This window comes from Phorcysia thermohydrogeniphila, assembly GCF_004339575.1.
Classification (GTDB): Bacteria; Aquificota; Aquificia; order Desulfurobacteriales; family Desulfurobacteriaceae; genus Phorcysia; species Phorcysia thermohydrogeniphila.
Genome location: NZ_SMFV01000005.1, coordinates 1 through 168209, shown reverse-complemented (window position 1 = coordinate 168209; position 168209 = coordinate 1). Strand labels below are relative to the sequence as shown.

The window sequence follows — 168209 nt, the reverse complement described above, 5'->3', positions numbered from 1 at the left end:
TTAGGCACGCCGACAGCGTTCGCGCTGAGCCAGGATCAAACTCTCCAGCAAAAATATCACAAACCTGCGGAATTCACCTCAATCAAAAGCCCTTAGTGGGCTTTAAGCCTTCCTCCGCAGGCGCGTGCCCCTTATTCTCCTGTCAAAGACCTGTCGCGATGCGCGGGGTCTTAATTTATTCCGCGGCGCTTCTTCTGTCAAGGCCTCTTTGAAGGCCTTTCAATTTTGACGGTGGCTAATATAGGCAAAAGTCAAAGAGGTGTCAACAGTCATTTCCATTTTTTATAAGCTGAGATATCTCAGAAATAACTGTTTCAAGGCTTTTTCCTGTTGTATCTATAACAATAGCTCCCTCTGGAACTACAAGGGGTGCAAAGGGTCTGTTTCTATCTCTCTCGTCTCTCTCCACAACCTCTTTCAGCACCTCTTCGTATGAGACGTTAAAGCCCCTCTTTTTAAGTTCCTCATACCTTCTCTTAGCCCTTTCTTCTGGAGTAGCCGTTAGGTAGATTTTAAGGTCTGCCTCAGGAAAGATGTAAGAACCTGCATCCCTTCCATCAATGACTATCTTTTTGCCCTTTGCCATCTCTCTAAGGAGCTCTACTACTACCTCTCTAATTTCCTTAAAGCGGGCAACCTGAGAGGCTAAGTAGCCACCTTCTGGTTTTCTAATCTCCCAAGTTACATCCCTGCCGTTGAGAATTACCTTCCCTTCTTCTGTAAGCTCTATTTTTATACTCTTGGCAACGGAGATAACCTCTTGAAGGTTGTTTAAGTCAGCTCCTTTCAAGCTACAGGCATAACCTATGGCCCTATATAGAGCTCCAGAATCCAAGTGGAAATAACCGAAACGCCGTGATATTTCCTTGGCAACGGTGCTTTTCCCAGCTCCTGCAGGTCCGTCTATCGTGATTATCATGGGCTCTGGCAACGTTTCCCTCCAAGGAGTTTCTCTCTTAGCTCCTTGTAAAGGTTTTCAAGCCTCTCAGAAATCAGAACAGGATAGTTAAAGGAGGTGTGGATGCCTTTAAGCTCTTCTGGAAACTTAGAGAACTCTTCAACGAAGTATTCCCTTATTTCATTTAACGTTGGGAGCCCCCTAACGACCCTACCGTCCCTAATGACGGGCTCTAATAGTGGCGTTCCCTCAAGTTTTTCATCGTTTAGGGCAAGGATATCACAGTTTTCCTTCCTAAATACCTGTTTCCTGCCGGGATACATCTTTTTGCCTGTGCTCGTCTTCATTACGGGCTTTCCATCAAGCTCAACGAGTTTGTAGACAAAGTCTATGTAAGGTGAATCGGCTGACGTCCCTATTTTTGTTCCTACACCAAAAGCATCAACGGGAGCTCCCGCCCTCAGAATCTCATCAATCTTATACTCGTCAAGGCCACCGCTGACGATAATCTTTGCCTCCTTAAAGCCGGCAGAGTCAAGGAGCTCCCTTGCTACTTTTGAGAGCTCCACTATATCACCACTGTCAAGGCGGATTCCTTTAAGGTTAAAGCCCTTTGCCTTAAGCTCTTTTGCTACCTCTATGGCCTTTTTTATGCCCTCAAGGGTATCGTAGGTATCAACGAGGAGAATAGAGTTATCCGGAAAGGTCTTAAGGTAAGCTCTAAAGGCTTCCTCCTCTTTCTCAAAGGACATTATGAAGGAGTGGGCAACAGTTCCAACAACAGGAATGCCTAAGAGTTTTCCTGCCAGAACGTTAGAGGTTGCACTAAACCCTGCAATGTAACAGCTCCTTGCCGTCTTCATTCCGGCATCGTAGCCGTGAGTCCTCCTGAGGGAAAAGTCTGCAAGGAGCTTTCCACGGGAAACGGAAAAGACCCGAGCTGCCTTTGTGGCTATGAGGGATGAAACGTGTATCTGGTTCATAATTGCAGTCTCAAGGAGCTGGGCTTCGTATATAGGAGCTTCAACCCTCAAGACAGGTTCGTGAGGAAAGAATAGAGTTCCCTCCTTCATAGAGTAGATATCGCCTGTAAAGCGAAACTCCTTTAAGAAGTCAAGAAACCAATCGGGAAAGAGTTTAAGGGAGTGGAGGTAGTCTATGTCTTCTGAAGAGAATTGGAGATTTTCAACAAAATCAACAACATCCTGTAGTCCCGCATAGACAAGATAGTTTCTGTTCTGGGGAAGTTTCCTTACGAATAACTCAAAAGCTGCTCTCTCTTTCCTGCCGTTATCAATGTAAGCACAAAGCATAGTTAGCTGGTAGAGGTCGGTAAACAGGGGAGAAGTCCTCATCACCGACTCCTCTTAACGCCTCTTTTATCGCAGTAAGGCTCTATGGGACACTGTGAACACTTAGGTGAAACCGGATGGCAGATGTGTTGACCGAGTGAAACTAAAAGGTCGTTTATCTCTATCCAGTACTCCTTGGGAAGTTTCTCCCTCAAGGCAAACTCTGTTTCTTCTGGAGTTTTAGTTTCAACGTAGCCTATCCTGTTCATAATCCTGTGAACGTGGGTATCAACGCAGATACCGGGTTTTCCAAAGCCAAGGGTGATAACAAGGTTTGCCGTTTTCCTGCCAACACCGGGAAGTTTAAGGAGCTCTTCCAAATCGTCAGGGACTTTTCCGCCGTACTTTTCAACGAGAATACGGCAGATTTCTTTTAGGTTCCTTGCTTTTCTCCTGTAAAAACCGACAGGATATATGAGGGAGGCTATCTCCTCCTCTTTGAGCTTTAGGATTTTCTCCGGCGTATCGGCAACCTTAAAGAGCCTTTCACTTGCCTTTGCAGTTACCTCATCCTTCGTCCGTAAAGAAAGGACGGTAGCAACGAGAATTTTGAAAGGGTCTCTGTCCGTCTGGGACATAAGGGTAACGATGGGAACGTTCCAGTTTTCTTTCTCCCTCCGGAGTATCTCAACTATCCTGTGAATTTTGTCAGCTTTAACCTCCAAGACTACCTCCGAAGGTTTCCTCAACGAAGGCGTTAAGTTTAAGGAGCTTTCCTATTAGCTCCTCAAAAGTTTTTAGGTCAAGCATGTTCGGACCGTCGGAGAGAGCTCTATCTGGCTCTGGGTGAACCTCAAAGAAGAGTCCATCAACGCCAGCTGCCACAGCAGCCCTTGAGAGGAAGGGAACAAACTCCCTGTTCCCCCCACTTGACTTTCCAAGCCCCCCGGGCCTTTGAACCGAATGGGTGGCATCAAAGAAAACCTTTACTCCAAAGCTCCTCATTACAGGAAAAGAGCGATAATCTACAACCAAGTTGTTGTAGCCGAAAACTGTCCCCCTCTCAGTTAACCATACTTCCTTAGCACCGCTCCTTGTGAGCTTTTCAACAACGTTCCCCATATCCCAAGGGGACATGAACTGTCCCTTCTTTACGTTTACCGTCTTTCCGGTTTTGGCCGCAGAAACTAAAAGGTCTGTTTGGCGACAGAGGAAAGCCGGAATTTGCATAACGTCAACAACTTCGCTTACGGGCTCTGCCTGCCAGCTTTCATGAATGTCGGTAGTAACGGGAAGTCCAAATTTTTCCTTTACTTCTCTTAAGAGGGAAAGCCCTTTCTCAAGACCGGGGCCCCTGTAGGAATCTATGGAGCTCCTGTTTGCCTTGTCAAAGGAAGCCTTAAATATAAAGGTGTGCTCCGGATATCTCTCTTTTAACCTTTTAACACTTTCAGCAACTTCAAAAAGAGTATCCCTGTCCTCTATAACACAAGGACCAGCAATTACAATCATTTCAAACCCTTCCTCCTATGAAAAAAACATAGGGATAAGCTTCAAATCTCCTTTCCCACTCTATATAGTACTCATGAGGAGTTGGGACTACCCAATACCCCACAAAAGGTTGGAATTCGCTCAAAAAGTTTTTAATATACGCTAATAACTCGTGGTAGCTTTCCTCGAATAACTTTTCCCCTAAAGTAGAATCTATGTTTTTCTTAAAGTCTTCTATAGTATTGCTGGGATAGTAAACAGGGACGACCATAAAAGCAACTTTTTCAGACTCTTCTTCTTTCCCCCATTTAATACTCCTTATCTGTTCAAGGGCTCTTCCCAGTAGCTTTACATGTCTCTTTACTATACCTTTTTCCTTCATAAGAGAGTTATAGGAAACCCAACTTAGTTTAGTCTCTATAAGAATTTCTTTCCCTTTATGAAACACTAAATAATCCACTCTACCTAATTTACAGTTATCTTTTTCATTTCTTATCCTACTAATAACTTTCTTCCTATCAACTGGATACTCCGAAAACACAATCCCTGAGTCGGAGGCTTCCTTAAAAGCCGGAATAAGAACTGAAGGTAGGGCTTTCTCTCCATAAACGAAAGGGAAATCATCATATTTCCTCACGAAGTTCATAGAAACACCAGCAAAAGCTTTTACAGCCTTTACAAAAAAACCATGCAAGCTCCTCGAGAAACTACCACAAAACTCCGAATAGAAGTAAATTTGCCCGTTTTTACCTATGTTCTCACAAACTTCCATAACTACCCCCTCAATTTTTAAGTTACCTCCATCTTCATCAGTTACTCTTCCAGCCCTGCAGCCTTCCTTAGTTTCTTAACCTCCTCCGGAGTAAGTTCCCTGTAAGCCCCCTTAGGAAGGTCTCCAAGTTTCAGAGGCCCTATGGCTATTCTCTTTAGCTTAAGGACACCGTGGTCAAACCTGTCAAAGAAACGCCTGACGACGCGGTTCTTACCGCTGTCTATGGTTATCTGGACGTAGGTATTTCTGCCGGTCTTTGTGGGCTTTAGGAGCTTAACGTCAAGGGGCTTTATGAAGAACCTCTCACCCTTGTCGTCAACTAAGAGAGCTCCCTTCTTCATCCTCTCAATCTCTGCCGGCGTTACCCTACCTTTGACCTTGGCTATGTAGGTCTTTGGAACGTGATAGCGGGGGTGGGCGAGCCTATCGGCAAGCTCTCCGTCGTTCGTCATTATGAGGAGGCCTTCGGTGTTGTAGTCAAGCCTTCCGACGGGGAAGAGCCTAACGGGATACTTCCTGAAGAAGTCTGCAACGATTGGACGCTTGTCGCCGGGGGCTCTCTCCATAGCCGTTAAGACGCCCTGAGGCTTATTGAACATTATGTAAACGAACTTCCTCGGTAGTCTTACCCTCTCTCCGTCAACCTTTACAACGTCCTTTTTCGGGTCAACGTCGTAGGCAGGGCTTTCAACTACTTCACCGTTAACGGTTACTCTTCCCTGCTTTATTATCTCCTCAACTTTACGTCTTGCACCAAGTCCAGCATACGCAAGGAATTTATTCAAACGCATCCTTAGCCTCCTTCATATGGTATAGAATTTTAATCGTTATAGAATTTTTGGAGGAATCATGACAAAAGCGATTCTATCTAAGATAGACTATTCCGTCCTGAAGGCCACTGTAACTCCTGAGAAAATCTTAGAAGCTGCTGAGGAGACAAAGAAGTACGGCTTCGCCACCCTCTGTGTATTTCCCAAGCACATTCCAGTTGCAAGGGAAATACTTCCAACGGAAAGGGTTTGCACGGTAATAGGTTTCCCCCTCTCGGCAGTTCCAACAGAGATTAAACTAAAAGAGGTAGAACTTTCCCTTGAAAGGGGAGCAGGAGAGCTTGACGTAGTAGTGGACCTATCCGCCGTTAAAGAGGGGGATTGGGCGAGGGTAGAGGATGAGCTTGCGAAAATCAGAAAACTTGCCAACGGGTGTATCTTAAAGCTTATTTTTGAGTGCTGCTATTTAACAGAGGAAGAAAAGAGAGCTCTCTGCAAACTCGCCGTTGAAACGGGATGGGACTACCTTAAGACCTCTACAGGCTATGGAAGTTACGGAGCTACAACGGAAGACGTAGAGCTCTTAGTCTCTTGCGCAAGAAGCAAGGCAAAGGTAAAAGCTGCAGGAGGAATAAGAACATTACAGGATGCAAAGAAATTCATTGAGCTGGGAGCAGACAGAATTGGAACAAGCTCAGCTACAAGAATCGCAGAAGAGGTGTTGCATAGTAGGGAAGTTTGAAACCTTCCACAGGGGACACAGGAAGCTGATTGAAAGAGCAAAGGAGCTCTGCGATAAGGTTCTCATCGTATCCATCAAGAAGGAAAAGTTTACCGTCTTTTCTGAAGAGGAAAGAAAAGAGATTGCGAAAGGATTGAGTGTGGAGCTCCTTAACTTGCCATTTTCAGCCGTTAGGGAACTCTCACCTCAGGAGTTTTTCCAGTTCCTTAAAAGGAACGGTTGCCAAGTTCTAATCGTCGGAGAGGACTGGCGGTTTGGTAAAGACAGAAAGGGTAACGTCAGAACGGCAAAGGAGCTTGGAGAAAAGTTCGGGATTGAGGTCATAACCGTTCAGACGGAAAAAGCAAACGGTGAAAAGATAGCCACCAGTAGGATAAAGGAGCTCCTCAAAGAAGGAAAAGTGGAAGAGGCTAATAAACTCTTGGGCTTTAGCTACTTCTGCTTAGGGACAGTTACTCCGGGCGACAGGTTAGGTAGGGACTTAGGCTACCCGACACTTAACGTTCACCCACAAAAAGAGATACTCCTTCCTAACGGCGTCTATGAGGTTGCCCTTACACTAGACGGAGAAACGCTAAGAGGAATTGCAAACTTAGGCGTAAGGCCGACGGTATCTAACGGCGTAGAAAGGAGGCTTGAAGTTCACGTGCCGGACAGGGAACTGCCGGAGCTCTACGGCAAAAAGGTAAAAGTTGAGTTCATAAGGTTCATTAGACCAGAAAAACGGTTTAACTCCATTGAAGAGCTGAAAAAACAGATTAAATTTGATGTAGAAAATCTAAAACGCTATTGGAGGGATAACGTTGGAAGAGCAGCAGAAGTTTAAGTCGGGTTACGTTGCAATCCTTGGAAGGCCAAACGTTGGGAAATCAACTCTTCTCAACAACTTCCTTGGGACAAAGGTAGCCATCGTTACAGACAAGCCTCAAACGACAAGGCACAGGATTGTTGGCGTCAAACACATGAAAGAGGGTCAAATTGTCTTCTTAGATACACCCGGAATCCACAAGGAAAAGTTTGAGCTAAACCGTTACATGAACGAGATAGCCTTTGGCGTAGTACCCGACGCCGACGTAATACTCTTTTTAATTGACGCAAGGGCAGGACTCACAGAGGCCGACAGGAAGATACTTGAAAAGATTGGAGAGGAAAAGAGGAAAGACTCCGTCGTTATGGTGGTCATAAACAAGATTGACGGAGTTCCAAAGGAGGAGCTCCTCCCGCTCATAGATGAGATTCACAAGAGCTTCCCATTTGTAAGCGAGATAGTCCCCATCTCTGCAACGAGGGGAACAAACCTTGACAGGCTCCTTGACCTTATCATCAAGTACCTCCCAGAAGGTCCAAAGTACTACGAAGACCACATGATTACCGACATGCCCCTTGAGCAGTTCGTTGCAGAGATAATCAGGGAAAAAATCATGCTCTTAACCCGGGATGAAGTCCCCCACGCAACGACTGTTCAGGTAATAAGCATAAAGCCGGGAGATAGAAACCCGGATATGCTTGTAATTGACGCCGACATCATCGTAGAGAGGGATTCACAGAAGGCGATAATCATCGGTAAAGGTGGACAGAAGCTAAAGAAGATAGGAATACTTGCAAGGGAAGAGCTTGAGCAGCTCCTCGGCAAGAAGATATACCTTAGGCTCTGGGTGAAGGTGAAGGAGGACTGGAGGAACAGGGCTGAACAGCTTAGGGGTCTTGGATATACGCTTTAACGGGGGATGCTATGGAAAACTCTTTTCTTAAGGCTTTTGCCGTTTACGCTTACTCTTTTGTCCTCATCTTCATGTTTAACAGCCTCGTTATGGTTCTAATGATGAAAGCTGGCCTCCCAGCCACAGCTGGGACGCTCTTTAGCTACGTATCAACGCCAGTAGTCCTCTACTTTACCTACAGGCTTGCTGTAACAAAGTTTCTCAGCAAGCCCGTTGATGAGAGGAAAATACCAAAGGCATGGCTTTACCAGTTTATACCTTTTCTAATCGCATCCGTCCTCTCTTTTCAGGCTCTCGCTCACTTAGTAAAGAAACCGCCAGTAGCGGTTTTTATCTTCCTCAACGTTGAACTCTTAGTTATCTATATCACCTTTAAGCTCTCCCTCCAGAAAGTTCTCCTAAAAGAGGAAAGAAATGGATAACCTATCCTACATCCGAGGAGCTGCTTTTTACCTATTTATCTACCTCTTCTTGGGTCTTCTAAACTCCGGAATAATGTACTTTGGAGTGAGAAACCTCCACATTAAGCCTGCTTTCATTTTAGCGTTTATTATTCCGTTTACCGCGTTAGCGCTCTTTTTCAGTTTCAGACAATCGGTTAGACTCTTCTTTTCAAAGGACGTTAAAAATACTAACGTTGCAAAGGCTTTTGTAGTTCAACTACTTACCTTTCTGGTTCTCGCCGTAGGAACTGAGAGTGCCTTAGCTCCCCTCATAGAGAGGGAAAAGCTGTTTCAGGTGCTATCCGTTTTCATTAACTTCATAACCTTCTTCGCTTCCTACTGGCTGTCGGTTAGCTTTTTTGTAGTCAGGAAACAAACGGAGGAAAAATGAGGCTTGATAGACTCCTCGCAGAAGCGGGGTTTGGAACACGCTCTCAGGTGAAAAAACTCATAATGAAGGGACACGTCACTGTCAACGGAGAAGTGGTTACCGTTCCCAAATTTCAGGTTGACCCGGAAAAAGACGAGGTTCTGGTTGACGGGGAGCTTGTTGAGTACGAGAAGGACTACTACTTAATTCTCAATAAACCAAGAGGCTACGTTACGTCAACAAAGGATAGGGAAATGACGGTTATGGAGCTCCTTGCCGGCATCCCCCGTCCAGAAAAGCTCTTCCCCGTCGGGAGGCTTGACAAGGACACTGAAGGCCTTCTCCTCATAACCAACGACGGGGAGCTTGCCCACAGGCTAACCCATCCAAAGTGGAAAGTCCCAAAGGTCTACTACGTCGTAGTTGAGGGAGAGGTAAAGGAGGAAGAGCTTGAACCACTAAGGAAGGGAATGGAGTTTAAGGACTTTAAGGCTAAACCTGCTAAAGTAAGAATTCTTAGCTCCGGTAAGGACTCTTCAGAGGTGGAGATTGAGATAACAGAGGGAAAGTACCATCAGGTAAAGAGGATGTTTAGCCGTATAGGACACCCGGTAAAGTACTTAAAGAGGGTAAAGTTTGGGAACTTGGAGCTCGGGGAGCTCCCGGTTGGCGAGTTTAGAAGTCTAACTCCTAAAGAGCTTGAGGAGCTAAAGAAGCTCGTCGGCCTAAGGTAAACTACTCCCTGTGCCAGTTGTCTCCAACTTCCTCAAGAACTTCAAACTCCTTAACGAATCCTTCCTCTTTTAAGTAGTTAACGGCCTTAAGGGCATCCTCGTAAAAGTCGGGAGCTACCCAGAGCTCTATCAGTCCCTTTTTCCTATCCCTTGTCCTAACTGTCGCAACCTCGTGATACCACTCAAAAATGGCATTAATAAAGGCAATGTCCTTTACATCCACCTTGCAGAGAAGGTTCCTTCCCTTCATAAGTGGTTTCACGTTAACCTCCTGACTCCAAGATTATTGCCAATGAGTTATACTACACCTTAGAAAGCACAGAGGAGGTAAGTTAATTGAAACAGGAAACTCTTGTTAAGGAGCTCCAAAAGCTCGTCGGAAAGGAAAAAGTAAAAGGTTCAATAGATTGGAGACTTTCTTACGCCTACGATGGAACGCCTACCGGATACAAGGGAATTCCCGACGCAGTCGTCTTTCCAGAAAACACAGAGGACGTTGCGAAAATCTTGAGCTTTGCCAACGAAAACAGGATTCCCGTATACCCCCGCGGAGCAGGCTCAGGACTCACGGGAGGCTCTGCTCCCCTACAAGGGGGAATTGTTGTCTCAACAGAAAAGATGAACAGGATAATTGAAATAGACGAGGCTAATTTAGCCGTTCTAACAGAGCCGGGAGTTGTAACTTACGACCTCCAGAAGGAAGTTGAGAAGAGGGGGCTATTCTATCCACCAGACCCTTCAAGCTACAAGTTCTCAACAATTGGCGGCAACATAGCCGAAAACGCTGGAGGCCCAAGGTGCGTTAAATATGGAGTTACAAAGGACTACGTAATGCAACTTGAGGTAGTATTTGCAGACGGAACTGTTGCAAACCTCGGCTCAAAGGCCGTTAAGTCTGTCGCCGGCTACAACCTGAAAGACCTGATAGTAGGTTCGGAAGGAACCTTAGCCTTTATCACAAAGGCTTACCTAAAACTGATACCTGCTCCCGAAGCTGTAAGAACGGCTATGGCCATATTCCCGAAGGTTGAGCAGGCTGCTCAGGCCGTTGCCGACATGTTTAAAGTAAAGGTAATACCTACTGCCTGCGAATTCCTTGACAAAAATTCAATAGTTGCCGTTGAAAACTATGCAAAAATTGGTCTTCCTACCCACGCAGAAGGCCTTCTCATCATAGAAGTTGACGGCTACGAGGCAATTGTTGATGAGCTGATACATAGAGCTATTGATGTATGCAAAAAGGCTGGTGCAATAGAAGTTAAAATCGCCTCTGACCCGAAAGAAAGAGAGGCCATTTGGAACGCAAGGAGAGCAGTTTCTCCGGCTATTGTTCAGCTAAAGCCAAAGAAAATAAACGAGGACGTCGTTGTCCCCAGAAGCAGAATCCCCGAACTGATTAAAAATGTTTACAAAATTGCCGATAAGTATAACCTGATGGTTGTAAACTTCGGTCATGCAGGAGACGGGAACATTCACGTGAACTTTATGTATGAGCCACACGAGGAAGATAGAGTAAAAGAAGCTGTAAGGGAAGTCTTTCTACTTACTTTAGAGCTTGAAGGCTCTGTCTCTGGAGAGCATGGAATAGGCTGGATGAAGAAGGAATTCCTTCCTCTGGAAGTAAAAGACGCTCTGGAAAAGATGAAGGCAGTGAAGAGAGCTCTTGACCCCAACAACATACTAAACCCGGGAAAAATCTTTGACCTTTAAAAATGTTAGAATGAAATTCAAGATACTCGGGGTGGAGAAGAAGTAGATGGATATAGCAACCCTGATAGGTATCGGCGGTGCGTTTCTACTCATCATCATATCAATCGTCATAGGTGGAAGTCCCGGAGCGTTCATCAACATTCCATCCCTCCTCATTACCGTCGGCGGCGGTATCTCAGCGGGAATGGCAGGATTCCCGCTGGGAGAGTTCATAAATGGCTTTAAAGCCATACTAAAAGCCATCAATCCCGGACTTCCAAACCCAATTGAAACGATAGACTTTCTAACAGACATAGCCAAGAAAGCGAGGAAAGAGGGAATCCTTGCCCTTGAAGCCGATATTGACAACTTCTACGGTAGAGACCCCTTCTTAGGCGACATTATGAGGATGCTAATTGACGGCCTTGAGATAGAGGAGATAAAGAGTACAGCCGAAAGCGCTATGGCACAGATAGACCAGAAGCTCTCAACGGAAGTAGCTGTGTGGGAGTCCCTCGGAGACCTGTTCCCCGCCTTTGGAATGATTGGAACTCTTATTGGACTGATTCAGATGCTTCAGAACCTCTCCGACCCATCAGCCTTAGGTCCCGGAATGGCCGTAGCTATGATTACAACCCTCTACGGTGCTATCCTCGCAAACGCCCTCTGTATTCCAGTATCAAAGAAGCTTAAGTACTACAAAGATGTGAGACTCCTATACTTAGAAGCTTACTTACTCACCGCAGAAGCAATAGAAAAAGGTATCAACCCCAACATACTAAAACAGAAGTTAGCAGGACTGCTCGGCGTTGAAATTAAAGAGGGTTAATGGATGGCAAGAAGAAAGAAGGAGGAGTGTAAAGCTCCTCCGGCATGGCTTACAAGTTTCGGCGACCTAATGTCCCTCCTTTTAACTTTCTTCATCCTCCTTTACTCCATGAGCACCATCTCCCTTGAGAAGTTCTACCAAGCAATAAAAGGAATAGTTGAAGCTTTCGGAGGTCATTACGTTATCCATGAAGAAAGGGTAATTCAGGGCAGAAAAGTACCTATACAATTTCCCGATATGTATCCCAAGCTTAAGTCCAGAAAGGCCATAGAAGAAAAACTCCACGAAATAAGGAAAATGTTACAGAGGATGGGAATTAACTCAGAAGTAGCAAAGTATGGGACAAGCATTAGACTAAGGATAAATACTGACAAGCTCTTCCCATCTGGAAGTGACAAACCTTACCGAGAAGCCATCCCTCTAATAATGGAAATCTGCAAAAAGCTTAAAGAGTTTGACCTTCCAATAACTATAGAAGGGCATACAGACAACAGACCAATAAGGTCAAAGAGGTTTCCATCAAACTGGGAGCTCTCCGCAGCGCGGGCTACTTCCGTTCTAAGACTCTTCATTCAGTGCGGGTACAATCCCAAAAAACTCTCAGCAGCCGGATGTGGCCCTTATAGACCAATAGCTTCTAACGATACACCAGAAGGTAGAGCCAAAAACAGAAGGATAGAGGTAATCATTCACCTGCCGATGTAACGGAAAGGAGAAATGGCAAGAAGGAAAAAAGAGGAGTGTAAAAAAGCTCCAGCGTGGCTCACAAGTTTTAGTGATTTGATGTCCCTGCTACTGACCTTCTTTATTCTCCTGTATTCCATGAGTACGCTTGACATAACTCAAGCTATTAAGTTCCTTTCCTACTTCCAAGGAGAGAAAGCCAAGACCTTTGAAAAGCTTTCGGTAGTCAAACCGATAAGGATATACACCACAGACATTGCAAAGAAAATAAAGAAGATAATTCAAAGGATTCTCCCCGTTCACGGTTATCAAATCGTCGTCACAGAAGAGTATATCCTCGTCCGCCTCTTTAACAAAGTTCTATTCAAACCAAACTCATTTAAGCTCACCCCAGAGGCCAAGAAGGCATTAGCCAAGTTAGCAGAGGTCATAAAGGGACTTCCCGGAAACTACAGGGTAAGGATAGAAGGGCACACAGGGAAGGATGAGCCGGAAAAGCCTATACCCGGCATTCAGGACGACTGGGACCTCTCAATTAGAAGGGCAACAGCTGTCGCAAAATACCTCGCATCCAGAGGTGTAGACCCTTCAAGGCTTGAAGCCGTCGGGTACGGGAACACGAGGCCACTCTACACTTGGAGGAATCCTATACTACAGGCAAGAAACAGGCGCGTTGAGATATACATAGAGGTTGCTAAACCGAAGGAAGAAAAAAAGGTTGAAGTTCAGAAAAAGGAAAAGCCCCCAACACGGGGGAAAGGGAGCTAAGGAGAGAGCTCCCTAAGGTAAAACCTGACGTTCAAGCCATCTACCGGCGTAAGGTCAACTTCCTCGTAAGGTTTGTAGAGGTAATTAAGCCTACTGCCATGCTGCGGAGGATTAAGGAGAATGTCCCTTCCCCTCGTTATCCCTATCCGTTTATCACACAGGTGTCCAAAGAAGTACTCCCTCTTTTCCGGGTGCTTTGCAGCCTCTGAGGCGTCTATACCGTAAGTGTAACCGTCAGGGAATGCAAGAACCCAGCAGTGGTATCCCTTTACCTCTCCATCACCGTTTACGGGAAGGCCTATCTCAAAGAGGGCTGGAATCCCAGAAGCCCTTGAAAGGGCTATGAAGAGAGAATGAAAATCGGTGCAGTTGCCCCTCTTTGCGTCGCAGGCCCAGATTGCATCGCCCCTTCCCCAGCCTTTTCCGGACTTATCGTACTTCATATTCGCTACAACATAATCGTAGATAGCCCTAAGCTTTTCAACTGCCGTTCTTTTCCCTGCCGTAACCTTTTTCGCCATTTTTTTAAACTTTTCAACAGGAACAAGCCTGTCCGATAGGTAGTATCTAAGGGGGACAGAAGAGGCTCTTTTAACCGGCTTTAGCTCATCCCTCTCTACAACCACCTCTACCCTAACCCTAACAGGCTCTTTCAGTCCTCCCTCCTTTCGGATGTAAAGAAACCTGTTGCCGTACTCCTCCTCTTCCTGCAAGAGGTAGGGGAAGGGAGATTCAACCTTAATGCTCTTTATCTTCTGCCAAGGGTTCTCGTAGGGGATGGGGACCCAAACCTCTATAAGCTTAGCATCCGGCTGCGGTTTAATATCTACCTCTTCAGTAAGCTGATACGTAGCTCCAAAGGCCTGAGAGGTAAACAGGAGTAGAGCTGCTAAAAGTAGCCTTCTCATTTTTCACCTCTAAAAGAGGAGCTGGAACTCCGTTACGAAGAGGTCGTTATCAACCTCCTCTCCGTGTCTTTCGTTTGCAAAGATGTAGGCAGACCTTATAGCTGCCTGCCAACCGTTAATTAGGTAGTAAAAGCCAAGGGAGGTGTAGTCAACGTCGTACTTGTCATCAACGTCGTCGTTCGGGTCAAGCCAAGAGTAACGGCCAACGAGGTGAAGTCCCTTAACGGAAGGAAGTGCGTAGTCTGCCTGAAGGTAGTAGCCCTTAGCGTCTCCAAGCTGAACGCTACTGCCAGAACTGTCCACAGCATCCTGCGGATTGTCGTAGAGGAAGCCTCCCTCTAAGGAGAGTCCAAAGGACCTTAGGTCAAGCCTCGTTTCTACGTCTAAGAGGCGTCTCTCCACAGAAACGGCATCGTACTTTGTGTATATGAGCTTGGAGTAAGCGTCCGTTCCCACCTCATAACCAACTCTTACTCTCCACCTGAGACTTTCATTGTCAACTGGTGTAACATCGGCTGAAAAGACGTATGCGTATTTTTTATCGCTGTTATAAATCTTATCGCTACTCCAACCTTCTCCGTTGAGGACAGAGGCGGAAAGTTTCAGGGCTCGTGAAACTTTCCAAGTGGCTTCTAAACCCACGTCCCTCCAGACCGGCGCTATCTTGTTAACCGCTACTGGCCTTTCTGGGAACCAGAGCTCCGTCCCCGACTTTAGGTAAGACATAGAAAGCGGAACTTTAAACTGTCCCATCTTTATAGACAGGGGAATTGAGTCAAAGGAGTACTTAACGTAAGCATCCCAGAGCTCTACTTGGCTACCCCTATCGGCCCTCAGGTGAATCATATAGGAAACGTTATCGTTTAACTTCCCGTGAAACCTAACCCGTGCTTTTCTCACCGTAAAGCCGTTACCGGGGTCGCCGTAAATTGACTTTCCTCCAGACTCGTCAATGTCGGCAGTCTGTGAAAACCTAAAAAGAACCCTTCCGGTTACTTTGAGTTTTTTGGTTTTCTTCCTTGCAGCTATCAGGGTAGAGCCCTTTTCCTCAAGGAGCTCCCTGAGCCTTTTATTCTCTACCTCAAGCTTTTTAAGTTTTGCTTCTAGCTCCTGTAGCTTTTGAAGTATCTCCTGATTGGTGATTTCTGCAGAAGAAGCCGTAGAAACTGTTAGCACCGCGATACTTAGAGCAGTAAGTAACTTCCTCATGGCGCCTCCAGCCTTACTTTACTTTTTCTATCCTCACCCTCGTACTGCTAAAGTCCGGAATTCCAGCTATAGGCTCAACCAACGGAAGGTTGTAAAGTCCCTCATCAAGCCTTGTTAGAAGGTTCATTGTAACACCTAAGCCCCTTCTCGGGTCAACCTTAGTGTAGTTACCGTCAGTTACCTTATCACCCCCGAGGAAGACTTTTTTAGCGTTCTCAACGTAAACGGGAGATGCACCGTGCTGCCAGTGACCAAAATGGTGGGAGTAAGCAACTGTCCCCGGACGGACAAGTTCTGTAAGCTTGAGTGTAGTAATAACCCCTTCTGGGTTTGACCTTGAGTAAACCCTTACCCTGTCTCCATCTTTTAGGCCAAGCCTCTCGGCGTCCAGAGGGTTCATCTTAAGTTGGAAATCGGGCTCATAGACGAGAGCTTGGTTGTAACATATCGTCCTTGACTGAGTATGGAGAGCAGACTTATAGGTGATCACGGTGAAAGGATATTCCTTGTCAATCTCTTCAATTAACTTTCCAAAGTAATCGGTTGATGGATAGTAGCGGAGAGTTCCCCAGAGTTTTTCGCCGGTTAAACTGTTACGGCTTGTTCCGAGCTTTTCGTTCCAGATAAACACCTTTGGAATTCCAAAGCTGAAGTTACCCCTCTCATCAAACACAGAATCCGTAGGTCTAAAGACTCCACCCCTAACAAGGACCGTACAGACTTTCTTCCACTCTCCCTGTGAGAGGATGTTTTTGTGCTTTGCAACGGGGTAGTTTTCCTCAACAAAGGCCACTTCCTCAGGAGGAGCATCCTTTACCTTTGCATTAAAGGCAAGGTTTGCAATTCCACGTAAGTAGTAGTCCTCAGCCCTTACAAGGGGATAGAGCTTTCCGTCCTTACCCGGTATAGCTTTCTCACCGTAACCGGGAAGCTTTAAGTGCCTTGCAACGTCTATGAGGAAGGTCTCAAGGCAGAAGGGCCTACCGTCCTTTGTTTTTCCTACCAACGGCTCAAGAACAGGAGTCCTTACAGCAGTGAACTGACAGCCGGGTGCGTGGGGCGTTAAGAAGCCGTAGTGACCCTCAAGGTAGATAACATCGGGAACGATGTAGTCGGCATAGACGTTCGTCTCGTTTATCGTCGTGTCTATGGAGATAAAAAGGGGAACTTTTGTATGGTCCTTTACCGTCTCTATGAAACGCCTTCCTCCGGGCATACTGTAGATGAAGTCTGAAAAGTAGGCAATGAGAACCTTTATCGGGTAGGGGTACTTCCGGTCTATACCGGAGATTGCAGAAACTGAGAGGCCACCCTTTGTGAAGGGAAACCACGGAAGCTTAGAGGGGTAACCCTTCTTTTTAAACTCGGTTGTATCCTCGTAACGGGCTTTCTCCCTTGAGATTTTCACCCCCTTAGGTTTTTTCATGCCGGGGAAGTTCTTAAGGTCGTAAAGGCCGGTTCTCCACTTTGCCGCACCTTTACCACGGCAGAGGTAGCCGCCTTTCCTGTTTATGTTTCCAACGAGGACGTTGAGCATAGAAAGGGCATAGCTTGCGTAAGTTCCACCAACGTAGTTTCCACCTCCGTGGTAGGCAAAGGCAACGGCGTAAGGAGCGTGTTCCCAGAATTCTTTTGCAATCTTCTTAATCTTCTCTTCAGGTATTCCGCTCTCCTTAGCGTAAAAGGAAAGGGAATGCTCCATAACGCTTTCCTTCATTAGGAGGAAGGCGGTTTTTACCTTAAGGCCGTTTATTTCTCCCTCCCACTCTAAGAGTCCCTCCTTAGCAGAGCTTGCAGGGACTAGTCTTTTTGTTTCAGGGTCTACGACAACTTCGTCTTCAGGGTTGCCATTAAGTCCAGAAAGGTCCTTCACCCTTAAGAACCTTCCCTCATCAACTACAACAAGGTGAGTGGCGTTGGTGTAGACGTTCCTTCCCTTCTTTTCAGCAACGGACTTATTGGGGATTGAGAGGAAGTCTTTGTCGTACCAGCCCTTTTCAAGCATTACTCTAATAAGCCCCATTGCGAGAGCTCCGTCCTTTGTAGGTCTAACGGGAAGCCAGTCGTGGGCGTGGGCTATTGCCTTTGGAGCTCTCGGGTCAACGAGAACGAGCTTTAGTTCGCCGGAGGCTATCCTCCTCGCAATTATTGCTCCTGAGGTGTTAACTCCCGGTTGCTGGGCTGAGTAGATGTTAGAGCCGAAAACGAGCATGTACTTACAGTTCCAGTAGTCGGCCTTAAACTCAACCTGCTTACCGTCAGAGAGGGCGTAGTTACCCATCCTAAAGCCGATGCCACATATATCGGTGTGGCCTATGTAGTTCTTTGAGCCGATAGCGTTAAAGACCCACCTCTTTATAAAGTGGCTTCTTCCTCCCTGAGAGCGCCCCGTAAACCAGACGAGCTGGTTGCGCTTTGGGCCGAGTTCCGGAGCTCCCGGGTCTACCGGCTCGTCAGAGAGAACGTCCTTTATCCCGGGGTAGTATCTGTCGTCCCCTATCTCCTTAAAGAGGTAACCTCCCTCTGAAACTTCCCTTATCAGCTGTTCCCAGCTTATAGGCTTAAACTTGCCCTCTCCTCTCTTGCCGATTCTCTTTAAGGGTTGAGTTATCCTGTAGGGGTTGTAGAGGTAGTCGTTATCCATCTGGGGCTTTGCACAGGTAGTTGCCGAGAACTCAAAGCTCTCCTTTAAAGGAGTCTCGTAGGGTATCTCCTTTCCTCCCCGGTTGTAGGGGTGGTAGGGATTTCCATCTACCTGAACGAGCCTGTTACCCTTTACGGTAACCCTTAGGCCACACCTTGCGTTACAGGCAAGACAAACAGTATTGACTATCCTCTCCCCTTCCGGTTTCTTAGTCTCCGGATAGAGGTAAGGATTAGAAGGTGCTGTTTTGTTTAGGAGCTCCGCCTGCTGGTGTTTTAGGAGGAGACGGGAAAGCTCTAGACGCGCCTTTAAGAGCTCTGCCAGCGCCCCCTTTGGATTCAGAATATTTCCAAAGACGAGAGCTCCAGAGGGACAGACGGCCACGCACCTTGGAACATCGCCCCTTTTGACTACCCTGTCAAAACAGAAGTTGCACTTAACTGCTTTTCCATCTTTCCTCAAAGATATTGCCCCAAAGGGACACGCCGAAAGACACTTCTCACAGCCCGTACATTTCTCTTCATCTATGGTGACTACTCCACCCTTCCTAACAGATATCGCCCCGAAAGGACAGGACAAGACGCAGGGGTGGTCAAGACACTCCCTACAGATATCCTGCTGGTGGAAAGTTATTTTTGCCTTAGGGAACCTTCCAACTTCTCTCTCCCCTATCCTGAAAAGTAGAACTTCCGGGGAATCCTCAAGGCCGTGCTCAAGCTGACAGGCGGCCATACAGGCCTTACAGCCCATACACTTTGACTGGTCAAAAATCAGAACCGGCCTAAAAGCCTGTTTAGCACCGGCTGTCTTTAAATCAAAGAGCTCTCCAACCAAAAGGGTAAAACCGGCAAGTTTTAAAAACTCCCTCCTATCCATAGCTTACAACCTCATCAGAATAGTAGTAAAACAGATTGGGTTAGAATTCTAAAAAATTATTAAGCGTATAGAAAATCTCAATAAAAAAATTCTTTCAGATAGAACTTCTTTAAAAGTCAGAAGGAAGAAACAGTTTTGGTAGAATTTGAAACAAAATAAAAAATGAGGAGAGAACAATGAGAAAAGGACTGGCATTCCTTACAGCCTTAATAGCAACATCTACAGTTCTTGTTTCCTGCGGAAAGGAAGAGACGGCACAGAAAACGGAAACAAAAGTAGAGAATAAAGCTCCAAAACCCCTTTCCGAACTCGCACAGGAAGGTAAAAGCCATCCATCAGCAGAAACACTCCCAGAAGGACACCCGCCTATTGACATGATGCCACCTAACCATCCTCCACTAAACGCAGAGCATGACGTTGCAGCTATCCACTCCGGTAAAAACCTAACAAAGTTCACCAAACCAATTAACATACCGGAAGAGGTTCAAAAGACTTGGAAGTATGCAACGGTTGATATTGTTGACAGAACGACAGGTAAGGTTGTAAAAGAAGAGAAGGTAGTCAAGGGAGCTACTATTAAGTTCAACGGCCTTGAGATAAAGGTCCTCTACATAGTTCCTCACTTAGTCCTTGACGAAGGTTACACGTCCGCCTCAAACGAACCAAACAACCCAGCAATCTTAGTAGAAGTAAAGGAAAACGGAAACGTTATTTATGCAGGTCCTATCTACCAGAAATTCCCCGCTATGTACAACATCAACCATCCTAAGTACATACTCCGCCTAAAAGAAATACAGAAAGGTTAAGGTTTAAAAACTCCCTCCGTGAATTTAAATTAAGAAGTAAGAACCTCACGGAGGGAGTTACCATGCCTGTAAAAGACCTTATCCAGCGGAAAGTCGTAACAATAGAGCCAGAAGATACCGTAATGCTTGCCGCTCAAAGAATGAGAGACAAAATGGTAGGTAGCCTCGTCGTTCTTGACGGGGACAAGCCCGCAGGCATTATTACTGACCGAGACATTGCTATAAGGGTAGTTGGAGCCGGTAAGGATCCTACAACCCAAGTTAGAGAAGTAATGACAAAAGACCCGATAACCATAAGGGATGACGCCAGCTTTTTTGACCTTACAAAAGCGTTTCGCGATGCGGCTGTCAGGAGGTTGATAGTTGTTGACAAAGAGGGTAAGCTTGTAGGGCTAATTTCTATTGACGACGTCCTTGAACTCCTAACTACAGAGTTTGCAAACCTCATCACAGCAATAAGGGGTTAGTCAGAGTAGATGAACATAAGGGTAGAAACAGAAGCCTTTGAGGGTCCCCTTGACCTGCTGGTCTACCTGATAAAGAAGAGGGAAGTGAGCATTTACGATATTCCCATTGCCGAAATTACTGAGGAGTTCCTAAACTACATTTACACAATGCAGGAGCTCAACATTCCTCTTGCCTCCGAGTTTCTCCTTATGGCTGCAACCCTTGCAAGGATAAAGTCGGAGTACCTGATTCCAAGAGAGAATAGTGAAGACCCCCGTAAGGAACTCGTACAGATAATAGAGGAGTACTTAAAATCAAAAAAGGCTGCTAAGGAGCTTGAAAAGTTAGAGGACGAAGCCCTTAAGTTCTACCCCCACGACCCGTCTGAGCTCATCTTCCAGTTTCAGGATAAGGTAAAAATCGCCAATACAGCTGAGGATTTACAGAGAGCTCTCCAGAACATCCTCCTTAAAAACCAACCAACAAAAATCAAAATAGGTATAAAGCTTTCTGGAGAGTCCTTTAAGATTCCCGACAAGATGGAAGAAATTAGGCATTTAATGAAGGATAAGTACTTAGTACCCTTTTCTGAGCTCGTCAGGAAAAGTTCCTGTAGGTTAGAAATTATCACCTACTTTCTGGCAATCCTTGAACTATCAAAACTGGGGGAGATTTCTACATTTACAGACGGGGAGGAAATTTTTATATCCAAAGTCTTTAGGCTCTCTCCCAAAAGAGAGGTAAAGGTAATAGTTGGACAATAGAGAGGGCTGGAAGAACCAGCCCTAAAGTCCTTAAACGTCCTGAATAGCTCCCTTTGAAGCAGATGTAACGAGTTTTGCGTACTTCCTGAGGAGTTTTGAGCGAATTTCCTTCTGCTTAGGCTTAAAGTTCTTGAGTCTTTCCTGAAGTTCTTCCTCAGAAATTAGAAGCTCAAGCTTTCTCTCAGGGATGTTTATGTGAATCTTGTCTCCGTCCTTCACAACCCCTATAGGGCCACCTTCTGCAGCTTCAGGAGATATGTGCCCTATACAGGGGCCGTGAGTTCCACCGGAGAAGCGTCCATCTGTAATGAGGGCAACAGACTCTCCAAGCCCCATTCCCATAACGGCTGCCGTAACGGCGAGCATTTCCCTCATCCCGGGGCCACCCTTTGGCCCTTCGTAGCGGATAACGATAACGTCACCGGGCTTTATCTGGCCATTCATAACGGCCTTCATTGCGTCCTCTTCACAGTCAAAGACCTTAGCCGTTCCCGTAAAGACCTTCATCTTGTCTGAAACTGCCCCTTGCTTAACGACAGCTCCTTCAGGTGCGAGGTTACCGTAAAGGATTGCAAGGCCTCCTTCAGCGCTATAGGGGTTATCTACAGGCCTTATTACGTCCTCGTCCCATATCCTCGCAGAGGCAGCTATCTGCTTTATGTCAACTCCAAGGACGGTAGGGTTGCTCTCCAAGCTGTCGTAGAGCCTCTTTAAGACTCCGGGAATTCCACCGGCGTAGTGGAGGTCCTCCATTAAGTACTTACCCCCCGGCCTCATTGAGCAAATCTTGGGCGTCTGGCGTGAAAGCTCGTCAAAGAGCTTTATCTCAAAGGGAACGCCTGCCTCATGAGCAATTGCTGGAAGGTGAAGAACCGTGTTAGTAGAACCTCCAAGGGCAAGGTCAACCCTTATCGCGTTCCTGAAAGCTGCAGGAGTAAGAATATCCCTTGCCTTTATCCCCTTCTTAACAAGCTCAACAATCTTCTCTCCAGAAGCCTCGGCTATCCTCTTCTTCTCAGCCAGAGGTGCAGGAGAAGTTCCACAGAAGGGAAGCGACAGTCCGAGGGCCTCTGTCAAGCAGGCCATTGTGTTGGCCGTAAACATTCCCTGACAGGAACCGGAAGAGGGACACGCTGCAGCTTCAAGCTCTAAGAGCTCTTCCAAAGAGAGCTCCCCAGCCTTGTACCTTCCGATAGCCTCAAAGGTGTGGGTTACAAGGTCAAGCCTCTCTTTACCTCTCCTTCCTGCAAGCATAGGACCTGCCGTCACGACAATCGCAGGAATGTTAAGGCGGGCAACTCCCATGAGCATTCCGGGAGTTATCTTGTCGCAGGCCGTAAGGAGGACGACTCCGTCAAGACGGTGGGCAGTAACTACATCCTCAACGGCATCTGCAATCAGCTCCCTTAACGGAAGGGAGAACCTCATTCCCTCGTGTCCCATGGCAATACCGTCACAGACGGCAGGCACGCGAACAACAAAGGGAGTTCCTCCGGCAGCGGCTATACCTCTCTCTATGAACCTTTCAAGGGAGAACATATCGGCGTGGCCGGGAACAAGGTCGGTCCAGCTTGAGATGATACCTATAAGGGGTTTATCAATGTCCTTCCTCTGGAGGCCTGTAGCCATCATGAGAGCTCTGGCAGGAAGCTTCTCAAACTCCCTGAGGACATCACTTCTCATTCTCAGCTTCCTCCTTTGCCTTTTTCATAAGTAACATCATCTCATCCCTTAAGCGAAGCCTCTCCTTCTTTAACCTTTCAAGTTCTAACTCCTCCTTGGGAGAGAGAACAGCTCTCTTTTCCATCTTGTCTATAATGTCATCAAGCTCCTGATGTTTCTTCTCAAGAGTCTTAAAGTGGTGAAACTTCTCTCTTGCAAGTGCTTTCAGGTTCTCGTCCCTAAGCATACTTCCCTCCTCAAAAGGTTTTTAAGAGTAAAAGGGCATCCTCTCCACTGTAATACTCTTTCCTGACACCTACTCTCTTAAAACCAAAACTTTCATAGAGCTTGATAGCCGGAATATTTGACTTTCTCACCTCTAAGAAAACCTCCTCTACCCCCTCCTCCCTAAGGATATCAAGGAGCTTTTTAAGGAGCTCCTTCCCAACTCCTCTCCTTCTAAAAGCAGGCAGGACAGCAATTCTGTTAACGTCACAGGTCTTTCCCACAACCCAAGCTATCAGGTAACCGACAACCCTACCTGAGCTCTCTGCAACTATGAAACGGCTAAAAGGTAAAACAGCTTCTTTTAAAAAGCTCTTTTTACTCCAAGCATTGCTAAAAGACTCTCTCTCTATTTTAAGTATATCAGGCAAATCCTCTTCTCTAAACTCTCTTACAAGAAGGTTTTGCATCGTGGTCTCTTACGTAGTTGAACCTTAAAGGCTCAAGCTGACTCTCTGGAACACTTAAAAGCCTCGCAGCAAGTGGAGTTAAGTCTTTAAGACACCTAAACCTCTTGAAGATACTCTGCGGTATCTCCCCCCTGTAAACTACTAAAGGCTCCCCAAGACGCCCAAGGCGCTCAAGGAGCTCCTCCTCCCCTATATCAAGGAGCTCTTCCCCTATAAGGGTATAGAACCGTTTTCTCCTTCCCGGAATAACGGGAACTACCAGAAATCCAAGGGATTCAAAGCCGGCCACCATAGCTTTAAGGGTGGAAGTGGAGAAAACAGGAACTCCACAGCACTTAAAGGCTTTTCCAACCGTTACAGAGAGCCTAACACCTGTAAAGGAGCCGGGACCTGAAGTAACAATAACTCTCTCTACGTCCCTTTTGGAAAGGTTTGTAGCCTCCAAACATCTGTCTATTTCAACAAAAACTCTCTCTGCGTGTTTCTTAGGAATACTCCATGAAACCACTGAAAGGAGCTCTTCATTAACTCCTACTGCAACGCTCCCTTCCGGTAAAGAAAGGTCAACAGCAACAGTAACCATCTTCCTCTCACGCCGTCTTCATTACTCTTACAAGGACAGGTTTACCCCTCTCATCAACGTCAAGTATCTCTATCTTGACGTTAGCAATGTCAATCATCTTCCTCTTCTTGAGAACTATCCCCCTCTCCTCAGCAATTCTTTCTATCAAGTCAACTAAGTACTTATCCTCCTCAAAGGGTATGTGAACGTCAAGCATCTCGTTGAGGGATTCAATCGTGATGTAAGGGTCAATAATAACAGCAGTTCCGGGTGGAATGCTCTTAAGGGTGAGGAACTTCCTTATGAAGAAGAGAATGAGAAGTGAAATCGTCCCAAGGAGGACATCCCTAAAGTTGTGACCTGCAATGATAATTTCCCTTGCTATAGCTATGAGTAGAACGTCAAAGACAATCCTCGGCTGATGTTTGATAAGCATGATAATCAGCTCAACGACAATAACGAACATAAGGAGCGGGGAGATAATCTCTTTAAGGCTCTTAGTAGCGTCCTTGATGTGGTCGGCAAAGATTACTTCCTCTAAGTGGAAAAGGTTGGGGGACATCAGTAAAAACTCAACGAAAAGGATGAAGGAAATGAGGAGCAGAGAAACTGTTATAGCGACAAGAAAGAACTCCGTTATCCTCGTCAACATGTGTTCTACTCTCTTAAGAAACATCACCCAAGACCTCCAAGGTACCACTCAAGGAGTTTATTGCCGTAAATAACAGTTACATAACCTCCAACTGAAAGGAATGGTCCAAAAGGTATTGCCACACGAAAGTTTTTACCCTTTAAGAGAATATACCCGATGCCGACGAGAGCTCCAACAAAGGAGGCGATAAAGAGTGCAAGAAGCACCTTTTGCCAGCCGATAAAAGCCCCTATCAGGGCCATTATGTTGGCGTCTCCGTATCCCATACCCTCTTTACCGGTAAAAATGGCGTAGGTCTCTATGATAAAGAGTATCAAACCAGCCCCAAAGGAAGCTCCCAAGACAGAGTCCTTAAAGCTAACCTCTAGAACTAAGGGAGAGAACAGAATCCCTGCAAGCATAGCAAAATAGCATAGCTTAACGGGAACGAGCATCGTATCAAGGTCTATAAAGGAGATTACTATGAGGACGTACGTAAGAATCAGGTAGTAGAAAGCAGAAATAGAGAGTCCAAACTTCCAGAGGATTACTACGGTTAAGAAAGCCGTTAGGAGTTCCACCACAGGATACCTTAGAGATATCCTCTCCCCACAGTGCCTACACCTACCCCTTAGCAGAAGGTAACTGATAACGGGAATGTTGTCGTACCACTTTATCCTTTCCCCACAGGAGGGACAGGAAGAGGGAGGAGATACGATAGATTTTCCCTTGGGAATACGGTATATGCAGACGTTGAGAAAGCTACCGACGAGAAGTCCAAAGATAAAGGCTACAAGGTACTCCATTTAGTGAATCTCTCCGGGAGCGTTCTTTATAAATCTTACCATCCCTCTCAAGAACTCTCTCCACTCCTCAACGGCCTTTGGAAACTCACTTCTTAGAACCTCAAGGGCTTCCTCTTCCCTTCCCTCGTACATAAGATCATCAAGCCTAAAGACGGTGTCCTCAAGGCGCGCTATGGCCTCGTCAATGCCGTCATATATCGGCAGTATCCTTGAGCCGGTCTCAACGACCTTCACCGTCCAGTCAAGGGAGTCAAGGAGGTTGTGAAGGTAAAGCTTTGCAAGCTCCCCCTTTGTATCCCAGTCCTTAACTATTCTGTCTATTGAAGCAATCATCGCGTCAAGGGCTGCAAGGGCAAGCTCTATCTGCTTCCTCACCATGTTCATAGAGGGCTCTGTGACGATGTTAATCTCAGAAAGGTCCTTTACCTCATCAACCTTTGTTGGGTGGAGAACTTCCCCGTCCTTTTCAACGTACTTTATTGAGCGCTCCGGAAAGAGGTAACGGTACTCTATGAGCCTTAGGAGTGAAGAGGTTGAACCTATATCTGTATTGCTGAGCTCAACCTCCTGTAGCTTCCCATCTATCCTTACCTTCATTCTCTTCCTGTCCCCTGACGCTCTCAAACAGCACCTCCAGTGCCTCTTCTTTTGAGAGCTCCAAAGCCTTCCGTCTCCCAACAAATAAGGAAGCCAGAAAACGAAGAAGCTTCAAATTACCCAGAGGAAATTTAATCTTTTCTACTATCTTAACAATTGCGTTAAACTCCCTCTCCAAGCTACTGAGGCTCTCATACCTATAGGAGAGAGCTTCTTTTAGGGCCTCAAGGGTGTAGGCGTCTCCTTCCCTGATTGCGTTAATCAGGGGCACTTCACTGTGGAACTTCATGAGCTTTCCTGCCAAGGCGAGAGCGTTACCCCTCATGTAGCCAAGACCCTCTATAGAGCCAAGGAGGGAAAACTCGTAAGGGATGCCACTTCTTACCATCATCGCTATCCTGTGGACAGTCTCAAAGTCAAAGACGTTGAGCTTACACAGGAGTTGTGCAAGGAGAGAGCTCTCCGTAGGAAGGGTTGAGAGCTCCCCCGGTGGCCTTGCAACGTTCTTACAGGGGAAGAAACCACCAGAGGCGTAAAAGGCAAGGACTTCTGAGTTGTCCTTCACCTTAATTCCCGTAACCTCCTCCAAAAAGGAGGAAATCTTCTTGGCCTCCCTGTAAAAGCCTTCCCCAGCAAAGAGGGCAACAGCGGAGGGGTAAAACTCCTTCCGAAGGAGAGGACGGACGACGAAGGAGTAAAGGAGGGTCCTTTCATCGCCAAGAGCTCCCCTCACCCTCTCCAGCCTTTCTGTAAACTCCAAAAAGCAGAAAGGGGACACAAAGGAAGATACGAGGATACGGGTAAGTGGCGTAGGTTTCCCGCTATCTATAAATCCCAGAGCCTCAAGCTCAGAAACTATCTCCTCAACCTCTTTAATGAGGAGGGGATTTTTCTTGAGGCTAAACATTGACGTAACGGCTTCCCTCCAGCTCTTACCGTACCTTATTAAGGGGCCAAGAACCATAAGGCTTAAGAAGGACTTTCTCCTGTTGGGACAGGAAACGGCATTCCTATTCTCTATTCCAGAGGAGAGGGCTGTCTCAAAGGGCATATTGAGCTCTTCCTCAAGGGCCTTCTCTAAGGCATCTTCCTTTGCACCGGTTACAACGATGTAGGAGTAGCCCTTCTCTGAAAGTCCAAAGCGCCCTGCCCTCCCCTCCATCTGAAGAACCGTAAGGAGGTCGGGGAAGAACCTGTAGCGGTAGGTAAAGCGGTCAAAGCTCCCCCTAACCAAAATTACAACGCTGTCGGCAGGCAGGTTAACACCGTAGGCAAGGGTCTGGGTTGCGTAAAGGCGGTTAAGGTCTCCCTCCTTAAACTCGTCCTCTATGGCTTCCCTCTCTGCTTGAGGAACGTCTGCGTTGTGGAAGGCAACCTTTTCCCCTTCTTTCTCCTCAACTCCAAAGGGTAGAGTCTCGTTAACTACCCTTTTTCCGTAGAGGGCATTTTCAACCCTTAACGCTTGCCATCCAAGGTCTTTCCTCGGGACAAAGACTATCGTCTTGCCAGAAGGCTTTAGGTGCTCAAGGAGGGCAACGACTTTTTCCTCTGGGGAGCTCCCCGTAAGCTTTACCTTCCTCAAGAGCTTTGACATGTTAAAAACCTTCCTCTCCAAGGGAACGGGACGCCACTCAGACTCTATGAGGAGCTCTGCCTCCATCCACTTGGCAAGGTCAAGGGCTCCCGGAATCGTCGCAGAGAGGGCAAGAAGGGGAATTCCCTCCTCAAGGCAGTAGCTCACTATCTCCTCTATCCCTGCTCCCCTTAAAGGGTCCCTAATCACGTGAACTTCATCAATAACTACCGCGCCGGCCTCCTCAAACCACTTAGCCCTGTTCCTCGCAGCAGAGAGCAAACTCTCATAGGTGCAGACAACTGCAGGCTGAACCACCTCGTCAAGCTCCTCAATCAGCTCCCCCGTTCTTATCCCAACAGAAGAGAAGAAAGGTCTAAACTCCTTAAACTTCTCCCTGATTAGCGAACGGGTGGGAGCTGTGTAGATAAAACGCCCCCTCTCCCTGTTCCTCATAGAGAAGAGGAGAGCAACAAGGGTTTTGCCTGAGCTGGTAGAGGAGGAAACAAGGGCGTTCCCTGAAGAGTAGTACCTGTAGAAAACCGTCTGAACCGGGTTTAAAAAGGTGTACTTAAAGGGGAGACCTTCTCTAACAACGTTTACAAGTTCCTCGCTCTTGAGCTCTCCATCAACAAAGAGCTCCACATGCCCACCGCTTTCATCAAAGATGCTTGATTCTAAAATTTTGATTATTTTCATTTTGAGTTAAAACTCCTAAATTGTTAAGTTAGCAGAAATCTACAACTTTTGGAGGTATGGATGCAAATCTACACCTTTAACTGCAAGGAGTGTGGTGCAGAGTTTGAGGAGGCCATCTACACGCCCCTGCAACTAATGGAGATAAAGTGCCCCTACTGTGGCTCTGAAAACGTTGAGGTAATTGACATTGCCAACTACTGCTCTCCCTTTGGCTGAGGTTAGCCTTCGGGGCGGTTCGCCCCTTCTGCTATAATCATTAATGACACAAGCAACCTATTACAGTTAGAGGTAAAAGTTGATAACTAAGATTGTAATTTTACTGGTTGTTGTAGGCATAATCTTCGGGTGGGACAAAGTAATAAACCTCTTTAAGGCTATCTTTCAGGCAAAAGAGGAATTTAAGAAAGGGTTAGAGGAAGAAGAGGAGGTAGCAGAAAAAAAGGAAGAGAGGAAGGAGGGAAAACCCATCATCAAGGTTATTAAATAACCAATCCTCCCAACGGAAAAGGACTCAAACATTTTCCGATATTTAACGAACACAAAATTTATGGTAGTATTGTTATAGGAATTTCAAACCTTACAAACGTGGGGAATACGTCATGGAGCTGAGAGGGGAATTTAAATCCATCACTGAAGTCTTAGACCTTCTCCAAATAATCAGCCTTGGTAAAAAGAGCGGAGAAGTAAACCTAAGGAGCTCAGAAGGTAGTTTAACAATCTACTTTCAGGACGGCAGAATAATAAGTTTTGACTCAAGTGTTCCGGTTCTCAGGAAGCTAAAGGAAAGAGTAAAAAAAGGAGAAATAAGCACGGATGAAGCTGCAAACTTTCTAATACACTACGTCTCTTTCTGGGACGACGGAAGGTTTGTATTTACAGAAAAACCCGTAAGCGTAGAGGCTATCGGAAGTGCGGATACACTGAACGTAATGATGGAATTCTCAAAGGAAGTTGACGAAACTCCTCCAAACGTTCAAAAACTTCTCAAAGAAAACGCCTACATGACATTAGCTCCCTCAATTGAGGACCAAATAACCTTAGACCCTCTTGAATGGAAGATTCTTGTAGAATTTATAAAGGGCAAAACCATCAGGGACGTGATTTTCTCCGTCTGTCCATCTTTTGGAGAGGGAGTTAAAAAAGTGGAAAGACTTTTGGAGATACAAGCTATTCAGGTTAGCGAGAAACCCCAAAGTCAAGAAACTGAAGCTTCCGTAGAAGAAAGGGTAGATGTATCTACTGTAGTGGTTCCTCCAGAGAAAATAGAACAGGTAAGAGAAATATTGACAGCTACAATGGGACCTATGGGAGAGTTCCTAATAGATGAAACACTTGAGGACCTTGACATATCCCAGCTTACTCCCGATGTCGTTCCCAACTTTATAGATACTCTTATCAACAAGATACCAGACTCCTGCTTAGTTGAAGGGGAAAGCTGTAAGGATAGACTGAGAGAAGAATTCAAGAGAATATTGACAGGAGGAGGAGATGAAGCTTAAAAACCTCAGTATCACTCACAAAATCTTCATAGTTTTCTTCGTCGTAGTTGCACTTTCAACTATTTCTTTCCTTCACATCCTTGACAAAACTTACGAGGTAAGCCTAATAAACCAAGGTAGAAGTATCGCCCAACAGATTCTGATTTTCCGTAAGTGGGCAGCAAGCTTTGGTGGAATTTGGACAAAGGATAAATACACACCCGAAATTGGCTACCTGATGGAATTTGAAACAAAAGAAGGTACAGCAAAAGCTTACAAAACAGGAGAAGCCCTTAAAAACTTTGGAGAAACCCACTTCTACCTTCACAACCCAGCCCTTGCGACAAGGGAGCTCTCCAACCTCTCAAAGATAGAGTACGGATGGACCTTTAGGGTAGTTTCCGACAGATACATGGCCCCTGAAAGTAAGCCAGACAAGTGGGAAGCTACAGCAATAAAGAAAATTAAAGAAAGAAAGAAGGACGAATACTGGAGCTGGGACGGAAACAAGTTCAGGTTCGCCAAGGCTATTAGGGTCAAGAAAGGATGCCTCAAATGTCACGGCAGCCCTGAACAAATTGACCCAGCTCTACTTAAAGCTATGAGGGCTAAATACGGTGATAACGTTGACAGAGCCATCAACTATAAAGAAGGTGACCTTAGAGGTATAATAAGCGTAACAATAGTACCTCCAAGCATTATAGCTACAGCCATATCCCTTGTTGATATGTGGAACATTGGAGCTCTCCTTCTGGCGTTCTTAGTCTTCTGGTTCTTCGCTAAGAATGAAATCATTAAACCGATTGAAAATATTACGAAAGCTGCCCACGATATTAGCTTGGGTAAACTTGACATTGACCTTGGAGTAAGAGGTCTTAAGGAAGATGAAGTAGCTGATGAGATTACAAAACTTGCAATTGCTATTGACAGGCTGAGGGCAAGTATCCAGATAGCAATGGAAAGACTCAGGAAGAAGAAGTAACTCCTCAACTGCACTGTAAACAGGTGGGCCGCCTTCGGGCGGCCTTTTTTATTTCATAAAATACCCCCATCAAAAGACAGCGGAGGTTAGCGTTGCCACTACCGTTCTTCAAAGAAAGGTTAGAACTCGTGAAAATAGGAAGAATAGTCTTTGAGGCCGGATTGACAGACAGCCACGGAGGAAACATCAGTATAAGGTGTGGCAACTACATAGTAATAAAGAAATCTGGGAAAATGCTCGGATACCTTACTCCAGAAGATTTCGTAGTCACAACCCTTGAAGAGAACGAGGAACTTGACCGTTTTGCATCCATAGAGCTAAAGGTTCACAGGGCCATATACAGAGAACTTCCGGAAGTAAAAGCCATCCTCCACGCCCATTCTCCCTACACCGTAGCTTGCTCCTTACTTTTTGACTCTATCGTTCCCATTGACTCAGAAGGGAAACTGCTACTTGGAGAAGTTCCTGTACTTTCTGCCCAAGAGGTTGTGTCTTCAGATGAGGTTGCTAAGAAAATACCGGAACTCCTAAAGACCTCTCCCGCAGCTATCATTAAGTCGCACGGTCCCTTCACCATTGGCAGGACACCTGAGGAAGCCTTGAAGTACCTCTCAGCTCTTGAAAACTCCTGTAAAATACTCTCTATCTTTAGAGCTCTAAACAAAAGGAGTTAAGCCTTGGAGTGGAACTTTAAAGAGATATGTATCGTAGGCCTTGGACTCATTGGAGGTTCATTCGCATTAAACCTCAAACTAAGAGGCTTCCCGGGGAAAATAACTGCTGTTGACATTAACCCAGAAGCTATAGAGAAAGGCATTGAGCTTGAAGTCATAGACTCAGGTAGCATAAAGCACTCCATAGCCGAAAGCGCAGACCTCATAGTCCTGTCTACTCCAGTTGGCGTTTACGAGGAGGTTCTTAAGCAGATAAAGCCTTTCATATCAAACAGGGCGATAGTCTCAGACCTTGGGAGCGTAAAGGGACACTTGGTCTATAGGTGTGAGGAAATCCTAAAAGGTATCGCTCCCTTTGTTGGAGGCCACCCTATAGCGGGTACGGAGAAGTCCGGCGTTGAAAACGTTGTAGAGAATCTCTTTGAAGGCGCAAAGTTCATCATTACCCCTACAGAGAACACAGACAGAGAAGCTATGGAAAAAATAGCCAACCTCTGGAGGAATCTCGGCTCAGAGATAGTCGTAATGGACCCTTACCACCACGACAGAGTCTTTGCCGCAGTTAGTCACCTACCCCACGTTGTCGCCTACTCTATCGTTGACGCCATAGATAAACTATCTAAGGAGCTCTCCACCAACCTTTTCCAGCTTACGGGGGGAGGTTTCAGGGACTTTACAAGGATAGCGATGAGTGACCCTGTTATGTGGAGGGACATCTGTATTGAAAATAGGGAAAACCTCCTAAGCGCCCTAAAAACTTTCAGGGAGTCAATAGAGAAAGTGGAAAAGCTTATAGAAAAGTCAGATGGAAACGGCCTTAAGAGCTTCTTTGAGAAGGCAAGGGAAAAACGGCGCTCGGTAAAGTAAGCCAAAAGTACGATGAACAAAAGCTTAATCCTATCTGCTGTCCTATCCTTAACTCTCCATCTTTTTGTTCTCTCCTTCCTTTTCCAGCAGGAAAGCTACAGAGCTCCCGTAAATCAAGAAAACAGCGTAACCCTAAGTTTCCTTGAAGAAAAGAGAGAAGAAAAAGAGAAAAAAGGAACAGAAAGAAAACAAGAACAGCAAAAAAGAGTAAAGATTCAAAGGAAAAGAACAAAACCATCTCATCCAACTCTTCAAAAAACCCAGAAATCTCTAAGACCTCCAGAAAAGCCCAAAAGAACAAAGGAAACAAAACAGAAAAAGAGTAACGTCCCTCAAAAAGAAACAAAAACTACAAAAACTACGAAAGAGGCTCTAAAAGAACCAACCTCCCCCAAGAACATCCAGAGTAATACTCCAGAAAAGCCACCTAAAGGTACTCAAAAAACAGAGGAAAAAAGAAAATTACAAAAATCTCCACACCAAGAGTCTCCAATAGAAGGTGAGAAAGAGAGAGAAAAGCCCTCAGTTAAAAGGAGCTCCCGTACCTCACATGCCGTTAAGAAGGAATTCAACAGGGAAAAGTACATATCAATGCTCGTTGCAGAGATTGAAAGGAGAAAGTTCTACCCGCCAATAGCAAGAAGAATGGGAATTGAAGGTGTTGTAAAAGTAAGAATAACCTTAGATAGAAGCGGAAAACTAAGGGAAGTAAGGGTTACATCTTCCAGCGGAAGTAAAATCCTTGATAGGGCTGCTGTAAAGTTAATGAAAAAGTGTCAGTTTCCTCCCTTACCCCCTGAGTACGATAAAAGAGAGTTTTCTGTAGAAATCCCAATCCGTTACACCCTCAAATGATTTTGTAGAATTTCGCAAGCAGTACCCCCTTTAGGAGAAGGAAATGGTAGAGGAGATATATCCACACATCTATTACCAAAATGGGATTCTTGAAATAGAAGGCGTAAAGGCAGAAAAACTCGCAGAAGAGTTTGGAACTCCCCTTTACGTCTATAGCAGAAAGGCCTTAGAGTACTGGTTCTCTGAGTTTGACGGAGCTTTTAAGGAGCTCCCCCACATAACCTGTTTTGCCGTCAAGTCCTGTTCAAACGTTCACGTCCTTAAGGTCCTAAAAGAGCTTGGAGCTGGAGCCGATACAGTTTCTGTAGGAGAGATATTCAGAGCTCTAAACGCAGGCATTGACCCCAAGAAGATAGTCTTTGCCGGTGTAGGAAAACGCCCCGATGAGATAGAGTACGCCCTTGAAAAAGGGATTCTTATGTTTAACGTTGAATCAGAGTCAGAGCTCTACACGATAAACAGGGTAGCAGAGAATCTCGGCAAAGTAGCCCCTATAGCTTTTAGAGTTAATCCGGAAGTTGACCCGAAAACCCACCCATACATCTCAACGGGACTAAAGGAAAGCAAGTTTGGCGTTACCCTTGAAGAAGCCGTTGACCTTTACAGGAAGGCAAGAGAACTTAAGTGGCTAAATCCTATCGGTATTCACTTCCACATAGGCTCTCAAATAACAGAACCTTCCGTTTTCAAAGAAGCCGCAGTAAAAGTTGCTAACTTGGTAAAGGAGCTCCACTCCCTCGGAATAGAAATAGAGTTCTTTGATGCAGGCGGAGGCCTTGGAATTAACTACAATCCAGCAGAGCCTCCCATCCCAGCTACAGAGCTTGCCAAACAGATAGTCCCAATAGTTAAAGAGCTTGGCTGTAAACTCATATTAGAGCCGGGAAGGAGAATCTCCGGAAACGCCGGCGTCCTACTAACAAGGATAATCTATAAGAAAGAGAGGGAAAACAAGCTCTTCTACATCGTTGATGCCGGAATGAACGACCTTGCAAGGCCATCCCTCTACGGTGCGTACCACCACATTATTCCCGCTACTTTAAAAGTATCTCCAACAAAGACAGCAGACGTTGTTGGTCCTATCTGTGAGACTGGCGACATCCTTGCTAAAGACAGGGAGCTCCCACTACTTGAAGAGGGAGAAATCATTGCAATCCTGAGCGCAGGGGCTTACGGCTTTACAATGGCCTCAAACTACAACTCACGGCCAAGACCAGCGGAGGTGTTAGTAGAAAACGGAAAACCGCGCCTCATAAGACAGAGAGAAACGTTAGCTGACCTAATAGCAAGAGAGTTCTAAAACGTTGTATTAGGTTTCCTCTGGCACTATAATAAAGCAACCTCAAGTGCCGGAGGAAGCCGTGAAACAGGGTGAAATTTCTTTCAGAACCTTAGAAGTTTTACCTGAACAAATTGAAACCCCTTCCGACAGAGACTTTTACATCAGGAAAAAAGGCGACAGGCTTCTCTTCCTGCTCCGAACTCCCAACAACTTATGGATAGAAATCAGCGTACCTGTAAGTGAAATCCTCCAGCACTTACCACCAGAGGTGGCAACCTTAAACAATATTGCTGACAAAATACCCATTGGTATTCTCATATTTAAAGAAGAAATCGTATATTCAAACGGTTTTATAGAGAAAATATTAGAAAAAGAGAAGGAAAAATTTACTAACCATGCAATCTCAGAAGTTTTTCCCAAAGAAATTGGAAAAAATCTGAAAAAACTACTGAACAAAAACTACGCTGAAAAACAGCTCACCCTAAAGTGGATAGGCCCAATAGAGACTTCTTCAAGAAACGAGCGGGTACTCCTGATAATCGCCACATCAGTCAGCCTACAGGACGAACCAATAGGAGTTGCCTTCTTTTTTGACATCACAGCAGAAAGACATTTCTTAGAGAAGATGGGAGACATCTACAGCTACGACCCCATAACTCGGCTTCCAAACTTCAAGAAGGCTTTGGAGTTCATTGAAAACCTAAGGAAACAACGCAGAAAATTCATAGTTGGAATAGTGGACATAGATAAATTCTACGTGATTAACAACTCACTTGGCATAGAAACCGGAGACAAAATCCTTCGGATGTTCGCCAATAGACTAAAAAGAAGTTTTCGCACCGACAGTTACTGGATATTCAGAATGATTTCAGACAAGTTCATCATAATAAGCCTGAACAACGAAAAAAACCTAAGTGAGGAAGTATCAACAATTGTCAGTAAGGTCAAAAAAATTCTTGAAAAACCGTTTAAAGCCGCAGGACGTGAAATTTTTTTGAACGTTAAGTTCGGTTTTTCTTCCTATCCAGAACACGGAGATGCGGTATTAACGAAAGCAGAAGTAGCTCTTAACACAGCAAAGGAAAGTGGTTCAGAATACTTGATATTTTCAAGAGAGTTAGAAACTTCAGGAGAAATACTGGAAATACTAAAACAAATAAAAGACGACCTAAAAAACAATAGAATTACCGTCTTTTTCCAACCGAAAGTAGATTTAAAAACAGGATACATAAAAGGAGCTGAAGCGCTCATGAGATGCTCCGTACCTCCTGCTCAAGCAATTCCCGTTATGACACGCTACGGTCTTCTGTTTGATATAGGTAACCTGATACTCTCTTCCAGTCTAAGAACTCTAAAAAACCTATTAGAGGAAGGATACAACATTTCTATGGCCGTTAACATTTCAATATCACAGCTCTTAGACCCCCGCTTCCTTCCAAAATTAAAGTACGAAATTGAAAAAGCAGAAATTCCTCCGGAGAAATTAATACTGGAAGTAACAGAAAGTGAAGCTACGATTAACTTAAAACAAGTTTTTGAAACTATAAAGGAGCTTGTAAACTATGGAGTAAAGATTTCAATTGACGACTTCGGAACTGGCTACTCTTCACTTTCAAGACTAAAACTCATTAAAGCCCACGAGTTAAAAATAGATACTTCATTTGTCAGGAATCTCCCCGAAAGTGATGAGGACAAAAAAATAGTGAAGTTTATCCTTGAAATTTCGGAGCTCCTCAATATGACATCAGTAGCGGAGGGTATTGAGAAAAGGGAACAACTTGAATTTCTGAAAAGAGAAGGCTGTTCTCTTGGACAAGGATTTCTATTTTCTCCAGCTGTTCCTGAAGAAGAGTTTAGAAAACTTTTAAAAAAGAGATTTGAGGTTTAAAAAGCCCCCCAAAGGGGGCTATATAACAGACATTAAACGTCAAAGTAGAGCATAAACTCCATAGGAGTTGGTCTGAGTCTTACAGGGTCTACCTCTTCCTTACGCTTGTACTCAATGTAGTCCTCAAGGAACTGTTCGGTCATTACGCCGCCCTTTGTAAGGAACTCGTAGTCCTTCTCAAGGGCGTCAAGGGCTTCTGCAAGGGAACCGGGAACAGTTGGAATGTCCCTGAGCTCCTCTGGTGGAAGGTCGTAGAGGTTCTTATCAACAGGCTCTCCGGGGTGAATCTTGTTCTCAATTCCGTCAAGACCTGCCATGAGGAGGGCTGTAAATGCAAGGTATGGAGCTCCGGAAGAGTCTGGGAATCTAACCTCAATCCTTTTAGCCTTAGGAGATGTAACAACGGGAACCCTGATAGATGCAGACCTGTTCCTTGCAGAGTAACAGAGGTTTACAGGTGCCTCATATCCGGGAACAAGTCTCTTGTAGGAGTTAACGGTTGGGTTAGTGAAAGCACAAACAGCCTTTGCGTGCTTGATGATTCCACCTATGAAGTAGAGAGCAGTCTCGGAAAGTCCGGCATAGCTGTCTCCGTGGAAGAGGTTCTCTCCGTTCTTCCAGATAGACATATGGGTATGCATACCGCTTCCGTTGTCGCCGTAAAGGGGCTTTGGCATGAAGGTAGCAGTTTTTCCGAACATCTTGGCAACGTTCTTAACGATGTACTTGAGCCACTGAACGTTGTCTGCAGCTTCAACGAGGTTTCCAAACCTAAAGTCTATCTCACACTGTCCACCTGTCGCAACTTCGTGGTGGAGGCACTCAATTACAAGTCCTGCCTCCTCCATCTTCATGGCCATAATCTTTCTGATATGGTCAAGCTGGTCAGATGGTGGTGTTGGGAAGTATCCACCTTTTACTTTAAGCTTGTGACCAAGGTTGGGGTTCTCGTCGGCTCCTGTTCTCCAGATACCCTCAGCGCTGTCAACTTCGTAGAAACCGAAGTTCATTCCTACGTCAAACTTAACGTCGTCAAAGATGAAGAACTCGGGCTCTGGACCGCAGTAAACGGTGTCGCCGATTCCAGTTGACTTGAGGTACTCAAGTGCCTTCTTAGCAATGTTCCTTGGATCCTTGTGGTATGGCTCCTTTGTAACAGGGTCAACGATGTCGGCAATAACTACAAGAGTTGGAACCTCAGAAAGGGGGTCAATTGTAGCAGTCGTTGGGTCAAGCTTAAACATCATGTCACTTGCGTTGATAGGCTGCCACTGACGGATTGAGGAACCGTCAAAGAAGAGTCCCTGCTCAAAGCTCTCCTCAGAAATCTCGTGAGCCGGGAAGGTAATGTGATGCCAAGTACCGAACATGTCGGTAAACCTGAGGTCTACGAACTTAATACCCTCCCTCTGGATAAGCTCTACGACCTCTTTAGCATTTTTGGGTCTCATGGGCTCCCTCCTTTCTATCTTAAATTGCATTTTCTCCCCTCTCACCGGTTCTTATCCTTACAGCGTCCTCTACAGGTATTATGAAGACTTTACCGTCCCCGATTCTTCCCGTTCTTGCAGCGTTAACGATTGTCTCTACCACTTTCTCTGCTATATCGTCAGGAACAACTACTTCAATTTTAATTTTCGGGATAAAGTCAACAACGTACTCTGCTCCTCTGTAGAGCTCCGTATGACCTTTCTGCCTACCAAAACCTTTAACTTCAGAAACGGTCAATCCCTGAACGCCAATCTCTGTAAGAGCATCTTTCACTTCTTCAAGCTTAAAAGGCTTAATAATTGCTTCTATCTTCTTCATTCTCAACCCCCAGCGAAAGTTACCAGCTATTTTAACAAAAAGCGTGCCAACTACCTTTCAAGGAGATTTCTTCGTTTTTACAAGGATTTACAGTAAAGACAGGGAAATAGAGCGCACAATTTTGGTGCAAATTCCTAATCCTACTGCACTACTTTTCAGCACACTTATTGCAGAGGCCGTAGAACTTGTACTCTATTTCCTCTACAATGTAGCCTTTCTGTTCCACCTTCTTACAGGTGTACCTACAAAGTGGAGTATCTACATCCTCTATCTTTCCACATTTTCTACATATAAAGTGGTGGTGAAAGTCCGTTCTTCTGTCAAAGTGAGATTGTTTGTTTACAACTATCTCCTTTATTTTTCCCTCAGAAACGAGTTCTTTAAGAACCCTGTAGACCGTTCCAAGGCTAATGGTGGGAAGCTCCTTCTTGGCCCTCTCGTAAATAACTTCTGCTGTCGGATGGTCGTTTGAGTCCCTTACAACTTGAAACACAACTGCTTTCTGTCTCGTGTTCCTTTTTTTCTTTTTCTCTACCGTAGCCAAAACATACCTCCGGGAATTTTAAGCATAATGATTACTACTATTATATAGCCTGAGAAAGACAAGTCCCAGCAAAAGCCGGGACTTTTATGAAAGTTATACCTTGAGCTTGTCCTCGGGGTAGGCTGTAATGTGGTGAATAGAAAGGTCTGCTCCTTGAAACTCTTCTTCCTCAGAAAGTCTTAGTCCCATTAACTTATCAAGAGCCCCGTAAAGGAGAAAACCGCTTAAGAGGGCGTAAACCACGGTGAGGAGAGCTCCAAAAACTTGAGAAGCTAAAGAAACTCCTCCTAAACCGCCCAAGAACTCTTGACCAAATATACCTGCCGCAACTCCTCCCCAAACGCCACAAAGACCGTGGAGAGGCCACACTCCAAGAACATCGTCAATCTTAAGCTTTTCCTGCTCCCAGACAAAGGCCTTAACGAAAATCAGCGCTGCAACAAGCCCAATAAAGAAAGCCCCAATGGGGTTAACGATGTCAGAACCTGCACAGACAGCAACAAGACCTGCGAGAGCTCCGTTGTGGATAAAACCGGGGTCGTTCTTGCCAAAAACGAGTCCCCCTATTATTCCGCCAGCCGTTGCAAGAAGGGAGTTTACAGCAACAAGGCCGGAAATCGTCTCAATACTCTGGGAGCTCATAACGTTAAAGCCGAACCAGCCGATTATCAGTATCCAGCTTCCAAGAGCAAGGTAAGGAATGTTGCTAATTGGTATAGGTTTTGACCTGCCCTTTACGTACCTACCCATCCTTGCACCAAGGATAAGCATAGCCGGAAGTGCAATCCAGCCACCGAGGCCGTGAACTACCATAGAGCCGGCAAAGTCATGTATTGGTGCACCAAAAATGTGCTCCACCCACCCCTGAAACTGGGATGACCACCTTTCCGCCCAGATGAGGGCCTCAAAAAACGGATAGATAACTCCGGCTAAGAAGAACCCTGCCGTTACGTAAGGCCTAAACTTCATCCTCTCTGCAACGCCGCCAGAAACGATGGCAGAGATGCAGGCAGCAAACATAAGGAGGAAGAAGAACCTAACGAGCTCAAAGCCTTGGTCGGCGGTTAAGCTTTGAGCAGACTGAATGAAGGAAACCTTGTGGGCAAGAGGGTAACCGATAAAGTAGTAGGCTAAAGTGGCAATGGACACGTCAACGATAATCTTAACGAGGGCGTTAACTTGGTTTTTCACCCTTACCGTTCCTGCCTCAAGGAAGGCAAACCCAGCGTGCATTGAGAGAACCATCACCGCACCGGCAAGAAGGTAGAAGACGTTAAGGGACTGAACGAGCTGCTTGATGCCCTCTTCAACCATACTTTTCCTCCTCTAAAGGGGTTTTCCGTTTTTAGTAGCAAAAGCCGTGCCACGAAGGGGACAGGAAGAGGTTTTGATAAGATTTCAGAAAACTTCTTGGAGAGAAGGATGAGGAAAGCACTCCTCCTTGCAGGCATTCTCTTGACATCTTGTTCGTTATCTCCCTTCGGTAATAAGGAGCCGCAAGTTTATCCGACTTACGCCCCGAAAGAGAAAACACAGGAAAGCAGACTTGGACTTAAAGGCGTTGAGAACGTTCTCTTCTACATGAAAAAGGAATTCTCACCGGTTGAGGGTGAAATTGTCTTAAACAGCTATGACGGATTCATTATTGACCTCGGCAAAAAGAACGGTATTTCTGAAGGAGACAGGTTTATCTCTGAAAGCGGCGCAGTTCTAAAGGTAAAAGAAGTCAGAAACGATTACTCAGTAGCACTTCCAACCATAGGAAATCCCTTAGTAGGAGAAAAAGTCAAGAAGTTCTCCTTTAATAAAGCCCTCTTCATTGACTTTACAGGAGAAAAGGGTAAGGAACTCCTTTCAAAGCTAAAGGAAGAAGTCAAAACGTTAAACCTTGCTCCCTACGAAGAAGGAGAAAAGTTCAAAAAGCTCTTTGGCCTTAAGTTCCCATCCGACTTTAGGAGGAAAGTACCTGCAGAAAAACTCTTAGGGTATGACGGTTATCTAGTAGTATCAGAGAGAGGAGTTGAGGTCTACGATAACACGAAAAAGCTGGTAAAGCTCTTCCCTTGGGAAGGAGCTCCAGCATCCTCCTTCCAAGTTGGCATCAGCTCAGGATACAAGGTGGTCCTTGACCTTAAAAGCCACGCAACGAGCCTTTTTGCCGGCAACATTGATAAAACACCTCAAAAAGAGCTCGTAGTTGCAACAGAGAACGACATACGGGTCTACCACGTAAACACTTATGGAGTATCAGAAGTTTACAGGTTTAAAAACCCATTCCCCGGTTCTTACCTTTTCCACATTTCCCCAGTTGACTTAGATAGAGACGGAAAGCTTGAGTTAGTCATAGACGGCTTCTACCAAGAAACAAAGAGCGTCTCTTCCGGAGTATTTACAGTTAAAAACGGCAAGCTAAGGAAACTTGCCAAGTCAAACCTTATCCTCTCCGGTTTTGACACTGACGGAGACGGCGTAAACGAAACCTTGTATGGACAAAAGGTCAGCAGTGAGCTTGATAAGTTTTTTGGGAAAGACGTATGGATAGTAGAGCTTAAAGGCAACAAACTTGTAAAAGGTAAGAAAGTCTCTGTTCCACCGGAGTTTCAGGTTACAAGCGCTCAGAGCTTTAAGGTTGGGAGCAAAACGCTCTTTGCCTACTACGACCTTGATTACTTCTTTAACGTTTCAGACGGTAGCCAAATCCTGTGGCGCTCGCCGATCCAGATAGGTGCATCCCCGAACAGTATTTACTGGTACGTTGACGATACACTTGTTAGCTACTACATCACGCCTAAACCTAAACCAGTAGATGTAAACGGAGACGGGGAAGAAGAGGTTCTCTTCTCCCAGAATAAGAACGCTGCTCCCGGTATCTTAAGGAACATCTACACCTTTGACGGCGGAAGGGTTCTACTCCTTTATAGGAAAGGAACAACTTTTGACTGGGAGGAAGCCACAGTTCCCATCTACAAGCTTGGAGGTCTTGAGGAGTTTGACTACATACCTGAATACGACCTCTTAGTAGCAGTATTCACAGAGTCGGGTATTTTCAAAAGACCCAAGTCAAAACTCCTATTCGTTAGCCCACGCTTTTAAAGGGGAAAAACCTTGAAAGCAGCGGAGTTCATAAAAAGGGAAACGGGAATAGAGGAGTTTGATATCGCAGTTGTTGGCGGTTCTGGAATAGACTTGGGGAGCTCCTTCATTGAAATCCCCTACTCTGAGATACCCGGAATGCCAGAAACCGCCGTCCCGGGACATCAGGGAACGCTTAAAGTAACAGAGATTGGAGGGAAGAAGGTTCTACTCTTTCAGGGACGATTTCACTACTACGAAGGAAGAACAGATGAGGAAATAAGGTTCATTCCGTTCTTAGCTTCTTGCCTTGGCGCTAAAGTCTTCATACCGACCTGTGCCTCAGGGGCAATATCAAGGAGAGCAGCTTCTGCTGAAATCGGGGTAGTCGTTGACCACATCAACCTGATGGGGAGAAACCCGCTAACCGGACTGATAAGCTCTTTTGGAGATAAGGTTTTCCTTAACGCAAAAACCCTTTACGATAGAGAGCTCTCTACCCTTTTTTTAAAAACGGGACTTGAGCTCGGCATTAAGGTAGTGTCGGCAGTGCTTGCAGCTACCTTAGGGCCAAACTATGAAACCTTTGCCGAGATAAGGTTTTTAGAGCTCGCTGGAGCAGACTGCGTCAGCATGTCAACAGTCCCGGACGCCTTAGCAGCAGCTTTCTACGGAATGAAGGTTGGAGCTCTAACGATATTCACAAACGACGCCCTAAAGCCAGAAGCAAGCCACCAAGAGGTCTTAGAGGTCTCCTCTAGAAGGTCTGAAAAACTCTCAAAACTTTTAAGAACAGCCATTAGAAACTTTTGACAAAAAACTCCTCTTGACTATAATTCCACCTATCACAGGAGACTTCGCTTAGGAGGTGCAAATTGTCAACCAAGAGGACATATCAGCCAAGCAGGCTTCACGGTAAAAGGGTTCACGGTTTTAGAGCAAGGATGAAGACAAAATCCGGAAGGGAAATCCTCCGCAGAAGGAGGAGAAAGGGTCGCTGGAAGTTAACGGTGAGTGACGAGTGGAAGAGAAGGTAAGGTTCACTTTCCGCAAGTATGAAAGGCTCAGGAAGCAGTCGGAGTTTGAGAGGGTATTCAGCTACGGGAAGAGCCTCGGTGGCTCCACCGTGGCTTTTTATTTTGCTCCAAACGATTTAGGATACGCAAGAGCGGGATTCATAGTATCAAAGAAGGTTTGCAGGAAAGCCGTTGAGAGGAACCGAGCAAAGAGGCTAATGAGGGAAGTTTTCAGACTTAACAAGCATAAGCTCAAGCCAGTTGATATAGTTTTTATAGCACGAAAAGGGATAAAAGGGAAAAAATTTCAAGACGTAGAAAAGGACTTTCTGAAACTGGCGAGGAAAGCCGGCATTTTAAGGGATGAAGAATGAAGGAAGTTTTGATACTCCTCATCAGGCTCTACCAGAAGTTCGTATCACCCCTATTTCCCTCAAGCTGCAGGTTCTATCCTTCCTGTTCCTCTTACGCGATTATGGCAATTGAAAAGTACGGGGTCATTAAAGGCGGCCTCAAGGCTACATGGAGAATTTTACGCTGCAATCCTTTTTCAAAAGGTGGAATAGACTATCCGTAACAAGGAGAGGAAAATGGAAAGAAGTAAATTAAACTCTTTCATACAGGCTGCACTACTTGCTCTAATAGCCGTTCTGGGATTTCAGCTATTCTTTGGCAGCGGGAAGGAGAAAAAAGAGCAGGAGCTCCCCAAAAAGACTAAAGCAACAAAACAGGAGAACATCCCTTCAAGGGAAATCGGCGATATCGTAAAGGTTGAAACTCCCCTCTACACAGCCGAAATCTCCACCGTTAACGGTAAACTACTCAAACTTACCGTTAAGAAGTACAACGCCCAGCTCGTTTCAGAATCTGCCAAGAATCTTGGTATTTATCCACTTATGACCGTCTCAACCGACAAGACCCTCTCCCGAGAGTTAGCCGCTTTAAAACTCAATCCAGACAGGAAAGAAGTTATCGTTAAGGATAAACCCGTTTCCCTTAAGCTTGAAGGAAAACTTTCCGACGGCAGAGTGTTTAGGAAAACTCTCACCTTCTACCCGGATTCCTACCGAATTGACCTCAAAACGGAACTTAAAGACGCAGACCTAATAACAGTGATAGGTCCCGACATAAAGGTAAACGAGGCTCACACTTCCCGTATGGGACACATAGGCCCCGTCGTAGAGACGGATAAAGAGGTCTTCAGAATAGAACCTAAGGAATTAAACGGCTTTATAACTTTCAGCAATGCAAAGTGGGCTGGTGAGGAGGAAAAGTACTTCCTCCTTGCAGTAAAAGACACAGGTTTCCCCGTAATGGTTGAGAAAGTAGAAAACCACACAGTAGTGAAGGCCTTTACCGAGAGCGGAACATTCTTTGGCGGTCCTAAGGAGATTAAACAGCTTGAAGCTGTCGGAATGGATAAAGCAATAGACTTTGGAATATTTGGCTTCTTAGCAAAACCCCTTCTAAAGTTCTTCCTGTTCCTCCATAAGTTCATACCTAACTGGGGACTCGTAATCATCGTCCTGACTCTGATTATCAAAGTACTCCTCCACCCGCTTACCCACAAGAGCTTTGAGTCAATGAAGAAAATGCAGGAGCTTGCTCCAAAACTTGAAGAAATCAAGAAGAAGTACGGCAATGATCCCCAGAAGCTTAACGAGGAAGTAATGAAACTCTACAGAGAAGCAGGCGTTAACCCAATGGGAGGTTGCCTGCCAATACTCCTTCAGATTCCAGTATTCTTTGCCCTTTATGAAATTTTCCTCAACGCCGTTGAGCTTAAAGGGGCTTCATTCCTCTGGGTAGCAGACCTTTCAGTTCCTGACCCAACTTACGCAATGCCAATACTGATGGGCGTTTCTATGATACTCCAGCAAAAACTTACCCCAACAACCAACCCTCAGCAGGACAAAATATTCATCATAATGGCTATAGTCTTCACGTTCATGTTCGCAACGTTCCCGGCTGGACTGGTTCTCTACTGGTTAACGAACAACATCATAACTGCTATTCAGAACCTTCTAATCAACAAAACCTTACAGAGGAAAGCAGGTTAATGGAATCGGGCAGTCTGACGGTTTACTACTTTATACTGCCTGCTCTCGTTCTGCTTTCCGGCCTCTTTTCTGCCTCTGAAACGGCCTTTTTCTCCCTCAATACACTTAGACTGGAAAGGCTCGCAAAGGAAGGTAACAAGAAGGCAGCAGAAGCCCTTAAGCTTCTTCAGAACCCTGCTAACCTCATAGCTACAATCCTCATCGGCAACGAGATGGTTAACGTTGCCATAGCTGCAACTTCAACAATGCTCTTTGTAAAACTCCTCGGAGAAGAGGAGGGAGCAACCTTAGCTGTTCCTGCAACAGTGATAACGTTACTTATCTTTGGCGAGGTAACCCCAAAAACCTTAGCCATAAAGTACAGTGAAAAGTACGCCTTCTTTATACTGAACTTCATTAAGGCTGTAGGTGCAGTCATTACCCCTTTAAGGTTTCTGCTCGTTGGAGTAGCCACTATACTACTTAAACCATTTGGAGTTGAGCTATTCAACAAGCCAAAGGCTATAACCGATGAGGAATTTATGATACTTGTATCTGAGGGTGCTAAGGAAGGCACTATTGCCCAAGAGGAGAAGGAGCTCATAGACAGAACCCTTGACCTTGGAGAGATGGACGTAAAGGAGATAATGACTCCAAGGCATAAAATTTTTGCCCTGCGTGAGGAGCTCACAGTCCAAGAGGCCATTGAAAAGATTAAGGATAAAAAGTTTTCCAGAATTCCCGTTTACAAGGACTCCCTTGACCAAATTACCGGAATTCTCTATACGAGAAAAATACTTCCGCTAAAACTTGAACCTCGCGAGCTTAAAAAACCAATAAAGGAGTTTATGGACGAACCCTACTTTGTTACCGAGTTCTTAACCCTTGACAGGCTACTGGAGGACATGCAGAGAACAAAAAAACACATGGCTATTGTTGTTGATGAGTATGGTAACACAGCAGGCCTTGTAACCCTTGACGATATATTAAACGAAATCGTCGGGGAAAGTCCGGAAGAAAGCAAAGAACTCTCGGAAGACAGACTAAGACTTGCCGGCGACACTCCTATAGACGAAGTGAAGGAGCTCCTACACTTAAGAGAAGACGAAATCCTCTCTGAAGTTGATACCCTCGCAGGCCTCTTAATGGCACTTACAGAGAGAATCCCTAAAAAGGGAGAATCTGTTGGCTATCAGGGCTACACCTTTACCGTTGAGGAGACTGAAGGGAACAGGATAACTTCCGTAATCGTGGAGAAAAGGAAATAATGGAGCTGCTGCCGTTTATCCTTATAATAGTATGCGTACTCTTTGAAGGATTCTTTTCCGGCAGCGAGATAGCGATAGTTTCCCTTCCGCGGGTAGAACTGCAAAAAAAGCTTCAGAAAAGAGAGAAGGGAGCTCTCCTTTTAGATAGGTTACTAAAAGAGCCCGAAAAGCTCCTAACGACGACACTCATAGGAACAAACCTCTCCACAGTCACAGGTTCAGCCATATTTACAACGGCCATTCTGGACACCATAACGGCCACATTCCCCTCCCTGAAAAGTTACCCAGAAGTTGTAACAGTCCTCTGCTTTACCCCCATAACCCTCACCTTTGGGGAGCTCATACCTAAGAGCCTTTTTCAGAAATACTCCCACAGGATAGCCTTCAAGATAGTCTACCCCATTTACTTCTTCTACATCCTCTTTAAGCCCGTGTCTATCTTTGTCATGGGATTTGCCCGCTTCCTCGCTAAACGTGTAGGTGCAGAGTCAAGGGAAAGCCCCTTCGTAACAAAAGAGGAACTCAAGCTCCTCGTAGAGAGTGCCTCAAGGCTAAAAGTGGAGAGAACGGAGAGGAACATCCTCAGGAATATACTTCGTCTGAGGGAAAAGACTGTTGGAGATATCTACGTACCCCTTTTAAACGTCGTTGCAGTTGAGGAGGGAGCTCCAATAGAAGAGGTCCTTAGACTGTCGGAACAGTCAGGCTTTTCAAAGTTTCCCGTTTACAGGAACAGATTTGACAACATCGTCGGCTACATATCCATATCAGACCTTCTAAACGTTAAAGACGGAAAGGTTAGAGTAAAGAGCTTAATGAAGCCGATACTGATATTCCCCGAGTACATGAGCATCTTTGAAGCCCTAAAAGAGTTTCGGAAGACGAAAGAACAAATGGCAATAGTAGTTGACGAGTACGGCTCAACCCTCGGAATTGTTACCCCTGAGGATATCCTTGAAGAGATAGTAGGAAAGATAGAGGATGAGTTTGACAAACCCGGCGTGAAAGTAACTAAGAAGGAAGGAGAGATAATTGCCGACGGAACCGCTGAAATAGACGAGATAAACCGATTCCTCAAAAAGCCCCTTCCAACAGCTCCAGATTACGCTACAGTAGCGGGACTCATTCTCTCAAAGCTTGGAAGGTTCCCCCAGAAAGGAGAAAAAGTAAGGCTAAACACGGCAGAACTCACCGTTCTTGAGGTTGACCCAAAAAAGATAAAGAAAGTCAGAATCAGGGAGCTGTAATTCTCCTAAGTAAAGACTCTATCATGGTAAGAGGGAATATCCCCGCCCACCTTGCAGACTCCTTTCCGTCAACTTCAAGGATAACAGCCGGAGCGGTGAAAACCATTTTCTCGGCTGCAACTTCAGGGTTTCTGTCAATGTCCACTTCCTCAAAGGAAGCCCCGTAACTTAAGGCAAGCTCCTCAAGCTTTGGCCTTAAGGCCGAACACCTCCCACACTCCTTTGAAGAGAAAAGAACCAACTTTATCCTCATTTCCACCTCTTCCTATCTAAAAGCTTCACAGTTGCGTAAACACATCGGTTGTAAGGCACTGGAACTCCCTTCTCCTCTGCCTTCCTTATGAGAGCTCCAGTAATACCTTCAAGCTCTATTGGCTTACCCCTTTCAAAGTCAAGTAGCATAGAGGTCTTGTAGTTTTTGAGGTCTGGGGAAGAGCGTAGGTAGTTCTCCATAACTTTGGGTTTAAGCTTTACGCCGTAGCTTTCGGCCACTTTATAGCACTCAAGCATTAGATTCTTAAGCACCTCATAGGTTTCAGGCATTTCAAGCATTTCACCGACGGTAGCTCTCGTTATCACGGAGTAGGGATTAAAGGCAACGTTCCAAACGAGTTTTTTCCACAGGGTATAGCGAATGTCCCTTGAAACTCTTGCTTCAATTCCACACCTTTTAAGCTCTTCAACGAGCCTTTCAACCCTTTCAGTAACTTCTCCCGTCATCTCACCTATCTCAAGGAGTCCAGCCGCCTCGTGGACGACAACTCCCGGCTCTTTAACGTAAGCACCAATAAAGGCTGTAGCTCCAAGGACGTGCTTTTCCCCCAAGAACTTGGCAAGAATCTCCTCGTTCTCTATACCGTTTTGAACAGAGACTACAACGGTATCCTCTTTAAGAAGGGGCTTTATCCGAGGGGCTACTTTTTCAGTATCGTAGGACTTTACGCAGACAAGAACTACGTCCGCCTTACCAGCCTCCAAAGGTTTATCTGTAAAAAAAACCCTCCTTCCATCCTCTTTAACGGTCCACTGGCCGTGCTTAAAACTTTTAACTGTTAAACCTTTCTCCTTCATAGCTTTTAGTTTTTCGCCCCTTGCAATAAAAACAACTTCATTGCCACCCCTTGCAATCATCCCGCCGTAAAAACCGCCTACCCCTCCTGTGCCGAAAATGACAAACTTCATCGGCAGCTCCTAAAAAAGAGTAAGTTTGGTCTAAGTGTACCACAGACTAAGAGACAGGAATTTCCACTCTAACAGTTGTTCCCTTTCCTTCCTCAGTTTCAATTTCAATTTTCCAGCCGTGAAAGCGGACAATCTCCCTAACAACAGAAAGGCCGATGCCGTGGCCGGAGCTTATAGGCGACTTTACGTACTTCTCAAATACCACAGGAAGGAGTTCCCTCGGAATCCCAACCCCAGTATCCCTGACTGTTAACACAATCTCTCCTTCTCTCTTCTCTAAGCGTACCTCAATCTCTCCTTTCTCAGTAAACTTCAAAGCGTTATCAACAAGGTTCTTTACAAGCTGCTCAAAGAGTATCCTCTCACAGAATGCAGAAACATCCTCAAGGTAGACCTTTAGATTCAAGCTCTTTTCTTCAATCTTCTCTTTGAAAGTTTCAAGGACAGACTCAACCACAGGCTTTAGCTTAACTTCCGAAAACTCCTTAGCCGAAGAAAAAAGTTTTTGAGCTCCGGCGACTATCTCCTCTATCTTCTCTACTTTCCTGATTACCTCTTCAAGGAGCTCCTTTTCCCCGCACTCTCCATAGTTCAAGAGGTATTCAACGTTTCCTCTTATAACCGTAAGGGGGGTTTTAAGCTCGTGAGATATGATTGAAACTATTTCCTTCTTAACCTTTTTAAGTCTCCTTTCGCAGGAAACGTCCTTCTTGACGACAATAAGGAGCTCTTCATTTAGTTTTGTTACCTCAAACCGATAGATTCTTTCTCCTTCCTCTACTTCAAAAAAACTCCTTCCTGTCTCTACAGCCTCTTCAAAACCTTTAACGGTCTCGCCGTAAGGGTAATAATCCCAGAGTCTCTTGCTTTTACCTACAACGTAGCCCTTTCTATCAACAAAAAGAATATCGTCCCTTAGATTCTGAATCCTCAGTAAAATCTCCCTACTCAAACTTATACCCCACTCCCCAGACGGTCCTTATCCTTCCACCGAGTTTATCCCTAAGGTGCTTTATGTGAACGTCCACCGTCCTGATGGAAACGTCTGCACTCCCCCAGACTTTAAGGAAGAGCTCCTCCTTCGTAACGGCTCTTCCCCTGTTTTCAACGAGAACCTTTAAAAGTTCCCTCTCCTTTTTCGTTAAGTTAACGCTCCTACCCTCAATTACTACTCCTTCATCCGTGAAGAGAACTTCCTCCTTCACTTCTTCTTTAAAAGAACTCCCCCTTCTCCTCAAAAGCGCCCGCACTCTGGCAAGGAGTTCTTTCATCCCAAAAGGTTTCGTCACGTAGTCATCAGCCCCGCTGTCAAGGCCAAGAACCTTATCCTCCTCTTCCGAGAGTGCTGTAAGCATTAAGATAGGTATATCTACCCCCCTCTGCCTTAAAAAACGACAGGTCTTAATTCCGTCCATTCCCGGAAGCATAACGTCAAGTATTAAAAGGTCGCACTCTCTCCCGTACTCAAGGAAATCATTTAAAAAATTCTCAGCAGTCAAGTAGTGCCTTACCGTAAACCCTTCTGCGGAAAGAATTCTCTTTAGCAGACTCCCAATAGAGATATCATCCTCAACAACTGCTATTACAGCCATCCATCCTCCACTTTTAGGATAAACTTTACGCTAATCCTCTCCTTTTCAAAGGAGAGATACAGCGCACGGCGTAAGCCGTTGTTTTGAGAAGCTTTAAGCTTAAATTAATTTTAAGAGGTTTTGAAAACAAACGATGCTTTACGTTTACAGATTCAGACTTTACCCTACGAAAGAGCAGGTAGAGTTTTTAAACCGCCAGATAGGACACTGCAGGTTTGTCTACAACAAGCTCCTTGAAATAACCAAAGAAAATTATGAAAGGGAAGGGAAGAGTTGGAATTACTACGAATACAAGAAATTACTGCCTAAACTTAAAGAGAAATTTCCATTTCTCAAAGAAGCAAACAGTCAATCACTTCAAGAAGCAATAAAGTGGCTCGATAGAGCGTTTAAGAACTTCTTTAAAGGACTTGCGAAATTTCCTAAGTTCAAGAGTAAAAAGAGAATAAATAGCGTATCAATACCTCAACATTTCCGTATAGAGGGAAACAAAATCAAGATACCGAAACTTAAAACACCGATAAAGTTCAAAAAACACAGGGAGATAGAGGGAAGAGTTAAAAGCATTTCAATCACTAAACTACCGTCCGGGAAGTTTTACCTCAACATACTTGTTGATAGAGAAATAAAACCACTTCCACAAACAGATAAGGTAGTAGCGATAGACTTAGGAATTACCCACTTCTGTACCCTATCAACGGGAGAGAAGATAGAAAATCCGAAGTACCTGTTGAAGACGGAAAAGAGACTCAAAAAACTCCAAAGAAAATTATCAAGGAAAGTAAAGGGTAGTAACAAATACCGTAAACTTCAAAAAAGGATAGCAAAGCTTAACGAAAAAATAGTGAACCAGAGAAATGACTTTCTACACAAACTAAGCAAGAGAATAATCGGCGATAACCAAGCCGTAATAGTGGAAGGCTTAAAAGTCAAGGGATTACTCCAGAACAGTAAACTTTCCAAACACATAGCAAACGCGAGCTGGAGAAGGTTCATCTCCTATCTGGAGTATAAAGCAAAGTTCTACGGTAGGAAACTGGTCAAGATAAACCCGTTCTATCCCTCATCAAAGCTCTGCTCTGTATGTGGCTACAAGAACGAAAATCTCAAACTGTCTGATAGGAAATGGAAGTGTCCTAACTGTGGAACACAACACAATAGGGATTACAATGCGAGCCTAAACCTCTTGAAAGAGGGACTGAAACTCATAAAGGGGTCGCTCACCATACGAGCGGTAGGGTTGGAACGACCCGAACTTACGCCCGTGGAGAGTGCGGTTGCACTCGTTGAGGCGGGAAGCTCCTCATCTCAATGAGGAGTAGTTCACTAGTATAAAATAACTGCTACTCCCAAAGGAGAAGGAACATGCTCTCAGACGAGTTTATAGCTGCCGTAGAGAAAGCCTTTACTATCAAAGGTTTTGACTTAAAAGTTGAGTTCAGGGACCTTGAAACGTGGGATGAGGCAATATTCCACACCCAAAGCTTACTCTCGTCAAGAAACGTTTCTTACGTCTCATACCACCACACCTTCACGGTAGAATACTTGCTGGAAAACGGCAATCTAATCTCCATCTCTTACAAACCCACAGGAGCAGGAGACTTTGATGGACAAGGTTATTGAAACGGCAATAAAAGCTGCTGAGAGAGCTGCAGAGACGCTAATGGAGTACTTTGCCCACCTTAACGAGCTCCAAGTGGAGCTTAAAGCCAAGAACGACTACGTAACGGAAGCTGACAAAAAATCTGAAATGATTATTATTAAGACTATAAAGGATACGTTCCCGCACCACACTATAGTTGCAGAGGAAAGTGGTCTTCACGGAGGAAACGACTGGAAGTGGTACATAGACCCATTAGACGGAACAAAGAACTTCATTCACGGATTGCCGGCCTTCTGTGTCTCAATCGGAGTGGAGTTTAAGGGAGAGCTGGTCGCCGCAGTTGTGAACGCTCCGGCCTTAGAAACGGTCTTTACAGCGGAGAAGGGAAGCGGAGCTTACTGTAACGGGAAGAGAATCAAGGTAAGTGATAGGACTTTTGAAGAGGCGTTAATAGCTACGGGATTTCCCTTTAGGGGGAAAAAGTACCTTGATGACTACCTGAAGTGTTTTAAGGAGGTCTTCCTTTCCGTATCTGGGATAAGACGCTGCGGTTCTGCTGCCCTTGACCTTGCCTACACGGCTAAAGGCGTTTTTGACGGCTTCTGGGAAATGTTCCTCCACCCGTGGGATATAGCCGCAGGTGTTCTCCTCATTGAAGAGGCCGGTGGAAAAGTGAGCGACTTTAACGGTGAAAGGAAGTTCTTAGAGTCCGGGAACATAATAGGAGCATCCCTGAATACTTACCCAGAACTTTTTAGAATAGTTCACAAACACTTGGGAGGTTAGATATGGGATACGACGAGAAAAAGTGCGAAGGATGTCCCCATAAAAGCGCCTGTCAAACAGCTCAGGACCCAATGGACGTAAAACTTACGTGCAACCTTTCAAAGATAAAGCACAAAATCGGCGTCTTAAGCGGTAAGGGAGGCGTCGGAAAAACGACCGTCGCAACAAACATTGCAACGGAGCTCGCAAAAAGAGGATTTAAGGTAGGCCTCCTTGATGCAGACCTTCACGGGCCAAACGTTGCCAAGATGCTTGGTGCAGAAGGTCAGAGGCTCTTTGCAGATCCAGAGTCCCAGACGATAAAGCCCTTCATTCCCCTTGGAATGCCAAACTTAAGAGTGGTATCTATGGCCTTCCTCCTTGAAAATCCAGACCAGCCTGTAGTGTGGAGAGGCCCTCTCAAGCATCAGGCAATAAAGCAGTTCTTGGCAGAAATTGACTGGGGAGAGCTTGACTTCCTCATAGTTGACCTTCCGCCGGGAACAGGCGATGAGGCACTAAGCGTTGGACAGCTAATAAAGCCGATGGACGGGTTTATCATTGTAACAACACCTCAGGAAGTCTCACTCCTTGACACGAGAAAGTCCATTAGCTTTGCCAAAATGATGAACGTCCCTGTTATCGGAATAGTTGAAAACATGAGTGGCCTTATCTGCCCCCACTGCGGAAAAGAGATAGAGCTCTTCAAGAAAGGCGGCGGAGAGAAGGCTGCAGAAGAGCTCGGAATTCCGTTCCTCGGCAGAGTACCCGTAGAACCAACAGTTGTTGAAGCTGGAGATAAAGGGGTGCCGGTAGTAGTATCACACCCAGAAAGCCGCTCTGCAAAAGCATTTTCCCAGATAGTTGACAAGGTTCTTGAGGTTACAGGAGAGGGTAGTAAAGGTGACGGATAAAAATAAGAAGGTACTGGCAGGAGCTCTCCTGCTCCTGTCAATCTTTACAGTACTCTTCGGCATCTACAGGGATGAGCTGAGGGTTATTTGGAACAACGGAAAAATCTTGTGCCTTACCTGCATAGGAATTAAGTGATGCTGAGAATACCGCTGCTAAGGAATAGAAGACTCTACCAGTCCTTAACGGCAATCTTTGCAAATTTTCACCTGTGGAATTTCTTTACAGCAAGGCTTTACACGGGAAAGCTAAAGTCCATTCCTCTGCCAATAATGAACTGTTACGCCTGTCCGGCCTCTGTTTACTCCTGTCCCATAGGAACGCTCTCCCACTTTCTGGTCATTTCCAAAATCCCCCTACTAACCCTTGGGGTTATCGCTGCCGTTTCAGCAAGTTTTGGCAGGTGGATATGTGGCTGGGTCTGCCCCTTTGGTCTCTTTCAGGACCTTCTTCACAAAATCCCTTCTGCCAAGTTTGAGCTTCCAAGACCTTTTGTATACGTGAAATACCTGATGCTACTTTTTGGAGTACTGTTACTTCCTTACCTATTTAAGGAACACTACTTCTGCATGGTTTGCCCCACCGGAACCGTAGAGGCCGGTATCTACTGGGTTGCCGTCAGCACGATGATTCTGAACATGGCAGGAGCTTTCTTTCTCTTCAAGTTAGCCCTCGGAAGTATATTCTTATACGGCTCTATCTTTATAAAACGGCCTTTTTGCCGCTATTTCTGTCCTCTGGGAGCCCTTTTCTCAATCTTCAACAAGCTGAGTATTGTTGACTTTAAGCTTGAGAAGGAAACTTGTATAGAATGCAACCTCTGTCAAAAATCCTGCCCTGTTAACTACCAAATTTACAAGGACCCCAACTCTCCAGCCTGCCTTAGGTGCCTAAACTGTGTCAGAATCTGCCCAGCAGTGAAGGTTAACTCTCCGGTTAAACTAACACGACCAGAACTAACGACGCAGGACAGTTAACATTATTTAATTATTAAACGTTCCTTGTCAGTATATACCCTACGTTCATCAAAGTCTTAAGGTGTTTACCCTTCTTCCCCAACTTCTTTCTAAGCCTATGAATGTAAACGTCCAAGGTTCTTGCGTTCTTCCTGCTGCCCCAAACTCTGTCTAAGATAAACTCCTTGGGAAGAACCTCCTCCTGATACCTCATGAGGAGCTCCAGTATCTGAAGTTCTATCTTAGTTAGGTCAACACTCTTGTCATCAACAATAACCCGCCCCTCATTTTTCTTCAAAATCATTCCCTCAAACTCAAGGACATTCCTGAGCTTTTCTCTATAGCGCCTCATTATGGCGATACACCGAGCAAGGAGCTCCCTCGTGCTGAAAGGTTTCACTAAGAAGTCATCGGCCCCCATCTCAAACCACTTCACCTTCACGTTAACATCACAGACAGAACTCAAAACAACGATGGGAATATCCCTCCGCTTCTTTACGGCCTGACAGATTTCAAGTCCTTTCATACCTAATAGGGCAAGGTCAAAGATTAGAAAAGAGTAACCGTTCCGACGGAAAATATCGTCCCTACTTGTTCCTAACTCCACATCAAAGCCGTAGTCTGTGAAAACCTCGTAAATCTCTTCAGCAAGGCTTTTATCGTCTTCTATTAACAGTATTTTCACCATCTCTTTTACATCATTTTAACGAGTTTTTTACACTGTTTTAACAGTTTTTCCTAATTATCTTGTATAAGGAAATATTAAAATTTTGTTACAATTATGGCAACACAAGTTAAAAGGAGGTGCCATGAGAAAGCTCCTAACGCTTACAGCACTTGCTTCTCTACTGGCTACACCTTCTTACGCTCAGGACGACGTTGAAAGCCTAAGGGCCCAAATCAGACAGCTCCACGAGCAAATGGCAAGACTACAGGCAAGGCTGGCAGAGCTTGAAGCCAAGAAGGGAGTCGGAGCAAAAGCCGTAACAGGAGTAAAAAGCCCCATCAAAATCTACGGAAAGATCAAGCTGGACGCTATCTACGACACCCACAACATGGGAACAGACGCCTTCATCACAAAACTACCCCTCAGAGACAGAGACGACCGCTCTACCTTCAACATGAAGGACACCCGCATTGGCTTCATCATTAACGGCCCTGAAGCTGACGGCTGGAAAGTTACAGGTAGAGTTGAAGCAGACTTTTACGGCCTCGGTGGCAACTCCGACAATGGAGCTCTCAGGATTAGACTTTCCTACATCAACCTCAACAACGGTCATGGAACAAACATAAGAATCGGTCAGGACTACATCCCAATTGCCTCCCAGATGGCCTCAACCCTTGACTTCCTGAGCATGGGAGCTTCCGGTAACCTCTGGGACAGGGTAGCTCAAATCACAGTAACTCAGAGCTTTGAGAGCGGATTTGGAATCGTAGGAACTGTCTGGAAGAGCTCTGCTACAACAGACCACGTAGGAATGAGAATGCCGTGGGTAGGAGCAAAGCTGTTCTATAAAGGAGACGCCCTTGGAACAGGCAAACCTCTCTACGTAGCCCTCGGCGGTGCTTACAGACAAGGAAGTGATGAAGTTGACGGCGTAAAGGATGACGTAACCGACTACCTCGTTGCCTTTGAGTGGAATATTCCATTTAACCTCTTCTTCCCAATGGCAGTAAAAGGTGAAGCCTACTATGCCCAAGGGCTCACATCAAGGGACTTCCTCGTCTTTACCGACCCCCACTACCTTGAAGGTTCAAGCGTTGAAGAGGTTGAAACAAAAGGTGGCTTCATTCAGCTCTCACTTAAACCTTTCCAGAAAGTCAGCTTCAACCTCGGAACAGGTATGAACGACCCAGATGACGATTACGCAAAGGCCACAGGAAACTACAAGAAGAACTGGAGGGCCTTTGGAAACGTTATCTACAAGCTTGCTCCAAACGTGTCCTTCGGATTTGAAGTTGACCATCAGGAAACTCTCTACGAAGGAACCGTTGAGCACGGCGAAAGGTACATAGCTTCAGCTATTTACCTCTGGTAATAAAGAGTTCAGGGAGGAAAGTATGAGAAAGGAAGAGCTCCTGAGTATTCTCAGGGACCCTGAGTTTCAGGAACTTGCCAAGAACGTAACAAAGGTTGTTACGACTTTCACAATCATAATGCTCGTCGTTTACTACTCATTCATCCTGATGCTCGCCTACGGGAAAGATTTCCTCTCAACGCCCATCTGCAGCAGCTGTGCAACAACAATCGGAATCATCGTTGGTATCGGCGTAATCATCTTCTCCTGGCTCCTTACCGGTGCCTACATCTGGTGGGCAAACAGCAACTACGACCCGACAGTCAGAAAACTCAGAGAGAAATTCAGGAGGTAAGGATGGGAATCCTCAGGGAACTGCTAATAGCAACTGGACTGGTAGGGCTTTCCACTCCCGCCTTTGCAGGAGAAGCCATCGTTGGAATGCACCCAGTGGCAATAGGGTTCTTCCTCCTGTTTATAGCCATAACTCTGGGAATTACCTACTGGGCTGCAAGGAAATCAAAGACAGCAACTGAGTTCTACGCTGCAGGTAGGAGCATATCCGGTTTTCAGAACGGACTTGCCATTGCCGGTGACTACATGAGTGCAGCTTCCTTCTTGGGAATTGCCGGTATGGTCGCAACTAAAGGTTACGACGGTCTTATTTACTCAATCGGTTTCTTGGTCGGCTGGCCAATAATCATGTTCCTGCTGGCCGAACCCCTAAGGAACCTCGGTAAGTACACCTTTGCAGACGTCGTTGCTTACAGGCTAAAACTCAGGCCAATAAAGATACTTGCAGCTCTCGGCTCAATTGCTGTCGTTATCCTATACCTGATTGCCCAGATGGTAGGTTCTGGAAAGCTGGTACAGCTCGTATTCGGAATACCCTACGATGTTGCCGTCATCATTATTGGAACGCTAATGATTATCTACGTCCTCTTCGGTGGAATGCTTGCCACAACTTGGGTACAGATAATTAAAGCTGTCCTTCTCCTTTCCGGAGCAACGATAATGACCATCTGGACCCTCTCCCTCTTTGGCTTTAGCCCCGAAGCCCTGTTTAAAGCTGTAAAAGAGACAGCCGGTCAGAAGTGGCTCCAGCCGGGAGGACTCGTAAGCAACCCAATTGACGCTATTTCCCTCGGTCTTGCCCTCATGTTTGGAACTGCGGGACTTCCACACATACTGATGAGGTTCTACACCGTTCCAGATGCAAAAGAAGCCAGAAAGTCTGTCTTCTTCGCTACCGGATTCATCGGGTACTTCTACATTCTGACCTTCGTTATAGGTTTTGGAGCTGTTGTCCTCGTTGGTCTTGACAAGATAGTTTCCATCGGTAAAGGCGGAAATATGGCTGCGCCACTCCTTGCTAAAGCTCTCGGAGGAGACGCATTCCTTGGATTCATTGCTGCTGTTGCTTTTGCAACAATCTTGGCAGTTGTTGCAGGCCTAACGCTTGCCGGAGCAAGTGCCCTGTCCCACGACCTTTACGTTGGCGCCATAAGAAAAGGAGAGTCCTCTGAAGAGCAGGAAATAAAGATTACGAGAGTTGCTGTCCTGCTTTTAGGAATCATCGCCATCATCTTAGGAATTGCGTTTAAGGACCAAAACATCGCCTTCGTTGTTGGACTGGCGTTTGCTATAGCCGCAAGCACGAACTTCCCAGCGCTCATCATGTCCATTTCTTGGAAGAGGTTTACAACAGCTGGAGCTGTTGCAAGCATGATTACAGGACTTGTCCTCTCCGTCATCCTCATCATCCTGAGCAAAACGGTATGGGTAGACATCCTCGGGAACCCCGCCCCCATCTTCCCCTACAAGAACCCTGCAATTATCTCAATGACAGCGGCCTTTATTGTTGGAATCATCGTCTCACTCCTTACACAGGAGCCAGAAGCTGAAGAGAAGTTTGAAGAAATGAAGGTGAGAAAGTACTTGGGTATCGGTGCAGAATAATTCTCAGGGGAGGCCCGTCCTCCCCCTCCTCTTTAACGGAGAAGCGGAATGCTTGAACCGGTAAAACTGCTGAAAACAATAGAACCCTTCAAGGAACTGCCGGAAAAGGAAATTAACTTCTTAGCAAAGAACACTCTTGCAGACTACGTAAAGAGGGACACGGAGATACTCAAAGAAGGTGAACAGGTTGACTACCTGTACATCATAGTGAAGGGAAGCTGTACCGTGAAAAAGGGTGACAAGGTCGTTGACGTCCTTGAAAAAGGAGACTTCTTTGGAGATACAGAAATCATATTTGAAGAACCGTCCCGGTTCACCGTAAAAGCTGCTGAAAACTCCATACTTTACATGATTTCCAGAAAAGCCTTTAAAGAAGTGCTGAAAAGTTACCCAGAATTCAGGGAGTTCTTTACGAAAACTACTATTGAAAGGCTCAGTGAGGGCTACAGGAAAATACTACCCGGTGCGGAAGATACCGTTTCCCTCCTGCCGGTAAAAGAAATGAAGTTAAGTCCAGCTATTTTCTGCGAAAGGGAAGAAAACGTAAAAAGCGTAGCAGAAAAGATGGTTGAAGCTGGGACGTCCTGCTGCTTAGTCAAAGGAAAAGAAACGGGAATTATCACCGACATGGACCTTAAGACTAAAGTAGTTGCAAAAGGACTTAGTCCTTTAAGCGTGAAGGCAGAAGAGATAGCAACATACCCAGTTATGACGGTAGAAAGCAACGACTTCGTCTTTGAAGCTATAGTAAAAATGGTAAACAGCGGAGTAAAGCGACTTCCGGTCGTTGAAAACGGAAAGATAATTGGCATCTTAGAAGATAGAACCATTTTCATCCAGCAGACCAAAAACTTTGTCTTCTTAGCAAGGGAAATTGAAGCCGAAAGGGATGTAAAGAACCTCAAGAGGCTGTTCATTTCAGTAGAGGAAGCAATAGAGGCGCTCTTTAAAAGCGGAAAGGACATAGTAATCCTCCAGCGCTACATAAGCGAGATAAACGATAAGTTTATCCGGAAAGCAGTAGACCTTGCCATTGAGAAGGTAGGAGAACCTGAAGGGGAGTTTGACTTCTTAGCACTGGGAAGTGAAGGAAGGAGAGAACAGACGATAAAAACGGACATTGACAATGCCATCGTTTACAGGGAAACGAAAGGAAGGGAATACTTCCTGAAGCTTGGGGAAGCAATAACCGAAATCCTGTTAGAGATAGGTTTCCCGGAATGCCCCGGAAAGGTCATGGTCTCAAACCCTGAGTGGGTAAAGTCCCTTGATGAGTGGAAGTATACGCTTGAGGAGTGGTTCTCAAGGCCAAATGCTGGAAATATCCTGAAAGCAAGTATCTTCTTAGACTTTAGGGCAGTTTACGGAAACGGGAAACTCTCCGAAGAGCTGAGGGACTTTTTAAACAGGTTAGCTAAGAACTACAGGAACTTCCTTGTCGCAATGGCTCAGAAAGTCCTTGAAACTGAACCTCCAATAAATATATTTCATAGGTTTGTTCTTGAAAAAAGTGGAGAACACAAAGGAGAACTTGACCTTAAAAGAGGCGGTATTTTCCCAATTACACAGGGCGCAAGAATCCTAAGCCTTGAAAAGGGATTAAAGGAAACCAACACAGTAAGGAGGATAGAACTTCTAAAGGATAGCATAGGCAAAGATTTCTGCAGCGAACTTATTGAAGCTTTCAAGTTCCTTCAAACACTAAGGCTTAAAAGCCAACTGGATAAAATCAAAAGAGGAAGAACTCCTGATAATTACGTAAATCCCCAAAAGCTAACAAAGTTTGAAAGGGACCTGCTCAAGGACGCTTTCAAGGTCATTTCAAAGTTTCAAGAAATGTTGGGAGTCCACTTCAGGCTGAGGGTGTAATGGGTATTCTGAGAAGGGTAAAGAAACTCATGTACAGAAACAACCCGTACTTTAGGAGGTTTTTCAGAGAGGTTGACTTAGAGAAAGCTGTCTTCTGCTCCTTTGATTTAGAAACAACGGGACTTGACGTTAAGAAGGACGAAATCATTTCCATTGGCGCCGTGAAAGTTGTTAACTTCAAAGTAGATTTCTCTACTACCTTTTACACCCTTCTCAGACCGCAAAAAGAGCCGGCAAGGGAAAGCGTCCTTATCCACGGAATCAGGGAAGAGGAACTTTCAGGAGCTCCAAAAGCAGAGGAAGTATTACCGCAATTCCTTGAGTACATCAAGGGAACGGTGCTTATCGGGTACTTCGTGGCCTTTGACATAGCTATGCTCTCAAAGTACACAAAAAGGCTCTTTGGATTTGAGGTACTCAACCCCTTTATAGACATAAGACACCTCTACAAGCTGGACCTCAAAAGAAGGTACTTGCTAAATCAGGTTCAGGAAGAGAAAAGCCTTGATGAGATAGCACAGGAACTTGGAATTGAAGTGGAGAAGAGGCACAACGCCCTGTGCGACTGCCTCCTTTCTGCTTTTGTATTTCTCTACTTTTTGAAGTCGGACATTAACTGGAAGAGAGCAATCAACTTTTAAAACCAAATAAAAGGAGGGCAAACATGGCAGAAGAGAGACTTGACCACCTGCTAAAGGAAGGCGTAATCATCAACCCACCGGAGGAGTTCGTAAAGCGGGCAAACGTGAAGGACTACGAGGCGGAGTACAGGAGGTTCAAAGAGGACCCAGAAGCTTTCTGGGCAAGCGTGGCAGAGGAGCTTTTCTGGTACGAAAAGTGGGAGAAGGTTCTTGAGTGGAACTACCCCTACGCCAAGTGGTTCGTAGGCGGTAAGACCAACATTACGGTAAACGCCCTTGACAGGCACGTGAAAGGAGGAAAGCGCAATAAGGTGGCCTTTTTCTGGGAGGATGAGCTCGGAAACGAAAGAGTTGTAACCTTCGGAGAGCTCTACAAGCTCGTAAATAAATTCGCAAACGCCCTAAGAGCCGCAGGTGTTAAGAAGGGAGACAGGGTAATCATCTACATGCCTTTGGTTGTTGAACAGATTGTCGCAATGCTCGCCTGTGCAAGAATTGGCGCAATTCACTCCGTAGTTTACGCAGGATTCAGCGTTCCAGCACTCCGCCACAGAATAGAGGACGCAGAGGCAAAAATAGTAATCACTGCAGACGTAACGATAAGAAGAGGAAGAGCTATCCCACTAAAGAGAATCGTTGACGAGGCAATCGTTGACCTGTCCTTCGTTGAACAGGTCATAGTCTTAAGACGCCTTGAGCCAAAGGTTGACCTTATAGGCGAAAAAGAGGTTGACTTCTACGAGTTCATGAAGGGACAGCCCGACTACTGTGAGCCCGAAGTCATGGACGCAGAAGACCCCCTCTTCATCCTCTACACTTCCGGTTCAACCGGTAAGCCCAAGGGCGTCCTCCACACAACCGGCGGTTACATGGTGGGAACCTACTACTCCGTAAAAACTGTCTTTGACTTGAAAGAAGACGACATCTACTGGTGTACGGCAGACCCGGGATGGATTACGGGACACAGCTACATCGTCTACGGACCGCTCGTTGCCGGTGCAACGCAGGTAATAGTTGAAGGAGCTCCCAACTACCCAGATTTCGGCAGATGGTGGAGAATTATTGAAAAATACGGCGTCAACATCTTCTACACAGCTCCAACAGCAATAAGGATGTTCATGAGGGCAGGTGAAGAGTGGCCAAACAAGTACGACCTTTCATCCTTAAGGCTCCTTGGCTCTGTTGGTGAACCAATCAACCCTGAAGCATGGCTCTGGTACTACAAGGTCATTGGAAAGGAGAGATGCCCAATCGTTGATACATGGTGGCAGACCGAAACCGGCGCAGTAATGATTACAACGATAGACGGCCTCCCGATGAAGCCCGGTAAAGCAGGAAAACCTGTTCCCGGCGTAATAGCCGAAGTTGTTGATAAAGAGGGTAACCCCGTTGAGGACGAAAAGGGTGGATTCCTCGTTGTCAAGTTCCCATGGCCGTCAATGATGAGGACAATATGGAGGAACCCTGAGCGCTACGAGCAGTACTGGAACACAATTCCTAACTGCTACATGGCTGGCGACGTTGCCGTGAGGGATAAGGACGGCTACATCATGATACTCGGTAGAGCTGACGACGTTATTAACGTATCTGGTCACAGAATAGGAACGATGGAAGTTGAATCGGCTTTAGTTTCCCACCCGGCAGTTGCAGAGGCAGCCGTAATCGGTAAGCCCGACCCAGTAAAAGGAGAGGCCATAAAGGCCTTCGTTATACTCAAAGAAGGCTACACCGGTTCTGACGAACTCGTTGAAGAACTGAAAAGACACGTGAGGATGGAGCTTGGAGCTTTAGCTGTTCCTTCTGAGATTGAATTTGTTGACAAACTGCCTAAGACAAGAAGCGGAAAGATTATGAGGCGGGTTCTCAAAGCCAAAGAGCTTGGAATGGATCCCGGAGACCTCTCAACCTTAGAGGACTAATTCAAAGGGCGGGGGCTACCCGCCCTTATTCTTTCCCTAAACCAAAAATCTCCTTGAATATCTGAACAACGTGGTAACGGGTTTCCTCTTCCGTTGCTTTTCTTTTGACGCTCGTTATAGGTTGATGGAGAAGTTTATTTATGATGATTCTTGTTATGTTGTCCACCTCTTTAGCCTGCTCAGGCGTAAGACCTAAAGCCGGCAGTCTCTTTTCAAGCTCTGCCTTCCTTATTGTCTCAGCCTTTTCCTTTAGCTCCGCAATGAGTGGAGCAACCTCAAGTTCCCTCAGCCAACGGATAAACCTTTCAACGTAACCTTCAATAATTTCTTTTGCTACCTCTGCTTCCCTAAGCCTTTCTCTTATGTTAGCCTCAACAACCTGCTGTAAATCGTCAATATCGTAAACGTAAAGCCCATCAACCTCGTTAAGGGCTGGGTCTATGTCCCTTGGAACTGCTATGTCTATCAGGAACATCGGACGTTGCTTTCTCTTTTCAAGGGCAGGGATAACATTTTCAGGCTTTAGGATGTAGCCGGGAGCTCCAGTGGAGCTAATGATAATGTCAGAGAGCTCAAGAACAGTAGGAAGTTCCGTGAGTGGAAAAGCCTTCCCGCCAAACTCCTTCGCTAACTTCTCAGCTCTCTCAAGGGTTCTGTTGACAACAAAAACCTCCGAAGCACCGTTTGAAACAAGGTGCTTAACGGCAAGCTCTGCCATCTCGCCAGCGCCTATTATGGCAACTCTTTTACCTGAAAGAGTTCCAAATATCTTCCTTGCAAGCTCCACCGCCGCAAAGCTTACAGAAACCGCATTCCTTGAAATTCCGGTTTCGGTCCTCACCCGCTTTGACACCTTCAGAGCAGTCTCACAGAAACGGTTAAGAACCGTTCCAACAGTGCCAAGTTCCCTTGCCGTCTGGAAAGCGTCCTTAAACTGGCCTACAATCTGAGGCTCTCCAACTATCATTGAGTCAAGGCTTGAGGCAACATAGAAACCGTGCCTAACCGCATCCTTCCCCTCTTTCCTGTAGAAGAAGCGGTTTATCTCCTCTATACTCGCCCCCTTCTCCTCAATGAGGAACTCATAAACATCCTTAAAAGGAGCAGAAACCCTCGTGGTGAAGTAAATTTCCACCCTGTTACACGTTGAAAGTATCATGCACTCATCAACACCTGCAAAGGAGTTGAGCTTTAAAAGCGCGCTCTCTACAGCCTCTCCCTTGAATGCAAACTTTTCCCTCACCTCAACGGGAGCAGTTTTGTGGTTCACCCCCAGACAGCACAGCTTTAACTCTCCCATCTCTACCCCTTAAAAGAGTGAATGTCCTTTGCCAAGAAGAAGTTAACGCCAACAAAGTCCATGAGTATCACCAAAAGTCCAGCAATTGACATATAACAGAGCCTCTTTCCCCTCCAGCTACCGTAAAGGTATAGGTGTATTATGCCGGCGTATATAAACCAAGTAATTAGCGTTGCTACCTGCTTGGGATGCCACGACCAGAAAGAGCCAAAGACCTTTTCCGACCAGATAGCCCCTGCAAACATCGCAATTGTTATGAACGTGAAACCGACCGTTATAGAGTGGTAAATGACAGACTCTACAAGTGACAGGGAAGGGAGCTTATGGAAGAAAACGGAAAACTTCTTTTTCTTAAGATGTCTATCAAAGATAAGGTAAATCACTGAGAGTATTGCAGAGAAAATAAAAGCGCTGTAGCCCAAGAACGCCGTGAAAATGTGAACCACCCCCGTAATCCCCACGGGAAAAACGTCCTTTGGAACGCCAGAAGAGAGGACAGAGGCCAAAAGGAGTACTGAAGCCCAAGGCATCAGGAACGCACCAGAGAGGGAAAGCCTATGTTTAGTTGAGAAGTAAAGGAAAACGGTTACTACGCTTAAGGCTAAAGTGAGGAAAGCCCCCCGAGGAGTAAAGAGAACTACCGTGCCACTATTAGCTATCGTCAAAACAATAGAGACCAAGTTTGTAAGGAAGCCGAACCTCGCAGCGTAAAGGCCTACAGCTGCCAGCTTGTCCTTCCGCAAGGATAAAAACAGTAGGTAGTGGAGCGTAGAGACCGTATAAAGAAAAGCAGTTGCATAGACAAAACTTTCTACCCTCATGGGATTGGATTATAGCACTTCCTCTATGGCTGGATGGAGGAAGCGTTCTTTCTCCTTGGAGTACTCAGGGTAGAACTCACAGAGAAGCCTTATAAGCTTTTCTGCCTCTATTTGACCGGGAGCAACGGGCTCTCCAAAGAAGGTGTAAGTTAGGAGTGAACCAAAAGAGAAACCTACTACCCTTGTAAACTTTCCAACTTCGCCCATTACCATAAAAACCTTGGGATGGTCAAAATTTTCAAGGACGCAGCAAACCCTTGTAGCATCAGAAGGCTCTCTCCCTGCAAAGGCTACCTTTACTATGTCAGCTCCAGCGTCCTTTGCCCTACCAAGTATATCTTCAATCTCTGACTTAGAAGGTGTCTTCTCAAAATCGTGGTAAGAAACGATGAGAACCTTCCGCTCCTTTTCTACCATTTCCTTTACGTAAGGAAGGATCTTCGCCCTTAGTTCAACGTCAACGGCACCGGTTGCAGGATGACTAACGGCAAGCTTAAAGAGCTCTAACCTTTCCTCCTCAGAGCCTTTAAACTTCCCTCCTTCCCAAACTGGACGAATAGTTGAAACGGAGTAGAAACCAAAGTCAGCAACTGCATCAAGGAAGGATCTAAAAGACTCCTTTGAAACATCAGAAAGTAAATCAAGCCTTGCCTCTATAAGGTCAACCTTTAACTCCCTTGCCTTCTCTAAATTCCCTTTCAGGTTTTCACCGCTTAAAGCAACAATAACGCGAGGAGTTTTTCCAAGCTCTACAGTTCCTATCTGCATCACTCTCTCCTATGCCTGTAAGATATCACCTCAACGTCCTCAAGAACTACAAGGCCTTCCTCAATGATGGAATCAATCACCTTCAAAAACTCCTTGATCTTTTCCTCTCTGTCAATAATCTCTACAACAACTGGCAGGTTCTGGGAGAGCCTCCACACAGAAAAGGTCTTAAGCTCAGAGTGAGAGCCTATGCCTGCCACTGCCTTGAAGACGGTAGCTCCGGCAAGGCCATTTTCTTTCACAAGCTGGAGTATGTATTCCCACAGGGGCTTACCTTCAAACTTATCCTCAAGACTTATGAAAATCCTGAGGAGTTTACGCCTGCCGACAAGCCCCCTCATTAGTGGCCTCTCGTAACCCTAAGAACTTCCTCAGGCGTTGTAACTCCCTTAGCTATCTTAATCTTACCTATCTCCCTAAGTGTCCTCATTCCATGCTTTTTAGCTATCCTCCTTATTTCCTCAGCGTTCTTCCCCTTTACGACGGCATCCCTTATCTCCGGAACCATATCCATAACCTCGTAAAGGGCTACCCTACCCTTGTAGCCGGTGTAATCACACTTTTCACAGCCAGCTCCTTTATAGGTTTGAAGGGTTGCTATCTCTTCCTCTCTAAAGCCAACCTCCTTTAAAACCTCCGGCGGATAGCGATACTCAGTCTTACAGTAGGGACAAATTTTCCTTGCAAGCCTCTGAGCTATGACTAAGATAACAGAAGAGGCTATCAGGAAGTTCTCAATTCCCATGTCAACAAGCCTTGTAACCGTACTGGGAGCGTCGTTTGTGTGGAGAGTTGATAGGACGAGGTGTCCTGTAAGAGCTGCCTCAATGGCAATCTCTGCCGTTTCTGCGTCCCTAATCTCTCCAACCATGATTATGTCGGGGTCCTGACGCAAGAAAGCCCTCAGAGCTCTCGCAAAGGTCAGACCAATTTCCGGCTTGACCTGAACTTGGTTTATACCGTAGAGGTTGTACTCAACAGGGTCTTCAACGGTCATTATGTTGACTTCCGGCTTATTTACAGTCAAAAGGGATGAGTAAAGGGTAGTCGTTTTTCCAGAACCAGTAGGGCCAGTTACCAAAATCATTCCGTAGGGAGAAAATATTGCTCTCCTTAAGAGCTCAAACTCCCTGTCCTCAAAGCCAAGCTGGCTCAGGTCAAGCCTTAAGCTTCCCTTGTCAAGAATCCTTAAAACAACTTTCTCACCAAAGACGGTAGGAACGGTTGAGACCCTAAAGTCTATCTCCCTTCCCTGAAACTTGGCCTTCATACGGCCGTCCTGAGGAAGCCTCTTTTCGGCTATGTCCAGACCGCTTAAAACTTTTATTCTCGCCACTACGGCATCTTTAATCTCCGGCTGGTACTTAGCAACGACGTGAAGAACGCCGTCAAGCCTGTAGCGAATGCGGAGCTCCTCTTCAAAAGGTTCAATGTGGATATCCGAAGCTCCCTTCTTTAAAGCCTCAAGGATAATGGCGTTCACGAGCTTCACTATCGGAGCTTGAGAGGCAAGCTCCTTAAGGTCGTCAAGGGATACTACCTGAATTCCGTAGGCTGCCTCCTCAAGCTCTGCCAAACCGTTTGAACTTTCCCGCTGGAGCTCCTGCTTTAGACGGGAGAAAAACTCTTCTTCAGCCTTCCCGTAAACTTCTTCCAGCCTCTCCTTTATCCTAAAATCAAGGGCTACAAAAGGCTGAATTCTGTAACCTGTAGTAAACCTTATCCTCTCCCGAGTCTGAACGTCAGACGGGTCGGCCATAGCAAGCTTTAAGGTTGGGCCTTTCCTATCAAACGGAACAACTACCGCCTTCTCTGCAGTGCTACGAGGAACTATCTTTACCAGTTCGGGAGGTATCTCTACCTCCCTCAAGTCAACTGGAGGAACCCCAAAAAACTCCGAAAGCAGTGATAAAAGCTTTTCCTCCGGGACTATTTTCTCGTCAACGAGCTTCTTCTGCCAATTCTCTTCTTCCTTTATTAAGGATAAAGGTATACCAAGCCTCTCAGCGACAAACTCCTTTAGTCTTAACTCATCGGCTCTATCTTTCATTTTTTACCCCTTGACAGCCTCTGAGAGCTTGTGGAGGAGCTCTGCCGGATTCCTAATGGGGAACTCTATTCTGTCAACCAGAGTAGTTGCCGGAACATCCTTTACCTTAATGCCGGCCAGCCTGCTCTTAAGCTCTTCCTTCTGCTCCTCCTGTAAGGGAAAGTCCATACCCTTAATAGCGGTAAGAACCTCTACAGGCCACACAATACCCAAGAGCTTTGCCACAAAGGTCTCACAGACAGAAACGACAAAAGGAACGTAGTCGTTACCGGCCTTAACCTCCTTGTAAGCCAGTTTTGCAAGTCCACCGGCAGTGTGAACCTTTACGTCCTTACTCTCAAGCTCTCCCTGAAGCTTCATAAGGACAAGCTCAGGGTCTGCAGAGAGCATGTTCCTCACAGTCTGTTTCGTAAGGCCTAAGAACTCGGCAATCTCGTCCTCAGTCTTTAAGCCTTCCTCTTTCAGAACAACTGCGTAAGATGCTTCCATCAAGCTCGGTATCCAAGTGAGGTTCCTGTACTCAAAGAGCTTCCTCGGCCCCCCTATGATTTCAAGGGCTTTAAGGAAAACCCTCAAAGCAAGGGTATCGTAATCAACCTCCCTCGGCTCAACCTGAATGACCATGACTCCCTCCATTATTGCATTTCTTACGGTCCTTAGCTTAATTATACATCTGAGAACAAGTTGGTAAAATGGTCGCATCAAACAGGCTACTGGAGAGCCATGCTAAACAGGAGGGACATTCTAAAAGCCCTTGCAGGCGGAAGTTTATTTGCCTTCTTAGAAGAGGCAGAGGCTAAGAAACGTACTCCAATTATCAGGAAAATTCGTTGCTCATCAAACGAGGAAAGAACGAGAATCGTTTTTGACTGCACCGGCAAGGTAGAGCGAAAAGATATAGAAACAAAGTTAAAAGGAAACACTCTCTGGCTTACAGTCAGGAACGTAAGGGCGAACCACCTTGTAAGGAAGCTAAGGAGCTCCCTCGTATCAAGGGCAGAAGTCATCCCTATAAACAGCCGCTTAGTCAGGATAAAAATCCTTATGAAAGATCCTCACAAGTTTAAGGTGTTCGCTTTAAGAGCGTGCAGAGGCAAACCCTTTAGAATAGTCGTTGACGTCCTGTCAGACTTTATGATAACCGAATGCGAAACGAGAAAACCGAAAAAAAGAATCGTCGTCATAGACCCCGGTCACGGAGGCAAAGACCCCGGAGCTGTCTGGCCTATTAATTCTTACCATCCAAGAATAAAAGAAAAGGACATAACCCTTTCAATAGCCCTGAGGGTTAGAAGGATTTTGAAAGAGTATCCCAACATAGAAGTAATCATGACGAGAACGAGGGACGTTTACGTCCCTCTTCTAAAGAGAGCTGAAATAGCTGCAAAAGCTTGCGCAGATGCCTTTGTAAGCATCCACGCAGACTCCATGCCGAACTTCCCCGACTGGAGTGGCGTAACGGTCTTTAAGGCATCCCCGGGACTTTTCGCTAAAGCTCAGCTTGTCGCGAAAAAAGTCGCCCAAAAAGTTAGACTCTGCAACGATGTTATGTGCTGGAGTATCAGTCCACTCCTCATTAACATGGCAACAACCGTAACCTTTGTTGAAAGCGCAAGGCTGGCAGAAACGATAGTGGAGAGCCTAAAGGCCCACGTTAACGAGGACCTCGTTAACGGCATTCGGGATATGAGGAGGAACATCCTCGTCCTTAAAACACCCGGAAGACCGGCTATTCTTATTGAATCTGGTTTCCTGACAAACCCAAAGGACAGGAAAAGACTCGTCCAGAGCTGGTATCAGGAAGAAGTTGCAAGAGGCATCGCCAGAGGAATCGTCAAGTACTTTGAATCCCTAAACACAGTAGCATACGTAAAGGAGTGAAGCTGTGAAGTTAGAGCTAAAGGGAAAGGCGTTAAGGGGTAACTTAAGAGTTCCTTCTGATAAGTCCATATCCCACAGAGCAATAATGCTCGGAAGTTTAAACAGAGGAGAAGTCGTTGTAAGGAATTTCCTGCGTTCAGAGGACTGTTTAAACACCCTTAAGGCCTTTGTGGAACTTGGAGTAGATATAAGCGATAACGGAGATGAGATTCTCATAAAAGGTAAAGGAAAGTATTCACTAAAAGAGCCTTTTAACGTTATAGACCTTGGAAACTCCGGAACGTCTATAAGGCTAATTTCGGGGATCCTTGCCGGTCAGCCCTTTTACTCCGTCCTCACCGGTGACCAGTACCTAAGAAGACGTCCCATGGACAGGATAGCAATCCCTCTAAGAGAAATGGGAGCTCTAATTTACGGTAGAGAGAGCGGCAAGTTTCCACCCCTTACGATTTTAGGCAGAAGACCTCTTAATGGAATTAACTACAAGAGTCCCAAGGCATCTGCTCAGGTAAAGTCTGCAGTTCTTTTGGCTGGACTCTACACAGACGAGCCGGTTTCAGTAACAGAGCCGGCAAAGAGTAGAGATCATACGGAAAGAATGCTCTCGGCTTTTGGAGTTGATGTAAAAATAGACGGTCTAACGGTCTCTTTAGGAGAAAATAGGGAGCTCTCAGCCGACTTGGAAATTGACGTTCCTGCCGATATATCATCTGCCGCCTTCTTTATGGTAGGAGCGGCAATTACCCCCAACTCCGAGGTTACCTTACGGGATGTAATACTCAACCCGACAAGGACGGGAATCTTAGACGTCATGAAAAGAATGGGGGTAAACCTTAGGATAGAAAATGTTCGCCAGATTGGTGGGGAAGAAGTTGGCGACATTACAGTATCTTACTCTCCAGAGCTTAAAGCAACAGTGATAGAAGGAGAAGAAATTCCACGTTTAATTGACGAACTCCCTGTCCTTGCCCTCCTTGCAACGCAGGCAGAAGGTGAAACCGTAATTAAGGACGCCGCAGAGCTCCGCGTTAAAGAGAGCGATCGCGTAAAGTCAACCGTTGAGAACCTAAAAGCAATCGGAGCTCTCGCAGAAGAACTTCCAGACGGGATGGTAATCAGGGGAAAGTGCAAGCTAAAAGGGGGAAAAGTTTCCTCTTACGGCGACCACCGAATAGCCATGACCTTTGCGATAGCCTCCCTCATTGCAGAGGAAGCTGTTGAAATAGACGATACGGAATGCGTTGCCACATCCTACCCGGGATTTTTTGACGACCTGAGAAATCTCTTAGAGTAGCCTTCCCGGCTACTCCTCATTTTCTTAATCAAGGAAGAGACTATATTTCTACCGGAAACCACAAGAAGGTAAAGTCATGAAGAAACCTGAAGTTTTAGCACCGGCTGGAAACTTAGAAAAGCTCAAGTTTGCCATAGATTTTGGAGCAGACGCTGTTTACCTTGGAGGAAAGGTTTTCAACCTCAGGGCAAAGGCTGGCAACTTTACCTTAGAGGAAATGGCCGAAGGCATTGAGTATGCCCACAAGAGGGACAAGAAGGTTTACGTAACCCTTAACGCCTTTGCAAGGAACAGAGACTTTGAGCAGTTAGAAAGGTTTGTAAATGAAGTAAAAGAACTAAAGCCGGACGCTTTTATCGTTTCAGACCTCGGAGTTTTAACGACCGTAAAGGAGATAGCTCCAGAAATTGACGTTCACATCAGCACTCAGGCAAACGTTACAAACTACAGAGCCGTTAAAGTTTTAAAAAACTTGGGAGCTAAGAGAATTGTCCTTGCAAGGGAGCTAAACCTTGAAGAGATAAGGGAAATAAAAGAAAGAGTTCCTGAAATGGAAATAGAAGTCTTTGTTCACGGTGCAATGTGCATGGCCTACTCCGGAAGGTGTCTCCTCTCAAACTACCTCTCCTACAGGAACAGTAATCAAGGAGCATGTTCCCAGAGCTGTCGGTGGAAGTACTATTTGGTTGAGGAGAAAAGACCGGGAGAGTTCATTCCGATAGAGGAGGACGAACACGGAACTTACATCTTCAACTCAAAGGACCTGTGTGCCCTTCCCATTTTGGACGAACTTGTAGAGGCAGGAGTTGACTCTCTAAAAATAGAAGGAAGAATGAAGAGCTCCTACTACGTCGCCGTAACGACAAGTGTCTACAGGAGGGCAGTTGACCTTTTATTTGAAGATAGGGAAAAATTTAAAGAAGAGCTCCCCCACCTTTTTGAGGAGCTGGAAAAAGTAAGCCACAGGCCTTATACCCTCGGTTTTCTAAAAGGTAGAAACGAGATTCTCCAGCACTATGAAACGAGCTCCTACATAAGGAACTACAAGTTCTTAGCGATATACAGAGGTGGTAGGTGGGAGATAAGGAATCAGCTAAAAGTGGGAGATGATGTGGAGCTCTTCTTCCCAGATGCATCCATTCAAAGAACGAAAATAAAAGGAATGAGAGTGCTAAAAGAAGATTTTGAAGAAACCGTAAATGAAGCTCATCCGAATCAAATTGCTGCTATTGATTTTGAAGAACCGCTTTCTCTATCGGAAAATACTATCTTGAGAATGAAAAAAAGAGACGGGGACTAACGTCCCCATCCCCAGCCCCAACTTCTACCTCTTCCTCTGCCACCGCCAAAACCAAACCCGCCGAAACCAAACCGGCAGCGCCAACCTCTACCTGCACCTCTCCTCCATCCGCCGCCCCATCCTCCAAAGCCTGCACCATCAACTCTTACGATATTCTCACTTTTACACTTTGGACAGCTCAGCATCCAGCGAGGCTTTCCAAAAGGCTCTTCGAACTTATGACCGCACCCAAGACACTTAAACTTCCTTTTGGGAATCTCCATTGTTCATACCCCTTAACAATGTTCACAATTCTAAATTAGTTCCCTCCTCCCAAGAAAGCAAGTAACTGCAGTTACTTTAAAACTTCCAACGGGTTAAGGTAGTAAACCTTTCCGTTGTAAACTTTGCTTACCTCAAAGTAAACGCCGCTCCTTCCCCAATCTCCAGACGTTCCGGCAGTTCCTATCGTTTCGCCCCTCTTTACTATTTGTCCGGGCCTTACAAGAACTCTATTAAGATTACTGTAAACGGTTCTATAACCCTCAGGATGCTGTAGTATAACGACGTTGCCGTAGGCCTTGAGTAGTCGCTCGTCCTTACCGGCAAACTTAACCATACCAGTCTCTGCAGCCTTAACTTTCTCGCCGGGGCTCCCAAGGATAAAGATACCCGGATACCCCTTCTCCCTAACGGTAGGGTCCACCCTACCGTCAAGTGGAAAGTGAAACTCTATAGGCCTGTTTAGCCTGAGAACGTCTCTATAGCCAACGAGTATCTTCAATTTCTGGCCGGGACGAATGATGTAAGGCTTTTTAAGGTGGTTTTCCCTTATTATTACACGGGGTGACACCCTAAACTTCTTCGCTATCTTCAGTACCGAATCCCCCCTCTTTACCCTGTAGTACTTGTAAACTGGAACTTTCGCAAGACCTGAAGAGGACGATTGTCTAACCCTATTACCCTGACTCTTTCTATGGGCAGACTTAACAGGCACTTTCAGTTTTTGTCCTACGTAGATAGTTGAACCCCTAAGGTTGTTAAGGCGTTTTATCTCTGAAACAGTCGTTCCGAACTTGATAGCAATCTTCTTGAGGGAATCTCCTCTCTTTACTCTGTAGACAATGTAAGAAGAACTTTCTCCTCTTTTCTTCTTCACAGGAATACGAAGCTTTTGACCAACGTATATTTTTGAACCCTTAATCCTGTTGACCCTCTTTATTTCGGCAACAGAAACACCAAATTTTTGGGCTATTTTTCCAAGGGTATCCCCTCTTTTCACCTTGTATATAACATCAGCAAAGGCAGTTGAGAAAAGGAGTAGGAAACTAACAAAGAACAACAAAATCCTCATATTCCCCTCTTGGCTCTACGAACTCATACTCTATGCTATCAACTCTTGCTAAGATGGGACCTTTTCTCAGGTAGTTAAGGAGCTCCTCTAAGGCCCCTTCTTCTCCTTCTGCGTAAACTTCTACCCTTCCATCCGGAAGGTTCCTAACAAAACCTTTTAATCCCAGCAATTTTGCTTTGTTCCTTGTGAAGGCTCTATAACCAACGCCCTGAACCCTTCCACTTACAAAGGCGTGAAGTCCCTTCACGGTAAGACCCCCGAACTTTCAAGGGCTGAAAGACCATTTTTAAAGCCCTGCTCAAAAAAGTCTGCTACCCTCGCAAAGTCAAACATTGAACCTTCAATGTCGTGGTCAACAAAAATATCGCAGTAACCGCAACGTCTCTCCTGATTCTCCAGAACACTGGCAAGAATTGCCCTTACCGTAACATCAACTAAGGACTCATGGTTAAACTCTCGCCGAGCAACATTTACATTGGAGCAGATGTTAATTTTACAACCGTAGGCCTTTACCATCTCCGCCGGCATAGAGTTTCTAATACCACCGTCAATATAGTAATCACTCCCTACTCTATAAGGGGAAAACAAAGGAGGTATTGAGCAAGATGCAACCACGTAATCAACGACTTTCCCTTCCGTTACAAACTCAACTTTCAGCGTTTTAAGGTTTACCACCGTAAGACCTAAAGGAATTTTAAGCTCACTAAAGCTTAAATCTCCTATAAGGTCAAGAAGTTTTTTTCTTAACCCAGCTAAACTAAAAAGCCCCCCTTTTAAGGAGGGCCTTACAATGTTTTTCCAAGAGAGGGATAGGGCAATTTCTTTTATTTCGTCAGGGGAGTAACCTGCACAGTAAAGGACGCCTATCAAAGCTCCCGTACTTGTCCCAGCAACAAACGACGGAGAAATTCCCTTAAACTCAAGGGCTTTTAAAAAACCGGCATGGGCGACCCCTTTAACGAAGCCGCCCGAAAGAGTAACCCCAACTTTCATTAGAATTCCAGTTCATCTCCCGGATTGAGAACTTCTACGTTAACTCCTCTTGCCTCAGCAAGGGCCTTAAACTCTTCAGGCTCAGCGTCAATGATAGGCCATGTCTTAAAGTGCATTGGAACAACGATTTCAGCCTTCACCATCTCAGCAGCTATTGCAGCGTCCTTAATGTCCATTGTAAAGTTTCCACCTATCGGAAGGAGGGCAACGGTTATGTCCTCATACTTTCCGATAAGCTCCATATCTGCTATGAGTCCCGTGTCTCCTGCATGGTAAACCCTGCGACCCTCAACTTCAATAATTACTCCACACGGGGAACCGAGAGTAATAACGCGGTCGTCCTCAATTACGGAGCTCCCGTGGGCTGCCGGAGCGAGCTTTACCCTTCCAAAGGGGAAGTTGTAAGAACCACCAATGTGCATCGGGTGAACGTTTGGAGCTCCCTTGGACTGACAGTACTGGCAAACCTCAAAAATGCTGACAATTGTAGCTCCTGTATTCTTTGCAATCTCAACGGCATCCCCTAAGTGGTCACCGTGGCCGTGGGTAACAAAGATATAGTCAAGCTCTTTAAAGTCCTCAGGCTTTGCAATTTTCCAAGGGTTACCTGTTAAAAAGGGATCTATAAGTGCCTTAACTCCCTTTCCTTCAAGGTAGAACGTAGCATGCCCAAGGTACCAGAGTTTTGCCATGCCACCCTCCCTTACAGAGTAGATTTGATTTCCCAGAGCCTCGCCCTTACCTTAAAACGGATTTTCCCGTAAAGGGGAGTCCTCCTTGCCAAAACTACCAAGTAGGTATCGTTTACGAGCTTGTAAACAAGCATAACGTGGTTAGTTGTAAAAAGGACCATCTCTTCAAGGGAATCCTTCTCTCCAGAAACGTCCTGAATCACCTCTACAAGTCTTGTTACTGGGTTGACGATATGAACATCAACCTCTTCAGCATCAAGCGTTAGCCCCGGCTTATCGTACTTGTAAACTATGAACCCCTCCTCATCCACTACAGCTACAGATTCTACTTCTGGGAGGGATTCAGCCAACGCCTTTAGCTTTTTTTCCATAGTTACCTCTGAAATTGGATTAAATCAATCCACGCTGGATAAGGAGCTCCGCAATCTGAACGGCGTTTAGTGCCGCTCCCTTCCTCAGGTTATCGCCAACAATCCACAGGTTCAAACCATTCTCTATTGTATCATCTTTCCTAATTCTTCCAACAAGTACGTCGTCCTTTCCAGCAACGTCTATCGGCATTGGGTAAACAAAGTTCTCAAAGTCGTCAACTACCCTAACGCCCGGGGCTTTTTCCAGTGCTTCTCTCGCTTCCTCAACAGAAACAGGTCCCTCAAATTCAATGTTCACAGCTTCAGAGTGTCCGATGAAAACAGGAACCCTCACACAGGTTGGAGAAACTTTAATCTCGTCGTCGTGCATTATCTTCTTAGTCTCGTTTATCATCTTTATCTCTTCCCTCGTGTAGCCGTTAGGGAAGAACTTGTCTATATGAGGAACGCAGTTAAAGGCAATCTGCTTAGGGATTTTGACAGGTGGGGGAACAGGTTTTCCTTCAAGAACTGCCCTCGTCTGCTCCTTTAGCTCCTCTATGGCTTGAGCTCCAGCCCCAGATACAGCCTGATAGGTAGCAACAACAATCCTCTTTATCCTTGAAATGTCGTAAAGTGGTTTTAAGACAACAACCATCTGAATTGTGGAACAGTTAGGGTTCGCAATTATCCCATTGTGCCAATCAACGTCCTCAGGGTTTACCTCAGGAACAACTAAGGGAACGTCCGGCTCCATCCTAAAGGCAGAGCTGTTGTCAATTACGACAGCTCCCCTCTTAACGGCCTCCGGAGCAAACTGTTTACTCCTATCACCTCCGGCAGAAAAGAGAGCTATATCAATCCCTTCAAAGGACTCTGGTCTTAGCTCCTCAACCGTTACCTCTTCCCCTTTAAAGCGAAGCTTTTTACCGGCAGACCTTTTTGAAGCTAAGAGCCTAATATCTGATACCGGAAAGTTCCTCTCCTCAAGGATTTTGAGCATTTCCTGACCCACAGCACCTGTAGCCCCAACAACGGCAACTCTATAACCTTTCATCTTTAAACCCCTTAGAGATTTTTAATCTCTTCTGCTATCAGGTCTCCCATTTCTTCTGTGGAAACGAGCTTCTTACCCTCAGAGTAGATGTCGCGAGTCCTGTAACCTTTTGCAAGAACTCTTCTTACAGCCGTATCTATCGCTTCTTCTACCTCCGGCATGTCAAAGGAATAAGTAAACATCATTCCGACGGAGTTTATAGTTGCAATCGGGTTCGCAATGTTTTGACCAGCAATATCAGGAGCAGAACCGTGAATTGGCTCGTAGAGTCCAATCTTGCCGCCTATGCTTGCGGAGGGAAGCATTCCGAGAGAGCCTGTAAGCATAGCACAGGCATCAGAAAGTATGTCACCGAACATGTTCGTCGTAACGATTACGTCAAACTGCTTTGGCCAGCGGATTATCTGCATTGCAGCGTTATCAACGTACATGTGGTTGAGCTCAACGTCTTGGTAGTCCTCGTGAACTTTCTCAACCACCTCCCTCCAGAGGACTGTTGCCTCAAGGACGTTTGCCTTATCAACGCTTGTTACCTTCTTCCTCCTCTTCCTTGCAACCTCAAAGGCTACCCTTGCAATCCTCTCAACCTCGTGTTCGTAGTAGCGCATCGTGTTTATACCGACGCGCTCTTCTCCGTCAACAAAAATCCCTTTAGGTATTCCAAAGTAGATACCGCTCGTTAGCTCCCTTATAACCATTATGTCAACGCCTTTTATAACCTCAGGCTTTAACGTAGAGGCGTCAATCAGCTCATCGTAGAGCTTTGCAGGACGGAGGTTTGCAAAGGCGTTAAGGAGCTTTCTCATTCCAAGGAGGGCTCTCTCTGGCCTTATCTCAAAGGGAAGGTTATCCCACTTAGGACCTCCGACAGCTCCAAGGAGGACTGCATCGGAGGAGAGAATGAGCTCCTTTGTTTCCTCAGGGAATGGAACCCCACACTCATCAATTGCAGCACCGCCTATGAGGCCGTACTCGTACTTAAGCTTTATGTCAAACTTCTCAGAAACTGCGTCCATTACCTTTACGGCCTGTTTCACTATCTCTGGGCCAATTCCATCGCCCGGCAGGACTGCTATCTTGAACTCTTTCAAGTTCCACCTCCTTCTTACTTAAGTCCCAGTTTCTTCTTGGCGTATTCCATAAGACCACCGGCCTCTATAATCTTCCTGATGTCCTCAGGAATAGGGTTAGCCTTGAACTCCACTCCCTTTGTAACGTTCTTGATTACTCCTGTTTCTGGATTTATCTCAACGATATCTCCCTCTTCAATCCCCTCAACAGCCTCAGGTGACTCAAATATCGGAAGGCCAATGTTTATAGCGTTCCTGTAGAAAATCCTTGCAAAGGACTTGGCAATAACTGCAGATACTCCTGCTGCCTTAATGGCAATTGGAGCGTGTTCCCTTGAAGAACCGCACCCGAAGTTCTTACCGGCAACTATGATGTCCCCTTTTTGAACCTTCTTTGGAAACTCAGGGTCGGCGTCTTCCATAACGTGCTTTGCGAGCTCTGCAGGATCAGAAGTGTTTAGATACCTTGCTGGAATAATCTCATCGGTATTAATGTCGTCTCCAAACTTAAAAGCCCTTCCCCTAAAAACTTCTGACATTTCTATCCTCCTAACTGAAAAGTTTGCTTGGCAGGAATATATGCGGATTGAATTATAGCGGAAAGTTAAGGAGATTTTGGCTTAGAGGAAGGGAAACGGATTTAATTGGAGGGGAGAGGTTTGGAGGGAAAAATAAAATGGAGCGGGCGACGGGATTCGAACCCGCGACCCTCAGCTTGGAAGGCTGATGCTCTAGCCAGCTGAGCTACGCCCGCTCATTGGTTGCGGGGGCGGGATTTGAACCCGCGACCTTCGGGTTATGAGCCCGACGAGCTACCGGACTGCTCTACCCCGCGTCAATGGTGGAGGGGGCAGGATTCGAACCTGCGTAGGCGTAACGCCGGCGGATTTACAGTCCGCTGCCTTTGACCACTCGGCCACCCCTCCACGCTAATGGTGCCGGCTGAGGGAGTCGAACCCCCGACCTGGTGATTACAAGTCACCCGCTCTAGCCAGCTGAGCTAAGCCGGCACCTCGTGGCCGAGGAATAATATAGGTGATTCTTCTCAGGTGTCAAGGGGTATCCGCAGAGAGGGCCTGAATCTTTTCAGCCTGCTCTGCAGCGGCAAGGGCATCTATCATCTCGTCAAGCTCTCCATCTAAAAATTCGCTAAGGTTGTAGAGGGTAAGCTTTATCCTGTGGTCGGTTACCCTTCCCTCTGGGAAGTTGTAGGTTCTAATCTTTTCGCTCCTGTCACCGCTTCCAACCTGAGAACGACGGGCGGAGTCAAGCTTTTCCTTCTGCTGTCTCTCGTAGTACTCCTTTAACCTTGCCCTGAGTATCTTCATTGCCTTAATCCTGTTCTGAATCTGAGAACGCTCGTTTGAACAGGTTACGACGATACCGGTTGGAATGTGGGTAATACGCACAGCAGAGTCGGTAGTGTTAACGTGCTGTCCACCTGCACCCGAAGAGCGGAAGGTATCAATCCTCAAGTCCTTCTCGTCTATCTTGACCTCAACCTCCTCAGCCTCCGGCAGAATCGCAACGGTTGCCGTTGATGTATGAATCCTACCGCTTGACTCGGTTACGGGAACTCTCTGCACCCTGTGAACGCCAGACTCGTACTTGAGCCTGCTGTAAGCTCCTTTACCGGAAATCATGGCTACTACTTCCTTTATACCGCCAAGTCCGGTCTCATGGAGGGAGAGTATTTCTACCTTCCAGCCTCTCCTTTCTGCATATCTCGTGTACATTCTGAAGAGGTCCTGAGCAAAGAGGGCTGCCTCTTCTCCACCGGCCCCAGCCCGTATTTCAAGGATAACGTTCTTCTCGTCGTTTGGGTCTTTGGGAATAAGGAGTTTCTTAAGCTCTTCCTCAAGCTTTTCTAACTTATCCTCAAGCTCTTTCTTCTCTTCCTTTGCAAGTTCAACGAGATCTTCGTCATCAGAGGACTCAATTATCTCAAGGGCTTCTTCAATTCCCTGCTTTACTTTCTTGTACTCCATATAGGTCTCGTATATGGGCTGGAGCTCCTTGTGCTCCTTGGCAAGAGCCTGAAACTTTTTATGGTCTGCAATTACCTCCGGCTTTCCAAGGCTTTCCTCTATCTCTTTAAACTTTTGGGCTATCTTCTCAAGCCTTGCCTCTATCGCTTTTTCCATAGTCCCACTCCTAAATGGTTTTCCCGATGATAAGAATATCCCAAAAGGTTCTTCGGGCAACCGTGTTAGAATTGGAAAAAGAACTCAGGCGGAGATATGTTATGAAAAAGCTCCTTTACGTTACTACCTGCTTAAGTCTAATGCTTGCCTCCTGTGGCAGTCCCAGATACATAGTCAAGTACAAGTACGTTCCCCCACAGAACTCAAAAGAATGTCTCAAAAGCTGTGAAGTGAAGTTTGAGGAGTGCCAAAAAAGCTGTAACGAGAAGTTTCAAAGGTGTATTAATAAATCTTGGGAAGAGGCAAGGAAAATCTACCAAGCGGAGCTCCTTTCTTACAGGAAAGAACTAAGCGCCTATCGGGAAAAAAGAAGGAACTACCTAAACGACCTGATAGAATGGAATGAGCAGTTTAAAAGAGTCTATAGAGACTATAGATTCTTTAGCTCCATATGCAGGAGAACAAAGGAAAGGTACGCCTGCGAAAGGAAAAGGGAACTTAGAGAACTTTTAGACACCGTTAAGGCCGAAAAACCGAAAAAACCCTCAAAGCCAAAAGAACCGAGCTTAGACAGCATATTCCGGGAAATCTCCTCTAAGTGCACGACCCAATGTGGCTGTCAGGAGCTCTTCAACAACTGCTTTGTATCTTGTGGTGGCAAGCTAATACCCTATAAAATGTGCATTGAAAACTGTGAATAGACGAGGGAAAGATGGAGATAAAGACGCACAGGAAGATTAACAGAGAGCTCTGCGGAGAACCTATAAAAGTAGAGGAAGGCTACGCCGAGGTTGAGCTGAGAACTACAGAGCTCATGGCTGCGGATGAAAAAGGGCTCATTCACGGTGGATTTATCTTCGGTCAGGCTGACTACGCCGCAATGCTTGCGGTCAACCATCCCAACGTCGTCCTCGGAGCTGCGAACGTTATGTTCCTTAAACCTGTGAAAGTAGGTGATACCGTCGTTGCCGTTGCAAGGGTAACGTCTGAAAGCGGTAAGAAGAGAATCGTTGAAGTATCGGTTAAAAGGGGAAATGAAGAGGTCTTTAAGGGAGAGTTTATCTGCTTCGTCCTTGATAAACACGTACTTGAAAGGTCTTAAAGTTAATAAGGAGCTCTTAAAAGAAGCAGAAAAAGAAGGGAGCGCAAGGGAGTTCTTCTTTAAGCTTGTAGAGCTCCTTTCCGGCGGGAAGCTAACCCGCCGGGAGATAAAGAAAATTCCTTACGAGGAACAGGAAAGACTAATCTTTGAACTTGTAAGGGAGAACAGCTTAGAAGACTTCTTCTCCCCAAAAGAAGCAAAGAACATATACAGTGCCCTGAGAAAAGCTTTTAGGAAGAAGGAACGAGAAAGGATAGAGCTTGAGTGGGAAGGAAAAATCGCAAACTGGAGAAAAGAGTTTGAAACCCTTATCCAGAGAGCTACAACTTCATACCTCGTCAGAGTAAAAAACAGGAAGCTTTTAAAAGAACTCTTTCACTTAGACTGGCTCGTTCCTTCAGACATAATTGCCAATTTCAACAAAAAACCATCAGAGTTTACAGGCTGGGTATTATCTCTCGCAACTTATGACTTCTTAGAAGAAAGAGCCAAGCGGTGGTTAAAACTTCCTCCTTTTAAGCGTAGGGAAAAAATCATAAAGGACACCCTTAAAGCCTACAAATTAAACTGTTTAGAACTTGGCATTTACGCTCTTTTCTCCCTTACCGAAGGGATAGTCTGGGATACCTTTGTCAGGGAGAACACACTTGAAGCAGACATTGAAAGCCTAATCCGAAAACGGAACAGGAAATTTGTAACAATCCAATACGCGGTCAAGCTGATACTTGAGAACATCTTTGGAGAGGGAGAAATACCTAAGTTTCTTGACTGGGTGCGATTCGTTGACTACAAAGAAGGAGAACTAAACAGACACGCTATCCAGCACGGAGTTGCCGTAGAATTTGGAACAAAGGAAAATTACCTAAGGTTGTTTTTCTTCCTTGATTTTCTACACGAAATAGTAGAAGAAATTACACTCCGATGAAATTACAGGTGAAATTACAGGCTCTTTTTAGCCATTAGAGCTGCCATCTGAACAGGCTGAGCAAGGGGTGACGGCGTTACCGACGGAAAAGCTACCGACTGAACGCTTATAACCTCTTCAACCGAGAGCTTCTCGTATATGAGCCTTGAGATAAAATCCACAAGTCCGGAAACGTACTTACTCCTGCCCCATACTTCACCGCCGACAATCTTCCCAGATTCATCAAAGTAAAGCCTTACCTTTAAGGGATTAGCCCCTTCCAAAGCTGGAGGGTAACCGTCCCTTGTCTCCACCTCGGTAGATATGAACTTCTTTCCTTTCTTCTTGAGGACTTCCTCCGTGTAGCCGGCAAATCCAAAGTAGCTATCCCCCACAGAAGTAATCCCGAAAGGAACTATCCCTTTATCTTTGACAACTGGCTCTCCTAAATTGATACCGGCCATATAACCATCCCTTGCAGAAATAGAGGCCAACATGGCATTTACTTCTTCCCCGTCAATGACAGAAGTGTAGACGCGACAGTTCCCAGCTGCAAAGACGCCATCGGCGGAAGTTCTGAGGAACTCATCTACGGCTATCTTCCCGCTCTTTGTAAGACGAATACCCGCCTCCTGAGCCAGCTCTACCCTCGGTCTAAAACCGATAGCAATGATGACTACATCAACATCAAGTACATCCCCCGAGGAAAGAAATACCCTTCTGACCCTCGTGTCCCCTTCAAAGAACCTGACAGTAGTTTCCTTTAAGACCCTAACTCCCAGAGCAGTAAGTTCCTCTTCCAACTTTTCGCTAAAAGACGGAGAAAAAATCCCCGAAGCTAAACGTTTAGAAACCTCAACGAGGAAGACATCTTTACTTTTTAGAGCTCTTTTAATCTCCCCTGCAAAACCTATGCCTATGAGACCTCCTCCAACTAAGAGAATCCTTTTAGCACTTTTTACTTCTTCAGATATTTTCCTCACCTGCTCTGTAGTCTTTGAAACATAATAAATGCCTTCAAGATTCCCTTCATCTACGGAAGGGACTTTTGGTCTCCAGCCGGTTGCTAAAACGAGCTTATCGTAGAAAACAGTTTTCCCGTTTTCTAAAAAGAGCTTCCTCTCTCTGGTGTCCAAAACTTCAGCTTTGCACGTTTCTATTTCAACGCCAAGCTCCCTAAGCTTTTTTAGTGAATAAAGGTTTTTTTCTAAGGGTAACCTACCAGCCACAACGGAGGGTATAGAACAGGGTATCTGTGTATTTTCCCTCTCTTCAATTAGGGTAACCTTACACTCAGGATAGAAGACTTTAACGGCACGGGCTGCATTAAACCCTGCCGGTCCTCCTCCCACGATAACTACGTTACCCTTCATAGTTGCCTCAAATCGCCTTTCACTATTTAACTTATTTCAAAACAACCATATCGTCACGGTGAACACAAACCCCCTTGAATGAAATAAGTTCTTCACTTGAACACCTTACAATTCCTTTAGCTACCACCCTCCCATTTAGGTCAAGGATTTCTACTACATCTCCCCGTTTAAAATCCCCCTCTACTTTTTTTACACCCTTTGAAAGGAGACTCTTTTTATGAACCACTATAGCCTCTACCGCTCCATCGTCTATGAAAAGACTCCCCTTAGACTCCATCAGGTAGAGAATCCTGTAAGTTTTTGCCCTGAGCCTCTTATCTGGAAGAAAGAGTGTCCCTACTCTTTCGCCGTTTAAGATTCTTTCCAATACCTTCTCTTCTCTTCCTCCTGCAATAACTACGGGAATACCTTTTTGTGTGGCCTTTGCTGCAGCCTCTATCTTCGTCCACATTCCGCCCGTTCCAAAGGCTGTCTTACCCCTAAAGTCGCAAGTTTTCTCAAGCTCCTCAAGGCTCTCTACAACAGGAATAAACCTCGCGTCTGGGTTCTTAGAAGGGTCTTTATCGTAAAGACCATTTGTTACTGTAAGCATTACTAAGAGGTCTGCATCTACCAGAACTGAAACGTGGGCGGAGAGGTTGTCGTTGTCCCCTATTTTTATCTCCTCTACGGAGACGGTATCGTTCTCGTTAGCAACCGGAATAACACCGAACTTTAAGAGGGCTTCAAAGGTGTTCCTTGCGTTGATGAAGCGTTCCTTAGAGCGTAAATCCTCGGCCGTCAGTAGAACCTGAGCTACCTTAAGACCATATTTTTTAAAGGCTTCCCTGTACTCGGCCATAAGGTATGGCTGGCCAACGGCTGAGAGGGCCTGTTTCTCCTGTAAGGAAAAGGGTTTCCTGTTAAGGCCAAGGGCCTTTATTCCTGCAAGGACGGCGCCGGAGCTCACCAAGATGACTTCCTTTCCGTTTTGGCGGAGTTCTGCAATCTCTCCGGCAAGCTTTTCAACAAACTCTCTGTCTATTCCCTCTTCTCCGGCTAAAAGCTGAGAGCCGACCTTTACAACTACCCGCTTAACCTTATTAAACATCCTCTCCTTCAAGCTCCTTTAGTTTCTTGGCAACAAACCACATGAGCTCATCCATCCCCTCGCCGGTCACGGCAGAAACGGCAAAGAAAGGATAACCTTTTTCCTCAAAGTATTTCTTTAGCCTCTCTATTTTATCCCTGTCGTAAAGAGCGTCTATCTTCGTTCCAACTACTATCTGGGGCTTTTTGGTAAGCTCCGGAGAGTAGAGCTCCAGCTCCCTGTTTATTTTCTCAAAGGCCTCCTCTGGCTCTCTTGTAAGGTCGGTTAAATCTATAAGGTGAAGGAGTAGCTTCGTCCTCTCAACGTGTCTTAAGAATTCGTGTCCCAAACCTTTACCAGCGTGAGCTCCCTCTATAAGTCCGGGAATGTCTGCAATCACGAAGGAAAAGTCTCCAACCTTTGCAACGCCGAGAATCGGCCTCAAAGTTGTAAAGGGATAGTCTGCGATTTCCGGCCTTGCGGCTGTAACCCTTGAGAGGAAAGTGGACTTACCGGCGTTTGGGAATCCTACAAGTCCAACATCTGCAAGAAGCTTGAGCTCAAGCTCTATCCACCTTTCCTCTCCCGGTTCTCCCGGCTCTGCAAAGTCTGGAGCTCTCCTTGTAGGCGTTGCAAAGGCTGCGTTTCCTCTACCTCCTCTACCGCCCTTAGCGACGACGAGCCTCTGGCCGTGCTCCTTAAGGTCTCCTAATATTTCCCCCGTTTCTGCATCCTTCACAACCGTTCCTACCGGAACCTTTATGATTAAGTCCTCACCGCTCCTACCGGTTCTCTTGTTTCCTTCTCCGTGCCTTCCCCTTTCGGCCTTATAGTGACGTTTGTACTTGAAGTCAAGGAGGGTATGAACGTTTCTGTCAGCCACTAAAATAACGTCTCCGCCTTTACCTCCGTCCCCTCCGGATGGTCCTCCTTTCGGAACAAACTTTTCCCTGCGGAAGGCAACGCAACCGTTACCTCCGTGACCACCCTGAACGAATATCTTGGCCCTATCTATAAACTCTGCCACTTCCTTCCTCCTATTCAGTTCAAACATGAAAAGTAGGCATAACAAGGTCTTTTCTCAAGGTGAAAGGGCACTAATTTATTTAAGTGATAACAAACGGGTTTGGGGGTAAACTGTGGACTTTGAGAAGGAGAAGCTCTTTGAGGAGAAGTATCCACTCTTTTACTCTCTCCTTTCAGCCTTTGCTATCGGAGTTGAAGAAGGAAAAACAGAGTGGGACGTAGTAAAGGAAGAAGTAAGGGAGTGCGAAACAGCAGAAAAGCTCATAAAGGAAATAGAGGAGTTCTTAAAAGACAAACCGGCAGAGTTTGAACACGTAGTAGGGGACGTTGCAAATAACTACTTTGACGATACCAACAGTTTCTTAAGGTGGATAGAACAGATTAAGAGATACATAACTTCTGTCAAGGGAAGGCTCTGTGGATAGGTTAAATCTTCAAGAATACGACTTATCGTCCTTTCTCAACGAAAAGACCTTCTTTTACCAGAAAAAGAACGGCTTTAGGTTCGGGACAGACACCTTCTTACTTGCCGATTTTGTCAGGCTAAAGGGGAAGGAAAGGCTAATAGACCTTGGAACGGGCTGTGGAGTCATACCGATTCTTCTTTTAAAGAAATTCCCAGAACTTAAGGCCGTTGGAATTGATGTTCTTGAGGAAAACGTTCTGCTTTCGCTAAAAAACGCGAAAATCAATGGGGTAGCAGACCGCTTTAGAGCTCTCAAGCTAAACGTAAAGGAGGTAAAAAAAACTTTTCGCTCCGGCGAGTTTGACGTCGTTGTAACCAACCCCCCATTTATTGAAGTGGGAAGGGGAAACCTTAGCGAGAGCTCTCACAGGGCAATCGCAAGACAGGAACTAACAGCAAAACTTGAAGACTTTATCCTCGCAGCCTCCTACCTCTTAAAAAACAGGGGAAGGCTCTACATTCTACTTCCCGTTCAGCGCTTTGTTGATGTCATAGAGCTAATGAGAAAGTACAGGGTAGAACCTAAACGGCTAAGGTTCATCCAGCCGGAAAGTCAAAGGGAGGCAAACCTCTTCCTCCTTGAAGGGATGAAGGGAAGCGGGAAAGGGCTGGTTGTTAAACCTCCACTTATCGTTTACAAAGACTCAAAAAAACGGGAGTACACGGAAGAAGTTGACAGAAAGTACAGAGAATTCCTCAAAGGTGAAGAAGAATGAGAAGTCTCCTGATTGATGCCGGAAACACTTCTGTAAAAGTAGCTCTCTTTGAGGATGGAACGCTCCAACCACTCTTTAGAATCCCTACCATTAGGGTCTTGGAACATCCAGCCGATTTTGTAAAAAAGCTAAGGGATATTACCTTTAACAAACTTGGGGTAGCTTCCGTAGTAAAAGAAATTACACACCTAATAGAGGAAAACTTCCCCGGAGCCCTCATCGTTTCTGCAAACCTAAAACTTCCGATAAAAATAGACTACAGAACGCCGGAGCTCCTTGGAGCAGATAGAATAGCAGCAGCCTGCGGAGGTCTTGAATTTGCCGATTCTTTTATAGTCGTCAGCTGCGGAACAGCAACGGTTGTTGACCTTGTAGAAGAAAAAACCTTTAAAGGCGGAGTAATATTTCCCGGCGTAGAGACGATGGCTCAGCTTTTAAATCTAAAAACCTCGCAACTTCCAAAGGTTAACTTTGAAGGCGAAGTCAAGATACCGGGACGATCTACGGAGGAGTGCATACAGGCAGGAATTTTAGCCTCAACCATTGGAGGAATAAAAGAAACTATTAGAAATCTTCCGCAACATCCATTACTAATTACAGGGGGATGGGGAGAGTTAGTATCAAGACACGTGAAAGGAACTTACGTTCCAGAGTTGGTATTTAAGGGGATCTTAAAGATACTAAAGTAGGTAAAGGGCGGCAGAACCGCCCTAACAAATTACTTACCGTAGAGCTCCTTAGCAGCCTCCTCTATGAGCTGAGGATTAGCCTTTATTCCAGCCATCATGGGGTTTGTAGTATTCTTTGCTGCGTTTATAAACTCCTGCTTAGTCTTGAACTTCTTCTTAAGAACCTCAGCAGTTGATTGAGCCACAGAGCCATTGTGGCAGCCGGCACAGTTAGACTCCCAAACACCGGCAGAGGCCTGAGCCGTTAAGGCAGCGAAAACTGCAAGTCCGACAATAACCTTCCTCATACTCTTACCTCCCAGCTGAAAGTTTATCCTGTAGATGAGAATTTACCAGCAGTAGAAGAAGTTGTCAATTCATTATGAAGTTTTAATCTTATAACTCCGTCATCCCTCCAGATAAACTTGAGAGCTTTTGTCGGACAGGCATCAACGCACTCTGCACAGTTCCAGCAATAAACAGTTTGGCTTTCTCCAATACTCGGCTTGATTCCCATAGGACATCTTGTATCACAAACCTTACAGTTAATGCACTTATCAGGCAGATATTTGATGACAAGCTGTCTCTTCTTTCCTATGAGAGCCAAAAGAGCTCCGAGAGGGCAGAAGTAGCGGCAGAAAAAGCGCCTCGTGAAAAGGTTGAGGGAAAGAACAACTACAACTATCCAAACTTCAACAGTAATTACTTTATAGAAGGCGTAAAACATAATTTCCCTTCCAACGAGACCCGGAGGAGACCACCAGACAAACATCGGGTAGCCTATGACCATCGTAAGGAGAAGTTCGGTAGTCAAAGCAAACCACAAAATCTTATGAGGCAAGGAGATAAGGTCTTTACGGTACTTCAGCTTCTTAGAAAAAATCCCAAGAAACTTATCAGTAACAACAGAGAGAAACTCTATGGGACACATCCAACTACAGAAAACTCTCCCCATTAGCAGGGCAACAACTACAGGTACCACCATTCCAACGAGGGATGGCATATAGAAAAACTTTGCAGTTAAGATAGACTCAAGACCTTCAAGGGGAGAAACAACCCAAAGGTTTCCAATTCCTATGGACTGAAACCATCCCTGAACAAAGTTGATGTCCCAGTGGTAGTTAAGAAAGGGGTTAACCGCAATTATTAGGAAGCAGAAAGCAAGAAAAGCATACCTCCACCAAGTAATCCTCTTCCAAGCACTCTTTTTCACGGCAAACACCTCTTACGATTTCTTAATATCTTCCAGTTTTATTTCCTTTATCTTCTTCCACTTTATCGGTTCAATCCTTATAGCTTTTTGTCCGTTGTTATCGGGATACTGGTCAGCTATGCAGGAATAAGCGCAGATACCGCAACCTGTACAGTTTTCCTCAACAATGTAAGGCCTGAAATCATGGTCAATTTTTATGGCAATACCAGAGAAAGGACAAACGTTAAAACAGGTCTTGCACATAAGACCCGTTTTGTTCTGTTGCCACGTAACACAAACTTGCCTGTTTATTACAGCAACTCCCATCCTGACTTCTTCCTTAGCACAGGGAACAAGAGAACCGGTAGGGCAGACATGAACACACTTCATACACAGGTAGCAGGGCACTTCCATCACGTCAATGTAGGGGGTACCAGAGAAAACACCACCGCTAAGAACGTCAAAGTACTTTATACAGTGGTACGGACAGACTTCCCCACATCTACCGCAGCGGATACACTTTTGGGCAAAGTGCTCTTCTGGAACAGCACCGGGAGGCCTCAGAATGTTTGTCCTAATCGGTGTTTTCACCATAGTCTTCGGGTTTTTCAGGTCAGAAAGACTACAGGAAAAAAGAGTCCCACCTATGAAAGCTCCAAGGGTTACCTTCAGGAACTCCCTTCTATTAGTTGTCCTTTCCTTCTTCTCCATTTTCGTCTTCTCCAAGCCACATCTTTTCGGCAATTTTCTCAGCTTTCCTTAAACCTTGGAAAGGATTTTCAGGAACAATTTCTCCTCTTTCTATCTTTTCAAACTCTTCAAGGAAATGAGCCTCTACAACAGCAATTTGGAGAACACCATCTATTTCTTTAATCTTAGCTTCTATGGCTTCAAGCTCCCTATACCTCTCAGCATCAAGGACAACGATGATGTAGTAAATATTCTCTTCCTCCTTAAGTTCACCTCCGTAAACTTCAACTCCGGGAATCTCAAGCAAGGCTTTTTCAACTTCAGATCCTTTATCCGGCAACGCAGAAATAACACAACTGACAATTGGCATATCAACCTCTCCTAATCAAATTTCATTTTAAAAGTTGAATCAAATTAATGCATGAAAAAAAGGGGGGCTACTGCCCCCCTTCTAAATTCATCCTCTTTAAACAGGGTGTTTCTGGCTCTTATCAATCTCGGAGTTGTGGAGGTAACCGCCGCTAACCTTCTCAAGCTTAACGAGGAACTGCTTGAGGGGCTTTGCTGGAGCGTACTTCTTGATACGGCAAGCACAGATTTTGAACTCAGGCTGCTTGGAGCCGGGGTCAAAAGCATCTATCGTACAGAAGTTAATCATCCTGTCCTTAGACTGGTCGTACCAGTAAACGAAGACCATTCCTTCCATTGGACCTTCTTCTGTAGAGATTCTCGCAGGAAGGATGTTCCTTCCACGGCGAGTCTCAAGGAGAACAAGGTCTCCCGGCTGAATTCCAAGCCTCTGAGCATCTTTCGGGTTAATTTCAATCCAAGTATGAGGATAGTCACCTGCAAGTTCACGGATACGGCCTGTCATAGAACCGGTATGCCAGTGGTCAATAACCCTACCTGTTGAGAGGTAGAACGGATACTCAGCATCTGGTGGCTCAGCAGGTCCCTTGTAAGGCCTGAGCCAAATCCAGAACTTGTGGTCTTTGTGGAGGTGACCGTAGTCAATAATCTTCCAGTCGGTAAGTCCGTGCTTCTTAGCAAACTCGGTAGCAAGTGGGTCCTTTCCAACGACGAACCTTCTGAGAGTTCCTCCTTTCCTTGCAATCTCAACTGTAGGAGCAGGCCACTGAACACCGTCGGGCCTTTCAAGGAGAACCTCATAAGTAGCACCTGCAAGTGTAGAATCCCTTCCTTTGGTTACACGCTGAGCGTACTCCTCCCAAACCTTCTTGGAGAGCTCCCACCATGGATCTCTCTTAGCAGCTTCAATAAATGGAGCTACGCACTGGTAAATGGTCTTAGCTCTTGCACGAAGCTTCGGATCTCTCTCCTTCCTGAGTTTCTTAGCAAGGACCTGTCCAAGCTGTACAAGCATCCAGAGCTCTGGCATTGCCTGACCGGGAGCCTTAACGGCCTTCGGTGTAAGCTGTGAACGACGCTCCGTACAACCGTAAACTCCTGTCTTCTCAAAGTGGAACGCACAAGGAAGAATCATATTAGCAAGCTCTGAGGTTCTTGTTGGGAAGATGTCAGTTACGACAACGAATACATCATCCCTTGCGAATCCCTCACGGAACCTCCTCATGTTCGGGAGGGACTGAAGGGGAGAGGTCTCGTTTACCCAGATGAAGTAGATGGGTTTAAGTCCGGGGAACCTCTTCTTGTCTTCCTCGGTGTAGGAAATAGCGGAGAACATCTTAACTGTATGGTAACCGGGCTTTGGAGGAATTGTTCCCTTTGGAACGCCCCAAATCTTCTCAAGCTCAGCTCTGTGCTTTGGATTCTTAACAACCCTGTGTCCGGGAAGGATGTGACAGAGTCCACCACCTTCACGAACACCACCGCAAGCGTTTGGCTGTCCAGTCAAGGAAAGAGCGTCCGCTCCATCCTTACCAAGGTTACCCGTAAGTAGGTGAAGGTTTGTTACCAAGTTGTTAACCCAAACACCCCTTGTCCTCTGGTTAAGACCCATTGTCCAGATAGAAACCGTCTTTGTAGTAGCGAATCTCCTTGCAACTTTCCTTATAAGCTCAGGAGTAACGTTTCCTCCACAGACTTCAGCCGCGTACTCAGGGGTGTACTTAGATACGAACTCCTTGTACTCTTCAAAAGATACTTGGTGACCTATGAGAGGAACCTTATCCTTTCCTTTTGTAAACTTGTGGAATGAACAGTACTTCTCTACAAATTCCTTATCATAGAGTCCTTCTTGAATGATAACGTTAGCAATAGCGTTTAAGAGAGCCAAATCTGTTCCGGGCTTAAACTGAAGGTGGATGTCGGCAATCTTGGAAGTTGGAGATACCCTTGGGTCAACGTTGATTACCATAACCTCTTTCGGGTTGGAGAGCTTCCTTCTCATAATACGACGGTAGAGGATTGGGTGACACTCTGCCGTGTTAGAACCGATGATGAAGATTGTATCGGCTTCTTCAAAGTCAGCATAACCTCCTGCTGGCTCATCCGTTCCGAAAGAGGTGAGGTATCCACCAACTGCAGATGCCATACAGAGTCTGGGGTTACCCTCTACATGGTTGGAACCGAGACATCTCCAGAACTTCTGGAAGAGGTATGTCTCTTCTGTCAGAGCCTGACCGGAACCGTAGTAGGCAATTCCGGTCCATCCCATAGGACCCCATTCACCTTTCTTGATAGCCTTAATCATCTCATCAGCGATAATGTCAAATGCCTTCTCCCAAGAAATAGGCTTGAAGGGCTCCTTCTTGCTCTTTCTGTAGAGAGGCTGGGTAAGCCTGTCAGGATGTCTAAAGAGCTTGTAGAAGAGCATTCCTTTCATGCAAAGGAAACCAAAGTTAATGACAGAATTCTTCTCTCCACGGATAACTGCAGGTTTTCCATTCTTAAGACCTAACCAAACCTTACAACCTGTTCCACAGAAACGGCAAACTCCCCTAACCCACTCGTATTCTCCTTCTTTTTTATAAGCAGGGGAACGCTTAACTTCTTCTGGTATCTGAGCAAGGTTCTCTCCAGCAGTAGCTTCCTCTACTCCAAGTTTACCATCGGCCTTTATCTTCAGGTTAATACCTACCAAGGATGCTGCCGTTAGTGCAGCACTCTTTTTAAGGAATTCTCTCCTTCCAATTCCCATCGTACCCTCCGTTATTCAAATTTTTAATATTTTACTTTACCCCAAAATCCTTAGCAGTCTTAATTTTCTTAACTCCATGTCCGTGGAATTCAAAGATATGCTCCTTGTGGCAGTCCCAACAAACGCTACCGGGCTTGTTCTTCTGCATAGTTTCAACTTCGTTGTAGTGACATGCCATACACTTTGTAAGTGGAGGTGTCCTGTGGAAGTCCTCAAATGTACCATGACACTGGAAACACCTTACGTTAGCAATGGCGTGTTTTGAATGAGCCCACTCTTTGTAAACCTTAGGTGTAACCTGCTGATGGCAAACTCTACACTGCTGTTGCTGCGGAGGTAAACTCCTAATAGTATCTGGTGGCAAAGGGTGTTGGTCTGCAAATGAGAGAGAACTCAACATCACCGCAAAACCGGCACTTAGGATAAAAACTTTGGCTTTCACTTTGCACCTCCCCGTATAGTTTGTTCATTACATTCACCTATATTTTACTCCTTTTTTTCTTCTTTGAAAAACTTCTTAAGCTCGTTTTCAAAATCAAAACCGTGTCCTACATACCAGTGACAAGTTAAGCAATTTCCTTCTATCTCTCCCTTTTCAAGCTTCTGGTGCATTACATTGTCAGGAAGGTTCGTATGGCAGCGATAGCAGTTTGATACAAAGACGTAATGGTCCCTCTCCTTCCTTTTCTCTATCCAATGTTCAAGGTCATCAGCGTAGCCTCCTTTAAAGAAATGGGCAAAAAGGTCGTTAGTCCCAAACTTGCTCTTATTAATCAGGTAGGAAAGAACGCTCGTATGAGGCAGGTGACAGTCAGCACAACCGGCTCTAATTGCCCCCCTCTTGTTGCCTAAGGGACCATGGGGACCCTTTTCCCAAGCTTCAAACATTGGTTTCATCTCATGACAGGAACCACAGAATTCCGGCTCAGCCGTATTTTCAATCATCTGGGCTGAGATTAGGGAGGCTACTCCACCTACTATAAGTCCCACTATCCCACCTATTATGAGATTTCTAACCTTCTCTTTCACAACAAACCTCCTCTAAAAGGAATTTCTTATATTGCACCATAAGTTTAACATATAAAACTCTCTATATCAAAAGTCGTCATCTTCAAAATACTTTTTCACTTTCTTTACTTCCGGAGAGAAAGGCTTTATTGACAACATACCGGAGTAGGCTTTAAAAGCCCCCCCCATGTCACCATCCTTCATAAATAGCCTCAAAGCCTTGTAGTAAAGTTGAAATGCTTTATCCCTCTCCTCTACAACGTCATAGTAGACTGCCTTAAGATAAACAAACGTAGGGTCCTCCGGAGAGCAAACTTTCTCAGCCTCTTTAAGCTCATCGCGAGCACTATCGTAATCTGAGGCCGTAATGTACTGGTCCACGTAAATCAAGTGCCTTTTACACTCGTTCAGCTTCTTAACGTCAACCTTGTAGGTAAGGGGTAACTCTTGAGAAGGTACCTTTTTAGTGGATTCTGGAGATGGAGACTGCAAGGAAGGTTGAGGAGGAGTGGTGGCACAGCCTAAGAGGAAGGAAAAGAGAAGCATAGAAGCAAATCTCTTCACCATTTATGACCTCAGCTCCTTTAGATATTTAGACTTTGGGTTAAGTAGCTGCAGTTTCTTTAGTATCTCTTTTACAGCTTCTTTATCTCCTTTCTCTTTAAAAAGGAGAGCAGCCTTATAGTAAGCCTCTTCAGCGGCTGAAGAGAAGCCAGAACCTGATGGGGAACTCTCAGAGAGGGAACCTGAGTAGAAGTTGCCCAGCTGGTAATAAGCCATTGCATTCTTAGGATTTAATTTAATCGCCTTTTGAAGCTCCTCAAGGGCTTTCTGCATGAGCGTAAATCTAAGTTTCTCATCCTTTTCTACTTCCTTTCGGATCTGAGAAAGGAGAGAGTTAAACTCTTCCTCGCTCAAGCTTAACTCTTTGAGCAGCTCCTTATACCTCTTTGCCTTTTCTTCGGAAAAAAACTCGGGAGCCACCTTCTTTTCAGCGTGGAGCTCCAAAAGTTCAAAAAGGGCAAATGGATTTACTTTTCCCTTTTGCTGAAGCTTACCGTACAACCTCCTAGAAACGGAAGGATTATCCATATTTAAGGCCTTCTGGTAGTAAAACATCCCCAAGAGCATATGAAGGTCTGAAAGGGCCTCATAAACTTTTGAATCCTTTAAACGTCCTTCCTTTGAGACCGCATTGGGAACTTCTTGATTTTTATCGTTAAGATAGAGGGGAGTTAAATCTTCTATGGCCTTTTTTATTTTTTTTATACCCTCATCGTACTTGTGATTGTGGTAGTCACTATAGACACAGTAGAAGTAAGAAACTGGAGCTTTCAAAATAGTGTCCGGACACTTGATTTTTTCGTTTCCGTAAGAGTTAACGGTAAGAACAGAAGTAAAAACCACTAAAAAAAGCAACTTTTTCACTTTCCAACCTCCCAAAAATAGTTAAGGGGACGAGGGAGTACTTCCCCCGTCCCCGTTTCTTCTGTAAAGGATTACTGAGCAGTCTGTCCGTAACGCTTCATGTAGAACTCAGCAATCTTCCTGAGCTCAGACTTAGGCATACCCTTGAACCACTTGTGCTCAGGCCTGCTGAAGAGCTCTTCCTTGAACTTCTTCCAAGCCCTCTTGTCAGCCCTTGAGCCCTTCTCAGCTACAATCTTATCGGCCTCTGGGATAAGCTCAAAGTAGAACCTTTCGGCAACTTCATAGAGACCGTGCCAGTGAGTCCAGTCAGGAGCCATCATAGAAGCACCGTGACGTGCCCTACGACCCTCATGGTGCCAGAGGTAGAAGTAGGTCCACTCAATCCTCTCGTTAAACGGTGTTGGGTCAATGAGTTTCCTGCTCTTGAGGAACTTCATAATCTTGTTAGCAGGAATAGCGAACTTCTCGTTGTAGAGCTTAACGAGGTTGTCAAACTGGTAGTAGAAGGCGTCTACCCATACTTTCTGGTGGCAAGCTTGGCAGACCTTCTTCATTTCAGCACGCTTAGCTTCCCAGTTAGGCTTGTGCTTGGAGATTGGTGGTCTTAAAGTCCAAGAGAGCCTTGCACCTACGTCGTGGGTTGCCTTAGCACCAGTTACAGAAGCACCCATGTGACAGGTTACACAGTTTGGAGCCTGATAGTAGTCCTCTCCAAGAACCCACTTAGCCCTGTCAAGGGTCTGCTCAATTTCAGACTCGTGGGACTTGTAAGCAATACCGTGCTTGGAGAGCTCCCAAATCTCAATCTGTGGATGGTCAGGTCCTTGGTGACACTTACCACACATGTCAGGCTTACGAACCTGCTTCAGGCTGAAGCTGTGCCTGAAGTGACATGCAGCACAGTTTCCTTTAGAACCGTCTGGGTTAACCCTTCCGATACCTTCGTTAGGCCATGGACCCATAATTGGAAGGCCGTTCTTAACAGGTATGACCCTTCCGTGACACTGAGCACATCCGAGGTTAAAGAGGGCCTCTCCCTCTACTATCCTACCGAGAACGTTGTCAAGAGAACCTACGAACTGAGCAGCCTTGGCATGGTGGGATTCTGTAACTTCCTTAGCCTCTTTGGGGTGACACTTTCCACAGTCAAGTGGGGATACAATCGTGGAAATGGTGAAGCCAAAGTGCTGGAAGGCGTCTTTGTCGTTCTTGTTTGCCATATGACACTCGTAGCAACCAACACCTGATTCAGCGTGTCTGCTGACTCCCCACTGCTGAACAAGAGCTGGGTTCATGCTCTTGTGACACCCAAGGCATGCCTGAGTCTGAGGTGAGATTTTCCTTAGGGCTGCGCTGGCGTCGGTAGTATTAAGACCAATTACTGCTGCAGCAGCAAAGGTTACCGCCAGCAGCCCTGTGCGGAGCTTGCTGAGCTTCCCCTTCATGCTGTCCCTCCTTTGATAGTTTTAATCTCCTCTGGTGAAAAATTATACACACAAATTTCAAGGTGTCAAACATTTATCTTAGTCAAATAATCTGGTCGTACGTATATAAAACATTCCTTATTCATTGTATTCTTATACTGATTCCATCAAAAAGAGCAAGTTGTTCTCCTGCAGTTTTATCCTATACTTGACCATGTAGGAAAAGCTTCAAAACAGGGAGACAGGATGCTGATAGTAAAGTTTAAGTACCCAGACACAGAAAAAACCGGACTTGCAACCTCTTCAGAAAGGTTCACCTACGGACAGAGAGTAGTTGTGAAAACTGACAGGGGTGAAGAGGTTGTTAAGGTTCTAAACTCTTACCCCTTTGACGAAGAAGCCCTCAGGAAGTTCAACATAGATAAAAACTCACTCTATAAAGTAATAAGGTTAGCCACAGAAGAAGATATAAACAGGGCTACAGAAAACGAGCTGTTTGCAGTGGATGCCCTTGAAGTCTGCAAGGAAAAAGTTGAAAAACATCAGCTTCCTATGAAACTAATAAGGGCCTACGCAACGCTCAACAAAGAGCGGATAGTCTTCTACTTTACCGCAGAGTCAAGGGTTGACTTCAGGCAATTGGTGAGGGACCTTGCTGCCCACTTTAGGACAAGGATAGAACTCCGCCAGATAGGCGTTCGGGATGAAGTTAAAATGCTCGGTGCTGTTGGAATGTGCGGTAGAGTCTGCTGCTGTAAGGACTTCCTTGAGTGTTTTGACTCAGTATCACTAAACCTTGCAAGGCTCCAAGGACTCCCTCCCAACCCTGCAAAGCTCTCCGGTGCCTGCGGAAGGCTCATGTGTTGCCTCAAGTTTGAGGAGGCCAACTACTACGTAAGGCAGTTTCTCCCTGAAATTGGTGAAACTGTTGAAACGCCAGAAGGAAAGGGTAAAGTTGCCGATATAAACGTTCCCTTAGAGATAATGACCGTAGAGCTTGAAGACGGAAGGAAAAAACATTTCCCCATCAGGCTTTTCCTAACAGAAGAGCAGTGGAACGAATATATTGAAAAGTTAAAAGAAAAACAGGACGACAGGTTTAAGTGTTTTACGAGAGCGGGAGTAATAGGAAATGAGAATAGTCAAGGAGCTGAGGAGTCCTCTGAATAGGCTCTTCATATACGAAACTTCTGACGGTTATAGGGTAGAGTCAGTTTTCTACAAGGGAGAGAGGCTCTGTATTTCTACACAGGTTGGGTGTCCCATCGGTTGTGCTTTCTGCGCCTCCGGAAGTAAGGGCTTCTTTAGAAACCTATCCTTTGAAGAGATCGTTGCCCAGTACGAGCTACTTAAAGAGAAACTACCCATCAAGGGAATTGCCATTGCCGGTATAGGTGAGCCGGCGTTAAACGTTGAGAACGTTGCGAGGGCAGTCAACTACTTTAGGGAAAGAGGCCTAAAGGTAACGATAAGCACTACAGGGTACCCGATTGAAGGTTTTAAGGAGCTCATCAGACTTAACCATAACGGGTTAACCCTATCGGTACACGGAATTAAAGAGGAAACGAGAAAGAAAATCTTTAAGAAGATAGAAAAATTAGAGGAGCTCCTCAACGCCATTGAAGAACACCTTTCAACCTCCTCCTCTTCCCGCAGAAAAAAGTTTCAGCTCGGATACCTTCTTATAAAGGACCTAAACGACGACAGAGAAAACCTAAAGCTACTCGCTGAAACTGCCCTTAAACACAGGTTTACAGTTATGCTCATGATGTACAACGAAGTAGAGGGAAAAAGCCTTAAAGCTGTAACGAAGGAGGAGTACGAAAGGACCTTCCTCTTTTTAAGGAGCTTTGGCGTAAGGGTAACTCTAAGTAATAGATTCCGAACCGATAAACTGGGTGGGTGCGGAACTCTAACGATTGCGAGGAGGGTATGATGAAAAGAGCAGTAGTTATCGCTTTTACACTCCTCTTTTCTTCGTGCATTCACGAGGAGACGGTTGAGGTTTCCCCAGAAAAGGTCAATCAAGTAAAAACGGTAGCACAAGAGGCAATGGCAAAGCTAAGAGGAGAGCTGATGAAAAACTTTAAGACGGCCATAAGCGAGGGAGGACTTGCAGGGGCAGTAAGTTTTTGCGCCGAGAGGGCAAGTAAAATAGAGGAAGAAGTTAACTCTGAGCTAAACGGTATAAAAGTAACAAGGGTTGCCATTAAGTATAGGAATCCCAAGCACAAACCGGATAAGCTTGATGAAAAAGTTCTAAGGTTCTTTGAGGAGAAGTTAAAGGAAGGTAACCTTCCACCCTACTACGTAACTGCGATAAAAAAGGGAGGTAAGATTTACTACGTTTACTACAAACCGCTTAAGGTAGCTCCATTCTGCCTTAAGTGTCACGGAAACCCTGAAAATATGGACAAGGAAATTCTTGAGGTTATAAGGAAGAAATACCCAAAAGACAGAGCTCTCAACTTTAAGGCAGGAGACCTAAGAGGAGCCTGTAAGGTGGTTATTCCTGAGGACAAACTTAAAAGTTAGAAGGAGTGGAAAATGTTTGTAAAGGAAGGGGAGCTCCCGGGAATAGGAAAAAAATACTCAATAAAGACAGAAAACGGTGACACAATAGTCATCGTTATCCACCATACCGGAAAAAGGGAGATTTACTATTTTGAGGATGAGAACGAAGAGCCAACAGCAGTAATTGAACTTACCGACGAGGAGGCAAGAACCCTCGGAACAATCTTAGTTGGCGCTCTCTTCCAGCCCACTTCAGATGAAGAGAAAATAGGTTTCCTTATGAAACACTTAGCCTTTGAGTGGATAAAAATCCCCGAAGGCTCCTTCCTCGTCGGTAAAAGTCTAAAAGAGCTTGAGATAAGGAAAAACTACGGCGTAATAGTGGTCGCAATAATAAGGGAGGAGAACATTATCGTTTCTCCTTCTCCCCTCTTTCCCTTACAGCCGGGGGACACCATAGTCGTTGTCGGCTCTCTTGAGAACGTGAAGAAGTTTGTTAGACTCGTTGAGGGTAAAGAGGAGTGATGGAACACTTTATTTCTCTTTTAGCCTCCCTTCTCTGTGTCCTTACAGTTTCCTACATAATCTCTTCCAAGCTAAGGTTTCCGGTCATACCTATCTACATAGTTGCGGGAATAGTGTTTTCCTTAGCTTTCCACGTGCACGAACCCCATATATTTGAAGTTCTCGGCGTAATACTTCTGCTATTTTTCATAGGCTTAGAGTTCTCTATAGCGGAGCTTGAAAAAAACCTTAGGGCAATCCTTTCCGTCGGCTTTATTGACTTGGTATTTAACACCCTACCTGTATTCCTTGTAGCTAAACTCTTAGGTTTTGACAGCTTTACTTCCCTTGTTATTAGCGTTGTCCTTTACCCTAGCTCCTCGGCAATAGTCTCTAAGCTCCTAATAGACCTTAAAAAGCTTGCAAACCCAGAGGTAGAAACCGTCCTGTCAATTCTCGTGTTTGAGGACATAGCAGCAGCCGTTCTTTTAGCTATCTTGATGAGCTTTTCAGGTGGAGCTCCCTCCCCCGAAGGGGTCGTGAAAGTCCTTATAAAGGTTTCCCTCTTTATTGCCATCGCCTTTATTGCCATTAAAAACCTAAATAAGTTTGTTGACTACGCCTTCAAAACTTTTGGGAGCTCCACAGAGTTCACAGTCCTTTTCACAGCAACAGTCCTTTTCTTGGCTGTTGAGGTCACCTTCGGCTTTGGACTGTCTGAGTCCATCGGAGCCTTCGTTGCAGGAATGCTCTTTGCAGAAAGCTCTTACAAAGAACAGATTGAGTCGGTCGTTATACCCTACAGGGACCTTTTTGGAGCTCTCTTCTTCCTCGCTTTCGGTCTCTCAATAGACCTAACATCTTTTTCAACTTCCATAGTGCTACCGCTAACCGTGTTACTAATCATTTCTTTCGTAGCAAAAATCGCCACTGGAATAGTAGCAGTAAGGCTCTACAAACTGGGAACTAAGAGGGGACTCTCTGCTGGACTTATGCTACTGCCCCGTGGAGAGTTTTCAATCCTTGTTGCAGCTACAAAGCCGGAGCTTGTTCCTCTAACAGCTGCCTACGTTTTACTCTCTGCAAGCCTCGGCTCAATTGCAATGAAAGAATCGGGTAGAATTCTCAACCTCTTCTTTAAGAAAAAGCCAAAGAAGAAGAGCAAACTCACTCGCTCTCAGCTCTTGGGGGACTAAGATGTTCATAACCTTTGAAGGTATAGAAGGCTGTGGGAAAAGCACACAGGCAAAGCTCCTCTACGAGTGGCTTAAGGAAAACGGGTATAAAGCTTTACTAACCCGTGAACCGGGAGGAACAGAGGCTGCTGAAGAGATTAGGAACTTTATACTAAAGCACCATAACGAGAAATTTCCTGCTTTTGCAGAGCTCTGCCTCTACATTGCAGCAAGGGGATTCCACGTAGAAAATTTGATTAAACCTTCCCTTCAAAAAGGAATCATTGTTATCTGCGACAGGTTTTCAGACTCTACTTTAGCCTATCAGGGCTACGGTAGGGGATTACCCATACACTTAATCACCTCAATGAATAAAGAGGCCACAGGAGACATTGAACCGGATATAACCTTTTTACTTGACGTTCCGGTAGAGGTTGGACTTTCAAGGATTAAGGCCAAGAAAAAAGACCGCCTTGAAGAAGAACCCCTACAATTCCACCAGAGAGTAAGGGAAGGATTCTTGAAAATTGCAGAGGAAAACCCAGATAGAATAGTAGTTATTGATGGAACTAAGGAGAAAGGAACTATCTTCTCTGAGGTTCTTAACCAAGTTGTAAGGAGGCTGTAGGTTGCCTCTAAGCACCGTTGTCGGACACTCAAAACAGCTCAGCGTAATAAAAACCCTCATTAACTCCCGTATGTTCCCACAGAGCTCCCTCTTTGTAGGACCTGAAGGGGTCGGGAAAAAGCTCATAGCGGTTGAGACACTAACGCTTATAGCAGACTCTTCTCTCAACGTAAAAGTAATAGGGAGCGAAAAGCCTGCAACCATTGAGGAGGTAAGGGAAGTCTCCTCTTGGCTCTTTACAAAACCTACTTCAGGTAAAGGCAAGGGAGTTGTTATAGACAATGCAGATGAGATGAGAGGAGAGGCTGCAAACGCCCTTCTTAAAACCTTAGAAGAACCTCCAGACTACGGATACATAGTTTTAGTGGCAAAGAGTGAGCAGTCGGTCCTTCCTACCCTTCGCTCAAGGTGTAGGATTTTTCGGTTTGGAAGGCTCAGTGACGCTAACGTTGAGTATATCTTGGAAAGACTTGGAATAACCCCTGACAAAAGGGTTATTAAACTCTCAAACGGCAGTGCCGGAATGGCCGTTAGGCTCTCTGAGAGCTCCGTCCCAGAGCTCGTTCAGGAGTTCTTAAACCTTATGAGGTCTAAGGATAGACTCAAAGGGATAGTAAAGTTCTCTGCAAACTTTTCAAAGCTCTCCCGTGAAGAAACCCTGCTGTTCCTAAACGCCCTTGAGAACCTCCTGTCACAAAAGGACACAATAATTAAGTGGTACAGCGCAATAAAGAGGGGAAGGGAGTTCTTGAAATTCTACGGGAAACCCCAATCGGTTATAGAGTGGATGCTAATAGAAGTTCTTCTCGGGAATCAGAACTGAACGTGAATCCTTTTTACCTTCTGCTTCCTGATAGCTTCTGGAATTTCCTCTAAGAGGTCGTGATTCCTTATCTCCTCAGGGTCCTTAACGCCGTTAAAGTTGATAAGGTAAAAGGCTACCTTTTCACCGTAAACCTTCGTCTCGTCAAGGACGAGGCCACACAAGTAAAGCTCCCCCTTAGATACAAGGCTCTCAAATTCAGGAATTGAGAGGAGTTTCTCTATCTGAACGTCTATGTTTATCTCCATGAGGGCAGCGTTCAGGCTCTTTGAGTCCCCCTCGTAGAGGGGGAATAGAATGTCAACGTTCTCCTCGTAAATCTTCCTCAGGAGCTTAAACTCAACCTCTGCAGCCTGAAAGTCAAAGCCTACGAACTTTTCAAGGTTAACAGCCGTTGAGCCCGTAACGGCAACCACGGGAACGTGCAGGTCACGAACGGCGTAGTAAATGGAGGTTAGGTTAGGGAAGACCTGAGCAGCGGCGTTTGAAACGATGTAGCTTTCTGGAAAGAGCAGGACGAGCCTCCACACCATAGAAGAGGCACAAACTATGCAACAGTCACACCTTCCAGCCTTTTCCTTTACTACGCAGTCCCTTACGAGGAGCTTCTCTATTACCTTTATAGCTTCCATCAGAAAACTCTTATTTCCACGGAGTTTTGAGCGGTATCAAGTATAGCAAAGGAAGATTTACCGGTAAGGTAACCGCAGAGCTCTCCCGGGTTAACTATCTGGCAGCTACCTATAACGCGGGTGTCAATCTCGTGGGTGTGACCGTAGAGAACGTAGTCAAAGTTTCCAGACCTTGCAACCGACTCCAGAAGGTAGGGCTCGTGCATCAGGGCAAAACGCTGTCCATCTATAACCTTCGCAACGGGAGGTTTTTCTATAAGCCCTCCCGATACCTTTAAAAGGCCGGCTATCTCTCCGTCGTTGTTCCCGAAAACACCAATGAAATCACACTTAAGGTTTGAAAGCAGGAACTTTACAGAAAAGGGAGATACGAAGTCACCACAGTGAATAACGAGGTCAACTCCTTCTTCGTTAACAGTTTTAAGAAACTGCTCCAACTTCTTCAGGTTATCGTGAGAATCGGAGATAACGGCTATCCTCACTTCCCATCCCCTTTAGGTGGTTGGCTTGCCGTAAAGTCGCAATCCGGATATCGGCTACAGCCGTAGAACTTCTTACCCTTTTTACTCCTCCTTTCAACTATATCACCCTCTCCACACTTTGGACACTTACCGTAAGTAAAGGGCGCAGTGTACTTGCAGTTGGGGTAAGCCGAACACGCTATAAATCTACCATATTTACCGCTCTTTATGACAAGGTCAGCGCCACACTCAGGACACTTTTCTCCCGTTTTTTCTGGTTCTTCAGCGGAAGACTCTTTGTACTTACACTCCGGATAGGCTGAGCACGCTATAAATGTTCCGAATCTTCCGTGAATTTTAAGGAGAGGAGCGCCACACTCAGGACACTCCCTACCAATTTCCTCACCTTTTAATTTTTTAAGCTCTTTCTCCGCCTTTTCTAAGAGTCCCTTAAACTCTCCGAAGTAGAACTCAGAAAGGAGCTCCTTCCAGTCCTTCTTTCCCTCCTCTATCTTGTCAAGCTCCTCCTCAATGTTGGCCGTAAACTTCACGTCAACAATTTTTGGGAACAGCTTTTTTAAGAGGGAGTTAATGAACTCCCCGAGCTCTGTCGGGACGAGCTTTTGCTTTTCCTTTTTAACGTAGCCTCTCTGGATAATGTTAGAAATTATCGTCGCGTAGGTAGAAGGCCTTCCAACACCTTCCTCTTCAAGGGCCTTTACGAGCGTTCCCTCTGTGTAACGTGGAGGTGGCTCTGTGAAGTGTTGAACTCCTTTTACCTCTTTTAGGACTACCTTGTCTCCCTCCTCTAAATCGGGTAGGAGCTTCTCCTCAAACTCAATCGGGTAAACTTTTAGGAAACCTTCCTCCTTTAAGGTGCTACCCGTCGCTCTGAAGGTGAGACCTCCTCCCTCTATATCAACGGAAACAGTATTGAAAACGGCATCTTTCATCTGAGAGGCGACAAACCTACGCCAGATAAGGTCGTAGAGCTTATACTGCTCAGGGGTTAAGAATTTCTTTACGCTCTCCGGAGTTCTGTAAACAGAGGTTGGCCTTATCGCTTCATGAGCATCCTGAGCCGTTTTTGGCGTCTTACCCTCATAACTCCTCTTCGTTTTAGGAAGGAACTCCTCTCCAAGCTCCTCCTTTATAAAGCGTCTTACCTCTTCAACAGCCTCGTCAGAAACCCTCGTAGAGTCGGTTCTCATGTAGGTTATAAGACCAACCCTCTCATTCCCAAGGTCAATACCTTCGTAGAGTTGCTGGGCTATCTGCATCGTCAGTTTTGCAGGGAATCCAAAACGGCGTGATGCCTCCTGCTGGAGAGTTGACGTAATAAAAGGAGGCTGTGGTTTTCGTCTTCTCTCCTTTCTCTCTACCCTCGTTACTTTGAAGGAGGCCTCTTTTGCCCTCTTAACAAGCTCTTCTGCACTTTTTTCGTCTGGAATGTCAAACTTATCAAGCTTTTTTCCGTCAACTGCGAAGAGCTTTGCAGGGAAGTCTTTACCCTCTTTTACAAAAACTTCTTCAACTGTCCAGTACTCTTTCGGGACAAAGTTCCTTATCTCCTCTTCCCTATCGCAGATGAGCCTAAGAGCGACCGACTGGACTCTTCCGGCAGAGAGGGCTTTTTTAAACCTGCGGGAAAGGAGGGGAGAGATTGTGTATCCAACAATTCTGTCAAGGATTCGTCTTGCCTGCTGGGCGTAAACTTTGTTTTCATCTATCTTATCGGGATTTTTCACGGCCTCCTGTATGGCTTTCTTAGTTATCTCGTGAAACCTGACCCGATAGATGCCGTCCTTCTTTATCCTCTTTAAGGCGTTGGCTATGTGCCAGCTTATGGCCTCCCCTTCCCTGTCTGGGTCTGTAGCTAAAAAGACCTCCTCCGCCTCCTTTGCAGCTTTCCTTATTTCTTTTAAAACCTTGTCCTTGCCCTTTATCGTTACGTACTTGGGTTTAAACCCCTTCTCTATGTCAACGCCGAACTCATCCTCCGGCAGGTCTATCACGTGTCCCATAGAGGCCTTAACTATAAAGTCCTTACCCAAGTACCTCTGTATCGTCTTCGCTTTAGCCGGAGACTCAACTATGAGGAGTTTCTTCTTTCCCATTCAGTCCCCTTAGAGTCTATTTTGACCAAGTCAAATGTAGTATCTCCCTCTCCACAAGCAACTACTTTAGCGGCCAAGAAGTTTCTTTCTGTAGTATCCGCTGTAAATAGCGCCTGCTGGATTGTGGGCAAGAACTCTATCTTTAACTATCAGCGTTGTTACAGGAGCTCTTGAATACATCTGAAAGAGCATGTCGTGGCCGACGCAGAGGCCAACGATAACGTTCATTTCAGTGCCAACTTCATTAAGAACTTCCGCCTGACCTACAGGATTACAGGCAGCCTCCAGCTTACACGGCTGCATTTTTTTGAGGTTAAGCTCTGACTTGTCAATAGCTCCTACCTTGCAGGCAACAGAGAAAACCTCAAAACCGCGACGCTCAAAAACTTCTGCAACGAACTTTACCTCTTCAAACAGTCCTATGCAGAAAGCTATGCCTACCTTCTTAAACCCCATCCTATTCGCAAACTCTAAGAGCTCCTCAAGCCTCGTCAGCTTACAGTAAAACTCCCTCTCTATATCTGAGGAAACTTCAAGAAGTCTCCTTTCAAACTCGCAGAGCTCTTTAAGCTCCTGTAACTCTTTACACTTTTTACCTTCCCTGTAGCAACCGGGCGAAGAACACCTATGACACTTCATTTTTTAAGCCTCTAAGCTCTGTGTTCGTCTTCGTTTGGCTCTAAGAGCTCTGGGAGTTCTCCCCTTTTAAACTTCTCTACGGCATCGTCAAGGAACTTCACCTCTGGCGGAACGAGGTAAACCTTTATTCCCAACCGGTTTCTCACCTTGTCAAATGCACCGGGCCCCATCTCCTTAACGAGAACAACATCAACCTTTTTCTCCTTAAACATCTCCGCTATAAAAACGCCTCTTCCCCTCTCTACGTGAAGGCCGGGATTTTCAACAATCTCAACGCTACCAGAGGCGGTATCAACAATGGCAAAGAGGTTAGACTTTCCAAAGTGGGCATTAACAAGCCTCCTTCCACCAACTTCTGTATCAAGAACAGGAACAGCAATTCTCATGACCCACCTCCTATTGGTCAGTTACACAATTATAACTTAGTTCAATATACCTAAATCTGTTCTACATACAGAATTTGACTTAAGTCAAAGCCCAGAGGAACAAACTTTGGTATTTTCTATCAGAGAAACCTAATATCCAAGGAGGAGCAGATGTTCGGATTCTTCAAGAAAGGGAACCAGAAAAACCAGAATCAAGAAAATTTCTGCACCGAGACAGACCTTGCCACGGGTGTAGGAGTAAAGGTTCCCAGCTTTCACGAAAGCGTTAACTACATGTACCAAAAAGTAAAAGAGGCCCAGCTCAGCAACGTAGCAGACCGTTTTGAAGCTATGGAAAAAGTAAGGTGTAAGTTCTGTAAGGAAGGTGTCTCATGTCAACTCTGTTCAATGGGTCCATGCCGTATAACACCTCAAACTCCAAGGGGCGTATGTGGTATTGATGCTCACGGTATTGTTATGAGGAACCTCCTCATCAAGGCAAACATGGGACTTTCAGCCTACACCTACCACTGTAGAGAAGCAGCTCTTACACTCCTTGAAACTGCAAAGGGTAACACTATATACGAGATAAAAGACCCTTCAAAGATAGACCTCCTTGCCGACATCCTTGACGTAGATAAGTCCCTTCCACTTGAAGAAAAGGCAAAGAAAGTTGCAGAAGGCGTTCTTAACAGCCTTTCCCAGAATGATACCTCCATCTTCGTTGAAAAGCTCGCTCCTGAGAGCAGGAAAGAGGTATTCAGAAAGCTCGGCATTATGCCCAAAGGTCCAATGCAGGAGCTTGTAGACTCCGTTACCCGCTCAATGACAAACATCGACGGAGATTACGTATCCTTAGCACTTGCCGCTCTCAGGAACGGTGTAGCATCTGCTTTCGGTTCACTTGTACCATTAGAGCTCATTCAAGACGCCCTATTCGGAACACCCTCACCTCACGAGTGTCAGGTTGACTTCGGAGTTCTTGACCCTGACTACGTAAACATCCTTCCCAACGGACACGAGCCCTTCGTAGGAATGGCCCTCGTCAAACTGGCTCAAGATCCTGAAATCCAAAAAATGGCAAAAGAAGCAGGAGCCAAAGGAATAAGGATAGTAGGCTCCATTGAAACTGGTCAAGAAATGATGGCAAGGCTTGAATGCAACGACGTCTTCGTTGGACTCACCTCTAACTGGATATCCATGGAGTACTTCCTCTCAACTGGTGCAGTTGACGCCTTTGTAATGGATATGAACTGTTCTCTTGCAAACCTTAAAGAGTACGCCGACAAGTTCAAGTTCAAGCTCATAGCCGTTACAAACATTATGGGTATCCCCGGTTCAATTAAACTTGAGTACAAGCCCGGCAAGGAAACAGAAATTGCAAAAGAGATAATCAGGCTCGCTATTGAGAACTTCAAGGAGAGAAAGAACGCTCCAAAGACCGACGTATCAAAGTTCAAGCAGAAGGCCATTGTTGGATTTTCCGCAGAGGCTATCATTAACGCCCTCGGTGGAAGCCTCAATCCACTCCTTGAAGTCATAAAGAGCGGAGACATTAAGGGAGTTGTTGCTCTCGTTAACTGTACCTCCCTTGGCAACGGTCCTCAGGACAGCATGACCGTTCAGATAGCCAAGGAGCTCATTAAGAGGGATATCCTCGTAATCGGTGCTGGATGCGGTAACGCAGGACTCCAGAAGGCTGGACTTGAAACTCTTGAAGCTGTTGATAAGTACGCAGGTCCTAAGCTTGCAGGCGTCTGCAAGGCCCTCGGTATTCCACCGGTTCTTTCCTTTGGAACGTGTACAGACACCGGAAGGATTATCATGACCGTTATAGCTATAGCTAACGCCCTTGGTGTTGACCCATCCCAGCTCCCAGTAGCGGTAACTGCTCCTGAGTACATGGAGCAGAAGGCCGTTATAGACGGATTCTCTGCTGTTGCCATGGGACTCTATACCCACGTATCACCAGTTCCTCCAGTTACCGGTTCTGACAAGGTCGTGAAACTCCTCACAGAGGAAGTTGAGAGCCTCACAGGCGGTAAGATTGCCGTTGGCGATGACCCAGTTCAGGCAGCTAACGGAATAGAAGAACACATCATGAAGAAGAGGGAAGCCCTCGGTATATAATCAGCTATCTCCTCCAAGCCCCCTCCTCTTAGGAGGGGGTTTTACATTTTTCGCGAAGGGGAAAAATGTCCACGGTAGAGAGGGAAAGAGAAACCTTAAAGAGAATGATTTCTATTTACTGCTGGAGGAAGCACAAACAGGAACGTGGAAAACTGTGCAGCGAATGCAGGGAGCTCCTTGAGTACGCCTTTAAAAGGCTTGACCTTTGCCCTTTTGGAGAAAATAAACCAACCTGTAAGAAGTGTCCCATCCATTGCTACAGGCCAGAAATGAGGGAAAAGATAAAGGAAGTAATGAGGTTCAGCGGTCCAAGGCTCCTCATCTACGACCCGATAGGCTGGCTCATACACGAGATAAAAGAAAGGTTCTCATTTAAACAGCCAAGTCTTTAAGCAACTTTAAGTTCTTTATCTTTACCTTACTTCCTGACTTTTCAATAGCCCCCAAACTTTTAAGTCTTGACAACATCCTTGAAACGGTTTCTTTAGTCAAACCAAGCTCCATAGCTGCAAGGTTTGTCCTGAAAACAAACTCTTCTCCTTCTTTCTCCTGAGCCTGCCTTAAGATGTAAGAGGCTACCTTAGAGAGAGCGTCCTTAAGGGAAAGGCTTTCAATAACATTCGTAAGGTAAACAAGCCTTTGTGCCATAACGGCCATAAGTCTCATAGCAATTTCGGGGTCAACTTTCATAAGTTGAATGAAGGCCTTCCTTGGAATAAAAACAACCTCTGAATCCTCTATGGCCTCAGCCCAAGCTGGAAAGTTAGAACCCATAAAACCTGCTGCTTCTCCAAAAAAGGCAGGTGCAGTAAATATCCTGATTATCTGCTCTTTGCCACGGTTTGTCCTGTATATTTTCACCTTGCCCGATTTAAGAGCGTAAAAACCTTCAGCTTTTTGAGAAGGGTTAAATATAACCGTTCCCTTTGGGTAGTTCCTCAGGACTGAAATATTCGCCAGACTCTCAAGCTGCTCCTTGGTAAGGCCTGAAAAAATCGGAATCTGCCTTAAAAACTCCATAATAATCCCCAAACCTTTATAAGATTATAACATACGAATCATTCTTCACGAATCATTCTTAGAGACTTGACATCTGAAGGGCTCCTTATAAATTTATAGGTGGACAAATTAGCACTCACCTAAGGTGAGTGCTAAAAATCTGATAAAGGAGGGTGCGGGATGAAGCTCAAACCGCTCTATGACAGAGTAGTTGTAAAGAAGATTGAAGTAGAACAAAAGACTGCAGGAGGAATCATCCTTCCCGATACTGCCAAGGAAGAATCCCAAATTGGTGAAGTAATCGCTGTAGGCGAAGGTAAGCTCCTTGAAAACGGAGAGGTAAGACCACTCAAAGTTAAGGTTGGTGATAAGGTTCTCTTCAGCAAGTACGCCGGAAACGAAGTTAAGGTTGAAGGGGAAGAGCTTCTCATCCTCAGGGAAGAGGACATCCTCGCAATCGTAGAAGAGTAAAACAAAAAACCCTGTGAGGGAGGTGAGAGATGGCTGGAAAAGAAATTATCTTTGCAGATGAGGCAAGGCAGAAAATAAAGGCTGGTGTAGATAAACTTGCAAACGCTGTTAAAGCTACAATGGGTCCCGGCGGAAGGAACGTCGTCCTTGAAAGGAAGTTTGGTTCTCCAGTAGTCACCAAGGATGGCGTTACCGTTGCAAAAGAGATTGAACTTGCCGACCCAGTTGAAAACATCGGTGCTCAGCTTGTAAAAGAGGTTGCCCAGAAAACAGCCGACAAGGCAGGTGACGGAACAACTACAGCTACTGTTCTCGCTCAGGCTATCTTCAGCGAAGGTCTCAGGTACATCACCGCTGGCGACAATGCAATTGAAGTTAAGAGGGGAATTGACGAGGCTGTTAAGACAATCGTTGACGAACTTAAAGAGATTTCCAAGCCTGTAGAGACCAAGGAGCAAATTGCACAGGTAGCAACAATCTCTGCTAACTACGACAGGGAAATCGGCGAACTTATCGCCGAAGCTATGGACAAGGTTGGAAAAGAGGGTGTTATCACTGTAGAGGAAGCTAAGGGTCTTGAGACAACACTTGAAGTTGTTGAAGGTATGCAGTTTGACAGAGGATACCTCTCTCCATACTTCGTAACCGACCCAGACAAGATGGAGTGCGTTCTTGAGAATCCATACATCCTCATCTACGGTAAGAAGATCAGCAACATCAGGGAGCTCCTGCCTGTACTTGAGCAGGTAGCAAGGGAAGGCAGACCACTCCTCGTAATCGCTGAAGACGTTGAAGGCGAAGCTCTTGCAACACTCGTAGTTAACAAGCTCCGTGGAACGCTCCAAGTATGCGCAGTTAAAGCTCCCGGCTTCGGTGAGAGAAGGAAGGCTATGCTCCAAGACATCGCTATCCTCACTGGCGGAACTGCTATCCTCGAGGACCTCGGAATCAAGCTTGAAAACGTTACACTTGACATGCTTGGACAGGCCGACAAGGTCGTTGTTGATAAAGAGCACACCACAATTATCGGCGGTAAGGGTAAGCCAGAAGACATTGAAGGCAGAATCAAGCAGATCAAGGCTGAGCTTGAGAAAGCTACCTCTGAGTACGACAAGGAAAAGCTTCAGGAGAGACTTGCTAAGCTTGCAGGTGGCGTAGCTATCATCAAGGTCGGTGCTGCAACTGAAGCTGAACTCAAGGAGAAGAAGGCAAGGGTTGAGGACGCCCTCCACGCAACAAGGGCTGCAGTTGAGGAAGGTATCGTTCCCGGTGGTGGAACTGCACTCATCGCAGCAGCAAGGAAGCTTGACGAGCTCATCAAGAAGCTTGATGAAGCTGGCGAAGTAAGCAAGAGACACGGAGTAGAAATCGTCAAGAAGGCCGTTGAGTTCCCACTCAGGCAAATTGCTGACAACGCCGGTTACGCTGGTCAGGTAGTTGTTGAGAAGGTTAAGGAGCTCATCAACGAGAAAGGCGTTAACTGGGGATTCAACGCAAGGACTGGCGAGTACGAGGACCTCGTAGCTGCCGGAATCATTGACCCAACCAAGGTTGAAAGGGTAGCTCTCCAGAACGCTGCATCTGCAGCTGGACTCCTCCTCACAACAGAAGCTACTGTAACTGAGATTCCTGAGAAAGAAGAGAAAACTGGCGGCGGAATGCCTGAGTTCTAAGCTCTAAACTCAGCACTAATCGGGGCGCCCTTGTGGGCGCCCTTTTTATTTTTAGGAAAAAACACTAAACCCGTACTAATTCAAGAACGGTCTCTACCCTATTTCTACCCCTCTTCTTAGCTAAGTAAAGAGCGTCATCTGCTTCCTGAATCAGAGAATCTAAATTTTTATTCCTCAGAGTATTTCTATCTCCGGCCGTTACACCAATACTTATAGTAACTTCCCCAACAACAGGGAAATTGGTGTTTTCAACATTCTTCCTTATCTTCTCTGCCACTTTTAGAGCATCTCCTAGCTGGGTGTTTGGAAGAACAATCAAGAACTCTTCCCCTCCGTAACGACCAACCACGTCGCTACTCCTAACGCTCTTCTTAACTACCTCTACCAATTTCTTGAGCACCAAGTCACCAACTTGATGACCGTAGGTATCGTTCACCTTTTTGAAACGGTCTATATCCAACATTAAAAGAGACAATGGCTCCGCCTTCTCAAGACTTACCCTAAACCTTTCCTCAAGGATTTTAAAGAGTTTCCTTCTACTGAAAGCACCAGTCAAAGAATCCCTCTCCACAAGGGACTCAACAACTTTCTGGTAGTTGTCCAGAAAGGACCTATAAATAACTACAGCAATAGTAAAGGCAAAGTAAGACAACAAAGATTCTACGGATATTAAAAGAATTCCTTCTGCCTCTGAACCCTTAAAGCCAAATTTGTTAAATTCAACAAGTGGAAAAATCAGGGTATTAACAACCAACGGAATTAAGGAGGCATAAATCGTTTTCCTTACATCGTAAAAGATACCGGCAATTAAAGGTATTAGGGAATACCAGAAAAGAACATAGAGATAGCCTTTTAAAAGATAGTAGGTAAAAGAAAAAATGATTGTAACTATCATAACTGTCGGAACGTAGGAACTCCTCCTCTTTAAAAGGAAAAAACAAAACAAAATTACAACCAGAAAAGGGAAATCTACTATCAAAAACTCATTAAATCCCAAGAGGATATTTTTTACGATAACCAGCAATTTCAGCAGAAAAGCCGCAAGAAGTGTAACCTTTAAGGTACACTCATAGCTTTTGTTAAATCCCTCCCCTTCTATATCGGTCGGATGAAAACAATCTCTTACTTTATCCTCAATTTTTTTAACAAAGGCAAAAAATAAACGCACATTTCCTCCAAAATATTAAATAAGCCTATCTAATAGTTAAGATACCGCCTCTACACCTTCCTGTAAATGACAAATCTCAAAGAATTTTTCGCCAAACCAACAGAGGAAGGCCATGAAAGCAGCGGAACGAAAAGACTGAGAATAAAAACCAAAAAGGTGGGCAGAGCCCACCATACTCAATATCATAACTAAGAGTAGAACTCCTCAATCTCTCTGTAGAGTGGATACTTTCCACATATCTCAAGAACTTCCTGCTTGACCTTCTCAATTACTGCGTCGTCGTTGATGTTGTTGAGAACGGTAGCTATGAGCTGGGCAATTCTCCTTGCTCCGTCCTCTTTGATACCCCTTGAGGTTATTGCAGGAGTTCCGATTCTTATTCCGCTTGTTACAAAAGGACTGCGGGTATCAAAAGGTATTGTGTTTTTGTTAACGGTGATGTTAGCCCTGCCAAGGGCAGCTTCAGCTTCCTTACCAGTGATTCCCTTGTCTGTTAAGTCAACGAGCATGAGGTGGTTATCAGTTCCACCGGAAACGAGCCTGAAGCCCTGACGCTGGAGCTCCTCAGCCATCACCTTAGCGTTCTTAACAATCTGCTCCTGATACTTCTTAAACTCTTCAGTCTGGGCTTCTTTAAAGGCAACGGCCTTTGCAGCAATTACGTGCATGAGAGGTCCACCCTGAAGTCCCGGGAAAACGGCCTTGTCTATCTCCTTAGCAAACTCTGCTTTACACATTACAACACCACCGCGGGGACCTCTCAAGGTCTTATGGGTTGTTGTCGTGACGAAGTGGCAGGCCTCAATTGGAGATGGGTGAAGACCTGCAACAACAAGACCTGCAATGTGGGCTATGTCTGCAAGGAGGTAAGCTCCAACCTCATCGGCAATTTCTCTAAACTTGTCAAAGTCAATCACCCTTGGGTAAGCAGAAGCACCACAGATGATAAGCTTAGGCTTATACTCCTTTGCAAGCTGGTAAACTTGGTCAAAGTCAATCGTTTCAGTGTCCTTCCTAACGCCGTACTGGATAACGTTAAAGTACTTACCCGTCATGTTGACAGGAGAACCGTGGGAAAGGTGTCCTCCGTGCGAAAGGTTCATTGAAAGGATTGTGTCTCCGGGCTTTAAGATGGCAAGGTAAACTGCCTGATTCGCCTGAGAACCGGAGTGAGGCTGAACGTTTACGTGCTCAGCGCCAAAGAGCTCCTTACACCTTTCAATTGCAATCCTCTCAACGATGTCAACACACTCACACCCGCCGTAGTAACGCTTACTGGGGTAACCTTCAGCGTACTTGTTTGTAAGGACAGACCCTTGAGCCTCCATAACGGCAGGGCTTGTAAAGTTCTCTGAGGCAATGAGCTCAAGGTGCTCGTTCTGCCTTTTAAACTCACACTTAAGAGCCTCAAAAACCTCTGCATCTACTGCTCTCAGGTGTTTCATTATCTATCCTCCACATTCGTTTTCTTCAATCTGAGAAATCTTGTTAACACGCCTTTCGTGTCTACCACCGTCAAAGGGCGTTTCAAGCCAGACCTTTACGATTGCCTTTGCAAGCTCTTCTCCTAAGACCCTTCCACCAAGACAGAGAACGTTAGCGTTGTTGTGCCTTCTGCTCATCTCAGCAGCGTAGATGTTGTAACAAAGGGCAGCCCTTATTCCTTTAACTTTGTTGGCAGCGATGGATATACCTATACCTGTCCCGCAGATGAAGATACCCCTGTCAGCTTCTCCTTCAACAATAGCCTTTGCAGCCTTGTAGGCAAAATCGGGGTAGTCTACGGAGTCCTCAGAGTAAGTTCCGTAGTCAACGTACTCAACTCCGAGCTCCTCAAGGTAGGACTTTATAACCTCCTTAAGCCTGAAACCTCCGTGGTCACAGGCAAGAGCTACTTTCATCTTTAAACCTCCGGCCATAACTTAGGAGGCAAATTATAATCCATCCTACGCAAGGAGGTGAGTCCTTGAAGTTCCTGCTCTCAATAGCGGGTTTTGACCCAACCGGCGGTGCTGGAATACTCAGGGACATCAGAACATTCAACTACTTTGGATTTTATGGAACTGCCGTCATAACGGCAAACACAGCTCAGAATACAAAAGGGGTAAAGAAGCTTTCCTTCGTTGACGGGGAACTGATAGAGGAACAGCTACAGCTCATAGTAGAAGAGTTTAGGATAGAAGGTGTAAAGGTTGGCATTCCCCACGTTGACTACGAGGTAAACAGGAAAGTAGCTGAGTTCCTAAAAGAGCTAAGAGTCCCCGTCGTTTTTGACCCTGTAATTTCTCCCACTTTCGGAAAAAGGTTTATAGAAAAGCCTGAAACTATCCTACCCCTCATTGAGGTATCTACCGTCATAACTCCCAACCTTGGAGAGTTTGAGATACTGAAACCTTTACTTAAGGAATACACGGGCTTCATAGTTGTTAAGGGAATTCCAAAAGGGGATTTTGTTGAAGACCACCTCTTAAAAGCCGATAACGTAATTTCAAAGGTTTCACATAAGAAAGACAACCTCACCGTAAGGGGAACGGGATGTGCCTTCTCGTCAGCCCTTCTCTGTTCTACGGTAAAGGGTTATTCAGTAGAGGCAGCCTTTAGAGAGGCTGCCAAATTCCTTGAAGTATTTAGAAAGGACAGCTTCAAAAAGGGCTCTATGAAACAACACTTTTCAAGATTATAGCCTTACAACTGAATCGGCGTTTGCAAGGGACTGAACAACGTCGTAGGCGTTTGAAGCAACGCCAATTTCAAGCTCATCAAGCAGGTTGTAGTAGTTAAGACATGTCGCACAGCAGATAATTTCTACGCCTTTCTGCTGGAGCTCCTTTAGAGCTCCCAGTATCTCCTCATCAGCTCCTCTACACGCAAGCTTAACTGCAGTGTTTACAAGAACTATCTTAGATGGTAGAGGGTCGGCGTTGAGGAAGGTCTTTATAAATCCCTTTATCAGGATTTTTCCAAGCTCCTTGTCCTCTCCAACGTAAGTTGAAGCAATGAAGACAACGTAGTTCTTCTTCCTTTCCTCTTCCTTAGAAACCCCTTCTTTGGCGACAGGTTCTCCCTTTGTGATTTTTAGGTAGTAAAGACCTTCCTTTTCTTCAACTGTTACGGAGCAACCGGCCTTCTCTGCAAAACGCTTTACGTTTTCCCTTGAAGCTCTGTTATCAACTATTACAGTAATCACACCAGAATCTATTGACTCAAGCGCTTCTTTCGTTTTAAGAACCGGTACTGGACAGGCCAATCCTCTACAGTCAACGATTTTCTCCATAGTCACCTCCCTACTTATCCAGTTGTGAAATTACAAAAGCTCCCTCCTCAAGGACGAGGCAGTCGTCCTCTATCCTCACTCCACCGAGCTCCGGGATGTAGATACCCGGTTCAACCGTTACAACCATGTTCTTTTTGAGGATTTCATCAGATTTGCGGGAAAGCGTGGGAGCTTCGTGAACTTCAACTCCTATACCGTGACCGGTTGAGTGGACAAAGAACTCTCCGTAACCCTTACTCTCTATGTAGCTCCTAACGGCCTCGTCAACTTCCCTGCAGGATTTTCCGGCTTTCAAAGCCTTAATGCCAACTGCTTGAGCCTCTCTGACAACCTCGTAGATTCTCTTCATCTCAGAAGGAACATTTCCGATAAGGAAAGTTCTGGTAATATCTGAAACGTAACCGCCATAAACAGTACCAAAGTCAACCACTACAACGTCACCGTCCTTTATTTCCCTCCTTGAAGTTTCCCAGTGGGGGATAGAAGAACCCTCGCCAGAGGCCACTATCGTTGTGAAAGCCTCCCCTTCACCACCAAACTTAAAGAAGGCGTTAAGGAGCTCCCTCCTAAACTCAAGCTCAGTTATGCCCGGCTTTAAAAGGTGGAGGACGCTTTTTAGAGAGAGCTCCGCAATCTGAACAGCTCTGGTTATCAGTGAGATTTCCCTCTCCGTTTTAACTGCCCTGAACTCGTTTAAGAAACCCTTTTCCTCTACGATTTCAAAACCGGAAGAGAGCTCTCTATACGTAGAAAGCTTCAACCTATTAGGGTCAACAACGAGCCTTTTAAAACCGTTCTCCCTGAAAAATTCCTTTAGCTTACTCCAGCTTTCCCACTTAACAACCTTAAAGCCTCTAACTTCCTTCTTTGCCCTCTCTAAGTATCTACCGTCTGTAATGAAGAAAGAATCCCCCCTTACCGAAACAAGGGAAATCCCGAAGGAGGAGCGAAATCCGGTAAGGTAAAAGTTCTCTGCACTATCAAACGTTACGTAGCAGTCCCCACCTAAGGAAGCTACCTTCAGAGAGACCCTTTCAAGCATACTCCTCTCCGCTACAGGATGTACTTTGTAAGGTCCTCGTCCTCTATTATGCTCTCAAGCCTTCTTCTTACGTATTCCCTGTCAATAACTACCTTCTGCCCCTTCATATCTGGAGCGTTGAAGGAGATGTCCTCAAGGAGCTTCTCAAGAACCGTGTGAAGCCTTCTCGCCCCTATGTTCTCTGCCTTAGAGTTTGCCTCCTCTGCAATCCTTGCAATCTCCTCTATTCCGTCCTGAGTAAACTCTATCTCAACGCCTTCAGTCTCAAGGAGGGCTTTATACTGCTTTGTGAGAGCATTCTTAGGCTCTGTAAGGATTCTCACAAAGTCGTCCTTTGTTAGAGGCTTAAGCTCTACACGAATGGGGAAACGACCCTGGAGCTCCGGCAGGAGATCTGAAGGCTTTGCTATGTGAAACGCACCGGCAGCAATGAACAGGATGTGGTCTGTCCTTACAAGGCCGTATTTTGTGGAGACCTTACAACCTTCAACGATGGGAAGTAAATCCCTCTGGACGCCTTCCCTTGAAACGTCGGGGCCCCTTCCACCGCTCCTTGCAGCAACCTTGTCTATCTCGTCAATGAAAACGATTCCCTGATTCTCCACCCTGTGGATGGCCTCCCTTATTACCTCATCCATATCTATGAGCTTTTGGGCCTCTTCCTGAGTAAGGTAACGGAGGGCCTCCTTTACCTTCATTTTCCTGAGCTTTTTGGGCTTCGGAAGGAGGGAGGAAAGCATGTCCTGAATGTTTGAAAGGTCTCCACCTATACCGATAACGTTAACCCCCGGAGTTTCAACCGTTACGGCTATCTCAACCACCTCATCATCAAGTTTTCCTTCCTTAAGGAGCTTCTTTATCCTGTTTCTCTCATCCCGTAACCTTGACTGTTCTTTCTCAAACTCAGAAGTCTGGGATTTAGAAGGGGACAGGAAAACGTCAAAGAGGCTCTGAATTGACTGGGGATGAGTTTGAGGCTCAGGAACCATTATCTCGGCAAGCCTATCGTAGGCAAGCTCCTTAGCCCTTTCCTTAACCTCCTCCATTTTCTCTTCTTTAACCATAGTAACGGCTATCTCAACAAGGTCTCTAATGATTGATTCAACGTCCCTTCCGACGTAACCAACCTCTGTGAACTTGGTGGCCTCTACTTTTATGAAGGGAGCTCTAACGAGCTTTGCCAACCTCCTTGCTATTTCCGTCTTACCGACTCCCGTAGGACCTATCATTATGATGTTCTTGGGAGCTACCTCGTCCCTCATATCCTCCGGGAGTCTCTGTCTCCTCCAGCGATTCCTGAGGGCTATGGCAACGGCTTTCTTTGCCTCGTGCTGTCCAACGATGTATTTATCAAGCTCCCTTACAATCTCCTTAGGAGTAAGGAACTCTTCACTTTTTATCTCCTTAACTTCCTCTTTCTTTTCTCCATTTCCACCAAAGAACTTCTTTAACATAAGCCCTCCTTAAGGTTAAAGTTCCTCAACAACTATGTTGGTGTTCGTGTAAACGCAGATGTTTCCTGCAATCTTTAAAGCCTTTTCTGCAATTTCCCTTGCAGAAAGGTTCGTATTCTCGTAAAGTGCCGTTGCAGCAGCCTGAGCGTAAGGACCACCAGAACCAATCGCCATAACGGGAATATCGGGCTCTATAACGTCTCCGTTACCGGATATAAGGAGTATTCTGGTTTTATCTGCAACAAGGAGCATAGCCTCAAGACGCCTTAAGACTCTATCTGTCCTCCAGTCCTTTGCAAGCTCCACGGCAGACTTTAAGAGGTTTCCTCCGTAGGTCTGGAGCTTATCCTCAAACCTTTCAAGGAGGGCAAAGGCATCGGCAACAGAGCCGGCAAAGCCGGTAAGAACCCTTCCACCGTAAATCTTCCTTACCTTCCTCGCTCCGTTTTTAAAAACCGTATTGCCAATCGTAACCTGTCCGTCACCGGCCATCGCAACTTTTCCGTCCCTCAGGACAGCACATATCGTTGTAGCGTGAAATTTCATCACTTCCTCCTTAGCCTTGCTCCAACGTACTGGCCAAACACAGCGATCAGTATGAGGAGAGGAGCGAATTTCCAAGGAATACCCAAACTAATCCTCATGGCGATAATGAAAGGAATTGGAAAGTGAACATAGAGAAACCACAGAAACGAAAATTTCCTCACTCCTTCCCTAAGCCACCCAAAGGGTAGGTTTATAAGGAACGTGGCAACTGCCACAAGGAGTAGGGATTCCATTAGAGAACCTCCTCAAGAGCGCTATAGATAATTTATCAGTAACGATTATCAAATGCAAAAGAAGTGAGAAAACAAAGCAGGAGTATAATTTTCTAAATCTTGCTGGAGGTTCCTCATGATACCCGTCATCTCCTTCATCGGCTACCACAATTCAGGAAAAACCACCTTTGCAACCCAGTTGGTCAAAATACTAAAGGAGAGAGGCTACAGGGTTGGAATCCTAAAGTCCACAAAACACGAAGGGGTGATAAAAGATACAGAAGGTAAGGATACATTTAGGTATAGAGAGGCTGGAACTCCCGCCGTAGGGATAGTAACACCTAAGGAGTTAGTCCTTTTTAAGGACGTAGGGAAGGTGGAGCTCCCCCACTTAGCCTTTTTACTCTTTAGCGACTGCGACATAGTAATCTGTGAAGGCTTTAAAAGTTCTGACGTTCCAAAGTTTGAAGTTTACAGGAAGGAGCTCCCAGAACCTCCCCTCTTTAAAAAGGTTTCAAACGTAGTTGGAGTAATTTCCGATACAGAAATTGAAGGGGTTAGAAACTTTCCGATTGAAGAGCCAGAGAAGGTTGCCGACTTTATAGAGGAGGAGTTTCTAAAAAGGAAGAGGGATGTGGAGCTCTTTGTTGACGGAAAGAAAATACCGTTAAAACCCTTCGTTATGTCGGCACTAAAGGGCGTGGTTTTAGGTTTTGTCAAAAGTTTAAAGGGAATAGAGGAAAATAGTTCCAATCTGGAAATTAGAATACGCTTTTGAATTTAACCGTTGGTGCCCGGGGCGGGAATCGAACCCGCACGGCCTTACGGCCCCGGGATTTTAAGTCCCGTGCGTCTGCCAGTTCCGCCACCCGGGCTTTTTTTGTTCATAAAATAAAAATGGTGCCGAGGGGCGGACTCGAACCGCCGACACGAGGATTTTCAGTCCTCTGCTCTACCACCTGAGCTACCTCGGCACTGACACTGGGAAATATAGAAGAGTTTTTCTTTCCTGTCAATACCCTCACTCTACTTTTCAAGTTTAGCTCTAAGAACTCCTTCCGTTACAGGACCGGCAAGAACCTCCTCAATACGGCCGTCCTTAGTGATGATTATGGAAGGAGTGGCGAGTATTCCAAACTTCCTTGCCATATCGGGATTCTCAAGGACGTTCACCTTTACAAAGTGAACTTTCTTAAACTCCTTAGATAGCTTCTTTATTACCGGGTCTACGAATTTACAGGGCTGACAGTTGGGAGAGTGGAAGTATATTACGCCCTTCCCCTTCCTTAACCTTACGAACTCTCCATCCAGAAGGGGGAGCTCCTGCCCCTTCATCTTCTTTACCTTTCTCTTCCAGTAGAGGCGGAATCCAAAGACAAAGACCACGTAGGCCACAAGTAGAACAAAAACGATGTCAAAGAAAATTGCCGCCACCTTTAGAAGGGTCTCTGGTATCTCCATTAATACCTCCCCCTTAGAATCTAACTCTTAAACGGCTCTTATTGTATCATTAAGAGACTCTCAGAAAGCTTCTTGCGGAGGATGTAAAATGAAGTACAACTTTAAGGATATAGAGAAAAAGTGGCAAAGGATATGGGAAGAGAAGGGCGTCTTTAAAAGCTCTCCACAGAAAGGAAAGAAGAAGTACTACGTCCTTGAGATGTTCCCCTACCCCTCCGGCAGGATTCACATGGGGCACGTCAGGAACTATTCAATCGGCGACGTCATAGCCCGCTTTAAGAAGATGAGGGGCTACAACGTTATCCATCCTATGGGATGGGACGCCTTTGGTCTTCCGGCAGAGAACGCAGCGATAAAGAGTGGCGTTCACCCTAAGGAGTGGACGCTCTCAAACATAGACTATATGAAGAAGGAGCTCAAGAAACTTGGCTTTTCTTACGATTGGGACAGGGAAATCGCGACTTGCCTTCCAGACTACTACAGGTGGAATCAGTGGATATTCCTGAAAATGCTTGAAAAAGGCATCGCCTACCGCTCAAAAGCCTCTGTTAACTGGTGTCCCTCCTGCCAGACAGTCCTTGCTAACGAGCAGGTTGACGAGGAAGGTAGGTGCTGGAGGTGTGGAACTACGGTTGAGCAGAGAGAAATAGACAGCTGGTTCTTGAGGATAACCGACTACGCTGAGGAGCTCCTAAAAGACCTTGAACTCTTAAAAGGCCACTGGCCCGAGCCCGTTATCACAATGCAGAAGAACTGGATAGGGAAAAGCATAGGCGCAAGGGTAAAGTTTGAAGTACCGGAAAAAGGAAAAATCATAGAGGTCTTTACCACACGCCCAGATACACTCTTTGGCGTTACCTACATCGTCCTTGCTCCAGAACACCCTCTAACATTGGAACTCTCTGCCGGCACTGAGCAGGAAGAGGCCGTTAAGGCCTTCGTTGAAAAGATGAGGAAAACAGAAAAGAGAAAGAGAACAACTGGAGAGCTTGAGAAGGAAGGTGTCTTTTTAGGTGTTTACGCCGTTCACCCCTTAACGGGAGAGAAAATCCCCGTTTACGCTGCAAACTTCGTCCTCATGGACTACGGAACGGGAGCTGTTATGTCCGTTCCTGCCCACGACCAGAGGGATTTTGAGTTTGCCCAAAAGTACGGACTCCCCATAAAGGTTGTAATAAGCCCAGAAAATGAAGAGCTCAAGGCAGAAGAGCTTGAAAAAGCCTACACAGAGCCGGGTATTCTCGTTAACTCAGGCAAGTTCACAGGAATGAAGAGTGAAGAGGCGAAGAAGGCCATAACCGAAGAGCTTGAAAGGCTCGGAAAAGGTAAAAAGGAAATCCAGTATCGCCTTAGGGACTGGAACATCTCAAGACAGCGCTACTGGGGAACGCCGATACCCGTAATTCACTGTCCTAAGTGTGGAATCGTCCCAGTTCCAGAAGAGGAGCTCCCTGTAAAACTCCCAGAAAACGCTCCACTCACTGGGGAAGGACGCTCACCCTTAGAGAGAGTTCCCGAGTTTGTAAACGTTAAATGCCCAAAGTGTGGAGGAGACGCCAAGAGGGACTGCGACACAATGGACACCTTTTTTGACTCTTCTTGGTACTTCCTCCGCTACTGCTCACCTAAGGAGGAGACACTTCCCTTTAAGCCAGAAGAGGCCGAATACTGGATGGTCGTTGACCAGTACATCGGAGGAATTGAGCACGCAGTACTACACCTCCTCTACTCAAGGTTCTTTACAAAGGTTTTAAGGGACATAGGGCTCTTTAAAGCAGACGAAAGCCACCCTCAGCATGAGTTCTTTAAGGCCGGAGAGCCTTTCCAGAACCTTTTAACCCAAGGTATGGTCAATAAAAGGTGGGTAAGCGTTAAGAACCTCCTTAAGGCCTTTAATCTGAGTGAAGAGTCTACCGTCTCCGAGCTCGTCAAGGCCTTAACAGGTAAGGATGTTGAAAACGCGGAGACTATCAGCTCTTTCATGAAGAGACACCACATAACGATTGGGGACAACGCAATACTTCTTCTTTCAACAGAAGAGCTGAGAAAACTTTTAGAAGAAAGTATTTTTATTACTTCAAAGGATGTTTTACCATCAACCTCTTTAGAAGGGAAAATCTTGAAAGTTTCTCTATGCTTGAATGAAAACTCTGAGCTTATAGTCTATCCTATGAAGAATGGAAAACTCAGTCTAAAGGACAGGATAGTTACAAAGGATGCTACTCTTAGGAGTTTATTTGTGGAAATACGTAATCTTTATAACAACCCCAAAGCTATTTTAGGTAGAGAAAATTATTTGGAGGATATGAAACGCAGATTAACTCTTGGAATTCTCAACATATTGGAGAAGGAAGGTATAGTAAACCACCAATTTGAGTATGACAAAATAGAAATTAGTAACATTGTATACATAGCCAAACTCCGCAAACACTCAATAGAAGAGATAGTAGAAGATTTGTCAATAAAATTTGGCGAAGTTTCAAAAATGAGCAAATCCAAGCTAAACACCGTTGACCCCGACGATATGATTGAGCGCTACGGTGCAGACGCAACAAGGCTCTACATCCTCTTTGCCGCTCCACCGGAAGCAGAATTTGAGTGGAAGACTGAAGGAATAGAGGGAGCTTACAGATTCCTAAGGAAGGTGTTCAGTCTTGTAGCAGATAACAGGGAACTTTTTGAAGGTTCTCCTGAAGGAGCTCCCTCCAAGAAGGGTAAGGAGCTAAGGAGAAAAGTTCACCAGACCTTAAAGAAGGTAACCGAAGAGCTTGAAGAGAGGTTTAAGTTCAACACGGCAATAGCGGCGATTATGGAGCTCTTTAACGCCATGAGCTCCTTTAAACCAGAAACAGACGGAGACAGGGCAGTCTTAAGGGAGGCAATAGAAAAGCTCATAGTAATGCTCTCTCCATTTACTCCCCACGTTGCAGAAGAGATGTGGGAAATGACGGGACACAAGGAGCTCCTTGCCCAAATAAGCTGGCCAGAAGTTGATGAGTCTGCCCTAAAGGAAGAGGAGATAGAGCTCCCCGTTCAAGTCAACGGAAAAGTAAGGGACAGGATAACTGTTCCTGCAGATGCCGATGAGGAGACCGTTAAGGAGATAGCCCTATCTTCAGAGAAGGTGAAGAAGTACACAGAAGGTAAAACAATCGTAAGGTTCATCTACGTAAAGGGAAGGCTCGTAAACCTTGTAGTCAGGTAACAGATATGAGGCTTATTATCCTACTCCTGATTTCCCTGATAACTTCCTGCGCCACCACCGGTAAGGTGGCGCACTTTACCCCCCACAAACTCAGCCACGTCTACATTGAACCGACGACAAACAGAACCACCGAGGAAAGTCTTGACGTCATTTTCACTCGCGTTTCAAACGAAGTCTTCTACTCAGACCCCCGCTTCCGTGTAGACAAAACTCCTCTACCTGCCGTAACGGTAGTCGTCAAGCCGGAAGTAAAGTCCATATCCACCTTTGCCGTAGGATTTGACAGGTACGACAAAGTTACAGAGTACAGAATGGAAATATCTACCAGAGTAAAACTCTTTCGCTACGGCTTTACAGAGCCCTTGGCCACATTTACGGTAAGCAGGTACGATTTCTACGACACAGAAGGGACAGCCTCAGAAATAGAACAGAAGAGAAAGGAGTGTATTGAGAGGATAGCCTACCAGATTTTCAGGGAAGTCGCAGAAAGAATCTTCATAGAGGGAGAAGAGATTGAAGGTACTAAGGAAGCTGGAAGATGACAGATACCTCATCGTAGAAGCTGAAGTAGACAACAGAATTTTTATCTATTTGAAGGATAAACAGCAAAAGACAGAGTCCTTAGGCATTCCAGAAAAGAGGGTAGACTTAGATAAAATGTGGGAAAAGCACAGGACGGAAAAGGACTTCTGCCTTCCCTGTGAGCTGTTACTCCTCCTTGAGCAGAAAGTTATAACTGCAGAAAACAGCGTTGCAGAGCTTGGTTTAACCCTTGAGAGACTCCAAGAGTTTAAGACAATTCTTAATAGGTGAAAGAGGTTGACACAAGGACAAAAGAGTCTATATTATGGATTAACACGTAGCGTCCCCGTCGTCTAGCCCGGCCTAGGACACCGGCCTTTCACGCCGGCGACGCGGGTTCGAATCCCGCCGGGGACGCCACTTCTACCTCAACCAAATCCCGAGGGAGGAATTCAGTAGATTCATAATATAGTCTTCATAATCCCCCTTTTCCCCCTCCCTCCCCTTTATGGAGAAAGGGGCGGGGCAACCCGCCCCCTCTTTCCCTTGAAAAGGACGAAAGATGGAAAGGAAAGACTTTGGAACTGTATCAAAACTCGGAAAAAAGACAGACTATGTTTTTGATTACTCTCCAGACGTTTTAGAGAAATTTCCAAACAAGTTCCCCAATAGAATCTACTGGGTCTCTTTCAACTGTCCAGAATTTACAACCCTATGTCCAATAACGGGACAGCCCGACTTTGCTACCATATATATCCAGTACATCCCCGATAAGTGGCTCGTAGAGAGTAAATCATTAAAGCTCTACCTCTTCTCTTTCAGGAATGCCCGTGGTTTTCACGAGGATACAGTCAACGTAATCGCCGATGACCTCTTTAAACTCCTGAATCCCTTCTACTTAGAAGTCTACGGGGAGTTTAACCCCCGTGGTGGAATATCCATAGACCCATTCGTTCAGAGGTATCAGGAAGTAGACTGGGTAGTAGAGCTGGCAAGAGAGAGGTTTAAACTCCACAGGATAGTTCCTCCAGAGATAAGGAGAAACCGTGGTTAAAGTCTTAATCATCGGGGGAAGCGGAGCTTACCTCTTAGAGAAGGAGTCCTTCGGCAAGGTCTTAGAGAAAAAGAGGTACGACACTCCCTTCGGCCTTTCAAACCCGATATATAGAATAAGACACGAAGAAGGTTTTGAGTTCTTTTTCCTCTCAAGGCACGGAGAGAAAGACTACGACGTAACAGCTTCCTTCGTTAACTACAGGGCAAACATTTACGCTGCTAAGGAACTCGGCGTTGAGAGGATTGTCTCTTGGACGGGCCCCGGTTCTCTAAGGGAAGATTTTAGACCGGGAGATTACGTAGTTCCTACAGACCTCCTTGACTTCACAAGGGGGAGAAAAACGACCTTCTTTGAGAATGGAGGACTCGGGTTTGTAAGACAGAGTCCCGTCTTCTGCCCACAAGTTACAGATGCAGTCGTCAGAACGCTAAAAAAACTCGGTTACAGTTTCCACTCTGGAGGAACTTACGTCTGCACAGAAGGCCCTCGCCTTGAGACTCCTGCTGAGATAAAGGCCTTTAAGAAGCTTGGTGGAGACCTCGTCGGTATGACCTTAGTGCCGGAGGTCTTCTTGGCAAAAGAGCTTGAAATGTGCTACTGTGCCATCTGCTACGTAACAAACTACGCAGAAGGGATAAAGGACTACAGCTTTAAGTCTGGCGTCCTCTTTGAGGGAATGCTACCGGAAGAGGATAAGAAGCTCGTAGATAGAGCCGTTGAGAGATTTCCTGAAATAATGAAGGAGCTCCTTCCCGAAATAGCAAGAAAAGAGAGAACCTGCCACTGCCAAAAGCTTATGGAAAGGTACAGAAAGAAGGGAAAGATAGGGGAAGAGTGGAAAGAGTGGATACTTAACCTCTAAAGAGGGTCTCCGTCCTCTTAATTGAAGAGTAGAGGGAAGAGAGAATAAACGTAAGGGCAATAGCGCTTATTAAAGGTTCTGGTATGTGGTGGAAGAGCTGAAAGAGCATCATTATTCCAAGTCCCCCTATTCCCCAGTGAGCTCCGTGCTCAAGGTAGGGAAGCTGTTTTAGCTTTCCGGACTCAACAAAGTAGAGGGTCAGAGTCCTTAGTATAAAAGCTCCCACAGAAAGACCCAAGGTGATGATTATAAGGTTCTGGCTAATAGCAAAAGCGCCGACAGTTCCGTCTAAGGAGCAGGAGGCGTCAAGGAGCTCCAAGTAGATAAACCCACCAAGACCCGAATCTGCGACACCGTCCTTCTTAAAGTACTCAATAGCTCCTTTTACAAAGTGAACAACCTCAAAGAGCAACACGCCAAGAATCATCGCTAAAGTAACTGCAGGGTCTTTCTTCAGGAAGCCTATGACAAAGAGAATGGAGAGGGCAAGAATAAGCTTTACCTCCCCGAGTTTTGCTATTTTTGCTGCCTTCTCCTCAAGGAACTTTATCCAGTGAATTTCCCTTCCGGCGTCAAAGAGCCAGTTGATAAAGACCATAAGGAGAAAAGAACCTCCAAACCCCAAGATTAAAGGCTCTGCCTTTTCAAGGTAGTGGGCGTACTCTAAGGGTTTATTAAAGGCAAGGTCTATAACGTGAAATACCCCTATGCCTGCAGTAACGGCAACTATTAGAACGGGGAAGAGAAACCTCATTCCGAAAACGGCAATGAGCATTCCCCACGTTAAGAAGCGACGCCGCCAGATTTGAGACATTCCTGCTAAGATAACGGCGTTCATAACGGCGTTGTCAAAGGAAAGGGATATCTCAAGGAGGGAAAGGGTAGTTCCTTCAAGGACTCCTTTTATCCCCATGTAGAGGAACTCAATTAGCCAACTTACCAGAAATACGACAATAAACTCAAGCGTCAGCCTTTTCAGGGTCATTCACTATCTCCTTTTTTCCGCAGATTCTACCAGAGAGAAAAACTTCTCAACAATTTCTTCTGGCGGAAGGTCAAAACACTTTTGGTACTTGCAACGGGTCCTTCCGTGAATGGAACAGGGAGAACAGGGAAGGTTTTTTGTTAAGGCAATTCCTTCGTCTTTGTACGGAGCAAAACCAAAGGCTGGATGGGTAGGCCCAAAAATCGCAAGAACTGGAACTTTCACGGCCCTTCCCATGTGTAAAACGGCAGAGTCGTTAGATATAACTCCAACTGAAGAGGAAATAACGGCAAGGCTCTCTCTTAAGGAAAGTTTTCCGCAAAGGTTAAGAGCTCCAGCCCTCTCCCTTAAAAACTCTCCAAGTTCGTTATCTTCTTTCCCGCCGATAGATACAACGGAAAATCCACGCTTTTTTAAGATGAGAGCTACACGCAAAAACTTTTCTAAAGGATACCTTTTTGTTTCCCACCTTGCACCGGGAGCGACAACCACGAAAGGTGAAGGAGGCAAATATTTTCTGACTTTACTCTTTTCCTTTTCAGAAACGGGTATCTCTGGCCTTGGATTTTCCACTTCTATTCCTGCCTTTCTTACGGCTTCTGCGTAGAGCTCCGGCACAAAAAGCCACCTGCTTTTTAAAGGCTTAAAAACGATCATAAGCCTTCTGAGTATAGAGTGCTTTTTGTAGGTGTAAACGGGAAAGGGAAAAAATTTTGTAAGAAGTCTCGTTTTTAACGTAGCGTGAAGGTCAAATGCAAAAGAGTATCCTGAGAGCTCCCCTGCAAGTTCCTTAATGGCAGAAAAACTTTTAAGTCTTTCTTTTTTAACCTCTATAACCCGTGAGACCCTGCTATCACCCCTATAGAGCTCCCCAAAAGGAGCGTAGGTGAGAAGGTCTATTTCAATACCTGCTCTCTTTAGCGGAGATAAAACCGAACTTACAAGAATAACGTCGCCGAGGGAAGACAGCCTTATTACGAGAGCTCTCATCAGTCGTCAACTGGTTCAAACTTATCCTTGGTAGCTCCGCATACGGGGCACACCCAGTCGTAGGGTAGAGCTTCAAAAGGCGTTCCGGGTGGAATATTGCTCTCAGGGTCTCCTTCGTCAACGTCGTAAATGTAACCGCAAACTGTACAGCGCCAAAGCTTGTGCCTTACTTCCATTATTCCCCCGAAAAATTATCGCTTTCCACTTTAAAGTATACCCTACAAAGTTTGATATATTTGCATTAATCCTTGCGGAGGAGGACTATGTCCGCAATTATCGGCTTAGCCGAAATCCACCTGAGAATTCCAGAGGCGCACTCGCTTAAAGAAAAAAGGGGAGTTGTAAAGAGGATAATTGAGAGGCTAAAGAACAAGTTCAACGTCTCGGTCAGCGAGATAGGTGACCAAGACAAGTGGCAGTCGGCCGTAGTCGGCGTTGTTACCATAGGAACAAGTCAGAAAGTGGTAGATGCCACCTTAGAAAAGGTTGTTCTCTTCATAGAGGAGCTCTATCCCGGTAAGGTTGTTACCTACTACAAAGAAATAATCTGATGTGGGGAGGACGAAAGCTATGAAAAGGTTTTTCCCTCTTCTCATTGCCGCCCTTATGCCCTTAGCTGCCAAAGCGGGAAACGTTGACACCTTTGGAATCGGTGCAAAGGCAACGGCACTTGGAGGAGCTTTTTCAGCCTACGCCGACGACCCCTTTGCCGTCTACTACAACCCTGCAGGGCTCACCCAAATAGATTCTCCCACTATCTCCATAGGAGGAGAGCTCCTTAACCCTACCCTAAAAGTGCACAACTTTAAGGCTACAGACGGAAACGGAGTAAAGGTTGAACCTTACGATATCTCTTTCAAGGACACCTCAGACAACCTCTTTGTCCCCCACGTAGGTTATGCAACCCCCCTCTTTAAAAACGTTTATTTCGGAATAGCCGCCTATATTCCCTACGGTCTCCACATCAAGTGGAACTCAAACACTGCAGAGAACCCCGCCGCCTACAACGGCTTTGAGTCCTACTACCTTAGGGGAGTAGTAACTCCAACGGTGGCAGTGAGACTAAGCGAGAAATTATCCGTAGGTTTCGGAATTTCCTTTGGAAGGTCTGACGCAGGTACTCAAAGGAGAATTTACGCCCCAACGATACCGAGCCTTCACAACAGGATAATAAAGGGAGAGCTCAGCGACGACTTCAACATTTCCTTTAACGTAGGGATACTCTACAAACCTTACGATAACCTCTCCTTTGGTTTAACCTACCGCTCAAGAACTCAGACAGACTTTGAGGGAACAGTTGAAGTTGTTGGAGTTGATAAGGTTCACGCAACTACCGAGATAGACCATCCAGAACAGTTACAGGCAGGTGTTATGTACAGGCCTAACAAGAGGTTAACGTTAACTGCCGACGTGGTCTGGACGAACTGGAGCATTATTGACGGATACACGGTAAGGTTTGATAGAGAACTCCTTGGCGAGAAAGAAGAAGTATTCCCCCGTAACTGGAAGGACACAAGACAGGTCAGGATAGGAATTGAGTACAAGCTGAGCGAGATAGTAACTCTACGGGGCGGTTACTTCTACGACCCATCCCCAATTCCCGATTCAACCTTTGATATGCTCTGGCCAGACGCCGATAAGAAGACCTACTCCTTTGGACTTGGACTAAACTTTGGAAGGCTCTCGGTTGATACCGTCCTACAGTACATCATAGCCGAGTATAAGAGAGAAATTGGTGGGGAGAGCGTTGAGCTTAATGAGAGCTATGCAGGAAGTACGGGGGAACCGGGAACGGTTGCAATGTCCGCAGACGGACACCTCTGGGGTTACGGTATAACGGTTAACTACAGGTTCTAAGGAGGGAAGGGATGAGGAAACTATCTGGACTAATAGCGGCCTGTTTGATAATGTTTTCCTGTGGGGGAAGTCTTCAGGAGCACAGCTCAGCTCCTGAGGTTGTAACAAGTTCTGTCGAGAGGAACGGCCTCGTGTTTGACCCCTTCGGAACAGAAAAAGAAGCTCCGATTGGAATACCTTTCCCAAACGATGCCCTCTGGAAGGAAACCGGAGGATACCTCTACCTTGATACCTCAAACGTTGACGACGTAGCCAAAAAGGCACTCTACGAAGCAATAAACAGACTCAAAATAAGAGGTTTTAGTCCCAACACTCCGCTAATTGTTCCACTGATTAACGAAATTCCCGTTGATACCTCATCCTTGAAGGGGAAATACCGCCTTATTGACGTAACCTCTGAAGAAGACCAAACCAATAGACTTACCTTCAAACAGGACGGACGTTACCTTAAGTTCTATCCAGTTAAGCCCTTAGAGCCGGGACACAGGTATGCCCTGATACTCCTTAAAGGAATAAAGGACGTTAACGGAAACGACTTAATTCCTCCACAGGCCTTTGGTGGATACTACCTACAGTTCAAAGACTCCCTTGACAAAGCCTACCAGATAGCCAACGTAAGCAAGGACAATGTCCTTGAGGCCTCACTCTTTACAACTGCGGACAAGACCCTCTCCTCAGGAGACCTCGGAGCTCTAAAGGCCTACCTCCTCTCCCTACAGAGTAACCCCGATACACCATTCCCAGAAATAGAAGGCCTCCCTTACCAGAACATAGGAGAGGATTACAAGAACTTTGACCAAGCGGTAGACGCAGTTTTAGGGTTAATACCGCTATCTCCAGAGCTAAGAAATGAGATAAGCAACAAAAACTTCCCGGCCTTTGACATAACAAAGCTAAAAGAGCTCTTAGAGAAAGTTACACTAGGGGAAACCTTTGACATAAAAGACTACGTGAAGTTCATACCCGTATTTATCGGCAACGGTGAGAACTATAGCGGTTCAGTTTACATCTTCCAGCACGGACTTGGAGGGTATAAGGAACAGGCAGAAAACCTCTTAGGCGACATAAACCTTCCCGTCGTAGCTATAGACCTTCCGTTTCACGGAGACTACACAAAGCTTACAGAGAACAGCCAGACCGAGTGCGGTGGGGGTAAATGTTTCCTCACATCAAACGTTACCCAGAACAGACTAAACATTTACCAAGCGGTCTTTAACCTTAGACTCCTTGAAAAACTCCTAAGGGCAGGGCTGTACGACATTGACGGGGATGGAAACCCCGATACCCCCTCAAAGGTTTACTTCCTCGGCGTTTCAATGGGAGCTATAACGGGCTCTATCTACGCCAATGTAGGAAGCCCCGATAAAGTTGTCCTAAACGTTGGCGGGGCAAACCTTATATCAATCGTTGACACGGCAAAAAACGAGACGATAAAAGCCCTCTTAGAAGCCACAGGAGTAAAGAAGAACACCTACGCCTACGCTTACCTTCTCGGGATATTCCAGCTTATCCTTGACTCTGCAGACCCCATATACCTTGCAATAGCGAATTCTACAAAGACGCTACTTCAGAACGCCTACGGTGACACCGTCGTCCCCAACGTTTCAAACGAAGCCTTAGCTAAGAGAGTCGGCTTTGACCAGTACACTTCCGTTGAAAACCCAGACCCTACAAATCCACCGTCACCATCTCCCGGCTGGTACATGTTTGGAAACGAAGATAACTGGGTTCACCACGGATTCCTTCTCCACACAGAAATAGAGAAGTACCCCGAAGCAGAAGGAAAGCTTGACCTGCAGTTTGTTGAAAACGCTCAAACGGCAGCAAGGAAGCAGATAAACGACTTTTTCAATCAATAAGGAAACATCTAACCACTCTGCCGTCTGCCTTCACGGCAGGCGGTATTTCTTTTTCGCAAATATCTTTTGCAATGGGACATCTTGGGTAGAAAGGACACCCCTTTTGAACTTCTGAGGGTTCTGGAACGCTACCGGGAATATAGGGAAGTTTTCTCTTCTTTCCCCCCTTTAGTCTCGGAGAACATTCTATTAGACCTTTCGTGTAAGGGTGGAGGGGATTTTTGAACAGTTCTTCCGTCCTTCCGGCCTCTACCGTGTAGCCGGCATACATAACGAAGACTTCTTCTGCAAACTCCCAAACAACGCCCATGTCGTGGGTGATAAGAAGAATCCCCATGTTCTTAGAGTTTGATAGCTCCTTTAAGAGTTCCAAAATCCTTGCTTGCACGGTAACGTCAAGGGCTGTAGTTGGCTCGTCTGCAATCAGGTAATCGGGATCACAGGCCAAGGCCATAGCTATGGCTACCCTCTGCTTGAGTCCTCCCGAAAGGTGATGGGGGTAAGCGTTCATCTTCTCTTCAGGTTCTGGAACGTTCACCATTTTAAGGAGCTCCAGAACTCTCCCTTCAACCTCTTCTTTGGGAGCTATACCGTGGTATAGAATCGCCTCCCCTATTTGATCCTTCACTTTCATCAAAGGATTCAGCGAGGCAGAAGGGTCCTGAAAAACCATCGCAACTTTCTTCCAGCGAAAGTTCCTGAGCTCTTTACCTTTTAAAGCGAGAACGTTAGTTCCGTCAACTTCCACTTTACCGGAAACCTTTAAACTTTCTGGAAGGAGCTTTAAAATTGAAAGAGCCGTAAGGGACTTCCCGCTCCCACTTTCACCAACAACGGCAACCCGTTTGCCCTTTTCTACCCGAAGGAAAGCCTCTTTTACCACGGAATAGGTAGAAGTTGAAATGGAAAGTTTCTCAACAACTAAAGGCATCTAACCTCTACCCAGTAGGAGTTTTCCGAGAAGACGTCCGGGTCAAAGTAGAGTTTTTTGCACTCTATCTTCTTTCCTGAAGACTCTTTCGCCGCGATGTAGTGGCTTACAATTTCTGGGATAGTCCCTAAAAAGTGACCTTCCTGACTCAGGAGAACGTAAGTAACCGGTGACTCTGGGTTTAAAGGTTCAGCCTTTAGCGAAATTTCAAGACCTCCCCTTATAACCCTTTCCCAGTTTGGTCTGTAGATTCTTTTAGTTACAACTGGAACAAAGTACCTGTTCTCTTTAGCAAGGAACTGGTGAATGTTCTCGTAACCTTTAAGGGAAAGGAGGAAAGATAGGAGCTCTCCCTTCACTTTTGACCTACTATTCCACACTTTTATGCCGTAGACCCCGACAATACTCCAAAGCTCCCTTTTATCAAGAATGCCCTTTATCTCTCTGCCGTAGAACTTTAAAAGCGCCGGACTCCTCTTCCAGAGGGACTCAAGGCTAGCGAAAAGGTGCTCAAGGTTTTCTGGAGTAAACTCAAACTCCCTTAGATTCTTTAAGAGCTCCTTTAAACTTGACTTCAGCCTCTTCCTGTAGAGAAGACGGGAAAGAAGCCACCTGCGGTTGATTTTCCTGTAGAGGATTTCAATCATCTCTCTATCAAGGAACCAGTTAAGGTAGAGGGTCGCCTTGGAGAGCTCTTTATCTATAACAGAGTCTATGGACGGACGGAATACCTCTTTCTCAAAAATCTCCGTAAAGAGAGCTCTTATTGTATCCTTCACGAGAGAAAGGAGCTTCTTAAAGTTTGTCTCAAGCCTTCCGCTCTTTAAAACTATCTCAAGCCTTAGGTCCGCCCCGCCCATAACCTCAGAGACGCGGGGAATCATAAGTATTCCTTCATGCTCGGCAATTTCAAGGCTTGAGTAGGCAAGTTGTACTGGAAAGTAGTACTCAAGGCTCTGAGATATGTACTCCAAGAGAGATGTCACTGCAGAGGTTATCCTTTTATCGTCAACCTGAATGAGCTTTTCAGGCTTAAGGGGTAACTCCTCCTTAGATTCCTCTTCTACTTTCCCCGGATAGACTAAGAGTCCCTTACAGAACCTCTCCCAGATGGCTAACTCAGGCTCTGTATCAAGAATCTTAAGCTCCTGTTTCTCCTCCCGCAGGTATTTCTTAGCGTTGTCCCTTATCCTTTTAGCCCTTTCAAAGGCCTTAATCTCCTGCTTTGAGAGCTCCCAAAAGGTGGAGGTGTAGTGGGTAAACTCTCCCTCAATCGGATAAAAGAAGTTTTTCTTAGCTTCCATGAGAAACCTGTAGGAGTTAACCCTCTCCAAGTTTCTTACTTTAAGGAGCTGGAAGTCAACAATGCTAAGGGACTTAGAAGAGGCAACAATAAGGGTAGGCGAGAGGGGGTACTTTTTCCTGAGCAGAACCACCTTTTCCCGAATGTACTCCTCCGTAACCTCGCTACCGGAGAGGTAGGAGAAAACTACAAGGACAGTTTCCTTGCCGCTTAAGAACTTTTCCGTCTTAATCGGAACAGAAAGCTTATTTGAGAGAAACATTGCAAAGGGAAGGGCGAAAGAATCGCCCGGGTAAATGGCGTCAGGTTTGAGGGAGAGTTTCTTTAGTTTCTCAGCAAAAAAGAGAAGGGCGTCAACTACGAGCTCTTGGCGGAGCTCCTCAGCCTCAAAAAATACAGAAGTAACAGCACTTTTAACCTGCATAACTCTCAAGAACCTCTCTTAAGATACCAATTCCTGTTTCAATCTCCTCTCGCGATATTACAAGAGGAGGAACAAACCTTAAAACATTCCCTGCCGTACAGTTAATAATAAGCCCCTTATCAAGAGCTGACTTTACGATGTCCTTACATTCCCTCTTACAGACAAGGCCGAGCATTAGTCCCTTTCCTCTAACAGACTCTAAAAGCTGGGGGAACTCTTTAACGAGCCCCTCAAGGAGTTCTTTAAGGTAATTACCCTTTTCCTCAACCTCCTCTAAGAATCCCGGCTTCGTCATTTCTTTCATTACCACTATTCCGACCCTTGTAGCTAAGGGATTGCCGCCAAAGGTTGAGGCGTGAAGTCCCGGCTTTAAAACCTCCGCAGCCTTCCCTTTAGCGACAATCGCTCCAATAGGAACGCCGTTTCCGAGAGCCTTTGCAAGGGTCATCACGTCAGGTTCAACGCCGTAGTGCTGGTAGGCAAAGAGCTTACCTGTCCTGCCTATTCCCGTCTGAACCTCGTCAAATATGAGGAGAGCGTTAAACCTGTCGGCAATCTCCCTTAGAGCTCTCAAAAACTCCTCATCTGCCGGAACAACTCCACCTTCCCCTTGAATCGGCTCAACGATTATTCCAGCTGTCCTATCAGAAACAACTGAGAGAACGGAGTCAATATCGTTAAATGTCGCAAACTTAACCCCCGGCAGCATAGGCCCAAAGCCTTCGCTGTATTTACCCTGCCCGGTAACTGTTACCGCCGCCATAGTCCTTCCGTGGAAGGACTGCCTGAAAGCCACAATTTCGTACTTTTCAGGGTTAATCTCTGTTCCGTAACGCCTTGCAAGCTTTATTGCTCCCTCGTTGGCCTCTGCTCCACTGTTACAGAAGAAGACCTTTTCGCCAAAGGAGTTCTTGCAAATAAGCTCTGCAAGCTCCGCCTGAGTTTCTATGTGGAAGAGGTTTGAAACGTGGAGAAGTTCCTTAGCTTGCTCACAGATAGCCTGAGAGATAGCAGGGTGGGCATGTCCTAAGTTACAGACCGCAATTCCGGCAAGCATGTCAAGGTACTTTTTGCCATCCTTATCGTAGAGCCAGCAGCCTTCACCCCTAACAAAGCAGACAGGATAGCGGTTGTAGGTCTTCATAACAAACTTTTCTGTTCTCTCAAAAACATCCATTTCTCTTCCCCCAGCTTGGAATAGGGAAATTGTAGGAGAAGTTAGAAGAGGGTTCAATTTGAGCTATCAAGCCTTTTCTTCAATTTGTCCTCAATGATGTCGGCCTTACTCTTAAGGGTAAGAACGCGGTTTATGTAGGAAACCCTCTCTAAGCTCCTTCCAGAATACTCAACAACTATGTCAAGGGGGAGCTCCCGCTTTAAGAGCTCTGCCACGTAGTTGTCCTTAAAATCTGCCACTGTCAGGTCAAGGTTACTCTGTTTCATTATCCTGTGAAACGTAACCTTCATCGTTGACGGCCGGGTGTTAAGGAGGGGAGAAACGGGAAGTTTTGTCTCTTTTATTTCCTTTAGCCTCTCTACTATTTCCTCGTCAATTATGAACCTCTTTACTTTCCCTTCCTGAAGGATAGGGATTCCCAAAAACGTTCCAAAGGAAGAGACTTTTAACTTCCCTATCTCGGCTGGAGAAAGTCCCGTTTTAAAAATGAGGAGCATCGCCGTTTGAAGGTCCTCAGAACGAAGACGCATAACGAGCTCTGTCAACTTTTGAAACTCCTCTCTCGTTATTGGTCTAAATTCCTTAAACTCCCCGTAGTCTGGAGGTTGAAACTTTAGTCTCCTCTTAACTTTCCTAAACTTTAAGTAGTGCTGAATGGCAGACATCGCCGTCCTAAAGCTTTTTTCAGTTCTGTAGCGAACGGAAAAGAAGGAGTAGAGCTTTTCCTCGTCAAAGTTCTTAAAGTCAAAACCGTAAAAGTCAAGAAAGCTGTGAAAGTACTTTAAAACTCTCCTGTAAGTGTCAAGGGTGTTCTTGCTGTAACCTTCTTCTGCCAAGTAGGAGAGAAAATCCTCCATTCGTCCCCTTTCCCGTAGAGTTTTGAGTAGAAGTAGTAGTTAACCATAACTCTTTTAACGTAATTCCTCGTCTCTTCAAAAGGTATGTAAAAATCAACGAAAATTACAAGGTCGTAAGGGGTTCTAACAGGGCCGAACTTTTTTAGAGCTCTCTTTATGCGGGTAGGCCCTGCGTTGTAGGCAGCAGCGGCAATTGGGAAAAGCTTAAAGCTTTTAAGGAGCTCCCCTATGTAGTAGGAGCCGAACCTGTAGTTTACCTCTGGATTAAAGAGGTCGGGGATTTCAAAGTCACTCACACCTAACTTTTCAGCTATGTACTTTCCTGTAAAGGGCATTATCTGCATAAGACCCATGGCACCAGAGCGAGAAAGAGCTCTCTCATTAAACAAACTCTCCTGACGGGTAAGGGAGAGTGAAACTAAGTCCTCCTTAAAAAGCGGAGGAGCTGGATAGAGAACTTTTAGGAGTAAAGGCCTCTCCCTAAACTGCCTCTTAAAGCGAGCAGCTTCTTTTAGAGCTCTACTGTAAATGCCGCAAAGGTAGTGAGCAACCGCAACGTCAGGGGAACGTCCATCCATTAAGGAGATAACATCGCATCTCTTTTCGTCGTAGAGGAGTCTAATACCGGAATCCTCTATGTTCTCGCTCTCAGTCTCCTGCCCGATAAAGCCTTTCAGATCCTTAGGGTTTAAGAGTAAAGTGTAAAAGCTCACTCTTTTATAGTTGAACGGCAGATACTTCCCAAAATACTTTGCAGATATTGCTACTTTCCATGCGTCGTACTTTTCACCCTTTAGCTTGGAGAGCTCCTTTAAAGCTTCCCTGTACCTTCCAGATAAAACGTTACGCTTTATATGGTAATCGGTAAAGAGGTCCGGATAACGACCTTTGATAAGAGAGAGAACTCTCTCTAAGTACTCAGGATAGGAGTAGAGGAACTTATCAAGCAAGTAAACCGTAAGGCCTCTCTTGTCCCTCTCTGGGATAGGTGCCCTGAGAGCTCTCTTAAAGTAGTAGAGCTTTTCCATAGGGTCTTTTGAGAGGTAGGTAAGGTAAACAAACTTCTTTGGAACTGAAGAAGACTCAAGGAGCTCCTTTGCCTCTCTCCTTTTCCCCTGCTTTAAAAGGAGAATTCCCCTTAGGTACGTGTAGTAAGGGTCTCCTTCTAGGTAATAGAGGTAGATATGCGCCGTTTCAAAGTCCCTTTCAGAGAGAGCTCTCAGAACTTTTTTCCTGAGGATAGACGGTGTAAAAAAGGAGTTCCAGTTACCAAGGTTCTCTATCAGGATATCCTCATCAAGTTCGTTGGTCGTAGAGAAAATTTTCCTGAAAATCTCTAAGCTCTCTTTTTTCCTTCCTACCCTTTTGAGAGCAACAGCCTTCTCAAAGGCAACGTAGGGGTTTTGAGGAACTTCCGGAAACTCAAGGATAGGCTCGTACTTACCGGAGCTAAAACAGGAATCTACAAAGAGAAAAAGTGCAGGCTCTTTAAGTTCAGTGGCTTTAAAAGAGCTATAAAACTCCTTAGAACAAAAGTTCCCTTCTTTAAGGTAGTTCAGGAATTCCCGAGCTTTCTCCTCTGTAAGCGCGTTTGAAGTGAGCGGAAGTAGCGTAAAGAGAATTAAGAACAAGAGTTTTTTCATAGTGAAATTATACCCGACCAGAAATGAAGAAAACGTAGTCCCTCTCTGAGAGCTCCTCTCCGTCAGGAGGCGAGATTATCATACGCCCCTCCTTCTCCACTGCAATGGGAAGGAGGTCGTACTTTCTGAGGTAGGCAAGGAGCTCTCCGAAGGTTGAGAAGTTGCCTATCTCTTTAACCATAACTTTTCTCAACGCCCCTTCCTTTGTCAGAAGGTTCTCAACGAGCTTTGCAGAGCCGGGAGTCGCAATGCTTGTAAAGATTAACCTTCCTATCACCTTACCGTAGATAAAGACCGAAGTTACGCCAAGACGCTTTTCAAAAACTTCGGCATTCTCGTCGTGGAGAACTTCAACGTAGATTTTTGCCTTTGGGTTTAGAGTCTTAACGAGCATGGCCGTTAAGGCAGTTCTTGCATCAACGTTTCTATCTGATAAACCCTCCTTTCTCTCCCCCAAGATGACCACTTCTTTCGCGTTCTGGATTGAAACCTCCATAAGGACGCTCTCTTTCGTAAAGTCCCCCTCTTGTAGAGGATGTACTTGCTTATATCCACGCCGAGCTCTGACTTTTCCATCTCCGTTATGAGGACTACCGGCCTTTCTTTATCAAGGCCCGACTTTATTATCTCCTCAACGAGCTCCTCACCACTTTCGCTCCAACCACAAATTACAAGGTGGTCCTTTAATCTATCCATCTTTAAACCTTCCCCTTTCAGTATGTTCATCCTATTTATGAGAGTCGCAGAAAAGGTAGCCGTTAAGGCAGAAACGAGAACTATCCCCCCGCTAATCAGCAATGAGGCCAAGAACTTTCCTTCTTTAGTTATGGGAGTTATGTCGCCGTACCCGACCGTTGATATTGTCACTATTCCCCAGTAGAGGGCCTCAAAAACGGAGTGGAAGGCTCTGTTGCCGGCGTTGTACTCGTAAATGTAGACAGTCAAGGAGATAGTCACTATCCAGAGTACCAGCGTTATAACTATGAAGGAGATTATCGGAGCTTCTTCTCTTACAGCCACAAGAAGGCTTCTTATAGCGTAAGTGTAGCGGAAGACTTTTAATAGCCTTAAAAGTCTTAAAAGGCGCAAGGTTCTAAAGGGTCTAAACAGCGGAAGAATTGCCAGAAGGTCAATAATAGAGTAAGGTTTAACCATCCAGCTAAGTTTTGGTCTAAGAGCAAACAGGAAGGCTTTGAAAAGGCTCCCTGTCCGGTCAAGCCCTTCCTTAAAATCGTCCCAGAAATCGGAAATGACCCAGAGCCTAAGAAGGTATTCTGTAACGAAGAAACACAGAGCAACTTCCTCGTAGTGGTCAAAGAGGGACTGAAGGTCTGAAGGTAGCGGTATATTTATCCAGAGTTCAATAATAACGGGAATTGAAGAGGTAACGACGATAAAGAGGGCAAAAACGTCGTAAAGAAGCCGATAGGGCCCCGTATCGCTCTCAAGGAGGTTGTAGAGCCAAATCTTTAGCTTCTTTACCCTTACAGAAAGCTTAGCCCCGAGGTTCTCTTTCAATAAGTTGTTCTTCACCTTTCCCTTTTTCCTCAGCTGTGAAGAATGCAACGGTCAGGAGAACCCATCCAACCCACATTACAAGGCTTCCTATAACGATGATTGTAGTTATTCCTCCCCAGAAGAAGAGCCTCCCTGCCCACATGAAGAGGTCGTTACCGGTAAAGTCAGCCAAGGAGTATAGAGCTCTCCTGTAAAAAGCAACACTTACAACCGTTGAAACGTAAAAGAGGAGAAAAGCTACCACCAAGAAGCCTACGGATAGGACTGAACTTTCGCCCCCCCTGTGAGCTCCGACGGCAAATCCAGCAAAAATCCCTGCTACTAAAAAGCCCAAAAAGCTTACGAGGAAACCCTTTAAAAAGTTCTTAAATATCCCCCTGTCCTTGTAAGCCTCAGAGGCCTTCTTAAGGGCTATAAACAGGAGGATAAATCCTGCAAGCCCAAAGAGGAGTCCAAGGTAGGGAATAAAGCTTAGGACTATTAATAGAGCTCCAACTCCCCCCAAAACCTTCGTTCTGTTATCCATTCCTTCCTCTCTTTTCTTCGTCATCCTTCATCAGTTTAAACTTAAAGGCGTCAACAAGGGCAAGCCAAGAGGCCTCTATTACGTTAGGTGAAACCCCTACTGTCCCCCACTTCCTCTTTCCGTCAGTTGAGACGATGAGAACCCGCGGGGAAGCTGCCGTTCCAGAAGTTTCGTTCAGAATTCTAACCTTGTAGTCGGTAAGCTTCACTTCTTTTATAGAGGGGTAGAACTTCTCAAGGGCTTTCCTGAGAGCTCTGTCAAGGGCTTCAACAGGACCTCTCCCTTCTGCTGCAGTATGCTCAAACCTGTCTTTAATTCCCCTCTCCTTGGCAACCTCTTCCGGAATTTCAACTTTTATCGTGGCCTCAGCGTAGGCCTCCTCGTCCTCTGAACGCTTCTCGGTTAATACCCTAAATCCTTTAAGCTCAAAGTACTTCTTGGTAAGTCCGAGAGTCTCTTTCAGCAAGAGCTCAAAAGAACCCTCAGCCCCTTCAAAGTGGTAACCTTGGGCTTCAAGCTCCTTTATCTTTTCAAGGACTTCCTTAACCTCGGGAGACTTCTTGTCTAAGTTGATTCCGAACTCCTTGGCCTTGCTTACGATGTTGCTCCTACCAGAGAGCTCCGAAATCATAATCTTCCTTCTGTTTCCAACGCTCTCAGGCTTTACGTGCTCGTAGAGCTCTGGGTTCTTCTCAACTGCAGAAACGTGAACGCCGGCCTTATGGGCAAAGGCGTTTTCACCAACGTAGGGGAGATTTACAGGGTGGGGCCTGTTTGAGAGCTCTGCAACAAGGCCGGATACCGAGTAGAGTTTTCTAAGGTTCTCCTTAGGAATTGATTCAACACCCATTTTAAGGACGAGGTTAGGAATAATAGAACAGAGGTTGGCGTTTCCAGTCCTCTCTCCAAGTCCGTTTATTGTCCCCTGAACCTGAATAGCTCCCTTTCTAACTGCTATGAGGGAGTTCACAACGGCCATGTCTGAATCGTTATGGGCGTGGATGCCGAGGGGAGCTCTCACCTCCCTTAAAACGGCATCAATTATCTCCTCTGTCTCGTACCAGAGCGTCCCACCGTTTGTGTCGCAGAGAACGAGACAGTCAGCTCCTGCCTCTTCTGCCGCCTTTAGAGTCTTAAGCGCGTACTCACTGTTGCTCTTATACCCGTCAAAGAAGTGCTCTGCGTCAAAGAAAACCTCATCAAAGTAACGCTTTAAGTAGGAAATCGTCTCATATATCAGCTCAAGGTTCTCCTCAAGGGATATCCTTAAATCCTGAGTTACGTGAAGATCCCAAGATTTGCCAAAAATCGTTACTGCCGGAACTTCCGTTCTTACAAGCTGCTGGATGTTGGCGTCTTCCTCTACCTTAAGCCCCTTTCTCTTTGTTGAACTAAAGGCTACGAGCTTGGAATTTTTAAGGTTTAACTTCTTTACCTCGTTAAAGTAGGCTAAATCCTTTGGGTTTGAGCCCGGCCAGCCCCCTTCAATGTAGTGAATGCCCAAATCGTCAAGGGCCCGCGTAATCCTCAGCTTATCCTCAAGGGAAAAAGAAACTCCCCTCGTCTGAGCACCGTCCCTTAAGGTTGTGTCGTAGATGTAGACCATTTTTCACCAACCTCTTTCTCTACTTAGCTTCTCTTCCTCGGTAGAAGGCTATAAACCCAGTAACGAGGAAGAAAGCACTATTACAACCATTAAAAAATATGCCAACGCAGTTTCAGCCATCTCTAAATTTCTCTGTTAAGTTAATACTCCTCTCTTTAACCTTACCGCTCATCTTTATCAAGTCCAAAAGCTTCGTGGAGAACCCTTACGGCGAGCTCCGTAAACTTCTCCTCTATTATGCAGGAAATCTTAATCTCGGAAGTTGAAATCATTATGATGTTAATTCCGTACTTGGCCAAGGTTTCAAAGACCTTTCCGGCGACTCCAGCGTGGCTTCTCATACCGAGTCCAACGATGGAAACCTTTGCAATCTTATCGTCCCTTATTACGCCTTTTGCCCCAATTTCCTCTGCAACTTTCTTCGTAATCTTTTCTGCCTTGGCAGCGTCGCTCTTCTCAACGGTGAAGGAAATATCTGTATAGCCGTCAACTGAAACGTTCTGAACTATCATGTCAACGGGAATGTTTGCATCTGCTAAGGCGTCAAATATCTTGGCAGCAATTCCCGGCCTGTCTGGAACTTTCTCAACTGTTATCCTTGCCTCGTTCTTATTGTGGGCAATCCCTCTTACAACAACCCTTTCCATCGTCTCATCTTCCTCCTTAATAAGCGTTCCTTCGTCCTGAGTAAAGGTACTTCTAACCCTTAAAGGAACTTTGTACTTCATGGCAAACTCTACAGACCTTATCTGGAGAACCTTAGCTCCAAGGGAGGCGAGCTCTAACATCTCCTCGTAGGAGAGAACGTCTATCCTCCTTGCTTCCGGAACAATCCTCGGGTCTGCAGTGTAAACGCCGTCAACGTCGGTGTAGATGTCACAGCGGTCTGCCTTAAGGGCTGCAGCTAAGGCAACGGCAGAAGTGTCAGAACCTCCCCTTCCGAGGGTGGTTATGTCGCCGTCTTCGGTAATTCCCTGAAACCCGGTGACTATAACGATTTTTCCTTCCTTTAAGTGTTTCTCTATCCTCTCTACGTCAATGTCAAGAATCCTCGCCTTAGTAAAGGCCTTATCCGTCTTTATTCCTGCCTGCCAGCCCGTTAAAGAGATTGCCGGATGTCCCATACTGTTTAAGGTTATTGAGAGAAGGCCGGCAGATACCTGCTCTCCCGTTGAGACGACGAAGTCCATATCCCTCTCATTGGGCTCGGGAGTAACCTGCTTTACAAGGTCAATGAGCCTGTCGGTCTCTCCGGCCATTGCAGAAACGACAACAACTACGTCGTTTCCCTTCTCCTTCTCCTCAAGAACCCTCTTTGCAACGTGCTTAATTCTCTCTATTGAACCTACCGAAGTTCCTCCAAACTTCTGAACTACAAGAGCCATTAAACCGCCTCCCTACGTGTTTGTCAGGCCAAAATATAGCTCAGCTTCCTCAAGCAGGTAGTCTATCCGTTCCAGAGAGCTTCATCTCAAGCTCCCTAACACCTATCGGGACTACCTTCCTGAAAGACTCAAGTAAAAACCTGTTCTCAAGAACCAGTGCAGCCATTTTACTACGGGTAAACTTGTAGTGCTTTGAGAGGAGGGACTTTAGAACGTCGTAGTCCTGTGCGTCAAGCTTCCTTACTTCAACGTAATCCCTGTTTATCTTCTCCTCTATGTCCCTATCAAGGACAAAGGCCGTTCCTCCAGTCATTCCAGCTCCAAAGTTTCCGCCAACCTTACCGAGGATAACGACGATTCCCCTTACCATGTACTCACAGGCGTGCTGGCCTGTCCCCTCAACAACGGCAACAGCACCACTGTTCCTTACTGCAAACCTCTCTCCAACTACACCGGACGCAAATAGGCAACCTCCAGTAGCTCCGTAAAGGAGAGTGTTTCCGGCTATTACGTTCTCGTGGGGCTCTCCTTTAAACTCCTCAGGGAAGCGAAGGACGATAGTTCCTCCTCCTAAGCCTTTACCTACATAGTCGTTCGCCTCACCAACTACCTCAAGGGTTACGCCGGGTGGCAGGAAAGCTCCAAAGCTCTGTCCTGCTATACCTTTAAACCTTAGATGAATAAGGTTCTTTGGAAGCCCCTCGCTACCAAAACGTTTAACTATGTGGTAGGAGAGTGGTACTCCCACGCTCCTGTCGGTGTTCTTTATCTCGTACTCTGCAAAGAACTTCTCTCCCTTTTCAAGGTGAGGGAGGACGTCCTCCAAAATCTTATCGTTTAGAGGAGACTCTACCGGCGTATAGGGGTAATCCTCTCTATCTAAATGAGCAACAGGATTCTTGAGTATGTAGGAAAGGTCAAGGTTCTTGGCAAAGGGGAACTTCTCTTTTAGTTCTGTGTCTTCCTCAAGGAGGTCGTACCTTCCGATTATCTCGTCAAGGCTCCTGTAGCCCATTTCAGCCAAGATGTGGCGAACGTCCTCAGCAACGAGCTTGAAGTAGTTGACAACCGACTCAACAGCTCCCCTAAACCTCTTTATCCTCTTTTCGTCCTGAGTCGCTATTCCTACGGGACAGCGGTTTGTGTGGCACTCCCTATCCATAACGCAACCTTCTGCAATCATAGCGGCCGTTCCAAAGCCAAACTCCTCAGCTCCCATAAGAGCAGCAATAACAACGTCCCTTCCGGTCTTAAAACCGCCGTCCACCCTCAGAACCACTCTGTCCCTTAAGCCGTTTTCAAGGAGCTCCCTGTGGGTTTCTGCAAGGCCTATCTCCCAAGGGAGTCCTGCCCCCTTTATTGACGAAAGGGGAGAAGCTCCAGTTCCTCCATCTGAACCGCTCACCTGAACGATATCTGCCTTTGCCTTTGCAACACCGCAGGCAACAGTTCCAACGCCACTTTCTGCCACAAGCTTTACGGCAATACGCGCCTTTGGGTTTGCAAGCTTAAGGTCGTATATGAGCTGGGCTAAGTCCTCAATTGAGTAGATGTCGTGGTGGGGAGGTGGAGAAATCAGTGCAACTCCCGGAACGGAAAACCTTAAAGAGGCAATGTACGGAGTTACCTTGTGGCCGGGAAGGTGTCCACCCTCTCCCGGCTTTGCTCCCTGAGCTATCTTAATCTCAATCTCCTCAGCAGAGGCAAGGTAAAGGGGCGTAACGCCGAACCTTCCGGAGGCTACCTGCTTTATCTTGCTATTTTTAACCGTTCCGTACCTTTCTGGGTCTTCTCCACCCTCACCGGAGCAACTCTTTGCCCCCAAGATGTTCATAGCCTCAGCGATTACTTCGTGGGCAATTTTTGAGAGAGCTCCTATTGACATTCCCGGAACCATCAGCCTTTTAACAATAGACTCAACCGGCTCAACTTCCTCAAGGGGTATGGGTTTCCTGTCAGACTTTATCCTTAGTAAATCCCTCAAGTAGGTCGGCCTCTTCCTCGTAGCCTCTACTACCTTCTTGAAGTCCTCGTACTTTCCGTTCCTTGCCGCCTTAAAGATTCCTCTTACAACCTCTGGACTCCAAGCGTGGTGAATTCCACCGGGACGAAAACGGAGCTCTCCCGAGTACTCTACTTTATCCGTCTCTTTTGCCTTCTTAACCCTTTCCCTAACAATCCTCTCTATATCCTCAAGGGTAACTCCACCAATAGGAGAGAAGGTATTTGGGATGAACTCATCAACGACCTCTTTTGAGATGCCAATAATGTCAAAGAGGTGGGAACGGTGGTATGAAGAGAGAACGGAAATTCCCATTTTGGACATTATCTTTAAAAGACCTGTATTTACAGCCTTCTTATAGTTTGACTCAAGTTCAGCATAAGGCATGTTGAGCTCAAGCTCTTTCGCCTTGAGGTACTCAAAGACCAAGTAGGGATGAACCGCAGAAGCTCCAAAGGCTATGAGGGCAGCTATCTGGTGGGTATCCCTTGCCTCTCCGGTCTCTACGATAATTGAGACCCTGTTGAGAAGACCCTTCCTCTCAAGGTAGGCGCAGAGTCCCGAGACGGCCAATAAGGAAGGTATGGGGAGTTCCACTCCCCTATCTGTAAGGATAACTATCTCTACTCCATCTTCCTTTACAGCCTTTTCAACCTTTGAAAAGAGCTCATCAATCCCTTCCCGCAGGGAGTTTTTAAACTCCATAGGAAAGGTCTTTACCTTTAAAAAGCCCGCATTTCTTATCTCTTCAAGCTCGGAAGGAGTCAGCAGGGGTGAATCTATCTCTATCCTTCGGGGGAGCTCCTTTGAAAGTTCAAGGAAGTTTACCTTCGCCCCGAGGCGAATCTTTAATGACATTACAGCCTTTTCCCTTATCGGGTCAATGGGAGGGTTTGTAACCTGAGCAAACCTTTGTCTAAAGTGCCTAAAGAGGAGGTAAGGCCTGTCAAGGAGGTTAGGTATGGGAGTATCGTCTCCCATTGAAAAGACAGGCTCTTTACCCATTTCAGCCATGTACTCAACGACTTCCTCAAGCTCCTCCTTAGAGTAGCAGAACTTTACGAGCTCCCTGTTTAAATCCTCAGAAGGCTCAGGCTCTACTTTCCTGAGCTTTTTAAGTCTATAGAGCTTCCTCCTTACCTCCCTCTCTAAGCTAAACTCCGAAGCTATTCTCTCAAGGATTTCTTTACCCCTCTCTATTCTCTCCTCTTGAGGGTCAACAAGAAGGGTCTCTCCCGGCATCAACCTTCCGGACTCTACTACCTCTTCAAAGGAGACATCTGTCATTCCAACTTCAGAGCCAAAGATAACCTCGCCTGACTCTGTAACGATGTACCTTGCAGGCCTTAAACCGTTCCTATCAAGCTTTCCACCAACAACTTTTCCGTCGGTGAAGACAACAGCCGCCGGACCGTCCCAAGGCTTCATTAAAAAGCCCGCGTATTGGAAAAACGCCCTAACTTCCTCTGAAACTCCGTCAAAGAGCTCCCACGCCGGAGGTATCAGAATGTTAATCGCAACCACCGGGTCTATGCCGGCAACGACCATAAGCTCAAAGACCCTATCAAGGGAAGCAGAGTCGCTCTCGTCGTGCTCAACTAAAGGAAGGAGCTCCTTTATCCTTTCACCGAAAACGGGGGATTCTAAAATTGGTTCAAGAACCCTTATAAAGTTCCTGTTGGCCGTTACAGTGTTTATCTCTCCGTTGTGGGCTATGAGCCTTAAGGGCTGGGCTAAAGACCACTTCGGGTTGGTATTGGTTGAATACCTCTGGTGAAAGAGGGCAAAGGAGCTCTTTAAGCCCTCTTCCTGAAGGTCTAAGTAGAACTTTTTAAGGTCTGGAGCAAGGAGCATACCTTTATAAACGACAAGGCTATCTGAAAGAGAAACTACGTAGTTTTTAGGGGATAGCTCCTTTAGCTTTTTCTCAAGTCTCCTTCTTAAAAGGTAAACTTCCGACGTAGAGGCAGTAGCAGGCGCTATAACCTGATAGATTTCAGGGAGAGCTCTCCTTGCAATTTCACCACACTCATTCCTATTTATCGGAACTTCCCTTAGAACGCAGTCGCCAAATAAACCTTTACACTCTTTTTCAACTGCTTTGAGAGCTCTGTCAACATCTCCTTTTAAAAAGAAGGTTCCAACAACTACCTTTTCTGCCTCAAAGTCGCCTCTTATTTTCTTGGCCTCTCTTAAGAAAAACTCGTGAGGAATCTGAAAGAGTATTCCAGAGCCGTCTCCCGTCCTTCCGTCTGATAAGGTAGCTCCCCTGTGAGTAAGGTTTGAGACAGCTTTAAGAGCCTTTTCTATTACATCAAAGGAGCTCTCTCCCTTTACATTTGCAATAAAACCTACTCCGCAAGAATCCTTAAACTCCATTGCCACTCCTTTAGAAAGCCGGGTTTAATGAGAGTCAATTTTAACAGGACTATAGACGAATTATATACTTGCCCTTCGTAGAGGAAACTTCCTCAAGGCCTATGAAAGTTGTATCCCCCTCTTTCTCCTTAACGTACCCTCTTGACGGGAAGAAAACGTACCTTGGACGGGTAACCTCTAAAACCTCCTTAAAGACCGGCTTTTCAGGAGAATCCGAAAGGAGAAGGATGTCAAGCCTTTCTAAACCAGAATTCCTAAAGAGGACTAAAAGTCCCTCTATATCCTCTCTAAAGAGGTAGTTGTTCTTCTTCCTGTCTATCTTACCTCTTGCCTTTATCCACTCCTCGCGGGTGAAGCGTATCGTCGTAGGGTGGTAAATACCGCTTATGCCGGAGAAGCTAAGTCCGCTTTTATAGCGAAAAACGCGAGAAAGAAGGTCAACCCCGTCGCTCTTTGCCAAAACGTCAAGTCTATCTGTAAGCCCCCTAACAAAAAACCACTTTACCCCAAGCCTTAAAGGCTTATCTACTCCGATAGGCCCCAAAACAAAAACGAGCTCCGGCCTTGAAACGTCTATAAGACCTTTTAACCTATCAACGTTCCCGCTTAGACTTCCCGTTACAAGGAGCTCCATCAATCCTCTCCCTATGAAGGCAGGAGTATTATAACAAGCTCCCTCCAAAGAAAAAACATTAAAATTACTAAGCTAAAATAGAACCTTCTCAGAGCCAGAGAAACTCAAAGAGTTGGGACAGGACTCCTTTGAAGCGCTCACAGCAATTGACGAAAAGGACAGGATTGGGTATTCTTGTTTTTCCGGTATTTACTCAACCCGCCCTATCACGTTTCGCTTATAGTTTACCCCACTGCTACTACTTGCCCGTTTTCGCAGGAACGCACCGGATTGTTACCGGTGTTCCCTCAACTCTGACGTAACCGTAGCCGTAGCCAAGTTTTCCATTGACTACAGCCCCTTGAAATGTATCCAAGTGGGAGACGACATGTACCCTTACACCAAAAACAGCATTGAATCCACCAGACAAAGCTATTTTCTTTAACCTGTTTAGACAATCCTCTATTACTTCATCAAAAGAGTTAAGATAGCACTCCTTGCAGTTGTCTAAAGGAGCATTAAGTTCAGGATATCTAAAAGTGATTGTGGTAGCAACCATTCCTCCCAGTCGGGTTATGAAACAACTTTGAGATATGGAAAAAGACTGAGGCAAATCGTCTATGGTGAAAAAGCCGTACCACTCTTCGTCTGCTGCGAAAGCTAAAGACTGAAGTAGTAAAAGCATGAGTACTAAGAAAAACCGCATATCCTCCTCCCAATATCTTCCTCAACAAGTATAACCGCACTCTCCACGGGCGTAAGTTTTGGTTGTTCCAGCCCTACCGCTCGTAAGGTGAGCGACACCACTACCAGTCCCCTCCCTGCATCTACCATAAGGTAGATGAACCATTTATTGGTATCATACTCGGTTTATTCATTTGTTCAAAGACCATAGGTTTGGTCATCGCTAATTCTGATTATACTACACAACGGCTTATGCCGTGTACTGTATACGAACTCCAACCCCGTGGGATACGGGAAAACACCCTCACACTATGCAGTTGCCTGCGCTATGCAGGTGGATATATAATAAACCTAAACCTGTTCAAAGGGGTAAACGGTGGCAACAATCAGCTTCTTTGCAGGCTTTGAGATAAAAGATGAAGCAACGGCTTTGAAGATTTTAAAAGTCCTTAAAGAACCGGGAGAACCTGTCCCACTTACTCCAGAAGAAAAGGAATTGCTTGAAAGTCAAGAAAAAGCCGGAAAAGAACTCCTTAACAACATAGACAAATTCCTTAAAGGGCTATGATTCCCCTCTCATCTGCCCGCTTAGTTTCCCTCTCTGAGCTAATGAATACTATTCCTTCCAAAAACCAACTCAAGAAGTTACTCAAAACCTTCACCTGTCCTTCCAATGAAGATGTTGAAAGATTCCTCTACCAAAACGCAGTGAAATTTGAAAAAACAGGCTTAGCTAGGACATACATTTGGCTGGGTAAACTGGAGGAAAAACCAAAGGTTCTGGCATACTTTACAATTGCATTAAAGGCCATTCACTTGGATGAAAAAATCCTAAGAGCTATAGAATCCTTAGTCTCAAAAGAAAAATTGGAGGAAGTCCTTAATGACTTACTTAAAGGCTTTCCCCTAGGTGAACAAAACAAGCAAATAGCTGTATATTTAATAGGACAAGTAGGAAAAATCCCCCAAGTAGAAAAATTAAAAGGTTATTTAGTTAAAGTAGCTTTAGCAAAAATAGAAGAAGCCTCAAAAATTGTAGGTGGTAAGATAGTAATTCTGGACATTGCAGAGCCGGAAAAATCGAAAAAGTTGCTCTCTCTGTACAGAGAGCTTGGATTCAAGGAACTCTATAAATATCAGCACAAAGGAAAAGAGTTCCTACGGCTATACAGAAAGCTCCCATAGAAAGACCTTCCCCTATTAAGAAGTCAGGGAAGGAACAGGAAAGTTAATATCTTCAACCGTTATATTTAAAAAGCCGAGCTCTATGCAGGGTTTGTTTTCGCCGTGAAAGTCTGAACCTCCGGTGTAGACAAGTTTCAGCTCCTCGCTCATCTCTTTAAATACAACAACGTCCTCCGGCCTGTGCTTGTAGTGGTAAACTTCAATACCCGAGATACCCTCCTCTTTTGCCTTCTTTAAAAAGCAGAAAAGCTCCTTATAAGAAAGTCCGAGGGTTACAGGGTGAGCTATCACGGCTATTCCGCCGGCCTCTTTTATGAGCCTTGTAATTTCCCTATAGTCCATCTTTTCCCGCCTGACCCTTAGAGAGGAAAGGAAGTCTATCGCCTCTTCCCTCTCCTTAAAGTAGCCCTTTTCAATTAAGACCTTTGCTATGTTTGGCTTTCCAAAGTTTGTTCCGTACCTTTTGACCATTTCAGAGTAAGAGATATCGTAGCCGAGCTCCTCAAGGCGGGAAAGGAGCTCCTCATTTCGCTTTACCCGCGATTTATGGAAAAACTCCGTGAGCTCTTTTATGGCCTTAGCTTCCGGGTCAAAGTAGTAACCAAGGATGTGAAACTCTTTCCTCTTTTTTCCTTTACCCAAAAAGGAAGTATCGGCAGTTACCTCTATTCCCGGAATAACGTTAACGCCGAGCTCTTTTCCCTTACTTATTGCCTCAGAGATTCCGTTAGTCGTATCGTGGTCTGTAAGGGATAGGAGAGAAATCCCTCTCTTTTTTGCCTCTTCAACTATCTTAGACGGAGAAAAAGAGCCATCTGAGGCGGTGGAATGGGTGTGAAGGTCTACTTTCTGCACAGGAATGCTTTCCATTCTCTTTCCTCCAGCTCTTTCACTACTTTTAGACCTAAGGATTTCAAGAAGTTAAGGAAATCTTCCCTCTGACTCTTTAAAATTCCTGAAAGGACAATCCAGCCGAGAGCTCTCTCCTTAATAAAAGGCAAAAGAGGTTCAAGAAGGTGTTTCTCTATATTGGCGACTACAACGTCAAAATTCCCGTCAACTTTATCTACGCTTCCAAGAACTACCTCTATTCCGGAAACCCCGTTCAGTGAGCTGTTAAACTCAACTTCCTCCTTTACATCCTCAACATCGCAACCTACAACCCTTGTTGCTCCAAGCTTTTTAGCAAGGATTGAAAGAATTCCACTTCCAATTCCAACGTCTAAGAAAGAATCGCCCGGCTTTAGAACTTCCTCAATGAGCCTCATTGATAGCTTTGTCGTCTCGTGAGTTCCCGTCCCAAAGGCCTTTCCCGGGTAGATGTAAATGACAATTGCACCTTCTGGAATCTGAAATTCATCCTTCATCCAAGAGGGAACAACAAAAATCCTCTCACTCACCTTTACGGGCTTAAAGTACTTCTTCCACTCTTCATTCCAGTTCCTATCCTCAAGGATGTAACTATTTACGGCTTTCTCTTCTATCTCCTTCGGTAAGGAAACCTCGTCTGGGAAGTAGGCCTTAAACTCCTTTTCACTAATCTCCTCTATCCCAAGACAGCCAAGAGAGAAGAGCTCCTCTTCCAAAAGCTCCTTCTCTAAAGGAGAAACCGAGAACACGAATACCCTAAACTTCCTCATACCTATAAATCCTCTTAACCCTTGGACTTATATCGCACATAACCTCATAGGGGATCGTTCCGGCAAGCTCGGCTATCTCGTCAAAGGTAATCTCTTTCCCGCTAACTACGGCAGTATCTCCCTTTTTAACGGGAACACCTTCAACCGAAACGACAGTCATGTCCATACAGATTCTCCCTCTTATGGGACAGCGCTTCCCGTTGATTAGAACAGAGCCTCTGTTTGAAAGACTCCTTAAAAGGCCGTCGGCGTAGCCAAAGGCTATGACTGCAACCTTTTCCTTATTTTTCGTCCTGTAAGTTTTTGAGTAGGAAATCGGAAAGTCAGGAGGGAGCTCCTTAACGCTTATGACTTTCGCCTTTACCTCCATAACCTGCAAGAGCTCTGCTTCATAACCCCTGTAAGGCTTTGAACCGTAAAGAGCAAGACCTACTCGGCAGTGGGTAAGTAGGGAGTCAAACTTTTTTGGAATCGCGGCACTGTTATCAACGTGAACGGCTACGTCAGGTTTGAACTTTTTAAGCTTCTCTACAAACTCTTTAAACTTTAAAAACTGGTAGCGCGTAAACTCTTCATCACTGTCAGCAGAAGAAAAGTGGCTCATAACGCCTGCAACGGGCAAGTTGTAGAGCTCACTTAGTAACCTATCCCAATCCCTTTCCAAAAAGCCGAGCCTTCCCATTCCGGTATCAACCTTAACGTGGAAAGGGAGGGAGAGCTCCCTTATAAGGGAGAGCTCCTCAAAGTCGTAAACAACTGGAGTAAGACTGTAATCCTTTAAAAGGTGAATCCCTTCAGGGAGCATAGAGGCCATAACGAGGATTTCACGCTTTATTCCGGCCTCTCGGAGCTCTGCCCCCTCTTCATAGGTTGCAACAGCAAAGCCGTGAACGTCTGTGTTTTCCTCTAAAAACTTGGCAACTGGAACGCTTCCGTGGCCGTAGGCGTTTGCCTTGACGACGGCAAATATCTTCTTTTTACCTGAAAGCTTTTTGATGACGCGATAGTTTGACAGGAGCCTATTAAGGTAAACCTCAGCCCATCTAAGCATAGCAAGCCTTCGTCCTGAATTTCTGCCAAATTCTACTACAAATGGTAGAATCCCACCCGCCAAGCCAATTATTAGGAGGTGTTATGAGACCGGTTAGAGCTCTAATCTCCGTTTCTGATAAGACAGGAATAGTGGATTTTGCGAGGGAGCTCTCCAACCTTGGCGTTGAAATCATCTCAACCGGTGGAACGGCAAGGCTTTTAAAGGAAGCCGGAATCTCTGTTAGAGAAATCTCCGACCTTACGGGATTCCCAGAAATAATGGAGGGAAGAGTAAAAACCCTCCATCCAAAAGTCCACGGCGGAATCCTTGCAAGAAGGGACAAAGAAGAGCACCTAAAAGCGATGGAGAGGCTCGGAATAGAAAGAATAGACATGGTCGTCGTTAACCTTTACCCGTTCAAGGAAACTGTCAAGAAAGGCGCTTCCTTAGAGGAAATCATTGAAAACATAGACATCGGCGGCCCTACAATGGTAAGGGCTGCTGCAAAGAACTACGCCCACGTTGCAATCGTAACAGACCCAAGTGATTATGAGCGCGTAATTAAGGAACTGAAAGAAACCGGTGAAATTTCCCTTAAAACCCGCTTCTACCTTGCAAGGAAGGCCTTTAACCTGACAGCCCACTACGACGCCCTAATAGCTGAGTTCCTCTACTCAATAGATGAAGAAGGAAATCCTGTTAACTGCAGGGAGATGAGAAATCCTCTAACGATAACCTTTGAGAAGGTTTCTGACCTTAGATACGGAGAAAACCCCCACCAGAGAGGAGCTTTCTACAAAGAGGTCTTTATTAAAGAACCCTGCGTTGCAAGGGCAGAGAAACTGCACGGTGAAAAGGAACTCTCCTTTAACAACATCTACGACCTTGACGCTAGCTTTGGCTTAGTTACAGAGTTTGACCCACAAACTGATGGTATCGCCTGCGCGATCATAAAGCACGCAAACCCCTGCGGAATGGCACTCGGTAAAACGCCAGAAGAGGCCTACGAGAAAGCACTAAAAGTTGACCCAGTTTCTGCTTTTGGTGGAATAATTGCCTTCAACGCAAAAGTAACTCCAGAAGTAGCAAGGCTCATAACCGAAAGGTTCTACGAGTGCATCATTGCTCCCGACTACGATGAAGAGGCCCTTGAAATACTGAGAACAAAGAAAAACCTCAGAGTTTTAACAACGAACGGGCTTGACGGACTTGAAAGGAGAGGAGTTGATTCTCCATTTGAGTATAGAAGAATAACTGGCGGTCTCTTAGTTCAGGATAGAGACCTCATAACAGTTGACCCGGAAAAGCTAAAAGTCGTAACGGATAGAGAGCCAACAGAAAGGGAGTGGAAAGACCTTCTCTTCGCCTTTAAAGTCGTTAAGTGGGTTAAGTCCAACTCTGTCGTCTACGCAAAGGACGGCGTTGCAGTCGGAATCGGCGTTGGGCAGACTTCAAGGGTAGACTCTGCCCGCTGTGCAGCAGAAAAGGCCAAGATGATGGGATTAGACCTACAAGGTTCTGTCTTAGCTTCCGAAGCTTTCTTCCCATTTAGGGATAGCGTTGACGAGGCAGCCAAGGTAGGTGTGACTGCAATCATCCAGCCGGGTGGTTCTATAAGGGACGGTGAAGTAATCCAAGCCGCCAACGAGCACGGAATGGCCATGGTCTTTACCGGCATCAGACACTTTAGGCACTAACCTTTCTTTAAAAAAGAAAAGGGGGAGGTTAAATCCTCCCCCTTTTAAACTCATTACTTTAGAACAACTTCTTTCCAGTAGTCCCTTATCTCCTGCTTTACGTTCTCGGGAAGGGGAACGTAACCAAGCTTCACTGCAATCGCATCTCCCTTCTTAAAGGCCCAGTCAAAGAAGTCAACAACAAGCTTGTTCCTCTCCTTCTTCTCCTTCGGCAGGAGTATCACAGTCGTAGCTGTCAGAGGCCAGCTTTCTTTTCCGGGCTGCAGTAAGAGATTGCCCTCTAAGTAGAAGTGGCTGTCTTTACTCCACTTGGCGTGAGATGCAGCAGCCTTAAAGGTCTCTTCCGTTGGCTTTACAAAGTTCCCTTCTGCAGTCTGGAGCTGGGCAGCAGAAAGACCGTTCTGGAGCTTATAAGCGTACTCAACATAGCCGAGAGCTCCCGGCGTCTGCCTTACGTAGTTCGTAACTCCAGCGTTCCCTTTAGCACCAATTCCAGTAGGCCAGTTAACAACTTTTCCGTAACCGACCTTCTCTTTCCACTCAGAACAAACTTGGCTGAGCCAGTAGGTAAAGTTCCATGTCGTTCCAGAACCTTCAGACCTGTGGACAACGGTTACCCTCTGGTGAGGTAGCTTAATACCCGGGTTATCCTTTTTTATCTCCGGATCATCCCAGTACTTAACCTTACCCATAAACAGATCGCAAGCTGCCCTGTTTGAAAGTTTAAGTTCACCATCTCCAATGCCGGGAAGGTTGTAGACAACAACTATTGAACCGATAACAGCCGGGAACTGGTAAAGTTTTCTCTTTTCAAGCTCCTTTGGGGAGAGCATCTTATCAGAACCGCCAAAATCAACGGTTCTCTCCGTAACTTGCCTGATTCCACCGCCAGAACCTATACCTTGATAGTTAACCCTAACACCCGTTTCCTTCTTATACTCCTTAGCCCAGTTAACGTAAACAGGGTATGGAAAAGTCGCTCCTGCCCCATTGATGGCAACCCTAACCTGTTTCTTAGTTTCCTGTTGAGCTTCCTCCTTCTTCTCGCCTCCAAAACAACCGAACAAAACAACTACAGCTGGAAGAGTAAGAGCTACTAACTTCTTTGCTTCAAACCTCATAGAACCTCCTCTTAAGATATTATTTAAGTTCCCTCGTCTGCAGATTCTACACTCTACCACTTGATTCTCGCTACAGCCATAAGTGTGCTTTTATCTCCAACTTCCTCTCCCTCGTCTACGATTCTCTCATGGACAAGCGAAAACTTCACGTGTTTATTGAGATGGTAGAAAACGCCGTAAATGAACTGCTCCCTTTCGTCATCCGAGACTTTATCATTTGGATCCCAATGGTCATACCTTGCAAGGACGCCTAACGGATACCCCACGACAGGTTTAAGTTTGATATCCCCATTAATGGAGTAACCCTTTTGATCTTTATCCTCTCCACTGTAGCTGTCAATGTTGTTCCAAACATACTGTCCAGCAACTAAGAAGTAAGGATTGTTATAAACGGCGTGAACTTGATAGATGTGCCTGTCGTAGTTTTCACCTTTATGGTCAAAGGAGTGGGTTGTATGGAAAGAGAAAGTAAACCCGTCAAGGAGGTTTAGAGAAAGCCTTCCTTCTAAGGACTTACCGAAGTGGTCACTATCCTCAACGTCATGATAACCTTCACCGTTGAAGATAGCTACTTCCCATGAAGCTATCCCATACTTGCCCTTAAAGTTTACTCCCAAGTCCGCAGAGTTCATAAGATGAGCTCCGCCTTTACTCTCTATAAACGTCTTTTCAACATCCCTATGGAGCCATCCATGGTGCTCTTCCCAGTCAATCCAAGGCCTATGAGCCATACCAAGCTCAACGCCTGTATAGGGAAGAACGTCATGGAAGTAAACGTAAGCGTACTTTAACCTTGCAACGTATGAACCTCCATCCACGCTATCTGTTTGCTTAACATCTAAGGTTGTTCTGAAGTAATCTCTGTCGTTAAAGTAACCACGAATTTCAAGGTAGTTCCTTGTAATTTTAAAGGCGTTTGATTCCTCCTCACCAGCCATGTTGTAATCCCAGTGGATATAGGCCTTTCCACCAATTTTTATCTTTTTGCTCTTGGAAACTACAGGCTCACCTTCAACAGCAGGAACTTCTATCTTTACAGGTTTCCTGCCAGCTCCGGGCGTAATGTAAAGTCTTCCTTCGCTATCTACGTAGAGCTCCTTCACAGGAACGCCGTTAATAAGTATTGTTACCTCCTTTGCTTCCACGTTTGAAGTACAGAAAAGTCCCCCGAGGAAAATAAACCCGAGAGACATTAGTTTCTTTCTCATACTTCTTTCCTCCCTGCGTGGGTGTGGCGTACTGGGTTTAAGTTTAGGGGAAATTTGTTAAGAAATTGTTAAGAAACACCACACCCACGAAAGGAGACTCACGAGCTACTTCCCCCTTTTTTCTGTACATACTTGATAATTAACCTTGAAATTCGGAAGTTTTTTGTTTCATTGGCCAGCTCAAGAGGAGTTTTACCTCTATTGTTCTTTATGTTCGGATCTGCCCCGTTTTCAAGCAGTACCTTTGCTACAGAGTAGGTTCCCTTTGTGGTAGCGCAGTAGTGGAGTGGGGTGTTCCCAAAGCTGTCTTTCGCATTAACTTTAGCTCCCTTCTTTATAAGGAGCTTTGCTGTTTTTACCCTGTTGTATATAGCCGCTAAGTGTAAAGGTGTATAGCCGTAGTTATCTGTTGCTTCAATATCTGCTCCCTTATCTATCAGGAGCTTTGTAACCCTGTAACTTCCCCTTATCACAGCCTGATGAAGGGGCGTTAAACCGTAGTAGTCCTTAGCCTCTATATTTGCGCCGCGCTCAATTAGGAACTTAGCAAGCTCAATGTTGTCTGAGTCGGCAGCGTAAAATAGCGGTGTCTGTCCAAATTTGTTCCTAATATCAACAGGAACACCACTATTAATGAGCTCCTTTACTTTCTCTAAGTCTCCCTTCCTTAGAGCCCTAAAGAACTCCCTCTTGGTCTTCTTGTCAACCTTTACACTCTGGACCTTTACTTCCTGACCTGCCAAAGAAACTGACGGAACGGCTAAGGATAGAAGTAGCGCCAATGAAACTGAAAGAGCTCTCCTCATCGCTTTTCCCTCTCTTAAACAGTTTGATTTAACTCCTCAAGGATTTTAAGAAGTCCATCCAAGCTCTCTGCATCAACATAGAGTTTCCTGTCGGGAGTAAACGTAGCTCCCTTCTCCTTCACAAACTCAACAAGCCTTTCCGGAGAAAGGGTCGGCTCATCACCAAAAGTAACTATTGCTTTCCCTGAAGGTGTCATGCTCACTTCTTTTATACCAATTTCCTTAGCTAGCTTTTTAACCTTCATAACCTTAAACATGTTTACAAGTGGGTCAGGTAAGTAGCCGTGAACCTTCTTAAGCTCCTTCATTATCTCTTCCGGGTCTTCGGCCTTAGAGAGCTCTCCGTAAATCCTTAACCTCTCTTTCGTATCCTCTATGTAATCCTCAGGAATGAAAGCCTCTACAGGAATGCTAATCTTGACGTCCTCTTCCTCCTTTTCTTTTGCCACTTCCTCAAAGAGCTTAAGGTATAGGTCAAGCCCTACAGTGTTTACAAAACCGCTCTGCTTTGGCCCGAGGAGCGTTCCAGCTCCCCTTATCTCAAGGTCTTTCAGCGCAAGCTGGAAGCCTCCTCCAAGGGGAGAAAGCTTCTTCATAGCCTCAAGCCTTTTAACGGCCTCAGATGTAAGCTTTGCGTTTGGAGAGGTAAGAAGGTAACAGTATCCCTTCTCTATACCTCTTCCGACTCTCCCTTTAAGTTGATAGAGCTGAGAAAGTCCAAACCTTTCTGCCCCAATGACGACAAGCGTGTTAGCCGACGGAACGTCAAGTCCAGACTCAACAATGGAAGTTGCTACAAGAACCTGAACTTTCCCCTCAAAGAAGCTGTGCATAATTCTCTCTATCTTATCAGCCTTCATCTGGCCGTGAACGATTTCAACAGAAACTTCGGGAAACATTCCCTTTACTTTTTCCTTTAAAGGTTCAAGCTCATCTATGTCGTTCTGGACAATAAAGACCTGTCCTCCCCTTTCAAGCTCCCTTTCTATGGCAGTTCTTAAGATTTTGTCTGAATACTTTGTAACGACGACTTTTGTCCCTCTCCTTCCAGCAGGAGGGGTTTCTATAAGGGAGATGTCCCTAAACCCAGAAAGGGCAGAGTAAAGGGTTCTCGGAATGGGAGTTGCTGAGAGGTAGAGGACGTCAATGTTACTCTTCATCTTTGTGAGTTTTTCCTTCGTCCTGACGCCGAACCTGTGCTCCTCGTCAATTATTAAAAGCCCTAAATCCTTAAACTCTACGTCGTCCTGAGTGAGCCTGTGGGTACCGATTATTATGTCAATTTCTCCCTTCTTAAGCCTCTCAAGAATTTCCTTTTGCTCCTTCTTCGTCTTAAAACGGGAAATCATCTCTATGTTAACGGGAAATCCCTTGAACCGCTTTTTGAAGGTTCTGTAATGCTGGTCAACCAATATTGTAGTTGGAGCAATAACTGCTACTTGTTTGCCGGCAGAAACCGCCTTCATGGCGGCCCTCATTGCAACCTCTGTCTTTCCAAAGCCAACGTCGCCACATATGAGCCTGTCCATAGGCTTTTCAGATTCCATATCCCTGTAGACTTCCCTTATGGCCTTAGCTTGGTCGGGAGTTAACTTGTAGGGGAAACGCCTCTCAAACTCTCTGATGAGGTTCTCATCCCCTATTAACTTCTCCCCTTTCGCCGTCTTCCTTTCTTTGTAGAGCTCCGCAAGTTCTTTCGCAAACTTGACTAAGGAGGCCTTTATCTTCCTCTCAAGGTTCTTCCAAGATGTACCACCAAGCCTGTCAAGCTTTGGAGATTTACCCTTGTAGCCTGTATACCTGTAGATTCTGTCAATCTGGGTAAAGGGAGCGTAGAGCCTCTCTCCTCCGGCGTATTCAATCTCAATAAAGTCGTAAGTTTTCCCGCCAAGATTCCTACTCGTAATCCCTCTGAAGATACCTATCCCGTAGTCCCGATGGACAACGAGAGTGCCGGGCTCTAAGGTGGTTATGTCGTCCTTCTGCCTTACCTCAAGAGTAAACTCAGATTCTGAGAGGAAAGCCAACTTTTCGTCAGTATCTTTAAAGCTCCCTGAGGAGATTCCTTTCTCAAAAGAGACCTTGAGTCCGAGCTTTTCGGCGACCTTTTCAGCCTCTTTCCTTAAGGTTTCGGTTGTATAGATAAAGCGCACCGAAAAGCCAAGGAGGGACTTAAAGAGCTCTTTTACGTTCTCCTCGTTTACATCGGGAAGAGGTGTAACTCCAAAGTCAATTCCATCCTTAATCGGCTTATCGTAGATTGAAAAGAGGAATTTTATTTCTATCTCACAGACAAAATCCTCAGGCCTTGAGGAAGGAATTCCTTCCCTCTTTAAAATCTCGTAGTTTTCCTTTACCTGAGAGAGAAAGGCCTCTCCAGCGGTTCTTACTTGGTCTGGCTCAACGGTAACAAAGGGGAGCTCCCCCGTGTACTCCGTTAATGGGACAAGCTCAACAACCTCCGGAAGTAACTTTTCTGCCCCACTTATCTCCCCAAGGAGAAGGTGCTTTTCAACAATTTCTGGATAAAGCTCTTCTATCTTACTTAACCTCTCCCTATCCTGAGGGAGCTCTAAGGTGGGAATAATCGCAAAACTGTCAACATCTTCCCCATTTAAGAGTATCCTCTCAACTGTATCTCCAAAGAGCTCTACAATAACCCTCTCCCCCTCTACGGTAACGAGCTCTAAGGTATCTCCTCTTATAGAGAACTCCCCTTCCTCCGGCTCGCTGTCCACTCTCATGTAGCCAGAAGAGGTAAGACGGGAGGGAAGTAAAGAGTAATCTACGTCTTCACCTTTCCTTAACTCTATAACCCTTTCAATTAGGACATCTGGAGATGGGACTTTCTGGAAGAGAGAGGCCGGCGTAACTACGATAACGTTGAAATTTTCTGTCAAAAGACGGTAGAGAGCTCTGAGACGCCTGTACTGGCTAAGTGAAAGGGGGGAAGAGACGTCAAGGGGAGGGACATCCCAGCCGGGAACGTGTAAAGCCTTTAGACCCGACCTTTTAAGATCCTCAGTTATTGCCTCCGCTAAATTCTCTGCCGGTACAACTAAGAAGAAAGTTCCAATAAGTGGAACTACTTTTTTAAGCAGCAGAGCCTTTGAGGCACCGGGAAGGCCATAGACGGCAGCTTCTTCCCGAGACTTTATTTTCCCGGAGAGGAGTCTAAATGATCGCTCGTTCATTATCCTTCTATAAGCTTTGCTTCTCTCTGCATTAGCCTGTTAAAAAGTGTATCCCAAAATATAGCCGTATTTTCTCCCTTAGCATGCTCTTTAAAGAAAGCAACCGAATCCTCAATCTCTCCCTTTAGAAGTTCAAAGAAGTCGTCGTTTAGGAGCCCTCTGTCAATCTTATCCTGATTGTAGAGGAAAAAGTCCGCAACTATCGTCCTTGCAAGCCTTTGGGCCTTATCTCCCCTTGCCATAACCCCTCCTCATCCAGAGTACTGTTTCCTTTCCCTAAAAGCAATCCATGAGATACTTAATGCTGCAATCAAAAGCATTATAGCAATAAGCAAATTAACAACAATAACTCCCATCTTTATACCTCTTAAAACCTAACAAAAAAAAGGGAAAATAGCTAAGAAAGCAACTCAACCAGCTTCGCAAGAGTCTCTCTAAGCTGGTGTCTTTCAACAACCATATCTATGAGGCCGTGCTCTAAGAGAAACTCAGCCCTCTGAAAGCCTTTAGGAAGTTTTTGACGTATTGTTTGTTCAATGACTCGGGGGCCGGCGAAACCAATCAGAGCTCCACGCTCTGCCACTATCACGTCCCCAAGGAAAGCAAAGCTAGCCGACACTCCGCCCATTGTCGGGTGAGTCAGGACGGAGATGTACGGCACCCCCCTTTCCTCAAGGCGTGCAAGGGCTGCCGAAGTTTTGGCCATCTGCATAAGGGAAACCACCCCTTCCTGCATCCTTGCCCCACCAGAGGCCGTAATGCAGATGAAGGGGAGGTGCTCTTTGGCAGCCCTTTCTATGTTTCTTGTTACCTTCTCGCCGACCACCGAGCCCATGCTTCCGCCCATAAAGCGGAAATCAAAACAGCTCACAAGAACCTCTCGGCCGTCTATCTCACCTTTCGCGTTTACGACGGCATCCTTGAGGCCCGTCTTTTCCTGTGCCTCCTTCAAGCGCTGAGTGTACGGCTTTCTATCAACGAAACCGAGTATATCCTGAGGAGAGAGCTCCGTATCAAGTTCCTCGTAGTCTCCCTTGTCAAAGAGCATGTAGAGCCTTTCTTTCGCCGGAACCGGAAAGTGATACCCACACTTTGGGCAGACCATCAAGTTACTCTCAAGCTCTCCCCTAAAAAGGAGAGCCTTACAGCTTTCACACTTAACCCATAGGCCACTTGGAACAGGGGATTGAGGCTTCTCCTTTTCAAACCTCTTCCTGAACAGCTTACCGAACATCAACTAACCTCTAAAGCAGGCAATCTGGGGCAGGATGTTAAGGAGCTCCCTAAAGGCCTCTGAGGATATCGTGTAATAAACTTTATTCCCCTTCCTCGTTTTGGCAACTATTCCCTTGTACCTCAAGGTTCTCAGGTGCTGGGAAAGGGATGACTGGGAGATACCGAGCTCCTGCTCAAGGTCAGTTACGCACATTGGCTTATCTTTGAGGGTAAACAGTATCTTTAGCCTCACTGGGGATGCAAGGGCCTTTAGGCACTCAGCACCTTCCTCAATCCTTTCATCATCAAGTATGATTTCCTCGTTCTTTTTTGCCATGTTACCTCCTTATAGATGTTTAATTTCTATTTTACAACAATTAAAATATAAGACAAGTAGAATTCTTGACTCTACTATGTTGACTCATAATATACGATTGTAAGATTATGCTTTCAAGGTTTTAAGGGAGGTAAATATGAAAATTATAAAAACCAACAGGGCTCCTGTTCCGGTCGGAGCCTACTCTCAGGGTATCTTGAGCGGCAATCTGGTTTTTGTTTCGGGACAGCTCGGTATAGACCCTCAAACGGGAAAGCTCACCGAGGGTTTTGAAAATCAGGTAAGGCAGGCTCTCAAAAACCTTGAAGCCATCCTTAACGCTGCTGGAGCGAGTAAGTGTAGCATCTTAAAAGTTACCGTTTTCCTAACGGACATAAGCAAGTTTAAAACCTTCAACTCTATCTACGAGGAGTTCCTCTCCTCCTGTCCCGTAAGGCCTGCAAGGTCTGTCGTTGAAGTATCCGCTCTACCTTTAGGTGCAGAGGTGGAGGTAGAATGCATAGCCCAGATAAGGTAGGAACTCTCTACGTCGTCGCAACCCCTATAGGGAACCTTGAGGACATTACCTTAAGAGCTTTAAAGGTCCTAAAAGAAGTAGACATAATAGCCTGTGAGGATACTCGGAGAACCCTCAAACTCCTCAACTACTATGAGATAACCGGTAAAAAGCTGATTTCCTACCACGAGCATAACGAGAGGGAACAGGCCAAAAGGATAGTAAAGGAGCTCCTGCGGGGCAAAAACGTTGCCTTAGTGTCTGATGCTGGAACGCCCTGCATCAGCGACCCCGGCTACAGGCTCGTTAATTTGGCAAGAAAAGAGTCTATAAACGTTATTCCTATCCCCGGAGCAACGGCCTTCGCTACCGCCCTTTCAGCCTCTGGACTCCCTACAGACCGTTTCCTGTTTACAGGTTTCCTACCCCGCAAAGAGAAACAGCTCAAAGAAACTTTAAAGGAGCTCCTCTCCTTACCCTTTACAGTCGTCTGCTACGAGTCTCCTCACAGGCTAAAGAAAACCCTTGAAATAATTGCTGCAGTAGAACCAGAAAGAGAAATAGGCATTTACAGAGAAATAACAAAAGTGAACGAGGAGTTTCTCTACGGGAAGGCCCAAGACCTTTTAAAGGAACTTGAAAGGAAAGACACAATCAAGGGAGAGTTCGTTTTACTGTTTCCACCAAGAAAGGAGGAAAGAAGTGAAGAAGAAAAAGACCCTGAATCTTTCTTAAAGGAACTTAAGGAGAAAGGATATACACTAAAGGAAGCAGTGAAGGAAACCTGCCAGAAGACAGGTTTCCCCAGAAACGAGGTCTACAGAATAGCGCTCAAACTATTTAGGGATTGACGGCTGCAGAGGCTTAAGCTCTCCGTCCTTGTACTCGTAAGCCTTTATAACGCAAGGACCGCCAATATACCTCTCAACGTCAACAAAGGAGGCGTATTCAACCTTAAACCACTTAACCGTTAACTCAAAGGCAACCATTGGGTCAAAATCCTTACAGCTGTAAGCGTCCAAGCTGAAGAACTTTTCTTCTGGCCACGTGTGGATAGTACAGTGGCTCTCAAGCCAGATGGAAACGCCAGAAACGCCGCTATCTTCTGTAGCCCTCCTCTTGAGGGTCTCCTCCATAAACTCCAAGGTCTTGCTCTTGACGTTCTCCTCAGAAAGCCTCTTTACGAACTGTTCAAGCTCAGACTGGGCAAAAGGAAATCTTGCCACAATGGGAGGATAAACAAGGGTCATGTCAAGCTGCCTTGCCAGCTCTTCCATGTAGTCATAGATAGGCTGTATGGCGTTAATCCTTCCAATATCTGTAACGATTGCATCCATCATTATATGCCTTCCAACGAATTCCATTGCGCCCTCCACAATTAAGGTTAGCCCGGCCGGGGCAGAAAACTATTTCTTAAGTGGAACAACGTCAACAGTAATTGTTGCCTCTATGTCCTTAAAGAGGTGAATCCTAACTTCATAACTTCCAACTTCCCTGATAGGTTTCTCAAGAATAATCTGCTTCTTCTCTACGTCCTCAAAGCCGGCCTTGTGGAGAGCCCTCTCAATCTGGGAGGTGGTAACAGAACCAAAGAGCTTACCTTCTTCACCCGCTTCGTGCTCAATAACAATCCTTGTAGTGTTGAGCTTCTCTGCAAGCTCTTTGTACCTTTCAATCTGCCTCTGCATCTTCTTCTGGAGAGCTTTAAGCTCGTTCTTTACCCTCCTGATGTTAGACTCAGTAGCTGGAAGGGCTATACCTGCAGGAATGAGGTAGTTCCTTGCATATCCGTCCTTAACCCTTACGATGTCTCCCACTTTTCCAAGGTTTTCCATATCCTTAATGAGAATTACCTCCATCTCTCTCACCTCCCTTAAGTTTTCTAAAGTCAAACCAGAAGTCAAAAATTCCGGCCAACATGGCGACAATCAGAGCTCCAATCGGAAACAGGAATATAGCAGCCAAGAGCAGGACCTTTGAAAGGAGCGATAAACGTTCAACAAAAGAGGAAAGAACAGCAAACCCCTGAACGGTAAAAATAGAAAACGTCGCTATCAGAACGTTAGCAGCAGGCTGCTTAACTTCAGGGAAGAGGTCCAAAACGGCTAAGAATCCTGAGACCAAGAAAATCGGCACTACCCAGAATCCAAATTTTAGCCTCTTAAATCCAAAATCCTCCCGCGAAAGGAGTGAAATAACGCCAGTTGAGATTGCAGCTAGTATAAACGAGGAAAAGAAGTATATTCCCCACCTTAAGTTCATAAACCCAGCAAGCTGCCTCACTTCCTCGGGTAACCCTAGTATCTGCTCCTCAAGCAGAGTAACGGAGAAAAGTAGAGCTCCCAAAATAAGCAAGAAATTTTCAAGAGAAAGTTTCCCTTTAAGGAACCTTGCCAGTATCCCTATAAGGGGAAAAGAAGAAAGGTCAAAACACACCTTCCACCCAGAAACTGGTACAGCAACTCCCAAAGCAGCGATAGACAAAATTGCAGCCGCAGCGATTCCGTACTCCCTTGCCACTACGTAGCAGAGAGCAGGAATAAAAATAGAAAACCCAAGGGCCAGAGGCACTAAGACCTCCGTACCCAGCAGGATTCCTGAACCAGCCGTAAGGGCAACGTAGATCGCCGGTAACTTCAGCTGTTTCATTCCCTTTGCCATTAGTCAATTTTCACGAAGGGCAGGAGAGCAAGGTGCCTTGCCCTTTTAACGGCCCTTGCAAGCTGTCTCTGGTGCTTGGAGCAGACACCAGAAATCCTTCTGGGGATAATCCTTCCCCTCTCAGAGATAAAAGGCTTTAGGAGCTCTACGTTCTTATAGTCAATTTTCTCTATCTTCTCAGCACAGAACTTGCAGTACTTTCTCCTTCTTATAAACCTTCTCTGTGGAAGTACGTTGCTCATTGCCACCTCCCTTAGAATTCAATGTCGTCAATGTCCTCAATGTTCTCTTCAGATTCCCTTCTCGGGTCAAGGGCCACAACCCTGTCGGCCCTTACTTCAATTCTGGAACGTCTTTCACCTTCCTCAGTTTCCCACGTGGACTGTCTTAACCTTCCCTCTACCAAAACCCTCGTTCCTTTGTTAAAGCGGCTCACAGCTCTATCAGCAGCTTCTCCCCAGAGGACAACGTCTATAAAAAGCGTATCCTCCTGCCAGTTACCGCTCCTGTCCCTGTAAGGCGTGTTAACGGCAATCCTGAACCTTGTAAATGGCGTCCCGCTCTGGGTATGCTGAAGCTGAGGATCCGCCACGAGTCTCCCTATCAGAAACACTCTGTTAAGACTTGCCATTACTCTTCTCCCTTAGACTCTTCAGCAGCAGGAGCAGTTTGCTCCTCTTTAGCAGCAAGCTTTTCTTTCAACTCCTTCACCTCAGAGGGCTTAAGTCTAAAAGTGAGAAACCTCAAAACGTCTTCATTAATTCTAAAGAAGTTTTCCATGTTCTTCACAAAGTCGTTCTTCGTTGTCCTGATGTACTCAAGGACGTAGTAACCCTTATCGTAGTCGTTGATGGGGTAAGCAAGCTGCCTTCTACCCCACCTGTCAACCTTGAGTACCTCTCCTCCGTACCTCTCAACGTAGGAGTTTACTTTCTCTATTCCCTTCTCAATCTCCTCATCAGACATCGTAGGCCTCAGTATATAAACCATCTCGTAGTAGTACTCCCTCATCTCAACCTCCGTTACACCTGTTCATGATTTTGTTGTCTATCTCCCCTGACTCAAGTACTGCCTTTAGACAGTCTGCAGCCTTACATATGGCTTTCTCAATGATATCAATCTCTTCCTTCTTAAAAGGAGAAAGCACGTAGTCAACAACCTCTTCCTTCCTTTCAGGCCTTCCGATACCAACTCTAAGGCGCGGGAAGTCCTTCGTTCCAAGAGCATGTTCAACTGAGAGAACCCCTTTATGTCCACCGCTACTCCCCTTTAGCCTCAGCCTGAGTTTTCCAAGAGGAAGGTCAAGGTCGTCGTAAACTACAAGCACCTCTTTAGGCTGTAACTTGTAGAACCTCACGAACTTACCAACGCTCTCACCGCTCCTGTTCATAAATGTAAGGGGTTTAAGGAGCAACACTTTGCCACCGTCGTCAGTTCTATACTCGGCAAAGAGACCATCAAACTTTTCCCGGGAAAAGGAGCAACCAAGCTCCTCACAGAGCTTATCAAGTACCATCCACCCTACGTTATGGCGAGTTCTCTCGTACTCCTTCCCGGGATTACCAAGCCCTACTATTAGCCTAACCATTACTCTCCAGTCGCTTCTTCAGATTCGCCTTCAGCTCCTGCCTCTTCCTCAGGCTCAGCTACAACTACAACGGTCTCTTCTGGGTGATCAACAAGTTTAGCTCCTTCAGGTATTGGAAGGTCTCCAACGTGGAGAGCATCCCCTGCACGAAGGCCTGAAATGTCAACAACAATCTTCTCAGGAATCTGACGTGGAAGTGTCTCAATCGTAACTTCACGCTTGAAGATCTCAAGCACTCCACCTTCTTCAGACACTCCAACTGGCGTTCCAACAAATTCAAGTTCTACGGTAACCTCAATTGTCTCTCCGAAGGTTACCTCTTGAAAGTCCACGTGGATGGGCACATCACCCAGCCAGTTGTACTGGATGTCCTTGAGGATACAGATCTTCTCTTCTCCCTCAACGTCCAGCTTGATGAGACCGTGGTGGTGCTTGATACGTTTTACGTCCTTTGCAGAGATAGCGATGTGCGTTGCCGGTCTTCCACCGCCGTATACAACGGCAGGCAGAAGGCCTTCCCTGCGCAACTTCCTCGCTACCCCTTTACCTGTCTTCTCCCTTCGGGTAGCCTTGAGCTCCACAATCTTCATTCCTACCTCCTGATTCTTTTTTCGCGGGAAAGCACGCAATATTTACATTCAAGGAGGGCATTTGTCAAGAGCTAAAAGTCTCCATATTTTCTAAACGGAGTCGGAAAGAAACAGAAGCCCCAAACCTGTCCTAAGGAGACAAGAAATGAGTACAACCCAAGTTAAAGGAGAAAAGAAAACGAGAAGAGGAGTCCCAAGAGAACTCATCTACGAGATGAGATACGGGAAACCCATCTACTACAGGGACTATGACAAGGTTTTAGCAGGTGAGAAGACGCTGGAGGAAGTAATGGGAAGTAGTAAGCTTCAGTGGTGGGTCATAAGCATAATGCTTAGTTTCCTTTACCAAACTTTGGACAACAGAAGGTATGCAATTGCTACCAATGAAGTCGGTTTTCAGTGGGCACCAAGAACATGGAGAAATCTTGATATAGCCATCTTTGAAAGAGAGAAAATCCTAAAAGAAGGAATAAATGAAAAGGACGCTCAAACTCCCCCAAAGGTTGTAATAGAAGTTGACACCAAAGCAGACCTAAGAAAATACGGGGACTTCATGAACTATGCAAGAGAAAAGATTCAGGACCTCCTTGACGCCGGCGTTGAGAAAGTAATCTGGTACACAACCTTTGACAAAAAGGTTATGGTAGCGGAAAAAGGAAAAAGATGGTTCATTACAGACTGGAATGAAGATGTAGAAATCATTGACGGCATAAACTTTAGCCTTGGAAAAGAGCTTAAGAAAAGCACAGGTAGAAAAGTCAACAACAGTTAAATGTATAATACAATAGTCTTTAGTCCTTGTATCTTCTCGTCGGAGGACATGTGTGTGTGGCATTGTAGGCTACATCGGTAAAGACAACGCAAAGAACATCATTCTGGATGGTCTAAAAAAGCTTGAATACAGAGGTTACGACTCTGCCGGAATTGCCATCATCGTAAACGGCAAGATCAAAACCTTCAAAAGAGAAGGAAAAATCAGAAACTTAGAGTGTGAGCTAAATAA

General features: G+C 45.6%; 182 protein-coding genes and 7 tRNA genes. 79 read left to right on the top strand and 110 right to left on the bottom strand.

Annotation, left to right across the window (positions count from 1 at the left end):
- Positions 1 to 262: 262 nt before the first annotated feature.
- The 6 genes from cmk to CLV27_RS07625 are packed head-to-tail and all read right to left on the bottom strand — an operon-like array spanning position 263 to position 5244.
- Complete coding sequence (gene cmk, locus CLV27_RS07650; protein WP_132527477.1) at positions 263 to 931, bottom strand: (d)CMP kinase; 669 nt, start codon at positions 929 to 931, stop codon at positions 263 to 265.
- Positions 916 to 2253, bottom strand: a complete 1338-nt coding sequence (locus CLV27_RS07645; protein WP_132527475.1) for a nicotinate phosphoribosyltransferase — start codon at positions 2251 to 2253, stop codon at positions 916 to 918. The genes cmk and CLV27_RS07645 overlap by 16 nt, the downstream gene beginning before the upstream one ends.
- The gene (locus CLV27_RS07640) at positions 2253 to 2915 is read right to left on the bottom strand and encodes an endonuclease III domain-containing protein (protein ID WP_207891610.1); all 663 of its coding nucleotides are present in this window, start codon (positions 2913 to 2915) and stop codon (positions 2253 to 2255) included. The genes CLV27_RS07645 and CLV27_RS07640 overlap by 1 nt, the downstream gene beginning before the upstream one ends.
- The gene (gene kdsA / locus CLV27_RS07635; RefSeq protein WP_132527473.1) at positions 2905 to 3702 is read right to left on the bottom strand and encodes a 3-deoxy-8-phosphooctulonate synthase; all 798 of its coding nucleotides are present in this window, start codon (positions 3700 to 3702) and stop codon (positions 2905 to 2907) included. The genes CLV27_RS07640 and kdsA overlap by 11 nt, the downstream gene beginning before the upstream one ends.
- A 1-nt stretch (position 3703) precedes the next feature.
- A complete protein-coding gene (locus CLV27_RS07630) occupies positions 3704 to 4453 on the bottom strand; it encodes a hypothetical protein (protein ID WP_132527471.1) in 750 nt (249 codons plus the stop codon).
- Positions 4454 to 4494: 41 nt separating this feature from the next.
- Positions 4495 to 5244, bottom strand: coding sequence for a pseudouridine synthase (locus CLV27_RS07625; protein ID WP_132527469.1), 750 nt, complete (start codon positions 5242 to 5244; stop codon positions 4495 to 4497).
- A gap of 58 nt (positions 5245 to 5302) precedes the next feature.
- Between CLV27_RS07625 and deoC the strand changes: the two genes are divergently transcribed.
- Genes deoC through CLV27_RS07595 form a run of 6 tightly spaced genes read left to right on the top strand, consistent with a single transcriptional unit; the run spans position 5303 to position 9233 of the window.
- Positions 5303 to 5965, top strand: a complete 663-nt coding sequence (gene deoC, locus CLV27_RS07620) for a deoxyribose-phosphate aldolase (protein WP_132527467.1) — start codon at positions 5303 to 5305, stop codon at positions 5963 to 5965.
- The gene (gene ribF, locus CLV27_RS07615; RefSeq protein ID WP_243644915.1) at positions 5907 to 6791 is read left to right on the top strand and encodes a riboflavin biosynthesis protein RibF; all 885 of its coding nucleotides are present in this window, start codon (positions 5907 to 5909) and stop codon (positions 6789 to 6791) included. Before deoC ends, ribF begins: the two co-directional genes overlap by 59 nt.
- Positions 6769 to 7686, top strand: a complete 918-nt coding sequence (gene era / locus CLV27_RS07610; protein ID WP_132527463.1) for a GTPase Era — start codon at positions 6769 to 6771, stop codon at positions 7684 to 7686. Before ribF ends, era begins: the two co-directional genes overlap by 23 nt.
- Before the next feature lie 11 nt (positions 7687 to 7697).
- Positions 7698 to 8108, top strand: a complete 411-nt coding sequence (locus CLV27_RS07605) for a hypothetical protein (protein ID WP_132527461.1) — start codon at positions 7698 to 7700, stop codon at positions 8106 to 8108.
- Positions 8101 to 8520 (top strand): hypothetical protein, encoded by a 420-nt coding sequence (locus tag CLV27_RS07600; protein WP_132527459.1) that lies wholly within the window; start codon positions 8101 to 8103, stop codon positions 8518 to 8520. Before CLV27_RS07605 ends, CLV27_RS07600 begins: the two co-directional genes overlap by 8 nt.
- Positions 8517 to 9233 (top strand): pseudouridine synthase, encoded by a 717-nt coding sequence (locus CLV27_RS07595; protein WP_132527457.1) that lies wholly within the window; start codon positions 8517 to 8519, stop codon positions 9231 to 9233. Before CLV27_RS07600 ends, CLV27_RS07595 begins: the two co-directional genes overlap by 4 nt.
- Before the next feature lies 1 nt (position 9234).
- Here the strand turns inward: CLV27_RS07595 and CLV27_RS07590 are convergent, their stop codons facing one another.
- Positions 9235 to 9495, bottom strand: a complete 261-nt coding sequence (locus CLV27_RS07590) for a DUF4911 domain-containing protein (RefSeq protein ID WP_243644914.1) — start codon at positions 9493 to 9495, stop codon at positions 9235 to 9237.
- 74 nt (positions 9496 to 9569) lie between these two features.
- Between CLV27_RS07590 and CLV27_RS07585 the strand changes: the two genes are divergently transcribed.
- From CLV27_RS07585 to CLV27_RS07570, 4 genes are read left to right on the top strand one after another with little or no spacing between them, the layout of a single operon-like run.
- The gene (locus CLV27_RS07585) at positions 9570 to 10943 is read left to right on the top strand and encodes an FAD-binding oxidoreductase (RefSeq protein ID WP_132527455.1); all 1374 of its coding nucleotides are present in this window, start codon (positions 9570 to 9572) and stop codon (positions 10941 to 10943) included.
- 46 nt (positions 10944 to 10989) lie between these two features.
- The gene (locus tag CLV27_RS07580) at positions 10990 to 11751 is read left to right on the top strand and encodes a motility protein A (RefSeq protein WP_132527453.1); all 762 of its coding nucleotides are present in this window, start codon (positions 10990 to 10992) and stop codon (positions 11749 to 11751) included.
- A 3-nt stretch (positions 11752 to 11754) separates the two neighbouring features.
- On the top strand, positions 11755 to 12456 hold the full coding sequence (locus tag CLV27_RS07575; protein WP_132527451.1) for an OmpA/MotB family protein: 702 nt from the start codon (positions 11755 to 11757) through the stop codon (positions 12454 to 12456).
- Between the two features lie 12 nt (positions 12457 to 12468).
- Complete coding sequence (locus tag CLV27_RS07570) at positions 12469 to 13203, top strand: OmpA/MotB family protein (RefSeq protein WP_132527449.1); 735 nt, start codon at positions 12469 to 12471, stop codon at positions 13201 to 13203.
- Here the strand turns inward: CLV27_RS07570 and CLV27_RS07565 are convergent.
- From CLV27_RS07565 to CLV27_RS07555, 3 genes are read right to left on the bottom strand one after another with little or no spacing between them, the layout of a single operon-like run.
- Positions 13200 to 14111, bottom strand: coding sequence for a transglutaminase-like domain-containing protein (locus CLV27_RS07565; RefSeq protein ID WP_132527447.1), 912 nt, complete (start codon positions 14109 to 14111; stop codon positions 13200 to 13202). The genes CLV27_RS07570 and CLV27_RS07565 overlap by 4 nt on opposite strands.
- A 9-nt stretch (positions 14112 to 14120) precedes the next feature.
- Positions 14121 to 15320 carry a porin gene (locus tag CLV27_RS07560; RefSeq protein ID WP_132527445.1) on the bottom strand — a complete coding sequence of 400 codons (1200 nt, stop codon included), beginning with the start codon at positions 15318 to 15320 and terminating at the stop codon, positions 14121 to 14123.
- A 13-nt stretch (positions 15321 to 15333) separates the two neighbouring features.
- Complete coding sequence (locus tag CLV27_RS07555; RefSeq protein WP_132527443.1) at positions 15334 to 18840, bottom strand: 4Fe-4S dicluster domain-containing protein; 3507 nt, start codon at positions 18838 to 18840, stop codon at positions 15334 to 15336.
- Positions 18841 to 19016: 176 nt separating this feature from the next.
- Here CLV27_RS07555 and CLV27_RS07550 point away from each other — a divergent pair, with 176 nt between their 5' ends.
- The 3 genes from CLV27_RS07550 to CLV27_RS07540 all read left to right on the top strand — a co-directional run bounded on the left by CLV27_RS07550 (position 19017) and on the right by CLV27_RS07540 (position 20857).
- Positions 19017 to 19646: a DUF2155 domain-containing protein gene (locus CLV27_RS07550; protein WP_132527441.1), complete on the top strand. Its 630-nt coding sequence runs from the start codon at positions 19017 to 19019 to the stop codon at positions 19644 to 19646.
- A gap of 62 nt (positions 19647 to 19708) precedes the next feature.
- Positions 19709 to 20113 carry a CBS domain-containing protein gene (locus CLV27_RS07545; protein ID WP_132527439.1) on the top strand — a complete coding sequence of 135 codons (405 nt, stop codon included), beginning with the start codon at positions 19709 to 19711 and terminating at the stop codon, positions 20111 to 20113.
- A gap of 9 nt (positions 20114 to 20122) precedes the next feature.
- Positions 20123 to 20857, top strand: coding sequence for a segregation and condensation protein A (locus CLV27_RS07540; protein WP_132527437.1), 735 nt, complete (start codon positions 20123 to 20125; stop codon positions 20855 to 20857).
- A gap of 30 nt (positions 20858 to 20887) precedes the next feature.
- Here the strand turns inward: CLV27_RS07540 and ilvD are convergent, their stop codons facing one another.
- Genes ilvD through CLV27_RS07500 form a run of 8 tightly spaced genes read right to left on the bottom strand, consistent with a single transcriptional unit; the run spans position 20888 to position 28082 of the window.
- Positions 20888 to 22540, bottom strand: coding sequence for a dihydroxy-acid dehydratase (ilvD, locus tag CLV27_RS07535; RefSeq protein ID WP_132527435.1), 1653 nt, complete (start codon positions 22538 to 22540; stop codon positions 20888 to 20890).
- The gene (locus tag CLV27_RS07530; RefSeq protein WP_132527433.1) at positions 22530 to 22766 is read right to left on the bottom strand and encodes an HP1242/YdcH family protein; all 237 of its coding nucleotides are present in this window, start codon (positions 22764 to 22766) and stop codon (positions 22530 to 22532) included. The genes ilvD and CLV27_RS07530 overlap by 11 nt, the downstream gene beginning before the upstream one ends.
- A gap of 10 nt (positions 22767 to 22776) precedes the next feature.
- Entirely contained in the window at positions 22777 to 23214 is a 438-nt protein-coding gene (rimI, locus tag CLV27_RS07525) for a ribosomal protein S18-alanine N-acetyltransferase (RefSeq protein ID WP_132527431.1), read from the bottom strand.
- The gene (gene tsaB / locus CLV27_RS07520) at positions 23186 to 23797 is read right to left on the bottom strand and encodes a tRNA (adenosine(37)-N6)-threonylcarbamoyltransferase complex dimerization subunit type 1 TsaB (protein WP_132527429.1); all 612 of its coding nucleotides are present in this window, start codon (positions 23795 to 23797) and stop codon (positions 23186 to 23188) included. The genes rimI and tsaB overlap by 29 nt, the downstream gene beginning before the upstream one ends.
- Positions 23798 to 23804: 7 nt before the next feature.
- On the bottom strand, positions 23805 to 24455 hold the full coding sequence (locus CLV27_RS07515; protein ID WP_132527427.1) for a hypothetical protein: 651 nt from the start codon (positions 24453 to 24455) through the stop codon (positions 23805 to 23807).
- Positions 24452 to 25213 (bottom strand): prepilin peptidase, encoded by a 762-nt coding sequence (locus CLV27_RS07510; RefSeq protein ID WP_132527425.1) that lies wholly within the window; start codon positions 25211 to 25213, stop codon positions 24452 to 24454. Before CLV27_RS07510 ends, CLV27_RS07515 begins: the two co-directional genes overlap by 4 nt.
- Complete coding sequence (locus CLV27_RS07505; RefSeq protein WP_243644913.1) at positions 25214 to 25810, bottom strand: hypothetical protein; 597 nt, start codon at positions 25808 to 25810, stop codon at positions 25214 to 25216.
- Positions 25773 to 28082: a DEAD/DEAH box helicase gene (locus CLV27_RS07500; RefSeq protein ID WP_132527421.1), complete on the bottom strand. Its 2310-nt coding sequence runs from the start codon at positions 28080 to 28082 to the stop codon at positions 25773 to 25775. Before CLV27_RS07500 ends, CLV27_RS07505 begins: the two co-directional genes overlap by 38 nt.
- A gap of 60 nt (positions 28083 to 28142) precedes the next feature.
- Between CLV27_RS07500 and CLV27_RS07495 the strand changes: the two genes are divergently transcribed.
- From CLV27_RS07495 to CLV27_RS07455, 9 genes are all read left to right on the top strand, one after another.
- Entirely contained in the window at positions 28143 to 28298 is a 156-nt protein-coding gene (locus CLV27_RS07495) for an FmdB family zinc ribbon protein (protein ID WP_132527419.1), read from the top strand.
- 79 nt (positions 28299 to 28377) lie between these two features.
- Complete coding sequence (locus CLV27_RS07490; protein WP_132527417.1) at positions 28378 to 28569, top strand: twin-arginine translocase TatA/TatE family subunit; 192 nt, start codon at positions 28378 to 28380, stop codon at positions 28567 to 28569.
- Between the two features lie 112 nt (positions 28570 to 28681).
- Entirely contained in the window at positions 28682 to 29581 is a 900-nt protein-coding gene (locus CLV27_RS07485) for a DUF4388 domain-containing protein (protein WP_132527415.1), read from the top strand.
- Complete coding sequence (locus CLV27_RS07480; protein WP_132527413.1) at positions 29571 to 30542, top strand: c-type heme family protein; 972 nt, start codon at positions 29571 to 29573, stop codon at positions 30540 to 30542. The genes CLV27_RS07485 and CLV27_RS07480 overlap by 11 nt, the downstream gene beginning before the upstream one ends.
- 92 nt (positions 30543 to 30634) lie before the next feature.
- Positions 30635 to 31216 (top strand): class II aldolase/adducin family protein, encoded by a 582-nt coding sequence (locus CLV27_RS07475; RefSeq protein WP_132527411.1) that lies wholly within the window; start codon positions 30635 to 30637, stop codon positions 31214 to 31216.
- 3 nt (positions 31217 to 31219) lie between these two features.
- Positions 31220 to 32083 carry a prephenate dehydrogenase gene (locus tag CLV27_RS07470; RefSeq protein ID WP_132527409.1) on the top strand — a complete coding sequence of 288 codons (864 nt, stop codon included), beginning with the start codon at positions 31220 to 31222 and terminating at the stop codon, positions 32081 to 32083.
- A 12-nt stretch (positions 32084 to 32095) separates the two neighbouring features.
- The gene (locus CLV27_RS07465) at positions 32096 to 32938 is read left to right on the top strand and encodes an energy transducer TonB (protein WP_132527407.1); all 843 of its coding nucleotides are present in this window, start codon (positions 32096 to 32098) and stop codon (positions 32936 to 32938) included.
- 43 nt (positions 32939 to 32981) lie between these two features.
- Entirely contained in the window at positions 32982 to 34238 is a 1257-nt protein-coding gene (lysA, locus tag CLV27_RS07460; RefSeq protein ID WP_132527405.1) for a diaminopimelate decarboxylase, read from the top strand.
- Positions 34239 to 34299: 61 nt separating this feature from the next.
- Positions 34300 to 36108 (top strand): putative bifunctional diguanylate cyclase/phosphodiesterase, encoded by a 1809-nt coding sequence (locus CLV27_RS07455; RefSeq protein WP_132527403.1) that lies wholly within the window; start codon positions 34300 to 34302, stop codon positions 36106 to 36108.
- 32 nt (positions 36109 to 36140) lie between these two features.
- On the opposite strand, the gene glnA is transcribed toward CLV27_RS07455, so the two are convergent.
- From glnA to CLV27_RS07435, 4 genes are all read right to left on the bottom strand, one after another.
- Positions 36141 to 37559: a type I glutamate--ammonia ligase gene (gene glnA / locus CLV27_RS07450; protein WP_132527401.1), complete on the bottom strand. Its 1419-nt coding sequence runs from the start codon at positions 37557 to 37559 to the stop codon at positions 36141 to 36143.
- Positions 37560 to 37578: 19 nt separating this feature from the next.
- Complete coding sequence (locus CLV27_RS07445) at positions 37579 to 37917, bottom strand: P-II family nitrogen regulator (protein ID WP_132527399.1); 339 nt, start codon at positions 37915 to 37917, stop codon at positions 37579 to 37581.
- A 148-nt stretch (positions 37918 to 38065) separates the two neighbouring features.
- Positions 38066 to 38461: a Fur family transcriptional regulator gene (locus CLV27_RS07440; RefSeq protein ID WP_132527396.1), complete on the bottom strand. Its 396-nt coding sequence runs from the start codon at positions 38459 to 38461 to the stop codon at positions 38066 to 38068.
- 93 nt (positions 38462 to 38554) lie between these two features.
- Positions 38555 to 39775, bottom strand: coding sequence for an ammonium transporter (locus tag CLV27_RS07435; protein ID WP_132527394.1), 1221 nt, complete (start codon positions 39773 to 39775; stop codon positions 38555 to 38557).
- Positions 39776 to 39883: 108 nt separating this feature from the next.
- Here CLV27_RS07435 and CLV27_RS07430 point away from each other — a divergent pair, with 108 nt between their 5' ends.
- The 8 genes from CLV27_RS07430 to CLV27_RS07395 all read left to right on the top strand — a co-directional run bounded on the left by CLV27_RS07430 (position 39884) and on the right by CLV27_RS07395 (position 47103).
- Positions 39884 to 41554: a VCBS repeat-containing protein gene (locus CLV27_RS07430; RefSeq protein ID WP_132527392.1), complete on the top strand. Its 1671-nt coding sequence runs from the start codon at positions 39884 to 39886 to the stop codon at positions 41552 to 41554.
- A gap of 12 nt (positions 41555 to 41566) precedes the next feature.
- Positions 41567 to 42346 carry a purine-nucleoside phosphorylase gene (locus CLV27_RS07425; protein WP_132527390.1) on the top strand — a complete coding sequence of 260 codons (780 nt, stop codon included), beginning with the start codon at positions 41567 to 41569 and terminating at the stop codon, positions 42344 to 42346.
- Between the two features lie 62 nt (positions 42347 to 42408).
- The gene (gene rpmH / locus CLV27_RS07420; RefSeq protein ID WP_132527388.1) at positions 42409 to 42570 is read left to right on the top strand and encodes a 50S ribosomal protein L34; all 162 of its coding nucleotides are present in this window, start codon (positions 42409 to 42411) and stop codon (positions 42568 to 42570) included.
- Positions 42555 to 42923, top strand: a complete 369-nt coding sequence (gene rnpA / locus CLV27_RS07415; protein ID WP_132527386.1) for a ribonuclease P protein component — start codon at positions 42555 to 42557, stop codon at positions 42921 to 42923. The genes rpmH and rnpA overlap by 16 nt, the downstream gene beginning before the upstream one ends.
- On the top strand, positions 42920 to 43126 hold the full coding sequence (yidD, locus tag CLV27_RS07410) for a membrane protein insertion efficiency factor YidD (RefSeq protein ID WP_132527384.1): 207 nt from the start codon (positions 42920 to 42922) through the stop codon (positions 43124 to 43126). Before rnpA ends, yidD begins: the two co-directional genes overlap by 4 nt.
- Positions 43127 to 43139: 13 nt before the next feature.
- The gene (gene yidC, locus CLV27_RS07405; protein WP_132527382.1) at positions 43140 to 44609 is read left to right on the top strand and encodes a membrane protein insertase YidC; all 1470 of its coding nucleotides are present in this window, start codon (positions 43140 to 43142) and stop codon (positions 44607 to 44609) included.
- Positions 44609 to 45856: a hemolysin family protein gene (locus CLV27_RS07400; protein ID WP_132527380.1), complete on the top strand. Its 1248-nt coding sequence runs from the start codon at positions 44609 to 44611 to the stop codon at positions 45854 to 45856. The genes yidC and CLV27_RS07400 overlap by 1 nt, the downstream gene beginning before the upstream one ends.
- Positions 45856 to 47103 (top strand): hemolysin family protein, encoded by a 1248-nt coding sequence (locus CLV27_RS07395; RefSeq protein ID WP_132527378.1) that lies wholly within the window; start codon positions 45856 to 45858, stop codon positions 47101 to 47103. The genes CLV27_RS07400 and CLV27_RS07395 overlap by 1 nt, the downstream gene beginning before the upstream one ends.
- On the opposite strand, the gene CLV27_RS07390 is transcribed toward CLV27_RS07395, so the two are convergent.
- From CLV27_RS07390 to CLV27_RS07375, 4 genes are read right to left on the bottom strand one after another with little or no spacing between them, the layout of a single operon-like run.
- Complete coding sequence (locus CLV27_RS07390) at positions 47090 to 47356, bottom strand: thioredoxin family protein (protein ID WP_132527376.1); 267 nt, start codon at positions 47354 to 47356, stop codon at positions 47090 to 47092. The genes CLV27_RS07395 and CLV27_RS07390 overlap by 14 nt on opposite strands.
- Positions 47353 to 48285, bottom strand: a complete 933-nt coding sequence (locus CLV27_RS07385) for a ketopantoate reductase family protein (protein ID WP_132527374.1) — start codon at positions 48283 to 48285, stop codon at positions 47353 to 47355. Before CLV27_RS07385 ends, CLV27_RS07390 begins: the two co-directional genes overlap by 4 nt.
- A gap of 46 nt (positions 48286 to 48331) precedes the next feature.
- A complete protein-coding gene (locus CLV27_RS07380; protein ID WP_132527372.1) occupies positions 48332 to 49237 on the bottom strand; it encodes a sensor histidine kinase in 906 nt (301 codons plus the stop codon).
- Positions 49230 to 49877: a response regulator transcription factor gene (locus tag CLV27_RS07375; protein ID WP_132527370.1), complete on the bottom strand. Its 648-nt coding sequence runs from the start codon at positions 49875 to 49877 to the stop codon at positions 49230 to 49232. The genes CLV27_RS07380 and CLV27_RS07375 overlap by 8 nt, the downstream gene beginning before the upstream one ends.
- Before the next feature lie 133 nt (positions 49878 to 50010).
- Between CLV27_RS07375 and tnpB the strand changes: the two genes are divergently transcribed.
- Genes tnpB through CLV27_RS07345 form a run of 6 tightly spaced genes read left to right on the top strand, consistent with a single transcriptional unit; the run spans position 50011 to position 54134 of the window.
- On the top strand, positions 50011 to 51192 hold the full coding sequence (gene tnpB, locus CLV27_RS07370) for an IS200/IS605 family element RNA-guided endonuclease TnpB (RefSeq protein WP_132527368.1): 1182 nt from the start codon (positions 50011 to 50013) through the stop codon (positions 51190 to 51192).
- A 50-nt stretch (positions 51193 to 51242) separates the two neighbouring features.
- The gene (locus tag CLV27_RS07365; protein ID WP_132527366.1) at positions 51243 to 51500 is read left to right on the top strand and encodes a hypothetical protein; all 258 of its coding nucleotides are present in this window, start codon (positions 51243 to 51245) and stop codon (positions 51498 to 51500) included.
- A complete protein-coding gene (locus tag CLV27_RS07360; protein ID WP_132527364.1) occupies positions 51484 to 52266 on the top strand; it encodes an inositol monophosphatase family protein in 783 nt (260 codons plus the stop codon). The genes CLV27_RS07365 and CLV27_RS07360 overlap by 17 nt, the downstream gene beginning before the upstream one ends.
- Positions 52267 to 52268: 2 nt before the next feature.
- On the top strand, positions 52269 to 53159 hold the full coding sequence (locus CLV27_RS07355) for an Mrp/NBP35 family ATP-binding protein (RefSeq protein ID WP_132527362.1): 891 nt from the start codon (positions 52269 to 52271) through the stop codon (positions 53157 to 53159).
- The gene (locus CLV27_RS07350) at positions 53149 to 53295 is read left to right on the top strand and encodes a thioredoxin (RefSeq protein ID WP_132527360.1); all 147 of its coding nucleotides are present in this window, start codon (positions 53149 to 53151) and stop codon (positions 53293 to 53295) included. Before CLV27_RS07355 ends, CLV27_RS07350 begins: the two co-directional genes overlap by 11 nt.
- The gene (locus CLV27_RS07345) at positions 53295 to 54134 is read left to right on the top strand and encodes a 4Fe-4S binding protein (RefSeq protein ID WP_132527358.1); all 840 of its coding nucleotides are present in this window, start codon (positions 53295 to 53297) and stop codon (positions 54132 to 54134) included. The genes CLV27_RS07350 and CLV27_RS07345 overlap by 1 nt, the downstream gene beginning before the upstream one ends.
- Positions 54135 to 54147: 13 nt before the next feature.
- On the opposite strand, the gene CLV27_RS07340 is transcribed toward CLV27_RS07345, so the two are convergent.
- Entirely contained in the window at positions 54148 to 54798 is a 651-nt protein-coding gene (locus CLV27_RS07340; RefSeq protein WP_165863711.1) for a response regulator transcription factor, read from the bottom strand.
- A 124-nt stretch (positions 54799 to 54922) separates the two neighbouring features.
- Here CLV27_RS07340 and CLV27_RS07335 point away from each other — a divergent pair, with 124 nt between their 5' ends.
- The 6 genes from CLV27_RS07335 to acs all read left to right on the top strand — a co-directional run bounded on the left by CLV27_RS07335 (position 54923) and on the right by acs (position 62519).
- Positions 54923 to 56152: a DcaP family trimeric outer membrane transporter gene (locus CLV27_RS07335; RefSeq protein ID WP_132527354.1), complete on the top strand. Its 1230-nt coding sequence runs from the start codon at positions 54923 to 54925 to the stop codon at positions 56150 to 56152.
- A 22-nt stretch (positions 56153 to 56174) separates the two neighbouring features.
- Entirely contained in the window at positions 56175 to 56486 is a 312-nt protein-coding gene (locus CLV27_RS07330) for a DUF485 domain-containing protein (protein ID WP_132527352.1), read from the top strand.
- Positions 56487 to 56572: 86 nt separating this feature from the next.
- A complete protein-coding gene (gene actP / locus CLV27_RS07325) occupies positions 56573 to 58090 on the top strand; it encodes a cation/acetate symporter ActP (RefSeq protein ID WP_132527481.1) in 1518 nt (505 codons plus the stop codon).
- A 48-nt stretch (positions 58091 to 58138) separates the two neighbouring features.
- Complete coding sequence (locus CLV27_RS07320; protein WP_132527350.1) at positions 58139 to 59959, top strand: putative nucleotidyltransferase substrate binding domain-containing protein; 1821 nt, start codon at positions 58139 to 58141, stop codon at positions 59957 to 59959.
- A complete protein-coding gene (locus CLV27_RS07315) occupies positions 59959 to 60600 on the top strand; it encodes an exonuclease domain-containing protein (protein WP_132527348.1) in 642 nt (213 codons plus the stop codon). The genes CLV27_RS07320 and CLV27_RS07315 overlap by 1 nt, the downstream gene beginning before the upstream one ends.
- Positions 60601 to 60623: 23 nt before the next feature.
- A complete protein-coding gene (gene acs / locus CLV27_RS07310) occupies positions 60624 to 62519 on the top strand; it encodes an acetate--CoA ligase (protein WP_132527346.1) in 1896 nt (631 codons plus the stop codon).
- Positions 62520 to 62544: 25 nt separating this feature from the next.
- On the opposite strand, the gene hemA is transcribed toward acs, so the two are convergent.
- The 6 genes from hemA to CLV27_RS07280 are packed head-to-tail and all read right to left on the bottom strand — an operon-like array spanning position 62545 to position 68082.
- Positions 62545 to 63819, bottom strand: a complete 1275-nt coding sequence (gene hemA / locus CLV27_RS07305; protein ID WP_132527344.1) for a glutamyl-tRNA reductase — start codon at positions 63817 to 63819, stop codon at positions 62545 to 62547.
- Between the two features lie 2 nt (positions 63820 to 63821).
- Complete coding sequence (locus tag CLV27_RS07300) at positions 63822 to 64640, bottom strand: cytochrome C assembly family protein (protein ID WP_132527342.1); 819 nt, start codon at positions 64638 to 64640, stop codon at positions 63822 to 63824.
- A gap of 9 nt (positions 64641 to 64649) precedes the next feature.
- Positions 64650 to 65408 (bottom strand): type I 3-dehydroquinate dehydratase, encoded by a 759-nt coding sequence (gene aroD, locus CLV27_RS07295; protein ID WP_132527340.1) that lies wholly within the window; start codon positions 65406 to 65408, stop codon positions 64650 to 64652.
- Positions 65408 to 65749 carry a DUF190 domain-containing protein gene (locus CLV27_RS07290; RefSeq protein ID WP_132527338.1) on the bottom strand — a complete coding sequence of 114 codons (342 nt, stop codon included), beginning with the start codon at positions 65747 to 65749 and terminating at the stop codon, positions 65408 to 65410. Before CLV27_RS07290 ends, aroD begins: the two co-directional genes overlap by 1 nt.
- Positions 65749 to 67458, bottom strand: a complete 1710-nt coding sequence (gene pilB, locus CLV27_RS07285; RefSeq protein WP_132527336.1) for a type IV-A pilus assembly ATPase PilB — start codon at positions 67456 to 67458, stop codon at positions 65749 to 65751. The genes CLV27_RS07290 and pilB overlap by 1 nt, the downstream gene beginning before the upstream one ends.
- 3 nt (positions 67459 to 67461) lie before the next feature.
- On the bottom strand, positions 67462 to 68082 hold the full coding sequence (locus tag CLV27_RS07280; RefSeq protein WP_132527334.1) for a bacterio-opsin activator: 621 nt from the start codon (positions 68080 to 68082) through the stop codon (positions 67462 to 67464).
- Between the two features lie 99 nt (positions 68083 to 68181).
- Here CLV27_RS07280 and CLV27_RS07275 point away from each other — a divergent pair, with 99 nt between their 5' ends.
- The 3 genes from CLV27_RS07275 to CLV27_RS07265 all read left to right on the top strand — a co-directional run bounded on the left by CLV27_RS07275 (position 68182) and on the right by CLV27_RS07265 (position 71933).
- Positions 68182 to 69339 carry an N-acetylmuramoyl-L-alanine amidase family protein gene (locus CLV27_RS07275; RefSeq protein WP_132527332.1) on the top strand — a complete coding sequence of 386 codons (1158 nt, stop codon included), beginning with the start codon at positions 68182 to 68184 and terminating at the stop codon, positions 69337 to 69339.
- A 4-nt stretch (positions 69340 to 69343) separates the two neighbouring features.
- The gene (gene aroA / locus CLV27_RS07270) at positions 69344 to 70633 is read left to right on the top strand and encodes a 3-phosphoshikimate 1-carboxyvinyltransferase (RefSeq protein ID WP_132527330.1); all 1290 of its coding nucleotides are present in this window, start codon (positions 69344 to 69346) and stop codon (positions 70631 to 70633) included.
- Between the two features lie 76 nt (positions 70634 to 70709).
- Positions 70710 to 71933, top strand: coding sequence for a U32 family peptidase C-terminal domain-containing protein (locus CLV27_RS07265; RefSeq protein ID WP_132527328.1), 1224 nt, complete (start codon positions 70710 to 70712; stop codon positions 71931 to 71933).
- A 334-nt stretch (positions 71934 to 72267) separates the two neighbouring features.
- Here CLV27_RS07265 and CLV27_RS07255 read toward each other — a convergent pair whose 3' ends face one another.
- From CLV27_RS07255 to prfA, 13 genes are all read right to left on the bottom strand, one after another.
- Positions 72268 to 73266: a LysM peptidoglycan-binding domain-containing protein gene (locus tag CLV27_RS07255; protein ID WP_132527324.1), complete on the bottom strand. Its 999-nt coding sequence runs from the start codon at positions 73264 to 73266 to the stop codon at positions 72268 to 72270.
- Positions 73241 to 73513, bottom strand: coding sequence for an acylphosphatase (locus tag CLV27_RS07250; protein ID WP_132527322.1), 273 nt, complete (start codon positions 73511 to 73513; stop codon positions 73241 to 73243). The genes CLV27_RS07255 and CLV27_RS07250 overlap by 26 nt, the downstream gene beginning before the upstream one ends.
- The gene (locus CLV27_RS07245) at positions 73510 to 74259 is read right to left on the bottom strand and encodes a patatin-like phospholipase family protein (RefSeq protein ID WP_132527320.1); all 750 of its coding nucleotides are present in this window, start codon (positions 74257 to 74259) and stop codon (positions 73510 to 73512) included. The genes CLV27_RS07250 and CLV27_RS07245 overlap by 4 nt, the downstream gene beginning before the upstream one ends.
- Positions 74259 to 74951: a metal-dependent hydrolase gene (locus tag CLV27_RS07240; RefSeq protein WP_132527318.1), complete on the bottom strand. Its 693-nt coding sequence runs from the start codon at positions 74949 to 74951 to the stop codon at positions 74259 to 74261. The genes CLV27_RS07245 and CLV27_RS07240 overlap by 1 nt, the downstream gene beginning before the upstream one ends.
- Before the next feature lie 11 nt (positions 74952 to 74962).
- Positions 74963 to 75322 carry a roadblock/LC7 domain-containing protein gene (locus CLV27_RS07235; RefSeq protein ID WP_132527316.1) on the bottom strand — a complete coding sequence of 120 codons (360 nt, stop codon included), beginning with the start codon at positions 75320 to 75322 and terminating at the stop codon, positions 74963 to 74965.
- A 19-nt stretch (positions 75323 to 75341) separates the two neighbouring features.
- Complete coding sequence (locus tag CLV27_RS07230; RefSeq protein WP_132527314.1) at positions 75342 to 76358, bottom strand: aspartate-semialdehyde dehydrogenase; 1017 nt, start codon at positions 76356 to 76358, stop codon at positions 75342 to 75344.
- 11 nt (positions 76359 to 76369) lie between these two features.
- Positions 76370 to 77449 carry a 3-isopropylmalate dehydrogenase gene (gene leuB, locus CLV27_RS07225; protein WP_132527312.1) on the bottom strand — a complete coding sequence of 360 codons (1080 nt, stop codon included), beginning with the start codon at positions 77447 to 77449 and terminating at the stop codon, positions 76370 to 76372.
- Positions 77450 to 77463: 14 nt separating this feature from the next.
- On the bottom strand, positions 77464 to 77967 hold the full coding sequence (leuD, locus tag CLV27_RS07220; RefSeq protein ID WP_132527311.1) for a 3-isopropylmalate dehydratase small subunit: 504 nt from the start codon (positions 77965 to 77967) through the stop codon (positions 77464 to 77466).
- Positions 77968 to 78105: 138 nt separating this feature from the next.
- Positions 78106 to 78182, bottom strand: a tRNA-Gly gene (locus CLV27_RS07215).
- 4 nt (positions 78183 to 78186) lie between these two features.
- Positions 78187 to 78263, bottom strand: a tRNA-Met gene (locus CLV27_RS07210).
- A gap of 4 nt (positions 78264 to 78267) precedes the next feature.
- A tRNA-Tyr gene (locus CLV27_RS07205) sits at positions 78268 to 78354 on the bottom strand.
- A gap of 7 nt (positions 78355 to 78361) precedes the next feature.
- Positions 78362 to 78438, bottom strand: a tRNA-Thr gene (locus CLV27_RS07200).
- Positions 78439 to 78480: 42 nt separating this feature from the next.
- A complete protein-coding gene (gene prfA / locus CLV27_RS07195) occupies positions 78481 to 79572 on the bottom strand; it encodes a peptide chain release factor 1 (RefSeq protein ID WP_132527309.1) in 1092 nt (363 codons plus the stop codon).
- Positions 79573 to 79673: 101 nt separating this feature from the next.
- Between prfA and CLV27_RS07190 the strand changes: the two genes are divergently transcribed.
- The 3 genes from CLV27_RS07190 to CLV27_RS07180 are packed head-to-tail and all read left to right on the top strand — an operon-like array spanning position 79674 to position 81599.
- Entirely contained in the window at positions 79674 to 80273 is a 600-nt protein-coding gene (locus tag CLV27_RS07190; protein ID WP_132527307.1) for a hypothetical protein, read from the top strand.
- Positions 80274 to 80284: 11 nt separating this feature from the next.
- Positions 80285 to 80674 (top strand): hotdog domain-containing protein, encoded by a 390-nt coding sequence (locus tag CLV27_RS07185; RefSeq protein WP_132527305.1) that lies wholly within the window; start codon positions 80285 to 80287, stop codon positions 80672 to 80674.
- Positions 80607 to 81599: a hypothetical protein gene (locus tag CLV27_RS07180; RefSeq protein WP_165863709.1), complete on the top strand. Its 993-nt coding sequence runs from the start codon at positions 80607 to 80609 to the stop codon at positions 81597 to 81599. The genes CLV27_RS07185 and CLV27_RS07180 overlap by 68 nt, the downstream gene beginning before the upstream one ends.
- A gap of 14 nt (positions 81600 to 81613) precedes the next feature.
- Here the strand turns inward: CLV27_RS07180 and CLV27_RS07175 are convergent, their stop codons facing one another.
- The 3 genes from CLV27_RS07175 to obgE are packed head-to-tail and all read right to left on the bottom strand — an operon-like array spanning position 81614 to position 85047.
- Positions 81614 to 82951 carry an NAD(P)/FAD-dependent oxidoreductase gene (locus tag CLV27_RS07175; RefSeq protein ID WP_132527301.1) on the bottom strand — a complete coding sequence of 446 codons (1338 nt, stop codon included), beginning with the start codon at positions 82949 to 82951 and terminating at the stop codon, positions 81614 to 81616.
- Positions 82952 to 82982: 31 nt separating this feature from the next.
- The gene (gene proB, locus CLV27_RS07170) at positions 82983 to 84041 is read right to left on the bottom strand and encodes a glutamate 5-kinase (protein WP_132527299.1); all 1059 of its coding nucleotides are present in this window, start codon (positions 84039 to 84041) and stop codon (positions 82983 to 82985) included.
- A complete protein-coding gene (gene obgE, locus CLV27_RS07165; protein ID WP_132527297.1) occupies positions 84034 to 85047 on the bottom strand; it encodes a GTPase ObgE in 1014 nt (337 codons plus the stop codon). The genes proB and obgE overlap by 8 nt, the downstream gene beginning before the upstream one ends.
- 112 nt (positions 85048 to 85159) lie before the next feature.
- On the opposite strand from obgE, the gene CLV27_RS07160 reads away from it, so the two are divergent.
- The 3 genes from CLV27_RS07160 to CLV27_RS07150 are packed head-to-tail and all read left to right on the top strand — an operon-like array spanning position 85160 to position 86917.
- Positions 85160 to 85471, top strand: a complete 312-nt coding sequence (locus CLV27_RS07160) for a hypothetical protein (protein ID WP_132527295.1) — start codon at positions 85160 to 85162, stop codon at positions 85469 to 85471.
- On the top strand, positions 85464 to 86228 hold the full coding sequence (locus CLV27_RS07155; RefSeq protein WP_132527293.1) for a tRNA1(Val) (adenine(37)-N6)-methyltransferase: 765 nt from the start codon (positions 85464 to 85466) through the stop codon (positions 86226 to 86228). The genes CLV27_RS07160 and CLV27_RS07155 overlap by 8 nt, the downstream gene beginning before the upstream one ends.
- Positions 86225 to 86917, top strand: a complete 693-nt coding sequence (locus CLV27_RS07150; RefSeq protein ID WP_132527291.1) for a type III pantothenate kinase — start codon at positions 86225 to 86227, stop codon at positions 86915 to 86917. Before CLV27_RS07155 ends, CLV27_RS07150 begins: the two co-directional genes overlap by 4 nt.
- 29 nt (positions 86918 to 86946) lie before the next feature.
- Here CLV27_RS07150 and CLV27_RS07145 read toward each other — a convergent pair whose 3' ends face one another.
- The 10 genes from CLV27_RS07145 to CLV27_RS07100 form a co-directional block, all read right to left on the bottom strand.
- Positions 86947 to 87204 carry a hypothetical protein gene (locus tag CLV27_RS07145; protein WP_132527289.1) on the bottom strand — a complete coding sequence of 86 codons (258 nt, stop codon included), beginning with the start codon at positions 87202 to 87204 and terminating at the stop codon, positions 86947 to 86949.
- Between the two features lie 23 nt (positions 87205 to 87227).
- The gene (locus CLV27_RS07140) at positions 87228 to 88109 is read right to left on the bottom strand and encodes a 4Fe-4S binding protein (protein ID WP_132527287.1); all 882 of its coding nucleotides are present in this window, start codon (positions 88107 to 88109) and stop codon (positions 87228 to 87230) included.
- 12 nt (positions 88110 to 88121) lie between these two features.
- Complete coding sequence (locus CLV27_RS07135) at positions 88122 to 88799, bottom strand: 4Fe-4S dicluster domain-containing protein (RefSeq protein ID WP_132527286.1); 678 nt, start codon at positions 88797 to 88799, stop codon at positions 88122 to 88124.
- A complete protein-coding gene (locus CLV27_RS07130) occupies positions 88774 to 89148 on the bottom strand; it encodes a chaperone NapD (RefSeq protein ID WP_132527284.1) in 375 nt (124 codons plus the stop codon). Before CLV27_RS07130 ends, CLV27_RS07135 begins: the two co-directional genes overlap by 26 nt.
- 96 nt (positions 89149 to 89244) lie before the next feature.
- Positions 89245 to 91899, bottom strand: a complete 2655-nt coding sequence (locus tag CLV27_RS07125) for a molybdopterin oxidoreductase family protein (RefSeq protein ID WP_132527282.1) — start codon at positions 91897 to 91899, stop codon at positions 89245 to 89247.
- Positions 91900 to 91930: 31 nt separating this feature from the next.
- Entirely contained in the window at positions 91931 to 92341 is a 411-nt protein-coding gene (locus CLV27_RS07120; RefSeq protein ID WP_132527280.1) for a multiheme c-type cytochrome, read from the bottom strand.
- A 44-nt stretch (positions 92342 to 92385) separates the two neighbouring features.
- Positions 92386 to 92928 carry a cytochrome c3 family protein gene (locus CLV27_RS07115; RefSeq protein WP_132527278.1) on the bottom strand — a complete coding sequence of 181 codons (543 nt, stop codon included), beginning with the start codon at positions 92926 to 92928 and terminating at the stop codon, positions 92386 to 92388.
- 66 nt (positions 92929 to 92994) lie between these two features.
- On the bottom strand, positions 92995 to 93474 hold the full coding sequence (locus CLV27_RS07110; protein ID WP_132527276.1) for a tetratricopeptide repeat protein: 480 nt from the start codon (positions 93472 to 93474) through the stop codon (positions 92995 to 92997).
- The gene (locus CLV27_RS07105) at positions 93475 to 94335 is read right to left on the bottom strand and encodes a tetratricopeptide repeat protein (protein ID WP_132527274.1); all 861 of its coding nucleotides are present in this window, start codon (positions 94333 to 94335) and stop codon (positions 93475 to 93477) included.
- A gap of 71 nt (positions 94336 to 94406) precedes the next feature.
- Positions 94407 to 95783 (bottom strand): multiheme c-type cytochrome, encoded by a 1377-nt coding sequence (locus tag CLV27_RS07100; RefSeq protein WP_132527272.1) that lies wholly within the window; start codon positions 95781 to 95783, stop codon positions 94407 to 94409.
- A 225-nt stretch (positions 95784 to 96008) separates the two neighbouring features.
- On the opposite strand from CLV27_RS07100, the gene CLV27_RS07095 reads away from it, so the two are divergent.
- Genes CLV27_RS07095 through CLV27_RS07065 form a run of 7 tightly spaced genes read left to right on the top strand, consistent with a single transcriptional unit; the run spans position 96009 to position 101406 of the window.
- Positions 96009 to 96932: a PSP1 domain-containing protein gene (locus tag CLV27_RS07095; RefSeq protein ID WP_132527270.1), complete on the top strand. Its 924-nt coding sequence runs from the start codon at positions 96009 to 96011 to the stop codon at positions 96930 to 96932.
- Positions 96895 to 97698 (top strand): radical SAM protein, encoded by an 804-nt coding sequence (locus CLV27_RS07090; RefSeq protein ID WP_132527268.1) that lies wholly within the window; start codon positions 96895 to 96897, stop codon positions 97696 to 97698. The genes CLV27_RS07095 and CLV27_RS07090 overlap by 38 nt, the downstream gene beginning before the upstream one ends.
- Positions 97698 to 98297: a Tll0287-like domain-containing protein gene (locus CLV27_RS07085; RefSeq protein ID WP_165863707.1), complete on the top strand. Its 600-nt coding sequence runs from the start codon at positions 97698 to 97700 to the stop codon at positions 98295 to 98297. The genes CLV27_RS07090 and CLV27_RS07085 overlap by 1 nt, the downstream gene beginning before the upstream one ends.
- A 12-nt stretch (positions 98298 to 98309) precedes the next feature.
- Complete coding sequence (locus tag CLV27_RS07080) at positions 98310 to 98801, top strand: cation:proton antiporter regulatory subunit (protein WP_132527264.1); 492 nt, start codon at positions 98310 to 98312, stop codon at positions 98799 to 98801.
- On the top strand, positions 98801 to 99976 hold the full coding sequence (locus CLV27_RS07075) for a cation:proton antiporter (protein ID WP_132527262.1): 1176 nt from the start codon (positions 98801 to 98803) through the stop codon (positions 99974 to 99976). The genes CLV27_RS07080 and CLV27_RS07075 overlap by 1 nt, the downstream gene beginning before the upstream one ends.
- 1 nt (position 99977) lies before the next feature.
- A complete protein-coding gene (gene tmk, locus CLV27_RS07070; RefSeq protein WP_132527260.1) occupies positions 99978 to 100583 on the top strand; it encodes a dTMP kinase in 606 nt (201 codons plus the stop codon).
- 1 nt (position 100584) lies between these two features.
- On the top strand, positions 100585 to 101406 hold the full coding sequence (locus CLV27_RS07065) for a DNA polymerase III subunit delta' (RefSeq protein WP_132527258.1): 822 nt from the start codon (positions 100585 to 100587) through the stop codon (positions 101404 to 101406).
- Here CLV27_RS07065 and CLV27_RS07060 read toward each other — a convergent pair.
- The 5 genes from CLV27_RS07060 to CLV27_RS07040 form a co-directional block, all read right to left on the bottom strand.
- On the bottom strand, positions 101397 to 102038 hold the full coding sequence (locus CLV27_RS07060; protein WP_132527256.1) for a carbonic anhydrase: 642 nt from the start codon (positions 102036 to 102038) through the stop codon (positions 101397 to 101399). The genes CLV27_RS07065 and CLV27_RS07060 overlap by 10 nt on opposite strands.
- Positions 102038 to 102520, bottom strand: a complete 483-nt coding sequence (locus tag CLV27_RS07055) for a metallophosphoesterase (protein WP_132527254.1) — start codon at positions 102518 to 102520, stop codon at positions 102038 to 102040. Before CLV27_RS07055 ends, CLV27_RS07060 begins: the two co-directional genes overlap by 1 nt.
- Positions 102517 to 104616 (bottom strand): type I DNA topoisomerase, encoded by a 2100-nt coding sequence (gene topA, locus CLV27_RS07050; RefSeq protein ID WP_132527252.1) that lies wholly within the window; start codon positions 104614 to 104616, stop codon positions 102517 to 102519. Before topA ends, CLV27_RS07055 begins: the two co-directional genes overlap by 4 nt.
- 66 nt (positions 104617 to 104682) lie before the next feature.
- A complete protein-coding gene (locus CLV27_RS07045) occupies positions 104683 to 105255 on the bottom strand; it encodes a DUF1847 domain-containing protein (RefSeq protein WP_132527250.1) in 573 nt (190 codons plus the stop codon).
- A gap of 11 nt (positions 105256 to 105266) precedes the next feature.
- Positions 105267 to 105641: a NifB/NifX family molybdenum-iron cluster-binding protein gene (locus CLV27_RS07040; RefSeq protein WP_132527248.1), complete on the bottom strand. Its 375-nt coding sequence runs from the start codon at positions 105639 to 105641 to the stop codon at positions 105267 to 105269.
- A 150-nt stretch (positions 105642 to 105791) separates the two neighbouring features.
- On the opposite strand from CLV27_RS07040, the gene cooS reads away from it, so the two are divergent.
- A complete protein-coding gene (gene cooS, locus CLV27_RS07035; protein ID WP_132527246.1) occupies positions 105792 to 107750 on the top strand; it encodes an anaerobic carbon-monoxide dehydrogenase catalytic subunit in 1959 nt (652 codons plus the stop codon).
- A gap of 65 nt (positions 107751 to 107815) precedes the next feature.
- Positions 107816 to 108142: a nitrous oxide-stimulated promoter family protein gene (locus CLV27_RS07030; RefSeq protein ID WP_132527244.1), complete on the top strand. Its 327-nt coding sequence runs from the start codon at positions 107816 to 107818 to the stop codon at positions 108140 to 108142.
- Here CLV27_RS07030 and CLV27_RS07025 read toward each other — a convergent pair.
- Positions 108123 to 108770: a Crp/Fnr family transcriptional regulator gene (locus CLV27_RS07025; RefSeq protein WP_243644912.1), complete on the bottom strand. Its 648-nt coding sequence runs from the start codon at positions 108768 to 108770 to the stop codon at positions 108123 to 108125. The genes CLV27_RS07030 and CLV27_RS07025 overlap by 20 nt on opposite strands.
- Positions 108771 to 108929: 159 nt before the next feature.
- Between CLV27_RS07025 and groES the strand changes: the two genes are divergently transcribed.
- Together groES and groL are read left to right on the top strand one after the other, a co-directional pair.
- Positions 108930 to 109220: a co-chaperone GroES gene (gene groES, locus CLV27_RS07020; RefSeq protein ID WP_132527242.1), complete on the top strand. Its 291-nt coding sequence runs from the start codon at positions 108930 to 108932 to the stop codon at positions 109218 to 109220.
- Between the two features lie 29 nt (positions 109221 to 109249).
- Positions 109250 to 110893, top strand: a complete 1644-nt coding sequence (gene groL, locus CLV27_RS07015) for a chaperonin GroEL (protein ID WP_132527240.1) — start codon at positions 109250 to 109252, stop codon at positions 110891 to 110893.
- A 64-nt stretch (positions 110894 to 110957) separates the two neighbouring features.
- Here the strand turns inward: groL and CLV27_RS07010 are convergent, their stop codons facing one another.
- From CLV27_RS07010 to rpiB, 3 genes are all read right to left on the bottom strand, one after another.
- Positions 110958 to 111788, bottom strand: a complete 831-nt coding sequence (locus tag CLV27_RS07010) for a GGDEF domain-containing protein (protein ID WP_165863706.1) — start codon at positions 111786 to 111788, stop codon at positions 110958 to 110960.
- A 461-nt stretch (positions 111789 to 112249) separates the two neighbouring features.
- A complete protein-coding gene (locus tag CLV27_RS07005) occupies positions 112250 to 113506 on the bottom strand; it encodes a serine hydroxymethyltransferase (RefSeq protein WP_132527236.1) in 1257 nt (418 codons plus the stop codon).
- Positions 113507 to 113509: 3 nt separating this feature from the next.
- Entirely contained in the window at positions 113510 to 113962 is a 453-nt protein-coding gene (gene rpiB / locus CLV27_RS07000) for a ribose 5-phosphate isomerase B (RefSeq protein ID WP_132527234.1), read from the bottom strand.
- Positions 113963 to 114027: 65 nt separating this feature from the next.
- Between rpiB and CLV27_RS06995 the strand changes: the two genes are divergently transcribed.
- Positions 114028 to 114744, top strand: coding sequence for a hydroxymethylpyrimidine/phosphomethylpyrimidine kinase (locus CLV27_RS06995; protein WP_165863705.1), 717 nt, complete (start codon positions 114028 to 114030; stop codon positions 114742 to 114744).
- Here the strand turns inward: CLV27_RS06995 and yedF are convergent.
- From yedF to CLV27_RS06970, 5 genes are read right to left on the bottom strand one after another with little or no spacing between them, the layout of a single operon-like run.
- Positions 114739 to 115335 carry a sulfurtransferase-like selenium metabolism protein YedF gene (gene yedF, locus CLV27_RS06990; protein WP_132527230.1) on the bottom strand — a complete coding sequence of 199 codons (597 nt, stop codon included), beginning with the start codon at positions 115333 to 115335 and terminating at the stop codon, positions 114739 to 114741. The two genes, CLV27_RS06995 and yedF, sit on opposite strands and share 6 nt — an antisense overlap.
- A gap of 10 nt (positions 115336 to 115345) precedes the next feature.
- The gene (locus CLV27_RS06985; protein WP_132527228.1) at positions 115346 to 116377 is read right to left on the bottom strand and encodes a M24 family metallopeptidase; all 1032 of its coding nucleotides are present in this window, start codon (positions 116375 to 116377) and stop codon (positions 115346 to 115348) included.
- An 11-nt stretch (positions 116378 to 116388) separates the two neighbouring features.
- Positions 116389 to 117831, bottom strand: coding sequence for an ATP-dependent protease ATPase subunit HslU (hslU, locus tag CLV27_RS06980; RefSeq protein ID WP_132527226.1), 1443 nt, complete (start codon positions 117829 to 117831; stop codon positions 116389 to 116391).
- 15 nt (positions 117832 to 117846) lie between these two features.
- The gene (hslV, locus tag CLV27_RS06975; protein ID WP_132527224.1) at positions 117847 to 118377 is read right to left on the bottom strand and encodes an ATP-dependent protease subunit HslV; all 531 of its coding nucleotides are present in this window, start codon (positions 118375 to 118377) and stop codon (positions 117847 to 117849) included.
- Positions 118377 to 118610: a hypothetical protein gene (locus CLV27_RS06970; protein WP_132527222.1), complete on the bottom strand. Its 234-nt coding sequence runs from the start codon at positions 118608 to 118610 to the stop codon at positions 118377 to 118379. The genes hslV and CLV27_RS06970 overlap by 1 nt, the downstream gene beginning before the upstream one ends.
- Positions 118611 to 118725: 115 nt before the next feature.
- Between CLV27_RS06970 and mobB the strand changes: the two genes are divergently transcribed.
- Positions 118726 to 119367 (top strand): molybdopterin-guanine dinucleotide biosynthesis protein B, encoded by a 642-nt coding sequence (gene mobB / locus CLV27_RS06965; protein ID WP_132527220.1) that lies wholly within the window; start codon positions 118726 to 118728, stop codon positions 119365 to 119367.
- Between the two features lie 10 nt (positions 119368 to 119377).
- On the opposite strand, the gene CLV27_RS06960 is transcribed toward mobB, so the two are convergent.
- The 3 genes from CLV27_RS06960 to CLV27_RS06950 all read right to left on the bottom strand — a co-directional run bounded on the left by CLV27_RS06960 (position 119378) and on the right by CLV27_RS06950 (position 120050).
- Positions 119378 to 119464 (bottom strand) — tRNA-Leu (locus CLV27_RS06960).
- 23 nt (positions 119465 to 119487) lie between these two features.
- A tRNA-Phe gene (locus CLV27_RS06955) sits at positions 119488 to 119563 on the bottom strand.
- A 52-nt stretch (positions 119564 to 119615) separates the two neighbouring features.
- The gene (locus tag CLV27_RS06950) at positions 119616 to 120050 is read right to left on the bottom strand and encodes a thioredoxin family protein (RefSeq protein ID WP_132527218.1); all 435 of its coding nucleotides are present in this window, start codon (positions 120048 to 120050) and stop codon (positions 119616 to 119618) included.
- A gap of 88 nt (positions 120051 to 120138) precedes the next feature.
- Between CLV27_RS06950 and leuS the strand changes: the two genes are divergently transcribed.
- The 6 genes from leuS (at position 120139) to CLV27_RS06920 (ending at position 125696) form a co-directional block, all read left to right on the top strand.
- A complete protein-coding gene (gene leuS / locus CLV27_RS08580; RefSeq protein ID WP_243644911.1) occupies positions 120139 to 123255 on the top strand; it encodes a leucine--tRNA ligase in 3117 nt (1038 codons plus the stop codon).
- Positions 123256 to 123260: 5 nt separating this feature from the next.
- On the top strand, positions 123261 to 123797 hold the full coding sequence (gene lptE / locus CLV27_RS06940; protein ID WP_132527216.1) for an LPS assembly lipoprotein LptE: 537 nt from the start codon (positions 123261 to 123263) through the stop codon (positions 123795 to 123797).
- On the top strand, positions 123769 to 124068 hold the full coding sequence (locus CLV27_RS06935; RefSeq protein WP_132527214.1) for a hypothetical protein: 300 nt from the start codon (positions 123769 to 123771) through the stop codon (positions 124066 to 124068). The genes lptE and CLV27_RS06935 overlap by 29 nt, the downstream gene beginning before the upstream one ends.
- A gap of 51 nt (positions 124069 to 124119) precedes the next feature.
- Positions 124120 to 124197: transfer RNA gene (locus CLV27_RS06930), tRNA-Glu, on the top strand.
- 142 nt (positions 124198 to 124339) lie between these two features.
- Entirely contained in the window at positions 124340 to 124831 is a 492-nt protein-coding gene (queF, locus tag CLV27_RS06925; RefSeq protein WP_132527212.1) for a preQ(1) synthase, read from the top strand.
- Positions 124824 to 125696 (top strand): MTAP family purine nucleoside phosphorylase, encoded by an 873-nt coding sequence (locus CLV27_RS06920; RefSeq protein WP_132527210.1) that lies wholly within the window; start codon positions 124824 to 124826, stop codon positions 125694 to 125696. The genes queF and CLV27_RS06920 overlap by 8 nt, the downstream gene beginning before the upstream one ends.
- Here CLV27_RS06920 and CLV27_RS06915 read toward each other — a convergent pair.
- From CLV27_RS06915 to rd, 3 genes are read right to left on the bottom strand one after another with little or no spacing between them, the layout of a single operon-like run.
- A complete protein-coding gene (locus CLV27_RS06915; protein ID WP_132527208.1) occupies positions 125686 to 126681 on the bottom strand; it encodes a DUF475 domain-containing protein in 996 nt (331 codons plus the stop codon). The genes CLV27_RS06920 and CLV27_RS06915 overlap by 11 nt on opposite strands.
- 3 nt (positions 126682 to 126684) lie before the next feature.
- On the bottom strand, positions 126685 to 127671 hold the full coding sequence (locus CLV27_RS06910) for a glycosyltransferase family 9 protein (protein WP_132527206.1): 987 nt from the start codon (positions 127669 to 127671) through the stop codon (positions 126685 to 126687).
- Positions 127671 to 127847, bottom strand: coding sequence for a rubredoxin (gene rd, locus CLV27_RS06905; RefSeq protein WP_132527204.1), 177 nt, complete (start codon positions 127845 to 127847; stop codon positions 127671 to 127673). The genes CLV27_RS06910 and rd overlap by 1 nt, the downstream gene beginning before the upstream one ends.
- A gap of 87 nt (positions 127848 to 127934) precedes the next feature.
- Between rd and CLV27_RS06900 the strand changes: the two genes are divergently transcribed.
- The 3 genes from CLV27_RS06900 to CLV27_RS06890 are packed head-to-tail and all read left to right on the top strand — an operon-like array spanning position 127935 to position 131387.
- Positions 127935 to 128222 (top strand): DUF503 domain-containing protein, encoded by a 288-nt coding sequence (locus CLV27_RS06900; RefSeq protein ID WP_132527202.1) that lies wholly within the window; start codon positions 127935 to 127937, stop codon positions 128220 to 128222.
- Between the two features lie 19 nt (positions 128223 to 128241).
- On the top strand, positions 128242 to 129528 hold the full coding sequence (locus CLV27_RS06895; protein WP_132527200.1) for an OmpP1/FadL family transporter: 1287 nt from the start codon (positions 128242 to 128244) through the stop codon (positions 129526 to 129528).
- Between the two features lie 11 nt (positions 129529 to 129539).
- A complete protein-coding gene (locus CLV27_RS06890; RefSeq protein WP_132527198.1) occupies positions 129540 to 131387 on the top strand; it encodes an Ig-like domain-containing domain in 1848 nt (615 codons plus the stop codon).
- Here the strand turns inward: CLV27_RS06890 and CLV27_RS06885 are convergent.
- From CLV27_RS06885 to CLV27_RS06830, 13 genes are all read right to left on the bottom strand, one after another.
- Positions 131377 to 132318: an ABC transporter ATP-binding protein gene (locus tag CLV27_RS06885; RefSeq protein WP_132527196.1), complete on the bottom strand. Its 942-nt coding sequence runs from the start codon at positions 132316 to 132318 to the stop codon at positions 131377 to 131379. The genes CLV27_RS06890 and CLV27_RS06885 overlap by 11 nt on opposite strands.
- The gene (locus CLV27_RS06880; protein ID WP_132527194.1) at positions 132309 to 134054 is read right to left on the bottom strand and encodes a hypothetical protein; all 1746 of its coding nucleotides are present in this window, start codon (positions 134052 to 134054) and stop codon (positions 132309 to 132311) included. Before CLV27_RS06880 ends, CLV27_RS06885 begins: the two co-directional genes overlap by 10 nt.
- Positions 134035 to 135222 (bottom strand): aspartate aminotransferase family protein, encoded by a 1188-nt coding sequence (locus CLV27_RS06875; protein ID WP_132527192.1) that lies wholly within the window; start codon positions 135220 to 135222, stop codon positions 134035 to 134037. The genes CLV27_RS06880 and CLV27_RS06875 overlap by 20 nt, the downstream gene beginning before the upstream one ends.
- A gap of 53 nt (positions 135223 to 135275) precedes the next feature.
- Positions 135276 to 136079, bottom strand: a complete 804-nt coding sequence (locus CLV27_RS06870) for a site-specific integrase (protein ID WP_132527190.1) — start codon at positions 136077 to 136079, stop codon at positions 135276 to 135278.
- Positions 136004 to 137722, bottom strand: a complete 1719-nt coding sequence (locus CLV27_RS06865; RefSeq protein WP_132527188.1) for a lytic transglycosylase domain-containing protein — start codon at positions 137720 to 137722, stop codon at positions 136004 to 136006. The genes CLV27_RS06870 and CLV27_RS06865 overlap by 76 nt, the downstream gene beginning before the upstream one ends.
- 7 nt (positions 137723 to 137729) lie before the next feature.
- On the bottom strand, positions 137730 to 138218 hold the full coding sequence (locus CLV27_RS08535) for a potassium channel family protein (RefSeq protein ID WP_207891611.1): 489 nt from the start codon (positions 138216 to 138218) through the stop codon (positions 137730 to 137732).
- Positions 138122 to 139255, bottom strand: a complete 1134-nt coding sequence (locus CLV27_RS06860; protein WP_207891608.1) for an ion transporter — start codon at positions 139253 to 139255, stop codon at positions 138122 to 138124. Before CLV27_RS06860 ends, CLV27_RS08535 begins: the two co-directional genes overlap by 97 nt.
- Complete coding sequence (locus CLV27_RS06855) at positions 139218 to 139790, bottom strand: DUF996 domain-containing protein (RefSeq protein WP_132527186.1); 573 nt, start codon at positions 139788 to 139790, stop codon at positions 139218 to 139220. Before CLV27_RS06855 ends, CLV27_RS06860 begins: the two co-directional genes overlap by 38 nt.
- Positions 139759 to 141372 (bottom strand): citramalate synthase, encoded by a 1614-nt coding sequence (gene cimA / locus CLV27_RS06850; RefSeq protein ID WP_132527184.1) that lies wholly within the window; start codon positions 141370 to 141372, stop codon positions 139759 to 139761. Before cimA ends, CLV27_RS06855 begins: the two co-directional genes overlap by 32 nt.
- A 161-nt stretch (positions 141373 to 141533) precedes the next feature.
- Positions 141534 to 142757, bottom strand: coding sequence for an aspartate kinase (locus CLV27_RS06845; protein ID WP_132527182.1), 1224 nt, complete (start codon positions 142755 to 142757; stop codon positions 141534 to 141536).
- Between the two features lie 49 nt (positions 142758 to 142806).
- Positions 142807 to 147138, bottom strand: a complete 4332-nt coding sequence (gltB, locus tag CLV27_RS06840) for a glutamate synthase large subunit (protein WP_132527180.1) — start codon at positions 147136 to 147138, stop codon at positions 142807 to 142809.
- A 49-nt stretch (positions 147139 to 147187) separates the two neighbouring features.
- Positions 147188 to 147772 (bottom strand): hypothetical protein, encoded by a 585-nt coding sequence (locus tag CLV27_RS06835; protein ID WP_132527178.1) that lies wholly within the window; start codon positions 147770 to 147772, stop codon positions 147188 to 147190.
- A 238-nt stretch (positions 147773 to 148010) separates the two neighbouring features.
- Entirely contained in the window at positions 148011 to 148457 is a 447-nt protein-coding gene (locus CLV27_RS06830) for a hypothetical protein (protein ID WP_132527176.1), read from the bottom strand.
- Between the two features lie 354 nt (positions 148458 to 148811).
- Here CLV27_RS06830 and CLV27_RS06825 point away from each other — a divergent pair, with 354 nt between their 5' ends.
- Positions 148812 to 149003 (top strand): hypothetical protein, encoded by a 192-nt coding sequence (locus CLV27_RS06825; protein WP_132527174.1) that lies wholly within the window; start codon positions 148812 to 148814, stop codon positions 149001 to 149003.
- Positions 149000 to 149620 (top strand): hypothetical protein, encoded by a 621-nt coding sequence (locus tag CLV27_RS06820; RefSeq protein ID WP_132527172.1) that lies wholly within the window; start codon positions 149000 to 149002, stop codon positions 149618 to 149620. The genes CLV27_RS06825 and CLV27_RS06820 overlap by 4 nt, the downstream gene beginning before the upstream one ends.
- A 15-nt stretch (positions 149621 to 149635) precedes the next feature.
- Here the strand turns inward: CLV27_RS06820 and CLV27_RS06815 are convergent, their stop codons facing one another.
- Genes CLV27_RS06815 through alr form a run of 3 tightly spaced genes read right to left on the bottom strand, consistent with a single transcriptional unit; the run spans position 149636 to position 152311 of the window.
- Positions 149636 to 150490, bottom strand: coding sequence for a PHP domain-containing protein (locus CLV27_RS06815; protein ID WP_132527170.1), 855 nt, complete (start codon positions 150488 to 150490; stop codon positions 149636 to 149638).
- Complete coding sequence (locus CLV27_RS06810; RefSeq protein ID WP_132527168.1) at positions 150463 to 151260, bottom strand: 50S ribosomal protein L11 methyltransferase; 798 nt, start codon at positions 151258 to 151260, stop codon at positions 150463 to 150465. The genes CLV27_RS06815 and CLV27_RS06810 overlap by 28 nt, the downstream gene beginning before the upstream one ends.
- Positions 151247 to 152311, bottom strand: coding sequence for an alanine racemase (alr, locus tag CLV27_RS06805; protein WP_132527166.1), 1065 nt, complete (start codon positions 152309 to 152311; stop codon positions 151247 to 151249). The genes CLV27_RS06810 and alr overlap by 14 nt, the downstream gene beginning before the upstream one ends.
- An 83-nt stretch (positions 152312 to 152394) precedes the next feature.
- Here alr and purH point away from each other — a divergent pair, with 83 nt between their 5' ends.
- Positions 152395 to 153990 carry a bifunctional phosphoribosylaminoimidazolecarboxamide formyltransferase/IMP cyclohydrolase gene (gene purH, locus CLV27_RS06800; RefSeq protein WP_132527164.1) on the top strand — a complete coding sequence of 532 codons (1596 nt, stop codon included), beginning with the start codon at positions 152395 to 152397 and terminating at the stop codon, positions 153988 to 153990.
- Between the two features lie 53 nt (positions 153991 to 154043).
- On the opposite strand, the gene pstS is transcribed toward purH, so the two are convergent.
- The 7 genes from pstS to CLV27_RS06765 form a co-directional block, all read right to left on the bottom strand.
- Positions 154044 to 155111 carry a phosphate ABC transporter substrate-binding protein PstS gene (gene pstS, locus CLV27_RS06795; protein WP_132527162.1) on the bottom strand — a complete coding sequence of 356 codons (1068 nt, stop codon included), beginning with the start codon at positions 155109 to 155111 and terminating at the stop codon, positions 154044 to 154046.
- A 53-nt stretch (positions 155112 to 155164) separates the two neighbouring features.
- Entirely contained in the window at positions 155165 to 156319 is a 1155-nt protein-coding gene (locus tag CLV27_RS06790; RefSeq protein ID WP_132527160.1) for a porin family protein, read from the bottom strand.
- 98 nt (positions 156320 to 156417) lie between these two features.
- The gene (locus tag CLV27_RS06785) at positions 156418 to 157125 is read right to left on the bottom strand and encodes an ankyrin repeat domain-containing protein (RefSeq protein WP_132527157.1); all 708 of its coding nucleotides are present in this window, start codon (positions 157123 to 157125) and stop codon (positions 156418 to 156420) included.
- Positions 157126 to 157139: 14 nt separating this feature from the next.
- A complete protein-coding gene (mfd, locus tag CLV27_RS06780; protein ID WP_132527156.1) occupies positions 157140 to 160319 on the bottom strand; it encodes a transcription-repair coupling factor in 3180 nt (1059 codons plus the stop codon).
- Positions 160319 to 160561 carry a hypothetical protein gene (locus CLV27_RS06775; protein WP_132527154.1) on the bottom strand — a complete coding sequence of 81 codons (243 nt, stop codon included), beginning with the start codon at positions 160559 to 160561 and terminating at the stop codon, positions 160319 to 160321. The genes mfd and CLV27_RS06775 overlap by 1 nt, the downstream gene beginning before the upstream one ends.
- A 155-nt stretch (positions 160562 to 160716) precedes the next feature.
- Complete coding sequence (gene accD / locus CLV27_RS06770; RefSeq protein ID WP_132527152.1) at positions 160717 to 161553, bottom strand: acetyl-CoA carboxylase, carboxyltransferase subunit beta; 837 nt, start codon at positions 161551 to 161553, stop codon at positions 160717 to 160719.
- 3 nt (positions 161554 to 161556) lie between these two features.
- Positions 161557 to 161871 (bottom strand): ArsR/SmtB family transcription factor, encoded by a 315-nt coding sequence (locus CLV27_RS06765; RefSeq protein WP_132527150.1) that lies wholly within the window; start codon positions 161869 to 161871, stop codon positions 161557 to 161559.
- Between the two features lie 136 nt (positions 161872 to 162007).
- On the opposite strand from CLV27_RS06765, the gene CLV27_RS06760 reads away from it, so the two are divergent.
- Positions 162008 to 162388, top strand: a complete 381-nt coding sequence (locus tag CLV27_RS06760) for a Rid family detoxifying hydrolase (protein WP_132527148.1) — start codon at positions 162008 to 162010, stop codon at positions 162386 to 162388.
- Positions 162367 to 163218 (top strand): 16S rRNA (cytidine(1402)-2'-O)-methyltransferase, encoded by an 852-nt coding sequence (rsmI, locus tag CLV27_RS06755; RefSeq protein WP_132527146.1) that lies wholly within the window; start codon positions 162367 to 162369, stop codon positions 163216 to 163218. Before CLV27_RS06760 ends, rsmI begins: the two co-directional genes overlap by 22 nt.
- On the opposite strand, the gene CLV27_RS06750 is transcribed toward rsmI, so the two are convergent.
- The 8 genes from CLV27_RS06750 to CLV27_RS06715 are packed head-to-tail and all read right to left on the bottom strand — an operon-like array spanning position 163204 to position 167206.
- Positions 163204 to 163731, bottom strand: coding sequence for an S-adenosylmethionine decarboxylase family protein (locus CLV27_RS06750; RefSeq protein WP_132527144.1), 528 nt, complete (start codon positions 163729 to 163731; stop codon positions 163204 to 163206). The two genes, rsmI and CLV27_RS06750, sit on opposite strands and share 15 nt — an antisense overlap.
- 42 nt (positions 163732 to 163773) lie before the next feature.
- Positions 163774 to 164226 carry a 50S ribosomal protein L9 gene (gene rplI, locus CLV27_RS06745; protein WP_132527142.1) on the bottom strand — a complete coding sequence of 151 codons (453 nt, stop codon included), beginning with the start codon at positions 164224 to 164226 and terminating at the stop codon, positions 163774 to 163776.
- On the bottom strand, positions 164207 to 165016 hold the full coding sequence (locus CLV27_RS06740) for a YybS family protein (protein WP_165863704.1): 810 nt from the start codon (positions 165014 to 165016) through the stop codon (positions 164207 to 164209). The genes rplI and CLV27_RS06740 overlap by 20 nt, the downstream gene beginning before the upstream one ends.
- A gap of 11 nt (positions 165017 to 165027) precedes the next feature.
- Positions 165028 to 165270, bottom strand: coding sequence for a 30S ribosomal protein S18 (gene rpsR / locus CLV27_RS06735; RefSeq protein ID WP_132527138.1), 243 nt, complete (start codon positions 165268 to 165270; stop codon positions 165028 to 165030).
- Between the two features lie 11 nt (positions 165271 to 165281).
- The gene (locus tag CLV27_RS06730; RefSeq protein ID WP_132527136.1) at positions 165282 to 165659 is read right to left on the bottom strand and encodes a single-stranded DNA-binding protein; all 378 of its coding nucleotides are present in this window, start codon (positions 165657 to 165659) and stop codon (positions 165282 to 165284) included.
- Positions 165659 to 166039, bottom strand: coding sequence for a 30S ribosomal protein S6 (gene rpsF, locus CLV27_RS06725; protein ID WP_132527134.1), 381 nt, complete (start codon positions 166037 to 166039; stop codon positions 165659 to 165661). The genes CLV27_RS06730 and rpsF overlap by 1 nt, the downstream gene beginning before the upstream one ends.
- Before the next feature lies 1 nt (position 166040).
- Positions 166041 to 166616: an aminoacyl-tRNA hydrolase gene (gene pth / locus CLV27_RS06720; protein WP_132527132.1), complete on the bottom strand. Its 576-nt coding sequence runs from the start codon at positions 166614 to 166616 to the stop codon at positions 166041 to 166043.
- A complete protein-coding gene (locus CLV27_RS06715) occupies positions 166616 to 167206 on the bottom strand; it encodes a 50S ribosomal protein L25 (RefSeq protein WP_132527130.1) in 591 nt (196 codons plus the stop codon). Before CLV27_RS06715 ends, pth begins: the two co-directional genes overlap by 1 nt.
- 145 nt (positions 167207 to 167351) lie before the next feature.
- Here CLV27_RS06715 and CLV27_RS06710 point away from each other — a divergent pair, with 145 nt between their 5' ends.
- Positions 167352 to 167978 (top strand): Uma2 family endonuclease, encoded by a 627-nt coding sequence (locus tag CLV27_RS06710; protein ID WP_132527128.1) that lies wholly within the window; start codon positions 167352 to 167354, stop codon positions 167976 to 167978.
- Positions 167979 to 168209 lie beyond the last annotated feature (231 nt).

Coding starts and splice junctions, on each gene's coding strand:
- CLV27_RS06865 (WP_132527188.1), bottom strand. CDS start 137,722: ATGAAAAAACTCTTGTTCTTAATTCTCTTTACGCTACTTCCGCTCACT.
- CLV27_RS07280 (WP_132527334.1), bottom strand. CDS start 68,082: ATGGTCATTCAGGTTGAGCCGAGGGAGGTTGATTACGATACCCTTGCT.
- rplI (WP_132527142.1), bottom strand. CDS start 164,226: ATGGAGGTAATTCTCATTAAGGATATGGAAAACCTTGGAAAAGTGGGA.
- CLV27_RS07540 (WP_132527437.1), top strand. CDS start 20,123: ATGAACATAAGGGTAGAAACAGAAGCCTTTGAGGGTCCCCTTGACCTG.
- pstS (WP_132527162.1), bottom strand. CDS start 155,111: ATGAGGTTTGAAGCAAAGAAGTTAGTAGCTCTTACTCTTCCAGCTGTA.
- rpsF (WP_132527134.1), bottom strand. CDS start 166,039: ATGAGGGAGTACTACTACGAGATGGTTTATATACTGAGGCCTACGATG.
- lysA (WP_132527405.1), top strand. CDS start 32,982: ATGGTAGAGGAGATATATCCACACATCTATTACCAAAATGGGATTCTT.
- CLV27_RS07245 (WP_132527320.1), bottom strand. CDS start 74,259: ATGAAAGTTGGGGTTACTCTTTCGGGCGGCTTCGTTAAAGGGGTCGCC.
- groL (WP_132527240.1), top strand. CDS start 109,250: ATGGCTGGAAAAGAAATTATCTTTGCAGATGAGGCAAGGCAGAAAATA.
- CLV27_RS07605 (WP_132527461.1), top strand. CDS start 7,698: ATGGAAAACTCTTTTCTTAAGGCTTTTGCCGTTTACGCTTACTCTTTT.
- CLV27_RS07045 (WP_132527250.1), bottom strand. CDS start 105,255: ATGAAGTGTCATAGGTGTTCTTCGCCCGGTTGCTACAGGGAAGGTAAA.
- CLV27_RS06855 (WP_132527186.1), bottom strand. CDS start 139,790: ATGACGAAGAAAAGAGAGGAAGGAATGGATAACAGAACGAAGGTTTTG.
- CLV27_RS07075 (WP_132527262.1), top strand. CDS start 98,801: ATGGAACACTTTATTTCTCTTTTAGCCTCCCTTCTCTGTGTCCTTACA.
- CLV27_RS07580 (WP_132527453.1), top strand. CDS start 10,990: ATGGATATAGCAACCCTGATAGGTATCGGCGGTGCGTTTCTACTCATC.
- CLV27_RS07275 (WP_132527332.1), top strand. CDS start 68,182: ATGCTAAACAGGAGGGACATTCTAAAAGCCCTTGCAGGCGGAAGTTTA.
- CLV27_RS07630 (WP_132527471.1), bottom strand. CDS start 4,453: ATGGAAGTTTGTGAGAACATAGGTAAAAACGGGCAAATTTACTTCTAT.
- CLV27_RS07345 (WP_132527358.1), top strand. CDS start 53,295: ATGCTGAGAATACCGCTGCTAAGGAATAGAAGACTCTACCAGTCCTTA.
- rsmI (WP_132527146.1), top strand. CDS start 162,367: ATGCATAGCCCAGATAAGGTAGGAACTCTCTACGTCGTCGCAACCCCT.
- CLV27_RS07180 (WP_165863709.1), top strand. CDS start 80,607: ATGAAGAGGTCTTTAAGGGAGAGTTTATCTGCTTCGTCCTTGATAAAC.
- CLV27_RS06890 (WP_132527198.1), top strand. CDS start 129,540: ATGAGGAAACTATCTGGACTAATAGCGGCCTGTTTGATAATGTTTTCC.
- CLV27_RS07060 (WP_132527256.1), bottom strand. CDS start 102,038: ATGGAAGCTATAAAGGTAATAGAGAAGCTCCTCGTAAGGGACTGCGTA.
- CLV27_RS06765 (WP_132527150.1), bottom strand. CDS start 161,871: ATGGCAAAAAAGAACGAGGAAATCATACTTGATGATGAAAGGATTGAG.
- CLV27_RS07510 (WP_132527425.1), bottom strand. CDS start 25,213: ATGGAGTACCTTGTAGCCTTTATCTTTGGACTTCTCGTCGGTAGCTTT.
- cooS (WP_132527246.1), top strand. CDS start 105,792: ATGTTCGGATTCTTCAAGAAAGGGAACCAGAAAAACCAGAATCAAGAA.
- hemA (WP_132527344.1), bottom strand. CDS start 63,819: ATGGGAGAGTTAAAGCTGTGCTGTCTGGGGGTGAACCACAAAACTGCT.
- ilvD (WP_132527435.1), bottom strand. CDS start 22,540: ATGAGAAGTGATGTCCTCAGGGAGTTTGAGAAGCTTCCTGCCAGAGCT.
- CLV27_RS07330 (WP_132527352.1), top strand. CDS start 56,175: ATGAGAAAGGAAGAGCTCCTGAGTATTCTCAGGGACCCTGAGTTTCAG.
- CLV27_RS06815 (WP_132527170.1), bottom strand. CDS start 150,490: ATGGAAAGCATTCCTGTGCAGAAAGTAGACCTTCACACCCATTCCACC.
- CLV27_RS07335 (WP_132527354.1), top strand. CDS start 54,923: ATGAGAAAGCTCCTAACGCTTACAGCACTTGCTTCTCTACTGGCTACA.
- cimA (WP_132527184.1), bottom strand. CDS start 141,372: ATGGTCTACATCTACGACACAACCTTAAGGGACGGTGCTCAGACGAGG.
- CLV27_RS07085 (WP_165863707.1), top strand. CDS start 97,698: ATGAAAAGAGCAGTAGTTATCGCTTTTACACTCCTCTTTTCTTCGTGC.
- CLV27_RS06830 (WP_132527176.1), bottom strand. CDS start 148,457: ATGCGGTTTTTCTTAGTACTCATGCTTTTACTACTTCAGTCTTTAGCT.
- rimI (WP_132527431.1), bottom strand. CDS start 23,214: ATGCAAAACCTTCTTGTAAGAGAGTTTAGAGAAGAGGATTTGCCTGAT.
- CLV27_RS07230 (WP_132527314.1), bottom strand. CDS start 76,358: ATGAAAGGTTATAGAGTTGCCGTTGTTGGGGCTACAGGTGCTGTGGGT.
- CLV27_RS07240 (WP_132527318.1), bottom strand. CDS start 74,951: ATGGCAAAACTCTGGTACCTTGGGCATGCTACGTTCTACCTTGAAGGA.
- accD (WP_132527152.1), bottom strand. CDS start 161,553: ATGTTCGGTAAGCTGTTCAGGAAGAGGTTTGAAAAGGAGAAGCCTCAA.
- CLV27_RS07495 (WP_132527419.1), top strand. CDS start 28,143: ATGCAAATCTACACCTTTAACTGCAAGGAGTGTGGTGCAGAGTTTGAG.
- CLV27_RS07090 (WP_132527268.1), top strand. CDS start 96,895: ATGAGAATAGTCAAGGAGCTGAGGAGTCCTCTGAATAGGCTCTTCATA.
- yidC (WP_132527382.1), top strand. CDS start 43,140: ATGGAAAGAAGTAAATTAAACTCTTTCATACAGGCTGCACTACTTGCT.
- CLV27_RS07080 (WP_132527264.1), top strand. CDS start 98,310: ATGTTTGTAAAGGAAGGGGAGCTCCCGGGAATAGGAAAAAAATACTCA.
- leuS (WP_243644911.1), top strand. CDS start 120,139: ATGAAGTACAACTTTAAGGATATAGAGAAAAAGTGGCAAAGGATATGG.
- CLV27_RS07360 (WP_132527364.1), top strand. CDS start 51,484: ATGGACAAGGTTATTGAAACGGCAATAAAAGCTGCTGAGAGAGCTGCA.
- CLV27_RS06715 (WP_132527130.1), bottom strand. CDS start 167,206: ATGAAGATTGTGGAGCTCAAGGCTACCCGAAGGGAGAAGACAGGTAAA.
- CLV27_RS07565 (WP_132527447.1), bottom strand. CDS start 14,111: ATGAGAAGGCTACTTTTAGCAGCTCTACTCCTGTTTACCTCTCAGGCC.
- CLV27_RS07530 (WP_132527433.1), bottom strand. CDS start 22,766: ATGCTTAGGGACGAGAACCTGAAAGCACTTGCAAGAGAGAAGTTTCAC.
- CLV27_RS07555 (WP_132527443.1), bottom strand. CDS start 18,840: ATGGATAGGAGGGAGTTTTTAAAACTTGCCGGTTTTACCCTTTTGGTT.
- CLV27_RS07265 (WP_132527328.1), top strand. CDS start 70,710: ATGAAGAAACCTGAAGTTTTAGCACCGGCTGGAAACTTAGAAAAGCTC.
- CLV27_RS07355 (WP_132527362.1), top strand. CDS start 52,269: ATGGGATACGACGAGAAAAAGTGCGAAGGATGTCCCCATAAAAGCGCC.
- kdsA (WP_132527473.1), bottom strand. CDS start 3,702: ATGATTGTAATTGCTGGTCCTTGTGTTATAGAGGACAGGGATACTCTT.
- CLV27_RS07505 (WP_243644913.1), bottom strand. CDS start 25,810: ATGAAGGTAAGGATAGATGGGAAGCTACAGGAGGTTGAGCTCAGCAAT.
- CLV27_RS07385 (WP_132527374.1), bottom strand. CDS start 48,285: ATGAAGTTTGTCATTTTCGGCACAGGAGGGGTAGGCGGTTTTTACGGC.
- CLV27_RS07465 (WP_132527407.1), top strand. CDS start 32,096: ATGAACAAAAGCTTAATCCTATCTGCTGTCCTATCCTTAACTCTCCAT.
- CLV27_RS07575 (WP_132527451.1), top strand. CDS start 11,755: ATGGCAAGAAGAAAGAAGGAGGAGTGTAAAGCTCCTCCGGCATGGCTT.
- CLV27_RS07175 (WP_132527301.1), bottom strand. CDS start 82,951: ATGAAGGGTAACGTAGTTATCGTGGGAGGAGGACCGGCAGGGTTTAAT.
- CLV27_RS06885 (WP_132527196.1), bottom strand. CDS start 132,318: ATGCCTTTAGTTGTTGAGAAACTTTCCATTTCAACTTCTACCTATTCC.
- CLV27_RS07595 (WP_132527457.1), top strand. CDS start 8,517: ATGAGGCTTGATAGACTCCTCGCAGAAGCGGGGTTTGGAACACGCTCT.
- yedF (WP_132527230.1), bottom strand. CDS start 115,335: ATGGAGAAAATCGTTGACTGTAGAGGATTGGCCTGTCCAGTACCGGTT.
- CLV27_RS07645 (WP_132527475.1), bottom strand. CDS start 2,253: ATGAGGACTTCTCCCCTGTTTACCGACCTCTACCAGCTAACTATGCTT.
- CLV27_RS07100 (WP_132527272.1), bottom strand. CDS start 95,783: ATGAAGGGGAAGCTCAGCAAGCTCCGCACAGGGCTGCTGGCGGTAACC.
- rpsR (WP_132527138.1), bottom strand. CDS start 165,270: ATGAGCAACGTACTTCCACAGAGAAGGTTTATAAGAAGGAGAAAGTAC.
- CLV27_RS07005 (WP_132527236.1), bottom strand. CDS start 113,506: ATGAAACACCTGAGAGCAGTAGATGCAGAGGTTTTTGAGGCTCTTAAG.
- CLV27_RS06750 (WP_132527144.1), bottom strand. CDS start 163,731: ATGGAATTCGTTGGAAGGCATATAATGATGGATGCAATCGTTACAGAT.
- CLV27_RS06900 (WP_132527202.1), top strand. CDS start 127,935: ATGTCCGCAATTATCGGCTTAGCCGAAATCCACCTGAGAATTCCAGAG.
- CLV27_RS06870 (WP_132527190.1), bottom strand. CDS start 136,079: ATGGAGGATTTTCTCTCCTACTTGGCAGAAGAAGGTTACAGCAAGAAC.
- CLV27_RS07400 (WP_132527380.1), top strand. CDS start 44,609: ATGGAATCGGGCAGTCTGACGGTTTACTACTTTATACTGCCTGCTCTC.
- CLV27_RS06760 (WP_132527148.1), top strand. CDS start 162,008: ATGAAAATTATAAAAACCAACAGGGCTCCTGTTCCGGTCGGAGCCTAC.
- yidD (WP_132527384.1), top strand. CDS start 42,920: ATGAAGGAAGTTTTGATACTCCTCATCAGGCTCTACCAGAAGTTCGTA.
- lptE (WP_132527216.1), top strand. CDS start 123,261: ATGAGGCTTATTATCCTACTCCTGATTTCCCTGATAACTTCCTGCGCC.
- CLV27_RS06820 (WP_132527172.1), top strand. CDS start 149,000: ATGATTCCCCTCTCATCTGCCCGCTTAGTTTCCCTCTCTGAGCTAATG.
- actP (WP_132527481.1), top strand. CDS start 56,573: ATGCACCCAGTGGCAATAGGGTTCTTCCTCCTGTTTATAGCCATAACT.
- CLV27_RS06810 (WP_132527168.1), bottom strand. CDS start 151,260: ATGAGGAAGTTTAGGGTATTCGTGTTCTCGGTTTCTCCTTTAGAGAAG.
- CLV27_RS07130 (WP_132527284.1), bottom strand. CDS start 89,148: ATGCCAATTGTCAGTTGTGTTATTTCTGCGTTGCCGGATAAAGGATCT.
- hslV (WP_132527224.1), bottom strand. CDS start 118,377: ATGAAATTTCACGCTACAACGATATGTGCTGTCCTGAGGGACGGAAAA.
- CLV27_RS06910 (WP_132527206.1), bottom strand. CDS start 127,671: ATGAGAGCTCTCGTAATAAGGCTGTCTTCCCTCGGCGACGTTATTCTT.
- CLV27_RS07135 (WP_132527286.1), bottom strand. CDS start 88,799: ATGGAGAAGAAGGAAAGGACAACTAATAGAAGGGAGTTCCTGAAGGTA.
- alr (WP_132527166.1), bottom strand. CDS start 152,311: ATGCTTAGATGGGCTGAGGTTTACCTTAATAGGCTCCTGTCAAACTAT.
- CLV27_RS06970 (WP_132527222.1), bottom strand. CDS start 118,610: ATGGAATCCCTACTCCTTGTGGCAGTTGCCACGTTCCTTATAAACCTA.
- CLV27_RS06775 (WP_132527154.1), bottom strand. CDS start 160,561: ATGGCAAGGGGAGATAAGGCCCAAAGGCTTGCAAGGACGATAGTTGCG.
- CLV27_RS07570 (WP_132527449.1), top strand. CDS start 12,469: ATGGCAAGAAGGAAAAAAGAGGAGTGTAAAAAAGCTCCAGCGTGGCTC.
- groES (WP_132527242.1), top strand. CDS start 108,930: ATGAAGCTCAAACCGCTCTATGACAGAGTAGTTGTAAAGAAGATTGAA.
- CLV27_RS07040 (WP_132527248.1), bottom strand. CDS start 105,641: ATGAGAATTGCTGTTCCTGTTCTTGATACAGAAGTTGGTGGAAGGAGG.
- CLV27_RS07095 (WP_132527270.1), top strand. CDS start 96,009: ATGCTGATAGTAAAGTTTAAGTACCCAGACACAGAAAAAACCGGACTT.
- CLV27_RS07235 (WP_132527316.1), bottom strand. CDS start 75,322: ATGGAAAAAAAGCTAAAGGCGTTGGCTGAATCCCTCCCAGAAGTAGAA.
- CLV27_RS07485 (WP_132527415.1), top strand. CDS start 28,682: ATGGAGCTGAGAGGGGAATTTAAATCCATCACTGAAGTCTTAGACCTT.
- CLV27_RS07110 (WP_132527276.1), bottom strand. CDS start 93,474: ATGGTGAAGAGATTTGCTTCTATGCTTCTCTTTTCCTTCCTCTTAGGC.
- CLV27_RS07255 (WP_132527324.1), bottom strand. CDS start 73,266: ATGAGGATTTTGTTGTTCTTTGTTAGTTTCCTACTCCTTTTCTCAACT.
- CLV27_RS07300 (WP_132527342.1), bottom strand. CDS start 64,640: ATGAGGGTAGAAAGTTTTGTCTATGCAACTGCTTTTCTTTATACGGTC.
- CLV27_RS06730 (WP_132527136.1), bottom strand. CDS start 165,659: ATGGCAAGTCTTAACAGAGTGTTTCTGATAGGGAGACTCGTGGCGGAT.
- topA (WP_132527252.1), bottom strand. CDS start 104,616: ATGGGAAAGAAGAAACTCCTCATAGTTGAGTCTCCGGCTAAAGCGAAG.
- CLV27_RS07480 (WP_132527413.1), top strand. CDS start 29,571: ATGAAGCTTAAAAACCTCAGTATCACTCACAAAATCTTCATAGTTTTC.
- CLV27_RS06835 (WP_132527178.1), bottom strand. CDS start 147,772: ATGGAGCTCCTTGTAACGGGAAGTCTAAGCGGGAACGTTGATAGGTTA.
- mobB (WP_132527220.1), top strand. CDS start 118,726: ATGATACCCGTCATCTCCTTCATCGGCTACCACAATTCAGGAAAAACC.
- CLV27_RS06845 (WP_132527182.1), bottom strand. CDS start 142,757: ATGGCTCTTGTAGTTCAGAAGTTTGGAGGAACTTCGGTAGGTTCAATA.
- CLV27_RS06895 (WP_132527200.1), top strand. CDS start 128,242: ATGAAAAGGTTTTTCCCTCTTCTCATTGCCGCCCTTATGCCCTTAGCT.
- CLV27_RS07320 (WP_132527350.1), top strand. CDS start 58,139: ATGCTTGAACCGGTAAAACTGCTGAAAACAATAGAACCCTTCAAGGAA.
- CLV27_RS07500 (WP_132527421.1), bottom strand. CDS start 28,082: ATGAAAATAATCAAAATTTTAGAATCAAGCATCTTTGATGAAAGCGGT.
- tnpB (WP_132527368.1), top strand. CDS start 50,011: ATGCTTTACGTTTACAGATTCAGACTTTACCCTACGAAAGAGCAGGTA.
- CLV27_RS07395 (WP_132527378.1), top strand. CDS start 45,856: ATGGAGCTGCTGCCGTTTATCCTTATAATAGTATGCGTACTCTTTGAA.
- CLV27_RS07430 (WP_132527392.1), top strand. CDS start 39,884: ATGAGGAAAGCACTCCTCCTTGCAGGCATTCTCTTGACATCTTGTTCG.
- CLV27_RS07390 (WP_132527376.1), bottom strand. CDS start 47,356: ATGAGGATAAAGTTGGTTCTTTTCTCTTCAAAGGAGTGTGGGAGGTGT.
- glnA (WP_132527401.1), bottom strand. CDS start 37,559: ATGAGACCCAAAAATGCTAAAGAGGTCGTAGAGCTTATCCAGAGGGAG.
- prfA (WP_132527309.1), bottom strand. CDS start 79,572: ATGGAAAAAGCGATAGAGGCAAGGCTTGAGAAGATAGCCCAAAAGTTT.
- CLV27_RS07545 (WP_132527439.1), top strand. CDS start 19,709: ATGCCTGTAAAAGACCTTATCCAGCGGAAAGTCGTAACAATAGAGCCA.
- CLV27_RS07560 (WP_132527445.1), bottom strand. CDS start 15,320: ATGAGGAAGTTACTTACTGCTCTAAGTATCGCGGTGCTAACAGTTTCT.
- CLV27_RS06875 (WP_132527192.1), bottom strand. CDS start 135,222: ATGGATGTTTTTGAGAGAACAGAAAAGTTTGTTATGAAGACCTACAAC.
- CLV27_RS06985 (WP_132527228.1), bottom strand. CDS start 116,377: ATGCTTGAAAGGGTCTCTCTGAAGGTAGCTTCCTTAGGTGGGGACTGC.
- proB (WP_132527299.1), bottom strand. CDS start 84,041: ATGTTTAATAAGGTTAAGCGGGTAGTTGTAAAGGTCGGCTCTCAGCTT.
- CLV27_RS07375 (WP_132527370.1), bottom strand. CDS start 49,877: ATGGCTGTAATAGCAGTTGTTGAGGATGATATCTCTATTGGGAGTCTG.
- CLV27_RS07150 (WP_132527291.1), top strand. CDS start 86,225: ATGAGAAGTCTCCTGATTGATGCCGGAAACACTTCTGTAAAAGTAGCT.
- CLV27_RS07600 (WP_132527459.1), top strand. CDS start 8,101: ATGGATAACCTATCCTACATCCGAGGAGCTGCTTTTTACCTATTTATC.
- acs (WP_132527346.1), top strand. CDS start 60,624: ATGGCAGAAGAGAGACTTGACCACCTGCTAAAGGAAGGCGTAATCATC.
- CLV27_RS06710 (WP_132527128.1), top strand. CDS start 167,352: ATGAGTACAACCCAAGTTAAAGGAGAAAAGAAAACGAGAAGAGGAGTC.
- CLV27_RS07365 (WP_132527366.1), top strand. CDS start 51,243: ATGCTCTCAGACGAGTTTATAGCTGCCGTAGAGAAAGCCTTTACTATC.
- CLV27_RS06790 (WP_132527160.1), bottom strand. CDS start 156,319: ATGAGAAAGAAACTAATGTCTCTCGGGTTTATTTTCCTCGGGGGACTT.
- CLV27_RS07030 (WP_132527244.1), top strand. CDS start 107,816: ATGTCCACGGTAGAGAGGGAAAGAGAAACCTTAAAGAGAATGATTTCT.
- deoC (WP_132527467.1), top strand. CDS start 5,303: ATGACAAAAGCGATTCTATCTAAGATAGACTATTCCGTCCTGAAGGCC.
- tmk (WP_132527260.1), top strand. CDS start 99,978: ATGTTCATAACCTTTGAAGGTATAGAAGGCTGTGGGAAAAGCACACAG.
- CLV27_RS08535 (WP_207891611.1), bottom strand. CDS start 138,218: ATGGAGGTTTCAATCCAGAACGCGAAAGAAGTGGTCATCTTGGGGGAG.
- CLV27_RS07435 (WP_132527394.1), bottom strand. CDS start 39,775: ATGGTTGAAGAGGGCATCAAGCAGCTCGTTCAGTCCCTTAACGTCTTC.
- leuD (WP_132527311.1), bottom strand. CDS start 77,967: ATGTCAGAAGTTTTTAGGGGAAGGGCTTTTAAGTTTGGAGACGACATT.
- CLV27_RS07550 (WP_132527441.1), top strand. CDS start 19,017: ATGAGAAAAGGACTGGCATTCCTTACAGCCTTAATAGCAACATCTACA.
- gltB (WP_132527180.1), bottom strand. CDS start 147,138: ATGGAGTTTAAGGATTCTTGCGGAGTAGGTTTTATTGCAAATGTAAAG.
- CLV27_RS07025 (WP_243644912.1), bottom strand. CDS start 108,770: ATGGAGTTTTTAAGGCAGATTCCGATTTTTTCAGGCCTTACCAAGGAG.
- CLV27_RS07125 (WP_132527282.1), bottom strand. CDS start 91,899: ATGGGAATTGGAAGGAGAGAATTCCTTAAAAAGAGTGCTGCACTAACG.
- pth (WP_132527132.1), bottom strand. CDS start 166,616: ATGGTTAGGCTAATAGTAGGGCTTGGTAATCCCGGGAAGGAGTACGAG.
- CLV27_RS06740 (WP_165863704.1), bottom strand. CDS start 165,016: ATGAAACAGCTGAAGTTACCGGCGATCTACGTTGCCCTTACGGCTGGT.
- CLV27_RS07145 (WP_132527289.1), bottom strand. CDS start 87,204: ATGAGGAAGGTTATTGTCGGACTTGCAGTTTTCGCTGCCTTAACGGCT.
- aroD (WP_132527340.1), bottom strand. CDS start 65,408: ATGCAGATAGGAACTGTAGAGCTTGGAAAAACTCCTCGCGTTATTGTT.
- CLV27_RS07190 (WP_132527307.1), top strand. CDS start 79,674: ATGAAAAAGCTCCTTTACGTTACTACCTGCTTAAGTCTAATGCTTGCC.
- CLV27_RS07010 (WP_165863706.1), bottom strand. CDS start 111,788: ATGATAGTTACAATCATTTTTTCTTTTACCTACTATCTTTTAAAAGGC.
- CLV27_RS06950 (WP_132527218.1), bottom strand. CDS start 120,050: ATGGAGATACCAGAGACCCTTCTAAAGGTGGCGGCAATTTTCTTTGAC.
- rpiB (WP_132527234.1), bottom strand. CDS start 113,962: ATGAAAGTAGCTCTTGCCTGTGACCACGGAGGTTTCAGGCTTAAGGAG.
- tsaB (WP_132527429.1), bottom strand. CDS start 23,797: ATGGTTACTGTTGCTGTTGACCTTTCTTTACCGGAAGGGAGCGTTGCA.
- purH (WP_132527164.1), top strand. CDS start 152,395: ATGAGACCGGTTAGAGCTCTAATCTCCGTTTCTGATAAGACAGGAATA.
- CLV27_RS07290 (WP_132527338.1), bottom strand. CDS start 65,749: ATGAGGGGGCTTGTCGGCAGGCGTAAACTCCTCAGGATTTTCATAAGT.
- CLV27_RS06785 (WP_132527157.1), bottom strand. CDS start 157,125: ATGAGGAGAGCTCTTTCAGTTTCATTGGCGCTACTTCTATCCTTAGCC.
- CLV27_RS07315 (WP_132527348.1), top strand. CDS start 59,959: ATGGGTATTCTGAGAAGGGTAAAGAAACTCATGTACAGAAACAACCCG.
- CLV27_RS07185 (WP_132527305.1), top strand. CDS start 80,285: ATGGAGATAAAGACGCACAGGAAGATTAACAGAGAGCTCTGCGGAGAA.
- pilB (WP_132527336.1), bottom strand. CDS start 67,458: ATGAAAGATAGAGCCGATGAGTTAAGACTAAAGGAGTTTGTCGCTGAG.
- CLV27_RS07625 (WP_132527469.1), bottom strand. CDS start 5,244: ATGCGTTTGAATAAATTCCTTGCGTATGCTGGACTTGGTGCAAGACGT.
- CLV27_RS07445 (WP_132527399.1), bottom strand. CDS start 37,917: ATGAAGAAGATAGAAGCAATTATTAAGCCTTTTAAGCTTGAAGAAGTG.
- hslU (WP_132527226.1), bottom strand. CDS start 117,831: ATGTTAAAGAAGTTCTTTGGTGGAAATGGAGAAAAGAAAGAGGAAGTT.
- queF (WP_132527212.1), top strand. CDS start 124,340: ATGGAAAGGAAAGACTTTGGAACTGTATCAAAACTCGGAAAAAAGACA.
- CLV27_RS06915 (WP_132527208.1), bottom strand. CDS start 126,681: ATGACCCTGAAAAGGCTGACGCTTGAGTTTATTGTCGTATTTCTGGTA.
- rd (WP_132527204.1), bottom strand. CDS start 127,847: ATGGAAGTAAGGCACAAGCTTTGGCGCTGTACAGTTTGCGGTTACATT.
- mfd (WP_132527156.1), bottom strand. CDS start 160,319: ATGAACGAGCGATCATTTAGACTCCTCTCCGGGAAAATAAAGTCTCGG.